The sequence below is a fragment of the Rhodococcus sp. OK302 genome (assembly GCF_002245895.1).
Classification (GTDB): domain Bacteria; phylum Actinomycetota; class Actinomycetes; order Mycobacteriales; family Mycobacteriaceae; genus Rhodococcus_F.
The window spans coordinates 3,364,226-3,594,911 of record NZ_NPJZ01000001.1 but is presented as its reverse complement, the minus strand read 5'-3'; the positions used below and the strand labels follow the sequence as shown (position 1 = coordinate 3,594,911).

Sequence of the window (230,686 nt, the reverse complement as noted above, 5' to 3'; positions counted from 1 at the left end):
GATTCCGTTGCTGAACGCCAACCGGTCACCGCGAGTGTGCAACTGACGAGGCAGGTAGCGATCCTGCGCGAGGATGGAACCCAGAACCGGGAAACCGTTGAAAGCTGTGTTGGCCGCCAAAACGAGGATCAGCGCCGTCACGATTGCAATGAAGAAGAACCCGATCGGGAAGCCGTTGAACACCGCCTCTGCAATCTGCGCGATCAGAGTCTTCTGGTGGTAACCCTCCGGGGCTCCGACCAACTGCTCTTCGGGATTGTGCGCGTAGACGATGCCGATCTTCTGCGCCAGAATAATGATGCCCATCAGCAGCGTGATCGCAAAAGTTCCGAGCAGTAGCAGCGTCGTTGCGGCGTTCCGGGACTTCGGCTTCTCGAAAGCCGGTACACCGTTGCTGATCGCCTCGACACCGGTCAGCGCCGCGCAACCCGACGAGAACGCACGCGCAATCAAGAACGCGAAGGCAATACCGTAGAGGTTAGTGTCTTCGGCGTCGAGTGTGAAGGACGACGACTCGGCCTTGACGTCGTCGCCGAGCACGTAGATCCTGAAGAACCCCCAACCGAGCATCAAGAACATGCCGACGATGAACGCATAGGTCGGAATCGCGAATGCCGTCCCCGATTCCCGAATACCGCGCAGATTCACCGCAGTCAACAGCACGATCGCAACGACCGCGAACAACACCTTGTGCTGGGCCACGAACGGCAAGGCCGAACCGATATTGGATGCAGCTGACGAGATCGACACGGCAACCGTGAGCACGTAGTCGACCATCAGGGCACTACCGACCGTCAGGCCTGCGGTCGGACCGAGGTTGACCGTCGCAACCTCGTAGTCGCCACCACCGGAGGGGTACGCGTGAACATTCTGGCGGTAGCTGGCGACGACCACAGCCATCACGATCGCGACGGACAAGCCGATCCACGGCGTGTAGGCGTAGGCAGAAATGCCCGCAACGGAGAGAACCAAGAAGATCTCTTCGGGGGCGTAGGCGACGGACGACATGGCGTCAGAAGCGAAGACAGGTAGCGCAATCCGCTTGGGTAGCAGCGTGTGCCCGAGTTTGTCGCTTCGGAACGGCCGACCGAGCAGGAGCCGCTTGGTAGCGGTCGAGAGCTTAGACACGAGCAAAGCGTAAGCCGTCCGACGCGAATTCGAGTCATCAGTAGTGGAACTGCCCATAAACGACCCCGAACGCGGCCACCTTGTGCCAGTCGAAACTTGCTCTTCCCGCCAAGCGATGTACCGTTCGTTTCGGCGTGCAATCTCGCCGAGAAGTCCATGAACGGAGTAGGGCGTGTATGTCGTCATCATGGGGTGTGGCCGTGTGGGATCTTCCCTCGCCGCATCTCTGACCAGGATCGGACACGAAGTTGCGGTCATCGACCGCGATCAAAGCTCATTTCTGCGTCTCGACCACGATTTCCCCGGAACCAAGGTTCTCGGTATGGGATTCGACCGCGACGTACTGATTCGGTCAGGTATCGAACGCGCCGACGCCTTCGCTGCCGTCTCGTCCGGTGATAATTCCAACATCATCGCAGCGCGAGTCGCGCGCGAGATATTCGGCGTCGAGCGCGTCGTCGCCCGAATCTACGACGCGAAACGCGCCGCCGTCTACGAGCGTCTGGGCATCCCCACCGTCGCCACTGTTCCGTGGTCGACGGACCGATTCCTGCACACCTTGACCAAGGAGAGCCAGACAGCGAAGTGGCGTGATCCGTCCGGCACCGTGGCGATCACCGAACTTGCCCTCCACGAGGATTGGGCCGGCAAGCCTGTCGCGGTCCTGGAGAAGGCGACCAATTCGCGTGTCTCGTTCATCATTCGATTCGGCACCGGAATCCTCCCCGATCGCAAGACCGTGATCCAGGCCGACGATCAGGTGTACGTGGCTGCCGTGTCCGGTACTGTCGCCGAAGCCATCGCCCTTGCCGGCAATCCGCCGCCGAGCGACGACTGATGCCGACTGCTGTGACTGATCCGAACCCGCAGCCACTGTCGCTGCATAACAACGTGATTGGAAAATCAAGGTGAAGGTTGCCATCGCCGGCGCAGGTGCCGTAGGTCGCTCGATTGCGCGTGAGCTCATTCGTAGCGCACACGACGTCATGTTGATCGAACGCAAACTCGAGCACATCGAGCCTGAATCCGTGCCCGAAGCCACCTGGATCCATGCTGACGCCTGCGAACTGAGCCGACTCGAAGACGCGGCCCTCGAATCGTACGAGGTTGTCATCGCCGCAACCGGTGACGACAAAGCCAATTTGGTTCTGAGCTTGCTCGCAAAAACCGAATTCGGTGTTCGGCGCGTCGTCGCCCGCGTCAACGATCCTCGCAACGAGTGGCTGTTCGACGAGTCCTGGGGTGTCGACGTCGCGGTGTCCACTCCCCGAATGCTCGCCTCGCTCGTCGAAGAAGCCGTGTCGGTCGGTGATCTCGTCAAACTGATGACGCTGCGTCAGGGGCAGGCCAACCTCGTCGAAATCACGTTGCCCGACAACACGCCGCTGGCCGGCAAGCCTGTCAAGCGTCTCGAACTTCCGCGGGACTGCGCGTTGGTCACGATTCTGCGCGGTGGCCGAGTCATCGTGCCCCAGATGGACGATCCGATCGAAGGCGGCGACGAACTCCTGTTCGTGGCAGCCGTGGACGCCGAGGATCTACTACGCAACGCACTTCGTCTCAACAGCTGACAACGAGAGGGCAATCGCATGACCGGAAACACGATAGTCACCGACAATCCGACGCAGAGTCGCTTCGAAATTCATGTCGACGGGACTTTGGCCGGCATCGAGGACTACACCACCTCCGGTGATGTGCTCTCGTTCAATCACACCGAGATCTATCCGGAGCACGAAGGTCTGGGGCTTGCCGCCGTTCTCGTCGGCAGTGCCCTGGACCAGCTTCGAGCGCGCGGCCTCAAGGTTCACCCGGTATGCCCGTACGTCGTGAAGTACCTCGGCAAGCACCCGGAGTATCAAGACCTCGTCAGCTGAGGTCGCGGCGATCCGGGTCGTCGTCCGCCACATCGCTACCGTCAGCCTCGTCGAACTCTTCGGTGGGTGAGGGCTCAACGATCCGATCTGCTTTGCGCACAGCCCAAATGGTGACCAGCAATGCGAGTCCGGTGAGCGGCCACCCCATCGCGATACGGGCGATGGCAAGCCATCCCGTGTGATCGGTGTCGTACAACTGCGACTGCACCAGGTACCGGGCGCCGAACACCAACGCCCATGCCGCTGTGGCGATGTCGTAGAACCGCACGGCACGGGGGTGTTGACGCCACAGATTTCCGTGACCGTTGAGAAATCCCCAGATGATGCCTACCAAAGGCCATCGCACCACGATCGACAACACGAACGCAGCGCCGTAGGCAAGGCTGGTGTAGATGCCGAAAAGGAAGTAGCCCTTGGCATCTCCGGTTCGGTACGCGATGAATGCGGACACACCGACGCCGAGAACACCCGAGACTGCGGGCTGGATCGATTCTTTGCGGAACACTCGCCACGCCGCGATCAACACGGCCACGCCCAATGCCGCCCAAATTGCGGCGGTCAGGTTCCAGATGCTGTTGACCGGGACAAAAATCAGAATCGGCACCGAGGTGTAGATCAGACCACTCAATCCGCCGAGTTGGTCCATGATCGATTGCTGTTTTGGTTCAGTCACCTGTCGAGGGTGCCACATCCGTCTGCGTTCGCGACGAATGCGGTGCGCGTCTACTCTCCGCGCAGTTCGTAATAGGGGTTGAAGATCGCCTTACGACCATCCCGCTCGCCTACACGGCCACGGACCAGCAGGGTCTTTCCGGTTTCGATGCCGGGAATGCGGCGGCGGCCGATCCAGACCAGATTGATTACTTCGGTCCCGTCGAAGAACTCCGCCTCGATGCTTGCATTGCCCGACTTGGGACACGCGTCGACGCTTCGCAGTCGACCCACCATCGTGACTTCTTCACCGCGACGGCAATCGCATGCCTTCTGGCCTCCCGAAGCCTCGATGGACTCGGTCATTTCCTGGGCATCCAACTGATCGATGTCCTCGGTGAGACGACGGGTCAATCGGCGAAAATATCCTGCGGCGGCGGGTGCCATTGCGCGCTCCTGCGAACAAATGTGACGCACGGGTTTCGCGTCACTGAAGGGCTGTGTGATCGCCACTGTAGCCCCAATACGGTCGGGTAACCACACCGGTCGGTCGGCGATATGGAGGCACCGGGCAAGATCAAGTCATGGTGCTCACACAATCCCCCACCGTTGCCGTCGTTCTCCCTGGTACAGGCTCCGACGCACACTTCGCCGAGCGGGCGTTCCGTGGTCCACTCGATGCCCGAAGTGTGCTCACTGTCGCAATCGAACCGGACCCCCGGCGTGTCGTCGACAGCTACCTCGAGGCGATGGATGCCGCTGCAGCAGAATACGGCCCGATCCTGGTCGGCGGTGTGTCCATCGGAGCGGCCGTCGCATTGCAGTGGGCCGCCCGTAATCCGACTTTGACGTCGGGCGTGTTGGCCGCCCTGCCGGCCTGGACCGGAGCACCCGACGAGGCGCCGGCTGCAGCAAGCGCACGGTTCACGGCATCCCAGTTACGCAGCGAGGGCCTGGAATCGGTGATTGCAGCGATGCTCGCATCCAGCCCGGCCTGGCTGGGACGGGAACTGGAGCGCTCGTGGCGTTCGCAGTGGCCGGATCTGCCCTGTGCACTCGACGAAGCCTCGACATACAGCGGGCTGACCGTAGCCGCCATGTCGAAAATCGGTGTCCCGGTGGGCATTGCCTCAGCCGTCGACGATCCGGTTCATCCCTCGGCGATTGCGTACGAATGGGCAGCAGCGCTCCCCCACGCCCACGTCGGAACCCTGACGCTCGAACAGATCGGTCAGGACCCCGCGATACTGGGGTCTACATGCGTCAAGGCACTCGCGGCGATCGAAACCACCGCGAGTGCCTGAGAAAAGCGCTCTCTACTGACCCAATTGCTGCATGGCAGAACCGGATTCGCCGCGTCTCTGCGGCGGAGCCGGTTGCGCCGGGGCTTCCTGCTGTGCGGCGGACTGCTGATCGACCTGCTGCTGTGCTGCGGCCTGCTGCTGATCTACCTGCTGCTGAGCCGCTGCCTGCTGCTGCGCAATCATCTGCTGCTCATGTGCAGACGCGAGCTGCTCGGCCAATACCTGCGGCAGTACGACCGGCAACGGCGTCCGAACCGGATGCGGTTCGGTTCCACGATTGACAACGGTATCCCGCAGAATCTCACGCGCCATGGCCACCAATTGCGTACCGGCAGCGGTCGATCCGCTGGGACCCGCCACGACACATCGCACCATCCAGCGCGGACCGTCGACGCCGATGAAACGCAGGTCCATCGCCGCTGTTTCGGCTACCAATTCGCGACCCCACGGGCCGTTCTCGATACTGACCGGCGAATTGTCGTCACGCAGCGACTGCGCCAACTCGCTGACAACTTCACGCCACTGACCAGGCGACTTGGGTGCCGCATATGCGGCGACGGTAACCCGCCCGTATTCGGTGACCAGATGCACGGCCTGTGGTGAACCGTCGGGTGCCATCTCCACCTGCAGTTGGCCGCCCGGAGGCATCGGCACCAGGACGGACCCGAGATCGAGTCGCTGACCGTCACGGCCTACCGTGGGATCTTCGGAATCGATGTCCGCAAAATCGTACGGACCTTCGGTCTCGTCACTCTCCGCGTCGAAGTCCTCTTCGGTATTCACGGAATCGAGGTCTCCTTCGACCTGATCCGAGTTTTCGTTCTCGTCGCCGAAGAAACCCGTAGGTTCCTCGTCGCCTTCTGCCTTCTTCTTACGTCCGAACATGTTTCAGACTCCCTCTCCGACAGAACTGACACCTGTACCAGTGTCGAGTATCGCGTGTCCGCCGCTGGAACCGTGACCACCGGTACCGCGAGCGGTGTCATCGAGCGACTCCACCTCAACGAACAACGGAAGCTCGACGCGCTGGACTACGAGCTGCGCAATTCGGTCACCCCGGCGAATCTCGATCGCGGTATCCGGATCAAGGTTGATCAAGCAGACCTTGAGTTCGCCGCGGTAGCCGGCGTCGACAGTGCCGGGCGCGTTCACGATGGACAAACCCGACTTCGCGGCAAGCCCGGAACGCGGATGAATGAGTCCGACAGTTCCCATCGGCAAGGCGATCGCAACGCCCGTACCCACCAGGGTACGACGACCCGGTTCGATGGTGACGTCGCTGGTGGAGCACAGATCCACGCCTGCATCCCCGGGATGCGCACGCTGTGGAACCGGCAGTTCTGGGTCCAGTCGCTTCAAGGCGATGGAGAGTTGATCGCTCACGTCGGCCAAGACTACTCGTCGCGACCGACTATCCTTGACAGGTGCCCGAAACATCTCGACCTGACGTCGCTTCCACGACCCCCGCGTCCACCACGCTCTATTCCGAGCGCCTCTGGTTACCGGTCTGGTGGTGGGCTGTCGGAATCGCTGTAGCCGCCCTGCTGGCTGCCGAGGTCCACATGGGCCGCCCAGGACTTGTCTCGTACCTGGCATATGTCGTACTGCTGCCGATTCCGATTTGGCTGTCGTTCTGGCTGAGTCGCACCCGCATCGAGGTCATCGAGACCGGCGGAGTCAAGGAATTGCATGTGGGACGCGCGCATGTGCCCGTAGGCCTGATCTCGCGGGCCGCTGCGATCCCCGCTTCGGCCAAGAGTGCGGCCATGGGCCGTCAGCTCGACCCCGCCGCATTTGTTCAGCATCGGCCGTGGGTCAAGACCATGGCCCTGATCGTCCTCGACGATCCGGAAGACCCCACGCCGTACTGGTTGGTGAGCACACGTCGCGCAGATGACCTGGTCGCTGCACTCAAGTAGTTACCACAAGTAGTTACCACGAAGGCATCACGCCTTCTGCGCGCCGACCTGATCCCTCGGTCGACCCGAGTACGAATCGGGTCGACCGTCGGGAATCAATATCAGGCAGCGCAATCCATGCACACGAGCTGTCCATTGGCATCGCTCGCCAAACGGCTGCGGTGATGCACCAGGAAACAGCTGGAGCACGTGAATTCGTCGGCCTGCTTCGGCACGACGCGCACCGACAGTTCTTCGCCGGAAAGGTCGGCACCCGGCAGTTCGAAGGACTCTGCGGTGTCGGTCTCGTCGATATCGACGACAGCCGACTGCGCCTCGTTGCGCCGCGCCTTCAGCTCCTCGAGTGAATCCTCCGATACCTCGTCGGACTCTGTGCGCCTCGGTGCGTCGTAGTCAGTTGCCATGTCGTCTACCCCTCATCCTCTTCGTGTATCCCGGTCCCATGAACACCTGGAATCCGGTAGATCCCGCTATGCGCATGGAAACCGCCGTGGCATCGAGATCATTCCCTGTCGCTGCATAACGCTGCAGCGGAGGAAAAAGTGCCCGGAAAGTGTTCCCGAGAACGTGATCTGCGCCTCATTTGGTTGTCATTCCGGCATGGAGCCGACGCCCAGTCGAACGACCTGGGCCGCCAGACAGTAGCCGAAGTCAGCGCCAAAGTAGTAACCCAATCGGTCAATTCCAAAAAACGTCTACGAATTGTCACCAACTCCACAGCATTTTGTGATCTTCGCCCTCCGAAAGTAGGCCGACGGGCGACTTCTGCGGCGACGTGGGAGAGATTCGACATCGAGCCCTCTAAGGTAGGCACCGAACGTCACGCCCTCTGCTCCGGCTTGGCGAGAAAAGCTCATGTTCGCCGAGAAAATCGAGGGATACCGTGGTTTCACTGATCACCGAAGGCAGCGCGAACGACGATCGTGGTCGTCCGTTCAAACGCCGACGAGTGTGGCCTGTCGTTGCGGTGTTCGCGGTACTCGCCGTCTTGGGCAGCACACTGTGGATCCGAATCCTGACGGCCGACGCGGCTCTCAGCGAGACCGTGGCGTGCAACCGTCCGCAGGCTTCCTCCGATCCGGCCGACCCGGCGCCGCTGCCACTCGGAACGGTCGTAGATCGCACCACGCTGCTCGACGTCGACCCGGCACCACTGTCCGCAACCAAGGTTCGGGTGTTCAACGCCAACGGCGAACACGGTCAAGCCTCCCAAGTAGCGGCGCAGTTGAAGGACTACGGCTTTGCCAGCGCTCCGGACGTTCAGGTCGGCAACGACCCCGTCTACGTCGACCAGAACATGCAGTGCCAAGGCCAGATTCGCTTCGGGGCAAACGGAACCGCCGCCGCGAGTGCTGTGTGGCTGGTCGCGCCCTGCGCGGAGTTGATCAGGGACGGCCGCACCGACGACACCGTCGACTTTGCGCTGGGCACCTACTTCAGCACCATCTCCCCCAGCACTGACGCCGGCGAGGTCCTACGCACCCTCGCGGAGCAGCCTGCCAACGCGCAGGCCGCTCCGATGGACATCGGACTCCTCAAGGCCGCACGCACCGCTAGGTGCTGATCGGTCCGTCTGCGCCGCACGCGCTGAGCATCCGCTCGAACTCGTCGGCAATTCCCGCAGCGCAGGCGTACACGATCTCTCCCCCGGCCGACGTCGAATTCGGTCCGGGCATCCGAATGACAGCGCCGGATTCCTCCGCGATCAGCGACCCGGCCGCCCAGTCCCACGGACTCAACCCGTGCTCGAAATGGGCGTCGACGCGGCCCGTCGCGACCATGCACAAATCGAGCGCCGCCGAACCGATCCGCCTGATGTCACGTACCTGCGGCAAGATCTCGGCGATCAGTCGCCCCTGAACCTTGCGTCGCTTGGCGTCGTAGCCGAAACCCGTGGCCACCAACGCCATTGACAGGTCCGTCACCGAATTGGAGGCGAGTTCACTGACGTTGCCGTCGACGTCGGTCATCGTTGCTCCGCCGCCGCGATGCGCGGAGTACGTCGCACGCATCGACACGTCCACCACCGCACCCGCGACCGACACGCCGTCGATCTGGACCGCGACCGACACCGAGAAGGCCGGAATACCGTAGAGAAAGTTCACGGTTCCGTCGATCGGATCGACTACCCAACGGACACCCTCACAATCATCGGTGCCGCCACCTTCCTCACCGAGGATCGAATCCGCCGGCCGAAGTTTCGCGAGCAGATCCCGAATCACTCCTTCGGTCTCGGTGTCGACGATCGTCACCGGGTCTGTCGGGGTGCTCTTGACCTCGACCGAATCATCGTGAAGTACACCCGAACCCACTACCCCGAATACTTCGGGACGGCGCACCCGGACGTGTGCCGCTGCGGCCTCCGCGACCGTCACCGCCACTACTCTCAGCACTGCTGGATCTACCGAATCTGCGGACACGTCGGACAGGGAAATCTCTTGTGAGGGCACTCGCCCATCGGAACACATCGCCATGCAGGGCACCACTCGTCGGGCGTGAAGGTTAATGTTTGCGTGCGGCAATCGCGACGTTCTCATTCGAGCCCTCAGGAGTATCAGGCGATGACAACCACAGGTTTCGGTATCGATGTCGGCGGCAGTGGCGTCAAGGGCGGCACCATCGACTTGAACACCGGCGAGATGATCGGTGACCGCATCAAGATTCTGACGCCGCAACCGGCCACTCCGGACGCGATAGCCGCGACGGTCGCGCAAATCGTCGAGCAGGCCGGCTGGGACGGCCCAGTGGGCATCACATTGCCGGCGGTGATCACCGGGGGCATTGCGCGCAGTGCCGCGAACATCGACAAGTCGTGGATCGGAACCGACGCGTCGGCCTTGTTCGGCAAAGCGCTCGGCGGACGTGCGGTCACGGTACTCAACGACGCCGACGCCGCGGGCATCGCCGAAGACGCGTTCGGCGCCGGCAAGGACACGTCGGGTGTAGTCATCTTGCTGACCTTCGGCACCGGCATCGGGTCGGCCGTTCTCCACAACGGTGTCCTGTTGCCCAACACGGAGTTCGGTCACCTCGAAGTGGACGGCAAGGAAGCCGAGCATCGAGCTGCCTCGTCGGTGAAGGAAAAGAAAGACCTGAGTTACAAGGAATGGGCCGCCGAGGTGTCCAAAGTTCTCGTCACTTTCGAAAACTTGCTCTGGCCCGATTTGTTCATCGCGGGCGGTGGCATCAGCCGCAAGCACGAGAAGTGGATTCCACTGCTCACCAACCGAACAAAGGTGGTTCCCGCCACTCTCCTGAACACTGCCGGCATCGCGGGAGCAGCACTGGCGTCGGCCCAGTCTGCGACTTCCGCCTGACCGGCCGGGTGAAATCGGGGATGAAATAGCCGTTACCGGCCGTCGTGACGTAAGAGTTTCCTGAGAGTCGTTACAATGGTGAAGTCCGGCTGCGCGCCGGCCACAACCATTGACCTCTCCGCCGGATCACCACTCTGGCGTGACGCCGCACGACACCGTCACGAAAGGGCGTACGTGGCAGCCACCGATACACGTCAGACTGCTGATTCTCCATCAGAGTCAGAGCCACAATCTCCAGCCGTGGAGGCGGCCACTGTCTCAGCTCCGGCTACCGTCGCAGCTCCGGCTGCAAAGAAGGCCCCGGCTAAGAAGGCCCCTGCCAAGAAGGCAGCAGCAAAGAAGGCTCCCGCCAAGAAAGCTCCGGCAAAGAAAGCCGCTGCCAAGAAGGCCAGCCCCAAGAAGGCCGGAGATCCCCTGGACGGCGCCGAAGACGGCGATGTTCAGTTGGAAGACATCGACATCACGGACGGTGACCTCGAAGAGGCCGAGTCCGATGTAGTCGAGGTCGTCGCCGTCGGCGAAGACGAAGAGACTGCCACCGAGGAGCCGACCGACAAGGACAAGGCTTCCGGAGACTTCGTCTGGGACGAAGAAGAATCCGAGGCCCTGCGCCAGGCTCGTAAGGATGCCGAACTGACGGCCTCCGCCGACTCGGTTCGTGCCTACCTCAAGCAGATCGGCAAGGTCGCACTCCTCAACGCAGAAGAGGAAGTCGAGCTCGCCAAGCGCATCGAAGCCGGCCTGTACGCCGTGCAGATCATGGCCGACCTCGCGGACAAGGGCGAGAAGCTGCCCGCAGCCCAGCGCCGCGACATGAGCTGGATCTGCCGCGACGGTAACCGCGCCAAGAACCACCTCCTCGAGGCCAACCTTCGCCTGGTCGTCTCGCTTGCCAAGCGTTACACCGGCCGCGGCATGGCGTTCCTGGACCTCATCCAGGAAGGCAACCTGGGCCTGATCCGTGCAGTCGAGAAGTTCGACTACACCAAGGGTTACAAGTTCTCGACGTACGCGACGTGGTGGATCCGTCAGGCCATCACCCGCGCGATGGCCGACCAGGCCCGCACCATCCGTATTCCGGTGCACATGGTCGAGGTCATCAACAAGCTCGGCCGCATCCAGCGTGAGCTGCTCCAGGATCTGGGCCGCGAGCCCACCCCGGAAGAGCTCGCCAAGGAAATGGACATCACGCCCGAAAAGGTGCTGGAGATCCAGCAGTACGCGCGTGAGCCCATCTCTCTCGACCAGACCATCGGCGACGAGGGCGACAGCCAGCTCGGTGACTTCATCGAAGACTCCGAGGCAGTTGTCGCAGTCGACGCCGTCTCGTTCACCTTGCTGCAGGATCAGTTGCAGTCGGTCCTCGAGACGCTGTCCGAGCGTGAAGCCGGCGTCGTTCGCCTGCGCTTCGGTCTCACCGACGGCCAGCCGAGGACTTTAGACGAAATCGGACAGGTCTACGGCGTCACGCGCGAGCGTATCCGCCAGATCGAATCGAAGACGATGTCGAAGCTGCGCCACCCGTCGCGTTCGCAGGTTCTGCGCGACTACCTCGACTAGTCACAACATTTACATCCAGAACGGCCCTCGGATCCTTGATCCGAGGGCCGTTCTGTTGTTTGGACAAGGTCTCAGTTGAGAAGTTTTGCATGCAGCGACGCAATATCTGCGTCGGTGAGACCCAATCCCTGCCTGACGTAATTGTCGAAGTTGCCGAACTTCTGATCCACGGTCGCAAACGACGCGTCGAGCCAGGATTGCTCGACCCTGCTGGACTGCGAAACGATCGTTCCAAGACTGCCCGGAAGCGTCGGTCCGGAGGACGTGCCGCCCAGATACTGATTGCTCAACATGTAGTCGGCATTCACCGTCTCGCGATCGACACCGAGGATGGTGAGCAGAACTGCCGTCATCCAACCGGTGCGGTCCTTGCCCGACGTGCAGTGATACATCACCGCGCCGTCGGTAACTTCGACGTTGATCAACGCGTCGTGGAACGCCTTGCCGGCACCGGGATCAGTGACCATGATCCGATACATATCAGGCATGTTTGCCATAGCGGGCAGGTTGGCCGGATTGCCGCCGATCACGTCGAGCCAGTGTCCGGTGGCGCCGGCCGGAATCTTGTCCGGTGCGATCACTCGCTCCACGATGCTGCGGAAATCGATAACCGACGTGACGTTCATGCTGTGCAGCTTGGCCAGATCCGCGGGTGTCAGTTTGTCCAAAGCGTTGGAGCGCAAAACCATTCCGCTTCGCACAGACCGTCCACCGTCGCCCAGATATCCACCGATGTCACGGGCATTCGAGGCGCCCTCGAGATGCAGCGATCGGTCGATCACCACGGATTCCGGTCCGCTTGTCACGGTCGGACTGCCGTCGGCAAACGCCGGCACTGGTGACAAGGCAATTGCACCGGCAAGGGCGAACACCACGGCCGATTTCTTCATTCGGTTAGACATTGGCACAGGCTAGCGACGAAATCAGGCCTTGGTACGAACTTTGATGTACATCGAGGCGACCGGTTCGACAACTCTTGCCGCAACCGGACCGATCACTGCCATCAGGAGAACGTATGCCGTTGCGAGCGCAGCCAATTCAGCCTCGACGGCACCGGCTGAGACTGCGAGCCCGGCGATGATGATCGAGAACTCACCGCGTGCAATCAGTGCTGCGCCGGCGCGGGCCTGACCCATCCGCGCCACGCCTTGGCGCTTGGCCGCCCAAGCTCCGGTGATGAGCTTGGTTACTGCCGTCACCACGGCAAGCAACGCGGCCCACCCGATGACCGGCGGAATCGTGCTCGGATCGGTGTTGAGCCCGAACACGACGAAGAACATGGCCGCGAACAGATCGCGCAGTGGTTCGAGGACTCGACTGGCATTGCGTGCAGTCGAACCCGAGATCGCGATTCCGAGAAGGAAAGCGCCGACAGCGGCTGACACCTGCATCGCGGAACTGATACCGGCTACCAGCAAGGCCGCACCCAGCAGTTTGAGCAGCAACGTCTCACTGTCGGGGCTGTCCAGCAGCGCGGAGACATAACGCCCGTATCGCAGTGCCACCACCAGAACCACGGTGATCACCAACAGCGAGATTCCCACGGCTTCGAGCCCACCCATGAAGCTCACGCCGGCAAGCATCGCCGTCAAGATCGGCAAGTAGAGAGCCATCGCGAGATCCTCGAACACGAGAATCGACAAGACGACGGGCGTTTCGCGGTTACCCAAACGCCCGAGGTCGCTGAGGACTTTCGCGATAATTCCCGACGAGGATATGTAGGTGACACCGGCCATGACCGTCGCACCGACAACGCCCCAGCCCAGCATGAGGCCGACTACCGCGCCCGGCGTCGCGTTGAGAACAAGGTCGACCAAGCCTGCGACCCGCGAGCGTTTGAGCCCGGTCATCAACTCCGCTGCGGTGTACTCGAGACCAAGCAGAAGCAAGAGGAGAACAATGCCGATTTCACTCGCGAGGTGCGAGAACTCACCGATATCACCGAGCTGAATGAATCCACCCTGCCCGAAACACAGACCGCCGATCAGGTAAAACGGAATCGGCGACATGCCGAACCGAGCTGCAAGCCTTCCCAATAATCCGAGCACAAAAAAGACCGCGCCGAGTTCGATCAGCGCGAGGGTAGTTGTGTTCACGGGCCAGTCAGCCGTTGGTCAATATTTTTGCCGCAGCGGCCAGACCGTCCGGCGTCCCGACCGCAACCAGGAGATCTCCCCCGGTAAACGTGAAATCAGGGTTCGGCGACGGGTTCACCTGCCCTGCGCGCATGACTGCAACAATCGAGACGCCGGTGCGGGTTCGCATCCCCGTATCTCCGAGAGTCTGTCCGTCGTAGCGGGAACCGTCCTTGATGTACAGCTGCTTGGTTCGAATCCCGGGAACATCGCTGTGCTCCTCTTCGAGTTGCGCGACCAACTGAGGCGCACCCAGAAGATTGCTCAACGCAGCGGCTTCTTCCGTGGTGAGCGGCAACGAGGCAGCACAGGCATCGGGATCGTCTGCCTTGGAGACGATGAGGTCGGTATGACCGTCACGGTGAGTGACGACACCCACGCGGCGACCGGAAGCCAGGACAAAATCTTTACGAGTCCCGATGCCCGGTAGTGGGGTGACTTCTACATTCATAGATCAACGGTAGCGCCGATCGCCGACATCCATCGCAATAGGGTTGCAATTTGCTGTGCGCTACTCGCGGCCTTCACCGCAGTGCCGGAAATACCCCGTTCTCGTCGGGCCGGTACTCGGTGACCGACATGACGGCGCCGACGGGTATCGGACCGAAGAGATGCGGAAATCGCATCGAATCCGGATCCGACGGAACTCCTGGCTCCCACTTCACGTCTGCACCCAGCAGCGCGGGATCGAGGGCTAGCAATACGACGTCGTCCCGGCCCGCAAAAATCCGATTGGCCGGCAGATGAACTTGGTACGGAGTCGACATATGAACAAATCCTTCGGCCGCAAACCTGTCCGGAATGCGGTGACCGATCTCCTGCGCGCGCTCCCACTCGGCGCGCGTGCACATGTGTAGCAACTCGACGGGTTCGCTCGCGTTCTGTCCGGATTCCGGTTTCATCGGCCCAGACTATCGAGCTGTAGGCGAGAAATTCGAATCAGCTCTCAGCGAACAATTTCAGCACCAGAACCCCAGCCCAGCGCATTTCCAGTGAGACACGACACTAAGAAACGTATCCGGGAACAACCCATGAACCCCAAACGTCTGTAAGAGTGGATCTACCGCGCCATTCCGACGCGGCGGACCAGGCCCCAGGCACACGGCACGAAAGCCGCTAGCCAGTACGGAGGAGTCATGCCCGGAACACTGACCAGCCCACAGTTGACCGCTGCCGACCGGTGCGACCGGTGCGGTGCCGGAGCCCGCGTACGCGCGGTGCTTCCCACCGGCGGCGAGCTTCTCTTCTGTGGACACCACGCAACCGAACACGCGGATCGACTTCGCGAGATGAATGCCGTCGTCTCCGAGAGTGAACCCGCAATCTGACCTGTCAGCCGGGGGTGGCCTCTTCGTGAGGCGCACCATGAACGCCGAAACGGGCGATCACATTTATGTGATCGCCCGTTTTGCCGTCTTCAGTTAGCTACCAACTACGCAGAATCGCGATACGTTCGGTCAGCTGATCGACGGTCGCGATGGCCGTTGGCGGGCCACCGCACACCCGACGCAATTCCGCGTGAATAATTCCGTGGGGCTTTCCCGTGCGGTGCACACTCATCGCAACCAGTCCGTTGAGTTCCTTGCGCAATGTACCGAGCTGATCGGCCGTGGCCGCTCGATCCGACACCACAGCCGCAGTCGGCGCCGGCGCGGCGGCCTTCGCAGTGTTGTTGTCGACCTGCGCCGCCTGACGCTGACGCAGCAACGCGCGCATCTGATCGGCATCCAGCAACCCGGGCAACCCGAGGTAATCGGCTTCCTCGTCACTACCGGAGAACGTGGCGGTTCCGAACGAGGAACCGTCGTAGATCACCTGGTCGAGTTCGGCGTCGGCACCGAGCGAGGTGAATGCCTTCTCCTCCTCGCCGAGTTCGTCCTTCTGCTTGTTGGCGTCGGCGAGCAGATCGTCGTCGAGCCCGTCCTTCTCGCGGTGGGGCTTACCGAGGACGTGATCACGTTGCGCTTCCAGCTGCGATGCCAGATCCAACAGCACCGGCACTGACGGCAGGAAGACGCTGGCTGTCTCCCCCTTGCGCCGCGAACGCACGAAACGGCCGATCGCCTGCGCGAAATACAAGGGTGTCGAGGCACTGGTCGCATACACACCGACTGCCAGACGCGGAACGTCGACGCCTTCCGACACCATGCGTACAGCGACCATCCACTTGTCGTCGCTGGCGCCGAATTCGGCAATCCGCTTCGAGGCGGTGGGGTCGTCGGAGAGCACCACGGTCGGCGGCTCACCGGTGATCGCCGTCAATGCCTTTGCGTACTCACGAGCAACCGTCTGATCCGTCGCGATGACCAATCCGCCGGCGTCGGGCATACCCCCGCTGCGCAGCTGCGCCAAACGAGTGTTTGCCGCGTGCAGGACGGCCGGAATCCAGTCGCCGGTAGGGTCCAACGCCGTGCGCCAGGCCCGAGCCGTCTGCTCGGCGCTGAGAGGCTCTCCGAGTCTGGCTGTGAATTCTTCGCCCGCATTGTTGCGCCAGCGCGCTTCACCCGAATACGCGAGGAACACGACCGGGCGGACGACGCCGTCCTTGAGCGCGTCCGCGTAGCCGTAGGAATGATCTGCCTTCGACCGCAGCAGACCTTCCTTGTCGGGTTCGTACTGCACGAACGGGATTGCGCTGTCGTCACTTCGGAACGGGGTTCCCGTCAACGCCAGCCTGCGGGTCGCGTCACCGAACGCTTCCTGGATTGCCTCGCCCCAGCTCTTGGCGTCGCCGCCGTGATGAATCTCGTCGAGGATGACAAGCGTCTTGCGCGCTTCGGTGCGCACCCGGTGTTTGGTGGGATGCGCTGCGACCTGGGCGTAGGTCAAGACAACGCCTTGATAGTCACTGGACGTCTGGCCGGTGGAGTTGGAGAACCGCGAGTCGAGCGCCAGGCCCGAGCGCTGCGCCGACTCCGCCCACTGATGTTTGAGGTGCTCGGTGGGTGCGACAACCGTGATCTGATCGATGGTTCGATCACGAAGCAACTCCGACGCAACCCGCAATGCAAACGTCGTCTTGCCGGCGCCAGGAGTTGCCACTGCGAGGAAATCCCGCGGACTGCTGGACAGGTACTTCGTGAGCGCACGGCGCTGCCAAGCGCGAAGCGACTGCATCGGAACGCCCGGTTGCCCTCCGGTGCTCTCGGTCGAGTTGATTGCGTCTGCCGCCCCACTCGCTCTAACCGCAACTGCCTCAGACGTCATCGGCCGCGCCTCCGCTGGATTCGCACTGGTGTCTCGAGCTCCTAGATTTTTCAATGAATGTCCGGCGACGAGCGTAACCGGAGCCACCGACGAAAGCCGCACCCGAAGCACCTCGGCATGGCCGGATTCACTGGAACGGTGTTCTCCACCAGGGATTTAGAGAGACATCGACCACACGGTGCGTCAGAAAAAAGTGCGACACGTCGCGGCCGCAGTTGGGCAACCTGGCGTGTCATCAGGAATGCTGGAGTGATCATGAGTGACGAGCCGGATCCACAGCCTCACGAGAGTGATCTACGTCACCGTAGATGGCATCCCTTGCGCCGTACCGGACAATTGATCGGCCGCACTCTCAGCAAAGCGTGGGACGACTCGATCTTCGGGAAAGCCGCAACCGCCGCGTTCTGGCAGACTCTGTCACTCGCGCCATTGCTCCTGGGCCTGCTCGGCATGATCGGTTACATCGGCGGTTGGTTCGGCCCCAACACGGTCGAGATCATCGAATCGAAGATCGTCACGTTCAGCGGCACCATCTTCAGCGAAAGCGTCGTCGATCAGATCATCCGGCCGACGGTCACGGACATCCTCCAGCGTGGCCGGCCCGACATCATTTCCGTGGGTTTCCTGCTGTCTCTGTGGGCCGGGTCCTCGGCAATATCGACGTTCGTCGATTCGATAGTCGATGCTCACGGCCAGCAAGACGCACGCAACCCGATCTGGCAGAGAATCTTCGCGTTGCTGCTGTACTTGATGTTCTTGACGATGGCGGTGTTCACCCTGCCGTTGGTTGCACTCGGCCCCACCATGATCGGCCGGGCACTCCCACCCTCCTGGTACGAAGTGGGCTCACATCTGGTCGACACTTTCTACTATCCCGCGGTCGGCCTGCTGGTGATCATCGGCCTCACGACGCTCTACAAAGTTGCCCTGCCCAAGTCACTGCCGTGGCACCGACTTCTCGCCGGCGCACTGGTGGCGGGTGTGTTCTTCATGGCAGCGAGTACGGGACTTCGCTGGTACCTGGGATTTGTCTCGAGCGCCGGATACACGTACGGCGCCTTGGCGACACCGATCGCTTTCCTGCTCTTCACGTTCTTTCTCGGTTTCGCGGTGGTACTCGGAGCCGAGTTCAATGCCACTGTCCAAGAATTCTGGCCGGCGCGCGCCACCCGAATGGAACAGGTCCGCGAGTGGCTTGTCGCGCAGCAGAGCGAGGACGACAACGTCGGCCCGGTGGCAACCCTGACCTGGCGCCTGACTACCAGCCCGATCCGCATCTCTGGCGACAAGGCCGATCCTGCGGCAGTTCCCTCGTACGGGCGGCCGCGGAGTCTGCGCACGACTGCCGACACGACAAACCCGGCGGTCGATGTCGAAACTGTCGATCCGCCGAGTTCGGATTGTGCGTCAGATCATTCGGCGCTGAATCACGCGGAGCGAGATCATTCGCCGCTGAATCACGCGGAGCGAGATCATTCGCCCTTGCGTAGGCCTTCGTAGACCTTTTTGCAGTCGGGGCAGACCGGAGATCCTGGCTTCGCCGATTTGGTGACGGGAAAGACTTCACCGCACAGCGCGACGACATGGGTGCCCATGACAGCGCTTTCGGCGATTTTGTTCTTCTTCACATAGTGGAAGAACTTGGGGGTGTCGTCGTCGGTTGTTTCGTCTGTGGAAACGTCGGGACGTTCCTTGGTTTGAGTGCTCACCCCTCCAATAATGCCGCCTACTTCGCCGCGATGCGACCGACGGGTCGTGTGTGCAATTGTCGGCCGAGAGTGGAACAGTGGACCCATGGCACGAAATGGCGCGTTCGGCGAGTCCGACGAAGCCGGAACACCCGACAATCCCGTACTGATTACCGCAGCACAGCTCTCCGTAGAGGAGCAGCACAAAGCGCGAGTCCGGAAGTACATGACGATCATGGCCTTCCGCTTCCCAGCCTTGATCTTTGCCGCCATCGCCTACGGCATCTGGGAAAACGGCTGGATCTCGATGCTCATCATCGGTGCGTCCATCCCGCTCCCCTGGATCGCGGTCCTGATCGCCAATGATCGTCCCCCGCGCACCAAGGACGAGCCCAGCCGCTACGACGGGCGACGGCACAACTCCGGCGCTCTCGAAGCGGGAACACACCACACGATCGAAGGTTGACTCGCGTCCATTGACGGTGCACCTGCGAGAATGCTCGAGTGAGAAGCGAAACACTCCTGTCCATCACTCCGGCACTACGTACCGCCTTGCTTCGCAATCGGTTCGATACCGGAACCCTTCTGGAAACCTTGGGTCCGGAAGCTCACGCTGCGCTGGGCCGCAGTGAGCCGGTTCCCGTTCGACGCGCCAGCCGCGAGCACGGCGATCTGGGTGTACTCGTTCGGCTGTTCCTTCTCGCCGACGACTGCCCTCGCTCAGACGTAGAAGCTGCACTGACGCCGCTGACCGTCGACGACGCAATCGACGCAGGCTTGCTCGAAGGCGACAACTCCGTCGTGCGGGCCGCGATCGACCTCCGCCCCCTCGACGTCGGTGCCGGGGATCGTTGGGTGATCTCAGACCTGGACGGTGGAATTCGCCGCAAGCAGACCACAACGAGCGATCACGTTCTCGGCGTGGGACACGCATCGCTGTCACTCCTGCAGGCAACACCGACCGCACGCATCGGCAGTGTTCTCGATTTGGGCACAGGCTGCGGAATCCAAGCTCTGCACGCAAAGACATACGCAGATTCGGTCACCGCGACGGACATCAACCAGCGCGCGATCGATCTCACCGCCGCCACCATGGCGCTCAACGGGCTCGACGTCGAATTGCATCAGGGTTCCTGGTTCGAGCCGGTGGAAGGACGCACCTTCGATCAGGTTGTCGCGAATCCCCCGTTTGTCGTCGGCGAGGCGCGCGTTCACCACACCTACCGTGACTCGGGACTCGATCTCGACGGCGCGAGCGAATTGATGATCTCCCGGTCCGTCGACTACTTGAACCCCGGCGGCACAGCAGCGCTGTTGGCGTCGTGGGTACATATCGAGGGTGAGGACTGGCGATCACGCATCGCGTCGTGGCTGCCGGCGCACGGCGTCGACGCGTGGGTGGTTCAGCGCGACGTCGCGGATCCCGCTCTGTACGTCGGAACGTGGCTCAAGGACGGTGGCCAGGACCCTCGCGATCCGGCGACGGAGGCTCGCGCCAACGCGTGGCTCGATCATCTCGAAGAGTCACACGTCGAAGGTGTCGGCTTCGGGTTCGTCTTCCTGCGCCGTACCGACTCTCCGACGGACTTGATGGCTGAGGACCTTCTGCAGGGCTTCTCCGACCCGCTCGGCCCCGAAGCCCTGGCCTACTTCGATCGCGTCGCGTGGCTGCGCGAGCACGATGTACTGCAGGAACGGTTTGTCGTCGATCCGAATACTGCACTCGAACGCGTTTACCTGCCGGGTGAGGAAGGGTGGCAGCAGGTGGTCACCCGAGTCCACCGCGGCAACGGCCCACATTGGCAGCACGAGATCGACGATCTGGGAGCCGCCCTACTCGCGGGCCTGCGCGCCGACGGTTTGGTCGTAGCGGAGTTGGTGGAACTCCTGGCTGCGGCCAACGGTGAAGACCCCGAGGTCCTGAGCGGCGGGGTCGTCAGCCTGTTGGTATCACTGGTTCGTCACGGATTGGTGTTGCCCGTCACAAATTGAGTTCCGATCAGGTTGCAGATTTTCGAGTTCTCAGCAACTTCTCAGGACGAGAACGGGAACACTGCAGGTCAGGGCGCTTTCGGAGAATTCGCTGCGGGAACTTATCTGGAACTCTCACACGTTGAACCTTGTGAGAGACCGCCGATAGGGAGGCAAGTCATGACAAGCCCCAGCACCACTACTCGCATTCGCCCGAGCGCTGCGGATCTGGACGCCCAGAGCCCGTCCGCAGACCTGGTTCGTGTCTATCTGAACGGAATCGGACGCACCGCGCTACTGACAGCAGCAGACGAGGTCGAACTGGCGAAGCGAATCGAAGCGGGGCTGTTCGCCAGCCACGTTCTCGCCACGGGAAAGCGCCTGACAGTCGCCAAGAAGAGGGATCTCGCAACGATCGTTCGTGAAGGTCAGTCCGCGCGGAGCCACTTGCTCGAAGCAAACCTGCGACTGGTCGTCTCCTTGGCCAAACGCTACACAGGACGCGGTATGCCGTTGCTGGACCTCATTCAGGAAGGCAACCTCGGACTCATCCGAGCGATGGAAAAGTTCGACTACGCCAAAGGCTTCAAGTTCTCGACGTACGCAACGTGGTGGATCCGTCAGGCGATCACCCGCGGAATGGCTGATCAGAGTCGCACCATCCGGCTCCCAGTCCATCTCGTGGAGCAGGTCAACAAGCTTGCCCGCATCAAGCGTGAACTGCATCAGCAACTTGGACGTGAAGCAACAGACGACGAGTTGGCCGAAGAGTCAGGCATTCCTGCCCACAAGATTGCCGATCTCCTCGACCACAGCCGCGACCCGGTAAGCCTCGACATGCCGGTCGGCAGCGACGAAGAAGCTCCCTTGGGTGACTTCATCGAAGATGCCGAAGCAACGTCGGCCGAGAACGCCGTCATTGCCGGTTTGCTTCACAGCGACGTCCGCAGCGTGCTCGGTACTCTCGACGAGCGTGAACAGCAGGTCATCCGTCTTCGCTACGGTCTCGACGACGGCCAGCCTCGCACCCTCGATCAGATCGGCAAGCTCTTCGGACTCTCCCGTGAGCGTGTCCGCCAGATCGAACGTGAGGTCATGGGCAAGCTTCGGGTCGGCGATCGCGCCGAGAAGCTGCGCTCGTACGCCGACGCCAGCTGATCCGATAAATACATAACGCCAAAGACACCGGCCCGGTTCGTTTCCGAATGGAAACGAACCGGGCCGGTGTTGTGTGTTGTTTCAGCGTTGGTGTGATTCAACGCAAGCGACGCGGTCCCAGGTCCACGGCACTCGGCTCCGGCCCGATCCGCACCCGCGCATCGGTGATCTCCGCTCCGATCGCCGATGCCAGCACCGGTTCGCAGGCCATTTCCCGGACCTCCGGAATGTCGTCGGCCAGCGTCGAAATCCGCTGAACCAAATCGACCAGTGCCGCCTTGTTGACCGGGACCGCGTTTCGGTATCCCGAGAGCAGCGGGGCCGCCTTGGGCGCATCGATCAGTTCGGTCGCAGCGTCCTCGGTGAGCGGTAGGACACGATAGGCACGATCGCCGAGCAGATCCGAGATGACTCCGGCCAAACCGAACGAGATCAGCGAACCGAATGACGGGTCGTCCTGCACCGCCACCACACACCCGATTCCCTTCGGCGCCATCTTCTGCACATGCAGGAGAGGCTCGCCCGACGCCGCAGCCAGATCGCTGTACGCCAGTCGAACCGAATCCGGACCCACGAGGTCCAAACGGACCCCGCCGAGATCGGGGCGGTGCCGCCACAGTTCACCGGTGGCCTTCACCACGACGGGATAGCCCAACGCGTCGGCTGCCTCGACGGCTTCGTCCTCGCTCAGTACTGAACGGAATTCGACGACGTCGACCCCGTAGCAGGCAAGGAGCGCTGCCGCTTCCACGTCGGAAAGCCAACGGCCGGGCGAATTTTCGAGCCAATCCGCAACCATGGCGCGAGCACGCTCCGAGTCGATTCCCGCCGGCCGAACCACCTTCGATGCGGGCTTGCTTCGCCATTCTGCGTAGCGCCAGGCCCGTGCCAATGCCAGTGCGGCACGTTCGGGCCCGGGGTAGGACGGTACCGATCCGCGGGTGGGGTTGCCGGCGTCGTCGCGGATCGTCAGCACTTCCGGCACACCCTCCGCAGCGAGGAAGGTGGTGAGAATCGGCTTGTCCGATCCGGCGACGGCGTCCTTGAGGGCCTTGGCAAACGGCTCGACCGGGATGGCGACGGGCGGAACGAAGACGGCAATAACCGCGTCGACGTCGAAGGAGCCGAGAGCGTCACGGACCGCGGATGCGAACAGTTCCGGACTGGCCTGCGCACCGAGATCGATCGGATCGCTGACTTGAAGGCCCTCGCTGCGAGCGGCGTCGGCAGCGAGTACACCGAGGGCTGTGGAGTTGCCGATGACTGCCAAACGCGGACCGGCAGGCAGCGGTTGATACCCGAACAGCAGTGCGCAGTCGAAGAGTTGAGAGATCGATCCGACCTGGATGACGCCGGCCTGCTCGAACAGCGCACGGACCACGGAATCGTCGATCTCCACACCGGTTGCCGCCAGGACCGGCGGGACGGCATGGCGGCCACTCTTGACGGCCACGATCGGCTTCTTTCGCGCCACCCGCCGAGCGATGCGGGAGAACTTTCGTGGGTTACCGAAGCTCTCCAAGTACAGGAGCACTACTTCGGTGGTTTGATCGGAATCCCAGTACTGCAGAAGGTCGTTACCGGATACGTCGGCGCGGTTTCCAGCAGAGACGAAGGCGGACAATCCGATTCGACTGCGAGCAGCCTCGTCGAGGATGGCAATTCCGAGTGCGCCCGACTGGCAGAAGAATCCGACGTTGCCCGCTGCGGGCAGGACCGGTGCGAGCGTCGCGTTCAATGAAATCGACGGATCGTTGTTTGCCACACCCAGCGCATTCGGGCCGATAAGTCGCATACCGTGTGCCCGGGCAGCGTGGACAAGTTTACGTTCGGATGCCCGGCCGTCCGGGCCGCTGTCACTGAATCCAGAGGACACCACGACAAGCGCTTTGACGCCCTTGTCGAGGCAGTCGTCGAGGACCGAGTTGATGGATTCGGCGGGAACTGCGACCACGGCCAGATCAACATCGTCCGGAATCTCACGCACCGTCTTGTACGCGCGCACTCCGTGGACGGAACGATGTTCGGCGTTGACCGGGTAGACCGGCCCCGTGAAACCGCCGCGCAACAAGTTCGTCAGAACCGCATTGCCGACCTTCGCCGGATCGGCGGACGCACCGATCACCGCAACCGATCGAGGGCGCAGAACGTTGCCCATACTTCGGGCTTCTGCCGCGCGTTCACGCGAATTACGTACGGAAACCAGAGCTTCCGTCGGGTCGATCGCAAACTCCAGACGCAGCACTCCCCCGTCGAATGATCGACTGACCTGATACCCGGCCTCCCGGAACACCGTCACCATGTTGCGGTTCTCCGAGAGCACCTCGGCCACGAACATCGTCAGACCGTTCTCCGCTGCAGCAGCAGCCAGGTATTCGAGCAGAATCGGTCCCAGCCCGCGGCCCTGATGGGCGTCGGCAACGACGAACGCGACTTCCGCCGACTTGCCGTCACCGATGTCGAGGAGTCGCTCGTATCGGCCGACAGCGATGATCTCGTCACCGAGCATCATCACAAACGCCACTCGATTGTGATGATCGACCGTCGTGAAGTTCTTGACGTCCTTCTGGGACATCGTGGGATACGGGCCGAAGTAACGCAGGTAACGGGTTCGCTCGGACAGCTTGCCGTGAAATTCCACCAACTTGTCCGCGTCCTCGGGGACGATCGGACGCAGTGCTACTGCGCCACCGTCGGAGGCAAGGACGTCGACAACCCAACTGTGCGGATAGTCGTGCGCGGCATCAGGCGCCGGGGCCACGTTTGGTGGTGTCGGTTCGGATACTGTCGGTTCGGTATCGGACTGTTCAGTCACGGGGATCCTCCGGGTCGAGTCCGAGAAGCGGGAACGAAGCTCGTCGCGTGGCGATAATGGCGGAATCGATGCGGGTGAGCGCTCGGTCCACCGAAGCAATTCCGGTTTCGGGGGTACCACCGGGGCCGTCCCACTTGGCGTAGTTCACATCGCCGCCGTCACCCATCGTCAACGGTAGTTCGACACCGGGTGCCAGCACTCCGGTCGTTTCTTTCCATCCGTCGGGAACCGCTGTGCTCACGTCGATCTCACGGTCGAGGGCCGCCGCAATGAGGTGTGTCCACGCACGCGGTACAACCCGCACGAGTCCGTACCCCCCGCCTCCGACAGCCAGCCAGCGCCCTTCGGAGTAGCGATCCGCGAGGTCACGCATGGCCAGGAACGCCGCTCGCTGACCGTCGACCGTCAAGGCCAGATCGGCGAGCGGATCCTCCCGATGCGAATCCACACCGCATTGACTGATGATGATCTGCGGGCGGAACGCCGCGATCGCGCCCGGAACGACAGCATGAAATGCCCTCAGCCACAACGCGTCGACGGTTCCCGGCAATACCGGAATGTTGACGGCTGTTCCTTCTGCCGCACCGTCTCCGACTTCACTGGACCAGCCTGTGTTGGGCCACAGTGTTGCGGGATGCTGATGCAGCGACACGGTCAGAACTCTGGGGTCACCCAGGAACGCATGTTGCACGCCGTCACCGTGATGGGCATCGACGTCGATGTAGGCGATGCGGTCGTACCCGTTATCGAGGAGCCAGGAGATCGCGACTGCCGCGTCGTTGTACACACAGAAGCCGGATGCCCAGTCGGCCATCGCGTGATGCATGCCGCCGCCGATACTGACCGCCCGTCGAGTGCGACCCGACGCGATTTCTTTTGCCGCAGCGAGAGAACCACCGGCGAGTATTGCGCTCGCCTCATGCATCTGCGGGAACACCGGGTTGTCCTCGGTTCCGAGGCCGTGGGGAACATCTGCGCCGGTGACACCGTTGGATGCAGAATGGCCCGCTTGTTTCACTGCCGCCAGGTAGGCAGGGGTGTGAATCCGAAGGAGGTCGACATCGGTGGCCGGAGTGGGCTCGAGGAACTCGATTCCCTCGAGTAGTCCGAGCCCGCGCGAGAGTTCCATCGTGAGGTCGAGCCGCGTCGGATTCATCGGGTGATCGTTACTCCACCGATAACTCAGGTACTCCGGACTCCACACCACAACTCGATTTGTTCGAGGCGGCGCGGGGTCCCCGTCAGATCTGATCGAGGCGGTCATGCGATCACGCTACTTGCTGTTCGATTCGTGCCATGCACCACACCATTGCACCTTCCCGTCCAGGCAATCGCGTCGAGAAACGTGAATACGGACAATGCCCTGGACTCGCCGCTGCGCCAGCGGCACAAGATCAGTGAACTGAACGGTAGAATGACTTCCGACGAAGGGGTTGAGTGTGAAGGATCTAGTCGACACCACGGAGATGTATCTCCGGACGATCTACGACTTGGAAGAAGAGGGCGTTGTCCCACTCCGGGCGCGGATCGCCGAACGGCTCGAACAGAGCGGACCCACTGTCAGCCAAACCGTTGCTCGCATGGAGCGCGACGGCTTGCTGACAGTTGCCGGCGATCGACACCTGGAGCTCACCGACAAGGGCCGTGACCTGGCGGTCTCGGTCATGCGTAAGCATCGATTGGCAGAGCGCCTGCTGGTGGATGTGATCGGACTGAAGTGGGAAGACGTGCACGCCGAGGCCTGCCGCTGGGAGCACGTCATGAGCGAGGAGGTCGAGCGTCGACTTGTCGTCGTTCTGAACAACCCGACCACCTCGCCGTACGGTAACCCGATCCCCGGGCTCGACCAGTTGGGTCTGGCCGGAGTGACCAGCACACCGGAGACGCTGATGCGCCTCACCGACGTTCCGCCTGGCAAGCCGACGGCAGTCGTCGTCCGCAGGCTGGCCGAGCACGTGCAGTCGGATCCCGAAGTCATTGCGCAGTTGCGTGAAGCCGGCGTCGTTCCTGACGCCAGAGTCACCGTCGAAACACGTCCCGGGTCCGTCACCATCACGGTGCCCGGCCACAGTGGGTTCGAGTTGTCCGAAGAAATGGCGCACGCCGTACAGGTAAAGCAGGTCTGAACGTCCTCATGAAACTCTTGGTCACCGGCGGTGCCGGCTATGTCGGAAGTGTCTGCAGCACAGTGCTGCTCGAACGTGGGCATGACGTTGTCATCATCGACGATCTCTCCACCGGAAATGCCGACGCGGTACCCGCCGGTGCCGAGTTCATCGAAGGTGACGTCGCAAAACTCGCCGCGGAGGTCCTCACAGACTCCTCGAAGTTCGACGGTGTCCTGCACTTCGCTGCGCAGTCCCTCGTCGGTGAATCGGTACTCCATCCCGAAAAGTACTGGCAGGGCAACGTAGTCACCACCCTTGCTCTTCTGGAGGCAATTCGTCTCTCGGGCACTCCGCGTTTGGTGTTCTCTTCTACGGCAGCGACGTACGGTGAGCCGGAGCAGTCGCCCATCGTGGAGACAGCCCCGACCCGCCCCACCAATCCGTACGGGGCATCCAAGCTCGCGATCGATCACGCGATCACCTCGTACTCGATCGCACACGGACTCGCGGCGACCAGTCTGCGGTACTTCAATGTCGCGGGCGCATACAAGTCCGCCGGCGAAAATCGGGTTGTCGAAACACATTTGATTCCCCTCGTCCTTCAGGTTGCACTGGGTCAACGCGACAAGATCTCGGTGTTCGGCACCGATTGGCCGACTCCCGACGGCACCGCAGTTCGCGATTACATTCACGTTCTCGACCTGGCCGAAGCACATCTGCTCGCGCTGGAAGCAGCCACGCCCGCGGAGCACCGCATCTACAACCTCGGTAGCGGTACAGGGTTCAGCGTCCGAGAAGTCATTGCATCCTGCGCCCGTGTGACCGGCCTACCGATCAACGTCGAGGATGCACCCCGGCGCCTGGGTGATCCCGCCGTTCTCATCGCGTCCAGTGACAAGGCAATCGCCGAGTTGGGATGGACGCCGACGCGCACCGACCTCGACGTGATCGTGGCCGACGCCTGGCAGTTCCTTCAGGACTTGGGTTCCGCCTCACACGCAGCCCGCTAGTTCATCCGCCGCATTTCGGGCATTCGGGCGACTCCCAATTCTCGAGCGAGGGTCAGGCCGACGGTCGCTAGTTCACGGATTCCGTCCGGCCTGACTCCGGCTTGCAACGATTTGTCGAGCAAGCCGGCAAGAGTGTGCTCGGGATCCGCTTCCAGCGCGTAGGCCAGCGCAACGCCGGCCAGGGGTCCGTCACCGCGGGCATAAGCAAAGAACCCCAAAATCGATGCTGCCCACGCACATTCCGGAATTGGAAGCTCATGCGTGAGCATGGACCACAACGCTTCCGCCGAACTTGCGTACTCCGTTGCAGCGAGCCCCATAATTGCGTCGCGTACGCGCACGTCCGACAACATGAGCGCCAATTGGGCACACTCGTCGGTGTCGGGGTACATCCCACACTCCACGTTCTCGACGTGGATCAAGACGGCCTCCACCTCCCGTCGCACCTGGGAGAAAGGATCGTTGGAACAATGCGCGTCACACCGAGCAGACGCGAGTGACGCCCTTCCCCCGTCGATCGACCACCCGATCAACGCCTGATTGCGCGATTCACCTCGCACCGCCAGTACCAACTCTTCTCTCGAACCCCTGATGACGCGGCCGCCGTACACCTGCGCCGCGGCCACCGATGACGACGCCGGATCAGGTAATCGCCCGTAGCGGTCCGGCGCGAATACGCTCATCCACTCTCGGCCCGGTTCGATCTCGGCAGTGCACAGTACATCGATGAGGTTGATTCCCTCGCCGACGAGCATGTCGTTGAATTCGCCTGCAATGTCGAATAATTCACCGAGTGGATGATCGCCGACCATCACGAGGATCACGGCTACCGTTCCTTCGACAGCGCAGACTCGGACGAACTGTGCCAGGGCCGCGTGCATCGCCGGCGCAAGTTCGGAACCGATGTTCGGAAAGTAGTCATGCCTCATGATCGGGCCGAGCGTTTTCGGTGTGGTGTCCATCAAGCACATCGCGACTATCGAATCGGCCGGGCGAAATCCCAACAGCGCTGGAATTGCGGCTATCAATTCGCCGGGATCCGAAAGGTGTTCGGACAGCGGCAGCGCCGAAGGGCTCTCGCCATGGTCGGAGGATTCGAATTCACGGGAAAACGGTGATGTTGTCATGCCACAAACCATGACAAGCGCCGCCGAAGACTCCCTCTGATCGACCTGGTAAAACGTCGACAGAAATCACATCTGTGGATTACGCGGCAAGCTGGGGATGAATCGAGTATTCGCGTTGCACGACACCACTTCCTGTCGGTGCACCGTGCATCATTCTCAACTGCCCGCGCGAACCTTCTGAACGGCTGCAGTAAACGCTTGGTCGAGTTGGGCAGTTGCAGCGTTACCCGCTCCGTGTGCCGCCCCGAATGTCATGAGAGTGGCGGCAATCCGCACGTCACCGACCTGGGCCAGCAGGGTCAACATGGACTGGTCGCCGGTGGCGGAGGACGGCGCCGTGACAGTACGTCGCAGTGACAACGTCTGATCGGCAGCGATCGGCGACGGCGGAAGAATGACGGTGGTGACCGTCGTGGTGACTCCATTGGCCGTTACGGTCATCGACGTGCAATCTTCGGTCTGCGCCTGCAACTCGGTGAGGCTGGTATCACTTCGCGTCAGCTCGACGGAGATCGTCGATCTCGTCGAGTTGTCGGTACCGACAGCCATGACCGTGCCCTCGGGTCCGTAGTCCTGTTTCGGCGGAGCGCAGTCGGCCGGATCGACTGTGGCGCCGCGCGGAACGCCGACGAGGTCGGGTGCCGCCATCGGCACAGCCTGCGCGGGAAGCACAACCGCGTCGAAAGGCGGGGGAAACTCGGCCGGAGTCAACAGTAGGTCGGCCAGCTTCGCGGCCGACACCGGTGTACTGGTCGCGGATGTCGAATCCGCACTCGGCGACACCACGGCCGGATCCGCTACGGCTGCTCCGGGCATCGGATTTGCGCAGCCTGCCACCAGACCGACTGCGGCGATCGCGGCGGCGACACCACAGACCTGTGTCCGCAGCATTTTTCGGGACATTGCTCGACCGTTGTGCATGTGCGCCTCCATTCGGCTGCAGCCGAACCGAAATCCGCGGCGGCAGTGCCTCACTGTCACTCTGCCATGTCCGAACTCCCGGATCATGGATCTGCTATCGGTGTCGAAACCGGACAGCCCGCGAGGAATCCTCTCCTAAACCGAAATTCGCTCGTGGCGAACGCACCAATGTGCGATTTCGGGAATGCCCGAGCACAGCGGACGTGTTCCATGAGAGGAACCTCGACCGAAGAGTGACTCCACTGCCAATCAGCCCTTGCTGATAGTGGACACTGGAATCAAGCACTGCGAAAGAAGGGGACTGCGATGGATGACCAGTCGAAAATGTACGAGCTGGAATTCCCGGCACCCCAATTGTCTGCTGCCGACGGCCAGGGACCGATCCTCATTCACGGCCTCGAGGGCTACTCCGACGCAGGTCACGCGGTAAAGCTCGCGACGACACACCTGCGAGAGAGCCTCGAGACGGAACTTGTCGCATCGTTTGCTGTGGACGAGTTGATCGACTACCGCTCACGGCGGCCACTGATGACCTTCAAGGCCGATCACTTCTCGGACTACGCCGAGCCCACGCTCAACTTGTACGCACTGCGCGACACCGTCGGAACTCCGTTCCTGCTGCTCGCCGGTATGGAACCAGACCTGAAGTGGGAACGGTTCACCACTGCGGTTCGATTGCTCGCAGAACAACTGGGCGTTCGTCAGACCATCGGTTTGAACGCAATCCCCATGGCAATTCCGCACACCCGCCCCTTGGGATTGACTGCGCATTCCACGAACAAGGAACTGATCGGCGACCATCAGCGCTGGTCGGGTGAATTACAGGTGCCGGGTAGCGCGTCGTCGCTGCTCGAATTCAGGATGGCTCAGCACGGGCACGAAGCCGTAGGTTTCTCGGTCCACGTTCCGCATTACCTCGCACAGACCGACTACCCCGGCGCAGCCGAGACTCTGCTCGAAAATGTTTCCACGGTATCCGGCCTCGAACTCCCCCTGGCTGCCTTGGGTGAAGCCTCGGCGCGAGTCCGGGAACAGGTTAACGAGCACATTGCTGCGAATGAAGAAGTTCAGACGGTTGTCCAGGCACTGGAACGGCAATACGACACTTTTGTCACAGCCCAGGAACAACAAGCGTCCCTGTTGGCCGGAGAGGCCGATCTCCCCAGTGGAGACGAGATCGGGGCCGAATTCGAGCGCTTCCTGGCCGAACAAGCCGGCAGCGGCGAGTTCGATACTCCCGGAGATGGCGACAACGACCAGAACTGACGAACAGGGTTGCGGAATGCGCACATTGTGCGCATTCCGCAACCCTGCCGTTATCTGAAATGTTGTCCTCGACACTTTCGTCGGATAGCCTCAAATTCAGCGTAGCTTTTGTTGACGGCTCAACGAATCGGAGCGCACCAGTCAACTGAGGTCACGCCATGATCCTGGAGGCGACATGAGCAGACCCCGAACGCGACAGCTACGTCCGGTACCCGACGAGGAACCGCGGATGATGTTTCGGACAATTCACGGTTACCGTCGAGCGTTTCGAATCGCCGGCGAGGGTCCCGCCGTTCTCCTGCTCCACGGAATCGGCGACAACTCCTCCACGTGGACCGAAATAATCCCGCACCTCGCCAAGAACTACACCGTCATTGCGCCTGACCTTCTCGGTCACGGCCGTTCCGACAAGCCGCGTGCGGACTATTCGGTGGCTGCCTACGCCAACGGCATGCGCGATCTGTTGTCGACGCTGGGCATCGAACATGTCTCCGTGATCGGGCATTCGCTCGGCGGCGGTGTCGCGATGCAGTTCGCATATCAATTCCCGAACATGGTCGATCGTCTGGTGCTGGTCTCTGCCGGCGGCATCACCAAGGACGTGCATCCGATTCTGCGGCTCATGTCTGTGCCTGTGGTCAACGAAGTTCTCAAGCTGCTCCGCCTACCCGGGGCCATGCCGTTGGTGCGGCTCGCCGGAACCTTTGCCGGTGCGGTCCACGGATCAAACCTTCGTCCGGGAACCATGCTCCACGACACTCCCGATCTGATCCGGGTTCTCGCCGACTTGCCCGATCCCACCGCCTACGAGGCGTACCTCCGCACTTTGCGTGCCGTAGTCGATTGGCGCGGCCAAGTGGTGACCATGCTCGATCGGTGTTACCTGACGGAGAATCTCCCGGTCCAGCTGATCTGGGGAGACGACGATTCCGTGATCCCCGTGTCTCACGCTCATCTTGCGCATGCGGCAATGCCCAATTCCCGCCTCGAAATCTTCCGCGGATCGGGTCACTTCCCGTTCCGTGACGACCCCATGCGTTTCCTGCATGTCGTCGAAGACTTCCTCGCGACTACTGTTCCGTTGACGTTCGACGAAGCACGGTGGCGACACATGCTGATTGCCGGAGTCGGCGAAAATATGATCACCGGTTCGTCGTCGACGCGTATGGCGGTGCTCGACGCGATGGGTTCCGACGAGCGCAGCGCAACCTGATCACCGCCAACGGCTAGCCTGTACGAGTGCTGCTGACGGAACTGCTCCCCGACAACGCGGATCCCGATTCCGTTTTCGACGCCTTCGCCTCCTGGACCGTGGAGCGAGGATTGACGCTCTATCCTGCCCAGGAAGAGGCCGTCATGGAACTGGTCTCGGGCGCCAACGTCATTCTGGCGACTCCGACTGGTTCCGGTAAGTCCATGGTGGCGATCGGTGCGCATTTCTACGCGATGTCTCGCGGCAAACGTACGTACTACACGGCTCCCATCAAGGCTTTGGTGAGCGAGAAGTTCTTTGCCCTCTGCGAGGTGTTCGGAGCCGAGAACGTCGGCATGATGACGGGCGACGCCGCGGTCAACTCGTCGGCCCCCATCATCTGCGCCACCGCGGAGATCGTCGCGAACCTGGCTCTGCGCGAAGGCGCGAACTCGGACATCGGCCAGGTCGTGATGGACGAGTTCCACTTCTACTCCGAACCCGATCGCGGCTGGGCGTGGCAGGTTCCGTTGATCGAACTTCCGCACGCCCAGTTCTTGTTGATGTCCGCCACACTCGGCGAGGTCGATTTCTTCGCCGAGGACCTCACGCGTCGTACCGGCAACCCCACCACCGTGGTGTCCGGCACCGAACGCCCTGTCCCCCTAATGTTTTCGTATGCAACGACGCCGGTCGGTGAGACCATCGAAGATCTGGTCACCACCAACCAGGCGCCCGTCTACATCGTGCATTTCACGCAGGCCGCAGCGTTGGAACGCGCCCAGGCACTCACGAGCGTCAACTTCTGTTCGAAGACCGAGAAGGAAGCAATCGCCGAGGCTCTCGGCGGATTCCGTTTCACAACCGGATTCGGCAAGACGCTCTCGCGCCTCGTTCGCCACGGCATCGGGGTTCACCATGCCGGCATGCTCCCCAAGTACCGCCGCCTTATCGAAGTCCTGGCTCAGGACGGCCTTCTCAAGGTCATCTGCGGCACCGACACTCTCGGTGTGGGCATCAACGTCCCGATCCGCACAGTGTTGCTCACAGGCCTGGCCAAGTACGACGGCGTCCGCACCCGTCACTTGAAGGCACGCGAGTTCCATCAGATCGCAGGACGTGCAGGCCGCGCCGGCTACGACACGATGGGCACCGTCGTCGTCCAGGCACCGGAACATGAGGTGGACAACCTGCGGGCCGTCGCCAAGGCCGGTGACGATCCGAAGAAGATCAAGAAGATTCAACGCAAGAAGGCACCCGAAGGCTTTGTGTCCTGGAGCGAAGCCACCTTCGACCGCTTGGTGACAGCGTCACCCGAACCGCTGGTGTCGCGGTTCTCGGTCAGCAACTCCATGCTGCTCAATGTCATCGCACGGCCGGGTAATTGCTTCGAGGCCATGCGACACCTGTTGGAAGACAACCACGAATCGCGGCCGGCTCAGCGTAAGCACATCCTCAAGACGATCTCCCTGTACCGCGGATTGCTCAGCGCCGGCATCGTCGAGCGACTCGACGAACCCGACGAATACGGCCGCATGGCTCGCTTGACCATGGATTTGCAGCGCGACTTTGCATTGAACCAGCCGCTCTCACCGTTCGCATTGGCCGCGTTCGAACTCCTCGACGTCGAATCCGATACTTATGCACTCGATGTCGTGTCCATCATCGAGTCGACGCTCGACGATCCCCGTCAGGTGTTGATGGGCCAGCAGCACTTCGCTCGCGGCGAAGCTGTGGCTCAAATGAAGGCCGACGGCATCGAATACGAGGAGCGCATGGAACTCCTCGAAGAAGTGACCTGGCCGAAACCGTTGTCGGAGTTGCTGTTCCCTGCATTCGAGATGTACCGCGGCGGCCATCCGTGGATCACCGAGTTTGCACTTTCCCCCAAGTCCGTGGTGCGCGACATGATCGAGCGTGCCATGACGTTTGCCGAATTGATCAGCCACTACGGGCTCACTCGTTCCGAGGGACTCGTCCTGCGCTACCTCGCGGACGCCTATCGCGCACTGCGCCAGACAGTTCCCACCGAAGCGCGTACCGAAGAAATCGAAGACATCATCGAATGGCTGGGCGAATTGATCCGTCAGGTCGACTCGAGCCTGCTCGACGAGTGGGAATCGCTCACCGATCCCGGAGCTGAGATCGACGCCGAACAGGTCGCCTTCGGCGCCGACATTCCCCGGCCGATCTCCGCGAACCCACGCGCATTCCGGGTAATGGTGCGCAACGCGATGTTCCGCCGTATCGACCTCGCGTCACGTCGACGCTGGCACGAACTCGAAAACCTCGAGGACGGTATCGACGCCGCGGAGTGGGAAGAGCAACTGCTCCCCTACTTCGAGGAGTATCACTCCATCGGAACCGGGCCGTCGGCACGTGGGCCGGCCCTGTTCCAGGTAGTCGAGGAAGACGAGTTCTGGCGCGTGCGTCAGGTGCTCGAAGATCCCGAGGGCGATCACGGTTGGGCATTGCTCGGCGTCGTGGACATCCCGGAATCCGACGCATTGGGCGAAATCGTATTCGACGAACTCAGCGTCGTAGAAGGCTGAGAGACAAGAATGGTGCGCACCGAATCGGTGCGCACCATTCTTTTCTTTACATTGACGATCTATCCGCGACGAGCCTTGCGCGGCTGATTGCGGCGCGATGCACGCTTTTCCTTGATGCGGACGTTCTCCGCGCGCACGTCGGCTTGGAGCTTGCGTTCCTTCTGTAGCCACTCGGGCTTTTCTTCCAGCAGGGCAGCGACCTGATCCGTGGTGAGCGCCTCTTCGACGCCTCCGCGCGCCAAACCGGCAATGGAGATGCCCAGCTTGGCTGCGATGACCTGCTTGGGATGCGGGCCGGTGCTGCGCAGCTCGAGCAGCCACTCCGGAGCTTCGGTCTGCAGCGCGGTCAGTTCTTCACGGGTCACGTCGCCTTCCTGGAACTCTTTCGGTGTTGCTTCCAGGTACACACCCAGCTTCTTGGCAGCCGTCGTCGGCTTCATCGTCTGGGGCGTTTTGTTCGACGTCATGCAACAAGAGTAGCCAGCCGTCGCGAAGTGTTTTACCAAGGCGGTAACCTTGCCAGGTGACAGACGCGGATAGTCCGGCAATTTTTCGTCTCGCGTATGCCCCCGGGGTGACGCCGACCAAGTGGATTCGGGTGTGGAACGAACGTCTCCCCGACATTCGCCTGGAGCTCGTTCAGTTTCCCGTTCTCGAGGTTGTAGCGGCACTTCGCGCTGGTGAGGCTGAAGCGGGTTTGGTTCGTTTGCCAATCGACCGCACGGAGCTCAGCGCCATCTCCCTGTATGCCGAGACGCCGGTGGTAGTGATCCCCAAGGATCACGTGTTCACCACTGTCGATCAGATTTCCGTCGCCGATCTCGACGACGAGATTGTGCTCAATCCCCTCGACGACACCCTCGAATGGACGACGCGTCCGGGCAAGGCCGCGGCCGAACGTCCGGAGACCATCGCCGACGCCATCGAGTTGGTCGCTGCCGGCGTTGGCGTTGTTGTGGTCCCCCATTCGCTGGCGCGCCTGCACCACCGCAAGGATCTGACTTTCCGTCCGGTGGACGGTGCTCCCGAGTCTCCGATCGCGCTCGCGTGGATGGAGTCCAAGACCACAGAATTGGTCGAGGAACTTATCGGCATCGTGCGTGGACGTACTGCGCAGAGCTCCCGTGGACGCAACGGTCAGCCGGCCGAGAAGATCAAGGGCTCGGTCAAGGCGAAGCTAGCGGCGAAGGAACGACGCGCCGAGGCTGCCAAAGCTGAGCACAAGGCCAAGAGTTCCGGAACGGCCAAGAGTGTGTCGGGCCGCAACACAGCTGGCGGCAAAGCCAAGGCCGGCGGCAAAGCGGGCAGCGGCAAGTCAGGCGGCACCAAGAGTTCCGGTGGCCGGTTCTCGAGTAAGCCGAAGGGCCGCTGAACCTCCCCTGAAATCTCGCTTCGGCGAGCATGATGGAAACCATGACTTCGGAGCATTCAAGCGCCCTGGACCAACTGATCGCACTGCTGCCTGATGGTTCGGTGCTCACTGATCCCGATCTGACAGCAGGTTATCGGCAAGACTGGGCGGCGGATCCGACTGCCGGCCATCCAGCCGCAGTGGTTCGAGCCACCTGCACTGAAGACATTCAAGTCGTCATGCGCTGGGCCACCGAGCATCGGGTGCCGGTGGTTCCGCGTGGCGCCGGTTCGGGACTCTCCGGTGGATCGAGCGCCGTGGACGGCTGCATCGTGGTCAGTACCGAGCGGATGCGGGAGATCACGATCGATCCGGTTGCCCGGGTTGCCGTGACTCAACCAGGCTTGATGAACGCCGAAGTCAAGAAGGCAGCCGCCGAGCACGGGCTGTGGTACCCGCCGGATCCGTCGTCATTCGAAATCTGTTCCATCGGAGGAAACGCCGCGACCAACGCGGGCGGCCTGTGTTGCGTGAAGTACGGCGTCACCACCGACTATGTACTCGGGCTGAAAGTGGTACTCGCCGACGGTACTGCGGTATCGCTAGGCGGACCGCTCTTGAAAGATGTTGCGGGCCTATCGCTCACCAAACTCTTTGTCGGGAGCGAAGGAACGCTCGGCATCATCACCGAACTGACGTTGCGACTCATTCCGGCTCAACCACCGACGTCGACGGTCGTAGCTTCGTTCGACTCCGTAGCGGACGCTGCGGACGCCGTTTTGGCAATTACCAGAAACATTCGGCCCGCGATGCTCGAATTCATGGACCATACCAGCATCAATGCCGTCGAGGATTCGGTACGGATGGGACTCAATCGACAGGCCCGGGCACTGTTACTCGCTCAGTCCGACGCTCCGGGCGCGGCTGGCACTCTCGAGATCGAGACAATCGTCGCGGCATGTGAAAACAATGGTGCCACCGAAGTTTTTGCGACGGACGATCAAGCAGAGGGTGACGCATTCACGGCAGCCCGGCGTGCGGTGTTCCCCGCCGTGCAGGCGCTGGGGAGCCTCATGCTCGAGGATGTCGGTGTTCCGATGCGCCAACTGCCCGAGTTGATCACCGGGGTGGAATCTATCGCCGAAGATCTTGACGTTCTGATTTGCACGGTTGCCCATGCCGGCGACGGCAACACTCATCCACTCATCGTCTTCGATCCGTCCGATCCCGATATGACCGAACGCGCCCGTATCGCCTTCGGTCGCGTCATGGATCTCGCAATTGCACTGGGCGGCACCATTACCGGCGAGCACGGTGTGGGCCGGATCAAACGTGACTGGCTACCAACTCAACTGGGCGAGGACGTGATGTTGCTCAATCGGAAGGTCAAAGACGCACTCGATCCGTTGGGAATCCTCAATCCCGGAGCAGTGATCGCCGCAAAATAGTATCCCCACAGAACCACCCGGAGTAGGCGCCATCGGTCCATTCCGGGTTAGACTCCCAGCAACATTCATGACGCCTGGGGGGACCGACAGAATGCACAACTTCGCCATCCAAGAAAATCGTACGAACGCGGCAAAACGACTGTGCCCGACGCCAATTGGCGGTCACTGATGCACGGCAATCCCGAACAGATGCATGCCACAGCGACACGGATCTCCGACCTCGCAGACGACTTCTGGGACGACGTCGAATCGCTTCGCCGCGACTCCGAAAACCTCATGACAGCCGACTGGACCGGCGACGCCGCCCGAACCCACGCAGCCCTGTGGGCAGAATGGGTCGACTCCGCCCGGCAAGTCGCCAGCGCACTCACCGAAGACGCCGCACTCCTACACCAGGCCGCCGCCGAATACAGCAAGACCGACAACGCAAACGCGAACACCGTGGCCACCGCAACACTGAACATGAACCTCTGATGGGCGGCCGCTACCGCGCCGACACCGAACAGATCCTCGCCGTGGTGAACCGGGCGAAGGAGATCGGCCAGCGACTCGAGGAACGCATCACCGACATCGAACGCGAAGTCACCGCCCTCAACGTCGAATGGGACGGCGACGCTGCCACCGCGCACCGCACCAAACACGACACCCGCCGCCGCGAGATGAACGACATGCGCACCGCACTCGCGCAACTCGAAACCAACGCCCGCGGCGCGCACGACCGCTATATTGCCAACGCCCAACACAACAGCGGAATGTGGCCCTGATGGCGCCCATCACCATGGACCCCGACATCCTCACCGGCGCCGCAACGCAGTACGAAACCGTCAGAAACAGTGCCGACAACGTCATCCGATCACTCGCCAGCACCCTCCACACCAACTGGGGCTGCGCCGGAACCGACAGCGCCGGCGCCGAGTGGGCCGCCAGCTACGATCCCGCCGCCTTCGAGGCCGTCGCCGCCGGAACGAACATCGTCAACGCCTTCGGCAAACTCCACGACCTCCTCGCCGCCACCGGTGTCAACCACGCCAACACCGAACGATCCAACACGATCCCACCCGAACCACCCGACGGTCCTCCCCCACAACTCCCACCGGTTTCCGCGCCGACGTTCTACGGCGCCTACGGCGGCGACACCGACGCACCCCTCGGCTGGGAACTGATCACCGCCTGGCTGCAAGGCCACACCTGGCCCAACGGAGACCCCGACAAACTCCAAACCCTCGGCAAAGCGTGGCGTACCGCCGCCACCGGCCTACGCGATGCGAACGACGCAACCGGCACCACCTGGGTCACCCTCGAAGAACTCGCCTCCGACGAAATGCCGCAAGTCCTGGCACAACTCGACAATGTCTTCGTCAGCACCAACTATGTCGCCGATCAGTACGACACCCTGGCCGCTGCCTGCGACGAGTGGGCCCAGACCATCGAAGAAGCTCACCGGAAGATCTTCGACCTCGTCGGCAAAGCCATCATCATCGGCGCTGTGGCCGGCGCGGTCACCGCACTGTTCACTCTCGGCACCGGTACCGTCGCCGCTGCCGGTGCAACGGGAAGCGTGATCGCTGCCAGCGTCGTCGGGGTTCTCGGTGCGGTGGATTCGGTCGCTGTCGCTGCGGTCGGTGCCGTTGCCGCGGCGGGGGCTGCGGCTGTGGGTGCGGTCAACGAGCTGCAACCGCTCCTCGAAGCCAGCCCGACTACCTTCAACGCCAACACCGGCGGCGGAAACTCGCACCACTACTATCCGGCGCCGAAAAACCTCCCAGGATTCCCGAATGCCAAGCCCGCCAAAAGCATGAATGGGCGAAAACGCTGGATTGACGACAAAGGCAGCATCTACGAGTGGGACTCCCGGCATGGCGCCGTCGAAAAATACAGCAGAAACGGCAGACACCTAGGAGAATACGACGCCGACACGAGCACACAGACCAAACCCGCCGATCCCACCCGCAGAGCAGGAAGATGACACATGTGGTATCTACAAGCCTTCGATAACGATACCGAACTACAAACCGAGATCTACCTCCTACACGATATGACAGCCGAAATTGTGAAAGACATCCTCGGCATCGACGACAGTGACTTCGACTTACCTGTTGGGGTACGTCAGAATGACGTACCCCTTGAGAAAGTGCCCGAATTTGCGAAGTACATTCACGATCCATTGAAGATAGATCAAAATTGTGAATATGAAGTCTCAAATCTAGCTGACTGAACAGCATCTCTGCGCCGATTCACACGCCGCATCCGACGATTCGGCGTGATCTACTTCATGTATTCCAAACCCGCCAACCCGGACTCCGAGCAGGAAAATGACACATGTGGTATCTGCAAGCTTATGACAACGATACTGAGCAACTAGTCGAAGATCACCTCCTACACGATATGACCGACGAAATTGTAAAATACGTCCTCGGGATCGACGACAGCGACTTCGACTTGCCCGTCGTGGCGCGAATTAGTGACGTGCCACTCGACAAAGTGCTCGCGTTCGAAAATACATCCACGAACCGACCGAAGTAATTGAAAATTGCGAATACTTCGTTGGACTCTTCGCTGACTGAACAGCACCGGCGCCGATCCACACGCCGAATCCGACGATTCGGCAAATCAATTTCTTGGACTCCGATCCCGCCAACCCAACCCGCAGAGCAGGAAATTGAAACATGTGGTATCTCGAAGCTTACGATAACGACACCGAATTGATAGTCGAAGATCATCTGCTACACGATATGACTGTCGAAATCGTGAAAGAAATACTCGGCATCGACGACAACGACCGCGAACTACCCATCTCGGCAAGCAAGAGTGGCGTACCCTTCGACAAAGTTCTCGATTTCGAAAAATATATCCGCGAACCGATCAAAGTAATCCCAAACTGTGAATACGAAATCGGCTTCTTCGCCGACTGAACAAGACCCGCCGCTCGAATGCCATAGCAAGCCTGACGATTTGGCACTTCGACTTCATAGACCTCAAACCCGCCGATCGCACCCGCAAAGCTGAAAATCTGGAAAGTGAAACATGTGGTATCTCGAAGCTTTTGACAACAATACTAATCGATTATCCAAAGATTATCCTCTGCACGATATGACTGTCGAAATCGTGAAAGACATCCTGGGCATCGATGACAACGACTCCGATTTACCAGTCATAGCGCGTCAGAGTGGAGTTCCCCTCGACAAAGTCCTTGAGTTCGCGAAATATATTCACGAACCAATCGAGATTATCGAGAACTGCGAATATGAAATAGGCCTATTCGCTGACTGAAAAAACTCGTCCTTCAGTTTCACGCACACTTCAGCGGCCGGGACTGCTGTTGAGCGCCACCCAGCCTCGAGCCCAACCGAACCTCGACCACATCAAACACAACACCGAGAGGCTGCACTAATGCCGCCCACCACGATGGACCCTCAGATCCTCCTCGACGCGGCCACGGATTACAGCGCGATCAGAAGCTACACCGACGACGTGATTCGTTGGCTTGCTACCGCACTCGACGCGCACTCGGCCTGCGCCGGAACTGACAACGCCGGCACACAATGGGCCGCGGACTACGACCGCATTGCAATCGAGGCCGTTGCAGCGGGAACGAACATCGCCAACGCGTCCGGGAAACTGCACGACCTACTCGCTGCGACATGGGTCGACTTCGTCAACATCGAGAGATCGAACCAGAACCCAGCCGAACCGACTGAAAGCACTCCCCCGCAGCCTCTTTCAACAGCCGTACCGACGTTCAAGGGCTCGTACGGCGGCGAGGCCGATACCCCCGACGGTTGGGAGTTGATCAGCCTGCAACTCGAGGGGCGCCACTGGCCTGACGGGAACCCTGACAAACTGCGAGCGCTCGCCTCCGTCTGGCAAACGGCTTCCGACTGTCTCCGCGATGCAAACAACGCAACGGGCAACGCCTGGGGCACCCTCGAAGAATTTGCCTCGGATGAGGTGCCACATGCCCTGGCATACCTGAATGGCGTCTACGTTTCCACTAGGGACGTCCACGAAAAGTATGAAAACCTGGCGACTGTGTGCAAAGACTGGGCCACGACGATCGTGGACGCCCGCCGGCGCATTGTCGAAACCATCGGGACAGCCACCGTCACCGATGCGCGCGCAGAAGCAGCGATTGCGGCCGGCGTTGGTGTTGCACTCGACGAAGTCGATATCGCCGTACACACTGCAATCGGCGCCTTGACCGCTGTCGAATCCAAGCTCGCAGATGTCGACCGCGGCCTCCAGCCAATTCTCGATGCCAACCCGACCACGTTCAACGCTCGGATCATCGAGTCCGGTGGGTTTTGGAATTTCCACAAGCCACCAGAATTTCTTCCGGGGTTTCCAGATGCGAAACCCGTCAAATATTGATCTGACGGTTTCACGCAGAATTGGCCACGGTGACAACGGCCGTGGCATCGATGCATTGCCTTCCCGGCGCAACGGATTTCACGACATCCGCCAACTGGCGGAACCCCACTCCGCGGCCGCTCGACGAGCGGAACACCAGCCCGATGGTGCGGCCTGGAGCGGGAGCAGTAAACGTCGCGGTAGCGAGTTCAGCGCGTCGACTCTCCACCAGCACAGCCGATTCCGGGACCAAGGTAACGCCCAGGCCACCGGCAACGCATTGAACGATTGTCGCCAGGGACGTTGCGCGGGTATCCCCGGACAGCGGATGTGCGTCGACGGAGCGGCACAGATCCAATGTCTGATCGCGCAGGCAATGACCGTCGTCGAGGAGCAGCAGAGGCAGCTCGTCCAGGACTGCGGCCGTCAGATCCGTACGCCCCGCCAATTCATTCTCCGTGGGAACGACAAGGACAAAATCCTCGTCGTAGAGCGGTATTTCGATCAGTCCGGGTGCGCCCGCCGGCAGTGCAAGCAGTGCCACGTCGAGAGCTCCGGAACGCAGTGCGTCGAGCAATCTGGCTGTTTGATCCTCGATGACCTGAGGCGCGACTGCGGGCATGGATTCACGTAACGCCGGCAAGAGCGTCGGCAAGACGTAGGGCGCGACGGTGGGTATCAATCCGATGCGCAGCGGACCGGCTAGGTGTTCCCCGGTTCCGGCGGCGCTCGCAACAAATCCTTCGGCGGCTTCCAGGATCACCTTGGCCTGGCCCAGGAGTCGCTGGCCGTCGCTGGTGACGAGCACGCGCCGAGTACTTCGCTCGATCAATTGCACCCCGAGTCCGGCTTCGAGCGCCGCCAGCGCCTGCGACAGTGTGGGTTGGCTCACACCCAAACGTGCTGCAGCGGTGCCGAAGTGTCGATGTTCGGCCACTGAGACGAAGGCACGCAGCTGTGACAAGGAAGGTTGATAAGTCTGATCAGCCATGCCTATCAGTGTAGTGCCACTGATCACCTTTACCTTTTGAACACTTTGATGCAGAATGGACTCATACCAAAAAGCGCCGGTCACGCACCGTTACGGTGAGACCCGCTCGAAGGTAATAAGCCTAATCGATCACGCCAGTTGTGATCGTGCGTGTGAAAAATCCCTGTTCACAAGACAAGTAGGAGAACGAGACATATGGCTCTGCTGACAATCGGCGACCAGTTCCCGGCATACAACCTGAAGGCCGTTATCGGCGGCGACCTTTCCAAGGTCGATGCGCAGCAGCCTGATGACTACTTCACACAGATCACCAGTGATGACTACGCCGGCAAGTGGCGCGTCGTTTTCTTCTGGCCCAAGGACTTCACGTTCGTGTGCCCCACCGAGATCGCAGCATTCGGCAAGCTGAACGACGAGTTCGCTGACCGCGACGCACAGGTTCTCGGCGCTTCCGTCGACAACGAGTTCGTGCACTTCCAGTGGCGTGCACAGCACGACGAGCTCAAGACGCTCCCCTTCCCGATGCTCTCGGACCTCAAGCGCGAGCTTGCCGAGGCCACCGGCGTCCTCAACGCTGACGGCGTTGCAGACCGCGCGACGTTCATCGTCGACCCCAACAACGAGATCCAGTTCGTCTCCGTCACAGCCGGTTCCGTCGGCCGTAACGTCGACGAGGTTCTCCGCGTTCTCGACGCTCTGCAGTCCGACGAGCTGTGCGCCTGCAACTGGAAGAAGGGCGACCCGACCATCAACGTCGGCGAGCTCCTCACCGCGAGCGTCTGATCATGAGTGTCGACACTCTGAAGAACTCGCTCCCCGAGTACGCCAAGGACCTCAAGCTCAACCTGAGTTCCATTGCGCGCACCACAGTTCTGAACGAGCAGCAGCTGTGGGGCACACTCCTCGCAACAGCCGCTGCCACCAAGTCGGCAACCACGCTCAAGGAAATCGCGGCGGAGGCTGCAGACAACCTCTCAGCTGAGGCTTACAACGCAGCGCTCGGCGCAGCGGCGATCATGGGCATGAACAACGTCTTCTACCGCACCAAGGGCTACCTTGACGGTAAGTACGACGACCTTCGTGCGGGCCTGCGGATGAACATCATCGGCAACCCGGGCGTCGACAAGGCTGACTTCGAATTGTGGTCGCTCGCGGTTTCCGCGATCAACGGCTGCAACCATTGCCTCGAAGCTCACGAGAACACCCTCCGTCAGGAAGGCGTTTCCCGCGAGGTCATCTTCGAAGCGATCCGTGCCGGTTCCATCGTCATGGGTGTTGCTCAGGCTGTCGAAGCCAACGAAATCCTTTCTGCCGCACAGGTCTGATCACAGACTTCACGCAGTAGAGAAAAACCTCCCCACCTTCATTGGTGGGGAGGTTTTTTGCTGTGCCTGTAGTCAGGAACTCTGGGTGTATCCCGCCGGATTACGGCCCGCTTCAAGGTCTTCGGCGCTGAGCGTCACGGCAATCTCGTCACCGAGATTCACTCCGGGTACGAGCGGCAAATGATCGCCACTCCAGAACTTGCCCGGATCGAACCAGTTGATCCGACGGTTCGCGAGCATCAGACCCATTGCCTCGTATGTCTGCGCGACAACCTCGGCGCAATAGGCACTTTCGATTCCCGATGCCGGTGCCTCGGGCTTCTTACGGAACTTCGGGATACGCCCACCGAACCAGCGCGACGCCAGCTTGGCGGTCGACGGAAACGGAGTGCCGTCCAAGCGGGCGATGGTGCGTAACAATGCGTCCTCTTGCTCACGGGTCACGGGAGTCTCGAGTTGACGCAACCAACCCTGCTGTCCGTACTTGGCACCCCACACCTGAACTGCGGCTCTCAAATCATGCAACTGCACGCCACGTTGAAACTTTCCCGTCCACATGTCTTGAAGCGAATGTCCCAATTCGGCGTGCCACATGAGAGGCGGCAAATCCTCGAGCACCACCGACATCCCGACGTGATTGACCGGGCTGTTGGTGAGCGTCTGGATCGCTTTGTCTGCCTTGGATTCTCCGCGGAAAATCCAGATGTCGCCGGTGCGTGTGGCAGCCGCAGCCTCGTCGAGAGTCACCTGGGAATGCAGTCGTCGGTCCATAGCCTCTAGCCTAGAGGCATGACACTTCGTGCCTCGCACATCTGGAAGCTCGTCGGCCTGGCCGGCGTCATGGGAGTCGCGGCCACCGGGGTTCTGGCGGCGCGCAACGAACGAACGCGCCGGGCCTACTCCCCGACGAAATTCGCTCGGTTCTGCACGAGCGCTACACGCAGGCGTACGCGAAGCAATCGGTGCAGGAGGAAATCGAACTCGAACCGGTGCCGAGTGCACTTCGGCGCCGAATGAAGAAGCTCATTCGGCGCCGAAGCTGAGGGGTTATCCGAGCGCGGCGAGTATTCCGGCAGCCATGTCGGCAACCTGCTCGTCCGTCATCACGAAGCTCGGGGAAATCTGCATAGCTCCCTGACCCGCGGCGCGGCCCGAAATTCCGTGCTCACGCAGGGTCTTCACGAACGGCAGTGCCTCAGCTGGATCGACGAGCTGAACGGCTGCAACGGCACCGAGCCCACTGCGGACCTCAGCGACCCGCGGGTGCTCGGCCAGCGGCTGCAGGTGCGTGTGCAACGACGCTTCGAGACGCTTGGACTCCGCGAGAAGATTCTCACGCTCGAGGATGTCGAGGTTAGCCATCGCTGCAGCGGCCGCGCCGGCGTGCCCGCCGTAGGTGTAACCGTGACGCCACCACGCGCCGTTGTAGAACGGCTCGGCGACGCGAGGAGCGATGAACACTGCGCCCATCGGAACGTAGCCGGAGGTCAAACCCTTTGCCGTGGTCATCATGTCGGGCTGCAGATCGAAGCGGGTGGACGCGAACCACTCACCGCCGATGCGGCCGAAGCCTGTGACAACCTCGTCGACGACAAAGAGGATGTCGTGCTCACGGCAGATATCGCGAACCTCGGCCAGGTATCCGTCCGGCGGAAGGTAGATGCCACCGGCACCGATGATGGGCTCGGCGAAGAATGCCGCAATCTTGTCGGCACCGACCTTCTCGATAAGCGCGAGCAGGCTCTTGGCGTCGTCCCAGCTCACGGTGGCGGCGTCGGCCATCAGCTCGCCGTAACCTTCACGGTTGACGGGAATACCGGCGAGAGCCGTTCCCGCAACGTGCATTCCGTGGTAAGCCTTCTCGCGACCGACGATGATGTTCTTGTCGGGCTGACCTACCTCATGCCAGTACCGGCGAGCCAACTTCGCCGCAGTATCGATGGAATCGGAACCGCCTGAGGTGAAGAAAATCTTGCTACCGGGAACCGGCGCGATCTCGGCAAGACGTTCCGCCAATGCCTGAGTTGTCTCGGGAACAAAGTCGCCGAAGTTGGAGTAGTGCGCAATCTTCGACAACTGAGCGGCAACGGCGTCGGCGATTTCGGTGCGGCCGTGGCCCACGTTGGTGAACCATAGGCCGGCAGTCGCGTCCAGGTACCGATTGTCCTGCGAGTCCCAGATGTATGCGCCCTCGCCGCGCGAGACGACAAATGCGCCGTTCTTTTCTACCGCGCCCATATCCGCGAAACCGTGCCACAGTGCCGAAGCCATCATTTTCCCCTTCGAATACAAACGATGCTGGTGCGCAAACGATGTGCTGCGACTATATCGACTCCCGAGATCGAGGCCCGAGTGCTGTTCCCCGACGATGGGATTTACGCCGAAAGCACGTAACCTTGATGCCATGACTTTTGCCGACAATCTCGCTGCCCTGCCCGCCATCGATCACCTCGCCGCCATCAACGTGCTCGATGCCGACGGTGCAATTATCGACACCGTCGAGAACAAGCCCGGCAAGTCCGGTTCGGTGAAGGTCTACAACCATCTGGCGCAGGTCTACGGCGCGATCACCCCGGAGGCGGCAGAGGCCGCACTGGCCATCTTCGCCGAACATACCGAGGACGCGCGTGCGAACCCGGGCAAGCACCCCAACATCGATCGCCTCGATCAGGTTCTCGCCACCGGTAACACCCTCGGACTGCAGGAAGTTCCAGCTCAGCAGTAGCCGTGGATCGTCGCGGCGACATTGTTGATCGAGTGTGGAGGACAGCAGAATGATTGCATCCAGCACTTCGGAGGATTGGCCCGCACTACGAGTGGACGAATGGGCCGATACCCGCAGCACACTGCACATGTGGGTGCAGATCATCGGCAAGATTCGGCTTGCATGCTCACCGTTGGTCAATCACTGGTGGCAGGTAACGATGTACGTCACGCCTCGAGGACTGACGACCTCATCCATCCCGTACGGCGGCCGCGTTTTCGACATCGAGTTCGACTTCTGCGATCACCGGTTACGAATCCGCGACAGTTCCGGGGCGTCACACGGATTCTCACTCGAACCTCAATCCGTTGCGACGTTCTATGCACAAACGATGGAAGCGCTTCGAGCCCTGGGCATTTCGGTCGACATTCAACGAACGCCGAATGAAGTCGATCCGGCTGTTCCGTTCCCTGACGATCACGCGCACTGCGCCTACGACGCCCGAGCAGTCCACCTGTTCTGGCGGCAACTCGTTCAAGCGGACCGCGTCATCGCAGGCTTCCGTGCGGGATTCATCGGAAAAGTATCGCCGGTGCACTTCTTCTGGGGCGCGATGGACCTCGCGTGTACGCGATTCTCCGGACGCACCGCGCCACCGCATCCGGGAGGCGCCCCCAACTGCGGCGACTGGGTGATGGTGGAGGGGTATTCCCACGAGCTGAGCAGCTGCGGCTTCTGGCCGGGTGGTGGCGACGAGGGAGCGTTCTATTCGTACTGCTATCCCACGCCCGATGGGTTCAAAGATTCCAGCGTTGAGCCGTCGGCGGCGTTCTACAGCGACAACTTCGGCCAATTTCTGCTGCCGTACGAAGCCGTCCGTACCTCAGCAGACCCGGACGCGACACTCACGGCGTTCTTGAAAACCACGTACCGCGCCGCCGCTGAGTTGGGGCACTGGGACAGTGCTGCGTTGGAGTGCGACCCGAATCGTTGGGCATCTCGGCGATAGGTCCGATCGTCTGGTTCAGGGCTGCATATCGCGGGTAATGCCACATCATGGATATACGACGCGCAACTGTCATCGCCGGCGTCTCCCTGACCGCACTCGTCGCCGCCGGATGCGGTAGCAACAATTCGTCGACGACTGAGACCGTCACCATCGAAACGCCTCCCCTGTCTCGCGAAACGACCAACACCGCTATGCCGATGCCTGGAATGAATGGAGATGTCTTTCAAACACCCGGAACAAGCAGCGGAGAAGTCGACGCCTTTACCTACGACGCCGCCGCAGTGCCCGTGGGTTCGTCCGTGGACATCGAATCCGACGAGAACGACGGCCGCACGACCGTCATGTTCACCGCGAAGGGCCTCGCCCCCAACCGAGACTTCGGCGTACACGTCCATACGCGGCCATGCGGACCGAAACCGTCGGATGCAGGACCCCACTATCAAAACAATGTCGATCCGGCGGCCACGCCGGAAACTCCGTCGTCGGATCCGGCCTACGCCAATCCCCAGAATGAAGTCTGGCTCGACGTCACCACGGACGCTGCCGGAAATGCCCAATCATCGAGCACTGTCGACTGGGAATTCCGCGAAGATCAAGCTCAATCGGTCGTGATTCACGCGCAACACACCATGACCGACCCCGGCAAGGCTGGCATGGCCGGCGATCGTCTGGCCTGCATAGACGAGGACTTTTGAGTAGCCGAGGACACAGCCTGGGCACCTGGATCGAATGGGAGTGATGTCGATGAGTACGGGCAAAAGGGCTTTCCTGACAACCCGACTGGACGAATTGGTTTTGGACTTGGAAGCAGACGCTCCGTCACACCCGCCGCAGGATCCACCGGGCGCGCCGACGGGTCCCCTGGTCACGGCGCAACGGCACCGAGCGGAGGTCGACACTGCCGACGACCACAGGGTCGACGAGATCCTGCGCGCACACCCGGACATCGCTCACGCTTGGGCGAACCGGTGAGCGGTAGCCCTACCCCCGGACGGTAGAAGATCATAGAATCTTTGTGTCGGTATCGAGGCTAGAGCAGCGGCGTAAGGTCTGAAAACTATCTGGCAGAAAGGATCTCGGAAGTAGGTTTGCCGGGGTCTAGTGAGGGCATTCCATCTTCACCTATGTGACGGGTGTGGTGATTGCAATGCGGATCATTGTGTTGATCGTCCTGGTATGGCTGATAGTCGGCGCAGTCGCTGCGGGTCAACGTGGTTACTTCAGCAACAGTTCCGAGACCAGCTGCGCAAGTGCCGGAACGATCGCGGTCACCGTGATCGCGGGACCGCTGAACTATTTCGGGGTCAATCCGAAGATATCGAGTTGCACACTGCCCCAACCTAGTCAGTGACCGCAAACTCATTCCGAGGTGTTGGACACAATTACTCCCACCTGACGAGTCGGAGCCCGATCTGCGGCGGCGGCAAGGGATCAGGTATCGGATCTGGGTCGGGCGGAAATGGCGGCGGGACAGGAGGTTCCGGCACTGGACCCGGCTCCGGCGGATACGGTGGCGGAACGGGCGGAGTCGGAGGTACCGGCGGTTGGGGTACGGGCGGTTGGGGCACCGGGTCATGGCATGTCGCAAAGTCCGATATCAAGATTTTCATGTGCACTTCCTCCTCGCGGAACCGAGGTCGAAATTCCGACCGCAGCATCAACGGTCCCTGACTTTCCGCATACCCACTGAACCGACAAACACTCGGCCCGACAGGCCGCATCGAACTACCGAACAAACCGACACCGGCATCCGGTTTGACACGCATCGCTACCGGTCACGGAGGGCGTGCGCCTAGTGCCTGTTCGCCACTCGGTCCGCACCGTGTTGGATCACACTGCACCGAAGCTTGCCGACTCGACCAGGTCACCGCTTATCTCGACATGATGCTCGATCACGGCAATGGGGACATCGTGCAACGCCGCACACTGGCCCCTCGATCACACGTCGCCGACGTGATCGACGAATGCGCTCGGCGCACATTCGAGGGGTGCGATCCACAAACCGATACAGCGCCAGCCGTGTAACGCGCCTGCAAGCTTTCTCGATAACCGGTACATTGCTACTGTGGAGTAACCGAGAGGGTTGGAGGGTATGTCGCTATTATCGAGCACTGCCGAACACTGTAAGTAGATCCAACTGAGTGACACGTTTCCAATCAGCGGGAACGTCAACCAGCACAGATGGCGATACTGCCCAGAGCTGCAGAAACAGCACGATCATTCCGATTGATGCTCACCGTTCACCGATCGCCCAGATTCAGCTATTCCAGAAAACTATCGACCAGTCCTGACGAGTGGAGTCGGGGCCCATGATGATCATCCGAAAGATGCGAACATGACACCAGCCGACCATCGACGCCAAGCCGCGTCCATCGCCACCTACCTCGCTCAGTTCGAACGCACAGATCAACCCGGAACCACAGCATCGGACGATCGCCCCGGATATGCCGATCTCCCCGACGCCGACCGCGATCGCCGGCACCAGGATTACCTCCTGGCCATGGAGTTGGCACAGGCCACGGCACTTACCGACGAAGATGTTCACGCCCTCGATCAACTGCGCCGCCGCTACGGGTTCCCGTGAGGGTCACCTGACAATCGTCACGACGGACTGCGCAACGCCTTCTATCAGTGTGCCGCGAGAACCGTCTCATCATCGCGATACCGCCACTTGGCACCGAGACGCCCAACTGCGTTGACCGCCAACGCCATCAGGGCCATAGCCACGGCGAGCACCACCATTCCGATGACCAGCGACAGGTAACCCTGCTGCCTCGGGTCGAGGAAAGGATACGGATACCAGTCGACGATGGGTCCGCGAATCAAAGAGTAAATCCCGTAGGCGGCAGGAAATGCGAGCCATTTCAATGCCTCCACTTCGGACAACTTGTGACGCGATGCCAAAAAGACCCAGTCGAGAAACAGCACCAACGGCAGTATTCGATGCAGCGCGGCATTGATCCACGCGTCCTTGAGCATCACGTCGACGTTTGCCAACAGCACTGCGTAGACGATGCCGGTAATGACCATGTAGAGGGTGACTGCACCTCTGATCGACTGCCAGGTCCGCGACTGTGGATCGCGAACGGCTCCGACGAGCAGGAGGATCACCGCCAGAATATTGCTTTCGATGGTGAAGTAGCTCAGATAGTTCGTCAGCGAGAACCCGTCGGCGTTGCGGATCGGAATCCACAGCAGCGCCGTGATGCCGTAGATCGCGAAGGCCAGTCGAAGTGCACGCACAACAATCGGCGTCGACGCTGCCCTGTCGGATGCCCCATCAACGGTGTTTGTCGTCACTGGTCGATGTTTTCACAACCGCGGACTCTGCGGGCAGGAGTTGCATACCTATTCGATAGGCTGTCGTCAGCATGTCTACTACACCACCGGTCCCGCTCTCGCCCCGACGCAGTGACCTCAAGAGCGCACTGACACAGGTCTCCCTGCGTGACGAGAATCGACTCCGACGCACACTCGACCGTGCCCGCACCCCGGACGCACTAGCAGCGGTGGCCACCGAGATAGAAAAAGCACACCTGCGACTGAGCACCCGCGCGGCCGGTGTGCCCGCAATCTCGTACCCCGAATCGCTGCCAGTCAGCCAGCGCAAGGACGACATCGCTCGCGCGATCGCCGAAAACCAGGTCGTGATCGTGGCCGGCGAAACAGGTTCCGGCAAGACAACCCAGATCCCCAAGATCTGCCTCGAACTGGGCCGCGGAGTTCGCGGGCTCATCGGCCATACCCAGCCGCGACGCCTCGCCGCACGTACCGTTGCCGAACGTATCGCCGAGGAACTCGACACCGAACTCGGCGACGCCGTCGGCTACACGGTGCGATTCACCGATCAGGTGTCCGACCGCACCTACGTGAAACTGATGACGGACGGCATTCTGCTCGCGGAGATTCAGCGCGACCGGATGCTGCGTCGCTACGACACACTGATTATCGACGAGGCTCACGAACGCAGTCTCAACATCGACTTCATTCTCGGATACCTGGCGCAACTACTCCCCCGTCGACCTGATCTCAAGGTCATCATCACCTCGGCCACCATCGATCCCCAGCGATTCGCTGAGCACTTTGCCGTCGACGGGAAGCCCGCGCCGATCGTCGAGGTGTCCGGCCGCACGTTCCCCGTGGAAATGCGCTACCGGCCACTGACCGTCGAGTCCGGTGATATCAGCTACGACCGGGATCCCGTGGACGCAGTCTGCGAGGCCGTCGATGAACTCAGCGCCGAAGGCGAAGGCGACATCCTCGTCTTCCTATCGGGCGAACGCGAGATTCGCGACACTGCGGATGCATTGCGCGACAAACGGTTACGCAACACCGAAATTGTTCCGCTCTATGCACGACTGTCGGCCGCCGAGCAGCACAAGGTGTTCTCAGCCCATACCGGTCGACGAGTTGTCCTGGCCACCAACGTCGCCGAAACATCGCTCACTGTTCCCGGAATTCGCTACGTTGTCGATCCTGGTACGGCGCGCATTTCGCGATACTCGGTACGCACCAAAGTACAGAGACTGCCCATCGAGCCGATTTCCCAGGCGTCGGCGCGTCAGCGATCCGGCCGCTGTGGTCGTGTGGCCGAGGGCATCTGCATTCGCCTGTATTCCGAAGAAGACTTCGAATCACGGCCGGCATTCACCGAACCCGAAATTCTTCGCACCAATCTGGCGTCCGTCATCCTGCAGATGACGGCGCTGGGCCTTGGAGACATCGCCGCCTTCCCGTTTGTCGAACCGCCGGATTCGCGGGCGATCAAGGACGGAATCGGGCTACTCGAAGAACTCGGCGCCATCGCGCGGGGCTCCGATGCAACCCATCCGGAACTCACTCCCATCGGACGTGAACTCGCGCAGATCCCCGTCGACCCACGCATGGCGCGAATGTTGGTGGAAGCCAAGACAAACGGCTGCTTGCACGAAACATTGGTTATCGTCGCGGCGTTGTCCATCCAGGACGTGCGTGAGCGGCCGGCTGAATTCCAACAGGCCGCCGACGAAAAACATGCCCGCTTCGCTGTCGAGAATTCCGACTTCCTCGCATACCTGAAGCTGTGGGACTATGTCCGCGATCAGCGAAACGATCTGTCTTCCAGCCAGTTCCGCAAGATGTGCCGAAACGAATTCCTGCACTGGCTACGCATCCGCGAATGGCAGGACCTGCACGGTCAACTGCGTCAGATCACGCGTGGTCTCGGATGGACCGTCAACGACGCGCCGGCCGGCGAGAACGCAATTCACCAGTCGTTGCTGGCCGGATTGCTCTCCCACATCGGACTTCGCGAAGGCGAGAAGCGTGACTACCTGGGCGCTCGGGGAAGCCGCTTCGCGATCTTCCCCGGCTCCGGCCTGTTCAAGAAGCCACCGCGCTGGGTGATGGCCGCCGAACTGGTGGAAACGTCGCGGCTGTGGGCTCGCATGTCCGCCCGCATCGAACCGGAGTGGGCCGAAAAGCTGGCGCCACACCTGGTCAAACGCACCTACTCCGAACCACATTGGTCATCGAAGCGTGGTTCCGCGATGGCGTACGAGCGGGTCACTCTGTACGGCGTCCCCCTCGTCACGGGCCGCGCTGTCACCTACTCCTCGATCGATCCGGAAATCTCGCGGGAACTCTTCATCCGCCATGCCTTGGTACAGGGCGAATGGACTACCCAGCACGCGTTCTTCCACGAAAACCGAGCACTGCTCGACAACGTCGAAGAACTCGAGAACCGAGCGCGCCGACGCGACATTCTGGTTGACGACGAGACCCTCTACGAGTTCTACGACTCCCGTATCGGTGAGGAAGCCGTTTCTGCACGCCATTTCGACAAGTGGTGGAAGACTGCACGCCGAAAAGATCCGAACCTCTTGACGTTCACGCCGGAAACCGTCGTGAACTCCGATGCTGCAACAGTTTTGGGGGGCGAGTTCCCCGACGCCTGGCGCCAGGGCGATATGAAGCTGCCGCTCACCTATCAGTTCGAACCTGGCAAGGATGACGACGGAGTAACCGCGCACATCCCGGTCGGACTACTCGCGCAACTCCAGCCCGTCGGGTTCGATTGGCTGGTGCCGGGTATGCGCATCGACCTCGTCACGGCGTTGATCAAGACACTGCCCAAGAACGTCCGACGCCAGGTTGTGCCGGCACCGGACTATGCAAGCGCCGCACTCGCGTCGATCAAGCCCCGCTCCGAACCACTACTCACAGCAATGGCCCGAGAACTCTCCCGCCTCGGCGGAGTACACATCGAATCCAAGGACTTCGATCCGAGTGCACTGCCGGATCATCTGCGGATGACTTTTGTGGTCGAAGACGAATCAGGCAAGGTTCTGGCCAAGGGCAAAGATCTGGCGCAGCTCCGACGCACACTCGCTCCGCGCGTCCAGAAGGAAGTTGCCAAGGCCGCCACCGGAACCGAACGAGCAGCCGCAGCGGTGTGGACGTCCGAGACCTTGGGCGCCCTGGAACCCACCATCACCCGAAAAATCGGTGGCCAACAGGTCACCGGATATCCGGCACTGGTTCCCGAAAACGGTGGCGTGGCAGTTCGCGTCCTCAGTACCCCTGCAGCGCAAGCTCAGTCGATGCGCGACGGCTCCCGCGCTCTGCTCCTCGCAGCGGTGCCGACGCAACTCAAAGCTGTTACGTCCGGACTCTCCAATACGCATCGACTCCTACTGGGCCAGAACCCGGACGGAAGCCTCGAAGCGTTGGTCGAAGATTGTCGAGTCGCCGCCGCCAACGAGATCATCGCCGCGAAGGGTGGGCCTGTTCGCACACCCGAAGCATTCGACGCGCTTGTCACAGTCGCGCGATCAGAACTGGCAGGACGCGTGTCCGCGATACTGCGAATGATCGTGCCCATCCTCGAACAGTCGCACCGCTTGAACGTGGTTCTCCATCGTTCAAGCGGTGAACCCGCCGAAGACGTTCGCGAGCAACTGAAGTCGCTTCTCTTCCCCGGCTTTGTCGCCGAACTGGGTTCGGCGCGACTGCGCGAACTACCCCGCTACCTGGCAGCAGCGACATTCCGACTCGAAGCCCTACCTGCCAGCGCAACTCGCGACCAGCAAGCCATGGACGTGCTCGACCGTGTTTACGCTGCCTACGACCGACTACTCAACTCGCTACCTGAAGAGCGTCGTACCGCCAGAGATGTGGATGCCATCTCATGGATGATCGAAGAACTTCGTGTGAGCCTGTTTGCACAATCGTTGGGAACGCCTACACCGATCTCCGAGAAACGGGTCCTGAAGGCGATCGAGTCGATCAAACGCTGATCGTCGGTTCAGATGACGTTCACGTTTGTCACTGAGCCACCAATTGTCGTGACAGTGTTGGCAAAGCCCGTGGTGACCAGACTGTTGAGAACTGCGATGATTCCGTTCAAGGGCATAACGCCTCCGTAACGATAACTATCGGTTGACGATCCAAGTGGCACGAAACCAACTCGAACCGCTGAACGTACCCGCCGAGCGTAGGCCTCTGCCGGCTTCAGATTCGGGCAAAACGCAGTTTTGTTCCCGGAGCGTTATCTAAGTCGCAGGCCTCAATCGACAGTGGAAACGGCTTCTTCGCCGGCTGTCTTCACGGTTTCCCGATTCTGCGCATGCTCCCGCATGTCGGTGATCTCGCGTTCGAAATCTTCGGCCGAGCTGAAGGATTTGTAGACCGACGCAAACCGGAGGTACGCAACCTCGTCGAGATTGCGTAGTGGGTCGAGAATGGCAAGCCCTACTTCATTACTCGGGATCTCTGCGGAACCCGAAGAGCGCACGGCGTCTTCGACCTGCTGTGCCAACAGATTCAATGAATCGTTGTCGACCTGACGACCCTGGCACGCTCGACGCACACCCTTGACGACCTTCTCACGACTGAAGGGTTCGGTGACGCCACTGCGCTTGACTACCGACAGCACTGCTGTTTCCACCGTCGTAAAACGCCGACCGCATTCGGGACAGGACCGCCGACGGCGAATCGCCTGCCCTTCATCCGCCTCACGCGAGTCGACCACTCGGGAGTCAGGGTGTCGGCAGAACGGGCAATGCATCGTTGTTCCTTTTGTGTTGCCGACATGGCCGCCATTCCGATTCCCTACCACTGCAAATCTTCCGACGATTCGCAGAGCAGACACGCGGGCACAACGCGACCACACGGAGTGGTGTGACTGTCAAGCCCACAGCTTACTCGTACTCGACGAAATCAATTCACGCATGCCGACCACCGATCGAACGCCACAACCGGCCGTCGTCAACGACCCTGCGCAGCAGGAACAATCAGAGTCTGACCCACGCTCAGCCTCGAATTCGACATTGCGTTGAGGTCCATGATCCGATCGATCACCGTGCCTGCGGGTTGCCCTGGCGCTACCTGAGCGGCGATGTCGCTGAGCGTCTCCCCTGCAGCAACCCGAATCACGCCCGTCTCGTCAACCGGACCTGAAACCCCACCCGCGGACACGGAAGCAAGGCCCACCAAACCCAGTACCGCTACCGCCGTCAGCAGCACACCCAAAACCATGCTCCGCCAACCTACGTCAACGGAATCGACAACGTGGGGTGCGCGCGACACGCCTACCCGATTACGGTGCTCGAAGTTGCCGCCATTGGGCCGCACACGGTCCACATCCCGCTCGAACCGACGATCAGCAACATCGTCACGACCACTTTCGTGAGTGCCGCCTCGGCGCTCGCGAATGTCGGATACCTCGCCGCGCACCCGATACGGCATCACGCCGACGGCCACGTCATAGGGCGCAGCGTCGTAGAACGACGCGTGATACTTCGGCGCAGCGGCAGAGTTCCGACCAGCGTTCCCCGATGCTGTGCCGTAGCCGGGCCGAACAGCACAATCGAATGCTGCGAACTTCAGTTCTGCGTCATCGAACACTTCGTACTTCAGTGCTGCGTTGCCCATCATGACCTCCGCGGATCTACACCGACCGATTCGAACCTGCCAACGATTCGAACCTGCGTTCGATGGAACGCATGTTCGAATTTCTACCACGTTCGTCCGACAAAGTCTCGCGTTTCCAGCGACACGTCTCGAACAGATGTTTGAAACCCTGAGCAAATAGAGATAGATTCGTGTCAGAGCACACAGCACGATCCCTGAGCGACTTCTACCTGCTGAAGCTGATTTGATCAGGACCTACCGACAAGCAACGCCGCACCACCTGAAACCCCGCACCACCTGAAACGCCGCACCACCTGAAACGCAGCACCACCTGAAACGCAGCACCACCTGAAACGCAGCACGACCAAACACCGCAGACACGGAGGCACAACGCCATGAAGGACGATCGCTCCACAAGTGCCGCAACGGCAGGAGTTACCGCGACGTCAGCCGAGTCGCTCACTCCACGGCAGCGCCGTGTTCTCGAAGTCATTCGTGAATCGGTGACCGAACGCGGTTACCCGCCGAGCATTCGTGAGATCGGCGACGCCGTCGGGCTTACCTCGACGTCGTCGGTGGCCCATCAGCTCCGCACCCTCGAGCGCAAGGGGTTCATTCGCCGTGACCCCAATCGCCCTCGCGCTGTAGACGTTCGAGGGCTTGACGAGGTTGCCGCCGATACCGCCATTGCATCGGTGACCAAGCACTCGTCGGAGATCCGCAACAGCACGGGCGATCCACTTCCCGAGCCGGCATTTGTGCCCGTCCTCGGCCGGATCGCGGCTGGTGGGCCGATCCTTGCAGAAGAAGCCGTCGAAGACGTGTTTCCGCTCCCCCGCGAATTGGTGGGCCAGGGCTCCCTGTTCATGCTGAAGGTGGTCGGCGAATCCATGATCGACGCCGCTATCTGCGATGGCGACTGGGTGGTAGTCCGTCAGCAGAACGTGGCCGAGAACGGTGACATTGTCGCCGCCATGATCGATGGCGAGGCAACGGTCAAGACATTCAAGCGAGTGAAGAAAGATGTGTGGCTGATGCCGCACAATCCGTTGTTCGAGCCGATTTCCGGAAACAACGCAGTCATCATGGGCAAGGTTGTCACCGTTATGCGAAAGATCTGACGCTTCGCGAGATCGAATAGTCAAATGCAACGACGCGGGCCCCGGCTGATGCCGGGGCCCGTTCCGTCTCGCCCGTCGGGTTCGAATGCGTTCTGTTCAGTGTGCCGCGACCACGATGCGACCTCCCGGGCCGAGGGGCTTACCCGGCAGAACCTCAACCTCGGTCCAGTCGTGCGTTGTGTACGCATCCACCCGTGTCAGCAATCCGGTCCGGCAGGCTGGTTCCACGCCGGCGCACCCTGCTGCGTAAACGATGCCAAGTATCTCTACAGTGCCATCGGCCCGGGGCACCCAGACAGGATTCCCCGAATCGTTGACCGCTACTGCAGGCACTCCCCGATCAACATCGACAAATCGACAGGTCACGCTCGACGGGTTGCACGGTTCGATCAGCTTGCCGCACCTCACATTTCCCGCTGCTGCCGTGTATTCCGAGGCGAACCAGTCCGCTCCGCTCTGACATACCACGGTGCCGGCTTCGAGATTGCCTGCAACCGAAGAGATTTCCGCCAAACGTGGAAGTGAGAGTTGACCGGAACCGTCGGTGGCGGGAACCTGCACACGATCGGGTGCAGCGCCGCCCGCTCGTGTGGTCGTCAGTTGGAGGACGGGTGTGATCGGGGCGGTCCCGGTGTCGATCATGGACATGTCCGGGCCGGATCCACCGACAGTCCGGGAGAATTCCGGGTCCCAAGTCCGGGTGCTATGGCTGACCACCGCTTCGCTGGGCGCTGCGGATCCGAGTTGGAGACCGGCTCCGACCTTTCCGGCGACGTGCCCGGCGGACAGCAAGTAGTACGAGCCGTTTCGCTCGAGAGCAATCGAGTATTTCCCCCACTGCGCCTGAGCCGCACCGGGATACGTGTTGTAAGTGACAAACGGTCCGGCTGACTCAATCAGTTCGTCGTTGAGTTGCGCCGGAGGCTCGGCAGCAGCGGAGACAGTCATCGTCGACGGCGGCGACGCAGTCGGAGATTCAGGTTCGTGTCCGGTTGTTGCCCGGCCGATAAGTAGCGATGTCACGCAGGCCACAACTACACCGGCCGCGAGTATCGACCGCCGCCGCATCGTCATCGCTGTCGGTTACGCCCTGTCGGGAAGTTCGTCGGCCCGCACTCGAGATGCCCGAAGTAGCAGTAGGCCGGCTACAACGACTGTCAGCATCAGCATCGTCGCACCGGCGACGGGGAATCCGGTGAAGGCGAGACTGCCGGCACCGCCGACCATCGCAGCGCCGCCACCCGCGGTAGGTCCACCGCTAAGCCCTGTATACATCCGAAGTCCTCGATTTCCTCTGACATTGACCCCCACATACTCCACTGCGCGAACAGCTCCTGGCGACGAGGCGGAGGCACCGTGCGGAACCTGTGCGCGCGTCCGCACCGCACTGGCCACCCACACTCCGCGAGCGATTTTCATCTCCGGGGTGTCCGATTCGGTCCCGGTGACGATCTCACGTAGACGTGCCCGGGGCGATGCCCTTGATCGTCGCCCCGGGAATGGACTCGTTCAAGTCGACAGTCTGCCGCCGGAGTGCAGGATGGCGCACTGTCCGTGCGCGAGGCCGCATAACGATCTCGCCGAACTGCCTCCGTGCTGATTCGTGGGTGAACCTGACCATGAGGGGAGTCTCCCCTGTTGCGGCCCGTGACACTGCAGGCTGCACGAGAATGGAGAAACAATGAGAATGCCATCGTTCGCCAGGACCGTCTCAGGTCTGGCGGTTGCGACCCTGACCGCGACCACATGGGGGATCGCCGCGGCACCGGCCGGAGCGGATCCGCTTGCCGCGCAACCGGGTGAGCTGATCGTCAACGGCGACGCCGAGAACGGCATCACCGGATGGACGGGCACCGCCTTCGTGTCGAGGGCCTACGGCACCGGTCTGCCGACGACGATCGTCGACCAGAACGGCGCGACCGGGAAGACGTTCGACGGCGGCAGCAGCTTCTTCGGGGTCACGGGTAATGCCAACAGGAAGGCGACGCAGGTTGTCGATCTGACGCCATCCGCGGCCAGCATCGACACTGGCCGGGTGACCGCCCTCAGCGGGGCCTACCTGGGCGGGATCGCGGGCCAGAACGACCGCGTCGGCGTCTACTACACCTTCACGGACGCGTCCGGTCAGGTCCTGGACACTGTCTCGCTGCCCGCCGTGACCCTCACCGACCGCGGTGGCGTACGGGGATTCGGCCGCCGCGACGCCTCGGCGCCCGTTCCGATCGGCACCCGCTCCGTGACGGTCGACCTCTCCTTCACCGCCGCCTACGGCACGCTCGACGCGTTCGCCGACAATGTCTCGCTACGACTCGACGCGGTACCGAGCGAGTTGCAGCTCACGCACACCGCCGACGCATCGGGCCCGCTGGACGACAACCAGGTGGTCAACTACACCGTCACCTTCACCAACACCGGCGCCCAACCGCTCGCGGTCGACAAGGCACTGGCACTCGCGGGCCTGCTCGACGACGCGAACTTCGTCTCCGGACCGACCAGTTCGGACGTTGCACTGTCCGTCCAGGGCTCTGGCGACACCTTCGGCATCACCGGAACCCTGCAGCCCGGCCAGACGGTGACCGTCGTCTACAGCGTAGTCACCAAAACGTATGCGCAGCAGGGTGATCACAACGTCGTGTCCCTCGTGGCCGACCCGTCCGCCCTGCCGGGAGGCGTGCCGGCCTCGTGCGCCGGTACCGCAGACTGCCTCGAAGCGGCGACCGCCGACACCGCCGCCGTGCCCCTCGTGAACCCGGCCGTCGCCGGAATCGCGGCGGCAGTGGGCCTTGCCGGAGGCGGCATCTTCCTGCTCCGACGACGACGCACCGAAACAGCCTGAGCGCCTCTCACCCAGACCCCACGCGTGACCGCGTCCAGTTCGAGTTCGATCGGCGACTTCTAACGGTCGTTGCAACACCCAGTGTTTTGGGAGTTGCAACGACCATGTCGTTTTCACGCGAAGGGCGCCAGACTCTGAGGCGCAGGTTCCTCGAAGCTTTCGATCGGTGCGCGACGTCGCGAGAACGAGCAACTCACACTTGTGCGGGCTCGCGTTCGGCATTGCGTTTGGTCTTCACCCAATCGCTCTGCTTACTCGCCAACCGTCCGAATGCCCGCCAGGCCACGACGTAGGACAGCAGCATGTACCCGACGTAGGCGAGACCGAGTCCGAATCCCTGTCGCCAGGACAGTTCCGGTGCACTGCGTTTGCGGTAGAGCGGGCCCCAGATCGCGAATTCGCCCACTCCCAGAATGAGATACGAAATGAGCAGCGCCCAACCGCCGCTCACAAAATAGGCCTTGAAGAACTCGGGATAGTTCACCATGTTCCACACCATGACCAGCAGGGGAAGTGGGTAGACGATGGTTCCCATGACCTGCAGCCAGGGAGTGAGCATGAAGTACGTAATTTCCCACGCGCCCAGGTTCGTCACGCGCCGCGACCGCCAGATCGCGGGCAGGTACCGGACGCATTGCATTCCACCCTGGGCCCACCGAACGCGTTGTCGAATAAGCGGTTTCAGCTCGGGTAGCGCCTCTTGATCCACCCAACTGGCGGTTGTATAGACGTTCCGCCAGCCGAGCAGGATCAGGTGCAGGCCCAGCTCGAAGTCCTCGAGCAACGCCCCGTGCCACGGCTCACCGAACCGCGCCGCCACCGCGTCGAGAGCCGAGAGCCTGCTCAGTTGGCCGTTACCGCCGATGCTTACCGTGCGCGAATATCGCCGAGCCATCTGCATCGCAGAGATCGGCCCGCGGAACTCCATATCCTGCAGTCGAATCAACGTCCGAGCGAAGCGGTTCTTCCAACGGTTTCCCGGTCCGAGTGGCAGTGGGTCGGCGCGGTTGCTCATTCGCACCTCTACCTGCACCGAGCCGACGTAGTCATTACCGAAAGCATCGGGGCCGGCCGAGATCTCCAGCATGTTCGGCGCGGGTCGGCCGTCTGCGTCAACGATGCAGATAAGCACCTGCGACCGGTCGGCGCGCCCGGGCAGCCAATCGTTGATCCGGGCGTACCCGGCGTTGAGTGCATCGCCCTTTCCGGTGCGGGCATTCGGGAGTTGCCGCGCAATGAGGTGAATCATGGGATCGGCGACCATCATGTCGCGGACCACCTGCTTGGTCCCATCCTGCGAATCGTCGTCGATCACCCAGGCGCAACTTGCCGGGAAGTGTTCGCGTAGGTACGCCAGCGTGTGGCCGATGACCACTTCTTCGTTGAGGCAAGGAATCAGAAAATGCAACTCGAAGTCGTCAGGATTTCCCGGTAGTTCCGTGGTGTTTCGTAGGTACGGAATCAGGATCGCCACAACGTACATCAGAAAAACAAGTCCGAAGATCAGTGACAGAACGATGGACAGTCCCAGGATGGTATCGAAAGTCACTCCTGTGCCCCTTCTTTCATACGTGCGCGAATCGGTGGGGCATCTGCCGCGACGGTACTCGCCCGACTGATCCAGCGACTGAACAGCAGCAGGGTGGCTGCGCCGCCGGCCAGAACTATCAACGATCCGATGATGGTGTGGGCCAGCTCGAATCCCGAGCGGCCGCTGTGAACGGTGTAGACGCCGACCACGACGAGGCGGATCATATTGACTGTCAGCATCGCCGCGCAGCTCAACAACAGGCCGATCATCATGTGCACCAGACGAACCCGACCGAAGTGCACGTACACTCCCGCGAGCAACAGCATCGGAATGATCAGTAGTGCCGTGCTGCAACCCGTGACGAGTTGGAGTGCAAAAACCTTGTTGGTGCCGATCCCGACGTAAAACACGTCCGATCCGCGTGTCCACTTGGTCGGTGCACCGACGATGCCGTTGAGAAGCGCGGCGAGTCCGGCTTCCCACCCGCGGAACGCAGACTGCCTGGTGAGCAGCAAGAACATCGCCCCCGATATCGCAGCCACCCCCACCCAGCGCACTGCGGGCGGATCAGGTCTGCGCACCGTACGTTCCGCATTCACCGGGAGGTTCCCTTCTCTCGTATTACGCTCGAACGCAATACGATCACCGAGTAGGCGCCGAGAATCAGTACGAGTCCGGTGGTGAAATCGGTCAGCATCAAGTGTTTGATCAGGTCCGACGCACCCTCGGATAGATTGACCGCCCAGAACTGCGCGAGGGCTGCGGCTGCCAGGAACAACCCGACCGCGCCGATGCTCCGGTCCTCCTGCGTCGTACAGACTTTCAGCACGATGACAAAGGCCAGGCACGAAGCAAGAGTCAGCACGATGATCAGCAACGGCAACGAAGAGAACATCATTCGCCACACCTGGTAGAACAGCGACACTCTCCACTCGAGAGTGTCCGGGCGGCCCGAGTACCACGGGTAGGAGTAGATGTAGTCGACGCGTAATCGTGCCATGCCGACCAGTCCCCGGCCCATCATCGAGAGAAGTCGGAACGGTTCGTGAAGGTAGACCTGAGAGAAGAGATCCCACGTCGAGGTCTTATCCAGAAAACCCTGATAGCCAGGCAGTTCGGTCACAGAGTTCGGTGAGTTGATCCGCGATCCACTACCGGAGATCAGCGTCGGGTCAAGACCGAGTCGCACCAGGTCCTGCTCGGGATTCTTACTGTGCGGAAGCATCTCGACGAACACCGCGTTGTACTGGTTAAGTTCACCGAACCGTGCGGGCTGGGTACGAATGTACTGCCCGACCGCGGCAACCAATCCACCGGACGCGGCGAGCGCAAACCATCGACCCTGCAAGAAGTATCGTTTGCCATGTTTCTGTGCGCCGACTCGGCGGCTGAGCATGAGCGGTACCGCGACCACAGCGTAGGTTACCGCTTGCGTCTTGGTGGTCGCGGTGAACAACGCGATCGCCGCGACCACGGCGACATGCCACCAGTGCACCTGCTCGGCCCGCCACAGAGCGAGCGCTGCAACCATCAGCGCCAGCACGCCGAGAATCGCGCCGGTATCGCTGTAGGCAGAGACAAAGTAGCCGGCGAACGTCGCGTCGGCAACGATCAGCCATACCCCGGTGACAACAAATCCCTTGCCCACCAATGAACCGGGAATCCACACGAACATCAGGGCAGCCAACACACCAAGCACAAGCGCGCACACCACTCCCAGTGCCCGCAGATCCATGTCGCCGGGCAAACGCAGCAGTGGTGTCAGCCACTTCGCCAGTTGAAGCAGATAGAGCTGAGAGGAGTTGTAGGGCTGGCCGTAGGTGTTCCACGGGCAGTCCTCGCCGTACCACCGGTGGTCGAAGTATGTGGTGTACACCAGGTCGTCAACCGGGGTGTTGTAGGCATTTCCGGCGCGCAACCCGAGCCCACAGGTCAATCGTTGACCGTCACCCTGATCGCTGAGACCGATTGCGCCACTGAGGAACAGCCGCAACAGCAACGCTCCGGAAAAGGCAACTCCGACTCCGACAGATACCCAGCCGAGGCCGGTACCGTCCATACGGTATCCGGCGATCCGCGAGACACTTGCCATAGCGGCCTGCAGACGCGGGCGCGGCTTGCGCCGCTTCGTACCCGGGACCAGCGCCAACGGATCATCCTCGAAGGTGCCACCGTCCGGCGCCTCGAGTTCGAACCTGGTACTCATGTCAGGCCACCACGGATCGTGCCGGTGGTGGTGCCGGAAGTCGGCCCGTACCAGCAGTCCGCCGATTCATCGTTGACCAGCGGCTTGATGACGAAGTCCTCGGGCGGCGCATCCGCCGTGTACTGCGCGATCACCGGCGTGCACGCCTCGAACGCCACGTCGAGCCGGGCCTGAGCTCCACCCTGAGGTATCGGTACCGACCCGGTCATCTCGGCGTCGTGCGCCTGATCGCAGGTAGTGGTTGTCTCGCCGGATCGGCAGAGTCGAACAGCGGCAGATTGCGTGCGTTCCATGATGTTTCGCAGGGACCCGGAGAACTCAGGACGACTCTCGGGGTATTGCGGATCCTGAACTCCGAGCGAACACACCACGGTGCGTAGCCCGCCCGCCCACTCTTTCTGGGTCGGGTACTTCGACCACACGGAAATCCCGAACTGGTAGTCGAATTCGCGTGCACCGAGGTACTCGCGAATCTCGGCCCAGGGGCAGACGTCGGCGGCCTGAAGGCGTTCGAGTGCGTTGGACGGACGATCCGGTGCGGTGATCACTTCTTCCGGCAGAGTGCCGAAACCGTAGACCTCGAGTTGATGGGGGTAGTCGCAGTTCACCCACGGGGAGACATTGCTCAGCGAGAGCATCTCCTCGGCAGTCTCGCGAACGTAGCACGTACCTTCGGTCGCCTGGTACGTCGGCAATGCCTCGTCGGGCCTTGCGCCGCACGCGCTTCCGAGTGCGATCATCGCAGCCAACATCACGATCAACCGGATCGACCTGATCACCGACACCACTTCCTTGTATGCCGGCTTCATTGCGGAGCTTCGGTCATGTCACGAACATTCGAACTGTAGTGAGCCGCAGAGTCTCTGCATTCACATGCAGAACGCCGGTGCGGGATCGCGCACAGGGTCTGCGCGATCCCGCACCGGCGACGGGTGATTCAGTCGTTCCAGTCGATCAGCTGGTTGCTGCTTGGCGACGGCGGATCATGACGTATCCACCCGCGCCGATGGCTAGAACTGCGGCAACGACGCCTGCGACTGCCGGACTGATCAGTGGGACAGCCGCGGTCTCGGCCGCTGCGTTCTCGAGGCAGAGCGGAGCACCCGCACAGGAAGCGGGGACACCAACGGGCACATTTGCCGGTTCCGATACAACCGTGACCAGGTTGTGGTCACCCTGACTTGCAAAAGCCTTGACCGCGACCGAGTAGGTCACTGTCACCGACTGACCCGGCGCCAAAGTTCCCGTGACACCGTGCACACCGGCCCCGGAATCAGTCACGGACAGAGCCGCATTCGCACTCGTCGGACCGGACACCAGGTCCGCGTCGTCGAGCAGCCCGGAAAGCGCCAGGGCACGATCCACCGCAACCGGTTGCTCACCGGTGTTGGTGAACGTCGAGGTGTAGTTCACGACCTGACCGTCCGTGACCGGGCCGGAAGCGTCCGAGGTGTGTGTCACCTCGAGAGCGCCGGCAGCGGGGGTCTGGAGCCTCAGGGAGATGTTGTCGAGGTAGGTATCGAACGTCGTCCCCGTCCTCACACCGTTGAGAAAAATACTGACGCTGCGAGTGCCGGGAGGTACCGGGACCGTCATCGAACGGGGAACAAATCCGGCGGTGTTGCCACGCTCCGCCGCGGTACCGAAAGTTCCCAGGAGACGGAGGCCGCCCTGTCCGAACCTGACACGCAATCCGAAGGTGTCATCCGAGGTCGCGGTACCACCGAAGTAGGCCGACACGTTCGCCGACACTATTCCGGCATCGATCTGGGCTAGGGCCGCGGCGGGCAGATTGAATGTCTGTGTCGCGCCCGCTGGGGTTCCCACGTAGGTGAGGGCTTTGCTGCCTCCGTCGAAGGTTCCGACCTGGGCTCCGGTGCTGTCCATCACCGAGGTCGGCACGCCGATGTCGGCATAGGCCACGCTGGCAAGGCTTGGGCCCGTCCACCCCGCGGTGCTCTCGCCGGTGCCGTTGGGCACCACTTCGCCGGGGAACGTGTCCAGGGGAACTGCGCTCGATGGAGCTGCTGTCAACAATCCGGCCGCACCTACAGTTGCGGCAACGAGCGTCGCACCGACCGTACGCCGGACCAACGAATTCACCCTCACGAAGTTCACTCCATTCTCGAGCGGCGTCGCGGGCGTATGGAACGCGCTGCACTGCCGCTGAATTCGACCTTCGCAGAATAGGGACGCAATGACAGCAGGTGGACCGTTCAAGGCAAAGAGTGCGCGATCCCGCACCCACCGTTCGCCTTACCGCATGGCGGTGTGCCGTCCGCTAAAGTCCGAGTTCGTTGATCACTGCGACCGCAATTCGCTGCGCCTTCACTGATTGTGGTTGGGTTGTCGTCACCAGGACCGCGACCGCCCCTTTGGAGACGGCGTAACCCGCGCCTTCGTCTCCACCGAACCGTCCCCCGACCCAACCCGACGGATCTGCGGCCGGAGCGGTATTCGAAAGCGGCGCAGCACGGTTCACCAATTCGACAGCTATCGAAGATGATTCGGCGTGGTGGACCCAGACCGACACCGCTACGTTGCCGGCCGTGTCGGTGAAGAAACAAGCCGGCGGTTGCGAGTTTGCGTCGAGCAGGACTGAATCGACCCGTTCACCGTTGAAAGTCTCGACGCTATCCGCAGTCAGGTACGGACAGAGTCCCGCACTATCGGGATTCGGGGTCGCCGGGACAGACCCCGACGCTGATGTCACCGGATGTTCCACAGCTATCGAATTCTTGTCCGGTGGAGCCGAACATGACACAGCCAGCCCCATCACCATTACCGCGGCTAGTACCGTGCCGATCCCCCGCGTAACAACCACCCCGCTCACAAAACCGCTACCCGATTGAACGGCACATACGATTCGATGGCCGGGAACACCACCAGCATCAGTAGTGTCACCACGACGCCGAACAACACGAGTGCTGCGACAAATTTTGCGGGCAAAGGCCCAGGGAGACGACGCCAGATCCAGCCGTACACGGCACTATCCTTCCGAGAGAACTGCGGGGGCAGAGTGTGTCTGCGAGTCCTTCGCTGTGGTGTTCACCAACATTGCCTGCACCACAAGACGATCGGTCGCACTGAACCGCGGTGTGCAGGTGGTCAAGGTCAACAGCGCGACACCGCCATCGGGCGCTTCCGCGTACCGCGGGTCCATCGGGACCGGACTGATGACACCCACCTCATTCGGATCGACCACTTGTTGGCCCAGCACCCGTTGGTAGGGAGCCGGCAGCGGCGCGACCGGGATTGGATCAGCAGTGCACCGGTCAGACCTCGGCTCAGCTCCCCAGGCCGGCACTTCGTCGGCGCTGGGCAGCACTCGGTAGGTGTACCAGTGGGTTGAGGTTTCGACAACTACGGCGTCGCAGGTCTGCAATGCATCAATGTCATTGAAAGGCGAACCCTTCCCGACCCGGTGACCGGCCACTGCGAAATTGCCCACCTGCCCGGGATCCGCACTGCCCTCGTACTGTCCGGGCCCTACTTCCAGATCGGCGTCGGAGGTTCCCTTCACTACCGTGATCTGAAAGTCGCTGCCGAAGCGCGGAATTCGGATCTTTGCGAAGCCGACTGGACCGTCGGCCTCATACGTGGTGGTACGAAGCTGGACGGAATCTTGTTCTGCCCAGACCTGATCCAATTCTTCTGTGACAGTGCGCTGTTTGCGGTCCGACGAAATATCGGTCCAGTAGACCTCGTAGACGATGAACAGCGCCCCGATCAGGCCGAGCGTCAGTAGCGAGTCCCCTAGCACTCGATACCACTTCTGCACTTTCGTCGACTCCCTTTCGAGCACGATCGGGGTGGCCGCATAGCGCGAAGGTCGCCGTCTTCGATCCATCTGAACGTGAAATCCTTAGACAATTGGTTCGGGCAGCGCAGGGCTGTGTAGTGGCATGGGGCTGACCAATGGCGCGGCGACATGTGGCGAGCGTGAATCACTCTTGATCGCTGCGTACAAGCCGGCCCGGGAGCTGATGCCGAGCTTGCGGAACATGCTGGTCAGATGTTTCTCAACCAGGCGCTGCGAAATATACAGTTGCGCAGCAATATCCCGATTCCGTAACCCGGTGACCACCAGATTTGCGATCTTGCATTCGATGCCGGTGAGAGTGAGAACTCGCGGGTCGGTGTGCGTTTCGATCACGGTTGGTGCGCCCGAGGACCAACGTCCGCCATCGATCCAGCCCTGCGCGCCAACTCTCTCGAACAGCGCGTGCGCAGTTCGTTGTCTTTGCCGACTCTGAGCGATCCGGCCATGCGTGCGGAGTCGGTCTGCATAGATTGCCAGGGCGCGCGCCCGCTCGAGCGCGGGGACTTCGAGTTCGCGCGGACCGAGAGCGAGTTCCAGTAGTTCGAGACAAGAGTCGATATCGGCGACCAACAACCGACCTCGGGCAAGCAAGGCTGATGTTAACGGTGTTGCGCAGGAACGTAAACGACGCGTCGTGAGGTCGAGAACCCTCTCGGCGGACTGTCGATCATCCGCCATCATGAGCGCCTCGATCAGGTCGATATACCGTCGCGTCTGCCAGATTCCGGAGTGGCGATCGACATGATCAATGCTCTGTTCGAGCAGCATGACCGCTCGATCCGCATGCCCTCGCATCAGTGCATTCTGCCCCAGCGCAGCGAGCAAACGGGCGCTGATTCGGCTGGCGCTGCTGACTCCTCCAACCGGGAGTGCCTGGGCGGCAACCCGATCAGCCTCCTCAAACCTCCCTCTCAGTCCCAGGATCTGCACCTGCTGAGCGGTTCGGGCGGATGGTAGGTAGCTACAGGCAGGGAGTATCGACTCTGCGCGATCCCAAAGGTTGTGAGCCACCACGATGTTGCCGCTCAATAGTTCGAGATTCACCCGTGAAATCAGCAGATTGGCACGTGCGAGCGGAGGTTGCGCTGAGTCAGGCAGGTCGCTTGCGCACTCGATACGATCACGTGCCTCCCCCAATCGCCCGAGTCGGCTGAGTAGTGATGCTGAAATAATCGCCTCGCTCAGGCCACGCTGCGAAAAACTCCACTGCGAATCCGACTCGTCGTACAGGGCTTGCGCCAGCGCCGGATTCTCCGCGTCGACCGCGAGTGTTACCTCCGCCAACTTGCACCATGCCGACACAGCAGTTACCTGAGGTTCGGCATTGGCCCGCGCCAACTTGAGCAAGAACTCGATCCCATCAGTTCGATGGTGTTCCGACTGAGCGAGGATTGCCAACGCTGCCAATGACCGTGCCCCGTCGGGATCATGATCGACGAGTGACACCGCGGCGGCCGTGACCCGTTCGAGATTCATCGGTCGATCGGCAAGATGACGCACCTCGAGCTTGATCTGTTCCATAAGTGCCCGATAGCGTGATACCGGATAGTCTCGCACAACCGTATCGGCGAATTCGTCTGCATCAGTGAGAAATCCGTGCGAAATAGCCAGTTGGGATGCCAGCGCCAAGAGCATTGCTCGTTCATCGTCGGTGAACGTCGCGGCTGCTTCTCGCAGCATACTCAACGCTTGTGCACAGGACTGGTCTCGGGCAATGTTTGTCGCTCTGGTTGCCACCATCTCCACTGTGTTCACTGCGTCGCCAACGCCCGGCAAGTAGGTATCGGCGGCGCTACCTCCGGCATGCCCGTAACTCGCGATCACCGTGCGAGCTCGTGCGTCGAAAGCCGGTGATGTGAGCGTTCTGATCGCCCACCGATCCATGTCACTGCCGATGTGCAATCGGTCACCGAGTTGTTCGATGTATCGGAGCTCGATCAGTGAAGACACCTCGGCCTCGACGGAAATGGGGACTGCATCCGCACCTTCGCTCGATTGCGCAACGTGGACCGCAATTTCTACCGAAATCGACTGCACGAGAGCCAATATCGTCAACAAGATGCGCTGATTCTCGGTCAGTCGCGAACAGACTCGTTCCCAACGATCGGTGCGCTGCGCCGAGACGATCATCGGATATCGTATCGATGCCAAGCCTGCAATTTGGTCGTCGGTGAGTGCCCCGCACAATTCCACGGTATCGCCGAGATTGCCCGCTGCCGCGCGATGCAATTCTCTCACCAGGGTCGGCGCGACCGTTCGACCGAGCACAGCAGTCGTCAACGCCGCGGTGTCCTCGACACTGAGTTGAGGTACCGCTATCTGCGGAAAGGGCAGAAACTGCACCGGCCGTTCGAGGCCTGAGACAAGAATCAACAACACCCGATGATTGGCCAATCGGCGCCCCACATATCCCAGCACATCCCGAGAAGTATCGGGTAGTTCGTCGGCGTCGTCGACGACGATCAGTAGCGGGTCGGACTCACGCGTGCATTTCTCGATCACGTCGAGTAGGCACTCGCCTCTGGCGCTCACATCTGCATCGGCGCGGAGAAGCGGGCGCGTCTCCGGCACGCCGTCCGATTTACCGTACGCAGGACTCTCGAGCCGCGCCAACAGGGCGGCGACACTGACATCGATGGATTCGTTCGCATTCCCCGAGCCGGTGAGCATGACCGTACGAAATGGCTTTGGTCCACTTAATCTTGCGAGTAGCCTGGTCCGTCCCGAGCGGGGTGGACCGACCAATACCAGCGCAGTACCCCGCCCCGACTGCGCGGCTTCGAGATGCGCCGTGATCCGGCGAATGGTCACGTCCAGCCAGGTTGCATGCGTGAGGGCTTCAAGGCTGAACATAGCAGTGCTGATTCCTCAAATCTGTTCTTTAATGTCGACGCCGAATGGTCAATATTGTCCGATCAATTCTATTTGTCCCAATTTACGGTACTTATGCAAAGTAGCTTTCGTGGCGGTCGAACTTTGCGACGAAAGGTGAAATCAGGGAGTGAATTCTGTAGCGTTCAGCCAATTTCGATGCAATTGTGCGGGTGCCCGCATCTCCCGTGCGCCTTCCCGCACAATGTCCGCCACGTCTCACTCCCCACGTGCTACTGGGGACCAGACTTGTCGACGCCACCTGTGCTGACCGTGCAGTGTTCGAGGAGTTGGTAGTGAAGCTAAATTCGGAACCGACCGCGTCGCGTCCGCGGATTGCCGTTGTATACGGAACACGGCCCGAGGCAATCAAATGCGCGCCCCTGATCAAGGCCATCGAGGCGCATCCCGGGCTCGATGTCACCGTCGTAGTGACCGGGCAGCACACCGAGATGGTTGACGAAGTGCACCAGATCTTCGGCATCCACGCTGACCGCGACTTGGCACTGATGGAACCCGGCCAGGCACTCGGCCGACTTTCGGGACGCGTCACCTCGGCAACGAGCGGGGTCCTACGTGAGATCCGCCCTGACGTCGTGGTTGTGCATGGTGACACGTCGAGTTCGACGGCCGCAGCACTGGCGGCCTTCAGCGAAGGCATCCCGGTCGTACATCTCGAGGCCGGACTTCGCTCGCACAATCTTCGTAATCCGTTCCCCGAAGAGGGAAACCGGCGCATGACCACAGCAATCACGTCGCTGCACCTGTGTCCGACCCCACTCGCTCGGCAGAATCTGCTCGCCGAGCAGATTTCTCCGAACAGCATTGTGGTAACCGGCAATACAGTCGTCGACGCGCTGCTGACAGCCAAGACGGACGCCGACGAACCGGAAAATGCTGCACTGCGGGCAGCGCTCGACAGCGGCCGGAGACTGGTACTGCTGACCATGCACCGGCGCGAGTCGTGGGGCAAACCGATGGAGGCTGTTGCGGACGCCGTCCGGCAAGTCGCCGACGCGGTGACGGACATCGTCGTACTGTGTCCGATGCATCCGAACCCCGCGGTCCGAACAACGTTGACCGAACGCCTCGGCGGACACGAGCGGGTCCTCCTCACAGAACCCCTGTCCTATCGCGACCTGGTGGCCGCCCTTCGTCACGCCCATCTTGTGATGACAGATTCCGGCGGAATCCAGGAGGAGGCACCGACATTCGGCGTTCCGGTGCTGGTGCTGCGGGACGCGACCGAGCGGCCTGAAGCGATCGAGGCGGGATGCGCACGACTCACCGGCACTGCACCACTCGCAGTCTTCACCGACGCCGCCCGGTTGTTGCTCGACGAAGATGCGCACGGCGCGATGGCGCAGGCAGGCAACCCCTACGGTGACGGCAACGCTGCCGTCCGTGCGGTAGCCGCTATTGCCGAATTGGTGGGCATCGGAACACGATTGCCTGATTTCGAGGCAACCGCAATTTCGGATCGAGCCATACCACTCAACGTCTGAGCAGCAGCCTCGCAGGCTGTATGCCTTGCCGAACGACGCGGGCCCTGGCTGATGCCGGGGCCCGCGTCGTTGTGGTTCTGCGATCTGAAAGTTCTGCGCAATCAGAGGTTCAGAGACCGTCCGATGATTTCCTTCATGATTTCCGTCGTGCCTCCGTAGATGGTCTGGACACGGGAGTCCAGGTACGCCTTGGCAACCGGGTATTCCTTCATGTAACCGTAGCCACCGTGGAGCTGGAGGCAACGATCGATCAGCTTGACCTGGGCCTCGGTGGTCCACCATTTGGCCATGGCAGCTTCCTGCACCGTCAACTTCTCGGCATTGAGCTGTTCGATGAACTTGTCCACCAGGATGCGGACCGCCGTGGTTTCGGTTGCCAGTTCCGCCAGTACGAATCGGGTGTTCTGGAAACTGCCGATCGACTTGCCGAAAGCCTTGCGATCACGGCAGTACTGGATTGTGCTCTCGAGCACCGATTCCATTGCAGCGGCGGCAACAACAGCAATCGAGAGTCGTTCCTGCGGAAGGTTCTTCATGAGGTAGAGGAAACCCATGCCCTCGTCGCCGAGCAGGTTTGCCGCAGGTACCCGCACGTCGGTGAAACTCAGTTCTGCCGTGTCCTGGGCCTTCATACCGATCTTGTCCAGATTGCGGCCACGTTCGAAGCCCGGCATACCGCGCTCGACGACAAACAGACTGAACCCCTGCGCACCCTTGTCGGGGTCGGTGCACGCGACCACGATGACGATGTCGGCGTTGATGCCGTTGGTGATAAATGTCTTGGAGCCGTTGAGGATCCAGTGATCGCCGTCGCGCACAGCCCTGGTCTTGATGCCCTGCAGGTCGCTACCGGTCCCCGGTTCGGTCATCGCGATCGCCGAAATCAGTTCGCCCGACGCAAAACCCGGAAGCCAACGTTGCTTCTGCTCGTCGTTGCACAGATCGAGAAGGTACGGCGCTGCGACATCGTTGTGGAGCGTGAAACCAAGCCCGCTGTAGCCCCCCTTGGTGGCTTCCTCGGTGATGATCGCGTTGTAGCGGAAATCCTTGACTCCGCCGCCCCCGAATTCTTCGGGAACAGCCATTCCCAGGTAGCCCTGCTTGCCCGCTTCTACCCAGACGTCGCGGTCGACGATGTTCTGTGCTTCCCACTTTTCGTGATTCGGCGCTACGTGCTGCGCCAGGAACTTCTGGAAAGACTCCCGGAAGAGATCATGTTCCGGTTCGAACAGGGTACGTTCCACGCCGACTCCTAGTACTTCGATGCATCCTGGGCAGGCGAACTTCGACAACCCACTTCACTATTCGTTCCGACGGTAGAACGACTCGTCGAATCCGTCGATGACCCGAACGATCACGATTCGTGACTGAACCGGTTATCTGTTACCTGAAGTACGGAATTTGGCGAGAGAACGCATGACCGGGTACGCAACGAGGATGCCGATCGAGCCCCAGGCGATGCCGCCGAGCTCCACCGACCCGATTGTCAGCGTCAGATTGCCGATACCCGCAACGAGTGCTGCAGCAGCCACCGTGAGGTTCACGGGATCTGTGAAATCGACCTTGGCTTCCATCCAGATCCGTACACCCAGGATTCCGATGAGACCATAGAGAACCATCGTCGCACCGCCGATGACACCGTTCGGAACAGTGAAGACGAGTGCACCGAACTTCGGCGAGAAAGCCAGGACCATGGCCGTCGCTGCCGCCACCCAGTACGCCGCGGTCGAATAGACGCGCGTCGCCGCCATCACGCCGATGTTCTCGGCATACGTCGTAGTACCCGAACCGCCACCGGCGCCGGCAAGCGTCGTTGCGAGGCCGTCGGCGAAGAGTGCATTGCCGGCCAGGTCGTCGAGATTTTTCCCGGTCATCGCCGAGACTGCCTTGACATGTCCGACGTTCTCGGCCACGAGAACGATCACGACCGGCAGAGCCAACACGATGACGGACCAGTCGAACGAGGGCCCGTGCAGGGTCGGCAGGCCGAACCAGTCGGCGTCATGAAGGGCTGTGACACGCTCGCTGTCGAGACCGCCGTACACCGCAGCGAATACCCAGCCGATGACAACACCGACGAGGATTCCGAGTCGCCCGAGCAAACCCGGCCCGACCACGGTGACCAGCAGGATCGACACCAGCGTCACCGTGGCGATCAGAGGCTGAGACTGGAAGGAACCCGCGGCCGTCGGCGCAAGGTTCAGGCCGATCAACGCCACGACGGCACCGGTCACCACGGGAGGCATGACAGCGTCGATGATGCGTCCGCCGATCAACCGAACAGCGAGACCGATGAGCATCAGCACGATGCCGACCGCCATCACGGCACCGAGCTGAGCCGCCGGACCCGAACCCGCCGACGCAGTCAGGGGCGCGATGAACGCAAACGACGAACCGAGGTAACTCGGAATCCGGCCCTTCGTGATGATCAGGAACAGCGCCGTGCCGATACCTGAGAACAGAAGCGTCGTCGTGACCGGGAAGCCTGTGATCGTCGGCACCAGCAACGTGGCGCCGAACATCGCGATGACGTGCTGCATCCCGATCCCGACCGTGCGGGGCCAGCTGAGTCGCTCGTCCGGTCCGACCACGGCCCCGTCGGCAATTCGTTTTCCGTCGCCGTGGACGCTCCAGCCGATTCCGCCGGACCCGGTCATAGTTTCTCGTTCAGTCACAGGTCGAAATACTAGAGGCCGACGCCGACTCCCCGGCGTCACACTGCTCGAATCCCCCTTACATCAATACGCGAGCCGCAGCCTTACGCGCCTCGGCCGGATCGCCGGTCGCGAGAACCGCCGTCGCAGCTGCCTCGCACTGCGCCATCGTGACGGACCCGATCTTGGCCCCGACACCGGCCACCGACGCGGATGCGGCCGACAGCGACGAGACACCCAAACCGGCAAGAACACAGGCCAGCAGAGGGTCTGCAGCAGCTTCGCCGCACACACCGACACGCTTATCGACGGCTTTTCCGGCCTGCGCCGTCCGAGCAACCAGGGCAATCACCGCGGGCTGCCACGGATCAGTCAGTTCTGCCAATTCGGAAGACATCCGGTCGGCTGCCATCGTGTACTGAGCGAGGTCGTTGGTACCGATCGACAGAAACTCGACGTGCTCGAGAATCTGATCCGCCAGCAAAGCCGCAGCCGGAATCTCTACCATCACACCGGGCACAAGATTGCGGGCGCGGACTGCGTCGGCAAAGCGCTTGGCTTCGGCAGGCGTGGCGATCATCGGTGCCATCACCCACGGCTGTGAGCCTGTTCGATCCGCCGCAACCGCGATGGCGTCAAGCTGACGGTCGAGAATTCCCATGTCCTGCCACGCAATTCGAACACCACGAACGCCGAGGGCCGGATTTGCTTCTTCCTGATGGTTGGCAACTTGAGAGGCTTGTCGGAACCGGCATCCAAGGTGCGGATCACGATCTTCTTGCCGGCAAATGCTTCCAGAACCTCGGTGTAAATTGCGGCCTGCTCGTCGACCGTCGGCTCGGTCTCGCGGCCGAGGAAGCACAGTTCGGTGCGGAACAGTCCGATGCCTTCGGCTTGCGTCAGGGCAGCCGCGCGAGCACCGGCACCGTCCTGCACATTTGCCATGATGTTGACGGCCACTCCGTCTGCGGTCTGACCGGGTCCGACCCACGTGCTGACACGCTCACGGTCCAACCTGGATTCCTCGACCGAAGCGCGAGCCTGATCTGCGTCCGGCGTGCTGATCACCTCGCCCGTCGTTCCGTCGATCAGTACGGGCGTCCCGGCTGCAACCGCGGCCAGGTCCTTGACCGCGACAATGCACGGGATCCCGAGCTGACGCGCGATGATCGCCGTGTGACTGGTGGGACCACCGAGAACGGTCACGAGACCGATGATCTTGGTTGGGTCCAGGCCGGCGGTATCAGCCGGAGCCAAGTCGTCGGCACACAGAATCGACGGAGTTTCCGGAGCCGGAATGCCAGGCTCGGGCAAGCCCGCCAACTCTGCGATGACGCGATCGCGGATGTCCTTCAGATCCGTGACCCGCTCGGCCATCAACCCGCCGAGTTTGGTGAAGACCGTGACAAACTGCTCCGTCGCCGCGATCGCCGCCTGCACCGGCGGGACTCCCTGGGCAATCGATTTCTGGGCGGCGCCGATCCAACCACGATCTGCGGCCATCGCCGCATTTGCCACAAGTACCTCGGCCGCAGCGCCGGTGGCGTCAGCAGCTCGCGCAAGCAGTCGGCCCTCCACAGTCTTGGCTGCGGCGATGAAGTCGTCCTGCGCGCTTGCTCGTACGGACTCGTCGAGCGGCGGTGCCTCGAAGACCAGTTCCGGGCGCCGGGCCGGCCAGATGGCCGGGCCGTAAGCGACACCAGGCACGACGGGAGTTCCGTGCACGCTCGCGTGATCGATCTGTTCGGTCATCGTGTCCTCCTGCTTACTCAGCCTCGTTGTGACGAAGGTTACTCGCCTCTATTGACATGTCAACACACTCGGGCGTAAAACAACATAAAGCAACATCAACTGTGATCGGCAACCGACCGCCAGATCCCCTCGTCGAATCGGAGAACACGTGTACGCGGAAGAACGTCAGCAAGCGATCGCCGGAATGGTGTCGCAGCGTGGCCGCATGTCCGTGTCAGCACTTTCCGAAACCTTCGGCGTAACCACCGAAACCGTTCGACGCGACCTCGCCTTCCTCGAACGAATCGGCCAGATCCGACGCGTTCACGGCGGCGCCGTTCCCACCGGTTCGCTGCACGTCACCGAACCCGGAATGGCCGAACGTGATCAGACCCGCGCCGAGCAGAAGGACCGCATCGCACGGTGCGCCACCACCTACCTGCCGGCCAGTGGCGGCAGCGTAATTTTCGACGCCGGCACCACAACCGGACGCATGATGCCGGAAATTCCCCCCGAACTCGATTTCACGGCCGTCACCAATTCCGTCCCGATCGGGGCACGCCTGGCATCGATGAGTTCCGTGTCACTGATCATGCTCGGCGGTCGGGTTCGCGGAGTCACCCAGGCCGCGGTCGGCGAGGACGCCCTACGTCTGCTGAGCACACTTCGCGTCGACGTGGCCTTCATCGGCACCAACGCCATCAGCCCCGGACATGGACTTTCAACCCCCGACAGCGAGGAGGCCGCGGTCAAGCGCGCCATGGTCAAGGCCGCCAATCATGTTGTCGTGCTTGCCGACTCCACCAAGGTGGGCCGCGAGCATCTCATCAGCTTCGCTCCGCTCGACAGCATCGATGTCCTCATCACGGACGGGGACATCAGTGCCACCGATACATCCGAGTTCCATGACCACGGAATCGAGGTGGTGATCGCATGATCGTCACACTTACCGCCAATCCGAGCATCGATCGAACGGTGCAGTTGGACCAACCCCTCCTGCGGGGTTCCGTCCTGCGCGCACAGTCCACCCGTAGCGATCCCGGCGGCAAGGGGGTGAACGTGGCCCGTGTCCTGAGCGCCGCACAACTCGAAGTACTCGCGATTCTCCCCGGCAATCCCGGCGATCCGCTTCTGAGCGCGCTCGCTACCGGCGCAATCCCCCACCTGGGTGTTGCCACGACGGGCCTCGCCCGGACCAACATCACCGTGGCAGAACCTGACGGCACGACCACCAAGATCAACGAACCCGGTGCCGCACTGTCCGCGTCGACACTGGAGGCGTTGGCCCACGAACTGATCTCACGGGCTGACATCGCCGACTGGATAGTCCTGTCCGGATCGGTACCTCCCGGGGTTCACCCGAGCTGGTACGCGGAACTTGTTGCGGCCCTTCGAGATCACCCGTGCCGAGTTGCCGTTGACACCTCCGACGCACCCCTGTCGGCACTCGCCGACAATTTCCCTCACTCGGCGCCGGATCTACTCAAGCCCAACGGCGAAGAGTTGGCTCAACTCACCGGCGTCGACGGCCATGTTCTGGAAAGTGCTGCGCAGGCCGGTGATCCGGGTCCCGCAATCGCCGCGGCAACCCGTCTGGTCGAACGTGGCGTCGGCGCCGTACTCGCAACACTCGGTGCGGCGGGCGCGGTGTTGGTCACCGCCGACGGCGCCTGGATCGCTACTGCTCCCCCCATCGTCGCGGTCAGCACCGTCGGTGCCGGTGATTCGTCACTCGCCGGCTACATCCTCGCCGCGACGGCCGGAGCGGATCAAGCGCAGTGCCTCCGCCATGCCGTCGCCTACGGAAGCGCAGCTGCATCTCTTCCCGGAACCACCCTTCCAACACCCCGACAAGTCGATCTCGCAGGCGTCACGATCACCGCTGCCGAGTCCGCCCTGCCCACCGAACTCGCCTGAGCTTTAAGGAAACTGACATGTCCGATCCCACCGCACGCGGTTCCGGCTCCCCGATCATCAGCCCCGAACTGATCTCACTCGACACCAACCTCGGCTCTTCCAAAGACGACGTCATTCGCGCCCTGGCCGCGCGATTGACCGCGGCAGGTCGCGCCGACAACGCCGACGGACTGGTCGAGGCTGCCCTCGCTCGCGAGGCCCAATCGGCCACCGGTCTTCCCGGCGGAATTGCAATCCCCCATTGCCGTTCCGCGGCCGTGACGTCCGCGTCGCTCGGATTTGCCCGCCTCGACCCGAAGGTCGACTTCGGAGCTCCCGACGGTCCGGCGGACCTCGTGTTCCTGATCGCCGCACCGGAAGGCGCCGGCGCCGAGCACATGAAGCTCCTTTCCTCCCTGGCCCGCGCCTTGGTTCGCCCGGCATTCGTGGCATCCCTTCGCGAAGCGTCGACCCCGGACGAGATCGTGCGGTTGGTCGACGAGGTGCTCAATCCGGCACCGGCAACGCCGGCACCCGCAACTCCCGCACCCGCGTCTGTTTCCGTCGGGAAACAGGTTGCGGAACCAGCCGCCCCGGAGCCGGCAGAGCCGCGCCACATCGTTGCGGTCACCGCTTGCCCCACCGGGATCGCGCACACCTACATGGCCGCTGATTCACTGGTTGCCGCCGGTGAACGTGCGGGTGTCACGGTCCACGTCGAAACCCAAGGGTCCAGCGGAAGCACCGCCCTCGCGCCGTCCGTGATTGCCAGTGCCGCCGCTGTCATCTTCGCCACCGATGTCGGGGTGAAGGGCCGCGAAAGATTCGCCGGCAAACCCGTCGTCGCTTCCGGCGTGAAACGAGCCATCAACGAGCCGGACAAGATGCTCGCCGAGGCACTGCGCGCTGCGGACAACCCGGCCGCCGCGGTCGTCGACGGAGCAGCTGCCGCAGTGGACGACGACGACACCGGCACAGTCGGTTTCGGCACACACCTGCGCCAGGTGCTTCTGACCGGCGTCAGCTACATGATCCCGTTTGTCGCGGCCGGTGGCCTCCTCATTGCCCTCGGCTTCTTGCTCGGTGGGTACGAAATCTCCGGGCCGGCACAGGACATCGTGCTTAACAATTCGCTGACGAATCTGCCGGACGGAGGACTCGCCACCTACCTCGGCGCCGTTCTGTTCCAGATCGGCTCGCTGGCATTCAGCTTCCTGGTCCCGGCGCTGGCGGGTTACATCGCCTTCGCCATCGCCGACCGCCCCGGTATTGCTCCCGGTTTCACCGCCGGCGCCGTGGCTGTTTTTGTCGGCGCGGGATTCATCGGCGGCTTGGTCGGCGGTTTGATCGCCGGTGTAGTCGCGCTGTACATCGGCCGAATTGCCGTCCCACAGTGGCTACGAGGATTGATGCCCGTCGTGATCATTCCGCTGTTCGCCACACTGGTGGTCGGCGCATTGATGTTCCTCGTCCTCGGACGCCCCCTGGCCGCGATTACCTCCGGCCTGACCGATTGGCTCAACGGCCTCTCCGGCAGTTCCGCCATCCTCCTCGGCATCATTCTCGGTCTCATGATGTGCTTCGACCTCGGCGGTCCCGTCAACAAGGCTGCCTACGCTTTCGCTGTTGCCGGCCTGAACGTCGACGACCCGGCCTCACTGCGCATCATGGCAGCCGTCATGGCAGCCGGAATGGTTCCGCCCCTCGCGATGGCACTCGCATCCACAGTCCTGCGTCCCAAGCTTTTCAGCGAAGCTGAACGTGAAATGGAAAAGCAGCGTGGTTGCTCGGATCCGCATTCATCTCCGAAGGCGCCATCCCGTTCGCAGCCGCCGATCCGTTCCGAGTAATTCCCTCGATGATGGCCGGCGGCGCCGTCACCGGTGGCCTGATCATGGCCTTCGACGTCACTCTCAGTGCACCGCACGGCGGGATCTTCGTCGCCTTCGCGATCGGCGGAATCGGATGGTTCTTCGTCTCCCTCGCCGCGGGCACCGTCGTTGCGGCACTGGCAGTCGTCGCAGCAAAACAGTTCATCCGCTCCGGACCGACCGACGCGGAGTTGGACCCCGAAACCGTGCCCGCTGCGGCATGATCAACACCAACCACTACGACCACACCTCTAGGAGTTCCCATGCCCAGTAAGACCGTTGCCGTAGGTTCCGCAGTCGGCCTCCACGCTCGCCCCGCTGCTCTGATCGCCGAAGCTGTCGGCGCATCCGGAGCCACCGTCACCCTCGCTGTCGCCGGCGGAGAACCCGTCGATGCCGGTTCCGCGCTCATGATCATGACGCTCGGCGCTGCCAAGGACACCGAAGTCACCGTCGAGTCCGACGACGTGGCCGCCCTCGAGAAGGTTGCCGAGCTGGTTGCCGCAGATCTCGACGCCTGAGCAACAGACGTGAAAGGCCGGGCCTCGCACTGACATTCAGTGCGAGGCCCGGCCTTTTTCGCTCTCAGCGCCGACGAACTCGGAAGCCGACAAGAATTACCAGTGCAACGGCAACCATGCCGACGCCGCCCCACAGCACAACCCCGTTCGACGCCGTCGACGTGGCCTCTTCTGCCGCTGCCGGATCATCGGGCGTCATCCCGTCAACTACCCCGCGCATGACGTACAAGGGTGGCAATGTGCCACCCTGCGCTTCGGAGCCGATCACCAGATCACCGCCATCGGTGAACATCACTGATTCACCTTGCGGTTGGTGGGGTGTCGGGACTCGCAAGGGTTCGGATTCTGTCAGCGCCGCACCGATACCGTCGTCACCGATCCGGTACAGGTACACATCCGTGTAGCTGCGCAGTGCCAGTACGGAACCGTCTGCGGAGACTGCGCCACCCGTGAACATCACGGAATTGAACCCGCTCGTCGACGTATCACCAGTGCGCACCGTGCCGACCCGGGTCAGCGGAGTTGGTCCCGGTTCCGCCAGGTCGGAGATTGTCTGCCCACCTTCGGATGTGTACACGCTGCTCGGTCCGAGCAATTCCTTCGTGACGACGAACAAACGGCCGTTCGGATCCACGAGCACCGCCTCGGCGTCGTGCGGGCCGTCCGGAAAGGTAACTCGGTGCAGTGTGCCGTCACCCGATTCAGGGTCCAGGGTGATGAAGGCAACGGTTTCACGAGCCCGCCGATTGTCGCCGGTGTCCGCCAGAATCAAGAGACCGGCGTGCGAGCCCAGATCCTCGACGTCGTACGGGTCGATCGGTACCGGAATGCGGCCACGCACAACACAATCGAAATCCATCTCGAGGACTACCTCGTCGTTGCCGCTGTCGCCGATCGCAAAGATTCGATCGCCGAGGGCCGCCATTCCCGAAAGCTCTTCGAGACCCGGATCGGTTGGTGTGCAAAGCGGTTCGAATACGCCCGTTCCAGGAACGGGCGTATTCGCTTGTGCAGTAGCGCTTCCTGCGACCAGCACCGACAGTGCACCCACTGCCGCGGCTGCACGCGCCAAACTACGCACGCGGTGCGTACTCGACCGCCTACGCACTCGGTGCGTACTCGACCGCCTACGCACTCGGTGCGTACTCGACCAATGCCGATGCCAACATTTGTGGCACGCGGGCGTGAACCCTGGTACCGGACTCCTCGTGAGCGGATTCCAAAATGGTTCCGTCGGAGTGGATTCTGGCCATCAGATCACCGCGGTGATATGGAACCAGCACGTCAACTTCGACGTCGGGACGCACCAGCACCTCGGCGAGGTGGGCGCGCAGTTCCGCAACGCCCTCGCCGGTCTGAGCCGAGATGAAGACAGCGCCGGGCAGCAGCGCACGCAACTGCGTGAGTGTGACCGGATCTGCGGCATCGATCTTGTTGACCACGATCAATTCCGGCGGGGCCGCTGAATTGGTCTCGCGCAGAACATCGGTGATGACACCGCGGACGGCGTTGATCTGGTCGGTCGGCAGCGGATCGGATCCGTCCACCACGTGCATCAGCAGATCGGCGTCGGTGACCTCTTCGAGAGTCGAGCGGAAGGCTTCGATCAACTGAGTCGGCAGGTGTCGCACAAATCCGACGGTGTCGGTCAGGACGTATTCGCGACCGTCGTCGAGCGATGCCCGTCGTGTAGTCGGATCCAAGGTGGCAAACAGTGCGTTTTCCACCAGAACGCCCGAACCCGTCAGGGCGTTGAGAAGACTCGACTTACCGGCGTTGGTGTAGCCGACAATCGCAACCGACGGAATGTCACTCTGTAGACGGCGCGTCCGCTTCGTGTCGCGAGCAGCCTTCATTGCCTTGATCTCGCGGCGCAGTTTTGCCATCCGCTCACGAATGCGTCGACGGTCGGTCTCGATCTTGGTCTCACCGGGGCCACGCAGACCCACACCGCCGTTACTGCCCGCACGACCACCGGCCTGACGGGACATGGACTCACCCCAACCGCGCAGGCGGGGAATCATGTACTCCATCTGCGCGTAGGCGACCTGGGCCTTACCTTCACGGGAGGTCGCGTGCTGGGCGAAGATGTCGAGAATCAAGGCAGTACGGTCGATGACCTTGACCTTGACGACCTTTTCCAGCGCCGTGAGCTGCGCCGGCGTCAATTCGCCGTCGCACACGACGGTGTCGGCGCCGGTGGAGAGCACGATTTCGCGCAACTCCTGTGCCTTGCCGGAGCCGATGTATGTGGCCGTATCCGGCTTGTCGCGGCGCTGTACGAGGCTGTCGAGAACCTCGGACCCAGCCGTATCGGCCAACGCAGCCAGCTCGGTCATGCTGTTCTCGGCTTGCTCAGCCGTCCCCTGGGTCCAGACACCGACCAGGACCACGCGCTCGAGACGCAACTGCCGGTACTCGACCTCGGTGACATCATCGAGTTCGGTAGACAGACCGGAGACGCGGCGCCGAGCTTCGCGCGCTTCGAGCTGCATCTCGCCGACCGACGGATCTCCGGACGAGGCCGGCGCCGTGTATTCAGGCTGCTCGTGTCCTGTGGACTCGTCTGCAGCAAACGACTCTGCAGACTCGTCTGCAGCGGATTCTTGACTGTCATGTGATTTCGTCATACAAGACCCATGATCCCACGAAACGTCATGGTGGTGCATCCGCTTTTCATCCGAGCGAATTCCACCAGTTGTCGCTGATCGTTCCGGACGCGACCAGCACCGACGGACCCCGCAGCGAACCACAGCCGTTTTCGACGGAAACCTGCACCTGACCACCGAGTACTCGTACTGTCACCGTGCCGTCGACGCGCCCGTCGTGCTTCAACGCAGCCGCAGCGGCGGCGACGGTCCCGGTGCCACACGAACGCGTCTCGCCTACGCCTCGCTCATGGACGCGCATGTTGACGCTGCCGTCCTGCAGAGCCGTGACAATTTCGATGTTCACTCCGTGCGGGAAGAATGCCGGGTCGAACACCGGTGCACCACCGAGATCGAGTGCCGCCAGCATTTCCGGGGTGAGCGCGGCGTCGACGCAGGCAAGGTGTGGGTTCCCGACATCAATGCCGAGTCCCGTGAACGTGCGCCCGTCGATCGTCGCTGTACTCGAACCCAGTTCCTTGATCATGCCCATTGCGACGGTGACCTCACCAACCGTGCCGTCAGCGGAATGGACGATAACCGGACGAGCGCCGGCCCGACTGCCGACGACAAATTCACCACGGTTCTCGAGGCCGGAAGCCTTCAGATAATGCGCAAATACACGGACACCGTTGCCGCACATTTCGGCGATGGAACCGTCTCCGTTGCGGTAGTCCATGAACCAGTCGTCAGCGGCAACTCCAGCCGGAATCTCGGCCAGGACTCCCGCTTCTGCGAGTGCACCGGCCCGAGCGACGCGCAAGATGCCGTCAGCTCCCAATCCACGCTGACGATCGCAGAGCGCCGCGACTTTGCCGGGCTCGAGATCGATGCGAACGTCGAGGTCAGGGAGAACAACGAAGTCGTTCTGCGTGCCGTGTCCCTTGCTGAAATCCATGAGCGTGATCATATCGGGCGGCCTTCCGGCGCTGCCGTCGACTATGGTTAGGATACCCAACCCTACTTAGATCGAGGTAGCCGTGAACCCTATGTTGAGTCGTCGCGCAATGTTGTCCGTCACTTTTGCCACAGCGGCAGGATTTGTACTGGCTGCCTGCGGCGACAGTTCGAATGACAACACAGCGGCGACGACGGAGAGCGGGCACGCCGAGCCGAATGCATTCCCGGTCACCATCGATCACAAGTTCGGATCCACCACGATCGACCAGGCCCCCAGCCGAATCGCTGCAGTCGGCATCGGCGACGCCGACGTCCTGCTCTCTCTCGGGCTGACCCCGGTATTGGTTCCGGTCTGGAAGGGATCGACCGACGACGGAATCGGTGTCTGGGCCGACTCCAGCGTTCAAGGCGCAGAGCCGACGCCGTTGGCCAATGCCACCACCGAGTTCAACATCGAAACCATCGTGGCCGCGGCTCCCGACTTGATCATCGCGGTCAACAACGCGATCGACGAGGACCTGTACAAGCAGCTCAGCGCTATTGCCCCGACAGTCCTGCACGCCGCCGACCAAACCGATTGGGTACTCCCCTGGCAGGAAGTGACCACCCGCATCGGCACGGCAGTGGGAGTGCCCGCCCAGGCAAAGCACGAGGTCCGAGAGGTCGAAGAATTGATCATTCGGACGCGCGCCGAAAACCCGCAGTTCGAGGGTAAGACGGCCGCACTCGTCATTCGGTGGAGCGACGGAAAACTGCGTGCCTTCAGCCCTGAGGCCGCGCGGGCTCAGCTGCTCACCCAGTTGGGATTCACCGCGCCCGCCGCCCTGAAGGAACGGTTCGCGGGCAAGCTCAACTACGAGGTCTCAGCCGAGAACTACGACCTTCTCGAATGCGATTACCTGCTGTTCGACAACTACGAGAAGGCTCGCCCCGAAATGGAGTCACAGGCGGCGTTCACCAATCTGAACGTCGTCAAGTCCGGCGGCCTGATCAGCCTGGACCCCATCGTCAGCGACGCCGTCTCCATGCCCAACCCGTTGACCATCCCGTTTGTCCTCGAAGATTTTGTCGCGAAGATCAATCAGACGATCGCGGCTCGATAACCTTCGTTCGACCCGACCACAGCCAGAGCGTCGCAGCCGAGACGGCCACGCAGAGTGCAACGATCACCCATGGTGTCGCTGCTCCGGCGTGGCCGTTGTCGATGAGGTCGTACGCGAACCCGACACCCACCGTTCCGAGCAAGGCAAGAAGTCCGCCGATGGTATTGAGCATGCCGAAATGCGCCCCGAGGTTGCTTTCCCGGCCGAGGATCGCGATGGTGTCCCGCATCGGCGGCACCATCAGCATCTGTCCGAGATGTAGCAAACCGATCCAGGCGGCCAGTCCCGCGATCTGCGTCGACGCCGAGGCAGTGGTCGATACACCGGTGGCCAGCGGAACCAAGAACGACACGGAAATCAGCAACAGTCCGAAGGTGATCGCTCGGCGATGCCCGATACGGTGCGCCACCGCAACCGTCGGCCCCTGACCGACGATCACGAGCACTGCTGCACCGACGTAGAACCAGCCGAGTGCAGATTGCGAACCGATTCCACGTTCGAGTTGCTCGGGCAGCATCAGATACAGCTGACTGTATGCCACCAACTGAAAGCTGCAGAGTGTCGCGAAGAGGAGAAAGTTGTTGTTGGTCAGCACACTTCGCCAGACGTCCCGCAAGGTGTATGTAGATACCTGCCCGGCGGAATCTTGACCATCGTTCGGACGCGGAAACCAGACGAAAAATCCCACCCACATGATCGCGAACATGATTGCCGCTGCCGACGCCGTCCATGAGAACGGGAACACCAGCAACGCGGCACCGAGAGCTGGTCCGATCACCGTCCCCAGCCGACTGCACATCTGTTCTACCGCAAACAGATCGGTCCGACGCATTACCCCGGACTCTTCGAGTTCACGTCCGTACTCCGCGTTCGCAGATTCCACCGCCGGAGCAAACAAAGCAGCGGCGAACCCGACGAGCAGAATTCCCACGATGACGGCGGCCATGCTTTCGGCAAGTCCGAGCATCAGGAAGCCGACGACACGAACGGCGATGCCCAACAAGATGATCGGACGCTTACCGAATCTGTCGGCGAGGCTTCCTCCGATGAAGAACATCCCCTGCTGGCTGAACATACGCAGACCCAGCACCAGTCCCACTACCCAGGCTGCGAATCCCAGATCCTCCGAAAGATGCACTGCGAGAAACGGAACTACCAAGTAGAAGCCGATGTTGAACAGCACCATCGAGAGCAAAAGCAGTTTTACGACGGGCGGCAGGACACGCACTTTGGCGAAGGTCTTACTACCGGGGACGGAACGCGCACTGAGCACCACAATTGGCAACCCTATGGCTCGCGCGGTCAACGATGAAATTCGGAGTCGGTGCGGCCCGCCGAACCCATCCGTAGCGCGTACTCGTTCGACTTATTCCGGTGAAGCGGTGACCACGAGATTGTGTTCGTAGGTGAAACCGGAGGGCATCGAGGGGTCCGGAACCGTCGGCCCACCGCACGTCACCAGCACCAGGCGCGGTTCGCCGGTATCGGAGAAGAACTCGGCCGGCAACGCAACCTTCTCGAAGAGTTTCAGGCTCGATGCATGGTAGGTGAACATGACCCCGGCGTCGTCGGTCACGTAAATCGGCGTGCCCGGTTTGATCTGGTGCAACGGCCAGAGCGCTCCATGGGTGCGGTCACCGTCGTCGACGTGCCCCGCTACGAGGTTGGTTCCCACCGGAGCGCCGAAATGCACGTCGTTGAGGAAATGGGAGACCTTGTCGGGGTGCGGCAGGATCATGCCGCGGTTGGCACCGAGACCACTGGTCACGATGTCTGCTCGTACATCCAGGTCCGGAATCGCGAGTGTGTTGGGCGGGAGATCAGTCGGTGCCGGAGCCCACACGATTCCCGGATCCGGTGCCGTTCCGACTTCGAACGGTGCATCCGGCAACGGTGCGCTGATCGGCTTGCCTGCCGCACTGACAGCGACGTAGATCAACCCGCCGCCGACTGCGAGAAACACGACCAAGAGCAGGATCAGCGGCAGGCTTTTCTTGCGCCGACGCTTCGGCTTTGCATGCGCCCCGGTCTGCACCATGATCTTCTCGTCCTCCGTTGGTCTGTCGTGACTGATCGGTCGTGACGCCACCTGAAGGCCACCTCACAAAGTTAACCACTAAATAGCTATCTGTAAAATAGCGGAACAGGGAAATTTGTTACACATCGGCCCGAAACGGTCACCGATCACCGCCGGACAACGCGCGGCGTGCAGTATCCAGAACACCGTCGGCGCCACCGTCGATCCACTGCACTCGCGAGTCACGACGGAACCATGAGCGTTGACGACGCACATAGCGGCGCGTGCCGATGAACGTCCGCTCGCGCGCCTCGCCGAGGTCGTACTCACCGTCGAAGTGCGCCAGCACCTGCGAATAGCCGATAGCTCGTGGCGCCGTGACACCGTCGCGCAGGCCGCGTTCGATCAAGCCCTCCACCTCGCCGACCAAACCGCTCTCGAACATCTGATCCGTGCGCAACCGAATGCGTGCATCCAGCCCTTCCGTCTCCCGATCAACACCGAGAATTCTTGTCCCCCAACGTGGTTCACCAATCTGTGGCGCCGAAGCCGCAAACGGTTGCCCGGTCAGCTCCACCACTTCCAACGCCCGCACCATCCGACGTCCGTCTGTCGGGAGAATCGATGCTGCCGCGACGGGATCCGCCGCCACCAGGGCAGCATGCACCGCTCCGATACCGTCGTCGGCAAGTACAGCTTCCCAACGCGCTCGCACCACAGGATCGGTGGCCGGGAACGCCCACTCGTCGAGCAGCGACTGCACGTACATCATCGAACCGCCGACGATGACGGGTACTCGACCGGATTCCATCAGCCGTTCCGCGATCGTGATGGCGTCCTGCTGATAGTGGGCAACGGTGGCCGTCTCGGTCACGTCGAGAACATCCAACAGATGATGCGGTATCCCCCGACGTTCGCTCACGCTGAGCTTTGCCGTACCGATGTCCATGCCGCGATAGAGCTGCATGGCGTCGATGTTGATGATCTCTCCGCCGAATTCCTCGGCAAGATCCAAAGCCAGATCAGACTTTCCCGAGGCCGTCGGGCCCACCACGGCGATCGGACGAAGGTGCACGGGAATACTCACGGGCGCCACATCCCCACGTGGTATCCGACACCGAACGGCGCACTGTTGTATTCGACCGAGGCCACGGGCTGCTCGGTAAACACTGCCGACAGGACTTGCCACGCGGCCCGCCCCGACGCACCGATCTCGGAGCACAGGTTCGGATCCAATCTCAGCAACGCCTCACGATCACCCTTCCCGAGCGCTGCATCGATCACGGCCTGCACCGCCGGTGCACGATCGTCGAAACTGCCCGGAGCCTTCGGTGTCAATGTCGAGGCGCCGTCCGCGAGAACCAACAAGCCGACGGGTTCGTCACCGTCGTCGAGCTGCGCGCGTAGCTTGACTCCGACGGCGCGACATTCGTCCGCAGTGGCATCCGCCGAGACCAGGTGCAGGTCGATGTGAACTTCTCGCTCGACCTGGCTTCGAAGCCAACCTGCCACGAGAGCAGCCAACGGCAACTCGCGATTGACCGGGCCCGACGCATCCGCGTCGAGTTTCGTCCGCACATCTGCCCCGAACCCGGCGAAGGTTCCGAATTCACCACGCCCGACACACGACCGGCTGACATCTCCCGCAACCGAGGCTGCGTCGACGCCGACCGCAATCCAGTGTGTGGACAGGGCAGCGAGTTCTCGGGCCACACCCACTACAGCGGCGCGGACCTCGGCTGACGGGGCCGAGTCACCCGACAATTGCGGAACTAGGAGTGGCGGCGACGGGACCAGGGCGGCGGCGGTGAACACAGGTGCAACGCTAGTCGAACCCGACATCGACGCCCCACACTGTCACCAAGGTGACAACCTCACGCCGCGTTACCTGATTCAATAGTCGTAGAACGTCAGTACCGGGTTCAATGGAACCAGGAATGCGATCAGGCAGCCGTGACGCGCGGCAGAGACGAGGACCGATGACCGAGAACAGCGAACCCACCACCGGAACAGAGCGCAGTTCGGCTCCCGCCACACCCACCCCGGGTGCGACGCAGCCAACAGCGTCGACGCCCAAACCGGGCGCTCCGAAACCAGGTGGACCGCGACCCAGCGCGCCACGGCCAGGACCGGCCGCTACCCGCCCGGCCGCCGCGACGACACCTGCCAGTGATCCGAGCAAGTTCGGCCGCGTCGAGGAAGACGGCACAGCCTGGGTCAAGACAGCTGACGGAGAACGACAGATCGGTTCGTGGCAAGCCGGTGACGCCGCCGAGGGCCTGGCGCATTTCGGACGCCGCTATGACGACCTCACGACCGAGGTCACGCTTCTCGAAGCCCGCCTGACTTCCGGCGCCGGCGACGCCAAGAAGACCAAGGCGGCCGCCGTCGCACTGTCTGAATCGCTGCCCACAGCCGCCGTCATCGGCGATCTCGATGCCCTGGCTCGCCGCCTCGACCACATCGTCGAAGGCTCCGACGAGGCAGCAGCACATGCCAAGGAGGAGAAGGAGCAGTCGCGGGTTACCAACACCGCACGTAAGGAAGCTCTTGCCGTCGAGGCCGAGCAGATCGGTACGGAGTCCACCCAGTGGAAGACCGCCGGCGACCGCCTCCGCGAAATTCTCGACGAATGGAAGACCATTCGCGGAATCGAACGCAAAACCGATGACGCCCTGTGGAAGCGGTACTCCAAGGCCCGCGAATCCTTCAACCGCCGCCGCGGCGCTCATTTCGCGGAACTCGACCGCGATCGTGCGAGTGCCCGGTCCACCAAGGAAGAGCTCGTCGAGCGCGCCGAGAAGCTCTCCAAATCAGAGGAATGGGGCCCGACTGCCGGACAGTTCCGCGACCTCCTCGCCGAGTGGAAAGCCGCCGGACGCGCACCTCGCGAAGCCGACGACACCCTGTGGGAGCGATTCAAGGCCGCCCAGGACGTCTTCTTCGCGGCACGCAACGCCGCAACCGCTGAGCGTGACGCGGAGTTCGAAGAGAATGCAAAGGCGAAGGAAGAACTCCTCGCTGCACACGCCAACATCGACCCCGCGAACGGCCTCGACAACGCACGCGCTTCGCTGCGTGTACTGCAGGAAAAGTGGGATGCAATCGGCAAGGTCCCGCGTGATCGGATGCAGGACCTCGAAGCGAAGCTGCGGGCACTCGAAAGCAAGGTCCACGACGCCGTCGACGCACAGTGGCGTCGGACCGACCCGGAAGCCCTCGCCCGTGCAGCCCAGTTCAAGGAACGGGTCACACAGTTCGAGGAGCAGGCCGCCAAGGCTCAGGCTGCGGGCAAGACCAAGGATGCCGAGAAGGCTCTCGCTCAGGCCGCACAGTGGCGTGAATGGGCCGAGGCAGCCGAAGGCGCAGTCAACGACTGAGTAAGTGCAGACAGAGTAGGTTCACTCGTCGGCTGGCCCAGAACATCGGGTCAGCCGACGTTCCATTCCTGGTTCTTTTCAGCTTCTGCTGCTGCTACGCGGCGCTCTTCCTCAGCAGCCAACTGAAGCGTCGTACGTGCCCAGACGACCTTCAGCCAGTGGAACGTCAGGAACACGACGGTGAACCAACCGACGATCAGCCCGATCGACGGGCCCGCGACGTGGAATCCTGCGGGAATCGTCTGACGCGACCACACCGCCATCATTCCCAAAGCGCTCGCGACGGCACTACCGGCCAGCGCAACCCAGGCAAGTGCCCAACGCCGAGTGACCAGGGCGAGCATCGAGAAGCCGATGCCGAAGATCACGACGAACCACACGAATATCCGAGAGAACAACGCAATGCGCTCGGACTCGGCATCCGCGTTGAACGCCAACACATCCCAACCGTTTGCCACACCGGCGTGCGGCAGCGCGAGGGTGCCGACCAACACCAACACTGCGACGGCAACAACCATCGCGCGGGCACCCGGATCGATCTCCCCCGCGATCTTGCGCTCGACCGCGTCGAGATCCTGGCGGTATTCCTCGAAGGAAGCATCGTCGGCGGACTGCGACGCCGGATTGTCGTTCTGTGAACTCATGAATTGCATCCCATCTGGACGGGTTGTGGGGCTGGGGCACCAATTTTCGGAAGCCCGAGACCGACGCCGATCGGCGCAGTCTTGGGCGTGATGCCCTTGTCGAAAGAATCACCGGCGCGTGTACGACGGTGAGTGAGAACTCCGTCGTCGGCAACGAGGTGGTGCGGAGCGCCGTGTGTGACGACCACAGTCACGACGTCTCCCGGCCGGATCGATTCGTTCACGTTTCCGACAGGTCGGAAATGGACGAGGCGGCCGTCACGGGCGCGCCCGCTCATCCGTAGCGTTGCCGCGTTCTTGCGGCCTTCACCGCTAGCGACCAGAAGTTCGACCTCGGTACCGACAAGTTTGCGGTTCTCCTCGATGTTCACTTCTTCTTGTACGGCGAGGAGACGTAAGTAGCGTTCCTGGACAACTTCCTTGGGAAGCTGGCCCTCCATCTCCGCTGCGGGTGTACCCGGACGCTTCGAGTACTGGAACGTGTACGCGTTCGAGAATCGTGCCTGCCGCACCACGTCGAGCGTTTCCTGGAAGTCTTCTTCGGTCTCTCCGGGAAATCCGACGATGATGTCGGTGGTGATGGCCGCATGCGGCATCGCTGCCCGTACCTTCTCGATGATGCCGAGGTACTTGGACTTGCGGTAGGAGCGCTTCATCGCTTTGAGGACCCGATCGGACCCTGACTGCAACGGCATGTGCAACTGCGGGCACACATTCGGAGTGTTGGCCATCGCATCGATGACGTCGTCCGTGAACTCGGCGGGGTGCGGCGACGTGAAGCGCACCCGTTCGAGCCCCTCGATGTTTCCGCAGGCAGAGAGAAGCGCGGCAAAAGCGCCACGATCGCGTGGCTGCTCCGGATCGGCAAACGACACGCCGTACGCGTTGACGTTCTGACCGAGCAACGTCACCTCGGAGACACCTTCGTTCACGAGAGCCTGCACCTCAGCCAGGATGTCACCCGGACGGCGGTCCACCTCTTTACCGCGCAGAGCGGGAACGATACAGAACGTGCACGTATTGTTGCATCCAACCGAGATGGAAACCCAACCGGCATAAGCAGATTCACGCTTCGCGGGAAGAGTCGACGGAAATGCCTCGAGCGCATCGAGGATCTCGACCTCGGCACGCTGGTTGTGGCGAGCGCGGTCCAGCAGCGCCGGCAGCGAACCGATATTGTGGGTTCCGAAGACCACATCGACGATGGGCGCCTTCTTGACCACCATCTCGCGGTCCTTCTGCGCCAGGCAACCGCCGACGGCTACCTGCATGTCGGGGTTCACTTCCTTGAGCCGCGCTAACATACCGAGGTTTCCGTACAGCTTGTTGTCAGCGTTTTCACGGACGGCGCAGGTATTGAACACCACCAGATCGGGATTAGAACCCGACTCCGCCTTGCTGTAGCCGGCTTCTTCCAGGAGACCCGACAAGCGCTCGGAATCGTGGACGTTCATCTGGCAGCCGTAGGTCCGCACTTCGTAGGTGCGGGCAGGCTCGGTGGAGGACTTTTCGTCGATCAGTGACACGCTTCAGCCTAGCTCACGTCCACTACGGTCTGTAATAACGCCCAGGTAAACCGACAAAGCGCTACATAAACGTCACCGTCGTAAATTTTTAATTACTTCTGCTCGGAACCCTCGCCAAATCCGGGGCACAGACGGAAACTACGCCTAAGGTTCTCGAGTATGACCCAAGCCGACGATGCGCAGACGCCGACCACCTCCGGCGATTCCACATCCATGATCTCGATGACCTCGGTGAACAAACACTTCGGGGAACTTCACGTCCTGCAAGAGGTCAATCTGGAGGTACCCAAGGGCCAAGTGGTGATTGTCCTGGGCCCCTCCGGCTCCGGTAAATCGACTCTGTGCCGGACTATCAACCGACTCGAACCCATCGACTCGGGCGTTATCAAGGTCGACGGTCGAACTCTCCCCGAGGAAGGCAAAGCACTCGCAGCGCTTCGGGCCGACGTCGGCATGGTCTTCCAGTCCTTCAACCTCTTCGCCCACAAAACGATCCTCGAGAACGTCATGCTCGCGCCGATCAAGGTTCGCAAGGCCAAGAAGGACGACGCAAAGAAGACCGCGCTTCAGCTGCTCGAGCGCGTCGGCATCGCCAATCAGGCCGACAAGTACCCGGCACAGCTCTCCGGTGGACAGCAACAGCGCGTAGCCATCGCCCGCGCTCTGGCCATGCAACCGAAAGTGATGCTGTTCGACGAGCCCACCTCGGCGCTCGATCCCGAAATGGTCAATGAAGTACTCGACGTCATGACCTCACTCGCCAAGGAGGGCATGACCATGCTCGTGGTCACCCACGAGATGGGCTTTGCACGCAAAGCCGGCGATCGTGTGCTCTTCATGGCCGACGGCCAAATCGTCGAAGACACCACCCCGGCGGAGTTCTTCACCCATCCCAAGTCGGATCGGGCCAAGGACTTCCTCGGCAAGATCCTCGCGCACTGATCCGACCGCACTGTTCATACGTAAACAATTGAGAGGGTCTCCATGAAGATCAATCGTTCCGTCCGGTTCGGAATCGGAATCATGGCCATCGCGTTCGCGGCGACCGCCTGCGGTGGCAGCGAATCAAGCAACACCGTCAGCCAGAACGCCGCCGACGGCAAGCTCACCGTCGGCATCAAGTTCGACCAGCCCGGACTCGGCCTGCGCAACGCAGACGGCACGTTCAGCGGCTTCGACGTAGAGGTTGCCCAGTACGTCGCAAACGAGCTCGGCGTCAAGCCCGAGAACATCACGTTCAAGGAATCACCGTCCGCCCAGCGCGAGACCTTGATCCAGAACGGTGAGGTCGATTACATCGTCGCCACCTACTCCATCACCGACGCTCGCAAGGAAAAGGTCAGCTTCGCCGGACCGTACTTCGTTGCCGGGCAGTCTCTGCTGGTCAAGGCCGACAACACCGACATCACGGGCCCCGAATCACTTAACGGCGGCAAGATCTTGTGCTCGGTAGCAGGCTCCACCCCCGCGCAGAAGGTCAAGGACACCTACGCCAAGGACGTCCAGCTCCAGGAATTCGACACGTACTCGGCGTGCGTCGAAGCACTGCGCAACGGAGCAGTCGACGCCGTCACCACCGACGACATCATCCTGGCCGGCTACGCGGCGCAGTCTCCCGGCGAGTTCCGGATCGCCGGCAAGCCGTTCACGACCGAAAACTACGGAATCGGCTTGGCCAAGGATGATTCCGAGGGACGCGGCAAGATCAACGATGCCATCGAGAAGATGATCTCTTCCGGCGCTTGGGCAGCGGCATTCACCGAAACCGTCGGACCGTCGGGTTACCCGATGCCGACGCCGCCCACCGTCAATCGGTACTGAGCTACCTGAGCAGTCCCCACTCCTGGTGCGGTTTCCTCATCCGGAAACCGCACCAGGGTAAGCACTTTCAACAACGACCCATGAACTGGGGAGACGGTAAGTGAAAATTCTCGACGAATACGGAAGCCAGATCCTCGAAGCGTTCTGGACCACGATCCAGCTCACGATCTTCTCGGCGATCGGCGCATTGATACTCGGCGTGATTATTGCCGCGATGCGAGTGTCGCCCGTGCCTGTCGCCCGATTCCTCGGCACCGCCTATGTCACGATCTTCCGCAATACACCGCTCACACTGATCTTGCTGTTCTGTGTGTTCGGGTTGTCCCAAACGCTCGGAGTGAAGCTCGCGAGTAGCAATTCCTCGACCTTCGTGATCGACAACAACTTTCGCCTCGCGGTTCTGGGTCTGAGCATCTACACGGCATCGTTTGTGTGCGAATCGATCCGCGCCGGAATCAACACTGTCAACGCAGGGCAAGCCGAAGCCGGCCGGTCCCTCGGGTTGACCTTCGTACAGAACCTCCGACTCATCGTTCTTCCCCAGGCATTCCGCGCTGTGATTGCACCACTCGGCAGTGTCTTGATCGCTCTGACCAAGAACTCCACTGTCGCCGCCGTAATCGGCGTGTCCGAAGCATCGAAGTTGATGAAGGAGATCCTTGAAAACGAAGCCGCACTCTTCGTAACCGCAGGAATCTTTGCCGTCGGCTTTGTCATCCTGACCCTGCCGACAGGATTGCTGTTCGGCAAGCTGGCCAAGAAATTCGAGGTGTCACGATGAGCGACCGCGCAACAGTTCTCTACGACGCGCCCGGACCGAAGGCCCGCGTCATCTACCGCCTGATATCGGTCGCGGTGGCAATCGTTGCCCTCGCAGTCGCCTACGTCGTTTACCGGGCCCTCGAGGACAAAGATCAGTTGACCTCGGCCAAGTGGGATCCCTTCCTACAGGCAGACGTCTGGACCACATATCTGCTTCCCGGCATCAAAGGCACATTGGTAGCTGCTGCACTGTCGATCGTCTTTGCGCTGATCCTCGGGGCGATTCTCGGCATCGGACGCTTGTCGGATCATCGCATTGTGCGAATTATCAGCGGTGTCTTCGTCGAACTGTTCCGTGCGATTCCCGTTCTCCTGCTGATGATCTTCATGTACGCCGTTTTTGCCGAATACAAGGTGTTCAAACTCGACCTCCTTGCACTCGCTGCCGTGGTCGTGAGTTTGACGCTCTACAACGGATCGGTGATCGCAGAGATCGTTCGATCGGGAATCAATTCGCTTCCCCGTGGGCAGAGCGAAGCAGCCAAGGCTCTGGGTATGCGTAAGTCGCAGATCATGGCAACAATTCTGCTCCCGCAAGCCGTCACCTCGATGCTTCCGGCACTGATCTCGCAAATGGTTGTGGCGCTCAAGGACTCGGCTCTCGGTTACATCATCGGCTACACCGAACTTGTCCGGCAGTCCACCCAGATCGGTGCTGCGTTCCGGAACTATCTGCCTGCCCTCATCGTGGCGGCAGTCATCATGATCATCCTGAACTCGTCGCTGACATACCTTGCCACCAAGGTCGAAAAGCGCCTGCGCTCCGGAAAGCGAAAAGGCAAGGGCCCGATCGCTGCCCCGATCGCAGCTGTGGGCGTCTCGGTTCCGGGTATGGATCTCACCGAACCCTGACCCCGGGCACTCCCAGAATCACGAGAAGCGGGGTGTGTCACCGAATTCGGTGACACACCCCGCTTCTGTCAATCGGTAGCACTACGAATCTGCAGCTGCTGCCATCTCCGTCTTGACTACCTCGTACGACATACCAGCCGAATACCCTTTGCGTGCAAGCATCGCGACCAGCCGTCGCATCACCTTGTCGCGATCTTCGACCGGCTTGTTGCGCAGCTTCCGTCGCACCAACTCTGCAGCGCGCTCACGCTCATCCGCTGAGTCGATCTGAGAGAGCGCCTCGGACGCAATGTCCTGATCGACGCCTTTGAGCCTGAGTTCGACGGCGAGCGCCTTCTTGCCTTTGCCCGAATAGGTGTGACGTGAGTGCACCCATTGATTCGCGAAGTCGGCGTCGTCGATCAGACCGATTTCTTGCAGTCGGTCGAGTGCGCGAGTGATGATCTCGGTCTCGAACCCTCGACTGATCAACTTCTTTTCCAGCTCGGAACGGCTACGTGCCCGGTCGGTCAGGAGACGTAGGCACGCGTCTTTTGCCTGCGCCTCCGTACCACCTTCGGCGCGCGGTTCACGCTCCCGGCGCTGGCCACTTTCACTACGCTGGCCATCTTCACCGGGCCGGCCACGCTCGCCGCGCCGCCCAGTCTGCGCGGATCGGGAGCGAGAACGTCGATAGCCGGCGTCCTCGCCACCATCACCGTCGATGAAAACCATGGCTGGACTCAGAAGTCAGCAGAAGCTTCATCGGTAGCGGTGACGTCTGCACCGATACCCAGCTTTTCCTTGATCTTCTTCTCGACCTCGTCACAGATATCGGTGTTCTCCAGCAGGAACTTTCGAGCATTTTCCTTGCCCTGACCCAGCTGGTCACCTTCGTAGGTGTACCAGGATCCGGACTTGCGGATAAAGCCGTGCTCGACACCCATGTCGATGAGCGAGCCTTCCTTGCTGATGCCCTGACCGTAAAGAATATCGAACTCGGCCTGCTTGAACGGCGGAGCAACCTTGTTCTTGACTACCTTGACGCGGGTGCGGTTACCGACTGCGTCGGTGCCGTCCTTGAGCGTCTCGATGCGACGAATGTCCAGACGGACCGAAGCGTAGAACTTCAAAGCCTTACCACCGGTGGTGGTTTCAGGCGAACCGAACATCACGCCGATCTTCTCGCGAAGCTGGTTGATGAAGATCACGGTGGTACCCGAGTTGCTCATGGCGCCGGTGATCTTTCGCAGGGCCTGGCTCATCAAACGGGCCTGGAGACCAACGTGGCTGTCGCCCATTTCGCCTTCGATCTCGGCGCGGGGAACAAGTGCGGCCACGGAGTCGATGACGATGATGTCGAGGGCGCCGGAGCGGATCAACATGTCGGTGATCTCGAGTGCCTGCTCACCGGTATCGGGCTGAGAGACCAGGAGCGCGTCGGTATCGACACCCAACTTGGCCGCGTAGTCCGGATCGAGTGCGTGCTCAGCGTCGATGAATGCAGCGATGCCGCCGTTTGCCTGAGCATTGGCAACCGCATGCAGAGCAACAGTGGTTTTACCCGAGGACTCCGGACCGTAGATCTCTACGACGCGTCCGCGAGGCAACCCGCCAATGCCCAGCGCGACATCAAGCGCGATGGAACCGGTGGGGATAACAGCGATGGGCTGACGGACACCTTCACCCAAGCGCATCACCGAACCCTTGCCGAAGTTCTTGTCGATCTGCGCCAACGCGAGGTCGAGCGCCTTGTCCCGATCAGGTGCCTGTGGTGCCATCGTGATCCCCATCCTTAAAAGTCAGTCTCAGTGGTGTTGCGATCAGAGTAGAACCGGCCACCGACAAACTTTGCGCTCGTCGTTCCGGCCTACCGAAATCCTGCAATCGCGGAAGCGGCAGTTACCACTGAACACAGTCAGCATAGACGAACATTTGTTCGAACAACAGGGAAGGCTCGAACAACGCCGAAGAATCTAGCGACGGGAGAGCGGAACATCGAAGTCGGCGCACAACGCTCGCCATACCTCACGAGGGTCCCAGCCGGCCTCGAGCGCCGCCTCCGCAGTCTGCCCACCCACACTCGTCATTACATGGTCGACCAGCATCGAGTCGCCTCGTACCTGCCCGAACTCTTCGCGTACCAGTTCATGAAATTCGGTCAATCGCACAGTCGCAACGGTAGTGCACGCAGAGCGCTTCGCGCACCAGAGCGATCAGGCCGGGACTCCCCCGGCAACAACCTCTCGGCACACAGCCACCGGGTCACGCACGTCGGATGCAGTCTTTGCCGCAGCACGGGCCGCGTCGGCGAAGCTACTGTCCGCCAGGACCCGCAGGACCGCGTCCCTGATCGACCCGGCATCAGCGGGCCGCACGATGACCGCACTGCCGCCCCGAGCGGCGCGATTCGCCAACTCCCACTGATCGCCGCCGCCGGGAACGATCACCGTCGGCACCCCGGCCAGCATGGCTTTTGCCAGCATTCCGTGGCCTCCCCCACACACCAGGACCGACGCATCGCGGAGCATCACGTCCTGACGGCCGAGTCCGGCCCGAACCCACTCCGGATGCTGCCCGTCCGAGCCTTCCAGTACCGATGCGATCAACCGCACACCGGCACCTTCCAGACCGTCGACGGCGGCCTCGAGCATTCCCACCGCGCCGGTGTGCGCCGTTGACGGTGCCACCATGACCAGCGGGTCCGAGCCCATCGACGGCTCCAGAACCTCCTCGGTCGGTTCCCACAACAACGGGCCGACCAGATGGGCGTGTTCCGGCCAGTCCGGACGCGGAACTTCCAGCGCGGGGATTGTAGCGATCAACCGTGCGGCAGGGCCCGGATCAACTGCCGGAAGCCCCACGCTGACGCGCGCTTCGGAACGCTGCGCGAGTCCTTGCTTGATCGAGCGACCCGTCGCAGCCCTCATCAAGGTATCGCGCAGTCGACCACGAAGTCCGATGCCCGGCGCGAGCCCACTACCGATGGGAGGCAAACCCCGAGACGGCGAATACAACGGATGCGGGGACAGCTCGACCCACGGAATCCCCAACTGCTCAGCAGCCAATCCGCCTCCGGCAGTGAGGATGTCGGAGACGACAAGGTCAGCCGAGACGTCTCTCAGGTCTGGTAGCAGTTCCGTCGAGATATACGCGGCCCGCCCGTGGATCCGAGCGCCCGCATCGAGGTCGTCGTCACCGGGCCGAGGCGCCAAACCCTTGAGTGGCTCGGTTTCCACTCCCGCCGCTCTCGCGGCATCCACCCATCGAGAACCGGTGAACAGAATCGGCTCGTCGCCGGCTGCGATCAACGCCAGCGACAACGCGATTGCGGGAAAAGCATGACCCGGGTCCGGCCCGGCAACTACGGCTACACGCACTCGGACAGCGTGTCACACGCCGCAGAGACCGGTCATACCGCCCGGATTGCTTTCTCCGCCGCCGGCAAGGCACGCTCACGATCGGAAGCCACCAAACCGATACGCGTCCGGCGGTCCAGAATGTCGTCCACGTCGAGTGCACCTTCATGGGACACCGCAAAAGCGAGTTCCGCGGCGCAGACGTCCAAGCCTGCCACAGCATCAAGCCCCTGATCGCCTGTCGCCAACACTGTCTCGGCCTCGGTGCCGTATCGCGCGACAAGTGAAGCCGGAGCTGCAATCTTGTTCAATTCCGCCCGAGTCGCGGCACCCACGAGAGGCAGGTTCCGGGTTCGACAGGCGATTGCATTCAGCCCGCCCGCCTCGACGGCACAGTCGACGGCGTCCTGCGCCATCCGGCGGTAGGTGGTGAGCTTGCCGCCGACCACCGTGATCAGCCCACTCCCCGACCGGACCACCGCATGATTACGCGAGAGATCTGCGGTTGATCCGTCGCCGGTATCGAGCAACGGTCGCAACCCGGCAAACGTGCCCAGAATATCGGCACGCGTCAGCGGCACTTCCAGAGCCGTATTCACCGTCTCGAGGAGGAAATCGATTTCGGACTCGGATGCGATCGGGACATCAGGGACGGGACCGGGCGCAGCCTCATCGGTCAAACCGAGATAGACACGACCGAGTTGCGCGGGCAAGGCAAAGACAAAGCGATTGGTTTCACCGGGAATCGGAACAGTCAGTGCCGCAGTGGGATTGCCCAGAGACTTCGCGTCGAGCACCAAGTGTGTGCCGCGACTGGGGCGCAACGTGATGCTGGAATCCACCTGATCCGCCCACACACCCGTTGCATTGATCACGGTACGCGCGCGCAAGAGGAACTCGGTGCCGGTCAACTCGTCCCGCAGAGTCGCGGACGTACCGGATACGTCGTACGCCCCGACGCGAGTCAATATTCGTGCCCCGTGCAGAGCGGCGGTGCGGGCGATGTTCACCACAAGGCGGGCGTCGTCGATCAGCTGGCCGTCGTATGCCGTGAGAGCGCCGCGCAGATTCTCACGTCGTACACCCGGCACCAATTCCTGGGCCCGGGACGCACTGACGGTGCGCGAACGAGGCAACACCGACGACGGCGTCCGCGCACTGGCCCGCAGGACGTCGCCGGCGAGAAATCCGGTGCGCACCAATGACTTTCCGAAGAATGATGTCTGCGGCAGAAGCGGAACAAGTTGCGGCATGGCACGCACGAGATGCGGCGCCGTCTTCGTCATCAGAATTCCGCGTTCCACCGCACTCTCACGGGCGATACCGACATTTCCTGACGCCAGGTACCGAAGACCACCGTGCGCGAGTTTGGAACTCCAGCGACTGGTACCGAATGCCAGATCATGCTTGTCCACCAGAGCGACACTGAGTCCGCGCGTCACGGCGTCCAATGCCACTCCGACACCGGTGATCCCACCGCCGATCACCAACACGTCCACGGAATCACCGTGCGCAAGTTCATTCAACTCTCGCGTCCGTCGGGCAGCGTTGAGAGCCGAGGATCCCGACTCGGGCGTGGTTCGCTCGTAATTCACCATGCTCCTAGTGCCCCGATCCGGCGACGGGTGTCAGATATGCCGATATCGCACTGCGCATGTGCTCGACCGCTGCAGTACGTGAAAGTTGGCCCTCCATGGTCGGCGCCGAAATTACGACGGACTGCGCGATCAGCAACGTCATCGCCGCGATCTCGCCGACATTTCCGTCGCGAATCGATCCGTCCCGCTGACCGGCGGCAACGACGGCAGTGAGCAATTCGAGAATCGACCGCTGGCTGGCACCGAGGCGGTCGACGATATAGGTAGTCAACAACTCCTGGTCGGCAACACGAATCTTGACGAACAGCGGATGGTCCCGAATCTGGGACACGACATCGACCACAGCCGCGACCAACTGAGACCGGGCGCTGCCGGTGTCGATCATCTCGGGGAGGGCTGCGCGGATCTCACGGGTGAGCAAATCTGCGACGACAGCGCGCGTATCGGGCCACCTCCGGTAGACCGTAGGCCTACTGACACCGGCGCGGCGGGAGATCTCGGCCAACGTCGTCCGCTGCATACCGAAATCGAGCACGCACGAGCGCGCGGCATCAAGAATCAGATCATCGATCTCGCGACTGGAAGTGCGCTGACCGTCGCCCTGTCGCTCAAGGATACGGTCATCTGCGTTACGGATTGCCATCGTCTGTAACACGGTACCGGACTCCCCGGATAAAGCGCACCGGACGCGTGTCAGAAATAGTACAACTCGAACCCGACCGCTCGGGTCGCGTCGAAACCCGGTTTGGGCCCCGACACCATGTCGATCTGGGCCTGGGCTTGTTCCCGAACCGGCGTGTCGCTGAGTGCGGCCAGATACCGAGCGTGTTCCGCCAGCGAATCCACCGCCCGGTCCACTGTGTCCGTGACGTCGACGCAATGAGTCGGCGTCATCGAATTGACCGCCACCCACCGCACTCCGGTCCACGGCGCCAGTCCGGCGGCCGACAGTTCCGGGAAGATCCACTCATTGGCCGCGTCGGAGGTGGCATCGAGGACACTGATCCCCAGGGCGCGATGATCAGCGCTGTTGAGATATCCCGGGCCCCAGGTAAACGAGAAATTCATGGTGACGACCAACTCCGGGCGATGCCGGCGAATCGCCGCCGCCAATGTCGAACGCAATTCCAGGCCCTCGGTCAATCGACCGTCCGGAAGTCCGAGGAACTCGACCTCCGCAACTCCGACCACTGCAGCCGACCGACGCTCTTCTTCTTCGCGGATCGGTCCGGACTCTGCCGGCGCGAGTCCTGCAATGCCTGCTTCTCCACTGGTCGCCAGGACGTACCGGATGTCCTTGCCCTGGTCCGTCCACCGCGCCACAGCAGCGGCGGCTCCGTACTCGATGTCGTCGGGATGCGCCACGATGACCACGGCGCGGTGCCAGTCCTCCGGGAAAAGCTCCATACCGACCTATCTTGCCTGTCACATACGCGAAGCGGGTGAATTCTCGTCATTGCCTGACATCGCCTTGACGAGAAAATAGATCCCGAAGCCCACAGCGCCGATGACCAGCACCCAGAACAAGCCCTTGATCAACGTTCCGACCACTGCGAGCGCAACCCACACCAGCACAACTGCCAACACGATCTTCCAAAACATGATCTACCTCCGCTTGCCGTATCTCGGACCCATGTGCTGAAGTCCGTGAGACCAGCCTGACACGTTCGAGCCGACAAAGCAGCAGCTCACCGGCAAGATCAGGAAAAGATCAGGGTTCACCCCGAGTCACCACCAGCAGACTGGGCATGCGTCTAACCCGGCGTCTGGACCCGCTGACGTAAACTCGCGAAGTTCCATCCAGTAGGCCTAAGGAGCACGTCCGCAGTGTCAACCACTCGTTTCCCTGCCCGCGATCTCGCACACGTCGCTGTCTTCGCAGCGCTCATCATCGCGTTGGGCCTGCCTGGCGCCATCAATATCGGAATCTCCGGAGTGCCGATCACCCTTCAATCACTGGGCGTGATGATGGCCGGCGCACTCCTCGGCCCACGCAAGGCAGTGCTCGCAGTCCTCACCGTGATCGCCTTGGGTCTGGTCGGATTGCCGGTCCTCGCCGGCGGGCGTACCGCGCTGGTGTCGCTGTCGAGTCCCACCGCCGGGTTCTTGATCGGCTGGATACCCGCCGCATTCCTCATCGGCTGGCTGACAACCAAGATGCTTCCGAAGTATCGAATTGTCCCCGGAATCGGAATCAACCTCCTCGGTGGTGTCGTAGTTCTCTACATATTCGGTATCGGCGGAATGATGATTCGCGGACACATGAGTTTCCTCGCCGCGTGGACCGCCAATGCTGCCTTCATCCCTCTGGACGCGGCCAAGGCCGTCGTCACCGCCGTTGTCGCGTCACAGGTTCACCGCGCCTACCCGGCATTGCTGCGTGACACCGTCACGTCACGCTCGAAAACTGCTCTGGCGAACTGAATCTCCATGAGCGAGATCATCTTCGAAGGTGTCGGTCACAGTTTCGGTGAACGCACCGTGCTCGACCGTGTCGATCTGACCCTGACCGAGCAACGCATCGGAATCGTCGGCGCCAACGGAAGCGGAAAATCAACCCTGGCCCGCATGATCAACGGGTTGGTAGTTCCGGCAACGGGTTCGGTGCGTATCGACGGTTTGGATACCGCAAAGAAGGGCCGCGACGTGCGTAAGCGCGTCGGGTTCGTCTTCACCGACCCCAACCATCAGATCGTGATGCCGACGGTCGCCGAAGACATCGAATTCTCGTTGCGCCGCCACGGCCTGAGCAAACCCGAGCGGGCTGCCAAGGTCACGTCAGTTCTGAGCCGTTTCGGCTTGGACGGTCACGCCGACCATCCCACTCACCAACTGTCCGGCGGACAGAAGCAACTTCTTGCACTCGCGGCCATCATGGTCACCGAGCCGAAAGTACTGGTCGCAGACGAGCCCACCACCTTGCTCGATCTCCGCAACTCGCGACTCATCAGCGACGTATTCGCTTCACTCGAGCAGCAATTGATCGTCGTGACCCACCAGCTCGATCTCATCAGTTCGTTCGACCGAGTCCTGGTCATCGATCAAGGACTCGTCGTAGCCGACGGTCCGCCCGCGCATTCCATCGATTTCTACCGTTCCCTCGTCGCATGACCACCCTCGGTCATTACCGCCCGGGAACGTCGATTCTCCATCGGACACGACCCGGACTCAAACTTCTTGCACTCATCCTGGCGATCATTGCCGTCTCGGTATTCGTCCGCGCCCCTTGGCAATTGATTCCGCCCACGCTGATCGTCGTTGCGCTTTACATTGCCGCGCGAATTCCCGTGCGAACTGCGATCACTCAACTGCGCCCCGCACTGTGGATGGTCGTGTTCATCGGCGGATTCCAGATACTGTTCGCCGGCTGGGAACGAGCCGTCCTCATCTGCGGTGTTCTCGTACTCTCGATCGCCCTCGCAGCGCTCATGGGACTGACCACCCGAATCTCGGAAATGCTCGACGCAATTACCGGGTTCCTCATGCCCCTGAGACGATTCGGGGTCAACCCGGAAAGAATCGCACTGCTCCTGGCCATGACGATTCGGTGTATACCGCTGATGTTCGACGTCATCACCCAGGTGTCGGAAGCCCGGAAAGCACGCGGACTCGGCTTCTCGCTCCGCTCATTCGCGGTACCCGTCATCATCGGGACGCTCATGACCGCCGACGCCATGGGTGAAGCTCTCGCTGCTCGCGGCGCCGACGACTGAACGTTCCCGGTTCTCCGCGAACTTCAGCCGTATTTGCGGGTGATCTCGTCAACCTCGCCGATAGCGTCGGCCAGACTGGAGAGTCGCTCCGCAGCCTGGTGGAGCGCCGAAAGTTCACGGTTGAATCCCACCAGCGCCGAAGGCGTGTGCGGAGCTGTGAGGGTGGCTGCCGAGTTGACCAGATCCTCGTATTGATCCAGCCCTGCCTGCAATTCGTGCATCGCACCGTTGACCGTCGGATCGAGCGTTTCGGCAACCTTAGGGGTCGCCTTCGCTGCCCGCTCCATCGCAACGATGTCCGACGACACCGCAAACATCGCTCGTATCGCAGAATCCGCCGTGAGCGTGATCTCGTCCAACTCCGCAGGATCGATGGTGTCGGCGCGTCGGAGTACACCGAGAATCTCGAACAACGACGTCTCGGCACCGACGAGCCTCGACATCGGGATGAAAGCACGCGACGACGACGGTGGCAGGCGTCGACGTATCGGAGCCGACGGCGGCGGTCCCGCGTTCATCGACCGATACCGCCCGAGCGCAACCACGGCCGGGACGGCAAAGAGTGCAGCTCCCCCACCAGCAACAACCATGGACCACTCCGGAGCGGATGCCACGGCAAGACCGGCCGTTCCGATAACTGTGCCGCCGGAAATAAAGCCCCAACGCTGGGCTCGACGCCTCGCACGGCCGCGCTTGCGTTCGAACTTGGCCCGAGGGTCCTGCCAACGCCGCGCGGCCTCCGCAGCGGACAATCCGACTTCCCGGAGCGAATCGGCGGTTCGTCCGAGCGCCCCGAAGGCGCCGTTCACTGAAACAGGGACGGCCGACCGGAACTCTCGCTCAGGTCGGCCACCACGTGAAGAAAACATCAGAACATCAATCGTGTGTTGTTGTCGGTCTACTGCCCGGTCGTGCCGGCTGCGGGAGGCTGCTTTTCGATAGATGTCGGAGCGGGAGTTGCAGCACCACCGGAGGGCAATGCCTCACCCTTCATGGACGCACGGATCTGCTCGAGACGGCTGTGGCCTGCCATCTGCACGCTGGCCTGCTGAACCTCCATCATGCGACCCGACACCGAGTTCTGTGCCAGTTCCGCTGAACCGAGCGCATTTGCGTAGCGACGCTCGATCTTGTCGCGCACGGCGTCGAGGCTGGGGGTGTTACCGGGAGCCGAGAGCGTGCTGTCCATGGAGCGCAGCGACTCGCTGACCCGTTCCTGCATCTTTGCCTGCTCGAGCTGGCTGAGCAGCTTCGTGCGCTCGGCAACCTTGGCCTGCAGTGTCATCGCATTCTGCTCGACGGCCTTCTTGGCCTGCGCAGCAGCCTGCAGCGACTGGTCGTGAAGTGCCTTGAGGTCCTCGACACCTTGCTCGGCGGTCACGAGCTGGGCGGCGAAAGCCTCAGCAGCATTGGTGTACTGGATCGCTTTGTCGTTATCGCCGGCAGCGGCAGCCTGATCCGCGAGGTTGACAGCCTGGCGTGCATTCGCATTGAGCTTCTCGACCTCGTCGAGCTGGCGACTGAGCTTCATCTCGAGTTGACGCTGGTTACCGATCACCGACGCGGCCTGCTGGGACAGCGCCTGGTGCTGACGCTGCGCGTCCTCGATAGCCTGCTGGATCTGAACCTTCGGATCCGCGTTCTCGTCGATCTTCGAGTTGAAGAGCGCCATCAGGTACTTCCAGCCCTTGACGAAAGGATTAGCCATGGGTTTGATCCTGCCTCCATCTGATGCGCCGCGCTCTGCGCGACCCGGTGAGCGACCGTCGCACACCGTAACAAGGGCTGCGCCCCAACTGCCGTGACCTGTAGTGCCGTGACCTGTAGTGCCGTAACCCTGTGATGCCGTAACTCTGAACTTCGTGTCCCCGCCTCGAAAAAACTGGCGGTTACGTACAAAACCTATCGGTTGGGACCGGTAGTGGCTATGCAGCGGCCAACCTGCGCGCGTTGGGTGCCGGAATAACAACACGAGTATCGCGGGCGATGGTCGGCGAACCGGATGCCGACGCACTCGCACCGGGAGACGTCACACGGGAATTGGGGACTGGCCGACCGATAGCCGGAGCGGACTTCTTGGTGGCCAACGTTTCGCTGACATCGACCAGAACGTCCGATAACGGCACGGCGAGTGCATCGCAGATCGCGGCCAGCAGTTCACTGGACGCTTCCTTACGTCCACGTTCCACCTCGGACAGGTAGCCCAAGCTCACGCGCGCACTGTTCGACACCTCACGTAGCGTGCGACTCTGCGAAACGCGCGTACGCCGGAGACTGTCACCGATTGCCTCACGCAATAGCAGCGCCATCTCGCTCCTCCTTCATCCATCACCTATCGTGCCAGGCCAAAACCGTCACAGGCCTACATCGTGACCGTTCGTCACGTCGCTGTTGTACATCTTCTCAACAATCAACGTCCGAACTCGACCGATTGGTTCCCGAGCCTATCTTGCCCGATCCACGCCGATACGATCACATAACCGCGACACGGCAGTCGCGACTGCGGAAGTCCGAATTTCCCACCGCTCACCTTTCAACGACAGACGTTCGCAGGTAGTTCCGTCGGGCCCGGCGATACCGAGAAATACTGTGCCCACCGGATGCCCGTCCTGTTCACTCGGACCTGCCACCCCGGTCAGTCCGATCCCCCAGTCCGATCCGCACCGGCGCTGTGCCCCGGCCGCCAGCGCGATCGCGGTCGGCGCGGACACCGGTCCGTCGGCCGCCAGTGCAGCCGGGTCGACACCCCCCAGCGTCGCTTTCAGGTCCGTCGCATAGACCACCAGTCCGCCGCGCAGAACAGCACTGGAACCGGGCACCGAGGCAACTGCTGCGGTGAAGAGCCCCGCAGTCAGCGATTCTGCAGCAGCGACAGTCTCACCGACGTCGAGTAGCGACGCGACCAATTCGACGACACCGAGTTCGAGCAGTGGATCCTGCACGGAATCTAGTGCCCGTCGCGATCGGCAGATCGGACCCCGGCGCGCAATCGGATTGCCTGCACGACGTATTCGATGCCGGTCGCCAGAGTCAGGACGACCGCTGCGGCCATCAGAAGCCAGCTGACGGTGTCCCAACTGCTCGGGAGGGGGCAGATGTAGAAACCGATGGCTACGGCCTGCACGAGCGTCTTGAGCTTGCCGCCCTTACCCGCCGGAATCACGGCGTGCCGCAGTACCGCGAACCGCAGCACTGTGATTCCGAGTTCGCGGGCAATGATCACGCCCGTTACCCACCAGGACAGATCGCCGAGCATCGACAATCCGATCAGGGCGGCGCCGATCAGCGCCTTGTCCGCGATCGGATCCATCAGCTTCCCGAAGTCCGTCACCAACCCGTACTTCCGGGCCAACTGCCCGTCGATCCGGTCGGTGATGGCAGCGACGATGAAGATGGCCATGGCGCCGAGACGCCACGCGGTTTGATGTCCGTCGTCGACAAATAGCACGACGAGGAACACCGGAACCAGAACGATCCGGAGCATCGTCAAGATGTTGGCGATGTTGAAGAGGGGCACGGGGTTGTCCGCGGCCGGTGTTCCATCTGACGGTCCTACAGCGGCCCGATGGGCATCTGCCTGATCGCGCGGCGAGGTCATCGGATCACCGCAGAGACTGCGGGCCGAACCCGGGAGGTCACCGAGCGGCGGAGGAATTTCATGGGGCGGACGGGCACGCGACTCAGAATATCGGTAGACCCATTGACTAATGTGCACCACATGACTTCCACCGCGCGCAGCGACACCGAGAGCCACTTGATCGTGCGGCGGGCACGAACATCTGATGTGTCGGAAATCAAACGTCTCATCGATATCTACTCGGGCAAGATCCTGTTGGAAAAGAACCTTGTGACGCTCTACGAGGCTGTCCAGGAATTCTGGGTGGCCGAGAAGGACGGCCGAATTCTCGGCTGCGGAGCCATGCATGTGCTCTGGGCCGATCTCGGCGAGATCCGTACTGTTGCCGTCGATCCCACGGTCAAGGGCCAGGGCGCCGGTTTCCAGGTAGTCGACAAACTGATCCAGGTTGCCCGCGAGCTGGAATTGGAACGACTCTTCGTCTTGACCTTCGAGACCGACTTCTTCCACCGACACGGCTTCGTGGAAATCGAAGGAACTCCGGTCACCGCCGAGGTCTACACCGAGATGTGCCGGTCGTACGACGCCGGTGTCGCCGAGTTCCTGGACCTCAGTTACGTCAAACCCAACACTCTCGGCAATACCCGTATGCTTCTGACGCTCTGAAAAGGTTCACACACTTCCCCGAAAGCGGTCCCGATGTCGTTGTTCCTCGTCGAATACACCTACGCCCCCGAAAAGAACGCTGCGCGCGATGCGATTCGCGCCGACCACCGCGCGTGGCTCACTGATCTTCTCGAACGTGACATCGTGTTGTCGTCGGGTCCGTTCGCCGACGGTCTGGGAGCCCTCATCATCGTCGATACCGCCGACGCCGAAACTGTGGCTCTGTTGTTCACGCACGATCCTTTTGCCATCGCAGATTTGATTGCGAACGTTCGGATCACCGAGTGGGTGCCCGTGCTGGGTCAGTTCAGCGTCTGAAACTCGTCACGCACGATCGCGAGTCTCGAGCAGGCTCGCGATCGTAGTCACGACCAGCACTCCGATGATGACGGCCAACGACAGCATCGTCGAAATCTCGGGCACACTGACATGCTCTCCACCGTTGATGAACGGCAGCGTGTTCTCGTGGAGTGCGTGCAACACCAACTTGACCCCGATGAAGGCCAGGATCACCGAAAGTCCGTACGCCAGATAGACCAATCGCTCGAGCAGTCCGCCGATCAAGAAGTACAACTGCCGTAGGCCCATCAGAGCAAACGCGTTGGCCGTGAAGACGATGTAGGGCTCCTGCGTGAGCCCGTAGATTGCCGGGATCGAATCCAGCGCGAACAGCACATCTGCGAATCCGATTGCAATGAGTGCCAACAACAACGGTGTGACGACGCGCTTGCCGTTGATTTTCGTGACGAGCTTGTCGCCGTCGTACTCCTCGGTGGTCGGTAGGACCCGCTTCACGAGAGCGATAATGCGACTGTCTCGCTTCTCCTCGACTTCCTTCTCGTGTCCGTGATCGCGAATCAGGGTGAAAGCCGTGTAGATCAGGAATGCCCCGAAAAGGTAGAACACCCAACTGTAGGCATTGATCGCGGCCGCACCGATACCGATGAAAATGCCGCGCATGACCAGCGCGAGAACGATACCGATGAGCAGCACCTTCTGCTGGTACTCACGCGGCACCGCAAACGTCGACATGATGATGACGAACACGAACAAGTTGTCGACGGACAGTGCCTTTTCGGTGACGTATCCGGCAAAGTACTCGCCGCCGTACGTGGTTCCCCAGATCCACATCACGACCAGGCCGAAGATTATCGCGATCGAGATGTAGACCGTCGACCAGAAGGCCGACTCACGGAACGTCGGAGCGTGCGGCGTTCGGACATGCGCGAAGAAGTCGAAGACGAACAACCCGAGGATCACCACGATCGTGATGCCCCAAGCCAGCGGTGACACGTGCACGACAACCTCCGGTTCTCGACCCGACGGATTACCCGCCGGGCCGAACTGTCAGTCCTCGGAAGACGGTTCCTCCGGATCTCCGCCGCGAATCGACCACAGCAGCCCGTCGAGTTCTTCGGGCTTCATGAGTACCTCACGAGCCTTGGAACCTTCACTGGGTCCGACGATTCCACGATTTTCCATGAGGTCGATGAGACGACCCGCCTTCGCGAAGCCGACACGAAGCTTGCGCTGCAGCATCGAGGTGGAACCGAACTGACTGGTAATCACCAACTCGACGGCCTGAAGCAGCACATCCATGTCGTCGCCGATATCCGGATCGACGTCCTTCTTCTCGCCGGCCTTCTGCGCCGTGACTCCCTCGGTGTACTCGGGCTCTGCCTGGTTCTTGGCAAAATCCACAACAGCCGAGATTTCTTCGTCCGTGATGAAAGCGCCCTGCATACGCGTCGGCTTGCCCGCACCCATCGGCAGGAACAAACCGTCGCCCATACCGATGAGCTTCTCGGCACCCGGCTGATCGAGGATGACTCGTGAGTCGGTCAGTGACGAGGTCGCGAACGCCAGACGCGACGGCACGTTGGTCTTGATCAGGCCGGTGACGACGTCGACGGACGGACGCTGCGTGGCCAGGACCAAGTGGATACCGGCGGCACGTGCCTTCTGAGTGATGCGCACGATCGCCTCTTCGACGTCGCGAGGCGCCGTCATCATGAGGTCCGCCAACTCGTCGACGATCGCGAGGATGTACGGGTACGGCCGATAGACGCGTTCGCTGCCGAGCGGCGCGGAGATCTCGCCGGACTTCACCTTGGCATTGAAGTCGTCGATGTGGCGCACCTTGTTGACCTGCATGTCCTGGTAGCGCTGCTCCATCTCCTCGACCAGCCAGGCCAGCGCTGCGGCGGCCTTCTTCGGCTGCGTGATGATGGGCGTGATCAAGTGTGGAATGCCTTCGTAGGGCGTCAACTCGACCATCTTGGGGTCGATCAGGATCATCCGCACTTCTTCAGGCGTCGCGCGGGTGAGCAGTGACACGAGCATCGAGTTCACGAAGCTCGATTTACCCGACCCGGTCGAACCAGCGACCAAGAGGTGCGGCATCTTCGCGAGATTCGCGTGCACGAAGTCGCCTTCGATGTCCTTGCCCAGTCCGATGACAAGCGGGTGGCGCTCCCGGCGCATACTCGGCGCAGTCAACACATCGGCGAGGCGGACCAGTTCGCGGTCCGAGTTCGGTACCTCGATACCGACAGCAGACTTGCCGGGAATCGGCGCGAGAAGACGAACATTGTCGGTGGCCACGGCGTACGCAATGTTTCGCGCGAGTGCCGTGATCTTCTCGACCTTCACGCCCGGGCCCAATTCGACCTCGTACCGGGTCACCGTCGGGCCGCGAGTGAATCCTGTGACAGCAGCATCGATCTTGAACTGTTCGAGAACTTCGCTGATCGCTTCGATCATCGCGTCGTTGGCCGGACTGCGCAGCTTCGGCGGCTCGCCTTCGATCAACAGAGACGTCGGCGGAAGGTTGTAGTCGCTGTCGCTCACCGCAGCGGTGACAAAGCTCTCGGTCTCCTCCGGTTCCGGCTCAGGCTTGGGTGCCGGCTTTGCAACCGGAACCGAACGAGCGGGAATCTTGGGACGGCTGACGGGCTTTTCGACGACAGGGGCCGGTGCAATGTCCTCGGGCACCTCAGGAGCAGGTTCGGGATCGGGTTCCGGACTCCACAATCCGAGGATCTCGGTCTTCTTGTCACCGGACTCGAATTCGTCCGTCGGATAGTTGTCGATCGGTGCCCGGCGACTCGAGCGTTTGGACGGCCGTAGGGGCGGCTCCGCGTAGGTGTCCACCGGATACCCGTCGGCGTCGAAGTCCGACGAATCATAGGATGAACCGCCGTAGTCGCGGCCGTAGCTGTCGTCGTCGAATTCGCTGCCGTAGTCATCGAATTCGTCGTCATCGGAAGGCGAGCCGAAGAAGGATTGAAACTTCCCCGGCACCTGACGGAGGGTGGTGCCGGTCAGAAGGAGGATTCCGAAGCCCACAGCGATCATGAGCAGTGGCGCCGAAAGCCACACTGTCAGACCATCTGTCAGGGGTCCACCGACCGCCCGGCCGACAAAGCCTGCTCCCATTTCATGCGTCTCGGCACTTGACTTCGCACCGGATCCGATATGCCACAGACCGAGCGCGGGCAGACCGACCAGCAGCGACCCCATGACCAGTCGTGTCCGGATTTCCGGTCGAGGTTCAGTTCGCATCAGCAGGATCGCGATGCCCACGCAGAGAATCGGCAGGACCGCCGACACCGCTCCGACCACCGCACGCACGGCCGTCGCGATTCCACCGCCGATCGGACCGCCGGCTGCAAACCACACACTTCCCGCGATGACAACGCTGAAAGCGATGAGTCCGAGCGCGATTCCGTCGCGCCGGTGGCCGGCTTCGATATCACCGACTTTGCCGACGGTACGAGTGGTTGCCCCCACTCCCCTGGCGGCCAACGACCAACCCTTGGAAATGCCCTTGCCTACCGCGTCGAACGGGCTGGCACTCTGCTTCGCCTTGGACACGGGCCGGCGGGCGGACGAGGACGTGCCCGTCGCCTTTCGCGGTGCAGCTTTTCGCGGTGCGGCTTTTCCCGGCGCAGCCTTCTTGGCTGCAGTCTTACGCGGAGCAGGTTTGGCACCACCGGCATGCGACGACGTCGTGACGTTACGTGGGGTGGAAACGGTGCGTGTTCGTGACTTTGATGCACCCCTCGCTGGTGGAGTAGATGCTAACGACCTGGTCGATGCCTGGGACGTGGATGTGCGTGACGCGGACGTGCTTGTACTAGGTCCCCGGGCGCTCGACTTACCTGCCATGTCGTTCAGGCTAGTCGGTGCCACCCCATCCGGACCATCCGCAACACCAGCAACACCGTTTATACGTTCGAATCGTGATATTCGCGACGGCGAGCTGCCCAGGCAGACAATTCAGACGCTTCGGTCCAGGCTCATCACCGATTGAACGTCGGCAAGCTCGCCTTTGGCCTCGATCAGGACTTCGTTGCGACCGAAGGCATGCAGCAACAGCTCTGCAGGCTCCCCCTGCAGAACGACGGTACGTGAATCCGATTTGTGCACAACTGCGCTCTCGCCGGAAGGCAGTTCGAAGATCACTTCGACAGGCGCCTTGCGGTACCCCATCTTCGCGATCTGACGCGCATATTTCCACAGTTGCGCTTGCCGCCCCACCGTCAGGGGACGGGCGGTCCAATGTTGGTGAGCGCGTCGAACGTCCTCATGATGGACGAACATCTCGGTGGTATTGATCTGGGCGTCGAGCCAGTACATGGGCGACCATGTGGGCGGCCCGCTCCGCACATCGTGCAGGAGTTCGTCCCACGGCCGCGCTGCGGTGGCCTTTCGGACGCTCTCGGTATGACCGGCCAAGGCACTGATCATGATTCCGGGAGCGGCGTCGAGACGCCGCTCCCGGATGATCAGATGTGCTGCCAGATCACGGTTTGTCCACTCACCACACAGCGTCGGAGCATCGGGACCGAAGTCGGCCATGCTGTCCACCAGGGCGAGTCGTTCGTCATGCGCGAAGGTCACCTTCGCCAACGTACTCGAATACTTTAAGGAACCGCGATAACCGTCGGAATGATCATCGGGCGACGACGGTACTTGTCTGCAACCCAACGGCCGACAACGCGGCGCACGGACTGTGCGATGCGATGCGCATCGATGATGCCTTCACCGGCGAGACGTGTGAGGTCCGATTCCACCAACTGGGCAGCGTCCTTGAGTGCGGTCGGGTCGTCGGAGAATCCTCGACCCGATACCTCCGGGGTACTGACCGCGCGGCCGGTCGATTCGTTGATGACGATGGTGATGGCGATGAAGCCACCTTCACCGAGCACGAGACGATCGGACAGTGTCGGTTCTCCGACATCGCCCACGGAAAGACCGTCGACGTAGACGTGCCCGACGGGAACGCGTCCGACGATCTCGGCGAGACCGTCGACCATATCGACGACAACGCCGTCCTCGGCGAGGATGATGCGTTCTTCGGGAACACCGGTTGCCTTGGCGAGTGCCGCGTTGGCGCGCAGGTGACGCCATTCTCCGTGCACGGGCATGGCGTTGGTGGGCCGAACTGCGTTGTACAGGTACAGCAGTTCACCAGCGGAAGCGTGACCCGAAACGTGAACCTTGGCGCTCTGCTGGGTGACGACAGTGGCGCCGCGCTTGGCCAGACCGTTGACCACCGCGAAGACCGAGTTTTCGTTGCCGGGGATCAACGACGACGCGAGAACGACGAGGTCGTTTGCGCGGATGTTGATCTGGCGGTGCTCGCCGCGTGCCATCCGCGAAAGTGCTGCCAGCGGCTCGCCCTGGGATCCGGTGGAGATGAGCACCAGGCGGTCGTCGGGAAGGCTAGCGGCGGTATCGATGTCGACGACCAGGCCGTCGGGCACCGTGAGGTACCCGAGATCCTGGGCGATCTGCATGTTGCGGACCATCGAGCGACCGACGAAGACGATGCGACGGTTGTAGCGCGCTGCTACGTCGACGACCTGCTGGATACGGTGCACGTGGCTCGCGAACGACGCGACGATGACACGCTGCTTCGCCTTGCCGATGACGGTGTCGAGAACGCCACCGATCTCGCGTTCCGGCGTAACGAATCCCGGAACCTCGGCGTTGGTGGAGTCGACGAGGAACAGGTCGACGCCCTCGTCACCGAGACGGGAGAAGCCGGCGAGGTCGGTCAGTCGACCGTCCAGCGGAAGCTGATCGAGCTTGATGTCGCCGGTGTGCAGAACAACGCCGGCGTCGGTACGAATCGCGATGGCCAGAGCATCCGGGATGGAGTGGTTGACTGCGAAGTACTCGCACTCGAACGGTCCATGGTTTGTGGATGTGCCTTCGATAACCTCGATGAGGTTGGGGCGCAGTCGGTGCTCGCGGCACTTGGCCGCTACCAGTGCCAGTGTGAACTTGGCGCCGATGACGGGGATGTCCGAGCGCAGGCGCAGGAGGAACGGCAGAGCGCCGATGTGGTCCTCGTGCCCGTGCGTCAGGATGACGGCTTCGACGTCGTCCATGCGGTCTTCGATGTAGCGGAAGTCCGGCAGGATCAGGTCGACGCCAGGCTGCTGGTCCTCAGGGAACAGGACTCCGCAGTCGACGATCAGCAATTTGCCCTGGTGCTCGAACACGGTCATGTTTCGACCGATTTCGCCGATTCCACCGAGCGCGACAACACGAAGTCCGCCGGCCGGAGCCTTGGGCGGCATACCCAATCGCGCGGTCGGATCTACCGACGGGCGGTTCTCGGGGCGCCGGTTGCCGGAGCGTGAGCCACCGGACTTTGCCGCGGGGCGATTGCCCGACGGGGACTTGCGCGCAGCCTTCTGGGGCGCGTCTTTCTGGGCTGCGGCCTTTTGGGCTGGGGCCTTTTGAGAAGCAGCCTTCGGGGGCGCACTCTTCTGGGCCACAGCATTTTTCGGAGCCGCTGCAGCTACCGGAGCTTCCACCGGGGTGGCCGGTGCCGGGGCTGCAGTTTTGGGGGCTGCCGTTTCAGGAGCCGGTGCCGAAGGCGGTCCGGCTTGGCGACTGGCGCTACGACGTCGGGGGGGACGGGTCATTTACAGAACTCCTGCCGCATGCAGATCGGCGGCCAAGCCGTCGATCTGCTCTTTAGTGGGTGCAACCTGCGGAAGGCGCGGTTCTCCGACATCGATACCGATGAGTCGCAGACCCGCCTTCGAAGCGCTGACGCCACCCAAACGGGCGACGGAACGGATCACAGGGATCAAACTGAGGTTTATTTCGCGTGCACGGGCGATGTCGCCGGTGACAAACGCGGTGTGAAGCTCACGCAGGCGACCCGGAACCAGGTGTCCGATGACGCTGACAAAGCCGGTAGCGCCGACCGCGAGCCACGGGAGGTTCAGCGGGTCGTCGCCGGAGAAGAACTGAAGTTCGGTGGTGCCGATCAATTCTGCGCCCGCGTTCAGATCACCCTTGGCGTCTTTGACGGCCTTGATGCGGGGATGCTCGGCAAGGCGACGGATGGTGTCCGTCTCGATGGCGACAACGGAGCGGGGCGGAATGTCGTAGAGCATCACGGGCAGGTCGGTGGCGTCGGCAACGGCGGTGAAGTGCGCGAAGAGTCCGGCCTGCGGGGGGCGCGAGTAGTAGGGAGTGACAACAAGCAGTCCGTGGGCGCCGACGCGGGCTGCGTCTCGCGCCAGTTCGACGCTGTGGGCGGTGTCGTTACTGCCGGCCCCGGCAATGATCTTGGCGCGGTCGCCGACGGCTTCGATCACCGCGCGGAGCAGGTCGAGCTTCTCCGATTCGGTGGTGGTCGGAGACTCACCGGTCGTGCCGGCCAGTACGAGGCTGTCGCAGCCGTTATCGACGAGATGCGCTGCGAGGCGCACTCCGGAGTCGACGTCCAACTTCCCGTCGGCAGTGAACGGGGTCACCATCGCAACGGAAATGGTGCCGAACGGACGCTCGACGAGAGAAGCGGAATCACCGTAGGTCATGGTCAGAAGGTTACCCGGTGTGGAGGTTACTTCTGCACACGAGTCTTCACTCGGCTGCAAATGCACTGACAGCGATCTCGGATCCGTCCGATTTTCCGAGAATCTCATAGTCTCCGAACACATTTGGCGCAATGGTCTGAAGTTGCCGTAAGCACTCGATTGCGACGCGACGAATCTCGACGTCGGCGTGCTCGGTCGCGCGCATATCCACGAAGTGGCGCCAGGCCCGGTAGTTTCCGCTGACGACCAGACGTGTTTCGGTGGCGTTGGGCAGAACCGAGCGCGCAGCTTGCCGCGCCTGCTTGCCGCGCTCCGGCGCACCCGGAACAGATTGCAGTTTGTCTTCCAACGCCGCAAGAAGTTCGCCGTAGGCACGGCGACTCTCGTCAGTCGCCGCGAGGAAGAGCGCTTCGAGTTTCGGGTCACCTTCGATTGCCGGCGGTACGACGACGTTGGCATCGTTCTCGCGGACGAACCGCTGGGAAAGTTGCGAGTACGAGAAGTGGCGGTGACGAATCAGCTCATGGGTGCAGGATCGCGAGATGCCGGTGATGTAGAAACTGACGGTTGCGTGTTCGAGGACGGACGAGTGGCCGACTTCGAGTAGGTGCCTGATGTATCCGGCGTTGGTGGCGGTACGCGGATTGGGTTTGGACCAACTTTGGTAGCACGCTCGGCCGGCGAATTCTGCGAGCGCCTCACCGCCTTCGGCGTCTGTTTCCCAGTCGATGTCATCGGGCGGGAAGAATTCGGACTTCGCCACCATCTGCACTTTCAGTGACACAGTGTGCGGCACTACTGACTCCTCGAGAAGCACTTGTCAGGCTCTACCGGCCCTATTGCGCGGCAACTCTATAGGCAGTTCCCGACACGCAAATCGGGTGACATCAGCCGACGCCTTGACTGACGTCACATCTGACGTCACAGTTGATGTCATGGATATTTCGGAGTACACCGCGAAGCTGCATGACGACCTCGTCACGGCAGCAGAACTGGGCGATGATCAGACTCGCCGAATCGCGGCGTCTCTCGCCGCCGCCATCGAACCGTCGATTCGTTTGGTCCTGCTGGCAGCGGCCACCGAACTTGCCAAGGAAATCAGCGCCGAGGTCGAGAACCGGGACGTCAGAGTCCGTCTCGACGGCAACGAGATACTCGTCGACGTCCAGAAGGCCGAACAAGACAACTCGGCCGCCGACGACGGCAAAGACAGCACGTATTCCTTCGACGACGTCAGCGGTGACATCAGTCGGGTGACACTGCGCATGATGGAACAGATCAAGGCCCGAGCTGAGGAAGCCGCAAATCAGAACGGCGTTTCCCTGAACTCCTGGGTGTCGCAAGCCGTCCAGGGAGCACTGCGCGATCAGATGCGTAAGAACGGTATGGACTACTGAAACGCCACGGCAAATCCTATCTCCCGCACAACTGTTCCCCAATGGTCTAATTGCACCGCACACGTTGCACGAATTTGTCGCTGTCAGGCATGGAGGAGTTAGTCGTATGGCCGTTTCGGGCGTCAAGGAATTCGAGATCAAGGCCGACCCGGCCACCGTCATGGCAGCCGTTGCTGCCGTAGACCGGTTGCCTGAATGGTCGTCGGCGCACAAGAAGATCACCATTGAGAGCACCCACGACGACGGCCGGCCCCACCGCGTCCGGATGTCCGTATCGGTTCTCGGCATCAACGACGAGCAGGTTGTCGACTACACCTTCGACGGCGACGAGAAGGTGACGTGGACTCTGGTCGAGAGCGGTCAACAGAACCAGCAGGACGGCTCGTACGTCCTCACCCCCACCGACGGCGGAACGAAGATCAGCTTCGAGCTGACCATCGACCCCAAGATCCCGTTGCCCGGTTTCCTGGTCAAGAAGGCACAGAAGGTGGCTCTCGAGACTGCCAGCAAGGGCTTGACCAAGTTCGTCGAAAGCTTCTGACACCCAATCTTATTCGCCACAGTCCCCGGTTCCCGGAAATTTCCGGAGCCGGGGACTGTCGCATTTTCGCGCAAAGTCCTTGATCAAGTTAAAGATTCACCGCCGCGATCGACACACTCGGGGTAACGTCGGCCGCGTGTCCGCAGCGACAGCACAGCCCCGCATCACGCCCACTGTGCGTGTACTCGTCTTCAGCGACGACGCCCACACCCGCGAACAGGTGCGCCTCGCACTCGGCGAGCGTCCTCATCCCGACCTCCCACCGATCGATTACATCGAGGTGGCGACAGCTCCGGTGGTGATCGACAAACTCGACCGCGGTGGCATCGACCTTGCGATCCTCGACGGCGAGGCAAGTCCGGCCGGGGGTATGGGCGTCGCGAAACAGCTCAAGGACGAAATCACGGACTGCCCGCCGATCGTGATTCTGACCGGTCGACCCGACGACGCGTGGCTGGCATCGTGGTCGCGCGCCGAGGCTGCGGTTCCGCAGCCCATCGATCCCCTGCAGTTGGCGTCGACGGTTATCGGCTTACTTCGGACTCGACTCGGCCTGTAGCTCGAAATCTTGGGGTGTCCCGTTGCGGCAGCGGCTACTTCGTAACCGGGGACGCAAAACTCCACACACCGAAAATCAGCCCCAATGTCGGAGGCACCCCCTAGTGTGGTGTCACAGGTCACATGATCGGCGAGTTGCTGGCAGTATCGGTTTGGCAGTACCAGTTTCAGCAGGATCAGCACAGTCTTTTCGGCGACGGAGAGGGGTTCGGGCGACATGAACGCGTATGTACCAATTCTCGTGCTCGGTGCCATTGCGATGGCCTTTGCCGTGGTGTCCGTAATCCTGTCGTCCGTCGTCGGCCCTCGCAGGTACAACCGCGCCAAACTCGAAGCGTACGAGTGCGGAATCGAGCCGACGCCCCGCGCAGCCGGTGGCGGCCGTTTTCCGGTCAAGTTCTATCTCACCGCCATGTTGTTCATCATCTTCGATATCGAAATCGTTTTTCTCTACCCCTGGGCAGTTCATTTCGACTCGCTCGGCCTGTTCGGTCTGGCCGCCATGGGGTTGTTCATCGTCAACGTCTCGGTTGCCTACGCCTATGAATGGCGACGAGGCGGATTGAGCTGGGACTAGTTCCCTCATCGAACCGAAAATGCCGGTCACAGCAACGCTTACGACTGAAAAGAGTCGAGTATGGGTCTCGAAGAAAAGCTTCCCAGCGGATTTCTACTGACCACTGTCGAAGGTTTGGCCGGCTATGTTCGCAAGGGCTCCCTGTGGCCGGCCACGTTCGGCCTCGCGTGCTGCGCGATCGAGATGATGTCCACGACGTCCGGCAGATTCGATCTGGCGCGCTTCGGCATGGAGGCCTTCCGGGCGTCCCCTCGCCAAGCGGACCTGATGATCGTCGCCGGTCGTGTCAGCCAGAAGATGGGGCCCGTCCTGCGCCAGGTGTACGACCAAATGGCAGAGCCTAAATGGGTGCTGGCCATGGGAGTGTGCGCGTCGTCGGGCGGCATGTTCAACAATTACGCGGTAGTCCAGGGTGTCGACCACATTGTTCCGGTTGACATCTATCTGCCCGGATGCCCGCCTCGTCCCGAGATGCTCCTCAACGCAATCATCGAATTGCACAAGAAGATTCAGGAAATGCCGCTGGGCGTCAACCGAGAGGAGGCACGCGCAGCTGCTGAACGCGCGGCACTGGCGTCCACTCCCCTCTTCGAGGTGAAGGGCCTTCTGCGATGACTCCTGATCGCGATGGTGGACGCGGAATGTTCGGTGTGCGAGGCAGCGGAGACACCTCGGGATACAGCCGCCTCACCCGGCCAGTCTCAGCACCGGACAACGCTTCTCGGCCGTACGGAAGCTATTTCGATGCCATCGCTGACGGATTGACCGGCGCCCTCGCCGCCAAGGGCATCGAATTCTCGGAGGCAATCGAGAAGGTTGTGATTTTCCGCGGCGAGATGACCCTGCATATCGAGCGTTCCTACTTGCCGCAGGTTGCCCGGCGCCTCCGCGACGAACCGGACTTGCGGTTCGAATTGTGTCTGGGTGTCAACGGAGTTCACTACCCCTCGGACACCGGACGTGAACTGCACGCCGTGTACCCCTTCTCGTCCATCACACACAATCGCCGCGTCAGACTGGAAGTGTCCGTACCCGATTCGGATCCGCACATTCCGTCGCTGGTGGGCACCTATCCGGCCAACGATTGGCACGAACGCGAAACGTACGATTTTTTCGGCATCATCTTCGATGGCCATCCGGCGCTGACGCGGATCGAAATGCCGGACGACTGGCAAGGTCACCCCCAGCGCAAGGACTATCCCCTCGGCGGAATCCCCGTCGAATACAAGGGAGCCCAGATACCGCCCCCCGACGAGCGCAGGTCGTACCTCTGATGAATAACACTGCCGACAAAAAAGAATCCACCCGGCCCGAGACGGTCTACACCGCTGCCGGTCAGGACTGGGACCAGATTGTTGCCGCTGCGGCGCAGAATCGATCCGATGCCGGTGCCGAGCGGATCGTCGTCAACATGGGCCCTCAGCATCCGTCGACGCATGGCGTTCTTCGTCTGATCCTCGAAATCGAGGGCGAGACGGTGGTCGAGGCCCGATGCGGAATCGGCTACCTGCACACCGGAATCGAGAAGAACCTCGAGTACCGAAACTGGACACAGGGCGTCACTTTCGTCACTCGCATGGACTATCTGTCGCCGTTCTTCAACGAGACGGCGTACTGCTTGGGCGTCGAAAAGTTGCTCGACATCACCGAGGACATCCCCGAGCGAGCAACCGTCGTTCGCGTGATGTTGATGGAACTCAACCGCATTTCTTCGCATCTTGTCGCATTGGCGACGGGCGGCATGGAGTTGGGCGCGGTCACCGCGATGCTGTTCGGCTTCCGCGAACGCGAGCTGATCCTCGATGTCTTCGAGACCATCACCGGGCTTCGAATGAACCATGCATTCATTCGCCCCGGAGGTTTGGCGCAGGATCTCCCCGACGGATCGGTCGCGAAGGTACGCGAATTGTTGAAGGTTCTGCCGAATCGGCTGCGCGACATGGAATTGATGCTCACCGACAATTCGATCTGGAAGGCCCGCACCAGCGGCATCGGGTATTTGGATCTCACCGGTTGCATGGCTCTCGGAGTGACGGGGCCGGTGTTGCGAGCCACGGGATATCCGCACGATCAGCGGCGGGCGGGGCCGTATTGCGGCTACGAGAACTACGAGTTCGACGTGATCACTCACACCGGATCCGATTGCTACGGGCGGTACATCATCCGAGTGGAGGAGATGAAGGAGTCCCTGAAGATCGTCGAGCAATGCCTGGACAAATTACGACCCGGACCAGTAATGGTGGACGACCGGAAGATTGCGTGGCCGGCAGACCTCGAGGTCGGTGCGGACGGCCTCGGCAATTCGCAGAAGCACGTCGGCAAGATCATGGAATCGTCGATGGAAGGGCTGATCCATCACTTCAAACTGGTCACCGAAGGAATCCGCGTTCCGGCCGGTCAGGTTTACGTGGCCGTCGAATCACCTCGCGGGGAACTCGGCGTTCACATGGTCAGCGACGGCGGTACCCGGCCGTACCGCGTGCATTTCCGGGATCCGTCGTTCACCAATCTGCAGGCCGTAGCAGCAATGTGTGAGGGAGGCATGGTGTCCGATGTCATCGCGTCGGTAGCCAGCATCGATCCCGTCATGGGCGGAGTGGATCGATGACCGAAAGCGCACACGGCACCCGAGTCTTCATCGAACTCGGACCGCGCCCCGAGGAGCCCACTCAGTTGGTGCGCCCGGGGGCCCGAAGCAGTTACCCGGCTGATGTTCTCGCTCGACTCGACAGCGATGCCGAAACAATTATCGCGAGGTACCGCGACGACTCCGCCGGACAGGCGTCGATCACCAGCAGATCTGCGCTCCTTCCATTGCTGCATCTCGTCCAGTCGGAGGACGGGTACATCACACCGGCCGGAATCGACTTCTGCTCAGGCAAACTCGGCCTTACCGGCGCCGAAGTTGCGGCAGTGTCCACGTTCTACTCCATGTACCGACGCGGTCCCACCGGCGAGTATCTGGTGGGTGTCTGCACCAACACGCTGTGCGCGATCATGGGCGGCGACGCCATTCTCGAAGCCCTCGAAGAGCATCTCGGCTCAGCGGGAACTCGCGACGACGCCGCACACTCGCTCAGCACCTCCGACGGCAAGATCACGCTCGAACACGTCGAATGCAATGCCGCGTGTGACTACGCACCGGTGGTCATGGTCAATTGGGAGTTCTTCGACAACCAGACGCCGGAATCGGCGCGCTCCCTGGTCGATGCCCTGCGCAGCGGCGAACGCGTCACGCCCAGTCGGGGCGCCACATTGTGTTCGTTCCGTGAAACGGCCCGCACCCTCGCGGGGTTCGAAGATTCTCGCGTCGAGGCTTCGGAGGCGGAGACCTGCGGCGACGCTACCGTCGCCGGCCTGCGAATTGCGCGCCGGCAGGAACCCTCGGCAACTGATACGTCCACGCCCGGCGAAGGGAAGTGACATGCCACTCGCGCCTGTACTGAGTCGGTATTGGGACGAACCCTCGTCGTGGACTCTCGACGCGTACCTACGCCATGACGGCTATCAAGGGTTGCGCAAAGCACTGTCCGGCACACCCGATTCCGTGATCGACACGATCAAGGATGCGGGCCTGCGTGGGCGCGGTGGCGCAGGATTTCCCACCGGGTTGAAGTGGAGTTTCATCCCGCAGGGAGATGACAAGCCGCACTATCTCGTCGTCAATGCGGATGAGTCCGAGCCGGGCACATGCAAGGACATGCCGTTGATGATGGCGACGCCCCACACGCTGGTCGAGGGAGTGATCATCGCGGCGTACGCAATTCGCGCCGCCAAGGCCTTCATCTACGTCCGCGGCGAGGTTGTCCCGGTACTCCGTCGCCTGCAGACCGCTGTCGCGGAGGCCTACGCTGCCGGTTTCCTCGGCCGGAACATCCTCGGTACCGGTTTCGACCTCGATCTGGTGGTGCACGCCGGCGCGGGCGCGTACATCTGCGGTGAGGAAACCGCGTTGCTCGACTCCCTGGAGGGTCGCCGCGGCCAACCGCGATTGCGTCCGCCCTTTCCCGCAGTTGCCGGACTGTACGCGTGCCCGACCGTGGTCAACAACGTCGAATCCATTGCCAGCGTGCCGTCAATCATCCACAACGGACCCGAATGGTTCCGATCCATGGGTACTGAAAAGTCGCCAGGATTCACGTTGTATTCGCTGTCGGGCCACGTCACGACGCCCGGACAGTACGAGGCTCCCCTCGGCATCACGTTGCGTGAACTACTCGAGTACGCCGGCGGTGTGCGTGCCGGTCACACTCTCAAGTTCTGGACGCCCGGTGGGTCGTCCACACCGATCTTCACGGACGAACATCTTGATGTCGCCCTCGACTACGAGGGCGTCGGTGCCGCTGGATCCATGTTGGGCACCAAAGCATTACAGATTTTCGACGAGACCACGTGCGTCGTTCGGGCGGTGCTTCGCTGGACCGAGTTCTACGCCCACGAGTCGTGCGGCAAGTGCACTCCTTGCCGTGAAGGTACGTACTGGCTGGTGCAAATCCTGCAGCGCCTCGAGAGTGGTTCCGGTACCGAAGCCGACTTGACCAAATTGCTCGACATCTCCGACACCATCCTCGGAAAGTCATTCTGTGCCCTGGGCGACGGCGCCACCAGCCCGATCATGTCTTCGCTCAAGTACTTTCGCGACGAGTATCTGGCCCATTTCGATCAAGACGGTTGCCCGTTCGATCCGCACCGGTCCGTTCTCGCGACAGGAGCGTACGCGTCATGACCCAAGCAGCTGATCCCGAGACCGACACTGCGGTACCGTCGGACCTCGTCACACTCACCATCGACGGCACAACGGTTCAGGTCCCCAAGGGCACGTTGATCATCCGGGCCGCCGAGATGATCGGCACTGTCATTCCCCGGTTCTGCGATCACCCCCTCCTCGATCCCGTCGGCGCATGTCGACAGTGCATCGTCGAGGTGGAAGGTCAACGCAAACCTTTGGCGTCGTGCACCGCTACGGTCACCGAAGGCATGGTAGTGAACACCCAGGTCACCTCACCTGTCGCGGAGAAAGCGCAACGCGGCGTCATGGAATTGCTGCTCATCAATCACCCGCTCGACTGCCCGGTCTGCGACAAGGGCGGCGAGTGCCCCTTGCAGAATCAAGCGATGTCGACGGGCCGAACCGAATCCCGGTTCGGTGAAGTGAAGCGGACATATCCCAAGCCGATTCCCCTCTCGTCGGAGGTCCTGCTCGATCGGGAGCGGTGTGTTCTCTGCGCACGGTGCACTCGGTTCTCGCAGCAGATCGCCGGTGACCCGTTCATCGAACTCCTCGAGCGAGGCGCCCTGCAGCAGGTCGGGATCTACGCCAACGAACCTTTCGAGTCCTATTTCTCCGGCAACACTATTCAGGTTTGCCCGGTGGGCGCACTGACCAACACGTCGTACCGGTTCCGTGCCCGCCCCTTCGATCTGGTGTCCAGTCCGAGCGTCTGCGAACACTGCGCCGACGGTTGCGCTCAACGCACCGATCATCGCCGCGGAAAGGTTCTCCGACGCCTTGCCGGGGACGATCCGGAGGTCAACGAGGAGTGGAACTGCGACAAGGGCCGGTTCGCGTTTTCCTATGCAACACAGGGCGATCGAATCACGACTCCCCTCATTCGCGATGACAACGGCACTCTGATTCCCGCGTCGTGGCCATTTGCCCTCGACTTGGTGGCACGAAAGTTCATCGAGGCACGCGGCAACGCCGGTGTGCTGGTCGGTGGACGCTCAACAATGGAAGACGCTTACGCGTACAGCAAGTTTGCACGAATCACGCTGGGTACCAACAATATCGACTTCCGGATCCGTGCCCAATCTGTCGAGGAGGCTCAGTTCCTGGCATCACACGTGGCCGGAAAGCCACTCGAGGATTCGATCAGATACGAAGACCTGGATTCCGCGCCGGTCACACTGCTGGTGGCATTCGAGCCGGAAGAGGAGTCGCCGATCATCTTCCTCCGTCTGCGCAAAGCCGCGCGCACGCGCAAAGCAGCAGTAATCTCACTTGCGCCGTATACAACTCGCGGTCTCCAGAAATTGTCGGGTCGACTACTGCAGGCCCGCCCCGGCGACGAACCTGCGGTTCTCGACTCATTGCGCGAAGAATCCAGCGAGATTGGCACGCTCCTCCGTCAGCCTGGCGCTGTCATCCTGATCGGAGAAAGGCTGGGCTCAATTCCCGGCGGACTCACGGCAGCAATGCAATTGGCCGACACCACCGGCGCACGACTCGCCTGGATTCCGCGCCGCGCCGGTGACCGCGCGGCAATCGAGACCGGAGCACTGCCGCAGCTACTGCCGGGTGGTCGACCGATCACCGATCCTGTTGCTCGGCAGGAAGTTTCCTCGCTGTGGGATGGCGAGATTCCCGCCGCCGACGGACAAGATGCGGCGCAGATGCTGGGATCAGCGTCGGCGCTGGGCGCATTGCTGATCGGCGGCGTCGACCTTGCCGACATGCCAGATCCCGATGCTGCCAAGGCTGCCATTGAAGCGGCAGGCTTTGTGGTCAGCCTCGAGATTCGGCACAGCACTGTCACCGAACTGGCGGACGTAGTCTTCCCGGTAGCTCCGGTAGCGGAGAAACCGGGAACATTTGTCGATTGGGAAGGCCGCGAACGCCCCTTCGATACGGCCTTGCGAACCACTGGTGTAATGCCGGATCAGCGAGTCCTGCACGCGATTGCCGCCGAGATGGGATTAGACCTACGGCTACCCGATGCCGCCGCCGCGCGTGCAGAAATCGGCAGGCTCGGAAAGTGGTCCGGCGGGCGAGTTTCGGCACCGCCGTCATCACCGACTGCCCCCGCCGAGCCGAAACTGGGTGAAGCCGTTCTGGCCAGCTGGCATTTACTTCTCGACCTCGGCCGACTCCAGGACGGTGAACCCAACCTGGCGGGCACTGCGCACGCTCCCGTCGTCCGATTCTCTGCGGCGACGGCCACCGAGATCGGAGCCGAGGAAGGTCAGCCGGTTTCCGTCAGTTCGGAACGCGGGACGATCACCTTGCCGTTGATCATCACCGATATGCCACCGCGGGTTGTCTGGCTCCCGCTCAACTCACCCGGCAGCGAGGTCAACCGAACGCTCGCCGTTCCCCCGGTGGCGTCGTCAGGATCTCGAAGCAGGTGCCGTCATGAGCGGATATCTGTCTGCCCCGGCTGACCTTTCGGCCTACGGCCACGATCCTCTGTGGTTGATCATCGCCAAAGCGCTGGTCATCTTTGTGTTCCTCCTGCTCACCACGCTGGTCGCTATCTACGCCGAACGTAAAGTCATGGCGCGCATGCAGATGCGTGTCGGACCGAACCGCGTGGGTCCGCGGGGAATGCTCCAGAGCCTGGCCGACGGGGTCAAACTTGCGCTCAAGGAAGGCATTACGCCGGCCGGCGTCGACAAACCGATCTACATGCTGGCCCCGATCATCGCCGTGGTACCCGCGTTCATGGCGTTTGCCGTTGTTCCTTTCGGACCGGAGGTGTCAATCTTCGGAACCTGGTCGCCGCTGCAACTGACGGATCTCCCCGTCGGAGTGCTGTACATCCTGGCTGTCACGTCGATCGGTGTGTACGGCATCGTGCTCGCAGGCTGGTCCTCCGGTTCGACGTATCCCCTCCTCGGCGCACTGCGATCCACGGCGCAGGTCATTTCCTACGAAGTCGCGATGGGGCTGTCGTTTGCCGCCGTATTTCTTTACGCCGGAACGATGTCCACGTCGGGAATCGTCAGCGCGCAGGAGGGCACGTGGTACGTCTTCCTGCTTCTCCCGTCGTTCCTGATCTACGTGACGGCCATGGTCGGCGAAACCAACCGCGCACCGTTCGACCTCCCCGAGGCCGAGGGCGAGCTGGTGGGCGGGTTCCATACCGAATACTCGTCGCTCAAATTCGCGATGTTCATGCTCGCCGAATACGTGAACATGGTGACCGTCTCGGCGCTGGCCACGACGCTTTTCCTCGGCGGCTGGCATGCACCGTTCCCCCTCAACCTGTGGGACGGGGCAAATTCCGGGTGGTGGCCAGTTCTGTGGTTCATCGGCAAGGTCTGGTTTTTCCTCTTCGTGTTCATCTGGCTCCGCAGCACGCTCCCCCGATTGCGCTACGACCAGTTCATGAACCTGGGTTGGAAAATCCTCATCCCCGGAGCATTGGTGTGGGTCATGACAATCGCGACGGTGCGCGCATTCCGCAATGCCGGCTACAACACGTGGTTGGTGCTGCTGTGCGTGGGCGTTGTTCTCGGCATTGCGTTGCTCATTCTGGTGGCCAACATCTTCCGCAGTCGTCGCCGGGAAGTCGGCTCCGGACCTGAGAAACCTCTCGAATCCCGACCTTTCGATCCCCGGCCTTTCGATCCAATGGCCGGCGGGTTCCCTGTCCCGCCGATGCCAGGTCACACTGCTCCCTCGGAGGACTCCCATGCCTGAATTCCTCGGACCACTCGCCGGTTTCGGCGTAACACTCTCCACCATGTTCAAGAAGCCCGAAACCGAGTTCTATCCGGAGGAGAAGCGCCCTACCGCGCCGGGCTATCACGGGCGTCACCAACTCAATCGCTACGCCGACGGACTCGAAAAATGTATCGGCTGCGAACTTTGCGCTTGGGCGTGTCCCGCCGACGCAATCTACGTCGAAGGTGCCGACAACACCGAGGAGGAGCGGTTCTCCCCGGGTGAGCGGTACGGCCGGGTGTATCAGATCAACTACCTGCGGTGCATCGGTTGTGGACTGTGTGTGGAGGCCTGCCCGACCCGGGCACTGACCATGACCAACGAGTACGAGATGGCCGACGACAACCGCGCTGATCTGATTTACGAGAAGGACCAACTGCTCGCGCCGCTCGAGCCCGACATGGATGCTCCGCCGCACGCACTTCGCCCCGGAACCACCCAGGACGACTACTACCGCGGCGACATCGGTGCCACTGGCCAGGAGCCGGAACAATGATCGCGGCGACAGTCACCACAGTGCTCGCCGACGGCGGCCTGGTGTCGACGTCGACGGGCGAGGCCGTACAGTTCTGGATTCTCGGCACACTGGCTGTCATCAGTGCACTCGGCGTCGTCGCTGCACCTAAAGCTGTGTATTCAGCACTGTTCCTGGCGATGACGATGATCATTCTCGCCGTGTTCTACATGGTCCAGGGCGCACTGTTTCTCGGTGTCGTCCAGATCGTCGTGTACACGGGCGCGGTGATGATGCTGTTCCTGTTCGTCCTGATGTTGGTCGGTGTGGATTCCTCGGATTCGCTGGTCGAGAGTCTGCGCGGGCAGCGAGTCAGCGCCATCGTGATCGGCCTGGGTTTCGGACTGCTCCTGATCGGTGGGCTCGGTAACGCCTCGATTTCAGGGTTCACCGGGTTCACAGGGCTCGAGCAGGGCAACGTCGAAGAACTGGCCGATCTGATCTTCATTCGCTACGTCTGGGCCTTCGAATTGACTGGCGCACTGCTGATAACGGCAACACTCGGGGCGATGATGCTGGCGCACCGCGAGAAGATCGAAGCGGCAATGAATCAACGAGAACTCTCGGAGCACCGTTTCAAGTACCTGAGCAGCGACGAGGACAATCCTGAAAAAGGCTCGGCCACACCATTGCCCAGCCCCGGGGTCTATGCGCGCCACAATGCGGTCGACATGCCGGCGAGGCTTCCCGACGGTTCACACTCGGATATCTCCGTCAGTAGTGCATTGACGCCGCGCAGACAACCGCAGCACCCCGGAGAGGTGAACGATCGATGAATCCCGAGAACTATCTCTATCTGTCGGTTCTACTGTTCACGATCGGCGCTGCCGGAGTTCTCCTGCGACGCAACGCTATCGTCGTCTTCATGTGCGTCGAGCTAATGCTCAACGCCGCCAATCTTGCGTTTGTCACCTTCGCGCGGATGCACGGCAATCTCGACGGCCAGATCTTCGCGTTCTTCACCATGGTCGTCGCCGCCGCCGAAGTGGTTGTGGGCCTGGCAATCATCATGATTATCTTCCGATCTCGGCGTTCTGTATCCGTCGACGACGTAGACCTGCTGAAGTACTGATATGTCAGGAGGAATCACGTCCGCCGTCTGGTTACTGCCTGCACTGCCGCTGTGCGGCGCTGCCGTCCTACTACTTGCCGGTCGCCGCACCAATGTGTGGGGGCACCTGTTCGCCTGTGTGATGGCGCTGGCATCGTTTGCCGTTGCCGTGGCGTTCTTCATCAGCATGCTCGGCCGCGATACCGCTGAGCGAAGCATCGACGAGCACCTGTTCAGCTGGGTGCCGGTTGAGAGCTTGCAGGTCGAGTTCGGACTCCAATTGGACCAGCTGTCCATGTGTTTCGTCCTGCTCATCACGGGTGTGGGATCGCTGATCCACATCTACTCGGTTGGGTACATGGCCCACGACCCGGAGCGTCGTAAGTTCTTCGCCTATCTCAATCTGTTCCTCGCGGCAATGCTGTTGCTCGTCCTCGCCGATAACTTCCTCGGTCTCTACGTCGGCTGGGAGGGCGTCGGATTGGCGTCGTACCTGCTCATCGGATTCTGGCAGCACAAGCCCACCGCGGCCACCGCAGCCAAGAAGGCGTTTGTGGTCAACCGGGTGGGCGACATCGGCCTGATGATCGCAATGATGTTGATGTTCAGTACGTTCGGATCGCTCTCGTTCAGCGATGTTTTCGGCAACGCGTCGGCTGCTAGCGAGGGTGTGCTGACGGCGATCGGCCTGATGCTGCTCCTCGCAGCCTGCGCAAAGTCGGCCCAGGTGCCCCTGCAGTCGTGGCTCGGCGACGCGATGGAAGGCCCCACCCCGGTGTCGGCGCTGATCCACGCGGCAACGATGGTCACCGCGGGCGTGTATTTGATCGTGCGTTCCAACCCGATCTTCGATCTGGCGCCCGACGCCCAAACTGTTGTTGTGATCGTCGGTGCCGTCACCCTCTTGTTCGGGGCCGTCATCGGTTGCGCGAAGGACGACATCAAGAAGGCCCTGGCCGCTTCCACCATGAGTCAGATCGGATACATGGTTCTAGCCGCCGGTTTGGGCCCTGCCGGATATGCGTTCGCGATCATGCACCTACTGACGCACGGATTCTTCAAAGCCGGACTCTTCCTCGGTGCCGGTTCCGTGATGCACGGGATGAACGATGAAACCGATATGCGGCGTTACGGCGGACTCCGCGCGTTCATGCCTCTGACGTTTATCACCTTCGGGCTCGGTTACCTTGCCATCATCGGTGTTCCGCCGTTTGCCGGGTTCTTCTCCAAGGACAAGATCATCGAAGTTGCCATCGGTGAAGGCGGCCTCAAGGGCATCGTTCTCGGCATCGTCACCCTGCTGGGTGCCGGACTCACCGCGTTCTACATGACGCGCGTGATGCTGATGACCTTCTTCGGAAAGCCCCGCTGGGAGAACCAGGAACCCCACGAATCCCCCGCTGTGATGACGTCGCCGATGATCCTGCTCGCCGTGGGCTCCGTTGTCGGGGGAATTCTGCTGACCGTCGGATCCAGCTTGCAGAACTGGCTCGAGCCCGTGGTCGGATCCCATCACGTCGAACCACCGATACCGGCGTGGACCATCACCGTACTGGCGCTCGTCGTGGTTGCGGCCGGCGTCGGAGTTGCCTACCGCGAGTACGCCACCCGGGAAATCCCACTCGAGGCCCCCACTTCCGTTTCACCACTGACCGTCGCGGCACGCCGCGACCTGTACGGTGACGCCTTCAACGAAGCGGTGTTCATGAAGCCCGGCCAACAACTCACTCAGGCATTGGAAGTGGTCGACGCCAAGGGAATCGATGGCGTGGTGAACAGCTTCGCCGTTGTCATCACCGGGCTGTCGACTCTTGTCCGCAAGCTTCAGACCGGTTTTGTTCGCTCGTATGCCCTTGTGATGTTTGTCGGTGCAACACTGGTAGTCGCGACGATGATGGCGGTGACACTGTGGTGACCCAACTAGCTGCGACCGAAACCATTGCGAACAGCGGCTTTCCGGCCCTGACTGCCTTGTGGTTGCTCCCCCTCGTGGGCGCCGCAGTGGTCGTCGCGCTGCCCGCCCGGTCGCATCAACTCGCCAAATACGTCGCGCTCGCAATGTCTTTGGCCGTACTGGTGATCGCGGTTGTTCTCGGAAGCAAATTCGACCGCGGCGGAGAACAGTTCCAGTTTGTCGAGAGGCACAGTTGGATTCCCGCCTTCGGAACCAGCTACACACTCGGATTGGACGGCATTGCACTGGTTTTGGTGCTCCTGACCGCAGTCCTGGTACCACTGCTCCTGGTTGCCGGTTGGCACGATGTTCCCGCGGTTCCGCTCGATACTCCGGATGCCGAGCCACGGCGCCTTCCGCATACCTACTTCGCGCTGATCCTTGTTGTCGAGTCGATGGTTCTGGTCTCGTTCAGCGCACTCGACGTGCTGCTCTTCTACATCTTCTTCGAGGCAATGCTGATCCCGATGTACTTCCTCATCGGCGGTTTCGGCGGAGCCAACCGATCGCGTGCCGCGGTGAAGTTCCTGCTGTACAACCTGCTCGGCGGCTTGGTCATGCTCGCGGCTGTCATCGGGCTCTACGTTGTCACGGCCCGTGCAGAAAGCCCGTTCAGCGCAGGCACTTTCGATTTCCGGGCGATCGCGACTGCTGCAGCAAACGGCGATCTGGGTGTCGGACCGGGGGTTCTCAACGCGTTGTTCCTCGGATTCATGTTCGCGTTTGCCGTCAAGGCGCCGCTCTGGCCACTGCACAGTTGGTTGCCTGATTCGGCGGTGGAATCCACGCCGTCCACTGCCGTTCTCATGATGGCAGTCGTGGACAAGGTCGGTACCTTCGCGATGATTCGCTACTGCCTGCAACTGTTCCCGGAGTCATCCGCAACTTTCGCTCCGTGGATCATCGCCCTCGCTGTCGTGGGAATTGTCTACGGCGCAATCCTGGCGATCGGGCAGACCGACATCATGCGACTCATCGCCTACACATCGATATCGCACTTCGGATTCATCATTCTCGGAATCTTCGCGATGACCAGTCAAAGCCAAGCCGGGTCGACGCTCTACATGGTCAATCACGGAATTTCGACGGCGGCACTGTTCTTGATTGCGGGTTTCCTTGTCTCGCAGCGAGGTACACGGGCAATCGCGGCGTACGGGGGCGTCCAGAAAGTCGCGCCGGTTCTGGCCGGCACCTTCCTGGTGGCCGGACTTGCAACGCTGTCCCTACCGGGCCTTGCACCGTTCATCAGTGAATTCCTGGTATTGATCGGCACGTACTCGCGCTATCACGTAGCCGCAATCATTGCGACGCTTGCACTAGTCTTGTCCGCGATTTACATCCTGTGGCTCTACCAGCGCGTGATGGGTGGACCCGAGAAGGAAGGGTCCGACAAGATTCGAGATCTGGTGCGCCGCGAAATCATCGTCGTGGCACCGTTGCTCGCGCTACTCCTCTTGCTTGGTATCTACCCCAAACCGGCTCTCGACATCATCACCCCTGCAGTCAGTCACACGTCCGTCGATCACGTTCCGACGCCTGTAACAGTCGATCAGGTTCCGACGCCGCTTGTCACTGATGCCAACGCCGACGGAGGTGCCCACAAATGAGTTCCTTCGACAACCTGACGCTTCTCAGCGAAGCCGCCAACCATTCACCCAGTATCGAATACGGCCTGCTTTCGCCCATGTTGATCGTGTTCGGGGTAGCGGTAGCGGGAGTGCTGGTCGAAGCATTTGCACCACGAGGCCTGCGCTATCCGGTCCAACTGGTTCTCGGCGTCGGCGGATTGGCAGCAGCATTTGTTGCCGTCGTCCTGCTGGCGGGAACAAAGTCCGTGGCCATGATGGGTTCTGTTGCCATTGACGGCCCAACCCTGTTCTTGCAGGGCACAATTCTGCTGGTCTCGATTCCCGCAGTACTGCTTGTTGCTGAACGCGGATCGGGAAACACCGTCCCCGAATCGCCGAACCACGACGCTCTCGGAAGCTTCACACCGCAAGCATCGAGCGTCCCGGGAAGTGTTGCTGAGCAGGAAGCCACCAAGGCCGGGATAGCTCAGACCGAGGTTTTCCCACTCACTTTGTTCGCCGTAGGCGGGATGCTTCTGTTTCCTGCTTCCAACGACCTCCTGACGATGTTTGTTGCGCTCGAAGTGTTTTCGCTGCCGTTGTATCTGCTGTGCGGACTGGCGCGTCGACGCCGACTCCTGTCGCAGGAAGCTGCAATGAAATACTTTCTCTTGGGGGCGTTTTCGTCGGCGTTCTTCGTCTTCGGAATTGCGATGCTCTACGGATACGCGGGCACCGTCGATCTCGCCGGCATTGCCGACGCCGCACGCATCGGAACCGAAAATGACTCGTTCCTGTGGCTCGGTACGGCTCTCGTCGCAGTTGGCCTGCTGTTCAAAGTCGGTGCCGTGCCATTCCATTCGTGGATACCCGATGTGTATCAGGGTGCACCCACTCCGATCACCAGTTTCATGGCCACGGCCACCAAGATCGCGGCGTTCGGGGCCATACTGCGAATCTTCTACGTGGCACTGCCCAATGAGTATGTGAATTGGCGCCCCCTGATGTGGGGCGTCGCGATCCTCACGATGATTGTCGGATCGATTGTCGCCGTCACCCAGACCGACATGAAGCGGATGCTCGCCTACTCGGCTATCGCCCATACCGGATTCATCCTGACCGGCGTTGTCGCAGATTCCGATGCCGGACTGTCTGCGACGATGTTCTATCTCCTCGCCTACGGTTTCAGTACCGTGGGCGCGTTCGCCGTCGTAAGCCTTGTCCGGGACGCCGACGGAGAAGTTGCCGAACTCTCTCGCTGGGCCGGATTGGGTAGGCGCTCACCACTTATCGCGGCGGTGTTTGCACTGTTCCTTCTGGCCTTCGCCGGAATCCCCTTGACCAGTGGGTTTATCGGGAAGTTCGCAGTGTTCCGTGCGGCTGCGGAGGGCGGCGCCGTTCCTCTCGTGATCGTCGGCGTCCTGTGCAGCGCGATTGCCGCGTACTTCTACGTGCGTGTCATCGTGCTGATGTTCTTCACCGAACCAACGGAAGACGCACCCACCGTTGTTGTTCCGAGCGCTCTCACCAGTAGTGTCATCGGCCTCGGCGCCGGCGTCACTCTCATTCTCGGCATCCTCCCCCAGCCTGCTCTCGACCTGGCCGAGCGCGCTGCGGAGTTCATTCGCTGAGTGCCGATACCCAAGCCCGATACTCTCAGTCGATGACGAAGGATACGAGTCTCGACAACCGCATCACCCGACTATCCGACACGATGCGGAGCCCGTGGCTCATTGCCTTTGCCATTGTCGCCGTCGCGCACCTGATCCTCAATGCTGCGGACGCGTCACCGTGGGACGGCATCACCAAAGTTATGCTCGCTCCCCTACTGGCCGCCTGGGTTGTCGCCGATCACGGCCCGCGCATTGTCGCTGCAGCACTCATCGCCTGCGCCTTCGGCGATTTGTTCCTCATCTGGGATGACACATTCATCGTTGGCATGGCCGCCTTCGCCGTCGGCCACATCTGCTTCATCCGATTCTTCATCTCCCGCGGTGCACTGGCGGAAGTGCGCCGCAACCCGTGGGTTCTCATCGCCTATACGGCCGCGGCAATCGCGCTCGTTTGTTACACGTGGTCAGGATTGGGCGATCTCATGATCCCCGTCCCGATCTACGCTGCGATCCTCGTCGGCACGGCAGCAACGTCATTGGCTTACAACCGGATTGCAGGATTGGGCGGTGCACTGTTTCTCGCCTCGGACGCGATGATCCTACTGGGACAGGCGGACAAGTGGCGGCCTGAGCCCGCCGATATCTGGATCATGACCAGCTACATCCTCGCCCTGCTGCTCCTGACAATCTGCATCCTTGGCCGCGAACGTCAGACATCGGCGTCACGATCTCGAACCACCGATGCACGCGCGGGATCGGCTGAGCAATAGGACGTAGCCGGGACATTGACCAAGCGCCTTTTCGGCCTCGAAGATGGTCATTCACATCCTTTGCCGTCTAGCATCGCCTATGCCCGATTTCGGATCCGACGCATCATCCGACGCACGACTGGCTCGCTTGGAGCGAGAGATCGCAGAGCTGCGGGCTGCCAAAGGTCTGGACGAGAATAACAATGCATCCGTTCCCGAAATTTTCGTATCTGGATCGGATCGCACAGATACGCAGGATTTGAGAAAGTTACTCGGAAGCGAGAAATTCGAACAGATCCGAGCAGCGTTGGAGCAGTATGGGCTGGTGGATTCCACCGGCACCGCTTTCGATGAATCCACCCGCCAATCACTTCGACAGACTCCGACAATGTTGCTGTCGGAACCGCCGCGGCGAGTTCCACTCGCGTTCAGGCTCGCGGGCCTGTCCTGGAAATGGTGGGAAGCATTTACGATTCTGATGGTCTTCACCGCTCCGATCGCCCTGTGGTTGTTCGTGCCCAAATCCTTACCGGCGGCATTTATCGGTCTCGTCGTCGTGCTCGGGTTCAGGCGCGTCCGAGCTGTCGGCATCAAGACGGAGGTACTGCGCTGGGGAAAGGTCGCCACGGTAACTCAGGTCGATCGCGTCTCAACCGGAACGTACTTCAGCGGAACAACTTACAGCAACGTACGACTGGCCCAGGCGCGAGGTTGGGTCGTGGAACGCCGATGGTACAGCGGGCCGGGCTCAACTACTCGTGTGCACTATTCGCTGGATGGGTTGGACGGTGAACTGACGGTTCGCGGACTGCCCTACACATTGGGGGTGATCTTGGCGAGCGTAAAGGATTCCTCGAAAGCTCTGTGCGTCAGCGATTTTCCCTACGATCTCGAGGTTGACGAGAATGGCGATTGGCGATCAACCATCGGCACTCGTCTCTGGATCGGAATAATCGCGACCGCGACGGTGTATGCAGCCCTTGTCATCGGCGCTGCCTGGACCACCTCGGTACTGTGGCTCACCTGAGAAAAGACACCGCGCAGCCAGATCACACGCGAGCGGCCTTGACCTCGTCGAAGAATGCGATGACTGCCGATTCCTCTTCCCGTGAGACGGTTAGCGAAGCCCGTGGTCCCGCCACGGCAATCGAGTCGTCGGGAAGCCGGTTTCCGATAGTGAGCTTCAGACCCGATTTCGACGGTTTTGCTTGCACCGCAATGTGTTCGACATGCCAGCGACACACTTCGCTAGTGCTGGCCGCAGTCCGGTCGAAGACCTCCACCGTTCGGTGGTCGAGGACCATCACAATATTTGTTCCGACAGCGACTTCCAGATAACGTCTTTCCGCCACGGCGCACGCCTTTCGATGAGGTAGCACCGACGGTACACACCGTCGCGCCTGCCCGACGGGGGTTCGGGCAGGCGCGCTGCCTCATTGGTCACCCCCCGGTGATCAGTTCCGGAGGATTCGCCGGTTCTTCGTCCCAGTGCCGACGCAGTTCGTCGAATCCACTGCCGGCTGGATCCGCACCACCGCCCCCTTGCGGATACCTCCCGGGCGGGAGCGTGATCGGCACCAGTCGATCGCTCGGTACCATCCGGGGATGACTACACCGACGCCCAGTGAGCGCACCCCAAGCCAGTGGGAAGAAATTGTGGCCGTCGACTCGACACATTCCACGCGATATGTGGAGCGATTCAGGTCGATGGTGGCGGAAGGCAAGGACATCGTCGGTGAAGCTCGACTGATCGATGCGATGCTAGGCCGCGGCGGACGGGTTCTCGATGCAGGCTGCGGACCGGGCAGATTGGGCGGCTACCTGCACGAGGCCGGTCACGACGTTGTCGGTGTCGACGTCGATCCGGTGCTGATTGCCGCCGCCGAGGAAGATCATTCCGGGCCGACATGGCTCGTCGGCGATCTTGCCGAGTTGGATCTGCCCGCCCGCGCAGTTGCAGCCGATTTCGACGTCATCGTGTGCGCCGGCAACGTGGTGACCTTCCTGGCACCGTCAACCCGGCAGACCGTCCTGACCAGGTTCACCCGTCATCTCTCCTCGACCGGCCGGGTAGTCATCGGGTTCGGAGCCGGGCGAGATTACGAATTCTCGGACTTCCTTGCCGATGCCGAGGCAAGCGGACTGACCGTGGATCTACTGCTGGAGACCTGGGACCTGCGCCCCTTCACTGAAAATTCCGGCTTTCTGGTGGCTGTATTTTCGCGCGCGAACTGACCACCGTGTCCCGAAAGACGTCCCCGCGGGGACGTCTTTCGGATACGTCGACTGCTAACCCCTATCGCTGATAGCGAGCCAATACCGCTCGACGCCGACGATCGAGCACCTACTTCCTTTCGTCCGTCGAGACCGTTCGACGCCGGCCAGTTCCTCCGTCAGACCAACGAACTTCACTATTCACACTGTCGGTGTCGGTAGATTGAGAACCCGACAATGCGGTAACGACGTAGTCATCGAAAGTTTCTGTAGCAGTGCCAATTCTGAGCGCATCACGTTACATGTGCATAGCGATCGCCGAGAACGCCGTGTTGAACATCATCGAGGTTCGCTCGGCGGACTGACCCTCCGACAAATGTGTCAATGAATCCACCAACCGTTGATGGATTTCGCGGTTCACATTGCCGGGCGAATCAAGATCCGCACCGAAATAGTCAACTGTAGGAAGGAGCTTCACCATAAATTCGGCGCAGTTGGCGCCATCGACGGAACCACTTAACGAGGGGGCGAAAGGAACGATCGAGCCTCTGCCATTGCCATCACGCGGCGACGAAACACTTCGATCAGCAGTTGATCGCGTCCGCCGAAGTGATACTGCACCGCGGACGTATTACGTTGGCCCGCAATGATTGCCACATCTCGCAACGACATCGCGTCGACTCCGTGGGTTCCCAGGAGTCGCTCCGCGACATCGACCATTGCGCTTTTGGGATCTACAGATGCCATGCAACGACGGCATAACGCACTGCATTAAACTGTCAATGCAGTGCGTTAATTGAGTGCGTGGTGCAATTCAGTACCGGGTGTAGTGCTGCTGGCTCGCGTGCTCGTCAGGGCAGATGCACTTTCGGTCAAGGTTCCGGTCCGAGGTCACGGCGCAGAATCGAATGCCGAGCGGATCGTGGGAATCCAGACTGTGCCCACAGGCCGGGCAGGACGGCGTCGAGTCAGTCGATCCCTCGTCCTGTTGGGGGGCAGTTGACTGAGAAACTTCGGCGGAATTCGACACATCAGTGGGGTTCGAAGCCATGGTGGTTCTCCAATTCTCGGCTGGTGGACTTCAGACCGATTTGGGCGCCGAGGACGACATGGCTAGACGGCGCATATTCGAATTGCCCTCGGCATCCTCCACGCTACCCGCTTCCGCCGAAACAATCGGATCCGCGGGTCGACAGCACAGAAGGCACAATTGACGCCATGACCGAGAATACGAGCCTGCCGATCGGTTGGCAGCACAAAGCGTTCGGAACCGACCTCCACGGTCTGCGCAGTTCCGATCTCGAAGCGTTGGGGATTCCGGCTCTCGACGGCGGCCTCCTCCTCCCGGTAATGACGCTCAATCGTGAAGCGATCTCACATAATCTGGATGTCATGGCACGGTTCTGTGCCGACCACGACGTAGACCTTGCACCGCACGCCAAGACCACGATGAGTCCGGAGTTGGTTCGCCGACAACTCGAGGCCGGCGCGTGGGGAATGACCGCGGCAACTGTCGCCCAGGCTCGCATTCTCCGCGAGTTCGGCGTCGACACCATCATCATTGCGAGCCAGGTTCTCGACCTCGCGGGCATTCGATGGATCTGCGATGTGCAGTCGACGGACCCCGAATTCTTTGTTGCTACCCTGGTCGACTCGATCGAGAGCGTCCAGTTGATGGAGCGGTTGATCGCGCAAGTCTCACCGAGCAGCAGAATTCGCGTACTCGTCGAACTCGGCTATGACAGCGGCCGCGCCGGGGCGCGCACTCTCGAGCAAGCCCTCGACGTTGCCCGCGCAGCGTCACAGGCACCGTCTCTCGTCCTCAGCGGAGTCGAGGGTTTCGAGGGCATGATGCCGGGCGCTTCGGTGGCTGCCCGTCGCATCTCTGTAGATTCGTATCTGTCATCGGCCCGGGCATTCACGGAAATCTGCCTGGCAGAGAACCTGTTCGAGAACAACTCGACAAAAGCCTCGCTCCCCCTGGTTACCTTCGGCGGCAGTGCATTTCACGATCAGGTTGTCCGCAAGTTTGCCGGCGATTGGGCAGCCGACAACGGTGTGCGCGTCGTGCTGCGCAGTGGTTGTTACATCACCCACGACCACGGCCTTTACGCCGATACCTCACCCTGGGCAAATGGTCCGATTACTTTGCAGGCAGCCGTTGAGGTCTGGGGCGTTGTGCTCTCACTACCGGAGCCAGGCCGGGCGATCCTGGGCTTCGGTCGTCGCGACGTGGGTTCCGACGCGGGCTTTCCCAAAGTTTTGTGGCGACGGCGAGATGGCTCCAATCGACCAGCTCGGACACTGTCGATCACTGCCCTCAACGATCAGCATGCCTACGTCGATGTGCCCGAAGGATTCGACGTGCGGGTCGGTGATCTGCTGGGCTGCGGGATTTCGCACCCGTGCACCACTTTCGACAAGTGGTCATTGATTCCCGAGGTCGATGCGGACTATCGCGTCGTAGGATTGGTTCACACGTTCTTCTGACCAGACCGAGGCGGATGATCACTTCAACACAAAAGCCGACGCTGGAAGCGCCTTTCACCGTGATGACGAATACGACTCGAGATGTGTTTCGAGGAGCGATTTTGGGTGCGTGCTCACAGACGCGACAACCCGGACTCCGGCCTGGCGCCGGGCAACCTCACGGAGTGGACAGCGACTCCGGTGGATGACGGTCCTTCTCCTGTGGTCAGTGGTGGGTGTTCCCGCAACCGCGGATGCCGACGTCCCGGCGCCGCACGACGCGATTGCCGCGGACACCGCTGCCGAGTCGGGCACCTTCCGGGCACTGACCTACAACATCGCCGGCCTGCCGGCAGTACTGTCGAGCGCCAGGACGGACCGGCCGTCGAGCACCACCAGCATCGGGGCGAGGTTGGCGCCCTACGACGTGGTGAACGTGCAGGAGGATTTCAACTACCACGCCTAGCTGTACGCCGCGGCCAATCATCAGTACCGAATACCGACCAGCGGAGGGGCCGGGTTCGGCAGCGGCCTGAACACCTTGTCCATGTTCCCGCTCGAAGGTCCGACACGTGTGAGCTGGGAGACTTGCTGAATCGGCAGCGGTGACTGCCTGACGCCCAAAGGCTTCACGTTCACCCGGATTCACCCGGCAGACGACGTAATCATCGACGTCTACAACCTGCACACCGATGCCGGATCTGAAACCCGTGACATGACGGCCCGGTCCGCCAACCTGGACCAACTCACCCGCTTCATCGCCGCGCGGTCCGCCGGCAACGCCGTTGTCGTCATGGGAGACACCAATAGTCGGTACACCCGAGCCGGCGACTCCATCGCCGAGTTCGCCGCGGCAAACGGCCTGCGAGACGGGGTGGATCTGCGAAACCGTGGACAAAGTCTTCTACCGTAGTGGCGATCACGTGGCCCTCGGGGCGACCGGATATCGCAACGCCCACACCGAATTTGCCACCGAGGCCAGCATGCCGCTGTCCGATCACTTCCCGATAGCAGTCGACTTCGCCTGGTCCTGCATCGGAATATGCGAGTCCGGCAACGATACTGGGCCGATCGAGGCGGAAGGTATGGGCTCGTCGTCGTCCTCGTCGAAGTCAGCAACTCCACGCTTCCAGTAGCCGGTGATCAGGTGGTCACCGGCGTTCAAGCCGAGCTCGTCGCGTACGAACCGTCGGATCGGCTTGAGGCTGGTGGCCTCACCCGACACCCAGGCGTAGACCCGCTCGCCTTCCGGCACGGACACCGTTCGAACTGCGCGCTCGAGCAGGTCGGAATGCCCAGCCGGAACGTCGCCGCGGTGCAACCATCGAACCTCGACGCCCTCGGGAGCGGCCAGTTCGATCTGCTGCGACGCATCAGTGACCTCGATAAACACCCATCCTGCGGCGGCTTCCGGAAGCATCTCCAACCAACGAGCAATCGCCGGCAATGCGGTGATGTCCCCGGCCAGCAGATACCTGTCGTATGTCCACGGAACTACGACGCCACCAGGCGGACCCGCCACGTGAACCCGGATTCCGGGAGTCGCCGCAATCGCCCAATCGGAGGCGAACCCGCCGGAGTGGAGCGCGAAGTCGAGGTCCAACTCCCCCAGTTCGGCGTCGTATCTCCGCACGGTGTATTCACGTGAAATGGGAAGTGGGCGAGGCCACTTCAGGCCGCTGCCATCACGCTCCGGCAACCGTACGGTGCCGTCGGCATCCGGATACACCAGCCGTACGTGCTCGTCGGGGGCATGCGATTCGAAGCCCGCCAACTCCGGACCGGCCAGCGTCAGGCGCAGCAACCCGGAACCGACCATAGTGCTGCGGACAACTTCGAGTTCGCGAATACCGATGGGGTACGGCACCTTTGCGCTGCTGGCGCCGGCCCGAACTTCGGCGATGGTCGTTAGGTGGTCTCCTCGGTTCATGAACTGCCTTCCTTGTCTTGCTGTGTCGTGCCTACCGGCACCGGGCTTTCACGAAGATCCATCTCGACAACTTCCGACGTTGCTCGACGTACCGAACCGAGCGTCCCGAGCAGCACCAGTCCGAGAGCCGAACCGGCAATACCCAAGGCCAACAGTGCAGTTCCCGGTTCCAGCCACTGTCCGAGGAATCCGGCTGCCATAGATCCGATGGCAGTGCCCGTGACGGCCTGCACCATCCACAGACTCGACACCCGGCCACGAAGTTCGTCGGGTGTGTTCTGTTGGAGTACCGCAAATCTCAAAATGTCGTTGAGCGCTCGTCCGAGTCCGAAGCCTGCCAGGCCGAGGAATGCGAGAACCACAGCACCCGACGCCCCGAGGACTACCAGCCCGAGCGGCATGAAGGCTACCGATATCAGCATGGCTGCACCGTTGCGCTGAACACGTCCGGTCCATCCGCTCGTCAACGACCCGATAACGGCGCCCACTGCCGGCGCTGCGTAGAGCAGACCCAGCATCGTGGGCCCGCCGCCGAGCACCTGATCGACAAAAGCTGGAAGTAGCACCATCGGCCCACTGACAAACATGACCAGGAGCCCGCTGATCAGGATCCCACGAATGACGGAATGGCTACCCGCAAACTTCACCCCGGTCACGAGAGCCCGAATGGGGCTCTCGTGATCAGTTCCCGGAGCCGGAGCCGGGCCGACTGCCTGGAACAATGTGACAGTTCCGGCAGTGGCCGCTGCGGCTACAAAGTACGTAATGGGAATTCCGCCAGCCGCGATGATCACGCCGGCAACAGCCGGCGCGACCATCGTCCCGATATCGGTGGTCAGCGCCACGAGCGCGCCGGCTGCCGCCATCTTGTTGCGTAGCAACAACGTCGGCATCAAGGCCATCAAGGCCGAACTACTGACACCGCCGGCCAATCCATCGATCGCCGCTGCGACATAGATGACCCACATCGACGGATGTGGCAGTAGTGCGTTGCATCCGAGAATGATGAATCCGAGACCCGCAGCACTGCGGGCCAATTGGATGGTGCGTCGGCGATCGTATCGATCGGCGAGCACACCGCCGAACAGGCTGCCGAAGAACATCGCGATAGCCATCGCGGTGGAAACTCCGGCAACCTGCAAGGTTGACCTGGTGAGCTGGTACGTCTGCGCAGGAACGGCTACGACGAGCAGCCCGATCCCGAGCAGCGAGATCAATCGCGCGGAAAAGGCGTACCGGAAGGGACGGCTGGTCCGCAATGGTGAAACATCGATCACCAGCCCACCGAGTCGGGTCATCCGAAGGTCTGACCGATCAGATCGAGAGTTGCCATTGCGCCGTCGTAGTCAGGACGGTAGCTGGTGGCGGGGAGCTCGAACGTCGTACCGGCCTTGAAGGACGGCAACTGTGAGTACAGCGGATCGGTGGCAAGTTCTGCCATCGGACGTCCGGACACCGGAATGACAAACGCCACCGGTGCGTCGGCAACCTGCGACAGCAGTTCCGGGCTGACCTCGAACGAGTCACCCGAACCGAAGAGCTGCGGGTTACCGGCCTTGGTCATGACGTCGTCGGCGACAAACCCGAGCTCGCTGAGCATTGCGGGCAGGGCTGCCGTCGGCGGCACGAGGTACGGCTTGTTGTTGGCAAGCGAGAGGATGTAGACGACGTTGCCGGCCGGAACCTTGATCTTGCCCTTGACGTCTTTCACCTTCGCGTCGTAGGCGGCCATGAGGGCGGGAACCTGATCGGAACGGCCCGCTGCGTCGGCGACGATTTCGAGCTGCTTGTCCCAGGCGGCTACGGTCCGCGGGACCAGAACCGTTGGTGCGATAGCGGTGAGCTTGTCGTAAAGTTCCTCGGCCTGAACAGAAGTAACACCCTGTCCACCACCGATAATCAGGTCAGGGTTGGCGGCGGCAACGGCCTCGACGCTGAGCTGCTCACCAGCGGGAAGTTCCGTGGTGCCCTGCTTCTTGGCTGCATCCGACCAGGCCGGCGGGAATCCACCCTCGAGGTTGGTCACCCCGAGGACGCGGGTATCGGTGGCAACCACCGGAGCGTCGAGAGCGTAGAGGTAGCCGGCGAGTCCGCCGCTGAGGACCACGATGCGCTCGGCCGAAGCCGGCACTGTGACGGCACCCTTGTCGGTCTGGACTACGCGCGTCGTGGGCTCGTCTGCCTTGGCAGGTTCGTCCGATGACGCACTGCTGCACCCGACCATCGCCATGAGTGCGACGATCATCAGTCCCGCGATAGCGGCGGGACGTCGCCTACTCCGTGTCGCGAGCGGTGGTGTGGACTTCATTTGTTATCTCCCATTGTGTTTCCAACTGTGTGGTCTGTGTGCTTCGACAAGGCAAGGTGTGTCGCAAGTTCGGCAACTGTCGGATGAGCCATCAGGGTCCCGACGCCGACGGTGATCGAGAGGTCGTGTTCCACCTCGCCCACCAAGTGCATGGCCCGTAGCGAATCGCCGCCGAGATCGAAGAAACTCTCCTCCGGATTCACGGTTTCGACGTCGAGAACGCGCGCAAAGACCTGGCACAGTTGCCTTTCGGCGTCTGTGCGCGGCGCCCGTGCGGCCGCGCGCGGCGGGGGCGCCGGCAATGCTGCCCGGTCCAGTTTTCCGTTCGGGGTCAACGGGATCGTGTCCACCGTGACGATGTCGGACGGAACTAGATGCGCCGGTATACGTTCACGCAGGTACGGCCGGAGATCACCAGGCGCACAACCATCTTCGGGAATCACATATCCGATCAGACGTGGAGGCGCACCGTTCTCGCTGCGGACCGTTGCCGCTGTGCGAAGCACGCCGGGGCACGCAGCGAGCGCGGCCTCCACTTCACCCAACTCGATTCGAATCCCGCGGATCTTCACCTGATGGTCTGCGCGGCCCCGGTATTCGAGTTCACCGTCCCGGCGTCGCAGAACCATGTCGCCCGTTCGATACATGCGCCCGCCGGGTGCGTGCGGATCGGCAACAAACACCGAAGATGTCAGCGCCGTTCGATGGAGGTATCCCATCGCCGTGCCGTCGCCGGACATATAGAGCTCGCCCACTGCGCCGACGGGAACTTCACGAAGACCCGAATCAAGCACTCGTGCACAAGCATTGCGGACAGGTCGTCCGAGGCACGGCGTGACACTCCCCTGCACCGGCGACCCCATCGCATTGATCGTGAACTCGGTCGGTCCGTACAGGTCGTAGCCGTCGACGCCGTCCTGATCACGCAATCGTGACCACAATTCCGCGGGCACGGCTTCTCCTCCGAGCATGACCAGGGCGGGTGTCCGCTCACCGTCGAGAAGACCTGCTGCCATCAATTCCCGTGCATACGACGGCGTCACGTTCACCACGTCGATGCCGACCTTTCGGTAGTGCTTGACCAGCGACCCCGGATCAAGGCGGGCCTGCTCGTCGATCACGTGAACTTCATGGCCGGCGAGCAGCCAGAACAGCTCTTCCCAGGACATGTCGAACGAGAACGACACCGTATGCGCAATGCACAGACGTCCTGCCTTCTTCTCAGTGGGAGTGAAGATTTCGGCCTTGTGATTGTGGTACATCGTGGTCAAGCCTCGATGGCCCACTACAACGCCCTTGGGCTTGCCGGTACTGCCGGAGGTGTAGATGACGTAGGCGGGTTGATCCGCCGTCGTCGGTCCACCAACTGCTGCCGCGGAAACAACAGGCGCTTCGGCCCGCCCGTCGAGCACATCAGCAACATCCGGCGCGTCGATGACCACGCACGGACGTCCGTCCGGGGCGACTACGTCACGCTGCTCACCGGTAGTGATCACCAACGCGGCGGTGCTGTCCTCCATCAACTCCCGCAACCGCGCCGGCGGATGCGCCAGGTCCAGCGGAAGGTACGCGGCTCCGGTTCGCATGACGGCAAAGATCGCGACAACATGGTCTGCAGTACGCGGAAGAGCTAGCGCCACAACGCTGGACGGCCCGGCACCTCTCGACGCCAGGATCCGGGCCAGCCGATCGACACGAGTGTTCATCGCTGCGGCACTCAGTGTGACGTCACCGAAGACCAGCGCGGTCTCGTCCGGTGTCGCCCGGGCTCGCTCGCGCAGTAGTGCGTCGACGCTGCCGCTGGGCTCACCGGGAAGTGGCATCCGGGCACGAAGTGGCGCAAATTCGACCGGAGTGTTCGCACGCGGAACAGTCGTGTCCGCCACCGTGACAGCGTCCGACCCTGCGATCAGTTGGAGGATCGCGACGGTGCGGGCAAGCAGGTCCTCCGCGATGGAAGCGGGAACCAGATCGGGCCGGTTTTCCAGAACGAGCGACATCGAGGCATCAGCGACTCCCGGGTCCACATCCAAGGTCAGCGCGTAGTGCGTACCGTCCACCGCGTCGAAACCCACAATCCCGCTGCGCTCGAACGTGTTCCGACGCCCTTGTTCATCACGCGGGGTATTGCGGAAGACGTAGAGCGTGTCGAAAAGCGTCGCAAAGCCTGCGGCGCGCTGAACGTCGCCGAGACCGAGATGGTGATGTTCGAGCATGGAACCTTGTTCCCGGAACAGGCGACCGAGCAGATTCGGAATCGTTTCCCCCGGCCGTACCTGAACGCGCACCGGAATGGTGTTGAGCGCCAACCCCACCATCCGATCGGCGCCGTCCACGTCCGGTGAGCGTCCGGACACCGTCGAACCGAAGACGACGTCGTCGCGGCCGGTCACCGCGCGCAACGCCAAGCCCCACGCAGCGGAGACAACGGTGGACAGTGTCACGCCGCTACGACGGGCAAGATCACAAACAGCCTGGGTAGTGCTCGGTTCCAACAGAACTCGGCTGAATACCGGCAGCGGCGCGCTTCCGCCGACACCGGTACCGGTACCGCCCAGGAGCGTCGGCTGCTCGAGATCGGCCAGATAGTTCTTCCACGCCGACAACTCCTCCGTGCGATCTGTTTCTGCGAGCCATCGCAAGTGGTCACGGAAATCGGCGGGTTCTTCCAACGCTACATCCAGGCGAACCGGATCGGTGCCCTGCGAACGAGCAAACTCGTACAGTGCAAACAGTTCCGCATACATCAACGTCTGTGACCAGCCATCGGTCAGCAGGTGATGCTGTGTGAAGACGAGATGTGCTCCCCCACCCGGTAGCCACACCAGGACCATCCGAATAAGCGGCGGAGCACTCAAATCGAAGAGTGTGCCGAACTCTGCCTCGTCCAAAGTCTGGACCACAGATTCCAATTCATCAGCGGCAACACCGGTGAGGTCCACTTCTCGGAACGGCATCGCGGCAGCTCGCGGAACAAACTGGACCGGCGCATCGAAACCGGCGTGCGTGAATCCTGCACGCAGATTGGGGTAGCGCCGCAACAGTGCATCGCCTGCTGCGCGCAGTGCTGACGCATCTACCGCGGCGTCCGGAGAGAACTCGAACCGTGGCTGCATGTGATAAGCGTCGGTACCATGTGCTCCGTCGAGTACCGATTGGAAGTACATGCCCTCCTGCAAGGGTCCCAGAGGCAAGACGTCCTGCCAGTCCGGACTGAGGGAATCGAGTCTTGCCCGACGATCGACGTCCACTGTCACCAACGGGCGGCGGATCTGATCCGGCGCAGTTTCCGGCAGTGCTTTGCGGTCGACCTTTCCGTTCAGCGTCAACGGAAGTGAGTTCAGAACCGTGATCGTCTGCGGCACCATGTGTTCAGGAAGGAGCAGCGCAATTTCCTTGCGAACCAGCACCGAATCGAGGACCGAGCCTCCGCCGGGCACCACGTATCCGTGCAGACTGCCCGTTCCTGCAGCGTCCACCCGGACGGTGGCCGCGGCGCGGGACACGCCCTTCACCGCATTCAGCGCACCTTCGACCTCGCCGAGTTCGATGCGGAAACCGCGAACCTTCACCTGATCATCTGCGCGGCGCAGGAAGTGGAGCACTCCCTGGCGTCGTCGTACAAGGTCACCCGTGCGATAGAGGCGTGCGCCCGGCACACTCGGATCAGCCACGAACCGCGCGACCGTGAGATCGGGTCGATTCAGGTATCCGCGCACAACCTGGGTACCACCCAGATACAGTTCGCCGGCCACACCTTCCGGAACCTCGCGTAGATCGTCGTCCAAAATTCGAGCATGCACATCGGTCCACGGTCGCCCGATTGTGACCCGATCACCGAGTGCCAGCACTGCCGACGTCGCCCACACGGTAGCTTCGGTGGGCCCGTACACGTTTCGCACTGCAGAGCTGAACTGCACGAGGTTGTCAGCCAGATCCTGCGGGAGCGCTTCTCCGCCCACCAACGCACGGACCTGACCGAGTTGCTGGGCATTTTCATGCTCCGTGACCACTCGCCACAGCGACGGTGTTGCCTGCATGACTGTCGCCCCGCTGGCGGTAATCAACTCCAGCAACGCATCCGGATCTCGGACCGTGCGGCGATGGGCAAGAACGATAGTTGCGCCGGCAGCGAGGGGACACAGCAACTCCAACGCTGCAATGTCGAACGACACCGTCGTCACAGCAACAATGCGATCACCCGGCCTGATCCAGCGATCTTCTATGACGGTGTCCGTGAATGCCGCGAGGTTTGCCGTCGAGACCATCACGCCCTTGGGTCGACCGGTCGACCCTGAGGTGTGAATGACGTAGGCGAGGTGTTCACCAGCGGGTCGTGGTGCGGGAAGTACAACGCCGGTCGCGGCGAGTTCACCGTCTACCAGAACCATCGCCGGCGCAGCGTGTGGAAGTTGTCCGGCGACATCGGTACTCGTGAGAACACACACCGGTGCCGCGTCCTCGATCATGAACTCGAGGCGCTCGGCCGGGTAGTCGACATCGAGGGGCAGATAGACCGCTCCGATGCGCAGAACTGCCAGCAATCCAGCCACCAGATCCGCAGTCCGGTCCAACGCGACCGCCACGACCTTTTCGGGTCCGGCACTGGCAGCGACGAGTTCTCGTGCCACATCGTCCACTCGGGCGGACAGCTCCCGATAGGTGAGCGTAGAACTGCCGGAAACAACTGCAGGTGCGTCGGGGGTTCGCTGAACCTGCCGTGCAAACAACAGCGAAATTCCCGCCGGCGCAACCTCACGGCGTGGTGGATCCCGATGCGGTTCACCCTCCGAGAAGCGCACGCCCGAGACGACAACATCGGCGCCCGCTCCAAGCACCGACTTCACGCCGTCGAGCACTGCATCCGCGGTGACGGCGTCGAACAACTCGGCATTGACCGTCAGCCGAAGTTCGGTTCCGGTACAGACAAATTCGAGGTCGACGGGGTCTTCGGCCAGATGACCGACGCGGGCGGCGAACAAACTTGCGCGAGGCCGGTCCAGAAGATCCGCAATACGATCGAGGGTCACGTCGCCATGCGCCAACGCTCCCGAAACTGCATCCTCGACCCGGGTCACGACCTCACCGAAGGTTGGCCGATCGTTCAGATTTACCCGGATGACGTTCTCGGTGTTGTTCTCGACGAGACCGACTGCGATATCGCGGCCGCCACCGAATGCGCTGAGAGTGGTTGCAACGGCAGCTATCAGCACCGTCTCGTAGTCGATCCCACTGCTCAATTGCCGGAAGTACGTGTGTGCGCGGTACGCCGTACCTCGTGGTCGGTCAGACGGAAGGTCCAACTCGAGCGGCAAACCTGCGAGAGCCTTTACCCAGTACCGCTCGTGAGCGGGATCGCCCGGAGCGGCAGCAAGACGTACCGGCTCCAGCTCATCCACGACCGAGACAGACGTTGTTACGACTCCCTTGACCGCGAACTTCGAGTAATCGATCTGTGCTGCAGCAGCGAGTCCGGTCGGTGTCGGAGTATCGAAGACATCGGAGACGACGACGCGGATTCCCAGCTTACGGAGACTGCCCACCAATCGCATCGCAGTCAGTGAATGCCCGCCGAGAGCAAAGAAATTATCGTCCGGATTCACGCTGGTAAGTTCCAACACTGTTGCCGCACAATGACACACTGCCTCGACGACCACAGGGTCCACGTCAGCTGATGCGATTGCCGGGGTAGCGATCGATGCCGGCGTAACTGCAATGGGTTGATCCGTCCGAACGACCGTCAGAACCTCGGACGCCGGCGTCATCGGCTCGGTCAGTAGCCCAGCGAGGATCTGACCGATCCTGGTGACGATGCGCTGGGCCATCACGCCGGGAACGGCCGCAGGATCGTGGTACAGCACGAGGTCCAGTCCCGTACTCGGCGGCGCCATCAGGGTCATCGGATAGTGCGTAACACCATGATTCGCAAATCCGTCGACGCGCAGCGTGTGCGAATCAGGCTGACCCGCACCGGAGTTCGGGAAGTTTTCGAAGATCAGCAAGGTGTCGAACAACTGCCCGATGTCGGCGATACGTTCGATCTCGGCCAGACTCGTGTGCTCCACGTCTTGAATGTCGAACTGTGCGCTCTGGAGCCCGGCGAATTGATCCAGAAGTGGCTCGTCCGCCGTTATGTGCAGGCGGGCCGGAATCGTGTTGCTGAAGAGCCCGACCATCCCTTCCACACCGGACAGATCGGCAGGGCGACCGGACACGGTAGCGCCGAAAACGACGTCCCACTGCCCCGTCACCTCAGCCAGTACTGCGGCCCAGACCCCTTGGACCAGCGTGTTGATGGTCAACCCGCGTTTGCGTCCGAGGTCGATCAACGCTTGCTCATCAGACGTCGACAGCGGCACCGGAACACTCACCGGCACTCCACGGGCCGGCTTGTCGCCGGCTACGAGTGTCGGGGAAGTCAGGCCACGCAATCGCTCACTCCACGCCGACTGCTGAACCTCTTGATCACGGTCGGCAATCCACGCCAGGTAATCGCGGTACGGGGTCGGCGTCGGCAGATGTGCGTCGCCGTCGTGATACACGTTCATCAACTCACGCAAGACAATCGGAGTTGACCAACCGTCGGTGAGCAGGTGGTGTGCATTGAGAATCAGCCGATGCACGTCGCCGGGCAGGCGAATCAGAAGGGCACGCAACAGCGGCGGCCGGCTGACGTCGAAGACGTGCTCGGCGGCCTCGCTCTCGAGTCGATCCGCCGAACGAAGTGCTGCAGCCGCCGGCACGGACGTCAAGTCCACGGAGCCCCAAGCGACCTTCGCGGCACGCGGAATCGCCTGTACCGGGCGGGCAAACTGCTCGTAATGGAAGGCGGCGCGGAGGTTCGGGTGCCGGTCGATCACGGTCTCGAATGCGTCAGCCAACCGTGCTTCGTCCAGCGGCCCGCTCAGATCGAAACGCGCAGTCAGGGTGTAGACATCTGCAGCGCCATCTCGAACTGCGTGGAACAGCAGCCCTTCCTGGAGTGGGGACAGCGGAAGTAGATCCGCGAGCGGACCATGGATCAACTCGAGTTCGTTGATGCCGTCCTGATCGACCCACTCTGCCGAGCAGTCCGACGGCGTCAATCCGCCGGAGAAGAGAGCAGCGTGGGCGGTCAGCGCGGCCAGCGCCTGATCCCAATGTGCCTGCAATTGCGCAATGGTCACGGCGTCGAGCACACTGCTGGCCGCGGTCCATTCGACAGCCAACTGGGGGGCACCGTCTTCGCGGACAAATGCGTTGAGCGCCAGCACTTCCGACATCACCTTCGTCGGCGGCTCGACCACCGAGAACGCGTCGCGCTCGGGCAGTCGCCATCCGGTTCCGGGCAAAGAAGGGAAGCGTCCGAGGTAGTTGAGCAATAGCTCGGGAGTACCCGATTCGGAAAGCTCGGGTGCAGCAACGGGATCCAGATAACGCAGCACTCCGTAGCCGACCCCGCCGCCGGGAACTGCTCGCTTGGATTCCTTGACTCCACGAAGTAGATGCCCAGCGGCCGAACCGCCACTGAGTGCGTCGACGAGTTGGGCCGCGCTTGAGATTGCACCGGTAGGAACTCGAATCGGGAATTCGCTGGTGAACCATCCGATTGTTCCGGCGAAGTCGCTCTCGCTGGTAAGCGGGTCGCGGCCGTGGCCTTCGACGGTCACGCTCTGCGAGTCACCCAATACCTGTCCGCGGCTGTGCTGCCAGGAACGCAGCGCCAGCATCAGCCCGGCGAGAAGTATCTCGTCGGCCCGTGCCCGGTAGGCCGCGGGGAGCGTCGTCAACAATGCTTCTGTGACCGCGACGGACGCGACAGTCGTCGTCCGCGACGCGGTATCGACCACGTCGACGGCAGGGTCGAGACGACGTTCGCCGATCGGCGCGTCATCGATGGATGCGGACGCCGAAGTCCAGTAGTCGAGTTCGGATCGCAGACTGCCCGTAGTGCCGAACTCCGCCAGTAGCCCCGCGTATCGACGCCATGAACTTCCCACGATTCCCAGCTTCGCCGGCCTGCGTTCGCGTGCAGCGTCAGTCGCTTCGTGAAGATCGGGAAGCAGGATCCGCCAGGAAACCCCGTCGACGATGAGGTGGTGCGCAACCACGATCAACTGATCGGGTTGATCTGATTCGGTCCGCACCACAACGACCCGGAGTAGATTGCCCGCTCGCGGATCAAGTTCATTCGCAGCCGCTTCGGCAGTTCGACGGATCTGTTCGGCATCCGTACTTCCGGAGATTTCTGTGACGAGCCCGTCCGCTCGCACGGCGCCCGACTCGCGAACGATCAACTCGGTTGCGCTGTTACCGGTTCCGCGGCGCAGCAATAGCCGTAGGGCGTCGTGTCGATCGAGGATCGTCTGTACTCCGGACTGCACGTCGTCTCGGGTCAGCACCTCGTCGATGCGCACCGCAGTCCACTGGGCATATCCCGCGATGGATTCGTCAGTGAGATTCTTGTCGGTCAGGGCTCGGACGATCGGCGGCGCAACCACGGATCCAGTAGCCACGTCGACTACTGCGACGATGGATGTCTTGTCATCCGCGACATCACGCGCGCCCGCCGCAATGGTTCCCAGATCACGTTGAGCAAGAAGTTCTTTCGGCGCGATGATCAATCCGCGCACACGCAAGCGACTGCTGATGCTGATGGCCGTGATGCTGTCGCCACCGAGTCCGAAGAAATCCTCGTCGGTACCGACGCGATCCCGTCCCAGGACCTCGGCAACAACATCACACAGGATCAGCTCGCGTGGTGTGGTGGCAGCCCGACCTTCGGATTCGGCGACCGGCGCCGGCATCGCCGCACGGTCGAGCTTGCCGTTGACCGTCACCGGAAGTTCGTCCAGAACTACGAGTGCAGAAGGAACCAGATGATCCGGAACCCGACTGGCGAGAGTCCGGCGCAGTTCTTCTTGCGGCGGCAGGGCCACCCCGGCAGCGGGGACGACATAGCCGACCAAGGTCGGGCGTCCGCCCTCGGTCCGAATCAGTGCAGCCGCAGCTCCGACGCCCGGCACTGAGCCGAGAACTGCTTCGACTTCACTCAATTCGACGCGATGGCCACGGATTTTCACCTGCTCGTCACTACGACCGATGAACTCGTATCCGCGACCCGGAACCCAACGTGCCACGTCACCCGCGCGGTACATGCGGTCGCCCGGGGCTCCGAAGGGGTCGGCAACAAATCGTTCGGTCGTCGCAGCAGCCCGGCCGAGGTATCCCCGGGCCAGCTGCGGTCCGGCCAGGTAGAGCTCGCCTCGCTCGCCGTCGGCAACCGGCTTCAGAGCACTGTCCAGGAGGTAGGCGCGAGTTCCCGCCAGTGGGTAACCGATTCGGGGGCGCTCACCCTCGACGGCCGTCGCAATGGCGTCGACCGTAGCTTCCGTAGGCCCGTACAGGTTTTGCGCCGGCACGCCCGCTTCGATGATCGCGCCCCACAGCGCCGGCGGCGCAGCTTCGCCGCCGACTACCAACAGCGCCAAACGCTGTGGCCCGGTCAGCAATCCGTTGTCGACCAACGCTGCGGCCATCGACGGGGTTGTGTCAACTACATCAATCCGGTCACGTGCAAACGCAGAAACCAGCGCGGCTGCATCCTTCTGGAGTTCCTCGTCATACACGTGAACTCGGTGACCACACAGCAGCCACAGCAGCTGGTCGAGAGAGGCATCGAAGGCAAAGGACGCTGTGTGCGCCGTGTGCAGTTGGCGGTTGCCGACGCGGGCAGCCGTGTCGCGAAAGATCGTCGCGCTGTGATGGTGCAACAGATGCGCGAGTCCGCCGCTCGGCACCAGAACACCCTTGGGCTTTCCCGTAGATCCGGACGTGTAGATGACGTAGGCAAGATGATCAGGATTGCGCGCTGCCGCGAGTTCCGCTGGGGCCAACGGCACATCGGAGTAGCCCGCAAGTTCGCTGCGCACTTCCTCGGAATCCACGGCAACCGGAATCGGCCGGGAATCTCCAACGAGGTGCCCCGCCAAAGCGCCTGTCGTGAGCACAACCTTCGGCTGCGCGTCATCGATCAGATCGCGCAGTCGCTCGGCTGGGTGCTGGGGGTCGAGCGCCACGTACGCAGCACCGGCATCGAAGGTCGCGAGTAGGGCGACGATCATGTCAGATGTGCGCGGAAGTGCTATTCCGACAATGTCATCCGGACCGACACGTCGTGCACGCAATGCGCGCGCCAGTCGATGTACGCGTGCGCCGAGTTCTGCAGCGGTCAGTCGCTCCTCGCCGCAAACAAAGACGGCGTCGTCGGAATGGTCGGCGACAACTCGATCGAAAACATCAGGAACCAGGGCTGCGGAACCCTCGATTCGGGCGGACTCGCGATCAGCAAGAAGCCCCGCGCCTTCGAGCGCGGGCACCATATCCACGTGACCGACGGCGGGATCGCCCTCCCCCACCATTGCATTGATGATGCTGACAAAGCCTGCGAGGCGCCGCGTCACTGAATCACGGGTATTGGTACGGGCATCAACCTCAAATCCGAGAAGAACTTCACCGTCGGCAATCGGTGTCACGGTCAAACCGAGATCCTCGGGCGGTCCACCGGCTACGTTGCGCAGAACCCCCACGGCGCCCGCGAAGTCCAAGGCGAAGTCGAAAGCCTTGAGATTGATGCCGATTCCGTGCAGTAGCGCGCCGGTGCCGGCAACACCGAGATCGCGAGCCAGGTTCTCGCCGCGGTAACGCTGATGCGCGCGCAGGCTTTTCATCGACTCCGCTACCTGCTTGCTCAGGTCACCGAGTCGGTCATGACTGCGGACCGTCAGACGCAAGGGCAGGACATTGACCGCCATTGCGGGAGTCCGCAGGGCCGTGCGTCCGACGCGGGCCATGAGCGGCATCGCGATGACGACATCCGTCTCACCGAGCAGTCGATGCAGGAATGCGCCATAACAAGCGATGAGAGCCTCGGCCCAGGTTGTCCCCGTCGCGTCGGCTGCCGCTTTGAGACCAGTGAGCGTCTTCGCGCTGATGACCTCGCGAACTTGGATAGTTCGTTCTGCAGGCCCCGTGACCTGCTGGCCCCGTCCGTCCAGCGCCGGCAATGGTGTCAGGACATCGCGCCAGTAGTCACGGTCTCGGGTGAACTGCTCGCCCGCGCGGTAGTGCTCGTCCTCTTCAACCAACTGGGCAATCGATCCGAATCGTGTTGGCGCAATTTCGGTTCCGCGCTTCAACGCTGTGTAGTGAGCCGCAACGCGGCGCGAGATCATTGCTGCGCTGTATCCGTCGACAATCAGATGGTGGTAGAGCTGGATGCACCAGACCTCACGATCGGAGAGCCTGATCAGCGAGTACGTGTACAGCGGGCGGTCCACCATGAATCGGCAGTATTCGGATGCTCGACTGCGCTCCGCGTCCACCAGTGCATTGGCAACCGAGATCGGATCGCGCTCGTCGCGCAGATCTGTGATCGGAATGTCGCCGAGCGGGGCGTCGGAAATGATCTGACGCGGACCGTCTTCGGTCTCGATCATCCGCAGGCGCATGGTTTCGGCTTCGCCGATGGTGGCCTTGATGGCGTCCGTCAGTAGTGCGGTGTCGATCTCGTCGTCGCCGGAAATCTCGAGCACTTCACCGACGAGATAGCTCCGAGATTCGGGATCGAGTCTCTGTGCGTTCCAGATCCCGAGTTGAGCCCCTGTGAGAGCAAACGAATCGTTGCTCGGCACGCTGGAGTTCGAACCTGGAAGAACACTCACACTGATCCCCTCATCTTTGAACACACGCCATCCAAGGATGGCCTTACCTTATTTTGGTTAGCCTAAACTAAAGCTGATTGAAATTGGGGATCACAACATCTGCCGTCCCACTCCGCGGAACTGGATCGCTTGTAACGCAAAGACGTTCCCTCAGATATCAAACCTATGACCGCGAAAAAGCCGCCCGGAGTTTTCTGCCTCGAGGGTGAATGGGACGACACGATCGAAAGCACGTTGAGCATCGAGCCCGCACTGCGGCTCCTGGAGGCCCGCGACGACATACGTTTAGTCCATCGAGATGTCGCTACGAAAGCCGAACTTCGGTACTACCTGAACAGATGGCTGGGCACGCGACTCCGCGGATACGACTTCGGCTATCTCGGATTCCACGGAAGCGCCGAATATCTTTACATCGGCGACGAAACACTGTCTCTCGACGAACTCGCCGACATGTTTGATGGTCGATGCGAAGGAAAGGTGCTGTACTTCGGCTCCTGCAGCGTCCTCGCAGCTCCCGATTCTGTCCTGACTAAGTTCTGCCGCGACACCGGCGCGCGCGCAGTCGCCGGATACACGAAGGACGTCGACTGGATCGAAACCGCAGCGTTCGAACTCCTCCTCGTTTCCAAGCTCGTCTACTCGACGAACATGAAACCGGCATACACATCACTCTGCAAGACCTACCCCGACCTAACTCGCCGACTCGGTTTCAGGATGGCCCACTCGACGTGGGCTTCGGACCGAACCATAGCGGTTCTCGCCTCGGATTCGAGCTAGGAACTACATCAGATTTGCAGCAACCGTTCCGCCCAACTCATAGCACTGTTCCCGGATCGACTTATCGACCGGCGCAATCACTTCGAGCGCGTCGGCCACCGCCACCAAACCCATCCCAGTGGCAAGTTTGCGCACCGACGACACGGCACCCGCCGTGTCGTTGTTGCCATGTACCCACAACCCGTAGGGCCGATCCGCAACCGCGCCGAGACATTGGTAGTAGGTGGTGTCGAAAAAATACTTCAAGGCTCCGGACATGTACCCGAAATTCGCAGTAGTTCCGAAGATGTAGCCGTCAGCAGCCAGGACGTCCGGCACCGTCGCGGCCAATGCCGGAATCACCTTCACCTCGACGCCCTCGATCTCGGGGTCGTGAGCGCCTGCCAGCACGGCATCAAGCAGTTCGTGCGTGGCCGGCGAGGGCGAATGGTGAACCACCAACAATGTCTTCACGCTCACGAGAATACGGCGAAGCGCAGTGCCCGTCGCCGTTCTCGCTCAAGCCGGGACGGTCTCAGCGCTCATTGCCTTGACCAGATCGTCGGTACTGGTGACCGAAGCGCAGCGCCCCGCGGCGTATTCGAGAGCCCCAACGTGCTCTTCCAACGAAAAGTCCGCCACCGCATCTCCGACGAAGAAGATTTGAACATCCTGCATAAATCCGTCCAAAGCGGTAGTCAGACAACCGATGTGCGCGTAGATGCCAGTGATGATCAGTTGGTCACGGCCACTCTCGCTCAGCCGCTCCCGAAGGTCCGTCTTGATGAACGCGCTGTATCGCCACTTCGTGAGCATCACGTCTTCGGGGTGCGGTGCCAGTTCGGAGATCACATCGGTGTGCGCGGGGTCTGCCTTCAATCCTGGTCCCCAGAAATCCGACAACAGCGCGCGTTCCTCAGGATCCTGATCGCCTGGCTGCGCGGTGTAGACAATGGGGATTCCGGCCGCGCGAGCCTCGGAGCGCAAACGATCGATGTTCGGCACCACCGTCCGCAGTGGGTCAGCCGTCCGGTCGTAGGCGCCCACGAAGTACTCCTGCATATCGTGCAGAAGCAGCACAGCGCGCGTCGGATCAAGAATCCAGTCGACGCGATTTTCGGGAAACTCGGTGGGCATCGAGTATCGGACTGCAGTGGGTAAAGCCATGAGATTCTCCTCGAGATGTCAGGTGGAATCGAACAACTCAGGACAGCTGAGCGGCTATCGATTCACTGATTGCGCGGCGCAGCGCCGCCTTGCTGGTTTTACCGACTCCGGTAACCGGGAACTCCGTCACGAATTCCACGCGGTCCGGAACCTTGTATGCCGCAACGCCTCGCGCACGAATATATCGCTTGATGTCACCGACGCTGGGCGCTTCACCGGCGATAACCAGCACCGCGCAAGTCCGCTCCCCCAGAAATTCGTCGGGAACGGCGACGACGGCTGCATCGTGAACCGCCGGATGTGAGAGCAGGTGGTTTTCGATTTCCTCGGCTGCTACTTTTTCGCCGCCGCGATTGATCTGGTCTTTTGCGCGACCCTCGACAATCAGATGCCCGGTCTCAGTAACACTGACGAGATCACCGGTGCGGTAAAAACCTTCCGCATCAAATGCCTCGGAGTTGTGTGCATCCGCGCGGTAGTACCCGCGAATTGTGTACGGCCCCCGAGTCAGAAGGTGTCCCGTGGTTCCGGGTCCGACAGAGTCACCGGCGTCGTCGACAACCCGCACCTCGTCATCGGGCGAGATTGGTCGGCCCTGAGTACCGACGATCAGCTCATCACTGTCATCCAGCCGCGTGTAGTTGACCAAACCTTCAGCCATTCCGAACACCTGCTGCAGCGTGCACCCCAGTTCCGTGCGGACCCGAGCTGCGGCTTCCGCACTGAACTTCGCGCCTCCGACGCCCAGAACCCGCAGACTCGACAGGTCATGATCCAACCTGCCGGGAGCTGCCATCCAGGCCAACGCAATGGGCGGTACCAGAGACGCATGAGTAACGTGTTCTTGTTCAATCAGCCGGAAAGCGTTGGACGGCATGGCGTCCGGGGCAAAGACAATTGTGCCGCCGGCGTGAAGTACGCCCAGAATTCCGGGCGAACTCATCGGAAAATTGTGTGCTGCCGGAAGAACCACCAACATGCGTGTCGACTCGTCGACACCACAGATGGGGTTGGACGCTCGTACCGAATACAGGTAGTCAGCATGAGTTCGCGGAATCAGCTTCGAGACACCCGTCGTGCCGCCGGAAAGCTGAAGAAACGCAACCGAGAGTGGATCCACGGACGCCGGTACCAGCGCATCGTTTTCCCTCAACGAGCCGAAGCTGACAAACTCTTCGGCCTCACCGGCAACGATCACGATGGGAGGCACTTCGAGCGTCTCGATCACATCACGAGCCAGCTTTCGGTAGTCGAACCCACCGTGCCGATCAGCGACGATATACGCAGCGACATCAGCGAACTCGCAGAAGTATCCGATCTCCGTACGCCGATGCGCGGGCAGCCCGAAGACCGGTAGTGCACCCAACTTCAGCACGGCAAACAGCGCCTCGGTGTACTCAACGATGTTCGGCAATTGCAGCAGGACCCGGTCACCGGGCCCAATTCCCAGTGCTGACAAACCGCTCGCGACCGCAGAGCTTCGCTGGTCGAGGTCGGAATAGGTCAGGCGTACATCGACGCCGTCCCCGTCACGGCCGACAACGGCTTCGTTGTCGCGAAAGCGTGCAGATGAGGCGGTCAAAAACCCGGCGAGCGTATCGTCCGTCCAATAGCCCTGCTCACGATAGTGTTTCACCAACTCGGGCGGATACTGCGCTACCGGAGCCAAGGGCTCGCGGGCGATCCTCGTAGTCATGCGGAGACTCCTCTTCGAAGATTCGACGGATGTTTCTCAAGCTTTGAGCGTGGCGCCGCCGTCTACGTACAGCGCCTGCATGGTGATGTGCGCTGCCCGATCGGACAACAAGAAGTGCACGGAGTCGGCAATATCAGCTGCAGTTGCAAGCTTGCCCAAGGGAATTCCCAGGCGATACGCAGCGAGGTTACCTTCGATCACGGCCTCGGCACCCGCAGCGTCCGAAGGATCGACCCAGAGTGAACGCTGCATGGCGGTGTCTGTGGACCCCGGGGCTACGACGTTGACCCTGATTCCGTCGCCGGCCAGTTCGAGTCCGGCAGTACGGACCAGCATTGTTGCGGCCGCTTTGGAAGATCCATAGGCACCCATACCGATTCGGGGAACCCCCGCAGCGTTGGACGAGACGACGACTATCGAACCCGACCGACGCGTGCGCATCTCTCGTCCGACGCTCTGCAGGACGTTGAGCAATCCGAAGACATTGACGTCGAAGATGTTGCGCCACAATGTCGGATCCGAGTCGAGTACCGAGCCCGTATCGAGTACCCCGGCCACGTGCGCCAGAGCATCGATTGTTCCGAATCGTTCGACGACCGATTCGATCGCCGTGTCGACACCGTCACGATCAGTCACATCGACGACGTAAGTGACGATCTCACCGTCGAACGTTGCATCCAATTCAGCGGCAACACTGCCGAGTTCAACACCGTCACGATCGAGCAGTGCCAGAGAATACCCGTCCGAGGCCAGTATCCGAGCTACCGCGGCGCCGATACCTGCGGCGGCGCCCGTGACAACGGCAACCCTAGCGCGCGAACTCACTGGGGGCACAGAACCGTTGCCCAGGCATTGATCGTCTGCTCTTCCGCCAACTCCGCAAAATCTGCATCCGCCCCGTCGGCCCGCCAGCGTTCGACGAGCGTCATGAGTCGGACCGAGTCCAGTCCTTCATCCCCGAGATCCGCGTCGCCGCCGAGTTGTTCTGCCCTCATCGACAGGACCTCGGCGACGTCGCGCACGATCCGGTCGCGGTCTACGGTGCTGCTCATTGATCTCCTCGAAGTAGTGATCGACACGCTCGGCGCGGGTCGTATCAACCTCATTTCGACCTCACACAACCGCAGCGACTTTGGACAGCCTAACCACATTGGTACGCAAGTACACAACATCAAAACCTGCAACACAATTTTCGGCCAACTAAGGCTAGCCTCAACACAGTAAGTGTCTCGATCAACCTGGAAAGGTGTCCATGTTCGCAGTCGCCGAAGTCGACGAATACCCGTTGCACACCAACCGATCTGACACCGGTACGGATTCGGTTTTCTTGCTCTCACGTAGGCAAACGTCGGTACGAACGTCAGGCGTCGTCGAGGAATTCGACTCGGCTTTCGATGCCACCGAAGCCCTCAAAACCGGGCGCATCGACTCGGTTGTGGGCGCTATTCCGTTCGCCCCGACGACCCCCTGCGCACTCATCGCACCGCTGAGCTTCACCCGAGTTCGGGGTGACCTACATCACGATCAACCGCTCAATCTTCCTCCCGCCCGGGTAACAGATCTCGAACCGAAACCCGGCGCGCACACCGACCGCATTCGCAGCGCGATCACACGCCTGCGGGCCGGCGAACTACACAAAGTGGTTCTCGCACGTTCGCTGAGAATCGAGACGGAATCACCGATCTCACCCACCGCACTGGCAAGCCGATTGATCGCACTCGATCAATCGCATAACGGATTTTGCGTTGACCTCTCCCCGGCCGGCGGAAAATATCGCGGACGATCTTTGGTCGGTTCGACGCCCGAAGTCCTGATCGAACGACGCGGAAATGTCGTAACGTGTCACCCGCTCGCCGGTTCGATTGCGCGCCACCCTGATCCGCAGCAGGATGAGACGAACGCCCGCGAACTGGTGGCATCCGCGAAAGACTTGACGGAGCATGCTTTTGTGGTCGATTCGATCAGTGCGATTCTCGGACCGCTGTGCCGGTCGTACTCCGCACCGAACACTCCGGAACTGCTTCGCACACCACAACTCTGGCACCTCGGGACCAAAATCGAGGGAGTCCTGGCCGATCCGAATCTGACAGCGCTGGAACTCGCGCTGGCATTGCATCCCACTCCGGCAATCTGCGGGACACCGACCGAGGTCGCCCGCGACCACATCACAGCGACCGAAGCCGATCGTGGGTTCTATGCGGGCGCGATCGGCTGGTGCGACCGAACCGGCGACGGCGAGTGGATGGTGGCCATCCGATGTGCCGAGATCGCCGCTGACGGCATGTCTGCTCGTGCGTACGCGGGCGGAGGAATTGTGGCGTCGTCCGACCCCGAAGCCGAATTACGCGAGACCCGCACGAAGTTCCGAACCGTTCTCACCGCATTCGGAGTTACCGAAAGCGATCTCGACACGTAGCCAACACAGAGTGGCCGAATTTTGATACTTTGAGTTCGATCGCCGTCTGACGCTCATCACGCGCGAAATCTCATTTTCTTTGGTGGACAATACGGTTCACTGACTTTTCCACGAAACATCAGGAGGAAATCATGCATTTCCGTGACACTGTGAATCACCAGAACTCGACACCGCACGATGACGACGTCATCGATGTGATCGGCGTCGGATTCGGTCCGTCGAATCTGGGCCTCGCTATCGCTATTCGCGAGTACAACGAGGCGCGGGATTCCGAGGACCATATTTCAGCTCGGTTCGTCGAATCGAAGCCGACATTCGGCTGGCATCCCGGAATGTTGATTCCTGACACAACCATGCAGGTTTCCTTCCTGAAGGACCTTGCCACACAACGCAACACCACCAGTCGGTTCACGTTTCTCAACTTCTTGGCAGAGCACGAGCGACTGAGTCACTTCGTGAACTACCAGACGTTCTTTCCCACGCGGATCGAATTTCACAAGTACCTGGAGTGGGCAGCCGCCACCGTCGACGCAGCAGTCGACTACGGCACTCGGGTAGTCGAGATCATCAGCGCTGGTGACTATTTCGAGGTCACGACCAACGGCCAGGCCGAAGGAACGCTCAGAGCCCGCAACATCGTCATGGCGGGCGGGCTGACGGCCACGTTGCCCGACGGCGTCTCCCCCACCAACCGCCAGTTCCACAACCACAATCTCTTGTTCGATCTGGCAGAACTACCGCCGATTCGGAACAACTCCTTTGTTGTCGTCGGCGCGGGACAGAGCGCTGCCGAAGTGGCGCGGTATCTCCATTCGACGTATCCGCAGGCCGAGGTGCACGCCGTGTTCGGGAAGTACGGGTACAGCCCGTCCGACGACAGTCCCTATGCCAACCGCATATTCGACCCCGTCGCTGTCGACGATTTCTACTCGTCGTCACCGGACATTCGGGATCAACTACTCAAATATCATCGCGGAACCAACTATTCGGCGGTCGACCTGCCACTGATCGAAGAGCTGTACGCACTGGAGTATGCCGAGCGCGTACAAGGCCCGCGACGCCTGTTTGTCCACGGGGCTTCGTCCATCTCCGCGATTCACGAAGACGCCGGCGGAGTAGACGTCACTGTCGAGCACCGCCCGACCGGACTCACCGAGACTTTCCGCAATGACGCCGTCATCTATGCGACAGGTTTCAAGCCCATGGACCTACCATCCATCCTCGGACCACTCTGCAACAGAGACGATTTCGACAAGAACGGGCCTTCGGTTACCCGCGACTATCGATTGATCACCAACGAGGAGTGCGGCGGTTCGATATTTCTCCAAGGTGGCACTGAGCACTCACATGGGCTCACGTCGTCGCTGCTGTCCAACATCGCAATCCGATCGGGTGAGATCCTTGCAACTGTCGCATCGCACCGAGCGACAGTAACCGTCTGAGAAAACCGCTGTCCCCTTACCTTTGTCCGGCATTCTCCGCCTAAGTCCCGTTTGCACAATTAGTCTGACACTGCATCTCGTCCGACACCGTTGCCTCTCACAGCGGCAACAATCGACTTCCCCAACGGAGGAACACGCAGTGACATCGAAACGACGAACAGTCCGCACCGTGACGACTGTTGCCGTTGCATCCGCAATGACGATCGCCCTGGGAGGTCTCACCGCGACGGCGCAAGCGGCCACCACGAGTTTCGACGTCCTCTGCACGCCCACCGATCCGGGACTGACCGAACTCTCCGGCTTGGCTGTGTCGGATGCTCGAATGTACGCAATCGGCGATAGCGGTGCGGACGACCAGATCGCCGAACTCGACACGAACTGCCAGGTCACTCGATGGATGCCCGTGGGTGCCCCGACTGTCGACGTCGAGGATCTGGATTCAACCGCCGACGGTGCCCTGTGGCTTGCCGACATCGGGGACAACAACAAGGTGCGCTCGTCAATTTCACTGATCGGATTCGATCCCGACACTGGAACATCCACCACTCACCCGTTGGCTTATCCCGACGGAGCCCACGACGCCGAGGCCCTGCTGATCCAGAACGACGGATTGCCGGTCATCGTGACCAAGGACTACTTCGGCGCGAGTTACGTGTACACGCCCGCCGACCGGACCAGCGTTCACAACCTCGGTACATCGGCACCCACACCGCTGAGCAAAGTGGGGCACCTTCAGTTCACCCCGACCCTCACACCGGGTGGGCCAGTCACCGGCGCTGGAACGATGGCCGTCACCGGCGGCGCGGTCAGCAAGGACGGAACAGTAGTCGCACTGCGCACCTATACGGATGTGTATCTATATCTGGCCCCGGACGGCGACGTCGTGAAAGCGTTGACCACCAGAGCAATCCGAGTTCCCCTTCCCAACGAACCGCAGGGTGAGGCAATCACGTTCAACGACGACGGCGATCTGATCAGTGGTTCCGAAACCCGCGGAGGACCGATGCCGCCACTGCGAATCCTGCAAGGAGCAACCGAGATCGCCCAATCGGGTGCAGGCTCAGGATCACTCGGTTCGCTGGGATCGACCGGTTCGACCGGCTCCTGACTGCCGCTATCATCGCGGAGTGAACACACGAATTCGGGCAATCGTCGCTGTAGCTGCAGTAGTCGGCATGACTGGTTGCGCGCAGCCGATCCAGGGAACGCCGGTTCCGGATCCGCTTGTGCCGAGCCGCGAGAACTCCGATCCTTCGGAAACCATCGACGGAGTCACGTTTGTCGAATACCCGGCGGCGCTTCATGTCGGTCCCAATGAGCGTGTGGCCTACACATATTCACCACCGTTCGGTGGTCAGCACGATTCGGTATGGGCAAAGTGCACGGGAATTGTCTACCCCAAAGCGATCCGAACCGAGAATGCTGTTCACTCACTCGAACACGGTGCCGTGTGGATTACCTACAACCCGGACTTGGTGTCGGATCAGGACGTCGAGCGACTCGGGCAGCGCGTCAGCGGAGTCGGCTACACACTGATGTCCCCGTATCCGACGCTCGACTCCCCGATCTCATTGCAGTCGTGGGGCCATCAGTTGAAGCTCGATAAATCAGACGATCCTCGGATCGACCACTTCATCTCGGCGTTGCGACTCAACCCCTCTACATACCCCGAGGTGGGGGCGACCTGTTCGGTGCCGCCGTCGAGCTTCGACCCGGACAACCCGCCACCGTTCGACCCCACTACTCCGGATCCCGCTTCGCCTTACACGATTCCGGAGTAGTTCAGCTACTTACCGCGCTCGCGGCGTTCCAATTCCACTGCGCGACGCATGGTTTCGCGGGCGCGGCTGCGGTCACCGGCAAAGTCGTAGGCGCGAGCAAGGCGGAAGTTCTGCTTCCAGTTGTCGGGATCAGCTTCCCAATCGACCTTGACCTTGGCGAACAACTCGTCGGCAGCGGCGCGCTCGATACGACCCGAAGGCAACTTCGGGAGCGTCGACGCGTCGACGGCCAAGCCTTCGTCGACAATCTGCTGAGCCAGACGCTGATGGGTGAAACCGGCGCGCAACGTTGAAATCACCAGCCACAGTCCCAGGAACGGCAGGATCATGACGCCGATACCCAGGCCGATGGGTACAACACCACCCTGCTGAATCAGGGTGATTCCTCGTTGACCGAGCAGCACAAAATACACGGCCAGAGCAATGCAGATCGCTGTGATCAGGATGAGCGTGCGAGTGGTCTTGTTGTTCACTGATTTGCTGCTCATCGATGTAGTACTCACAGGTCCAGGAATGAATCGATACCGACCGTCAGACCCGGGTGGGACGCGATCTGACGAACACCGAGCAGGACGCCCGGGGCAAACGAGTTTCGGTCGATGGAATCGTGGCGGATGGTGAGCGTCTCGCCCTGCGTACCCAGGATCACTTCCTGATGCGCGACCATGCCGGCCATACGTACCGAATGCACGCGAACGCCGTCGACGTCGGCGCCGCGGGCACCTTCGAGTTCGACGGTCGTGGCATCGGGGCTGGCGCCGACTCCGGCTTCGGCGCGGGCCGCGGCGATCATCGCGGCGGTCCGGAACGCAGTACCGGAAGGAGCGTCAGCTTTGTTGGGGTGATGCAGTTCGATGACCTCGACTGAGTCGAAGAACCGCGCAGCAGCAGCTGAGAAGCGCATCATCAGCACAGCGCCGATCGCGAAGTTGGGAGCGATCAGCACACCGGTAGCGGGCTGCGCGTCGAGCCAGGACTGAACTGTGGCCAGACGGGTGTCGTCAAATCCGGTGGTGCCGACGACAGCATGAATCCTGTTGGCTACAAGAAACTCGAGATTTCCCATTACGACGTCAGGATGCGTGAAATCGACCACGACCTGAGTGCGGGTGTCGACAAACGTTTCGATGCGATCGCCGGTATCGACCTGCGCGACCAGTTCGAGATCTGCAGCGGCTTCCACTGCTGCGCAGATCGCCTGGCCGACCTTGCCCTTGGCTCCCAGAACCCCGACCCTGATGGGTGCTGCACTCACGTCTTCCACGCTCCGTCCGATGCATTGTTGTAGAACGAAGCCTACGCAACCGGGCAGACCGTCTCACCATCAGTGGGACGGGAGTTTCATCACCTCTGTAGTTTCGACAACTCAGCAATTTCGACACAACTGGCACACTGGAGTCGGTGAGCAGCCGCCCCGAAGTCCGTACCACCGGCAACCTACGTCCACTCGAGTTGGCGACCGGTGCCGTGATGGCCGGATTCACGGTCGCCCTCTCGGTCATCGCAACGGTGATCCCACTCGCTAGTGCACTTCACTTTGTTGCCGCAGTGCCGATGGGAATCGTTGCCCAGAGATTCCGGCTTCGCGCGGTAGTCGCCTCCGGCATATCGGCGACGGTCGTGGCGTTTGTCGCAGCCGGTTCAGGATCTGCGTCGGCAGTCGCGCTGTGCGTCCTGATCGGCGGCATCATCGGCAACGTCAAACGACGCGGGCGCGGGTTCCCCTCCGCCTTACTGGCGTCGTTTGTCGTCGGCCCACTTGTTGCCTTGTATTCGATCGTTCTGCTGTTGATTCTCTCGCCATTGCGAAATCTGATTCTGGACTCGTTGGACTACACGGCACGTGGCGTCGCGGCAATCCTGAAACGGTGGCCGCCCCTCATCGGCTCGGGCGAGTGGATCGAAAACAGCGTCGGGACCATCGTCGACTACTGGTGGGTGTGGATTGCCGCGACTGCCACCCTGGGCATCGTCTTCACCACGGTTGTGTCGTACTTCGTACTCGGCGCGGTTCTTGATCGGTTGGCGGCCATTCCTACCGAGGATCAACTGGAATCAGCTCTCGATACTCGGCCGATCGGCCCCTTGCCGCTCGCTCTCGAACACGTCGGTTTCACGTACCCCGGGGCCCACTCCGCATCCCTGACCGACATCAACTTCACGATCGACCGCGGCGAATTCATTGCCATCGTCGGCCACAACGGTTCCGGTAAATCCACCCTGACCCGCCTCCTTGCCGGACGAGCACCGTCGACCGGCATCGTGGTGCGACCGGGAGCGGCGGGACTCGGGCGCACCGGTGGAACTGCCGTTGTACTGCAACGGCCCGAGAGTCAGATCCTCGGCACCCGAGTGGCCGACGACGTGGTGTGGGGCTTGCAGCCCGACCATCTTCCCGACGTCGAAGCACTACTGGCCGAAGTCGGGTTGGGCGGTATGGCGATGCGTGAAACGTCGTCCCTGTCGGGAGGCGAGATGCAGCGTCTGGCTGTTGCCGCTGCCCTCGCTCGCAAACCTGCGTTGCTCATTGCCGACGAAGCTACCGCGATGGTCGACCGCGCCGGCCGCGAAGAACTGGTGGAACTGCTGGCCACTCTCCCGCGGCGCCACGACATGGCGGTCGTTCTGGTCACGCATCATCAGGCCGATACGCGCCGAGCCGACCGCGTAATTCAGCTCCACGGCGGACGTCAGATCGAGCATCAGCCGCACTGGATGCTCGGCGCCGGACCAACGACGCCCTCTGCCCCCTGGCCACGTAGCACCCGCCCGCTTCTCGAAATCAGCAATGTCTCGCACACCTACAACAATCGGACGCCGTGGTCTCGGACTGCATTGACCGATGTGAACCTCACTATCGGCGCCGGTGACGGTCTACTCGTCTTGGGCGGCAACGGTTCCGGCAAGTCGACACTGGCGTGGATCATGGCCGGGTTGACGGTTCCCACGGCCGGCACCGCACTGTTCGAGGACAAGCCCATTGCCAAAGAGGTCGGCTCGGTGGGACTGACCTTCCAACATTCGAGACTCCAACTCCAACGCCGCACCGTCGCCGAAGACATCGAAGCTGCGGGCGGACCCGAAATCGGAACCACCCAGGTCTCCTGGGCTCTGGACGCGGTCGGCCTCGATCGGAACCTCGCGGGCCGCAGCATCGATCAACTCAGCGGCGGACAGATGCGGCGGCTCGTACTGGCCGGACTCCTCGTCCGCCAACCCCGATTGCTCATTCTCGACGAACCCCTCGCCGGACTCGACCCGCCGGGCAGAGCGGCCATCATGAACGTCCTGTCCTGGATCCGGCGCAACGGCACGGCCATTGTCGTGATCTCACATGACGTCGACGGTATGGACGCCGTGTGCAGCAGAACAATTCACCTTGCCGACGGCATTCTTGCCGAAAACCCCGTCAGCATGGAAGAGGCACAGCGATGACCACACTCCTGCGGGAAGTACCCACCACGTCGCCGATTCACCGGCTGTGGGCAGGCACAAAGATCATCGCCGTTGTTCTCATCAGCCTCGTCCTGGTGATCGCACCGTCATGGCCGTCCATTGCAGTAATCGTCGGATTGCTTCTCGTCACCGCCATCATCGGCCGTGTTCCACTGTCCGCATTCCCGCGGCCACCGTGGTGGATCTGGTTGCTGTTGCTGGGCGGCGCGCTGGTCAACCTTCCGATCGGCCTCGACGCCGTCTACCTGTATCTCCGAGCCATCACTTTCGGAATCGTATTACTCTGTGCCTCACTGATGTTGGCGTTGACCACGTCAATGAGCGATGTCGCGCCCGCACTCGCAACGCTCGGCCGACCGCTGCGATTCCTGCGGATCCCCGTGGACGAGTGGGCAATCGCGGCAGCCCTCTGCATCCGATCACTCCCCCTCCTGATCGAGGAGATGCTCACACTCGCTGCGGCGCGGCGCCTTCGGCCGAAGGGTGTGGTGCACAGTGCTTCCGACAACACGATCATCGACCTGATCACCACCACGATGTCGGTGGCAATCCGCCGATCCGCTGAGATGGGTGAAGCGATCTCTGCCCGCGGCGGTACCGGCCTGATAGCCGCATATCCCAAACGACCGCAGCGTGCTGACCTGATTGCGATATTTATCGTCACCGTATCGTGCGTCGGTGCAATCGTGTTGACGGTAATTCTGCGCGGATAGCTCAACCACGTTTTCGCTCCCGATGAACGGAATTCACACCTGACTCGCTGACCCCTGGTCTCTACAGTCTCGAGAATGGCAGCCCAATCGAATAGTCCCGAGTTCGCCGGGATCATCACCGAATCAATCGCAAGCTCCCAACCGTCGTGGCCTCAGAATCCGACGCCCCCGGCCGGCGCACCGAACGTCATCGTGATGCTCGTCGACGACATGGGCTACTCGGACATCGGAGCCTTCGGATCGGAAATTCCGACCCCCCACCTGGATGCAGTTGCCGGTGAAGGTGTCCGTATGACCGACTTTCACGTGACTCCGACGTGCTCCCCGACACGGGCCTCCCTACTGACCGGATGCAACTCGCACGCCGTCGGTATGGGCGCCGTCGCCAATGTCGACGACGGTTTCCCCGGTTACGCTGCCGAACTGCCGGCCAACCAGCCCACGGTCGCGGAGATGCTTCGCGATAACGGCTACTCCACCATGGCAATCGGAAAATGGCACCTGTGCCGGGAATCCGACATGCATTCCGCGGGCAACCGCCATTCGTGGCCGCTTCAGCGGGGCTTCGACCAGTACTACGGATTCCTGGAAGCACAGTCCAATCTTCACTTCCCACATCAGCTGTACGAGGGCAACAACCCGGTTCACGTCGACCAGTACCCGGAGGGCTACTACCTCACCGACGATCTGACGGACCGCGCCGTTCAGATGATTGCCGATACGCAGGCTGCGGACCCGTCGAAGCCGTTCATGATGTACTTCGCCCACGCTGCGGTCCACACGCCGATGCACGTGAAACCTGCAGACATGGAGCGCTTCCGGGGGAAGTACGCCCAGGGTTGGGACGCGATCCGTGAAGCCCGCCTGGAACGTCAGAAATCCCTGGGGGTTGTTCCTCCCGAAACCGATCTCTCTCCCCGAAGCGAAGAGGCCGGTTACGACGTCCCCGCCTGGGACGAACTCTCCGACGACGGAAAGGCGCTCGCTGCGCGCCATATGGAAGGCTTCGCAGCGATGGTCGGCACCATCGACGAGAGCGTCGGAAAGCTCCGTGACGTTCTGGATCGACTCGGCAAACTCGAGAACACGATCTTCATCTTCCTGAGTGATAACGGCGCCTCCGGCGGCGGCGGGCACGACGTCGGAGCCTTCAATCACCTCGCCAATCTCGATCGATCACGCGTGGTGACGAACGCTGATCGCATTGCCGAGCAGCTGCCTCGTATCGACGAGATCGGTGGTCCCACAAGCTGGCCGCAATATGCGTCGGGTTGGGCTACGGTGTCCAACACCCCGTTCCGCCGCCACAAGTTCAGTACCTACCGCGGCGGGCACCAGGTGTCGTTCCTGATGTCCTGGCCGGCTGGTTTGCCGGAGTCTGCCGGTGCCATCCGACACCAGTACGCGCATGTGACGGACCTCGTGCCGACCTTGATGGACCTCATCGGCCTACCGGTATCCACGGAGCGTCACGGTCTCGCCGCTCGACCCCTCGACGGCACGAGCATGGCGGAGTTGCTGCGCCGAGACGACGCCGTCAGCAATCACACCGAGCAGTACTACGAGTGCCTGGGCGAACGCGCCTACTACGCCGGCGATTGGGAAGCTGTCGCGCAACGCACGCCGATGACCCCGTTCGATCAGGATCGCTGGGAACTGTTCGAGACAGCCGAGGACTTCAATCAGCTCAACAATCTCGCCGCCGAGAATCCGGAGCGGGTCGAGGAACTGATCGCTGCGTGGCGGGACGCAGCTGAACGCAATCAGGTGTTTCCCATGGCGAATGGCAGTCCGTTGCATTGGTTCCAGCGCGATCCGCTCGATGAGCGGTTCGCAACGGATGTGGTCTTGCTCCCCGAAACCCCGACGCTCGAGCGATTCCGCGCGAGCCAGCTGATCGACGGCCGGTCATTTGAATTCGAGGCGGAGCTCACCGATTTCACCACGGCCGACGAAGGCGTACTGCTGGCACATGGCGGCCAGGAGAGCGGATACATGCTCTACATCGAGGCCGGGCAACTGCATCTCGTTCAGAATGCGTGGGGACGGATGATCGCAGCCGAACCGGTGCCGCTGCGCGACGGAACTCAGCGAATCCGCGTGACAATCGATGCCCCGGGCAAAGCACGTTGGCTGGCAAGCATTTTCGTGGACGGCGAGTCCGTGCGAACCGACATTCAGTTCGTTCAATTGTCGTGGCTGGTTCCCTTCAGCGGACTCTATGTGGGAGCAATGCGCCGCTCACCGATTTCGTGGGATCTGCATCTGCGCCGCGGCGTGTTCGCGTACTCGGGCCGATTCAGCCGAATCACCTTCCGGCCGGGCAACTTTGCACCCGATGCCATGGCAACAATGCTCGATCACTTCAGAGAAATGGGCGCTGCCACGCAATAGCGATGACACGCAATTCTGCGCGGAAAACCAGGAACGGCGGGGTCTTCACGACCCCGCCGTTGCGGCTATCTGCGGCAGTTCACTACCGGACTAGGATGCGGAATCCGGAGCCATCCAAGCATTTCCGAAGAGCATGATTCCGTCAGCACTGGGCGTGATCCCGTGGACGTTCTTGCTCCAGGGGATGAAGTACTTGCCGGTGTTGACGGTCACCATCGGAGCCGTCTCGTTGACCAAGGTCTGAATCTCCTCGACCACCTTCTTACGGTCGTCGTCTGATGCAGCACTCTGCAGCTTGGCCAACAGCAAATCCATCGTCGCATTCTTGTAGCCCAGTACATTCGAGGACGATTCGCTGTAAAGATTTCCGTACATCCGAACGAAGGGTGACTCGTCGAGGACGTTGAATCCCGCATATCCGATGTCGTAGTCATGCTTGGCGTACATGGCCTTCACGAGGTCGTTGATGCTGGTGGCATAGACGATCTCGACTGTGAAACCGACTGCCTGCAGCATCGCTTGGAACGCCAACGCACTCCTCTGCGCGGCCGGATCGTTCAGGCCCACGTAGGTGAGTTTGCCGTCGTATCCGTCGGCCTTTGCCTCACCCAGATACTGCTTGGCTGCCTCCGGGTCGTAGCCGTTGCCGGCCACTGATCCATGCCACTGCGACCACGACGCGAACATGTCGCTGCCGGGCATTCCGTAGCCGTCTTCTACTCGCTCGTTGAAAGTCTCTGGATTGAACGCTGCCACAATCGCTTTGCGAACCCGTACGTCGGCGCCTGCCCGCCCCTCACGCTGATTGATGTTGCCGACGCCACCCATGTTGACCGTGTAGACGTACCCGACGTCGCCGGCGCTGAGCGCGTTGTGGACTGCGTCGGCACCACGGAGGTACGCGGCCTGAATTCCGCCGGCATGGAGAGCATCCACCTTGGCCTGCTCACTGACGATCGCGGGAAAGCGCAGCTTGTCCAGATTCGGCTTGCCGTTCCAGTAGGTGGGGCTGGCGGCCAGCACCAATTCATCTTGCGAAGCGAACTTCTCGACCGTGAACGGGCCGGCGCCGATCGGTGTGAAGACGCCCGTGGCCATCGACGACGGTGCGACGATCATTCCGGGACCGGTGGTGAACATGATCGGGAACTCGTTCCACGCCTGCTTCAGCGTGAACACCACCGTCGACGGATCAGGCGATTGAACGTCGGCGACGCTCGCCTTCCAGACCTGGGTGTGAGTGCCCTTCTTCTCCAGATAATGGTTGATACTCCACACCACCGATGCGCCGTCGACTGCCGAACCGTCGCTGAATCTCGCATTGTCACGGAGCTTCAAGGTCCAGACTGTGTTGTCGCCGTTGGCTTCCAGTGACTTTGCGAGCTGCGGATCGAACGCTTTGGACTCCGGGTTGTACCGCATGAGTAGGTCGTAGATTGCAGCCATCTCGTTGCCGCCGGTCGCACCGCCGTCCTGCCGGTCAGCCGGATCGAGACTGCTGACGCCGTTGTACGTCGCGAACGACAGCGTTCCTCCCGATTGCGGGTCGCCACCGCTTTCCTGATTGCCGACGAGTCCGGTCGTCACGTCCGACGCGTCTGTCTCCGATGTCGATCCACTTCCGGCGCAGCCTGCCACCAGTGCTGTCACCGTCGTCAATGCAATGAGCGCAGTAGCGACTCGGGTGAGAGAACAACGCTTCATATAGTTCTACTTTCGCTGAGAATGTGAAAGGTGGGAATGAATGTCACGACACGGCTGGTTCGGGAGCTGTCTTGGCTCCCCGCACAAGCCGTCCTGGCAAGGCGCCGGTGTGCTCGCCCTCCTCGAAGACGACCTCACCCGCCACCACCGTCGCAACATAGCCGGTTGCGGTCTGCATCAGACGACGTCCACCAGTTGGCAAGTCGTACAACACCTCCGGATGGTCCGCCTGGAGCCGATCGAAGTCGATCACGTTGAGATCCGCTCGGTACCCCGGCCGCACCTGGCCCCGATCGAGCAGCCCCACCACTGCGGCAGTGTCGACGGTGTGCCGCTTGATCAACCACTCGACCGGAAACAGCGATTCGCTGTTCCGATGGTCACGCCCCCAATGGGTGAGCAACGTCGTCGGGAAGCTCGCGTCGCAGATTGCCCCGCAATGGGCGCCGCCGTCACCGAGTGCCGGTACCGTATCGGGCCGGGCAAGCATCTCCCGGACAGCGTCGAGGTTTCCGCCGGCGTAGTTGAGCATCGGGAAATACAGCAGGGCGCGGCCGTCCTGCGCCATCATCGCGTCGTAGGCGACCTCGACGGCCGAGACACCGGAACGTTCGGCCAGTGCGGCGACGGAATCGCCTGGCCCCGGTTCGTAATTGGGCGGATCACCGAGCAGGTAGACGTGCTCGAATTGCGTCGACAGCCTCGCGACGAAGTCACTGTCCGTCACCGGGCTATCCGCAAGAATTGCTGCCTTGACCTCCGGCCGACGCAACTGTTTCACACGTTCTTCTCGCGGAAGGTCTGCCAACGCGCTGTAGCTGGGATACGCCATGAACGGATGCCAGCTCAACTCCCAGCCGAGCATGATCCCGACAGCTCGCGGAGCGACTTGACCGGTGATCGGAATATTATGTTGCGCAGACACTTCCGCCAATCCGTCCAGCAGCGAACGCCATTTGTCCGGTGCACGGTCACTCTGCACGATCGAGACCGACATAGGCCGCTGCGCCGCCTCGACGATCTCGCTCACCAATGTCATCTCCGCGGGTTCTTCCATGAAGTCGGAGATGAAGTCGACGACACCGGCACCGGCCTTGGCAAGCCCGCGGGCGAGGCCGATCAGTTCATCCCGCGACGCCGTCAGGCTCGGCGTCGGTTCGCCGTTGGACGTCTTGTGCACCGCGGTACGTGACGTAGACCAACCGAGCGCGCCTGCCTCGACAGCTTCTGCCACGAGGTCACCCATCCGATCGATCTCGTCGTCCGTCGGTCGGACGAGGTGGTCACCGCCCCGCTCCCCCATCACATACGTACGAAGGGCGCCGTGCGGAAGTTGGGCAGCGAAGTCGATGGCGTGCGGGGTGTCGATCGCGTCGAGGTAGTCGGGGAACGACTCCCAATTCCACGTCATCCCCTCGGCCAGCACGCTTCCGGGGATGTCCTCCACACCCTCCATCAGGCTGATGAGCCAGTCACGTTGTTCCGGTTTGACGGGTGCAAATCCCACACCGCAGTTCCCCATCACCACTGTCGTGACCCCATGCAGCGACGACGGCGTCAGCAGCGCGTCCCACGTGACCTGACCGTCGTAGTGGGTGTGAATATCGACAAAGCCTGGGGTCACGAGCATGCCCGCTGCGTCGATCTCACGGCGTCCGGGCTCGGATACCTCTCCCACCGCAGTGATGTGGCCGTCATCGACGGCCACATCCGCTTGTCTCGGCGCCGCGCCGGTCCCGTCGACAACGAGCCCGCCTCGAATCACGAGATCATGCACGAGCAACTCCTTCGATCGAATCAGTCTGCAAGCCAGCATTTTCGAACAGTCGCCCGGTGGCGACAGCTACCGCAGTAGTAGCCTCCCGGGCATCGGCGGAGACGGCCGTGAACTGAAGGAAGCCGTGCGGGAGGGTCGGGTAGTGCAGCAACTCCACCGGAACACCGGCTGCGGTCAACCGCTCCGCGTACTCCAGCCCCTCGTCGAGTAGTGGATCGTGACCACCGACAACCACAATCGCAGGCGGCAGACCGGCAAGGTCTGCTGCGCGAATCGGCGCCAGGTTTGGAGAATTCCGATCCGCAGCATCGGGACAGTAATGATCAAAGAACCACTGCATTTCCTTCGAGCCGAGGAACACGCCAGAGTTGGCGACATACGAGTCTCGCGTCAGATCGGCGTCGACAACTGGATAGATGAGTACCTGACCTACCAAGGAGACTTCGCTGTCGGTACGCATCGTCTGTGCGCAGACCGCCGCAAGGTTTCCACCCGCACTGTCCCCGGTGACGACAATCCGCGGGTCGAGCCCTTCGGATCCGGCGGCAACCCAACGCAGTACTGCCGACGCGTCGTCGACAGCAGCCGGGAACTGATGTTCCGGCGCCAGTCGATAATCCACGCTCACCACCGGAACACCGGCGGTGTCGGCCAACAGTCGACAGGTGGCATCGGCGTAGTCGAAATCCCCGGTCACCCAGCCTCCGCCATGGAAGTGCACAACCGTGCCGGACGCCTTCGCCGACAACGGTCGGTAGATCCGGACCGATACATTGTCTCCGATGGCCCGCGAGTCGACAGCGGACATCTCGGGTCCGGGTGCACACATGGGCAGTGCCGCGCGGATCCGTTCGCGCGCCTCAACTGGCGTGAGGTCGATCATCGGCGGGAGCCCCGCACCCTCGACCGCGTCAGCCACGGCCCGCAGTGCGGGATCCAACTCGCTTTGTACTCGCTGCACGCTACTTGTCATGAACTAGAATCTAACTCTAGTCTGTCGGTATGACAACGGTCACATCAAAACCAGAAGGCACGGTCAATCCGTACCGGACTTTTGTGACCTCAGCTTGCGAAGATCAAGTCCACCGTGCGATCGAGCAGTCGGTGCACCTCGGCGGCGCTCTGACGCCCCAGGCCGAACAAATTCAACTCGTGAGCCAGCACGGCAGTCACGATCGCGACGACGTCCGAGGCCTCCTCGGCGGGCAGATCAACAAGTTGCTCGCGATACGAGGACAGCACCTGTTCCGAAAACTCCGCAAGAATCTTGCACACGATCGGATCGGTGGACTGCCGCAAACTTCCTTGCAGGCGAAGGAAAGTTGGATACTTCTCAAACCTGTCGACAGAGTGATGCAGGCGGGCTCGCATCCGATCGGAGTCCGACACGGACAGATCCACAGGCCTTCCGAGAGTCGCGGGATCCGTCGCCGACCAGTCCTGCAACACCGCTACGTACAGGTGCTCCTTGGATGTGAAGTAGCGGTACACGGTTCCGAGCGCAACGCCGGAGCCCTCGGCAACGTCACGGATCTGGATCCGCTCGAACTCGTCGGTGACCAACAGTTCACCCGCGACGTCGATGATGTGCTGACGCCTCGCAAGCTGCCCCTTCGGCAACGATGCGAGATCGAGCGGCTGTGCACGATTCGGCTTGTCCATCGGCCCTGCGTCCACGCTTGCATTCCTCCCGTTGCACCCGCTCGTATCGCGGAACACCTGTACTGCCTGCACTGATGCTACTGGCACTACAACGGCCCACAAGAACGCTCACCACGAAATGAGGATCTCCACCTTGTCGAACAAAACGTCACATAACGCCACGTACGACGTAGTTGTAGTTGGCGCCGGATTTGCCGGACTGTACGCACTGCACAGCCTCCGACAGCGCGGACTGTCCGTGCACGGGTTCGAGGCCGGCACCGGCGTCGGCGGGACATGGTTCTGGAACACCTATCCGGGCGCCCGCTGCGACGTCGACAGTGCCGACTACTCGTACTCGTTCGACGACGACCTGCAGCAGGAATGGGTCTGGACCGAACGCTTTCCAACGCAGCCGGAGATCCTTCGCTACCTCGAGCACGTCGCTGACCGCTTCAGCCTCCGTGACGACATCGCCTTCGACACCCGAGTGACCTCCGCCCAGTTCGACGAGACCGCCGGACTCTGGATTATCGCCACCGATGACGGCAACACCGCCACCGCGCGGTGGATGATCATGGCAACCGGTGCACTCTCGGCCGCCCGGATCCCCCAGATGGATGGCCAGGAAGCTTTCGGTGGCGAGGTCCATCACACCGCGCACTGGCCCGCAGGCGGTGTCGATTTCACGGACAAGCGAGTCGGCGTCATCGGCACCGGATCGTCCGGGGTGCAAGCGATCCCGATCATTGCCGAGCAAGCCGACCATCTCACGGTATTTCAGCGGACTCCCGGCTTTGTCATCCCCGCCCGCAACCGGCCTCTCAGCCCTGGCGAACTCGACGATATCAAGGCACAATACCCGTCGCGCCGAGCACTTCAGCGTGAATCCCACGGTGGATGGATACTGCCGCCGCCCGCGGGAATGGCACTCGAGGCCTCGCCGGAGGTCCGCGACAAAGAGTACGAGAGTCGCTGGGCAGCCGGTGGAATCGCGTTCCAGACTACGTTCGGCGACCTCATGTTCGACGCCGCTGCAAACGAGACTGCCGCCGAGTTCGTCCGGTCCAAGATCCGCGAGACCGTATCGGATCCGATCACCGCAGAAGCTCTGTGCCCCAAGGGGTATCCGTTAGGAACAAAGCGGTTGTGCATCGGTAGCGACTACTACGAGACGTTCAACCGTGACAACGTCACGCTGGTAGACGTACGCGCAACGCCGATCGAACGCCTCGATCGAGGCGGCATCGAGACGGCGGCTGAACTCCACGAACTCGACATGATCGTCTACGCCACAGGATTCGACGCCTTGACCGGGTCCTTGGACGGCATCGACATCAGAGGGCGAAACAACCTGGCGTTGCGTGACGCCTGGGCGGCCGGACCACGGACGTACCTCGGAGTGGCAGTCGCAGGCTTTCCCAACATGTTCATCGTCACCGGACCGGGTAGTCCGTCGGTGCTCTCCAACGTCGTCGTCTCGATCGAACAGCACGTCGAGTGGGTCGTCGATTACATCGATCACATGCGCCGGACCGGAGCACATGTCGCGGAGGCGACCAGCACAGCCCAGGATGAGTGGGCGAGCCATGTGACCGGCATTGCCGCCGAAAGCCTTTATATGCAAGCTGATTCGTGGTACTTGGGCGCAAACATCCCCGGCAAGCCGAGAATCTTCTTGCCTTACCTCGGCGGCGTCGGAAACTACCGAATACTCTGCACTCAGATCGCCGACGACGATTACCGAGGATTCACGACATCCATCTAATTCTCCCCGTCGGTATATCTCTAGCTAGAGCCGGATGGTGGGGTTGTACATGTCCATCCACATCGCAAGGTCGAGGGTTCTCTCGAGACCACGACGAGAAACCTGAGTGACCTGTGGGGTATCGACGGACACCGCCCGCGTCAGCCATCCCGGGCTTATCAACCCGAACACCGGGTGTCCAGACTGACCGAGTAACTCCTTGCCCTGCTGCTGCAATGCCACGGCGTACTTGGGATCCTGGGTGGACGGGTAGGGCGACTTCACCCGTTCGATCACCGACTGCGGCAATACATCCCTGGTCGCGGCACGAAGCAACGATTTCTCACGCCCGTCGAATGTCTTCATCGACCACGGCGTGTTGTACACGTACTCCACCAACCGGTGATCGCAGAACGGCACACGAACCTCCAACCCGACTGCCATGCTCATTCGGTCCTTGCGGTCGAGCAGGACACGCACGAACCTCGTCAAATGCAGGTAGCAGATCTTGCGCATCCTCCACTCGAAGTCGGATTCTCCACCTAGCCTGTCGATTCCGGAAACCGCACTGTCGTACGAATCCTGCACGTACACATCCAGGTTCAATGCCGCAGTCACCTCCGGAGTGAAGATGTCACTGTCATCACCGAAACGTTCTACGTGGTGTACGAGCCAGGGAAACGTATCGGCCTTTTGCGCGTCAGGATCAAAAAACTGTTTGTATCCGCCGAATACCTCGTCAGCCGACTCTCCGGACAGTGCCACCGTGGAAAGCCCGCGGATCGCTGTGAACAGCAAATACAGTGACGCGTCCATGTCCCCGAGCCCCGCCGGAAGGTCGCGTGCGCGGATGACCTTTGCCCGCACCGCGGGGTCGGCCAGTGCGTCGTTGTCGAGCACGATGTCCTCGTGAGCAGTCCGGGACCGTCGGGCCACGTCGTGGACGTACGGGGTGTCCGGAGTTCCACGCAGTTCGTCCGCGACAAAATGTTCGGCCTGACCGACGAAGTCGACAGAGAACGTGCGGACCGTCTCGTCGACCTCGGCCAGTTGTTGCGCCGCGATAGCGGTCATCGCGGAAGAATCGAGTCCACCGGAAAGTAGCGTGCACCGTGGCACATCCGCGACGAGTTGCCGACGCACGATGTCGTCGAGAAGTTCACGAACATGCGCCACCGTGGTGTCCTGGTCATCGGTGTGCGGCCGGGTGTGCAGCGTCCAGTAGCGATGGGTGCGTAATCCGGCGCGTGAAACGGTGACCACCGTTCCCGGTTCCACCTCGCGCATTCCATCCCAGACCGCGTGACCCGGCGTCTTCACGAATGCCAATAGCTCGCGGATCCCGTCCATCGTGACCGTCGACTCGGAGATCGGATTGGCAAGTATCGCTTTGGGTTCCGAACCGAACAGCACACCATCGGGCGTCTGGTAGTAGTAGAACGGCTTGATTCCCATGCGGTCACGGATCATCACAAGGGTGTCGACGCGTGAATCCCAGACGGCGAACGCGTACATGCCATTGAGGCGCTGTGCGACGGCTTCCCCCCATTCCAGGTATCCGTGCAGCACAACCTCGGTGTCGGAGTCCGTGACGAACACGTGTCCGCGTCCGCGCAGTTCTCGGCGCAATTCACCGAAGTTGTACGCCTCGCCCGAATAGACCATCGCGATCGGCCCACCAGCGGTGTCGACGCTCATCGGCTGATTCCCGCCGGGCAGATCGATGATCGCAAGCCGTCGATGCCCCAGCGCGGCGTGCTCGACCACCCAGGTACCGCGCGCGTCTGGTCCACGACACTTCATCGTCTCGGTCATGGAGTCAACTGTCGACTGCTCGGACCGTAGGTCGCGATCGAACGAGATCCATCCGGTTATTCCACACATGGTTTCCTCGGGCTGTCAGTGACGCTGTTCTTTTACTTTCCAACCACCTTCCTTCCACGCTAATCCTTTTGGTAAAACCAGTGGCCTTCACCTGTCGGGCTGGAACGCAACCATGCCCCGAGAGATCCGGCGTCTCGCGAGAAAGAACTGCTGATGCAGGCAGCGGTGACAACGATGGTGGAGTAGACGAAGAGCCACCCGACGAAGGTGAACATCAGCCCCAGGACTCCGAATTGATCCTCGGAACTCTGCGCCATCCGCGGTAGGAATATCCCGCTGAGCACGTCCAGCACGGTCAACCCTGTGGCCGTCAGGAATCCTGCGAAGACAAGCATCCGGCCAGTCAACCCCTGGCCGGTCAATAGACGAGGTACCACCGTCCACGCGAGCGCCCAGACGACGAACACGGCCAGCGGTTCGAGAACGACTCCGACCAGGTGGACGTCGCTCAACGAACTGCACCACATTACCAACGCCACCGCGAGCGCGACCACGACAACGACTGCCAACCAGCTCCAGGCTTGACGGAAGGTCGTCGTCGGGACCAACCACGTCCGTGCGTACATTCTGCCCAAAGCTCGTGCAAAAGAAGTTGCGCTGACGATAAGCATCAACACCCCGATGACCCCGAATGCCGCGGAAGGAGACGCCCCAGTCTCGAGTCCCGATAAATCCACTCCGTAAGTATCGAAGAAGGCAGCGGCTATCGGTTGGAGGTTATCGAGTGCACCAACGGCAATAATCACCGGAAGAAGTGAGGTAAAGGACTGCGCGGCCAAGGTCATCGCGCTGTCGACGATGCCGGCCCGCATGACGTCACGCCCAATACGCAGACACAACTGCCGGCTACCGGTCGCCGATACCCACGTTCGGACTCGCTCTTTGGACTCGGCTACTGCGAACGACGTGGACTCATACCGCATCAGCGTGGATCCATTTCAATATCGACGACATCACCAAACAGCTTCCGGACGTCCGACGTCAGAGTAATCCGACCTTCCTGGCCGACTGCAACGCTTCCCGACGATTTGCGACTTCGAGTTTCCGATAGATACCCCGCAGATGCGTCTTCACGGTATTCACCGACAGCCCAAAGGTTTCCGCTATCGCTTCCGTGGTGTCACCGGAAGACAACTCATGCAACGTTTTCAGCTCAGAAGGAGTGAGAATGGGCCTCGGTGTGGTGGTATCCATTTCCAATCGCTGTCGCAGGTTCTCAGCGAAATCATTGTTATCCCCGAAATGACCACTGAAAGAACTCAGCAGTGGACGAATCTCCGCCTTCAGATCAAAGAATGGACGAAGCGCAGTGCTCGATCGAGCTCTCAGCAGCGCCGATTCGAGCGCCGTGCGTGCCAGCTTCGTGTGACCTTGCCGCGCATGGATACATGCATCGAGAACTGCTGCGTAGACGCCGCCGGCCATGACAAATTGAGGTGAAGAAGAAGCGATGGTGTCGATTTCGACACGGGCCTCCGAGACTTTGCCCGTCGCAAGTCGGATCCCGGCGCGGCCCAATCTCACATCAGTGGTGTCGCCGAATTTGTGGGCTGCATCGTGAACTATGCGCAATGCCCAGTCGGGTTCGCCGACGTTCAAACACGCATGTACCACGACGGGGAGGAATGCCAGTGTGTCAGTGTGGTGGTCACCGCCGGAAATGAGTCGGAGCATCGCATCGCGCATCACGGATGCTGGTCGTCGGCGGTTCTCCTGAGCAAGTTCAAGTCCTTGCAAGGCGAAGATGACCGTTGCGTGCCAGCCGTAGGCGGGGGTGTCTGTACCGATCGCCGACCTGCGAGCGAGGGAAGAGGCGTCGATGATTGCGTCCGAACGAGGAGGGGTTACCCGCAGGTATCCGGCGAGCGCCGAAACTGACGCAGCTTGTTCGGTTATCGGGTGGTGGGAAAGGTCGTGGTCGTTGGCGTAGGTGAGGGCGAAATCCGATTTTTCTGCCATTGCTCCGATATCGGTGGACACTCCGTAGGTGATCGCCAATGCCGTCATGGATTCGAGGACGAGGGCACATCGATTGCGAACTTGTGCCAGAACGACGGCTTTCTCCAAACTCTGGACAGACTCCCGGAATTCATGATGCAAGTTTTGTGTGATGCCGATTTGAAGTTGAACGTAGGCGTCGACGTCGGAATCTCCGGAGGCTCGATGTCGGGTGAGAGCATCCAATAACAGTGCCTGCCGCGAATCTGCCGTGTATCGGACTGTTTCGAGTTGCAGCCCCAGAAACAGCGAGCACTGCCAAGCATTGGCCAACGCTTTGTCTTGTAGAAACTCCAAATAAGCCGCGGCTGCGTCGAAGTCTCGAGTTGTGACGGCCGCAGCAGCATGAAGCAACTGGGTTCCGGCGTCCTCCGCAACACCGACGGGTAGCTCGCGCAGCGCGGAAATCAACTCATGGCCTAGCCCGTCGTGGATCATTCCCAACCCTCGGCGCCCCAGCAATTCGATCATGCGTGTGTCGTCGTCGAGCGTGATCTCATGTTCCAGGGCAGCCAAGTAGTCGTGGTGACCTTCGAACCAACGTGAAGCCTGCATGTGCGAATCATGCAAAGCGGGTGCATCACTTCGGCGATACTCGGCATACAAATATTCACGCAGCATGGGGTGGTACGTGTACCAGGTGCGGTGATCTGCCGTATCGGTTCGGATGAGGGGCATGTTCAGTCGCTCCAACTCGTCCAGATGTGCAGCGGCATCGTCGCCGGCCAAGACCATCGCCAGGTCTACCGTGAATCGGGCAGGAACCGCAGTGCGGAGCAGAAATGCAATCGACCCAGCCGGAAGAGACGAGATCAATTCCCCGACAAGGAAATCCGCTACCGGTCGAGGAGTACTCGCGAACTCGGAAACGGCTTGAGCAATATCGTGACGCCCGGATAGATACATCGCGGCGAAACGGACGAGCGCTCCCCACCCTTGCGTCCGTCGAGCGATGGTGGTCAACGCGCTGTCATCGAGCAGAATTCCGGATTGCACGAGGATCTCCTGAATTTCCCCGGTTTCGAACGATAGTTCGGCCGACCCCAGGCGTGTCAGACGGTCACTGAGCGCAAGAGAGTTCCACGACTGTGGCGGCTCATGACGGGCGGCAATGATGAAAGACAAATTTGCCGGAGCGCAGTGGAGGAGCCTGTCCACAACGCTGATGACGACAGGATCGTATATCTCGTGCGCATCGTCGATGATCACGGTCGTCGTCTTTCCGAGATCCTTGATAGACGTGGTGAGTTCCGTAATGAACCTATCGAGAGCGTCAAACGTCGGTGGCAGATTCGTACTCGACACGGGCACAATTGAATTCAATGCTCGGAGCAGCGATGCACAGAAGATGGAAACATTGTTTTCATGTTCGGTCATGTTCAACCGTGCACAATCTGTACCGAACTCAGCCGATGCCCGGGCGGACCACTCGTTTAACAGGACTGTTTTGCCAGTCCCTGCCGGTGCGCAGAGCAGAAGTACCCGCCCTTGAGGGCTGGAGCTTTGTACGGCCGAATCGAGAACTCGGTACAGCCTTGACCGCGTTACTGTTCTCGCCCTCGTGGTTGGCTCAGCGTAATCCTGCACAGCCGAGGTCGAAGGCAAGCGGGGTGTCCCGGTATTGACAAATTTCGTGTTTCCCAATTTATATACCCCGCCGTCCCATATTGAAACATGGCCACAATGGACAATCGGAGTATAAGTTCCATCCAGTCAAAACACGGACCATAAAGGGAATTTTGGGTGAATTACGACTAAAGTCCCCGCTGACGCTTCACATTTCAACAATTAGCCACCGAGTCGCTGGATTATCGATCTTCACTATGAGATAGCGATAGGAATCAAATGTCGAAATCTCTTCCGACCAGCCAAGAAACTCCATCGAAACTTGAAAATAACCGCCCGATAGCCAAATCAACAAGTATGTCGAGGATTTGACGCTCGGCGGTCGAAAATAGTTTTCACGTCGTTCGACGCCTTGCTGGATCCCCGCACTCTGCGAGGATTTTCACCCGAAGAGGATGAGGTAATCGGCCGCCGATTGCCGAATACTCGGCGACGCGGGCCGTGAATGCCCGCGCCGCGCGATGCATGTCGGCAAGATGTACGAGAGGAAAATTGCATGAACGACGACCTCACAGGACTTGTCGCACAAGCCTATATTTACGGCTTTCCCATCGTCTTCAATCTGGATCAGGTGGGCAGGTATGTGAGCGAAGGAGTCGGCGCGAACCCAGCAGCCCCGTTCAACACCTTCAGCCATGCTCGTACACTCGCCGGACCTGACGATACCTTTGTGACGATCAACAACGACACGGTCTATTCCATGGCTCAGATCGATCTCTCTGTCGGCCCGGTCGCCCTCCACGTACCCGATACCGCCGGCCGATACTACGTCCTGCAGTTCGTCGACGCCTGGACAAATAACTTTGCGTATGTCGGCCACCGCTCGACAGGCACTGGAGCAGGGGATTTCCTTCTCGTTCCACAAAACTGGGACGGCGACGCCCCCACGGGCACCACAGTGATCAGGTTCCCGACCCGGATCGCCTCCATCGTGGGACGGTGGGCCTGCGCCGGCGAAGCCGACTTGGATTCAGTTCATGCACTTCAAGACGCCACTACCCTGACTGCGCTGGACCCCCGCGCAGTCCCCACCGAACTCCCGAAGACTGATTCCGCGGTTGCGGACGAGTTCTCTTTCCTGGAGAAACTGCGTGTGCGCTCGCAAGCATTTCCCCCGGCCGACCGAGACGTCCCGCTGCAGAAATCCTTTGCACCGGTAGGTCTTTCAGACGAGGACTCTCCGTACACATCACCGTCGGATCAATTCGCGAAATCGTTGCGCGCCGGTCTGTCTGTGGGTGAACAAAACCTGCATCAAGCATTGACTTCGGGATCCAGCCCACAGGTCAACGGATGGACACTGACGTTTCATGCCTTCGATTACAACCTCGACTTCTTCGAGGTCGGCACGATCGACGACGCGGCGTTCAAGATCGAGAATCCGTCCTTGCGCATCATCGAGCGTGCAGCCGCAGCCAAAGGCGGGCTCTGGGGAAATCATGCCTACGAAGCTGCCTACATCATTACCTATGTCGATGACCGTGGCGAGCAACTCAACGGAGCACGCACCTACACTCTGCATCTGGATCCGTTGCCGCCAGTGAACGCCTTCTGGTCCCTGACCATGTATTCCGTCCCCGATTTCTTTCTCGTCGCCAACCCGATCGAGCGTTACTCGATCGGCGACCGGACTCCGGGATTGGTGTTCGACGAGCACGGCGGCCTGACAATCACCATCAGTCATGACAAGCCATCCGATGCGGATGCCGCCGCCAACTGGCTACCGGCCCCCGCCGGCGATTTCAGACCAGTGCTGCGCATGTACGAACCACTGCCCGCTGTCCTCGACAGAAGCTACGTCACCCCCGCCATTGTCCGAACCTGAAATCCCACCGGTAGGTCGACTTCAGTCGACCTACCGGTGGGATCTTGCGGGCCCTCGTCGCTATCTGACGAAACAGCAACGCCGTGTGGAAGTTATCCGCTACACGCGCGCAGCATTCTTACCCTTCCACCAATGCCATCCTGCCGTGACAATGATTGCTCCGACCACCGAACCGATGATCCCACTCGGGCGAAACGCGAGGCCGTCACCTGAAAGCAGGCTGACCAACAAGCCACCGACAAACGAACCGATGATTCCGGCAGCGAATGCCGCGCTCCAGTCCACTCCCTTCTTGGACTTTCCCAGAAGCAGCTGGGCTGCGGCACCGATGATTGTCCCGAACAATATGATCGCTATGAGAAGCATGCTGGAATCCTAACTACGTCGACTTGGCGTGTGAACCGGAATCTTGAATCCTCTTGCGAGTCAGCTTTACTGGCCGATAAAGCGAGCTGGACGCGGCGCCGCGGTGGGAGAATCATGCAACCGGGACCTTGTCGGGTTCCGGGTCAGGCACAGTTTCCGTCGGCGGAGTCCCTTTCGGCGCTGCTGCCGGACCCCCACCCAACAGGACATCAGCCCAGCGCGTGGACGGATCGATGTCGACCAGAAGCGCTTTGGCCATGAGCGTCAACGGGATTGCGAGTATTGCACCGAGTGGGCCGAGTACCCAGGACCAAAAAACCAACGACAAGAATGTCAGCGTAACCGATAGACCCACTGCATCGCCGACAAACTTCGGTTGGATCACAGATTGGATGACGACGTTGACGACGCTGTAGAGCACAATGACGGTGATCATCGATCCGACACCACCTTGCAGCAATGCCAGCAACGCCGGAGGCACCAGTCCGAGAACGAACCCGATGTTGGGAATGTAGTTGGTGATAAACGAGAGCAACCCCCACAATACGGGGAGTGGAATCCCCAGTGCCCACAGCAGTCCCGTGTCGAGGACGGCGACGATGGCACCAAACACCGTGGAGACGATCAGGTATTTGCGGGTGCCGGAGGAGAAGGCATTCAACGCTCCGGCGATGTCGGGACGCGAGCGCACCAGCTCCCCCATGCGTTCGGCGTAAGAGCTGCCATCTACTGCCATGAACAGCAGTAGCACGAGCACGAAGAGCAGGTTCGAGAAGATCCCGAGTGCGCCCTCCAGTATTCCTTCGACGAACCCGAACAGTGCACTCGCATCAATTCCGGAAAGCAGGTTGTGAATCTGGTCGGATCCGATCCCGTTGTTGTTCAATGATGTTCGCGTGCTGTCTAACAGCTGGTCGATGTCGCTCTGGTAGTCCGGCAGTATGCTGCCGAGCCTGGCCACCGAGATAATCAGCAGAAGAACGAGCAGGTTCAGAATGCTGTAGACCGCGACCAACGCGATGAGGGTCGCCGCCCATCGGGGTAATCCTTTTCGCTGCAACCATATTGGTAGTGGGTGCACGGCCACCGTGAGCATGAGGGCAAGGAAAACTGGTCCGATAACGGAAGCGAACGACCTCATTCCGGCTACCGAAACGACCAGACTGGCCAACCCCAACAGAACGATGACCCCACGTGGAAGTGACCAGGCAGGGGAAATGCCGGGGGGCTCGACCGATTCCGCCATGAAGTGTTTCCTCCCGAACTGGTGTATCCCGGAATGTTCGAGTTCAGAGTCTCAGGCAGAGCCGGTCGACGGCATCACCCGTTACAGATGAGTGATCATCCGTTGAGGATGATGTTCGATTGCAGCGTTCATCAGAGACTGGCCGAAGACACTTCCGCCGAAAGGACATCAGATGACCACAACGTCGCAAACTCAATCCACTAGCCCGGTCAAGCAAGGCATCGCCGCCGGCACAACGTTCGCGGCCGCGATTTTGCTGCTCGCGGCGGGGCTCGTCAGTGTTCTACAAGGAATCGCCGCACTTGCCGACAACAATCTCTTCGTCGTCGGAATCAACTACACCTACCAGTTCGACATCACCACATGGGGATGGATCCACGTCATCCTGGGTGCCGTCGGAATCGTTGTTGCACTGGGACTCTTCGCCGGAGCGAGCTGGGCTCGCGGCCTCGCTTTCGTTATTGCCGCTTTGTCGATCGTCGCGAACTTCCTGTGGATGCCCTACTACCCGCTGTGGTCGATTCTCGTCATCGCACTCGACATCGTAGTTATCTGGGCTGTCGCAACGTGGAGGCCCAGCGAGTAAGCACCTTGTTCACGGCCGAGTCGGGCACCCGTTCGTGGCCGAACACCGATGGCCCGAATCGTTCCGACGATGCGGGCCATCGGCAAAGAGTGCCAGCAAGATTCGACCGCGACGGACGGCTACGAGATAGGACACCGAAACGTGAACGACGACGAAAATGATGCAGGAAGGATCGAGGAGACCGAACTCGCTCTCATACTTGATTCGAGGGTGTTCTACACGGTCCTGGCAGCCTTTATCGCCTTGTCACTGCTGGTAGGCCTCTCCCCTTGGAGGATCGGCTGAACGGGACGGCCGCGCCAGTCGGGCAGTTGGCACATTCTCACGATCACGAAGCCTGGAAAAACGAGGCGCCGAAATCAGCCGAGAGAACCTGAAATCATGGGCCAGGAGTTGTGCAGATCGTCTTGCCAGTAGCCCCATGAGTGAGTACCGGTCGGACGGAAGTCGACCGTGGCCGGAATTCCCAGAGAACTGAGCCGCTCGGCCAATCGCTGGGTGCACTGGTTGGTTCCCGCTTCGATGACTCCGCCCACGATCACCTGGTTGGCCAGGGTGCCGATATCTCCGTTGACCTGCGGTCCGTCGAGGGTGTCATGAGGGCCAGGCATTCCGCTGCCGTTGCTGATGTACAAGTTGATGCCGCGCAGCTTCTCGGCATTGACGACGGGGTCGTGGGCTACCCACGCCGGATCGCCGGGTGGGCCCCACATGTTGTTTGCGTTTCCGCCGCGTGCACTGACGACAAAGGTGACGTAACTCTGGCCGGGTTGGGTGCTCGTCTCGGCGCACCCACTGAATGCACCAACTGCTCGATACAGCGACGGCGCCGACTCAGCCAGGTTAAGGACGGAAGTTCCCGCCATCGACAGTCCGGCGATGGCATTGACACCGGTCGTTCCCAGCGTGGCGTCAACAATCGGAGGCAGCTCCTCGGTCAGGAAGGTGGTCCATTTGTTGAGGCCGAGAACAGGATCGGGCTGCTGCCAGTCGGTGTAGTAGCTGTACGCGCCGCCGATGGGAGTGACGACATTGACATTCTTGTCGGCGAAGAAATCGACCACGTCCGTCTTGGTCTGCCAGGTCGCCGCATCGACGCCACCGTCTGCGCCGCCGCCGGCACCGTTGAGCAAGTACAGCGTTGGGCGGCGCACGCTCGTATCTTCGGGACGGATTACCTCGAGGCGGATTACCTTGTCCATTGCGGCCGAGTACACGTACATATTCATCTGGCGGTCATTGATGCGCTCGACGTGATCCAGAGCGGGACCGTCGGCCGACGCTACGGCTACCTGCCCGAATATGCCTGACGCGGCAAGGACAGCGACGACCGCAAGTGTCCGACAGCGTCTGATCGTGCGGTGCCTGATCGCGCGCATAATCGCTCCTCGAGCTTGATTGCGGTGTCGTACACCGGACCGCCATTAGTGGTGAACATCCGATACTGGAGGACATTCCCCGTCACGATGACCGGAAAACATCCGCAGTCGCCGACGCAGCCACCTGAACCGTCAGATCTCGGCGGTGATAGCACGAGCAAGCGCAGGTCCGATGATCGCCAAGGCATGCGGTTCGATCATCTCGTTGTGCCCGCAGTCCACCGGCTGCACATCGATTCGTCCCGTCACGAGCGGACTCCACTCCAGCGGCGATCGCGCATTGGCTGCTCCGTCCCCGTCACGCATCGCGGCAAAAACGTGCAGGTCCCCGTGATAGATCTGAGGAATGAACTGGTGACCAAGACGCCGGGAGTTCTTGTATCCGGTAGCGATCCGGGCGACGTCACGCGCGCGTACCCCGGTCTCGGTTCCGAACGTCTCGCCCAACAACTCGGCCGCACGCTCGTAAGTCATCTCATCACCCTTGTTTGTCTCCGTCCCCACGTCCTCGGCGCCTACGTCAAGTCCGAGTCCGAGCAGGAGTTCCCGGATATCGAGTTCCGCGGACTCCGGCGCTTCGCCGTTCTCGGGGTAACTGTCCATGACGGCCAGGGTCCCGACTTCTTCACCCGCCCTCTGCAATTCAACAGCCATCGCGTGGGCGATGATCCCGCCGAGCGACCAACCGAGCAGATCGTACGGACCTGTCGGTGCGATGGCCTGAAGTTCCTCGACGTAACGGTGTGCAAGCTGTTCGATCGACCGATATTCGCCGTCACCACTGATCGTGGGCAGTTGAAGCCCGTAGACAGGCCTGTCCGGGGGTAGGTGTTGCACCAGACCCGCGTATCCCCAGGACAACCCGATTCCCGGATGCACGCAGAACAGCGGCCTTCCACTTCCCTGCACACGCAACGGAATCACCACGGCGAGTGCCTCTTCCACGTCCGCACTGTGGGTGGGAATGTCGAGTCGTCGGGCAATTCCGGCCGGAGTGGGATCGAGGAACATCCACTGCAGCGGCACCTTCCGATCCAACCTGGCATGCAAGCCACTGACGATCTTCGTGGCGACGAGAGAGCTTCCGCCGAGGTCGAAGAAGCTGTCAGCCGTGCCCACCCGTTCCACCCCGAGAACCTCCGCGAACACTTCCACGATGACACGCTCGGTGTCCGTCGTCGGCGCACGGAATGCAGCAGCGAGTGATCCGAATTCCGGAGCGGGCAACGCCTTTCGGTCGAGTTTGCCCACGGGAGTCATCGGAATCCGATCGAGCACGACCACTGCGGCCGGCACCATGTGAGCCGGCAGTCGCTCGGCCGCATAGGTGCGTAGTTCTGCGGGAACCACATCCTGTCCGTCCTGAGCCCGAAGGTAGGAGACAAGTACCGTCTCACCCGCTGGCCCCGGGCGCCCGATGGTCGCTACGAAGGATACGGCCGGATGGCGAGCGAGCACGGCATCGATCTCTCCGAGTTCGATTCGGAAACCACGGACTTTGACCTGGAAGTCGCTGCGCCCGATGTATTCGAGGGTATAGCCGGTGCCGTTCTCGGACTGCCGCCAACGCACGACGTCGCCGGTCCGGTACATCCGGCTACTCGAGTCACCGAAGGGACAGGCTACAAATCGCTCCGAGGTCAACGCCATCCGATTGTGGTACCCGCGTGCCATACCTGGACCGGTAATATACAACTCGCCGTGCACCCCACCCGGGACTGGTTGCAGCCGCTCATCGAGGACCAAGAACCCGAATCCCAATGCTGGCGCACCGACATTCACACCCTCACCGGGATGCATAGGCTCACTGACACTTGCCTGAACGGTGGTCTCCGTCGGCCCGTACCCGCTGTGCAGGCTCCGCCCCGGCGCCCATTGTGCGACCACTTCCGGTGGACACGCCTCCCCCACCAAATCGAGGACACGAAGTGAGTCGAGACCTTCTTCGCCGAGGGACGACAATGCCGTCGGTGTGATGGTCGCATGGGTCACGTGCTCGCGCTTGAGCAGATCCGCCAAATCGCTGCCACCGTAGATTGTGGGCGGAACAATCACCACGCGAGCCGACGCACTGAACGCCATCATCAGTTCGAACACCGAAGCATCAAAACTCGGAGACGTCAGTTGCGACACCCGAGCGTCGTGCGTGACTTCGAATCGTTCTCGCGTTTCCGCGGTGAAATTGGCCAACCCTTGATGAGTGACGTTTACTCCCTTTGGCTTTCCGGTCGAACCCGACGTGTAGATGAGATAGGCCGGGTGTGCAAGATACAGCGGCCTGGTTCGATCTTCGTCGGTAAACGGCGATGACGACACAGCTGCCAACTGCTCGACAAAGTCCGCATCGTCGAGCACCAACCACGACACCGTGTGCGGAAGCTGACTCCGGTTGCCTCGCAACGTCAGACCGACCGATGCCCCGGAGTCGGAGAGCATGTAGTCGATACGCTCGGTGGGATATGCCGGATCCACCGGCACAAACGCCGCCCCGGCCTTGGTGATCGACCAGATCGAGACCACCGCCTCGATCGAACGCGGCATTCCCAACGCCACAAAAGTTTCCGGACCAACCCCGTGTCCTCGCAGAACCCGCGCCACACTGTTGGACCATTCGTCGAGTTCACGGTACGTGATCTGCCGATCCTCGTAGGACAGCGCGACGGCGTCGGGATCGAGTGCGGCGGCGGCTGTCAACATGTCGGGCAACAGTTCCGGTGGCACGTCGGGCGTGCCTCGCGCCGGCGCCAACTCTCGGCTCTCCTCCTTGTCGAGAAGCGGGATTTCGCCGATCGCCTCGTCGGGATCTTCGGTGACGGCAACCAGAATTCGAACGAATCGCTCGGCGAAACTTCGGACGGTGTCGCCGTCGAACAGATCCGTGGCAAAGTCAACAGCTCCGGTCATCCCGGCCGGTTCACCGTTCGAATCGAACTCCTCCACCAAGAGGAATTCGAGATCGACCTTGACGACGTCGAGTTCGGGATCGAGCCCCTGAACTTCCAATCCGGGCAGAGTCAGGACCGGTCGCTCGTTATTCTGAAATTCCAGGGAGACTTGGGAAATCGGTGAATACGCCGTCGACCTGGTCGGTCCGATTTCCTCCACGACACGTTCGAACGGAACGTCTGCATGGGCGAAGGCACCGAGGTCGACGTCGCGACAGCGCGCTGCCAGAGCCGTGAAAGGCTGCGCCGCGTCCACCGGTGTGCGGAGTGCAAGCGTCCCGACGAACATACCGACAAGATCGTCGAGCGCCCGTTCCCCACGACCGGCGATCGGCGTTCCGATCACCACGTCGTCGGTGCTGCCGAGTCGTGCCAGCAGGACCGCAAGTGCGGCGTGGATTGTCATGAACTCGGTGCAATGCAAGCTCCGCGACAGTTCCTTCACGCGCCGATGAAGGTCTCGGTCGACGGAAAAGTTGATGCGCCCGCCGCGGAAGGACTGCTGGGACGGCCGCTCACGATCGGTGGGTAGTTCCAGGAGATCCGGTGTGCCTGCCAGCGTGGTCGTCCAATAGTCGAGTTGCGCCGATAACAGCGACTCGGCGTCGTCATCGGAACCCAGTAGTTCGCGTTGCCACAGGGAGTAATCGGCGTATTGCACCGGGAGCATCGGCCACTCCGGCGCACTGCCGCCCACACGGGCGCCGTACGCCGTCATGACGTCGCGCACGAGCGGAACCATCGAGAAACCGTCTGCCGAAATATGATGCACCACAACGGCCAGTACGTGCTCTGTCGAGCTCAGCGAGAACAATCCCACGCGCAGTGGAGCACGGACGGTGACATCGAAACCGGCCGACACCAGCCGGGCAAGCTCGTCCCGCAGATGCTCCTCGTCGACAACAGGAACGGAAATCATTGAGGGAAGGGCACTCTCGGCAGGCAGTATCTGCTGAACCGGCCCGGACTCACGTTCCGGGAACACCGTTCGCAACGACTCGTGGCGACGTACGACGTCGATGATTGCGTCGCTCAATGCCCCCGCGTCGAGTGCACCTCGCAGCCGCACCACAATCGGGATGTTGTACGCCGGTGACGCGATGTCCAGTTGGTTGACGAACCACATCCGCTGCTGAGCAAACGAGAGCGGAATATCTTCCGGCCGTGGGCGAGCTGCGAGGATCGGACGCTCCGACCGTTCCTGCTCCGACTGGTCGATACGCCTGGCCAGCGCCGCGACTGTCGGCGCCTCGAAGAGGTCCCGTACGCCATTCTCGGCACCGAGAGACGCTCGGATCCGGGCCATTACCCGGGTAGCGCTCAGAGAGTTGCCACCGAGTTCGAAGAACCCGTCGTCGGCCCCGACATCGTCGATACCGAGCACCTCCGCGAAGATGCCCGCCACAGCCACCTCGATCGTGCCGGACGGAGCCCGGTAGTGCACTGCCCGGGAATCGAAGACGGGTTCCGGCAGTGCCGCGCGGTCCAGCTTGCCGACTGCTGTCAGTGGAACGCGTTCCAGCACCGTGATCGACGACGGCACCATGTGCGCCGGCAGACGGTCGGAAATTGCCCGGGTGAGCTCGGCACCGTCGAGAGTGCGTCCCGATGTCGGAACAACGTAGGACGCCAACAGCGTGTCGCCGGCAGGGCCACTGCGTGCGAGGGTGGCAGCAAATCCGACGTTCGGCTCCGACATGAGTACGGTGTCGATCTCACCAGGTTCGATCCGGAACCCCCGCACCTTGACCTGGAAGTCGCTGCGGCCCACGTACTCGAGGCTGTGCTCCGCTGTCCATCGCACGATGTCGCCGGTGCGATACATCCGCGTTCCGGGCTGCGACGGGTCCGCAACAAACCGTTCGGCGGTAAGGGCCGGCCTGCGGTGATACCCCCGGGCCAGTCCCACCCCGGCGAGATACAACTCGCCCGGAACTCCCACCGGGACTGGTTGCAGTCGGTGATCGAGTACCAGTTCCGCCACTCCTCGAATGGGCCCACCGATGGTGATCGGCATCTCGGGGACCATCGGTTCGCTGATGTTGGACATGACGGTGGTCTCGGTCGGTCCGTAAGCGTTATACAACCGCCGACCTCCCGCTCGGGAATTCCGAAGATCCGGGTCGGCCCACCGGGCAACGAGTTCAGGCGGACACGCCTCGCCACCGAACACAACGTCTGCAAGAGATTCGAGCCCCGTCGGATCGAGCGACGCCAACGCAGCGGTCGTGATGAACGCATGGGTGACCCGTTCACGTTTGACGAGGTCCGCCAGTTCGTTGCCACCGTAAATGTCGGTCGGCACGATCACCATGGTCGCACCGGCACCGAAGGCCTGCAGATACTCGAACACCGATCCGTCGAAACTCGGTGTCGAAAAATGCAACGTGCGGGATTGTGGTGTCGCTCCGAATCGTTCGATCTGATCGCGAGCAAAATTATCCAGTCCACGATGGGTAACCACCACACCCTTCGGCAGGCCCGTCGACCCCGACGTGTACACCACGTAAGCGGCACTGTCGAGCGCAACTGCGGGGATTCGGTGCACGCGACTCCCGGATTGCTGTGCGCATTCTCGAGCGAAGTCAGGATCGTCGAGAACCATCCAGTCAGTGGTGCCAGGCAACCGGTCTCGGTGCTCCATCGTGGTCACACCGAGCGCGACTCCGGAATCGCTGAGCATATGAACAATGCGCCCGTCCGGGTAACTGGGGTCGATGGGCACAAATGCCGCGCCGGTCTTCGCTACCGCCCATACCGACAAGACCGACTCAATGGAGCGCGGTATCCCGATTGCCACAAAGGTTTCCGGGCCGACGCCTCGCGAGATGAGCACACGCGCCAGACGGTTCGATCGTTTGTCGAGATCGCCGTAGCTGAGGTCAACATCCCTATAGGACAACGCAATCGCGCGAGGATCCAGCCCAGCCGCGTCTTCGAGAATCTGCGCCAGAGTGCGAGTGGACCCGCCCGATCCGCCACTGACCGGCACTAGATCCCGATGCTCCTGCTCAGTCAGCAGCGACAGCGCCGCCAACGACTGGTCCGGATCGGTGCAGGCGGCGAGTGCCTGCACCAGCCGCCCCGCGACGGCGTCAATTGTATTCGCGTCGAGGGCATCTGGAAGGTACTCGAACTTGAGGCGCAGCCGAGCGTCGACGGACGCCACCAGGCTCAACGGGTAGTGGGCTGCGTCTTTTGCGTCCACCCCGACCACCCGCATTCCAGCGATATCGGTATCGGTGGTCAAACCGCCACGATCCACCGGATAGGACTCGAACACTGCCAGAGTGTCGAATCCGACCTCGGGTCCCGCTGCCCGCCGAATGTCAGCCAGGCCGATGTAGTGGTGATCCAACAACGCAGCCTGCTCGGCCTGAACCCGCTCGAGCACATCGCCCAGAGATTCGGAGGGCAGCAACCTGATTCGGATGGGAAGCGTGTTGATGAACAGTCCGACCATCGTCTCGATGCCGGCCAGTTCGGGCGGCCGTCCCGAGACCGTGGCACCGAACACCACGTCGTCGCGGCCGGTCAACGCGGCGAGCACAATCCCCCACGACACCTGAACAATCGTGTTGACGGTCAGCCCACGCGAGCGCGCGACGTCGAGGATCCGTGCGGTCTGGTCCTCGGCCAGGTCAAAAACCCGCTCCTGAGAAATCGTCGACAGCTGCTGCTGCCCCCTTTCAGAGGGAAGTAGCAACGTCGGCCCGTCTACCCCGGCCAGGGCCTGCGCCCACATCTCTCGCGAAGCACCCTGATCTCGGTTCTTCATCCACTCCAGATAATCGCGATACCCGCGCACCCGGGGCAGCGAGGTTTGGTCTCCATCCGTGGCATAGAGCGTCAGCAACTCCGTAATCAGCAGCGGCATCGACCACCCGTCGAGAAGAATGTGATGGTTGGTCAACACCAGTAGGTAGTTATCCGGTGCAGTCTTGATCACCAAGAACCGAATCAACGGAGCCCGTGTCATCTCGAACGGGCGGAGCCTGTCATCACCGAGGATCCGCTCTACATCCATCGCACTCGATTCGGGTGTGGTCAGATCCACTTCAGTCCACGGTATTTCCACCCGTGCCCGTACAACTTGAATCGTGTTGCCCTCGGCGTCGTGCAGAAATGCGGTGCGCAAGTTGGAGTGCCGGTTCAGTAGGGTGTCGGCCGCACGGCGCAACCGAGGCGCATCCACGGAGCCGACCAGTTCAAGGCTCACCTGCACCAGATAGGCGTCGACGGACTCGTCGGCAAGTTCCGCGTGAAAGTGCATGCCGGCCTGCAGCGGCGACAGTGACAACACGTCACTCAGGTCTGGAACGCGGCTCTCGAGTTCATCGATACCATCCTGCCGAAGTTCAACGAGATCAAAATCCGACGGCGTGAATCCAGTCCCACCAGCTTGTGCATGTGCGCCCAGAGCGTGCAGCGCCTGTGCCCACCCCTGCGCAAGTTCATCAACCTCCTCGCGGGTGATGACGCCCGGCGGGAACGTCCACGTCGAGGTCAACACGGGGCCGTCATCGGTGTCGACGGTCATTGCATTGACATCGACAACGGCAGCAAGGGGCATGTCCGCAGTCAACCGTTCACGCAGTCCGGGTTCCTCGATCGGCACCCAGCCGTCGGCGCTCCGGGTAGAGCTCGCGCCCATTCTCCCGAGGTAGTTGAAACTGATCTGAGGCATCGCCTGAGATGAAAGTGCGTGGGCGGTATCAGTATTCAGATATCGAAGGAGACCGAAACCGATACCGTGATCGGGAACCGCGAGAAGTTGTTCCTTCACCTTCTTGATCGCGGCACCGGCGGACGGACCCCCGGCGAAGGCGTCGTCAAGATCCACACCGCGCAGATCGAGTCGCAGGGGGAAGATGGTGGTGAACCATCCGATTGTGCGAGAGAGGTCCGCTCCGGGCGCCAACTGCTCTTCTCGTCCGTGGCCCTCGAGGCTCAGAAGTACTTCTGCCAACTCGATCTCACGGCGTCGACGCCAACGGATCAACGCCAAAGCAAGCGCCGTCAGCAATCCGTCGCCCACGCTGCCGTGGAAGGCTGCCGGCACTGTCGTCAATAGCGCCTCGGTCAGTGAAGGCGGAAGTCGTACCTCAATGTCAACGGCGGTATCGGAAGGGGCCAGTGGCCGCGAACCCAGCATCGGATCGGATGCATCCAGCATTCCTCGCCACAACTCGAGTTCGGCAATACGGCGAGGATCGTGGGCGGAGTCGACGAGTGCGTGCGCCCACCGGCGCATCGATGTCCCGGCAGGCTCGAGCGTCGGCTCCGAACCGGACTGCAGTTGCGCACACGCACTGACGAGGTCGGGTATCAGGATCCGCCAGGACACGCCGTCCATCGCTAGATGATGGACCGCGATCAGCAACCTCGCGGCGGTGCTGTCGTCCCGATCGTCGCTGTCTTCACTGTCTTCGCTGTCTTCGCTGTCCAGCCAGACCACCTGCAGCATCACGCCCGACGCAGGATCGAGGCGATCGAGAGCCGCGCCGAGTTCCCGCGCCGCACACTCGGCGTCTACTCCGGATCCCTGCACCCGACGGACCACCGCGGCCGCACGCACCGCCCCTTCGGCCTGTACCACCATCCGCCAACCGGTTTCAGTGCTGTCGGTGCGGAACACCTTCGCCCGCAGTAGATCGTGTCGGTCCACCACGACCTGCAGTGCCCGCGTCAAGGTGTCTACGTCCAGTGTTGCGGGAATCGTGAACAGCGCTGACTGTGAATAACGACGGAAATCCCCGCCTCGTCCGAGCATCCACGACGCGATCGGTGTCAACGGAATTTCGCCGATGCCGCCACCTCCCAGTTCCGGGAGGACACTCACCTCGTCGGCTGTCCCCGCTATCTCGGCTAGTGCCGCAACAGTTTTGCGATCGAACACATCACGCGGCGAGATCACTACTCCGGCAGCTTTAGCTCGGGTGACCAGCTGGATCGACATGATCGAATCCCCACCGATCGTGAAAAACGAGTCGTGGACGCCGACGGAATCGAGACCCAGAACCTGCGCGAACAGTTCTGCCAGGACACGTTCGGTGTCGGTGACCGGCAGCCGGCTCGGTGTCACATTCTTTCCGAAGTCTGCTTCGGGTAGGGCTTTTCGATCCAGTTTGCCATTCAGCGTCAGCGGCAACTCGCCCAAGACCAGCACTGCCGCCGGCACCATGTACGACGCCAGTCTCTGCGCCACTGCATCGACGATCGCGGCCGGATCGATCACCGCACCGTTCTCCGGCACCACATACCCGACCAATCGATCCCCGAGCGCTGTCACCGCCGATTGCGCAACCCCGCCGCACGCGAGCAGTGCAGACTCCACCTCACCGAGTTCGATGCGATAGCCCTTCACCTGAACCTGGAAATCGTTGCGCCCAAGGTACTCCAACATTTCGTTCGCGTTCCACCGGCCGAGATCACCCGACCGGTACATCCGCGATCCGGGAGTGAAGGGGTCGGGAACAAACCGGGAAGCGGTGAGGGCGGACCGGCCGAGATATCCGCGCGAGACCTGCGCACCGGAGACGTACATTTCCCCGATAACACCGGGCGGCACCGGATGGAGTCGTCCGTCGAGCACGTAGACCCGCAGTCCGGGCAGGCCGTGGCCGATCACCGACGCGGACTCGTGTGCCGCCCGGTCACGGTCGATCTCCAGATGGCTGACATGCACCGTTGTTTCGGTGATGCCGTACATGTTGACCAGAACCGGTGCTGTTTCATCTCGTCGCTCGTACCAGCGTTTCAGATGCCCGAATTCGAGGGCTTCCCCACCGAAGATCACGTACCGCAATGCCAGATCGGGAGTACCGGCGAGACGATCCGCTTCCGCCAACTGATAGAAGGCAGTGGGCGTCTGATTGAGGACGGTGACGCGTTGCTCGCGCAGTAGGTCCAGGAACTTCGCGGGTGAGCGTGCCGTGAAGTAGTCGACCAGCACCAGTCGACCACCGTGGCAGAGCGCTCCCCACATTTCCCACACCGAGAAGTCGAATGCGGAGGAATGGAACATCGTCCACACATCAGTCGGCCCGAATCCGAAGAGCGACTGGGTGTTGGCCAGCAAGGTGGCCACGTTGCGATGCGAAACCTGTACGCCCTTCGGCTGCCCGGTAGAACCCGACGTGTAGATGATGTAAGCCACCGAGTCGGGATGCAGCGAGCCCTGCCGGTCTGCGTTTTCCACCGGCAGTGACGAAAACCGCTGCAGCGCAGACACTGTCTCCGGATCGTCGAGCATGATCATCGGGAGATCGAAGTTGTCAACTGCATCCGAGTCCGCAGTAGTGGTGAGTACACACCGCGGCCGTGCATCACCGAGAATGAAGGCCAACCGCTCTGTCGGAGAGGTCACGTCCACGGGTACGTAACCGGCGCCGGACTTCACCACTGCCAGAATGGCGACAACAAGATCGACCGAAGTTGTCATCGCCACGGCCACTCGCGATTCTGCAGCTACGCCCCGAGCCACGAGGAGCCTTGCGAGCCGGTTCGCTCGCGCGTCGAGTTCCCCGTATGTCACGGCGGCGGAGTCGCCTGGTGATACCGCCACGGTATCGCCCGACAACACCACCGCCTGATCAAATAGTTCCGCCAAGGTCGCCGACGTTCCCAGGCGATTCGCTGACGTGAGCACATGTTCCGCCGCGCGCAGGATGTCGATATCCCCCACGGGCTTGGCCGGATCGGTGGTGACGCTCTCCACTACTCTCAGGTATCGCTCTGAGATCCGCTGCACTGACTCACGATCGAATACGTCGGACGCGTACCGGAAGCCGGCGCTGATCCCCGCCGGCGCACCATGCTCGTCGACACGCTCCATCAGGCTCAGCTGCAAATCAAATTTCGCAACGTCCAGATCCACATCGATCGACCGGACGGCAAGTCCAGGCAGTTCCAGGCGCAGTGCAGTGCTGTTCTGGAATTCGAGTAACACCTGAAAGAGCGGTGCGTGCGCAGTCGATCGCTCGGGGGCAAGCTCGTCCACCAGACGTTCGAACGGAATGTCCGCGTGCTCGAGTGCACCGAGGTCCGCCGCTCGCACACTGCTGAGAACATCGGCGAATGTGGACCCTGAGTCGACGTGAGTACGCAGGACAAGTGTGTTGACAAACATCCCCACGACGCCGTCGAGTTCCCGGCGGCCGCGGCCTGCTACCGGAGTTCCCACGACCACATCATCCGATCCTGACAACCTTTCCAGTAGCACCACCAATGCGGCGTGCATCACCATGAACAGTGACGAATTACTGTGGTGCGCAAGATTTATCAGTGTCCGATGCAGTGCGGGTTCGATGTCGAATGCAACGACTCCGCCGGCTACGGACCGTTGTGCGGGCCGCGGTCGATCCAGCGGCAACTGCAGTAGTTCCGGGATTCCCGACAATGTCCGCGTCCAGTAGTCGAGCTGGCCCGACACCTCCGAACCCGCCTGCGCATCCGTGCCCAGCACCTCGCGCTGCCACAGGGTGTAATCGGCATACTGCACTGGCAGTGGTTCCCACTCCGGCAACTGTTGCCGTGTACGGGCGGAATAGGCGAGCATCAAATCCCGCGCCAAGGGCGCCATTGAGACGCCGTCGGCAGCAATGTGATGGACGACGATGGCAAAGACATGCCGCTCCGGGGCAAGCCTCAGCAACTTCACCCGGAGCGGAAGTTCTTCGGAGACGTCGAATCCGACGCCGAAGAAGTGATCGAGCGCGGATCGCAATTCTCCGTCGGACACGTGCACCGGACTCAGGTCCAGAACAACGGTGGCGGGATCGGCAATCGTCTGTCGAGGCCCATCCGAAGAGCCGGGAAATACGGTACGCAGAGACTCGTGTCGTTCGATGACGTCACCGAGCGCCGCTCGCAACGCATCTGGATCGAGCACACCTTCCAACCGCAGCGCGACGGGGATGTTATAGGCCGGCGAGGACGTGTCGAATTGATTGACAAACCACATCCGCTGTTGCGCAAGGGAAAGGGGAATCCGATCGGGTCGCGTCCTCCCGCTGAGCATCGCGACACCCGCAGTAGTCTGCGCTGTCGATTCGACCCACACAGCCAACGCGGACACTACTGGTGCGTCGAACAATGCCGCGATACTCAACGTTGAACCCAGGGCACTGTTGATGCGCGCCACCGCCCGGGCGGCGCTGAGTGAGTCTCCCCCAAGATCGAAGAAACTGTCATCCGCGCTGATGCGCTCTACGCCGAGCACATCAGCGAAGGCCGTGGCCACCGCCTGCTCCGTTGGCGAGCTGGGCGAACGAAAGGTGGTTCCACTGAAACCGGTATCCGGTAATGCTTTTCGATCCAACTTCCCATTCACCGTCACCGGCAACCCCGACAACACCACCAACACCGACGGCACCATAAACCCCACCAACTCCGCCGCCACACCCCCCAACACCACCCCCACATCCAACGACACCCCACTCACCGGCACCACAAACCCCGCCAAATACTCCCCACCAACACCACCCCGCAACACCACCACCGCCTGCGCCACCCCCACCTGACGCAACAACACCGCCTCCACCTCACCCAGTTCGACGCGCTGCCCCCGCAACTTCACCTGAAAATCACTACGCCCCACATACTCCAACTCACCAGAGCTAGCAACATCCCCCCTCACTCCGCTCGAGCTAGCAACATCCCCCCTCGCTCCGCTCAACCGCACCCACCGCACCACATCCCCCGACCGATACAAACGAGAACCCGACCCCCCGAACGGATCCGCCACAAACCGATCCGCCGTCAAATCAGCCCGACCCACATACCCCCGCGCCAACTGCACACCACCGAGATACAACTCCCCCACCACACCCACCGGCACCGGACGCAACCGCGAATCCAACACAAACACCCGCGTATTCCACACCGGCACACCGATCGGAACCGACCCAACCCCAACAACACCCGACCCGAACTCATGAAACGTCACATCCACCGACGCCTCCGTCGGACCATACAAATTATGCAACTCAACACCCGGCAACACATCACGCAACCGCACCGCCGACACCACCGACAACGACTCACCCGACGCAAACACCCGCCGCAACCCCACACACGCCGCCGCACCCGACTCCGCCACAAAAACATCCAACATCGACGGCACAAAATGCACCACCGTCACCGCCTGCCCCACAATCACCCGAGACAAATACACCGGATCACGATGCCCACCCGCAACCGCAACCACCACCCGAGCACCAACAATCAACGGCCAGAACAACTCCCACACCGACACATCAAACGTCACCGGCGTCTTCTGCAACACCACATCATCCGAAGACAACGGGTACCGATCCTGCATCCACAACAACCGATTCACCACCCCCACCTGCGGCACCACCACCCCCTTCGGACGACCCGTCGAACCCGACGTAAACATCACATACGCCGGATGCTCCGGCAACAACCGCGCCACCCGATCCGCATCCGTCACCCGAACCGACGAAAACCCCGACACATCAACAACATCAAGCTCGACAACCCGAACCCCCACCGGCAACCCACCACCGCCACCGGAAACCGTCAAAATCAACACCGCACCCGCCGACGACACCGCAAACCCCACACGCTCCACCGGCTGATCCACATCTACCGGCACATACGCCCCACCCGCCTTCACCACCGCATAAATCGCCACCAACAACTCCACACTGCGCCCCACCGCAACCCCCACCGACACCTCCGGCCCCACCCCCACCGAAATCAAAAACCTCGCCAACCGATTCACCCGAGCATCAAACTCCCGATACGACAACGCCGTACCCTCGAACACCACCGCAACAGCACCCGGAGTCCGCGCCACCTGCGCATCAAACAGATCCGCCAACGTCACCCCCGGCAACGCATGCCCCGTCGCATTCCACGAATCGAGTACCAACTCCCGCTCACCCGAAACAAAGATGTCGACCTCACCGACCGGAGTACTCACGTCGTCGGCGATGGTCTCGAGAATCCGAACCAAGCGTTCGCCAAGCATTGTCATCGTCGCGCGGTCGAAGATTCCCGGCTGATAGCGCAGACTCAACCGTAGGCTGGGTTCGAGGATCGACAGCAGTGTGATCGGGTAGTGAGTGGCGTCGCGCGCATCAAGGTCGGTGACGCGCATACCGACGATGTCGCTGTTCTCGTCCAACCCGGATTTGTCGACGGGGTACGACTCGAACACGGACAACGTGTCGAAGAGGTTGCCCAGACCCGCGCGCGACTGCACCTCGCCAAGGCTGACCTCGTGATAGTCGAGGAGCCTCGACTGTTCGCCCTGCAATCGGGTGAGCAGTTGCGCGAGCGACTCCTCCGGGCTAATCCGCACGCGGACCGGCAACGTGTTGATGAAGAGCCCCATCATGTTCTCGACGCCGGGCAGTTGCGGCGGGCGACCCGCGACGGTGGTACCGAATATGACATCGTCGCGAGAGAGCAAGCGGGACAGGAGAACTCCCCACGCTGCCTGAACCACTGTGTTCATCGTGATCCCACCGCTGCGAACAACCTCGGCGAGCGCGTCACGCACGGTATCCGGCAGCACGATATCAACGTCTTCAGGCACACCGTAGGCTGCGGCAGAGCCCGGTGGTGCCAGTAACGTCGGCTCCTCGAGGCCGTCGAGCGCAGCTTCCCAAGCGCTCGACGTCGCTTCGCGGTCACGGTTCGCCAACCATTCCAAATAGGAGCGGTACGAGGGTGGATTCGGCAGACCTGCTGGAGTTCCATCGGCGGCGTAGCGCGTCAACAACTCGCGCACCAGCAACGGCATCGACCAGCCGTCCAAGATGATGTGGTGATTCGTTATCGCCAGAACGAATTGCTCTGGCGCGGTTCGGAAGAGTGTCAGTCGCAGGTGCGGCGGCGCTGCAAGATCGAACCGGGCGCGGCGGTCTGCGTCGAGCGCCCGTGCAAGTTCCGATTCGATGTCAGTCCCGCTGGCGCTGAGATCCACCGCCCGCCACGGCACCTCCACGTCATCGACAACCACTTGCGCGGGCACCCCCTCGTCGTCGTAGACAAACGCGGTTCGCAGATTCGGATGCCTGGCCAGCAACCCGGCCGCCGCAGTCCGCAGACGCCCGGCGTCAACCCGGCCCTCGAGATTGATGCGCAACTGCGCTGTGTACACATCCATCGAGGACGCGGCCAGCGCCGCGTGGAACAGCAGTCCGGACTGCAACGGAGACAGCGACCAAACATCCTCCAATGCCGGAAACTGTGCCTCCCATCGCTCGATCTGCTGCTGGCTCACCGTCACCAGCGGAACATCGGACGGCGTCAGTCCGCCCGCATCCGGCCGTGACGTGTACGCAGCGAGCCCTCCCAGGGCGCGGTGCCACAGTTCCGTGAACTCCGTAATCTCGGCTTCGCTGAGCACTCCCCGCGGGAAAGCAAACGACGCCCGAAGACCAGGCCCGTCCGGGCTGTCGTCAACGAAAGCGTTGATATCGATTGCCGATGCGACCGGCATTTCGGGATTTTGGGTTCCGCCGAGCTGACGGCTGCCCGTCACCGGCAGCCAGTCCTGAGTCCCGTCCGAGCTAGCTACTCGCCCGAGATAGTTGAAACTGACTTGCGGAGAGCGGAATCGAGATAATGACTCTGACGACTCACTGTCGAGATAGCGCAATAGTCCGAAGCCGATTCCGTGATCCGGGATCGCGAGCAACTGCTCCTTGACTGCTTTGATCGCCTGCCCCGCCGCGCTACCGCCTGCCATGGCGTCGTCGATATCGATTCCGGTCAGATCCAACCGCGCCGGATACAGCGTGGTGAACCACCCGACAGTGCGAGACAAGTCTGCGCCGTCGACGACTTGCTCCTCGCGACCGTGCCCTTCGAGGTTGATCAACGCATCCTCGACCGTGCCGCCCTGGCGTCGTCGCCAGGTAATCAGTGCCATCGCCAGGGCCGTGAGCAGGCCGTCACCCACGCTTCCGTGAACAGCTTCCGGAAGTGCGGTCAGCAGAGCGCTGGTCACGCTCGACGATACTTCGACGCTCACGGTATCCACGGTTGAATCGACATCGGTGACGGGATCCAGTGGGCGCGAACCGATCAGCGGATCGCGGCCGTCCAAGATGTTCTTCCACAGTTCCAGTTCGGGAGTACGTTGCTGCGCGGCATCGAGCAGACCGTGGGTCCACCGCCGCATCGACGTACCCACTGCTGGCAGCGCCGGAGAGGCACCACTCTGAATGTGGCTGCAGGCCAAGGCGAGATCGGAGATGAGAATGCGCCAGGAGACACCGTCGACCACCAGGTGGTTCACGACAACAAGGAGTCGTCCGCTTTCGTTCGGGGCATCGAACCAGACCACGCGCACCATCTCGGCAGTGGCTGGATTCAAATGGTCGGCCGCCGCGGCGAGTTCGGTTTCCGCGAGTGCGATGAAATCATCTCCCTGCACCGTATCGACCGGCACCCGCCGCACCAGTGCCTCCGCTGTCGCCGTACCCGTCGGCAGCACTTCCATACCGGCGCGCATTTCCGGGAGAAGGCGCGCACGGAGCATGTCGTGCCGGTCCAGTACCGCTCCGACCGCTCGAACAAGTACGTCGTAGGTGAGTCCGACTGGGGCTGCCAGCAACAGTGACTGGGAGAACTTGTCGACTTGTCCCCCACTACGTTCGAGCATCCATCGCGATACGGGTGTCAGTGGCAGGGGCCCGACCCCGGCGCCCGTCAACTCGTCGAGGCCGACCGTGCGGTCATGATCGAAACTCGCTGCCTCGGCAAGCCTCGCGACAGTTCGTCTGTCGAATACATCTCGGGGAGAGAGGATAACGCCGGCGTCTCTGGCACGGGCCACCAACTGTATCGACATGATGCTGTCGCCGCCGAGAGCGAAGAAGGAGTCGTCCACGCCCACCGAGTCCAGGCGAAGGACGTCCGTGAACAGTCCGGCAAGGAGTTTCTCGGTCTCGGTTCTCGGGGGTCGGTTCGTAGACACCGCTGCAGCGAAGTCCGGTGCGGGAAGTGCTGAGCGGTTGAGCTTTCCGTGCACCGTCAAGGGAAGCGTGTCGAGCACTACCAGCGCTGCCGGCACCATGTACGACGCCAATTGTCCACTGACAAAGTCCAGAACGGCTCTCGAATCGATTCTGGTGCCGGATTCCGGTACCAGGTAACCGATCAGCCGACCACCGCCGCTGTCACCGATGTCTCCGTTCCACACCTGCGTCACGGCTTGGGCTACATCGTCGTGTGCCAGCAGTGCCGACTCGACTTCGCCGCGTTCGATCCGGAATCCGCGGATCTTCACCTGGGAATCGGTACGTCCGAGATATTCCAACTGTTGATCGGCCGTCCACCGCACCCGATCGCCGGTTCGATACATCCGACTTCCTGCCGGGCCGAACGGATTGGCGACAAAGTGTTCGGCGGTCAGCGGGAACCGCTGATGATAACCACGAGCGAGAGCCGGACCGGCGAGATACAACTCACCGGTGACACCCGCCGGCACGGGTTGCAACCGAGAATCCAGTACTGCCTCTGTGAACCCCCGAGTCGGCGCACCAATGGTCACCGGCGCCTCCGCCACCAGTTGGCCACTGATACTGGAGACGACCGTCGCTTCGGTTGGCCCGTACGCGTTGAACATTCGCCGACCTCGTGCCCATTGGGCGACCAACTCGGGAGGACAGGCCTCGCCGCCGGTCACAACACATTCGAGGGCAGTGAGACCAGCGGGATCAACCGACGCGAGCGCCGCCGGAGTAACAAAGCAGTGGGTGACCTGCTGTGATTCCAACAGATCCGCCAACTCGGCACCGCCGAGGACCGTTGGCGGAGCGATCACCATCGTGGCGCCCGCACCGATCGCCAGCAGCAACTCGAGAACTGACGCATCGAAGCTCGGCGACGCAAAATGCAGTGTTCTGGAGCGGACCGAAGTCGCAAACGTCTCCCACTCTTGGGCCGCAAAATTGGACAGACCGCGGTGCGTGGTGACCACGCCTTTGGGCGTTCCCGTCGATCCGGACGTGTAGATCAGGTAGGCAGGGTTGTCGATCAGGATCGGTGACGTCCGCTCGTCATCGCTGAGCGCCGCCGACGAATACCTCGCAAGCTGGTCTTCACAGTCCATTCCGCCCAGCACGATCCATGCCGCAGTGTCGGGAAGTGCCGCCCGTTGCGCCGACGTCGTCACGCCCCAGACTGCTCCGGAGTCCGTGAGCATGTATTCGATCCGCCCAGCCGGATGATTCGGATCTACCGGAAGAAACGCCGCCCCGGATTTGGCCACTGCCCAGACTGCAAGGATGGCGTCGACAGAACGCGGTATACACACCGCTACCACCGTCTCGGGGCCGGCGCCACGCTCGATCAACATACGGGCCAACTGATTCGAACGCTCGTCGAGTTCGCCGTAGCAAACCTCCCGTCCCTCGAAGGCTAGCGCCACGGCATCCGGATCGTGTGCGGTTGCCTCTGCCAACAGTTCCGGCAACGTCCTCGGTGTTAGTGCCTCACCGCCCGGTGCCGGAGCGAGTTCAGCGCGCTCGGAGATCCCCAGGATATCGATGTCGCCGACTCTGACGTCAGCGCTCTCGGTTACCGTCTCGAGGATGCACTGGAATCGCCTCGCGAACCCGGCAACTGTTTCCTCATCGAAAAGATCAGTTGCATAACCGAATTCCGCCGTAATTCCAGCTGGAATCCCGTCGGCGTCGACGTTCTCGGACACTGTCAACTGGAGATCGAAGTTGGTGGTGTCGATCGGAGCATCAAGACTCCGAATCTGCAGGCCCGGGAGTTCCAGTGTGGGGCGCTCGATGTCCTGGAACTCCAGCATCACTTGGAAGAGCGGCGAGTATGCGGTGGACCGGGACGGATTCAAAACCTCTACGACCCGTTCGAACGGGACTTCCGCATGGGTGAATGCACCCAGATCGCCTTCCCTGACCATCCCGAGTACATCGGAGAATGTGGCATCTCCGTTGATGCGTGTGCGCAAGACAAGTGTGTTGACGAACATGCCCACAATGTCGTCTAGTTCCCTCTCACCACGTCCGGCGATCGGCGTCCCGACCGTGATGTCGTCGCCACCGCTCAGTCGTGCCAGCAGAATCGCCAGTACTGCATGCATAGTCATGAAGACCGTTGCGTTGTGATTGCGTGCCAGCGCCACCACACCGGCGTGAACCTCTTCACCGATGCCAAATTCGAAATGGTCCGCTTGGAGAGATCGGACAGCCGGGCGGGGGCGGTCAGTGGGTATCTCCAATACTTCTGGCAGGTCTGACAGTGCGGCAGTCCAGTAGGCCAACTGTCGCGAAATCAACGACTCCTCATCGGATTCCGAACCCAGCCACTCGCGCTGCCACAGCGTGTAGTCGGCGTACTGCACATCGAGCGGCGTCCAATCCGGTTCTGAACCGTTCAGGCGAGACGAATACGCGGTCATGACATCTCGCGCCAAAGGTGCCATCGAGAAACCGTCGGACGCGATGTGATGCACGACCACTGCCAGCGTGTGCGCATCCTCCGCGAGCCGGAACAGGCTCGCACGCAACGGGATCTGCGCCGTCACGTCAAATCCTGTCGACAACACCCGATGACACAGTTCGCGAAGTTCGGCGTCACCCGACACGACGATCGGATCAAGGCCGAGTAATGCGCTTGTCGTCGGCAAGATCACCTGCTGCGGCCCGTCATCAGCAAGCGGGAAAATGGTGCGCAGCGTCTCATGTCGCGCGATGACGTCCGCGAATGCCTGGCGAAGCGCGCTCACGTCAAGCCGCCCTTCGAGGCTCAACACAAACGCGACGTTGTAGGCCGACGACGACGTGTCGAACTGATTGACAAACCACAGACGCTGCTGAGCCAGCGACACGGGGACTTTTGTTGAACCTTCCCGCGGCTTCAAGGGCGGGCGGGATTCCAATCCGTCCTCCGATTGCGCCAGCACCGCCAGACCTGCGACGGTGGGGGCATCGAAGACATCACGAACGCTGATCCGGTCGCCGACTACAGCATTGATCCGCGCCACCAGCCGAGTGGCAATCAGGGAGTTCCCACCAAGAGCGAAGAAGTTGTCGTCTACTCCCGCTCTGACGATTCCGAGTAGGTCGGCCACAACGGAGGCCACTATCTGTTCGATCGGGTTGCGAGGAGCTGCAAATTCGACTGCATCAGCACTGAAACCGGTATCCGGTAGCCCTTTTCGATCCAACTTCCCATTCACCGTCACCGGCAACCCCGACAACACCACCAACACCGACGGCACCATAAACCCCACCAACTCCGCCGCCACACCCCCAACACCACCCCACATCCAACGACACCCCACTCACCGGCACCACAAACCCCGCCAAATACTCCCCACCAACACCACCCCGCAACACCACCACCGCCTGCGCCACCCCCACCTGACGCAACAACACCGCCTCCACCTCACCCAGTTCGACGCGCTGCCCCCGCAACTTCACCTGAAAATCACTACGCCCCACATACTCCAACTCACCAGAGCTAGCAACATCCCCCCTCACTCCGCTCGAGCTAGCAACATCCCCCCTCGCTCCGCTCAACCGCACCCACCGCACCACATCCCCCGACCGATACAAACGAGAACCCGACCCCCCGAACGGATCCGCCACAAACCGATCCGCCGTCAAATCAGCCCGACCCACATACCCCCGCGCCAACTGCACACCACCGAGATACAACTCCCCCACCACACCCACCGGCACCGGACGCAACCGCGAATCCAACACAAACACCCGCGTATTCCACACCGGCACACCGATCGGAACCGACCCAACCCCAACAACACCCGACCCGAACTCATGAAACGTCACATCCACCGACGCCTCCGTCGGACCATACAAATTATGCAACTCAACACCCGGCAACACATCACGCAACCGCACCGCCGACACCACCGACAACGACTCACCCGACGCAAACACCCGCCGCAACCCCACACACGCCGCCGCACCCGACTCCGCCACAAAAACATCCAACATCGACGGCACAAAATGCACCACCGTCACCGCCTGCCCCACAATCACCCGAGACAAATACACCGGATCACGATGCCCACCCGCAACCGCAACCACCACCCGAGCACCAACAATCAACGGCCAGAACAACTCCCACACCGACACATCAAACGTCACCGGCGTCTTCTGCAACACCACATCATCCGAAGACAACGGGTACCGATCCTGCATCCACAACAACCGATTCACCACCCCCACCTGCGGCACCACCACCCCCTTCGGACGACCCGTCGAACCCGACGTAAACATCACATACGCCGGATGCTCCGGCAACAACCGCGCCACCCGATCCGCATCCGTCACCCGAACCGACGAAAACCCCGACACATCAACAACATCAAGCTCGACAACCCGAACCCCCACCGGCAACCCACCACCGCCACCGGAAACCGTCAAAATCAACACCGCACCCGCCGACGACACCGCAAACCCCACACGCTCCACCGGCTGATCCACATCTACCGGCACATACGCCCCACCCGCCTTCACCACCGCATAAATCGCCACCAACAACTCCACACTGCGCCCCACCGCAACCCCCACCGACACCTCCGGCCCCACCCCCACCGAAATCAAAAACCTCGCCAACCGATTCACCCGAGCATCAAACTCCCGATACGACAACGCCGTACCCTCGAACACCACCGCAACAGCACCCGGCGTCCGCGCCACCTGCGCATCAAAAAGATCCGCCAACGTCACCCCCGGCAACGCATGCCCCGTCGCATTCCACGAATCGAGTACCAACTCCCGCTCACCCGGCCCGAGAACCTCGATATCGCCGACAGCCCTATCCGGTTCCGCAACAACACTTTCCATAATCCGAATGAATCGCTCCCCGAATCCCGACACTGTCAGCCGATCGAACACATCGGACGCAAAAGTGAATGCTCCGGAGATACCGTCCGCAGAACCCGACTCGTCGTAGCGCTCCGCAAGCGTCAACTGCAGATCAAACTTGGACACTCCGGCATCAACGTCAACCACCTCCACCGACAGTCCCGGCAATTCCAGATTGGGGGCGACGGTGTTCTGGAACTCCAGCAAGATCTGAAACAGCGGAGAGTGTGACGTCGAACGATCCGGTGCGAGCGCTTCCACCACTCTCTCGAACGGCACCTCGGTGTGTCCGAATGCCTCCAGGTCAACCTTCCGCACCTCGGACAGCGTCTGCGCAAAGGTCGTGCCCGGGTCGACGGCCGTCCGCAGCACCACAGTGTTGACAAACATCCCGACCAGATCGTCGAGCGCCTCCTCCCCGCGTCCTCCGGTCGGCGTCCCGATGGTGATATCCGTGGACCCACTCAGACGCGCTGCCAATACCACCAGTGCTGCATGCATAACCATGAACATTGTGGAGTTGTGTTGCCGTGCAAGCGCGAGAAGGTCCCGATGCAACGCCGGAGATACCGAGAACTTGACGATCCCGCCTTGTAACGAACGGTCCCGGGGCCGCGGCCGATCCAAGGGAAGGTCGATCGGGCCGGGGAGGTCCGACAATGCTGACTTCCAGTAGTCCAACTGCGCCGACATGATGCTGTCGGGATCCTGGTCGCTACCAAGAATTTCCGTCTGCCACAGACTGAAATCGGCATAGTGCACCGGGAGTGGATTCCAGTCTGGCGACTGCCCCTGAACACGCGCGTCGTAGGCAATTGCCAGATCGCGAGCGAGTGGTGCCAGCGACGCTCCGTCGGCCGAAATGTGGTGAACCACCAGCAGGAGGACGTGCTCGTCGGGTCCGGTCCGGAACAGAACGCCCCGGACCGGCACCGTCTTGCTCACATCAAAACCCCGCGAAGCGAACTCGGTGATCGACGTTTCAACATCGCTGCACACCTGCGGTCTCAGATCCGGAACTACCGGAGCCGACGGAACGATCATCTGATGAGGGCCGTCTGCAGATGCCGGATAGACAGTCCGAAGCGACTCGTGCCGTTCGATCACGTCACCCAGTGCAGCGCGGAGCGCCGCCACATCGAGATCGCCGGACAGGCGCACCACCATCGGGATGTTGTAGGCCGACGAGGAGGTGTCGAACTGGTTGATGAACCAGATACGCTGCTGCGCCGGCGAAACCGGGATGATGTCGGGACGCGATCGTGCCGTCAGAACTGGCCGATCGAGGTGCCACAGTGCAGCTTGCCCGATCTGCTGTGCCAGAGTCTCCACCGTCGGTGCCTCGAACAGCGTCCGGACACCGAGGTCAACGCCGAGAGCCCGATTGAGTCGCGCAATTACCCTGGTTGCGGCCAGCGAGTTTCCTCCGAGGTCGAAGAAGCTGTCGCCCCGGCCAATTCGAGCCACACCCAGTACATCGGCCAATACCTGCGCGACTGTCTGTTCGACGCGGCCTGTCGGGGCGCGGAACTCCGCCTCCGACGAGACAAATTGCGGCGCCGGCAACGCTGCGCGATCGAGCTTCCCCACCGCCGTCATCGGCATCTCGACCAGTACGACGATCGCCGCCGGAATCATATACGTCGGCAATTGCTCTGTGACATAGTCCATCACCTGGGCAGCTACCAGCACTTGCCCGGCCACCGGCACGACGTACGACACAAGCATCGTATCGCCCGACGGCCCTGGTCGCGACGTCGTCAACGCTGTCCTCACGTGTGGATGAGTGTGGAGGACGGTATCGATCTCGCCCAATTCGATACGGAAGCCGCGTACCTTCACCTGAAAGTCACTGCGGCCGACGTACTCGAGTGTGCGATCGGTTCGCCAGCGCACTACATCCCCGGTTCGGTACATCCGCTCACCCGGGCTACCAAAGGGATTGGCTACGAAGCGTTCCGCCGTCAACGCAGATTTGCCGTGATACCCGCGGGCCAGTGCTTCGCCCGCGACGTACAGTTCCCCCGCGACTCCAAGTGGTACCGCCTTCAACCGTGCGTCGAGAACTACCTCGCAGATTCCTCGCAGCGGTCCGCCCAGGGTGATCGCGTCCGCCGGTGACATCGGTTCACTGATGTTCGCCATGACAGTTGCCTCAGTCGGCCCGTAGGCATTACACAACCTCCGACCCGACGCCCACCGCTTCACCAACTCCGGCGGGCACGCCTCGCCACCGAACACCACATCCTGAAATTCTGAAAGTCCCTCCGGTTCAACAGTTCCGAGCGCAGCAGTTGTTATGAATCCGTGCGTGACCCGCTCATTTCTCAAAAACCGGGACAACTCCTCCCCACCGTAAATCGTGGGCGGAACGATCACCATCGTCGCTCCGGCACCGAAGGCGTGCAGATACTCGGAGACCGACGCATCGAAACTCGGCGTGGAAAAATGCAGGATCCGCGAGTCTTGCGTCGCCCCGAATCGTGAAAGATGCTCGGCGGCAAGGTTGTCCAGGCCTCGATGGGTGACCGGGACGCCTTTCGGTCTGCCCGTAGAACCGGACGTGTAAATCACGTAGGCGGGATTATCCCGGTGGAGCGGCCGGATACGTTGAGCGTCGGTAACTCCGAACGCTGCTTGCGTCGAACACTCCGTCCGAAACTCTGGGTCGTCGAGCACCAGCCACGGAATCGAATTCGGCAGTCGCGAGCGATCAGCAGACACAGTCACTCCGGCGGCCGCACCGGAATCATCCAACATGTGCTGGATCCGGTCTGCGGGAAAACTCGGATCCACCGGTACAAATGCCGCGCCAGTCTTGGCTATCGCCAGCACGGACAGGACGGACTCGATCGAGCGTGCAATCCCCAGCGCTACATAGTCTTCCGTGCCAATTCCCTGTGCGACCAAGACTCGCGCGAGCTGGTTCGAGCGCTCGTCCACTTCGCGATAGGTCAACGTGACACCGCAATACGAGAGGGCTACGCCGTCAGGATTCGCTTGTGCTGCAGCATCGAACAGTTCCGGTAGCGTGCGTTCCGAGCGGGCCACTGCGCCCTGAACCGGAACGAGAGTTCGACGTTCGGCATCGACGAGGATATCGATGTCGCCTACTCCGATATCGGGGGTGATCGTGATCGCCTCCAGAATGCGGCGAAATCTCGTCCCGAGACCACGAACAGTCTCCGCGTCGAACAGATCTGTCGCGAACCCGAGATTCACCGTGATGCCGGCAGGATTGCCTCCTGCATCGAAAACCTCCGACGCGGTCACCCGAAGATCGAACCGGCCGATTCCATTGTCCCCCACACCTTCTTCCCCATCACGATCCTCAAACATCACCTGGGCGATCGGGGAATATGCCGGAGAATCACCCATCTCGAGCGACCGAACCAACTCTTCGAAAGGAACCTCGCTGTGATCGAAGGCCTCCGCATCGGTGTCCCGAACCAGACACAGGAGATGCACGAAGGACATTTCCATCTCAACGCGGGTCCGCAGCACAATGACGTCTGCGGGCCCGGAGACCGCCGTTCCGACCACCACGTCGGATGTGCCCGAAAGCCTGCTCAGCAGCACGGCGAAAGCCGCATGCAAAACCGCAAAACTAGTGGCGCTGTGGTCGGCGGCCACTTCGATCACTCTGCGGTGGGTATCAGCGCCGATCTGGACTCGGGCGCCATCGACTCGCAGGGATTGCGAGGCCGGCCGAGCCCGATCGGACGGCAATTTCAGAAGCTCCGGAATCCCCGAAAGCTGATTCTTCCAGTATTCGAGTTGGTCAACTATTCGATGTCGTCGCTCGCCTTCGAGAGCTGTCGCCCGGTGAATTGTGTCGAGCTTGGCGCCCGGGTCTGACGCGATGAACTCTTCCAACAATTCAACGAACTGCGTGTGGTGTGTCCGGAGCGCGGAGTCTGTGTATCGATTCGGATTTGCTCGGAAGTCGACAAAGATCTCTGCTCGCGTGCCGCTCGGGTACACGTTGATCAGCAGATCTTCGACCGGACCGGACGTGACGATGTGGTACTCGCCCACCATCGAGCCCAGGGCGATGTTCTGCCGGAACAGCATGACGTTGACCATGGGTCCGGACAATCCGTCCCCGCTGCGACCGAGATCGCGGCGGATATCGTCCAAACTGCACCGCTGATGCCGCAACGCACCCATCAGTTCTTGCTGAACCGAAGTCACGAGTTCGGATACTGTATCCCCTTCGTCAACCGAAATCGCGAGTGGCGCAACGTTGACCATCATGCCGCCGGACTTGCGAAGGGCGGACGTTGTTCGTCCGGACAACGGAACATTCACCAGTACAGAGGTTTTGGAAGTCATCCGCGCCAGATAGCAGGCGATGGCGGCAACAACCGTTGCTGCCTGCCGCTCGGATTCCTCGAGCCCGACACACGCCGCGCCGGAGAGCAAGGCACTTTCGACTCTGCTCCTCGCCAGTGAGGGTGCCGACACATCGGACAGGGTCGAGCCTTCGAGCGCTGAAGTTCGCGTCGCCCAGTACTCCCGATCTGCTACATACCGATCCGACGACCGATAGCGAGAGTCGATCTCGTACAGCTCACGCTGGGCGGCAGCGTGATTCAAGTCCGGTTCACAGCCGGCGACCGCGGCAGAATAGCGGTGCGCGATGCGGTTCATCATCGTCATGGCACCGTATCCGTCGAGCGCGACGTGATGAATGCGGCTGTACCACAGGTAATGCGAAGGCCCCACACACAGGATCGAGGTTTCTACCAGTCGATCGACTCCGAGATCGAGTTGCCTCTGGTAGTCCCGATTCATCAGATCGTGCGCAGCGGCAACCGGGTCGGCCTCGCCACGAAAATCGATGAAGTCGACAGGAATATCGATCGTGTTGTCCACGTACTGCATCGGACGGCCATCGATCTCGATCACCTTGAGTAACGGTGACTGAAACTCGTGTGCAACCGCAACGGTTTCCTGTCGCAACAGGTCAACATCGAGTTCTCCGCGCAACTCGACGTAATGCGCAATCGAAATCGGTACGTCGGGTTGAATTTGTTGCGCGAACCAGGTCGCTCGTTGCGCCGCGGACAACGGAAAATACTCGGCGCTCGATATGTGCTCTACGGAACTATTTTCTACGGACTTCCTGACGTCGATAGGTTCCACCACGGTCCCGCCCTGTAGGTCGCGCGACCGGGGAAAACGTGGCCGCCTGACAGATCTGTACTCACATCGATGAGAGGCGGAACCCGCCCCTCATAGAACGCGTACCCAGAATCAGGACATACACGCATATGAAGACTCGAAAGCTGACCAACGTGACAGCTAATTGCCTCTTGACAGTCACTGTCATATTAAGCGAAGCTGTCATTAGTCGGCCGGATTCCACAGGTTCAATCCACTACAAAGGGGTGCTACCCGATGTCATTGCGCGCAAGGCAACGCTTGCAAGTACGAGCTGAGATTCAACGAGCAGCATTGACCCTGTTCGCCCGAGACGGATTCGAAAACGTCACCACAGACCAGATTGCATCCGCAGCCGGAGTGTCCGCGAGTACGTACTTCCGGCACGTTCGCAACAAGGAAGACCTCCTCCTGGATCCGGTGAGACACGGCGGCGCGGGAATTGTGGCACTCCTCGAGGCTCGCCCCGAATCGGAACCCGCAGACCTCGCGGTGTCGAAGGCAATCCTGGAACGGTCCAGCACTCTCGATTCCGCCGAGGTCGAGCACTGGCGAGCAGCCTTCCGGACGGCCCCACACCTGATGGATCGTGTCGCGTTGATCGCACCGGAGCATCGCGACCGACTTGTCGAGCTCGTGGCGCAACGAATGCAGTGCGATCCTGAAACTGACAGTCGCCCAGGACTTCTCGTACACCTGATGTTGGCCGCAGCTGAGTTCGGCTATCGCCAGTGGATTCGGAGTCCACAGAAACGAGAAGCTTCCCTGCCTGTCTGCGTCGAGGGTGCACTCGACGCCGTTCTCGACACCCGTTGGCGCACACCGAACGCCCCAGACCGCGAAGGACACGACGCTTGATGACCTCAATTCCACATGGCCCGATCCCCACCGAAGTTGATCTGATCGTTGTCGGATCCGGCGCGGCCGGCATGTCCGCAGCCATCACCGCTGCCTGTAACGGCCTCTCGACAGTCATCGTGGAGAAGTCCCCGTACTGGGGCGGCTCGTCCGCGCGGTCCGGCGGCGGAGTCTGGATCCCGGGAAATTCGGTGCTCCGCCAACAGGCGCCGATCGATGAACTCGATTCTGCGCGAGAGTATCTCAACAGTATCGTCGGCGACGACGCTGATCCCGAACGCATCGACACCTACATCGATCGAGGCCACGAAGCACTCGACTTTCTCATTCGCAATTCTGCCTTGAAGCTCGAGTGGGTAGAGGGATACTCCGATTACTTTCCCGAAGCTCCCGGGGGTCGCGCTTCCGGACGCTCCTGCGAGCCTTTACCTTTCGATGCGCGCGCTCTGGGCGACGATCTCGCCACACTGCATCCGTCGTACATGAAAACCCCACTCAACGTCGTCGTCAAGCAGTCGGATTATCGGTGGCTGAGCACCGGCCTTCGCCACTGGCGAGGCCCTGCGCGCATGCTCCAGGTGGGTGCTCGAACAGCGGTCGGAAAGCTGCGGCGAAAGAAGCTGATCGGACTGGGCTCCGCGTTAATGGCGGAACTGATGATCGGAGTCCGGACGGCAGGTGTACCGGTACTTCTCGACACCGCAATGCTGGATCTGATCACCGACAATGATCGAGTGGTCGGAGTGAACCTCGAAAGCGGAGGCGTTCAGACAACCATGCGCGCTCGATACGGCGTCGTCCTGGCGTGCGGTGGGTTCGAGAACAACAACGAGATGCGAATCAAGTACCAGCGGCAACCGAGCAGCGCCGAATGGACCCTTGGTGCACCGACGAACACCGGCGACGGCATTACTGCGGCAGTCCAGCGAGGTGCCGCGATCTCGTACATGGACGACGCCTGGTGGGCACCGTCCATACCTCTCCCGAAGGGACCGTGGTTCGCACTGGCGGAACGCTCGCTGCCGCGCAGCATCATGGTGAACGCCAGAGGTGAGCGGTTCATGAACGAATCACTCCCCTACGTCGAAGCCACTCACGCGATGTTCGGAGGAAAATTCGGCCGTGGCGACGGACCGGCCGAGAATATCCCGGCCTGGCTGATCTTCGACCAGACCTACCGTGACAGATACCTGTTTGCGGGAATTCCCGCGCGCAGTCCGATGCCACGCTCATGGCTGGCATCGGGCGCCATCGTTACCGCTGAAACGATTTCCGAACTCGCCCTCGAAATCGGCGTGCCCGAGACTGCACTTACCGAAACGATTATCCGATTCAACAGCCACGCCCGCAGTGGTAGCGATCCCGACTTCGGCCGTGGCGCAAGCGCCTACGACCACTACTACGGAGACATCACCAACAAACCCAACCCCAGCCTCGGCGAACTGAGCAAAGGACCGTTCTATGCGGCCAAGATGGTGCCCGGCGACCTCGGCACCAAAGGCGGGATCAATACCGACAGCCAGGCTCGCGCTTTGCGTGACGACGGAACGGTCATCGAGGGGCTCTACGCGGCCGGCAACACCAGTTCGCCGGTGATGGGCCATACCTATGCCGGACCAGGCGCAACCATCGGACCCGCAATCGTGTTCGGTTACCTTGCCGCACTCGATGCCGCAGCGAAAGTGGTTCACGCCTAAAGCCCTGCAGGCGGACCCTTTTGAGCGATAATCGCGGTTCCTATCCAGCGGCGCAGATATCGCGCAATTCGACGTCGAAACGCCGAGGAATCATCAGTGGCCGGCAGGGGTTAACCGATGCAAGTGGACGCGCCTCACGGCACGCGGTGCGTCCACTTCTCGGTGCTGAACTTCGTCTCCACCAGCTCACGTGCCTGTGCCAATTCGGCGGCAGTGTAATCACTGTCGTGAGTGTCGTACTGGGCCCGGAAGTGGTCCAAGAATGCGGTCAGGATCGCGGCACGGGTCATGCCGGTCTGCGAGCGGAGTGGGTCAACCCTTTTCGCGGCACTCTTGGTGCCCTTGTCCGACATCTTCTCCCGGCCGATCCGCAGAACCTGCGTCATCTTCTCCGCGTCGATGTCATAGGCCATGGTCACGTGATGCAGCACAGTGCCCGAAGCGAACCGCTTCTGCGCTGCGCCGGCAATCTTGCCCTTGTCCGAGGCGATGTCGTTGAGAGGCACATACCGGGCGTTGATCCCGACGTCAGCGAGCGCACCCATCACCCACTGGTCAAGGAACGCGTAGGACCTCTCGAAACTCAGCCCCTCCACCAGCGACGCCGGCACCGCCAACGAATAAGTGATGCAGTTGCCCGGCTCCATGAACATGGCGCCACCACCGGAAATTCTCCGAACGACGCCGATGCCATGCCGCGCAGCAGCTTCGGCGTCGACCTCGTTCCGCACGGACTGGAACGATCCGATGACTACCAGCGGCGAGTCCCAGTCCCAGAACCGCAAGGTGGGCGGCCGCTCGCCGGACGCCACCTCACGCGCAATGACCTCGTCAAGCGCAACGTGCATCGCAGGATCGAGCACCACCGGCGGGATGACGTCGAACGTGTGGTCCGCCCAACTCGTGGCGTGGCCGAGTGCACGCCGGACCGCGATGCCGACCGATTCCGGAGTGAACCCGATCATTGAAACGGAGGCATCAAGCGAGGCGGTGATGGCGTCAGCGAGTTGGTCTACATTGGCATCAGCCGGCATTCCGGTCAACGCCGCGTTGATATCGTCCAGAGCGCTGTCGGGCTCGAGGAAGAAATCGCCGGACACTGCGACTCGGCACAGCTGTCCGTCCTCGATCTCGACATCGACCGCTACCAGCTTGCCACCTGGGACCTTGTACTCTCCGCGCATTTGTTCAGTCTATCGGTGCGTGGATCGACAGCCTGCACGGCTTGAGCAAGTCCCGAATTCCCGCCGTTACGATCCTGAAGATTCTTTGCTGCAACGGTTTTCAGAAAGTCTGCTGAATCTCCACCGAAACTTTCCCTTGACTCGAATGGATGTTCGAGTATAATTGGGGGCAAGGACGGGACACCGGATGCACGCTCCGCTGCCAAACGGACGGCGGATGCGTTGACGGAGTTGATTCGTCGGTATCTCGACAATGCTGCGACGGGGGTGGACGGTGGTCAGCGTCCGCATGTGAATGTGCAGGTGACGGCGAAAGATCTTGCGGAGCATCGGGACTGCGCGTCTACCCGTGCGGCTACTTCCGATGAAGACTGCGACGTCGGGGATGCGCCGGTGTGGGCCTTCGACGATTTCGACGATTTCGACGACCTCGAGGACTTCGACGATCTTGATGTCGGGCACATGCCGTGGATGGGTCCGCTGAGTATCACCCGCACCCGGATGTTGGCGTGCGATTGCATGCTCTCGACGGTGCTGCTGGATGGGAACGGTGCCCCGCTCGATGTGAGTCCGCTGAAGCGGTTGGTGTCGGCGGCGCAGCGGACGGCGTTGATCGCCCGTGACAAGGGGTGTGCGTTCCCGTCGTGTGATGCGGTGCCGGCATGGTGCGATGCGCACCATATTCGGCCGTGGTCTCAGGGTGGGCCGACGGTGATGGACAACCTGACTTTGCTGTGCCGGTCCCATCACACTTTGATTCACCGCAAGGTCGGGTTCGCGGGGCAGTGGGAGATCAAGATGGGATCGGATCGTAAACCGTGGTTTGTTCCGCCGGCGGGGATTGATCCGGAGCGGCGGCCGCGGCGATCAACGCTGCCGCCCGGTCCGGTGCTGCGCACGTGAAAATTGTTGCACCACAACTACAGACGTGTCTGGCTTCGCATCAGAATCTCGCCGATGCGAAGCCCACACGCATGGGGCCATAAGCCCACAGCACTAACAAACACACAGCAGGCACAAACACACAGCAGGCACAAACACACAGCGGCGCCTACCCAGCCTCCGACAGCCCTCTACAAAGTCGCGATCCAACCAGAGAATCAGGAAATTTCTGACATCCGTGGCTGGTCGGCCTACCCGATAACGCCACCTTGACCTCGAGTGCGCTTGAGGTTCTAACGTTGCTTCATGACCTTCACCCAGCAGGAACTCGACTATCTGGCGTCACAACGCCTCGGACGACTGGCGACCGTTCAACCGAACGGAACGCTGCAGGTGAGTCCCGTGGGCTTCCACTACAACCCCGATACATCCACTATCGACATCCAGGGCTACAACATGGCGTCGAGCCGAAAATTCCGCAACGTCGCAGACAACGGGCGAGCTGCATTCGTCGTGGACGACGTACCGTCGGTTGACCCCTGGCGAGTCCGGTGCGTCGAAATCCGAGGGCGCGCCGAAGCTATCGACACCGCCACTGCTGCTTCTCGTGGTCTGGATGGTCCGACTATCCGCATCCACCCCGAACGCATCATCAGCTTCGGCCTCGACGACATGGAGCTCGATGTCCATAAACTAGTCACGAACGCGCGCGACATCTAACGATCGCTCACCTACTCCGCTCTTCAGCCGCGGATCAGCAACCTTGCGACAACAAATGCGGCCGCTATCGCTGTCCCGGTGATAATTCCTTCCCACACGCTTCCGCTCGTCGCTCCGGCAGCGATTCCGGAGAAAGTTCCGGCGGACACCGCCAGCGCACCGTCGACACGTGCCGGCCGATCACGGAACATGACTCCAATTCTTCCACCGGTGCGCGCAGATTACTCGCTGTCACCCAGCTGATCAGCGTAATATCTGCAATAGCCCTGGGAGTTTCACAGTTCCATCGCCAGCCATGATCAGACTTGTCAGACACTCGAGAATCGCCGATGAACACACGTCCGAACCAACCCGTGACAGCGGGAAGTATCGACGAGTGGACCGATCTGATCCGGTCCAAGTTCGTGGCGCTCGATATTGCCCCACAAACAGCGTCAGACCCACAGGAACCACTCAACGGCACTGTCTGGAATCGACAGTTGGGACACCTTTCCGCCGCCGAGGTCTCGTCGTCGCCGCAAGTTTTCACCAGATCGAAACGGCTCGTTGCCGCCGAGCCGGCAGAACTCTTTCAGATCGGACTCGTCACCCAAGGCTCTGGTCACCTCATACAGGACGGTCGATCCTGCAACGTGAAAGTTGGCGACTTTGCCGTCTACGAAACCGCGCGTCCATTCCGCTGGCAACTCGATGGCGATTGGAAGCTGTTGGTATTTACCTGGCAGCGAGAAGCGATAGCCCTCGACCGACTCGAATCCGAGCAGATTACTGCTCTCCGCTTGCCTGGACACTCAGGAATCAGCGGGATTCTCGCTCACGCCCTCACCGATGTCGTGAACTTGGGTAGCGATGTCTCCGCTGCCAGCGGAATCCGTTTTGCCGATGAACTCGCTGCTCTGGCCGTCACCGCAGGTCTCGAACAACGCGAAATCACCGCTTCGACGCAAAGCTTGACCAAACAGGTACTCCACTTCATCGAGCTGAACCTTGCTGACCCTCTACTCGACCCGCAGCACGTCGCTGATCACTTCTTCATCTCCACACGCACTCTGCACCGACTGTTTGCCCGCGAAGGAGAAACCGTGGCCAACTGGATTCGGGGCCGACGGATGGAGAAGAGCCGTCATGCACTGTTGGTCGAACCGAAGTCGAGCATTTCGACGATCATTGCCCGCTACGGATACTTCGACCTCGCGCAATTCAGTCGGAACTTCACAACGCGGTACGGGGTCAACCCCACGCAGTTTCGAGCCCGTTGTCACTGACCTCGTCCCAGAAGGAGGCCGGTAGAAGACCTGTCGCCGAGCGTCAAGCATGTGTCGCTGATCATCAAACCCACGGAGGGTTCGATTGAGAAGATCAGTAGAAGAAAAAGACGCAGCGGACCGGAACAACCCTCACCAGAACTCGTCCGCGTAATGAGAAGCGGAACCCCATGATCGGCAAGCCAATCGACCTCGGCGACACCACGCTTTTGACGGAGCCACACGCATGACCGTCGACGGCCTGACCCGAGCGAGTGTGCATTCACAGTGCAAACTCATGATCCTGCGTTGCTCGCACTGCGCAACCTTGCTCGCACCGACAATGGCCGAGTGCTCGTGGTGTCACGGCAGCACGTTCGTACCAGTCGAGTCGTGCGGCGTCGGTTCCATCGTGTCGTTCAAGGTAGTCGAGCGTGAGGTGGACAATCTCTTCAGCAAGCTCGAACCCTGCACGATCGCGATTGTCGAACTCGACGACGGCCCTTGGGTGTATTCGTGGGTCACCGGAACGGTTCCGACAACGTCCGACGGTCGGGTCCGAGTCGAATATACGTCGACGGGGAGCGCGGGGCAGTTGCCCGTCTTCGTGGTTTCGTCCGGCCCAGTCTTGCAGTCGGCCCCAGTCCAACAGCCGAGCCAAGTCCTACAGCCTGCGCTCGCTCAACCGTAGGTTCACGATCTCGAGTGCTGAATCTTCAGCGCCGTCCAATGCCCGGGACTGCGCTGCTGTGATGCTGTCGCACAACCAATCCCAGTGCATTGTCACCAAACCACCGTGCACCGGGGCTGCTGCCAGTGACATTCCGTCGACGTTCCAACGCACTCGTTCGATCATCGGCGCGCCGCGCGTCAGTCGCTCACCGTCGAATGTGATTGGCACGGAACGCACAACAGCGTGTTGCGCACCGACTTCTTGCACTTCACCCCACCTGATTCGGCAGCTCTGGAGAACGGACAGGGGCACCGCACCGTGTTTACGAAGTAGCTTCACCCACGGATACACGACGAATACGTGAAAACTGTGATGCGCGAGGGCGTGGTCCTGCCCTCCGAGATCGGCAAGTAGACCCACGTCGCTGCGTAGACCGAATTCTTTCCGTAAGTGCTGCACTAGCTTTCCCGGGTCCACCGAGCCGAGCAGATCGCTACCAACCCAATAGGCCTCGATCACCCGCGGATCAAGCGGATCCTCGATACCGGCACCCCGTGCCAGCGCCTCGAGGTATGGCCAGGCGCCGTCGAACTGTTGCGCCCGGTCCCGATCCTGATGTGTCGCAACTCCACCGGCCTGACGTAGCAATGCCGATGGATCATCCGGCCCGCAGTACCCCAGCTCGTTGGGTGGATACGCGTACCGCGCGAACAGGACCGGCCCCGCAGTTTCAACCGCAGTCATCAGCAAATCCGCGGAAGTTGCTCACCGGCCGGAAGATCCACTACGCGGTTTCCGCCAAGGGCTGTCCGCGCGACAACCATTCCTCGATGCTCGGCTACGCACTCCCCGATCACAGCCGCACCCTTACTCAGGGGGTTGCCACGCATCGCTTCCAGGATTCGGTCGGCATCCTCACGCGGAACGAACGCTACAAGTTTCCCCTCGTTGGCCACGTACAGCGGATCCAATCCCAGAAGCCCGCAGGCATCACGGACCTCCGCCGGAATCGGAAGGCTGCGCTCCACCAGTGCCACACCGATGTTCGACGCCTGCGCGATCTCGTTGAGCGTGGCCGCGACACCGCCGCGAGTCGGATCACGAAGCACATGAATATCGACCCCGGTCGCAATCATGTCCGCGACGACGCCATTGAGTGCAGCGCAGTCACTTTCCACTTCGGTTCCGAATTCGAGACCGGCCCGGCAACTCATCACCGCAACGCCGTGCACCCCGATGTCTCCGCTGACGATCACCACGTCGCCCTCGGCGGCTCGCGTCGGACGGATATCCACGCCCTCCGGCACCACACCGATCCCAGCCGTATTGATGAATACTCCGTCACCGTGACCAGCATCGACCACCTTGGTATCGCCCGTTACCAACCGAACTCCGGCCACGCGCGCCGCGGTACCCAACGCCGAAGCAATCCCGGCAATGTCGGTGAGGGCGGTACCTTCCTCGAGAATGAAGGCCGTCGACATCACCAGTGGTTGTGCGCCGGCCATCGCCAGATCGTTCACCGTACCGTTGACGGCAAGATCGCCGATTGTGCCGCCGGGAAAAACCATCGGCTTGACGACGTAGGAGTCCGTCGAAAAGGCAAGGCGCACACCGCCGATATCGATCAGCGCCGAATCTCCCAGTTCGGCATCGGCCGCCTCACCGAAAGCCGGCAGGAAGAGATGCTCGATCAACTCCGCGGACATCGCTCCACCGCCGCCGTGACCCATGACGATGTTCGGCGAATCGCGCAGCGGCAGTGGGCAAACCCACGACGACGCGTCTACGAGTGCACCCTTTTCAGCCGGCATGACCAACCTCCTGCAAGTCCAAGCGTCGATACAGGTAGTAGGCGGCGCACGCACCTTCGGACGAAACCATCGTCGCCCCCAAGGGATTACGCGGCGTGCACTGCTTGCCGAACGCACTGCATTCATGCGGCTTGATCAGACCCTGGAGCACTTCACCCGATCGGCACACCGTGGATTCCTCGGTATGAATGTGAGTGACCGAGAATCGTTGTTCTGCATCGAACTCCGCATATTTCGGTGCCAGTTGCCAACCACTGTCGGGGATGGAGCCGATTCCACGCCACGTTCGATCGGACACCGCGAACACGTCCTCGAGCATCGCTTTGGCCGCGGTATTCCCCTCGGCCGTGACGGCCCGTGCATAGGCGTTTTCCACCTCGTATCTGCCGGTCTCCAATTGCAGCACGGTCTTGCGGATGCCTTCGAGCAGATCGAGCGGCTCGAATCCCGTGACGACGATCGGTACCTTGTACTTCTCGGCCAGAGAAGGATATTCGGACGTGCCCATGACGCTGCACACGTGACCCGCCGCCAGAAATGCTTGCACGCGGCAATCCGGTGAATCCATGATCGCCGCCATTGCGGGTGGGACGAGGACGTGGGAAACCAACAGCGAAAAGTTCTTGATGCCCAAGCGGTGCGCCTGGTACACAGTCATGGCATTGGCCGGCGCGGTGGTTTCGAATCCGATACCGAAGAACACGACTTGGCGATCCGGATTCTCCTTCGCGATGGTGAGGGCGTCGAGGGGTGAATACACAACCCGCACATCACCGCCGGCGCTCTTGATACGAAACAGATCCGAGGAGCTTCCGGGCACCCTCAGCATGTCTCCGAACGAACAGAAGATCACGTCCGGACGGGCAGCAATCTCGAGGGCTTTGTCGATGATCTCCAGCGGCGTGACACAGACTGGGCATCCCGGGCCGTGAATCATCTCGATCTGCTCGGGCAGCAATTGGTCGATTCCGTGTCTGATGATCGAATGCGTCTGGCCTCCGCACACTTCCATGATTGCCCACCGGCGGGTGGCAAGGGCACGGATCTGGTCCAGCAGTTTTCCCGCCAACTCCGGGTCGGAGAACTCATCCAGATACTTCACGATTCCTTCTCCTTCGATTCGATACCACCATCAGGTTGGACGCCTGCGGCGCGAGCGGCACGAGCGAACCCGTCGCCGAATTCCTCTTCCAGGACACCGAGGTGCTCGAACTCCGCCAGGGTGCGCTTTGCCGATTCCTCGTCCAGCCGCTGAATGGCGAAACCGACATGCACAACTACGTATTCACCGACCTCCGCGCCGGGAATGTACTCCAGGCACACTTCCTTGCGTACCCCACCGAAGTTCACGACAGACATCAGTGTTCCGTCACGATTCTCCAGGGATTCGATTCGTCCCGGCACAGCTAGGCACATGGCACAACTCCTGATCTCATGATGAACTCGCCACCAGCACTTGGCCGTACGCGAGACCTCCGTCGTTGGGTGGCAGTTCACGGCTGGTCAGCGGCGTGAATCCGGCCTCTCGCAGGAGGATTCGCGAGCGGGAGAGCAGCAGTGGGTTCTGGAATACCCCGCCGGTCAACACAACGTCATCCACACCGGCAAGCTCACGCCCCCGCAGTGCCCACTCGAGCACCAGTTGAGCGACAGCCTCGTGAAAGCGGGCACCGATAACACCGGCCGACACTCCGGCACGCAGGTCCCGGACAACACCTCGAATCATCGACGAGGAGTCGCCGACCCAGGAATCACTGTCCGCAACGTCAATCCGATCGAAGGCGTAGTACTCCGAACCACAGACGATTCCACGGGAAATCCCCTCCAATTCGATCGCCGCCTGGGCCTCGTAGTCGGCAACGTGACGCACGCCGATCAGGGAAGAAACAGCGTCGAACAACCGGCCCATACTCGACGTGTCGGAGCATCCGAATCCGGTTTCGAGTTGATGACGCAGGACTGCCAATTCCCGCGGCGGGCAGGCTGCAACCGGCGGCAGACCCGGATCCCAGTCGATCCCAGCACTCCACAAGTGTGACAACGCCATTCGGTACGGACGTTCGACGCCGATATCGCCGCCCGGCAAGGGCACATATTTCAGGTGTGCGAGACGCTGACAACCCTTGTATGTCGCCAGCAGCATTTCCCCGCCCCACACCGCACCGTCGGCGCCGTATCCGGTACCGTCGAAAGCCAGAGCGAGAACGGGTTCGTCACCGTCACAACCATTCTCACCCATGACAGCAGCCACGTGCGCATGATGGTGTTGAACTGCGCGTACCGGCAGTGGCCCGGCATGTCGCCGAGCCCACCGCGACGATCGGTACCCCGGATGCTCGTCGCAGGCAACTTGGATCGGCGTAACGCCGGTGAGCGATTCGAAGTGCGACTCCGAGGTGGCAAAGCTTTCCAGTACAGCCAGATCGCCCATGTCGCCGATGTGCTGACTCAGCCAGGCGGAGGCCCCCTGCGCCAGACAGAACGTGTTTTTCAGGTCCGCGCCGACTGCCAGCGTCGCGGGCACATCGAACGGCAGAGTGGCGGGTAGATCAATCGGCAACGGTGTATGTCCACGTGATCGCCGCACCGTTGTCATCTCCTCGTCCACCACTCGCTGGACGCTGTCGTCGCAGGGCATCCGAATCGGGCGGTCATGGGTGAGAATGCCGTCGGCCAGGGAGAACAATCGGTCCTGATCGCGCTCGTCGTAAATGATCGGCTCACCACCGAAATTTGCCGACGTCATCACCAACACCTGCGGACCGCTCAGATCCCCCGCCAGCCCGAGCAGCATGTATTGAATCGGGTTGTAGGCCAGCATAATTCCGATATCGGGAAGACGGGGCGCCACGGATGACGCAAGGGTATATCCCGACGCTTTCGGGACGAGAAGAATGGGCCGTGACCGATCGACAAGTGCCGTGGCCTCGGCCGGACTTACCTGTGCCGACTCACTCGCGGCCGGCAGGTCACGCACCATCACGGCCAGAGGCTTGCTGCGCCGGTGCTTTCTGGCGCGCAACTCCTGAACCGCAGATTCACTCCGAGCATCACAAGCCAGGTGGTATCCACCGATCCCTTTGACCGCGATGATCTTTCCGTCCCGTAGGTACTCCCGCGCTTTCCGTACCGCGTACTCCCCCGACGAGCTACCGACCGACGGTTCGACAAATGACAGGGTCGGCCCACAATCAGGGCACGCAATGGGCTGCGCGTGAAACCTGCGGTCAGCCGGATCCGCATACTCTGCCGCACAATTCGTGCACATCGGGAAGCGATCCATCGTTGTCGAGGACCTGTCATACGGAAGCGCTGTGATGATCGTGAAGCGTGGACCACAATGTGTGCACGTGATGAACGGATGGCGGAACCGCCGGTTCGTCGGGTCGGTCATCTCGCGCAGGCAGTCGTCACAGGTCGCAACATCGGGTGGCGCCAGCGTTTGCCCCACGGAACTGGTGTCCGTC

At 61.4% G+C, this 230,686-nt stretch carries 192 protein-coding genes and 4 pseudogenes (2 of these 196 cut by a window edge); 97 read left to right on the top strand and 99 right to left on the bottom strand.

Annotated features, from left to right (window positions below; translation table 11 throughout):
• On the bottom strand, positions 1-1,128 hold the 5' portion of the coding sequence (locus BDB13_RS16450; RefSeq protein ID WP_094274968.1) for an APC family permease. It extends 867 nt beyond the left edge of the window; the window shows 1,128 of its 1,995 coding nt (coding positions 1-1,128); it begins with the start codon at positions 1,126-1,128; its stop codon lies beyond the left edge, outside the window.
• 172 nt (positions 1,129-1,300) lie between these two features.
• Here BDB13_RS16450 and BDB13_RS16445 point away from each other — a divergent pair, with 172 nt between their 5' ends.
• The 3 genes from BDB13_RS16445 (at position 1,301) to BDB13_RS16435 (ending at position 3,002) form a co-directional block, all read left to right on the top strand.
• Positions 1,301-1,966 carry a potassium channel family protein gene (locus BDB13_RS16445; protein WP_094272577.1) on the top strand — a complete coding sequence of 222 codons (666 nt, stop codon included), beginning with the start codon at positions 1,301-1,303 and terminating at the stop codon, positions 1,964-1,966.
• Between the two features lie 70 nt (positions 1,967-2,036).
• Complete coding sequence (locus BDB13_RS16440) at positions 2,037-2,699, top strand: potassium channel family protein (RefSeq protein WP_094272576.1); 663 nt, start codon at positions 2,037-2,039, stop codon at positions 2,697-2,699.
• 18 nt (positions 2,700-2,717) lie between these two features.
• On the top strand, positions 2,718-3,002 hold the full coding sequence (locus tag BDB13_RS16435; RefSeq protein WP_094272575.1) for a GNAT family N-acetyltransferase: 285 nt from the start codon (positions 2,718-2,720) through the stop codon (positions 3,000-3,002).
• Here the strand turns inward: BDB13_RS16435 and BDB13_RS16430 are convergent.
• Positions 2,995-3,675, bottom strand: coding sequence for a DUF3159 domain-containing protein (locus tag BDB13_RS16430; RefSeq protein ID WP_094272574.1), 681 nt, complete (start codon positions 3,673-3,675; stop codon positions 2,995-2,997). The genes BDB13_RS16435 and BDB13_RS16430 overlap by 8 nt on opposite strands.
• 50 nt (positions 3,676-3,725) lie before the next feature.
• Positions 3,726-4,100: an OB-fold nucleic acid binding domain-containing protein gene (locus BDB13_RS16425; protein ID WP_094272573.1), complete on the bottom strand. Its 375-nt coding sequence runs from the start codon at positions 4,098-4,100 to the stop codon at positions 3,726-3,728.
• Positions 4,101-4,237: 137 nt separating this feature from the next.
• Here BDB13_RS16425 and BDB13_RS16420 point away from each other — a divergent pair, with 137 nt between their 5' ends.
• Positions 4,238-4,957, top strand: a complete 720-nt coding sequence (locus BDB13_RS16420) for an alpha/beta fold hydrolase (protein ID WP_094272572.1) — start codon at positions 4,238-4,240, stop codon at positions 4,955-4,957.
• Positions 4,958-4,969: 12 nt separating this feature from the next.
• On the opposite strand, the gene BDB13_RS16415 is transcribed toward BDB13_RS16420, so the two are convergent.
• Together BDB13_RS16415 and dut are read right to left on the bottom strand one after the other, a co-directional pair.
• Positions 4,970-5,842 carry a DUF3710 domain-containing protein gene (locus BDB13_RS16415; RefSeq protein WP_094272571.1) on the bottom strand — a complete coding sequence of 291 codons (873 nt, stop codon included), beginning with the start codon at positions 5,840-5,842 and terminating at the stop codon, positions 4,970-4,972.
• Positions 5,843-5,845: 3 nt separating this feature from the next.
• Complete coding sequence (gene dut / locus BDB13_RS16410; protein ID WP_217902131.1) at positions 5,846-6,340, bottom strand: dUTP diphosphatase; 495 nt, start codon at positions 6,338-6,340, stop codon at positions 5,846-5,848.
• Positions 6,341-6,381: 41 nt separating this feature from the next.
• On the opposite strand from dut, the gene BDB13_RS16405 reads away from it, so the two are divergent.
• Complete coding sequence (locus BDB13_RS16405) at positions 6,382-6,876, top strand: DUF3093 domain-containing protein (protein ID WP_094272569.1); 495 nt, start codon at positions 6,382-6,384, stop codon at positions 6,874-6,876.
• Positions 6,877-6,977: 101 nt separating this feature from the next.
• Here BDB13_RS16405 and BDB13_RS16400 read toward each other — a convergent pair whose 3' ends face one another.
• Positions 6,978-7,280 carry a DUF4193 domain-containing protein gene (locus BDB13_RS16400; protein ID WP_003942593.1) on the bottom strand — a complete coding sequence of 101 codons (303 nt, stop codon included), beginning with the start codon at positions 7,278-7,280 and terminating at the stop codon, positions 6,978-6,980.
• 479 nt (positions 7,281-7,759) lie between these two features.
• Between BDB13_RS16400 and cei the strand changes: the two genes are divergently transcribed.
• A complete protein-coding gene (cei, locus tag BDB13_RS16395) occupies positions 7,760-8,440 on the top strand; it encodes an envelope integrity protein Cei (protein WP_094272568.1) in 681 nt (226 codons plus the stop codon).
• Here cei and BDB13_RS16390 read toward each other — a convergent pair.
• Entirely contained in the window at positions 8,430-9,344 is a 915-nt protein-coding gene (locus BDB13_RS16390) for an inositol monophosphatase family protein (RefSeq protein ID WP_094274967.1), read from the bottom strand. The two genes, cei and BDB13_RS16390, sit on opposite strands and share 11 nt — an antisense overlap.
• Positions 9,345-9,437: 93 nt before the next feature.
• Between BDB13_RS16390 and ppgK the strand changes: the two genes are divergently transcribed.
• The gene (ppgK, locus tag BDB13_RS16385) at positions 9,438-10,193 is read left to right on the top strand and encodes a polyphosphate--glucose phosphotransferase (RefSeq protein WP_094272567.1); all 756 of its coding nucleotides are present in this window, start codon (positions 9,438-9,440) and stop codon (positions 10,191-10,193) included.
• A 174-nt stretch (positions 10,194-10,367) separates the two neighbouring features.
• Positions 10,368-11,753 carry an RNA polymerase sigma factor gene (locus tag BDB13_RS16380; RefSeq protein ID WP_094274966.1) on the top strand — a complete coding sequence of 462 codons (1,386 nt, stop codon included), beginning with the start codon at positions 10,368-10,370 and terminating at the stop codon, positions 11,751-11,753.
• A 71-nt stretch (positions 11,754-11,824) separates the two neighbouring features.
• Here the strand turns inward: BDB13_RS16380 and BDB13_RS16375 are convergent, their stop codons facing one another.
• The 4 genes from BDB13_RS16375 to BDB13_RS16360 all read right to left on the bottom strand — a co-directional run bounded on the left by BDB13_RS16375 (position 11,825) and on the right by BDB13_RS16360 (position 14,790).
• Positions 11,825-12,655, bottom strand: coding sequence for a tyrosine-protein phosphatase (locus BDB13_RS16375; protein WP_094272566.1), 831 nt, complete (start codon positions 12,653-12,655; stop codon positions 11,825-11,827).
• 21 nt (positions 12,656-12,676) lie between these two features.
• Positions 12,677-13,849 (bottom strand): cation:proton antiporter, encoded by a 1,173-nt coding sequence (locus tag BDB13_RS16370; RefSeq protein ID WP_094272565.1) that lies wholly within the window; start codon positions 13,847-13,849, stop codon positions 12,677-12,679.
• 7 nt (positions 13,850-13,856) lie between these two features.
• The gene (locus BDB13_RS16365) at positions 13,857-14,339 is read right to left on the bottom strand and encodes a cation:proton antiporter regulatory subunit (protein WP_094272564.1); all 483 of its coding nucleotides are present in this window, start codon (positions 14,337-14,339) and stop codon (positions 13,857-13,859) included.
• Between the two features lie 73 nt (positions 14,340-14,412).
• The gene (locus tag BDB13_RS16360) at positions 14,413-14,790 is read right to left on the bottom strand and encodes a DUF952 domain-containing protein (protein WP_094272563.1); all 378 of its coding nucleotides are present in this window, start codon (positions 14,788-14,790) and stop codon (positions 14,413-14,415) included.
• A gap of 234 nt (positions 14,791-15,024) precedes the next feature.
• On the opposite strand from BDB13_RS16360, the gene BDB13_RS16355 reads away from it, so the two are divergent.
• On the top strand, positions 15,025-15,216 hold the full coding sequence (locus BDB13_RS16355; RefSeq protein ID WP_003942643.1) for a DUF7455 domain-containing protein: 192 nt from the start codon (positions 15,025-15,027) through the stop codon (positions 15,214-15,216).
• Positions 15,217-15,313: 97 nt separating this feature from the next.
• Here BDB13_RS16355 and BDB13_RS16350 read toward each other — a convergent pair whose 3' ends face one another.
• Positions 15,314-17,095: a DEAD/DEAH box helicase gene (locus tag BDB13_RS16350; protein WP_094272562.1), complete on the bottom strand. Its 1,782-nt coding sequence runs from the start codon at positions 17,093-17,095 to the stop codon at positions 15,314-15,316.
• 255 nt (positions 17,096-17,350) lie between these two features.
• Here BDB13_RS16350 and BDB13_RS16345 point away from each other — a divergent pair, with 255 nt between their 5' ends.
• Positions 17,351-18,595: a YihY/virulence factor BrkB family protein gene (locus BDB13_RS16345; RefSeq protein ID WP_254922833.1), complete on the top strand. Its 1,245-nt coding sequence runs from the start codon at positions 17,351-17,353 to the stop codon at positions 18,593-18,595.
• Here the strand turns inward: BDB13_RS16345 and BDB13_RS16340 are convergent.
• Positions 18,568-18,804 carry a DUF3039 domain-containing protein gene (locus tag BDB13_RS16340; RefSeq protein WP_094274965.1) on the bottom strand — a complete coding sequence of 79 codons (237 nt, stop codon included), beginning with the start codon at positions 18,802-18,804 and terminating at the stop codon, positions 18,568-18,570. The two genes, BDB13_RS16345 and BDB13_RS16340, sit on opposite strands and share 28 nt — an antisense overlap.
• Positions 18,805-18,889: 85 nt before the next feature.
• Between BDB13_RS16340 and BDB13_RS16335 the strand changes: the two genes are divergently transcribed.
• From BDB13_RS16335 to BDB13_RS16325, 3 genes are all read left to right on the top strand, one after another.
• Positions 18,890-19,249: a DUF3099 domain-containing protein gene (locus tag BDB13_RS16335; protein WP_094272561.1), complete on the top strand. Its 360-nt coding sequence runs from the start codon at positions 18,890-18,892 to the stop codon at positions 19,247-19,249.
• 38 nt (positions 19,250-19,287) lie between these two features.
• Entirely contained in the window at positions 19,288-20,775 is a 1,488-nt protein-coding gene (locus BDB13_RS16330; RefSeq protein WP_094272560.1) for a DUF7782 domain-containing protein, read from the top strand.
• A gap of 159 nt (positions 20,776-20,934) precedes the next feature.
• Positions 20,935-21,912, top strand: coding sequence for a sigma-70 family RNA polymerase sigma factor (locus tag BDB13_RS16325; RefSeq protein ID WP_094272559.1), 978 nt, complete (start codon positions 20,935-20,937; stop codon positions 21,910-21,912).
• A gap of 97 nt (positions 21,913-22,009) precedes the next feature.
• Here the strand turns inward: BDB13_RS16325 and BDB13_RS16320 are convergent, their stop codons facing one another.
• Together BDB13_RS16320 and BDB13_RS16315 are read right to left on the bottom strand one after the other, a co-directional pair.
• A complete protein-coding gene (locus tag BDB13_RS16320) occupies positions 22,010-24,673 on the bottom strand; it encodes a bifunctional acetate--CoA ligase family protein/GNAT family N-acetyltransferase (protein WP_094274964.1) in 2,664 nt (887 codons plus the stop codon).
• Between the two features lie 46 nt (positions 24,674-24,719).
• Positions 24,720-25,991, bottom strand: coding sequence for an acetoin utilization protein AcuC (locus BDB13_RS16315; RefSeq protein WP_094272558.1), 1,272 nt, complete (start codon positions 25,989-25,991; stop codon positions 24,720-24,722).
• Between the two features lie 175 nt (positions 25,992-26,166).
• Between BDB13_RS16315 and BDB13_RS16310 the strand changes: the two genes are divergently transcribed.
• Complete coding sequence (locus BDB13_RS16310) at positions 26,167-26,853, top strand: metal-dependent transcriptional regulator (protein ID WP_094272557.1); 687 nt, start codon at positions 26,167-26,169, stop codon at positions 26,851-26,853.
• Between the two features lie 8 nt (positions 26,854-26,861).
• Positions 26,862-27,845 (top strand): UDP-glucose 4-epimerase GalE, encoded by a 984-nt coding sequence (gene galE / locus BDB13_RS16305; RefSeq protein ID WP_094272556.1) that lies wholly within the window; start codon positions 26,862-26,864, stop codon positions 27,843-27,845.
• On the opposite strand, the gene BDB13_RS16300 is transcribed toward galE, so the two are convergent.
• Together BDB13_RS16300 and BDB13_RS16295 are read right to left on the bottom strand one after the other, a co-directional pair.
• A complete protein-coding gene (locus tag BDB13_RS16300; protein ID WP_094272555.1) occupies positions 27,842-28,972 on the bottom strand; it encodes a DUF4192 domain-containing protein in 1,131 nt (376 codons plus the stop codon). The two genes, galE and BDB13_RS16300, sit on opposite strands and share 4 nt — an antisense overlap.
• A 156-nt stretch (positions 28,973-29,128) precedes the next feature.
• Positions 29,129-29,863 carry a DUF5642 family protein gene (locus tag BDB13_RS16295; protein ID WP_094274963.1) on the bottom strand — a complete coding sequence of 245 codons (735 nt, stop codon included), beginning with the start codon at positions 29,861-29,863 and terminating at the stop codon, positions 29,129-29,131.
• Positions 29,864-30,199: 336 nt separating this feature from the next.
• Between BDB13_RS16295 and BDB13_RS16290 the strand changes: the two genes are divergently transcribed.
• The 3 genes from BDB13_RS16290 to BDB13_RS16280 all read left to right on the top strand — a co-directional run bounded on the left by BDB13_RS16290 (position 30,200) and on the right by BDB13_RS16280 (position 34,903).
• The gene (locus tag BDB13_RS16290) at positions 30,200-31,159 is read left to right on the top strand and encodes a proteasome assembly chaperone family protein (RefSeq protein ID WP_094272554.1); all 960 of its coding nucleotides are present in this window, start codon (positions 30,200-30,202) and stop codon (positions 31,157-31,159) included.
• A 175-nt stretch (positions 31,160-31,334) separates the two neighbouring features.
• The gene (locus BDB13_RS16285) at positions 31,335-32,372 is read left to right on the top strand and encodes an alpha/beta fold hydrolase (RefSeq protein WP_094272553.1); all 1,038 of its coding nucleotides are present in this window, start codon (positions 31,335-31,337) and stop codon (positions 32,370-32,372) included.
• Positions 32,373-32,398: 26 nt separating this feature from the next.
• Positions 32,399-34,903, top strand: a complete 2,505-nt coding sequence (locus tag BDB13_RS16280; RefSeq protein WP_094272552.1) for a DEAD/DEAH box helicase — start codon at positions 32,399-32,401, stop codon at positions 34,901-34,903.
• A gap of 59 nt (positions 34,904-34,962) precedes the next feature.
• On the opposite strand, the gene BDB13_RS16275 is transcribed toward BDB13_RS16280, so the two are convergent.
• The gene (locus BDB13_RS16275; protein WP_094272551.1) at positions 34,963-35,370 is read right to left on the bottom strand and encodes a DUF5997 family protein; all 408 of its coding nucleotides are present in this window, start codon (positions 35,368-35,370) and stop codon (positions 34,963-34,965) included.
• Positions 35,371-35,426: 56 nt separating this feature from the next.
• Between BDB13_RS16275 and BDB13_RS16270 the strand changes: the two genes are divergently transcribed.
• From BDB13_RS16270 to BDB13_RS16225, 10 genes are all read left to right on the top strand, one after another.
• A complete protein-coding gene (locus BDB13_RS16270) occupies positions 35,427-36,275 on the top strand; it encodes a LysR substrate-binding domain-containing protein (RefSeq protein WP_094272550.1) in 849 nt (282 codons plus the stop codon).
• A 41-nt stretch (positions 36,276-36,316) separates the two neighbouring features.
• Complete coding sequence (locus tag BDB13_RS16265) at positions 36,317-37,702, top strand: FAD-binding oxidoreductase (RefSeq protein WP_094274962.1); 1,386 nt, start codon at positions 36,317-36,319, stop codon at positions 37,700-37,702.
• Between the two features lie 141 nt (positions 37,703-37,843).
• Positions 37,844-38,176 (top strand): WXG100 family type VII secretion target, encoded by a 333-nt coding sequence (locus BDB13_RS16260; protein ID WP_094272549.1) that lies wholly within the window; start codon positions 37,844-37,846, stop codon positions 38,174-38,176.
• Entirely contained in the window at positions 38,176-38,466 is a 291-nt protein-coding gene (locus tag BDB13_RS16255; RefSeq protein ID WP_141210645.1) for a WXG100 family type VII secretion target, read from the top strand. The genes BDB13_RS16260 and BDB13_RS16255 overlap by 1 nt, the downstream gene beginning before the upstream one ends.
• Positions 38,466-39,668 carry a colicin E3/pyocin S6 family cytotoxin gene (locus tag BDB13_RS32110; protein ID WP_217902130.1) on the top strand — a complete coding sequence of 401 codons (1,203 nt, stop codon included), beginning with the start codon at positions 38,466-38,468 and terminating at the stop codon, positions 39,666-39,668. The genes BDB13_RS16255 and BDB13_RS32110 overlap by 1 nt, the downstream gene beginning before the upstream one ends.
• Positions 39,669-39,671: 3 nt before the next feature.
• Positions 39,672-39,917 carry a DUF7683 domain-containing protein gene (locus BDB13_RS33825; RefSeq protein WP_094272547.1) on the top strand — a complete coding sequence of 82 codons (246 nt, stop codon included), beginning with the start codon at positions 39,672-39,674 and terminating at the stop codon, positions 39,915-39,917.
• A 104-nt stretch (positions 39,918-40,021) separates the two neighbouring features.
• Positions 40,022-40,225, top strand: a complete 204-nt coding sequence (locus BDB13_RS33820) for a DUF7683 domain-containing protein (protein WP_094272546.1) — start codon at positions 40,022-40,024, stop codon at positions 40,223-40,225.
• A 143-nt stretch (positions 40,226-40,368) separates the two neighbouring features.
• On the top strand, positions 40,369-40,614 hold the full coding sequence (locus BDB13_RS16235; protein ID WP_094272545.1) for a DUF7683 domain-containing protein: 246 nt from the start codon (positions 40,369-40,371) through the stop codon (positions 40,612-40,614).
• 112 nt (positions 40,615-40,726) lie between these two features.
• Positions 40,727-40,972, top strand: coding sequence for a DUF7683 domain-containing protein (locus BDB13_RS16230; RefSeq protein ID WP_441347200.1), 246 nt, complete (start codon positions 40,727-40,729; stop codon positions 40,970-40,972).
• 120 nt (positions 40,973-41,092) lie between these two features.
• Complete coding sequence (locus BDB13_RS16225) at positions 41,093-42,070, top strand: WXG100-like domain-containing protein (protein WP_094272543.1); 978 nt, start codon at positions 41,093-41,095, stop codon at positions 42,068-42,070.
• A 10-nt stretch (positions 42,071-42,080) separates the two neighbouring features.
• Here the strand turns inward: BDB13_RS16225 and BDB13_RS16220 are convergent, their stop codons facing one another.
• Positions 42,081-43,040 carry a LysR substrate-binding domain-containing protein gene (locus tag BDB13_RS16220; RefSeq protein WP_094274960.1) on the bottom strand — a complete coding sequence of 320 codons (960 nt, stop codon included), beginning with the start codon at positions 43,038-43,040 and terminating at the stop codon, positions 42,081-42,083.
• A 195-nt stretch (positions 43,041-43,235) separates the two neighbouring features.
• Between BDB13_RS16220 and BDB13_RS16215 the strand changes: the two genes are divergently transcribed.
• Both BDB13_RS16215 and BDB13_RS16210 read left to right on the top strand, forming a co-directional pair.
• Entirely contained in the window at positions 43,236-43,823 is a 588-nt protein-coding gene (locus BDB13_RS16215; protein ID WP_094272542.1) for a peroxiredoxin, read from the top strand.
• Positions 43,824-43,825: 2 nt separating this feature from the next.
• Complete coding sequence (locus tag BDB13_RS16210; RefSeq protein ID WP_094272541.1) at positions 43,826-44,365, top strand: carboxymuconolactone decarboxylase family protein; 540 nt, start codon at positions 43,826-43,828, stop codon at positions 44,363-44,365.
• A gap of 72 nt (positions 44,366-44,437) precedes the next feature.
• On the opposite strand, the gene BDB13_RS16205 is transcribed toward BDB13_RS16210, so the two are convergent.
• The gene (locus tag BDB13_RS16205) at positions 44,438-45,136 is read right to left on the bottom strand and encodes a hypothetical protein (protein ID WP_094272540.1); all 699 of its coding nucleotides are present in this window, start codon (positions 45,134-45,136) and stop codon (positions 44,438-44,440) included.
• Between the two features lie 18 nt (positions 45,137-45,154).
• On the opposite strand from BDB13_RS16205, the pseudogene BDB13_RS32950 reads away from it, so the two are divergent.
• A pseudogene (locus BDB13_RS32950) lies at positions 45,155-45,408 on the top strand (hypothetical protein).
• 4 nt (positions 45,409-45,412) lie between these two features.
• Here BDB13_RS32950 and BDB13_RS16195 read toward each other — a convergent pair.
• A complete protein-coding gene (locus tag BDB13_RS16195) occupies positions 45,413-46,639 on the bottom strand; it encodes an aminotransferase family protein (RefSeq protein ID WP_094272539.1) in 1,227 nt (408 codons plus the stop codon).
• Between the two features lie 130 nt (positions 46,640-46,769).
• Here BDB13_RS16195 and BDB13_RS16190 point away from each other — a divergent pair, with 130 nt between their 5' ends.
• The 6 genes from BDB13_RS16190 to BDB13_RS16155 all read left to right on the top strand — a co-directional run bounded on the left by BDB13_RS16190 (position 46,770) and on the right by BDB13_RS16155 (position 50,662).
• Positions 46,770-47,090, top strand: coding sequence for a DUF2322 family protein (locus tag BDB13_RS16190; RefSeq protein ID WP_094274959.1), 321 nt, complete (start codon positions 46,770-46,772; stop codon positions 47,088-47,090).
• Between the two features lie 49 nt (positions 47,091-47,139).
• Entirely contained in the window at positions 47,140-48,078 is a 939-nt protein-coding gene (locus tag BDB13_RS16185; protein ID WP_094272538.1) for a DUF5996 family protein, read from the top strand.
• A 47-nt stretch (positions 48,079-48,125) separates the two neighbouring features.
• Positions 48,126-48,773, top strand: a complete 648-nt coding sequence (locus tag BDB13_RS16180; protein WP_094272537.1) for a superoxide dismutase family protein — start codon at positions 48,126-48,128, stop codon at positions 48,771-48,773.
• 49 nt (positions 48,774-48,822) lie between these two features.
• Complete coding sequence (locus BDB13_RS16175) at positions 48,823-49,050, top strand: hypothetical protein (RefSeq protein WP_094274958.1); 228 nt, start codon at positions 48,823-48,825, stop codon at positions 49,048-49,050.
• A 163-nt stretch (positions 49,051-49,213) separates the two neighbouring features.
• On the top strand, positions 49,214-49,429 hold the full coding sequence (locus BDB13_RS16170) for a hypothetical protein (RefSeq protein ID WP_441347237.1): 216 nt from the start codon (positions 49,214-49,216) through the stop codon (positions 49,427-49,429).
• Between the two features lie 984 nt (positions 49,430-50,413).
• Complete coding sequence (locus tag BDB13_RS16155) at positions 50,414-50,662, top strand: hypothetical protein (protein WP_094272535.1); 249 nt, start codon at positions 50,414-50,416, stop codon at positions 50,660-50,662.
• 44 nt (positions 50,663-50,706) lie between these two features.
• Here BDB13_RS16155 and BDB13_RS16150 read toward each other — a convergent pair whose 3' ends face one another.
• Complete coding sequence (locus tag BDB13_RS16150) at positions 50,707-51,378, bottom strand: Pr6Pr family membrane protein (RefSeq protein WP_094272534.1); 672 nt, start codon at positions 51,376-51,378, stop codon at positions 50,707-50,709.
• Positions 51,379-51,449: 71 nt separating this feature from the next.
• Here BDB13_RS16150 and hrpA point away from each other — a divergent pair, with 71 nt between their 5' ends.
• Positions 51,450-55,355, top strand: coding sequence for an ATP-dependent RNA helicase HrpA (gene hrpA / locus BDB13_RS16145; protein WP_094272533.1), 3,906 nt, complete (start codon positions 51,450-51,452; stop codon positions 55,353-55,355).
• Between the two features lie 269 nt (positions 55,356-55,624).
• Here hrpA and nrdR read toward each other — a convergent pair whose 3' ends face one another.
• A complete protein-coding gene (nrdR, locus tag BDB13_RS16140) occupies positions 55,625-56,125 on the bottom strand; it encodes a transcriptional regulator NrdR (protein WP_094272532.1) in 501 nt (166 codons plus the stop codon).
• 200 nt (positions 56,126-56,325) lie between these two features.
• The gene (locus tag BDB13_RS16135; protein ID WP_254922832.1) at positions 56,326-56,994 is read right to left on the bottom strand and encodes a LysM peptidoglycan-binding domain-containing protein; all 669 of its coding nucleotides are present in this window, start codon (positions 56,992-56,994) and stop codon (positions 56,326-56,328) included.
• Between the two features lie 371 nt (positions 56,995-57,365).
• On the opposite strand from BDB13_RS16135, the gene lexA reads away from it, so the two are divergent.
• Complete coding sequence (gene lexA / locus BDB13_RS16130) at positions 57,366-58,091, top strand: transcriptional repressor LexA (RefSeq protein WP_094272531.1); 726 nt, start codon at positions 57,366-57,368, stop codon at positions 58,089-58,091.
• Positions 58,092-58,187: 96 nt separating this feature from the next.
• On the opposite strand, the gene BDB13_RS16125 is transcribed toward lexA, so the two are convergent.
• Both BDB13_RS16125 and BDB13_RS31670 read right to left on the bottom strand, forming a co-directional pair.
• On the bottom strand, positions 58,188-59,165 hold the full coding sequence (locus tag BDB13_RS16125; protein ID WP_094272530.1) for a hypothetical protein: 978 nt from the start codon (positions 59,163-59,165) through the stop codon (positions 58,188-58,190).
• Positions 59,166-59,174: 9 nt separating this feature from the next.
• Positions 59,175-59,366: a hypothetical protein gene (locus tag BDB13_RS31670; RefSeq protein WP_141210644.1), complete on the bottom strand. Its 192-nt coding sequence runs from the start codon at positions 59,364-59,366 to the stop codon at positions 59,175-59,177.
• Between the two features lie 406 nt (positions 59,367-59,772).
• Between BDB13_RS31670 and BDB13_RS16115 the strand changes: the two genes are divergently transcribed.
• Positions 59,773-60,927, top strand: coding sequence for a DUF7927 domain-containing protein (locus BDB13_RS16115; RefSeq protein WP_141210643.1), 1,155 nt, complete (start codon positions 59,773-59,775; stop codon positions 60,925-60,927).
• Positions 60,928-61,120: 193 nt separating this feature from the next.
• Here BDB13_RS16115 and BDB13_RS16110 read toward each other — a convergent pair whose 3' ends face one another.
• The 9 genes from BDB13_RS16110 to BDB13_RS16070 all read right to left on the bottom strand — a co-directional run bounded on the left by BDB13_RS16110 (position 61,121) and on the right by BDB13_RS16070 (position 71,340).
• The gene (locus tag BDB13_RS16110; protein WP_217902129.1) at positions 61,121-62,476 is read right to left on the bottom strand and encodes a glycosyltransferase; all 1,356 of its coding nucleotides are present in this window, start codon (positions 62,474-62,476) and stop codon (positions 61,121-61,123) included.
• The gene (locus BDB13_RS16105) at positions 62,473-63,057 is read right to left on the bottom strand and encodes an exosortase/archaeosortase family protein (RefSeq protein ID WP_094272527.1); all 585 of its coding nucleotides are present in this window, start codon (positions 63,055-63,057) and stop codon (positions 62,473-62,475) included. Before BDB13_RS16105 ends, BDB13_RS16110 begins: the two co-directional genes overlap by 4 nt.
• On the bottom strand, positions 63,054-64,664 hold the full coding sequence (gene wsfD / locus BDB13_RS16100) for a glycan biosynthesis hexose transferase WsfD (RefSeq protein ID WP_094272526.1): 1,611 nt from the start codon (positions 64,662-64,664) through the stop codon (positions 63,054-63,056). The genes BDB13_RS16105 and wsfD overlap by 4 nt, the downstream gene beginning before the upstream one ends.
• Entirely contained in the window at positions 64,661-65,443 is a 783-nt protein-coding gene (locus tag BDB13_RS16095) for a septum formation family protein (protein WP_176459592.1), read from the bottom strand. The genes wsfD and BDB13_RS16095 overlap by 4 nt, the downstream gene beginning before the upstream one ends.
• Before the next feature lie 175 nt (positions 65,444-65,618).
• Positions 65,619-66,773 (bottom strand): DUF7927 domain-containing protein, encoded by a 1,155-nt coding sequence (locus tag BDB13_RS16090; protein ID WP_141210642.1) that lies wholly within the window; start codon positions 66,771-66,773, stop codon positions 65,619-65,621.
• A gap of 172 nt (positions 66,774-66,945) precedes the next feature.
• Positions 66,946-67,377, bottom strand: coding sequence for a DUF2020 domain-containing protein (locus BDB13_RS16085; RefSeq protein ID WP_176459591.1), 432 nt, complete (start codon positions 67,375-67,377; stop codon positions 66,946-66,948).
• Positions 67,378-67,493: 116 nt separating this feature from the next.
• Positions 67,494-67,649, bottom strand: a complete 156-nt coding sequence (locus BDB13_RS32105) for a hypothetical protein (RefSeq protein WP_094272522.1) — start codon at positions 67,647-67,649, stop codon at positions 67,494-67,496.
• Positions 67,650-67,653: 4 nt separating this feature from the next.
• A complete protein-coding gene (locus BDB13_RS16075) occupies positions 67,654-68,514 on the bottom strand; it encodes a class E sortase (RefSeq protein ID WP_094272521.1) in 861 nt (286 codons plus the stop codon).
• 15 nt (positions 68,515-68,529) lie between these two features.
• Positions 68,530-71,340: a helix-turn-helix transcriptional regulator gene (locus tag BDB13_RS16070; protein ID WP_094272520.1), complete on the bottom strand. Its 2,811-nt coding sequence runs from the start codon at positions 71,338-71,340 to the stop codon at positions 68,530-68,532.
• 314 nt (positions 71,341-71,654) lie between these two features.
• Between BDB13_RS16070 and wecB the strand changes: the two genes are divergently transcribed.
• Positions 71,655-72,863: a non-hydrolyzing UDP-N-acetylglucosamine 2-epimerase gene (gene wecB / locus BDB13_RS16065; protein WP_094274954.1), complete on the top strand. Its 1,209-nt coding sequence runs from the start codon at positions 71,655-71,657 to the stop codon at positions 72,861-72,863.
• A 101-nt stretch (positions 72,864-72,964) separates the two neighbouring features.
• On the opposite strand, the gene BDB13_RS16060 is transcribed toward wecB, so the two are convergent.
• The 3 genes and pseudogenes from BDB13_RS16060 to BDB13_RS16050 all read right to left on the bottom strand — a co-directional run bounded on the left by BDB13_RS16060 (position 72,965) and on the right by BDB13_RS16050 (position 77,269).
• Positions 72,965-74,107 (bottom strand): acyl-CoA dehydrogenase family protein, encoded by a 1,143-nt coding sequence (locus BDB13_RS16060; protein WP_094272519.1) that lies wholly within the window; start codon positions 74,105-74,107, stop codon positions 72,965-72,967.
• A gap of 132 nt (positions 74,108-74,239) precedes the next feature.
• Positions 74,240-75,520, bottom strand: coding sequence for a uracil-xanthine permease family protein (locus BDB13_RS16055; protein WP_094272518.1), 1,281 nt, complete (start codon positions 75,518-75,520; stop codon positions 74,240-74,242).
• A 76-nt stretch (positions 75,521-75,596) separates the two neighbouring features.
• Positions 75,597-77,269 (bottom strand): annotated as a pseudogene (locus BDB13_RS16050) (phosphoenolpyruvate--protein phosphotransferase).
• A 148-nt stretch (positions 77,270-77,417) separates the two neighbouring features.
• Between BDB13_RS16050 and BDB13_RS16045 the strand changes: the two are divergent.
• The 4 genes and pseudogenes from BDB13_RS16045 to BDB13_RS16030 all read left to right on the top strand — a co-directional run bounded on the left by BDB13_RS16045 (position 77,418) and on the right by BDB13_RS16030 (position 81,536).
• Positions 77,418-78,185 (top strand): DeoR/GlpR family DNA-binding transcription regulator, encoded by a 768-nt coding sequence (locus BDB13_RS16045; RefSeq protein ID WP_094272517.1) that lies wholly within the window; start codon positions 77,418-77,420, stop codon positions 78,183-78,185.
• Positions 78,182-79,165: a 1-phosphofructokinase gene (gene pfkB, locus BDB13_RS16040; protein ID WP_094272516.1), complete on the top strand. Its 984-nt coding sequence runs from the start codon at positions 78,182-78,184 to the stop codon at positions 79,163-79,165. The genes BDB13_RS16045 and pfkB overlap by 4 nt, the downstream gene beginning before the upstream one ends.
• Before the next feature lie 17 nt (positions 79,166-79,182).
• Positions 79,183-81,239: pseudogene (locus BDB13_RS16035) on the top strand (PTS fructose transporter subunit IIABC).
• A gap of 39 nt (positions 81,240-81,278) precedes the next feature.
• Positions 81,279-81,536 carry an HPr family phosphocarrier protein gene (locus BDB13_RS16030; protein ID WP_094272515.1) on the top strand — a complete coding sequence of 86 codons (258 nt, stop codon included), beginning with the start codon at positions 81,279-81,281 and terminating at the stop codon, positions 81,534-81,536.
• Between the two features lie 64 nt (positions 81,537-81,600).
• On the opposite strand, the gene BDB13_RS16025 is transcribed toward BDB13_RS16030, so the two are convergent.
• From BDB13_RS16025 to dapF, 3 genes are read right to left on the bottom strand one after another with little or no spacing between them, the layout of a single operon-like run.
• Entirely contained in the window at positions 81,601-82,617 is a 1,017-nt protein-coding gene (locus BDB13_RS16025; protein WP_094272514.1) for a hypothetical protein, read from the bottom strand.
• Positions 82,618-82,663: 46 nt separating this feature from the next.
• The gene (hflX, locus tag BDB13_RS16020; protein WP_094272513.1) at positions 82,664-84,166 is read right to left on the bottom strand and encodes a GTPase HflX; all 1,503 of its coding nucleotides are present in this window, start codon (positions 84,164-84,166) and stop codon (positions 82,664-82,666) included.
• Between the two features lie 46 nt (positions 84,167-84,212).
• Positions 84,213-85,082: a diaminopimelate epimerase gene (dapF, locus tag BDB13_RS16015; RefSeq protein ID WP_094274953.1), complete on the bottom strand. Its 870-nt coding sequence runs from the start codon at positions 85,080-85,082 to the stop codon at positions 84,213-84,215.
• 91 nt (positions 85,083-85,173) lie between these two features.
• On the opposite strand from dapF, the gene BDB13_RS16010 reads away from it, so the two are divergent.
• A complete protein-coding gene (locus BDB13_RS16010) occupies positions 85,174-86,187 on the top strand; it encodes an ABC transporter substrate-binding protein (RefSeq protein WP_094272512.1) in 1,014 nt (337 codons plus the stop codon).
• On the opposite strand, the gene BDB13_RS16005 is transcribed toward BDB13_RS16010, so the two are convergent.
• From BDB13_RS16005 to BDB13_RS15990, 4 genes are all read right to left on the bottom strand, one after another.
• On the bottom strand, positions 86,162-87,463 hold the full coding sequence (locus BDB13_RS16005) for an MFS transporter (RefSeq protein ID WP_094272511.1): 1,302 nt from the start codon (positions 87,461-87,463) through the stop codon (positions 86,162-86,164). The genes BDB13_RS16010 and BDB13_RS16005 overlap by 26 nt on opposite strands.
• A 90-nt stretch (positions 87,464-87,553) precedes the next feature.
• Positions 87,554-88,276: a class F sortase gene (locus BDB13_RS16000; protein ID WP_254922831.1), complete on the bottom strand. Its 723-nt coding sequence runs from the start codon at positions 88,274-88,276 to the stop codon at positions 87,554-87,556.
• Positions 88,277-88,364: 88 nt separating this feature from the next.
• A complete protein-coding gene (gene miaA, locus BDB13_RS15995) occupies positions 88,365-89,300 on the bottom strand; it encodes a tRNA (adenosine(37)-N6)-dimethylallyltransferase MiaA (RefSeq protein ID WP_094272509.1) in 936 nt (311 codons plus the stop codon).
• Positions 89,288-90,019: a class III extradiol dioxygenase subunit B-like domain-containing protein gene (locus BDB13_RS15990; RefSeq protein ID WP_094272508.1), complete on the bottom strand. Its 732-nt coding sequence runs from the start codon at positions 90,017-90,019 to the stop codon at positions 89,288-89,290. The genes miaA and BDB13_RS15990 overlap by 13 nt, the downstream gene beginning before the upstream one ends.
• 164 nt (positions 90,020-90,183) lie before the next feature.
• Here BDB13_RS15990 and BDB13_RS15985 point away from each other — a divergent pair, with 164 nt between their 5' ends.
• On the top strand, positions 90,184-91,584 hold the full coding sequence (locus BDB13_RS15985; RefSeq protein ID WP_094272507.1) for a DUF349 domain-containing protein: 1,401 nt from the start codon (positions 90,184-90,186) through the stop codon (positions 91,582-91,584).
• 50 nt (positions 91,585-91,634) lie between these two features.
• On the opposite strand, the gene BDB13_RS15980 is transcribed toward BDB13_RS15985, so the two are convergent.
• Together BDB13_RS15980 and miaB are read right to left on the bottom strand one after the other, a co-directional pair.
• Complete coding sequence (locus tag BDB13_RS15980; RefSeq protein WP_094274952.1) at positions 91,635-92,228, bottom strand: Rv2732c family membrane protein; 594 nt, start codon at positions 92,226-92,228, stop codon at positions 91,635-91,637.
• Positions 92,225-93,754 carry a tRNA (N6-isopentenyl adenosine(37)-C2)-methylthiotransferase MiaB gene (gene miaB, locus BDB13_RS15975; RefSeq protein ID WP_094272506.1) on the bottom strand — a complete coding sequence of 510 codons (1,530 nt, stop codon included), beginning with the start codon at positions 93,752-93,754 and terminating at the stop codon, positions 92,225-92,227. Before miaB ends, BDB13_RS15980 begins: the two co-directional genes overlap by 4 nt.
• 213 nt (positions 93,755-93,967) lie before the next feature.
• Between miaB and gluA the strand changes: the two genes are divergently transcribed.
• The 4 genes from gluA to BDB13_RS15955 all read left to right on the top strand — a co-directional run bounded on the left by gluA (position 93,968) and on the right by BDB13_RS15955 (position 97,249).
• Complete coding sequence (gene gluA, locus BDB13_RS15970; protein ID WP_094274951.1) at positions 93,968-94,696, top strand: glutamate ABC transporter ATP-binding protein GluA; 729 nt, start codon at positions 93,968-93,970, stop codon at positions 94,694-94,696.
• Positions 94,697-94,738: 42 nt separating this feature from the next.
• A complete protein-coding gene (locus BDB13_RS15965; protein ID WP_094272505.1) occupies positions 94,739-95,575 on the top strand; it encodes a glutamate ABC transporter substrate-binding protein in 837 nt (278 codons plus the stop codon).
• A 100-nt stretch (positions 95,576-95,675) separates the two neighbouring features.
• Entirely contained in the window at positions 95,676-96,356 is a 681-nt protein-coding gene (locus BDB13_RS15960; protein ID WP_094272504.1) for an amino acid ABC transporter permease, read from the top strand.
• Positions 96,353-97,249: an amino acid ABC transporter permease gene (locus BDB13_RS15955; RefSeq protein WP_094272503.1), complete on the top strand. Its 897-nt coding sequence runs from the start codon at positions 96,353-96,355 to the stop codon at positions 97,247-97,249. The genes BDB13_RS15960 and BDB13_RS15955 overlap by 4 nt, the downstream gene beginning before the upstream one ends.
• Positions 97,250-97,330: 81 nt before the next feature.
• On the opposite strand, the gene recX is transcribed toward BDB13_RS15955, so the two are convergent.
• From recX to BDB13_RS32100, 8 genes are all read right to left on the bottom strand, one after another.
• A complete protein-coding gene (recX, locus tag BDB13_RS15950; RefSeq protein WP_094272502.1) occupies positions 97,331-97,963 on the bottom strand; it encodes a recombination regulator RecX in 633 nt (210 codons plus the stop codon).
• A gap of 8 nt (positions 97,964-97,971) precedes the next feature.
• Complete coding sequence (gene recA / locus BDB13_RS15945; RefSeq protein ID WP_094274950.1) at positions 97,972-99,009, bottom strand: recombinase RecA; 1,038 nt, start codon at positions 99,007-99,009, stop codon at positions 97,972-97,974.
• Positions 99,010-99,204: 195 nt separating this feature from the next.
• Positions 99,205-99,399, bottom strand: a complete 195-nt coding sequence (locus BDB13_RS15940; RefSeq protein ID WP_094272501.1) for a DUF3046 domain-containing protein — start codon at positions 99,397-99,399, stop codon at positions 99,205-99,207.
• Between the two features lie 45 nt (positions 99,400-99,444).
• Positions 99,445-100,608, bottom strand: coding sequence for a glycosyltransferase (locus BDB13_RS15935; RefSeq protein WP_094272500.1), 1,164 nt, complete (start codon positions 100,606-100,608; stop codon positions 99,445-99,447).
• A 32-nt stretch (positions 100,609-100,640) separates the two neighbouring features.
• Positions 100,641-102,185 carry a glycerol-3-phosphate dehydrogenase/oxidase gene (locus BDB13_RS15930; RefSeq protein ID WP_094272499.1) on the bottom strand — a complete coding sequence of 515 codons (1,545 nt, stop codon included), beginning with the start codon at positions 102,183-102,185 and terminating at the stop codon, positions 100,641-100,643.
• Positions 102,186-102,189: 4 nt separating this feature from the next.
• Positions 102,190-102,828, bottom strand: a complete 639-nt coding sequence (locus BDB13_RS15925) for a TetR/AcrR family transcriptional regulator (protein ID WP_094272498.1) — start codon at positions 102,826-102,828, stop codon at positions 102,190-102,192.
• A gap of 50 nt (positions 102,829-102,878) precedes the next feature.
• Positions 102,879-103,592, bottom strand: a complete 714-nt coding sequence (locus BDB13_RS15920) for a PIG-L deacetylase family protein (protein ID WP_094272497.1) — start codon at positions 103,590-103,592, stop codon at positions 102,879-102,881.
• Positions 103,593-103,610: 18 nt separating this feature from the next.
• Complete coding sequence (locus BDB13_RS32100; RefSeq protein ID WP_169633759.1) at positions 103,611-103,787, bottom strand: hypothetical protein; 177 nt, start codon at positions 103,785-103,787, stop codon at positions 103,611-103,613.
• A gap of 225 nt (positions 103,788-104,012) precedes the next feature.
• On the opposite strand from BDB13_RS32100, the gene BDB13_RS15915 reads away from it, so the two are divergent.
• Genes BDB13_RS15915 through BDB13_RS15905 form a run of 3 tightly spaced genes read left to right on the top strand, consistent with a single transcriptional unit; the run spans position 104,013 to position 105,898 of the window.
• Complete coding sequence (locus BDB13_RS15915; protein WP_094272496.1) at positions 104,013-104,609, top strand: biotin transporter BioY; 597 nt, start codon at positions 104,013-104,015, stop codon at positions 104,607-104,609.
• Between the two features lie 6 nt (positions 104,610-104,615).
• Positions 104,616-105,296 carry an energy-coupling factor ABC transporter ATP-binding protein gene (locus tag BDB13_RS15910; protein ID WP_094272495.1) on the top strand — a complete coding sequence of 227 codons (681 nt, stop codon included), beginning with the start codon at positions 104,616-104,618 and terminating at the stop codon, positions 105,294-105,296.
• Positions 105,293-105,898, top strand: a complete 606-nt coding sequence (locus BDB13_RS15905; protein ID WP_094272494.1) for an energy-coupling factor transporter transmembrane component T family protein — start codon at positions 105,293-105,295, stop codon at positions 105,896-105,898. The genes BDB13_RS15910 and BDB13_RS15905 overlap by 4 nt, the downstream gene beginning before the upstream one ends.
• A gap of 23 nt (positions 105,899-105,921) precedes the next feature.
• Here the strand turns inward: BDB13_RS15905 and pspM are convergent, their stop codons facing one another.
• The 5 genes from pspM to pgsA all read right to left on the bottom strand — a co-directional run bounded on the left by pspM (position 105,922) and on the right by pgsA (position 109,496).
• Positions 105,922-106,767, bottom strand: coding sequence for a phage shock envelope stress response protein PspM (gene pspM / locus BDB13_RS15900; protein WP_254922830.1), 846 nt, complete (start codon positions 106,765-106,767; stop codon positions 105,922-105,924).
• A gap of 29 nt (positions 106,768-106,796) precedes the next feature.
• Positions 106,797-107,606 carry a PspA/IM30 family protein gene (locus BDB13_RS15895; RefSeq protein ID WP_094272492.1) on the bottom strand — a complete coding sequence of 270 codons (810 nt, stop codon included), beginning with the start codon at positions 107,604-107,606 and terminating at the stop codon, positions 106,797-106,799.
• 217 nt (positions 107,607-107,823) lie between these two features.
• A complete protein-coding gene (locus tag BDB13_RS15890; protein ID WP_094272491.1) occupies positions 107,824-108,207 on the bottom strand; it encodes a helix-turn-helix domain-containing protein in 384 nt (127 codons plus the stop codon).
• 135 nt (positions 108,208-108,342) lie between these two features.
• Positions 108,343-108,840 carry a CinA family protein gene (locus tag BDB13_RS15885; protein WP_094272490.1) on the bottom strand — a complete coding sequence of 166 codons (498 nt, stop codon included), beginning with the start codon at positions 108,838-108,840 and terminating at the stop codon, positions 108,343-108,345.
• A gap of 5 nt (positions 108,841-108,845) precedes the next feature.
• Complete coding sequence (pgsA, locus tag BDB13_RS15880; RefSeq protein WP_094274949.1) at positions 108,846-109,496, bottom strand: CDP-diacylglycerol--glycerol-3-phosphate 3-phosphatidyltransferase; 651 nt, start codon at positions 109,494-109,496, stop codon at positions 108,846-108,848.
• Positions 109,497-109,616: 120 nt separating this feature from the next.
• Here pgsA and BDB13_RS15875 point away from each other — a divergent pair, with 120 nt between their 5' ends.
• Entirely contained in the window at positions 109,617-110,141 is a 525-nt protein-coding gene (locus tag BDB13_RS15875) for an amino-acid N-acetyltransferase (protein WP_094272489.1), read from the top strand.
• A gap of 33 nt (positions 110,142-110,174) precedes the next feature.
• Positions 110,175-110,459 (top strand): YciI family protein, encoded by a 285-nt coding sequence (locus tag BDB13_RS15870; RefSeq protein WP_094272488.1) that lies wholly within the window; start codon positions 110,175-110,177, stop codon positions 110,457-110,459.
• Positions 110,460-110,465: 6 nt separating this feature from the next.
• Here the strand turns inward: BDB13_RS15870 and BDB13_RS15865 are convergent, their stop codons facing one another.
• The 6 genes from BDB13_RS15865 to thyX form a co-directional block, all read right to left on the bottom strand.
• Positions 110,466-111,440, bottom strand: coding sequence for a TerC family protein (locus BDB13_RS15865; RefSeq protein WP_094272487.1), 975 nt, complete (start codon positions 111,438-111,440; stop codon positions 110,466-110,468).
• A 48-nt stretch (positions 111,441-111,488) separates the two neighbouring features.
• Positions 111,489-114,311 (bottom strand): DNA translocase FtsK, encoded by a 2,823-nt coding sequence (locus tag BDB13_RS15860; RefSeq protein WP_176459589.1) that lies wholly within the window; start codon positions 114,309-114,311, stop codon positions 111,489-111,491.
• Between the two features lie 111 nt (positions 114,312-114,422).
• Positions 114,423-115,046, bottom strand: a complete 624-nt coding sequence (locus BDB13_RS15850; RefSeq protein ID WP_094272485.1) for a TIGR03085 family metal-binding protein — start codon at positions 115,044-115,046, stop codon at positions 114,423-114,425.
• Positions 115,047-115,069: 23 nt separating this feature from the next.
• On the bottom strand, positions 115,070-117,085 hold the full coding sequence (locus BDB13_RS15845) for a ribonuclease J (RefSeq protein ID WP_094272484.1): 2,016 nt from the start codon (positions 117,083-117,085) through the stop codon (positions 115,070-115,072).
• Positions 117,086-117,991 (bottom strand): 4-hydroxy-tetrahydrodipicolinate synthase, encoded by a 906-nt coding sequence (gene dapA / locus BDB13_RS15840; protein ID WP_094274948.1) that lies wholly within the window; start codon positions 117,989-117,991, stop codon positions 117,086-117,088.
• A gap of 46 nt (positions 117,992-118,037) precedes the next feature.
• Positions 118,038-118,787, bottom strand: coding sequence for an FAD-dependent thymidylate synthase (thyX, locus tag BDB13_RS15835; RefSeq protein WP_094272483.1), 750 nt, complete (start codon positions 118,785-118,787; stop codon positions 118,038-118,040).
• Positions 118,788-118,926: 139 nt separating this feature from the next.
• Between thyX and BDB13_RS15830 the strand changes: the two genes are divergently transcribed.
• The 19 genes from BDB13_RS15830 to BDB13_RS15740 all read left to right on the top strand — a co-directional run bounded on the left by BDB13_RS15830 (position 118,927) and on the right by BDB13_RS15740 (position 137,986).
• Positions 118,927-119,388, top strand: a complete 462-nt coding sequence (locus BDB13_RS15830; RefSeq protein ID WP_094274947.1) for a toxin-antitoxin system HicB family antitoxin — start codon at positions 118,927-118,929, stop codon at positions 119,386-119,388.
• Positions 119,389-119,494: 106 nt separating this feature from the next.
• A complete protein-coding gene (locus BDB13_RS15825) occupies positions 119,495-119,929 on the top strand; it encodes an SRPBCC family protein (RefSeq protein WP_094272482.1) in 435 nt (144 codons plus the stop codon).
• A 136-nt stretch (positions 119,930-120,065) separates the two neighbouring features.
• Positions 120,066-120,488 (top strand): Rv3143 family two-component system response regulator, encoded by a 423-nt coding sequence (locus tag BDB13_RS15820; RefSeq protein ID WP_094272481.1) that lies wholly within the window; start codon positions 120,066-120,068, stop codon positions 120,486-120,488.
• A gap of 216 nt (positions 120,489-120,704) precedes the next feature.
• Positions 120,705-121,064, top strand: a complete 360-nt coding sequence (locus tag BDB13_RS15815) for an NADH-quinone oxidoreductase subunit A (RefSeq protein WP_094272480.1) — start codon at positions 120,705-120,707, stop codon at positions 121,062-121,064.
• A 60-nt stretch (positions 121,065-121,124) separates the two neighbouring features.
• Positions 121,125-121,679: a NuoB/complex I 20 kDa subunit family protein gene (locus BDB13_RS15810; protein WP_094272479.1), complete on the top strand. Its 555-nt coding sequence runs from the start codon at positions 121,125-121,127 to the stop codon at positions 121,677-121,679.
• Positions 121,676-122,338 (top strand): NADH-quinone oxidoreductase subunit C, encoded by a 663-nt coding sequence (locus BDB13_RS15805; protein ID WP_094272478.1) that lies wholly within the window; start codon positions 121,676-121,678, stop codon positions 122,336-122,338. The genes BDB13_RS15810 and BDB13_RS15805 overlap by 4 nt, the downstream gene beginning before the upstream one ends.
• Positions 122,338-123,672, top strand: a complete 1,335-nt coding sequence (gene nuoD / locus BDB13_RS15800) for an NADH dehydrogenase (quinone) subunit D (protein ID WP_094272477.1) — start codon at positions 122,338-122,340, stop codon at positions 123,670-123,672. The genes BDB13_RS15805 and nuoD overlap by 1 nt, the downstream gene beginning before the upstream one ends.
• Positions 123,669-124,487, top strand: a complete 819-nt coding sequence (nuoE, locus tag BDB13_RS15795; RefSeq protein WP_094272476.1) for an NADH-quinone oxidoreductase subunit NuoE — start codon at positions 123,669-123,671, stop codon at positions 124,485-124,487. Before nuoD ends, nuoE begins: the two co-directional genes overlap by 4 nt.
• A 1-nt stretch (position 124,488) precedes the next feature.
• Positions 124,489-125,790, top strand: a complete 1,302-nt coding sequence (gene nuoF, locus BDB13_RS15790) for an NADH-quinone oxidoreductase subunit NuoF (RefSeq protein ID WP_094272475.1) — start codon at positions 124,489-124,491, stop codon at positions 125,788-125,790.
• Complete coding sequence (locus tag BDB13_RS15785) at positions 125,787-128,225, top strand: NADH-quinone oxidoreductase subunit G (RefSeq protein ID WP_094272474.1); 2,439 nt, start codon at positions 125,787-125,789, stop codon at positions 128,223-128,225. The genes nuoF and BDB13_RS15785 overlap by 4 nt, the downstream gene beginning before the upstream one ends.
• Positions 128,197-129,486 carry an NADH-quinone oxidoreductase subunit NuoH gene (gene nuoH, locus BDB13_RS15780; RefSeq protein WP_094272473.1) on the top strand — a complete coding sequence of 430 codons (1,290 nt, stop codon included), beginning with the start codon at positions 128,197-128,199 and terminating at the stop codon, positions 129,484-129,486. Before BDB13_RS15785 ends, nuoH begins: the two co-directional genes overlap by 29 nt.
• Positions 129,479-130,006: an NADH-quinone oxidoreductase subunit NuoI gene (nuoI, locus tag BDB13_RS15775; protein WP_094272472.1), complete on the top strand. Its 528-nt coding sequence runs from the start codon at positions 129,479-129,481 to the stop codon at positions 130,004-130,006. Before nuoH ends, nuoI begins: the two co-directional genes overlap by 8 nt.
• Positions 130,003-130,800, top strand: a complete 798-nt coding sequence (locus BDB13_RS15770) for an NADH-quinone oxidoreductase subunit J (RefSeq protein WP_094272471.1) — start codon at positions 130,003-130,005, stop codon at positions 130,798-130,800. Before nuoI ends, BDB13_RS15770 begins: the two co-directional genes overlap by 4 nt.
• Complete coding sequence (gene nuoK, locus BDB13_RS15765; RefSeq protein WP_094272470.1) at positions 130,797-131,096, top strand: NADH-quinone oxidoreductase subunit NuoK; 300 nt, start codon at positions 130,797-130,799, stop codon at positions 131,094-131,096. The genes BDB13_RS15770 and nuoK overlap by 4 nt, the downstream gene beginning before the upstream one ends.
• A 1-nt stretch (position 131,097) precedes the next feature.
• Positions 131,098-132,990, top strand: coding sequence for an NADH-quinone oxidoreductase subunit L (nuoL, locus tag BDB13_RS15760; RefSeq protein WP_094272469.1), 1,893 nt, complete (start codon positions 131,098-131,100; stop codon positions 132,988-132,990).
• On the top strand, positions 132,984-134,636 hold the full coding sequence (locus BDB13_RS15755) for an NADH-quinone oxidoreductase subunit M (RefSeq protein ID WP_094272468.1): 1,653 nt from the start codon (positions 132,984-132,986) through the stop codon (positions 134,634-134,636). Before nuoL ends, BDB13_RS15755 begins: the two co-directional genes overlap by 7 nt.
• Entirely contained in the window at positions 134,633-136,228 is a 1,596-nt protein-coding gene (gene nuoN, locus BDB13_RS15750) for an NADH-quinone oxidoreductase subunit NuoN (protein ID WP_094272467.1), read from the top strand. Before BDB13_RS15755 ends, nuoN begins: the two co-directional genes overlap by 4 nt.
• A 32-nt stretch (positions 136,229-136,260) precedes the next feature.
• Positions 136,261-136,980 carry a lysoplasmalogenase gene (locus tag BDB13_RS15745; protein ID WP_094272466.1) on the top strand — a complete coding sequence of 240 codons (720 nt, stop codon included), beginning with the start codon at positions 136,261-136,263 and terminating at the stop codon, positions 136,978-136,980.
• Positions 136,981-137,059: 79 nt separating this feature from the next.
• Positions 137,060-137,986 carry a hypothetical protein gene (locus BDB13_RS15740; RefSeq protein ID WP_094272465.1) on the top strand — a complete coding sequence of 309 codons (927 nt, stop codon included), beginning with the start codon at positions 137,060-137,062 and terminating at the stop codon, positions 137,984-137,986.
• A 22-nt stretch (positions 137,987-138,008) separates the two neighbouring features.
• On the opposite strand, the gene BDB13_RS15735 is transcribed toward BDB13_RS15740, so the two are convergent.
• Positions 138,009-138,311, bottom strand: coding sequence for a hypothetical protein (locus tag BDB13_RS15735; RefSeq protein ID WP_094272464.1), 303 nt, complete (start codon positions 138,309-138,311; stop codon positions 138,009-138,011).
• 253 nt (positions 138,312-138,564) lie between these two features.
• Between BDB13_RS15735 and BDB13_RS15730 the strand changes: the two genes are divergently transcribed.
• Positions 138,565-139,194, top strand: coding sequence for a class I SAM-dependent methyltransferase (locus BDB13_RS15730; RefSeq protein ID WP_094272463.1), 630 nt, complete (start codon positions 138,565-138,567; stop codon positions 139,192-139,194).
• A 495-nt stretch (positions 139,195-139,689) separates the two neighbouring features.
• On the opposite strand, the gene BDB13_RS15720 is transcribed toward BDB13_RS15730, so the two are convergent.
• A complete protein-coding gene (locus BDB13_RS15720; protein WP_094272461.1) occupies positions 139,690-139,920 on the bottom strand; it encodes a TetR family transcriptional regulator in 231 nt (76 codons plus the stop codon).
• A gap of 67 nt (positions 139,921-139,987) precedes the next feature.
• Complete coding sequence (locus BDB13_RS32580) at positions 139,988-140,224, bottom strand: RGCVC family protein (RefSeq protein ID WP_094272460.1); 237 nt, start codon at positions 140,222-140,224, stop codon at positions 139,988-139,990.
• A gap of 167 nt (positions 140,225-140,391) precedes the next feature.
• On the opposite strand from BDB13_RS32580, the gene BDB13_RS15710 reads away from it, so the two are divergent.
• The 3 genes from BDB13_RS15710 (at position 140,392) to BDB13_RS33815 (ending at position 142,555) form a co-directional block, all read left to right on the top strand.
• The gene (locus tag BDB13_RS15710) at positions 140,392-141,663 is read left to right on the top strand and encodes an alanine racemase (protein ID WP_094272459.1); all 1,272 of its coding nucleotides are present in this window, start codon (positions 140,392-140,394) and stop codon (positions 141,661-141,663) included.
• 184 nt (positions 141,664-141,847) lie between these two features.
• Positions 141,848-142,108 (top strand): hypothetical protein, encoded by a 261-nt coding sequence (locus BDB13_RS32095; RefSeq protein WP_176459588.1) that lies wholly within the window; start codon positions 141,848-141,850, stop codon positions 142,106-142,108.
• Between the two features lie 129 nt (positions 142,109-142,237).
• Positions 142,238-142,555: an endonuclease/exonuclease/phosphatase family protein gene (locus tag BDB13_RS33815; protein WP_441347236.1), complete on the top strand. Its 318-nt coding sequence runs from the start codon at positions 142,238-142,240 to the stop codon at positions 142,553-142,555.
• 84 nt (positions 142,556-142,639) lie between these two features.
• Here the strand turns inward: BDB13_RS33815 and BDB13_RS15700 are convergent, their stop codons facing one another.
• The 4 genes from BDB13_RS15700 to BDB13_RS15685 are packed head-to-tail and all read right to left on the bottom strand — an operon-like array spanning position 142,640 to position 157,606.
• A complete protein-coding gene (locus BDB13_RS15700; protein WP_094272458.1) occupies positions 142,640-143,572 on the bottom strand; it encodes a siderophore-interacting protein in 933 nt (310 codons plus the stop codon).
• Positions 143,569-144,870 (bottom strand): enterobactin transporter EntS, encoded by a 1,302-nt coding sequence (gene entS, locus BDB13_RS15695; protein ID WP_094272457.1) that lies wholly within the window; start codon positions 144,868-144,870, stop codon positions 143,569-143,571. Before entS ends, BDB13_RS15700 begins: the two co-directional genes overlap by 4 nt.
• The gene (locus tag BDB13_RS15690; RefSeq protein WP_094272456.1) at positions 144,867-145,880 is read right to left on the bottom strand and encodes an ABC transporter substrate-binding protein; all 1,014 of its coding nucleotides are present in this window, start codon (positions 145,878-145,880) and stop codon (positions 144,867-144,869) included. Before BDB13_RS15690 ends, entS begins: the two co-directional genes overlap by 4 nt.
• Positions 145,877-157,606 (bottom strand): amino acid adenylation domain-containing protein, encoded by an 11,730-nt coding sequence (locus BDB13_RS15685; protein WP_441347199.1) that lies wholly within the window; start codon positions 157,604-157,606, stop codon positions 145,877-145,879. The genes BDB13_RS15690 and BDB13_RS15685 overlap by 4 nt, the downstream gene beginning before the upstream one ends.
• Positions 157,607-157,747: 141 nt before the next feature.
• Between BDB13_RS15685 and BDB13_RS15680 the strand changes: the two genes are divergently transcribed.
• Entirely contained in the window at positions 157,748-158,359 is a 612-nt protein-coding gene (locus BDB13_RS15680) for a DUF6642 family protein (RefSeq protein WP_094272455.1), read from the top strand.
• Positions 158,360-158,362: 3 nt separating this feature from the next.
• On the opposite strand, the gene BDB13_RS15675 is transcribed toward BDB13_RS15680, so the two are convergent.
• The 5 genes from BDB13_RS15675 to BDB13_RS15655 are packed head-to-tail and all read right to left on the bottom strand — an operon-like array spanning position 158,363 to position 162,253.
• On the bottom strand, positions 158,363-158,812 hold the full coding sequence (locus BDB13_RS15675; protein ID WP_094272454.1) for a flavodoxin family protein: 450 nt from the start codon (positions 158,810-158,812) through the stop codon (positions 158,363-158,365).
• A 45-nt stretch (positions 158,813-158,857) separates the two neighbouring features.
• Complete coding sequence (locus tag BDB13_RS15670) at positions 158,858-159,505, bottom strand: isochorismatase family protein (RefSeq protein WP_094272453.1); 648 nt, start codon at positions 159,503-159,505, stop codon at positions 158,858-158,860.
• A 37-nt stretch (positions 159,506-159,542) separates the two neighbouring features.
• Entirely contained in the window at positions 159,543-161,201 is a 1,659-nt protein-coding gene (locus BDB13_RS15665) for a (2,3-dihydroxybenzoyl)adenylate synthase (RefSeq protein WP_094272452.1), read from the bottom strand.
• A 36-nt stretch (positions 161,202-161,237) separates the two neighbouring features.
• Positions 161,238-162,035: an SDR family NAD(P)-dependent oxidoreductase gene (locus tag BDB13_RS15660; RefSeq protein ID WP_094272451.1), complete on the bottom strand. Its 798-nt coding sequence runs from the start codon at positions 162,033-162,035 to the stop codon at positions 161,238-161,240.
• On the bottom strand, positions 162,023-162,253 hold the full coding sequence (locus BDB13_RS15655) for a phosphopantetheine-binding protein (protein ID WP_094272450.1): 231 nt from the start codon (positions 162,251-162,253) through the stop codon (positions 162,023-162,025). The genes BDB13_RS15660 and BDB13_RS15655 overlap by 13 nt, the downstream gene beginning before the upstream one ends.
• A gap of 200 nt (positions 162,254-162,453) precedes the next feature.
• Between BDB13_RS15655 and BDB13_RS15645 the strand changes: the two genes are divergently transcribed.
• The 4 genes from BDB13_RS15645 to BDB13_RS15630 all read left to right on the top strand — a co-directional run bounded on the left by BDB13_RS15645 (position 162,454) and on the right by BDB13_RS15630 (position 166,840).
• On the top strand, positions 162,454-163,617 hold the full coding sequence (locus BDB13_RS15645; protein ID WP_094272448.1) for an isochorismate synthase: 1,164 nt from the start codon (positions 162,454-162,456) through the stop codon (positions 163,615-163,617).
• A gap of 131 nt (positions 163,618-163,748) precedes the next feature.
• Positions 163,749-165,059: a lysine N(6)-hydroxylase/L-ornithine N(5)-oxygenase family protein gene (locus BDB13_RS15640; RefSeq protein WP_094272447.1), complete on the top strand. Its 1,311-nt coding sequence runs from the start codon at positions 163,749-163,751 to the stop codon at positions 165,057-165,059.
• A 139-nt stretch (positions 165,060-165,198) separates the two neighbouring features.
• Positions 165,199-166,167, top strand: a complete 969-nt coding sequence (locus BDB13_RS15635) for a hypothetical protein (RefSeq protein ID WP_254922828.1) — start codon at positions 165,199-165,201, stop codon at positions 166,165-166,167.
• A 67-nt stretch (positions 166,168-166,234) separates the two neighbouring features.
• Entirely contained in the window at positions 166,235-166,840 is a 606-nt protein-coding gene (locus BDB13_RS15630; RefSeq protein WP_094274946.1) for a DUF3105 domain-containing protein, read from the top strand.
• Between the two features lie 5 nt (positions 166,841-166,845).
• Here BDB13_RS15630 and BDB13_RS15625 read toward each other — a convergent pair whose 3' ends face one another.
• Both BDB13_RS15625 and dapB read right to left on the bottom strand, forming a co-directional pair.
• On the bottom strand, positions 166,846-167,328 hold the full coding sequence (locus tag BDB13_RS15625; RefSeq protein ID WP_094272446.1) for a hypothetical protein: 483 nt from the start codon (positions 167,326-167,328) through the stop codon (positions 166,846-166,848).
• A gap of 11 nt (positions 167,329-167,339) precedes the next feature.
• A complete protein-coding gene (dapB, locus tag BDB13_RS15620; protein ID WP_441347198.1) occupies positions 167,340-168,095 on the bottom strand; it encodes a 4-hydroxy-tetrahydrodipicolinate reductase in 756 nt (251 codons plus the stop codon).
• 146 nt (positions 168,096-168,241) lie between these two features.
• Between dapB and BDB13_RS15615 the strand changes: the two genes are divergently transcribed.
• From BDB13_RS15615 to BDB13_RS15605, 3 genes are all read left to right on the top strand, one after another.
• Complete coding sequence (locus BDB13_RS15615; RefSeq protein WP_094272444.1) at positions 168,242-170,275, top strand: ABC transporter ATP-binding protein; 2,034 nt, start codon at positions 168,242-168,244, stop codon at positions 170,273-170,275.
• The gene (locus BDB13_RS15610; RefSeq protein ID WP_094272443.1) at positions 170,272-171,009 is read left to right on the top strand and encodes an energy-coupling factor transporter transmembrane component T family protein; all 738 of its coding nucleotides are present in this window, start codon (positions 170,272-170,274) and stop codon (positions 171,007-171,009) included. Before BDB13_RS15615 ends, BDB13_RS15610 begins: the two co-directional genes overlap by 4 nt.
• A gap of 75 nt (positions 171,010-171,084) precedes the next feature.
• Positions 171,085-173,403, top strand: a complete 2,319-nt coding sequence (locus tag BDB13_RS15605) for an arylsulfatase (RefSeq protein ID WP_094272442.1) — start codon at positions 171,085-171,087, stop codon at positions 173,401-173,403.
• A gap of 90 nt (positions 173,404-173,493) precedes the next feature.
• On the opposite strand, the gene BDB13_RS15600 is transcribed toward BDB13_RS15605, so the two are convergent.
• From BDB13_RS15600 to BDB13_RS15585, 4 genes are all read right to left on the bottom strand, one after another.
• Entirely contained in the window at positions 173,494-175,107 is a 1,614-nt protein-coding gene (locus BDB13_RS15600; RefSeq protein ID WP_094272441.1) for an ABC transporter substrate-binding protein, read from the bottom strand.
• A 43-nt stretch (positions 175,108-175,150) separates the two neighbouring features.
• Positions 175,151-176,884: an N-acyl-D-amino-acid deacylase family protein gene (locus BDB13_RS15595; RefSeq protein WP_094272440.1), complete on the bottom strand. Its 1,734-nt coding sequence runs from the start codon at positions 176,882-176,884 to the stop codon at positions 175,151-175,153.
• Positions 176,877-177,857 carry an alpha/beta hydrolase gene (locus BDB13_RS15590; protein ID WP_254922826.1) on the bottom strand — a complete coding sequence of 327 codons (981 nt, stop codon included), beginning with the start codon at positions 177,855-177,857 and terminating at the stop codon, positions 176,877-176,879. Before BDB13_RS15590 ends, BDB13_RS15595 begins: the two co-directional genes overlap by 8 nt.
• Before the next feature lie 89 nt (positions 177,858-177,946).
• Positions 177,947-178,561 carry a TetR/AcrR family transcriptional regulator gene (locus tag BDB13_RS15585; protein WP_094272439.1) on the bottom strand — a complete coding sequence of 205 codons (615 nt, stop codon included), beginning with the start codon at positions 178,559-178,561 and terminating at the stop codon, positions 177,947-177,949.
• Positions 178,562-178,664: 103 nt separating this feature from the next.
• Between BDB13_RS15585 and BDB13_RS15580 the strand changes: the two genes are divergently transcribed.
• A complete protein-coding gene (locus BDB13_RS15580) occupies positions 178,665-180,293 on the top strand; it encodes a flavin-containing monooxygenase (RefSeq protein WP_094272438.1) in 1,629 nt (542 codons plus the stop codon).
• A 24-nt stretch (positions 180,294-180,317) separates the two neighbouring features.
• Here the strand turns inward: BDB13_RS15580 and asnB are convergent, their stop codons facing one another.
• From asnB to BDB13_RS15565, 3 genes are read right to left on the bottom strand one after another with little or no spacing between them, the layout of a single operon-like run.
• Entirely contained in the window at positions 180,318-182,156 is a 1,839-nt protein-coding gene (gene asnB, locus BDB13_RS15575; RefSeq protein WP_094272437.1) for an asparagine synthase (glutamine-hydrolyzing), read from the bottom strand.
• Between the two features lie 59 nt (positions 182,157-182,215).
• A complete protein-coding gene (locus tag BDB13_RS15570) occupies positions 182,216-183,079 on the bottom strand; it encodes a hypothetical protein (RefSeq protein ID WP_094272436.1) in 864 nt (287 codons plus the stop codon).
• Between the two features lie 58 nt (positions 183,080-183,137).
• Entirely contained in the window at positions 183,138-185,741 is a 2,604-nt protein-coding gene (locus BDB13_RS15565) for a LuxR C-terminal-related transcriptional regulator (protein ID WP_369597469.1), read from the bottom strand.
• A gap of 535 nt (positions 185,742-186,276) precedes the next feature.
• Here BDB13_RS15565 and BDB13_RS15560 point away from each other — a divergent pair.
• A complete protein-coding gene (locus tag BDB13_RS15560; RefSeq protein WP_094272434.1) occupies positions 186,277-187,605 on the top strand; it encodes a DUF1254 domain-containing protein in 1,329 nt (442 codons plus the stop codon).
• A gap of 99 nt (positions 187,606-187,704) precedes the next feature.
• On the opposite strand, the gene BDB13_RS15555 is transcribed toward BDB13_RS15560, so the two are convergent.
• The gene (locus tag BDB13_RS15555; RefSeq protein WP_094272433.1) at positions 187,705-187,971 is read right to left on the bottom strand and encodes a GlsB/YeaQ/YmgE family stress response membrane protein; all 267 of its coding nucleotides are present in this window, start codon (positions 187,969-187,971) and stop codon (positions 187,705-187,707) included.
• A 112-nt stretch (positions 187,972-188,083) separates the two neighbouring features.
• Positions 188,084-189,217, bottom strand: a complete 1,134-nt coding sequence (locus BDB13_RS15550; RefSeq protein WP_094272432.1) for an AI-2E family transporter — start codon at positions 189,215-189,217, stop codon at positions 188,084-188,086.
• A gap of 172 nt (positions 189,218-189,389) precedes the next feature.
• On the opposite strand from BDB13_RS15550, the gene BDB13_RS15545 reads away from it, so the two are divergent.
• Positions 189,390-189,803, top strand: a complete 414-nt coding sequence (locus BDB13_RS15545; protein WP_094272431.1) for a DUF7144 family membrane protein — start codon at positions 189,390-189,392, stop codon at positions 189,801-189,803.
• Between the two features lie 69 nt (positions 189,804-189,872).
• Positions 189,873-190,088: a hypothetical protein gene (locus BDB13_RS15540; RefSeq protein ID WP_094272430.1), complete on the top strand. Its 216-nt coding sequence runs from the start codon at positions 189,873-189,875 to the stop codon at positions 190,086-190,088.
• Positions 190,089-190,162: 74 nt separating this feature from the next.
• Here BDB13_RS15540 and BDB13_RS15535 read toward each other — a convergent pair whose 3' ends face one another.
• The 3 genes from BDB13_RS15535 to BDB13_RS33810 all read right to left on the bottom strand — a co-directional run bounded on the left by BDB13_RS15535 (position 190,163) and on the right by BDB13_RS33810 (position 218,132).
• Positions 190,163-191,182, bottom strand: coding sequence for an alpha/beta hydrolase (locus tag BDB13_RS15535; protein ID WP_094272429.1), 1,020 nt, complete (start codon positions 191,180-191,182; stop codon positions 190,163-190,165).
• A 132-nt stretch (positions 191,183-191,314) separates the two neighbouring features.
• Positions 191,315-211,369, bottom strand: coding sequence for a non-ribosomal peptide synthase/polyketide synthase (locus tag BDB13_RS15530; RefSeq protein WP_441347235.1), 20,055 nt, complete (start codon positions 211,367-211,369; stop codon positions 191,315-191,317).
• Positions 211,272-218,132, bottom strand: coding sequence for an amino acid adenylation domain-containing protein (locus BDB13_RS33810; RefSeq protein ID WP_441347197.1), 6,861 nt, complete (start codon positions 218,130-218,132; stop codon positions 211,272-211,274). The genes BDB13_RS15530 and BDB13_RS33810 overlap by 98 nt, the downstream gene beginning before the upstream one ends.
• 252 nt (positions 218,133-218,384) lie before the next feature.
• Between BDB13_RS33810 and BDB13_RS15525 the strand changes: the two genes are divergently transcribed.
• Both BDB13_RS15525 and kstD read left to right on the top strand, forming a co-directional pair.
• On the top strand, positions 218,385-219,005 hold the full coding sequence (locus BDB13_RS15525; protein ID WP_094272428.1) for a TetR/AcrR family transcriptional regulator: 621 nt from the start codon (positions 218,385-218,387) through the stop codon (positions 219,003-219,005).
• A complete protein-coding gene (gene kstD, locus BDB13_RS15520) occupies positions 219,005-220,702 on the top strand; it encodes a 3-oxosteroid 1-dehydrogenase (RefSeq protein ID WP_094272427.1) in 1,698 nt (565 codons plus the stop codon). The genes BDB13_RS15525 and kstD overlap by 1 nt, the downstream gene beginning before the upstream one ends.
• A gap of 134 nt (positions 220,703-220,836) precedes the next feature.
• Here the strand turns inward: kstD and BDB13_RS15515 are convergent, their stop codons facing one another.
• Positions 220,837-221,886: a lipoate--protein ligase family protein gene (locus BDB13_RS15515; protein ID WP_094272426.1), complete on the bottom strand. Its 1,050-nt coding sequence runs from the start codon at positions 221,884-221,886 to the stop codon at positions 220,837-220,839.
• A 174-nt stretch (positions 221,887-222,060) separates the two neighbouring features.
• On the opposite strand from BDB13_RS15515, the pseudogene BDB13_RS15510 reads away from it, so the two are divergent.
• Both BDB13_RS15510 and BDB13_RS15505 read left to right on the top strand, forming a co-directional pair.
• Positions 222,061-222,789, top strand: a pseudogene (locus tag BDB13_RS15510) (DUF222 domain-containing protein); the annotation flags it as partial.
• A gap of 285 nt (positions 222,790-223,074) precedes the next feature.
• Entirely contained in the window at positions 223,075-223,488 is a 414-nt protein-coding gene (locus tag BDB13_RS15505; protein WP_094272424.1) for a PPOX class F420-dependent oxidoreductase, read from the top strand.
• A 23-nt stretch (positions 223,489-223,511) separates the two neighbouring features.
• Here BDB13_RS15505 and BDB13_RS32085 read toward each other — a convergent pair whose 3' ends face one another.
• Positions 223,512-223,679: a hypothetical protein gene (locus BDB13_RS32085; protein ID WP_169633408.1), complete on the bottom strand. Its 168-nt coding sequence runs from the start codon at positions 223,677-223,679 to the stop codon at positions 223,512-223,514.
• 138 nt (positions 223,680-223,817) lie between these two features.
• Here BDB13_RS32085 and BDB13_RS15500 point away from each other — a divergent pair, with 138 nt between their 5' ends.
• Positions 223,818-224,753, top strand: coding sequence for a helix-turn-helix domain-containing protein (locus tag BDB13_RS15500; RefSeq protein ID WP_094272423.1), 936 nt, complete (start codon positions 223,818-223,820; stop codon positions 224,751-224,753).
• Positions 224,754-224,979: 226 nt separating this feature from the next.
• Positions 224,980-225,423 carry a Zn-ribbon domain-containing OB-fold protein gene (locus BDB13_RS15490; RefSeq protein WP_094272421.1) on the top strand — a complete coding sequence of 148 codons (444 nt, stop codon included), beginning with the start codon at positions 224,980-224,982 and terminating at the stop codon, positions 225,421-225,423.
• Here BDB13_RS15490 and BDB13_RS15485 read toward each other — a convergent pair.
• The 5 genes in view from BDB13_RS15485 to hypF are tightly spaced (at most 16 nt apart) and all read right to left on the bottom strand, a layout consistent with a single transcriptional unit that may run on beyond the window.
• Positions 225,397-226,149: a DUF6390 family protein gene (locus BDB13_RS15485; RefSeq protein ID WP_094272420.1), complete on the bottom strand. Its 753-nt coding sequence runs from the start codon at positions 226,147-226,149 to the stop codon at positions 225,397-225,399. The genes BDB13_RS15490 and BDB13_RS15485 overlap by 27 nt on opposite strands.
• Positions 226,149-227,219, bottom strand: a complete 1,071-nt coding sequence (gene hypE / locus BDB13_RS15480) for a hydrogenase expression/formation protein HypE (RefSeq protein WP_094272419.1) — start codon at positions 227,217-227,219, stop codon at positions 226,149-226,151. Before hypE ends, BDB13_RS15485 begins: the two co-directional genes overlap by 1 nt.
• A complete protein-coding gene (gene hypD / locus BDB13_RS15475) occupies positions 227,209-228,321 on the bottom strand; it encodes a hydrogenase formation protein HypD (protein ID WP_094272418.1) in 1,113 nt (370 codons plus the stop codon). The genes hypE and hypD overlap by 11 nt, the downstream gene beginning before the upstream one ends.
• Positions 228,318-228,635, bottom strand: coding sequence for a HypC/HybG/HupF family hydrogenase formation chaperone (locus BDB13_RS15470; protein ID WP_094272417.1), 318 nt, complete (start codon positions 228,633-228,635; stop codon positions 228,318-228,320). Before BDB13_RS15470 ends, hypD begins: the two co-directional genes overlap by 4 nt.
• Positions 228,636-228,651: 16 nt before the next feature.
• Positions 228,652-230,686, bottom strand: partial view of a carbamoyltransferase HypF gene (hypF, locus tag BDB13_RS15465; RefSeq protein WP_094272416.1) — the 3' portion only. It continues 269 nt past the right edge of the window; only the last 2,035 of its 2,304 coding nucleotides appear in the window; its start codon lies off the right edge, out of view; its stop codon occupies positions 228,652-228,654.

Excerpts from the sequence above, each read along its gene's own strand:
- BDB13_RS16435 (WP_094272575.1), top strand. The coding sequence starts at position 2,718 with ATGACCGGAAACACGATAGTCACCGACAATCCGACGCAGAGTCGCTTC.
- BDB13_RS16425 (WP_094272573.1), bottom strand. The coding sequence starts at position 4,100 with ATGGCACCCGCCGCCGCAGGATATTTTCGCCGATTGACCCGTCGTCTC.
- BDB13_RS16420 (WP_094272572.1), top strand. The coding sequence starts at position 4,238 with ATGGTGCTCACACAATCCCCCACCGTTGCCGTCGTTCTCCCTGGTACA.
- BDB13_RS16415 (WP_094272571.1), bottom strand. The coding sequence starts at position 5,842 with ATGTTCGGACGTAAGAAGAAGGCAGAAGGCGACGAGGAACCTACGGGT.
- BDB13_RS16400 (WP_003942593.1), bottom strand. The coding sequence starts at position 7,280 with ATGGCAACTGACTACGACGCACCGAGGCGCACAGAGTCCGACGAGGTA.
- BDB13_RS16390 (WP_094274967.1), bottom strand. The coding sequence starts at position 9,344 with ATGTGTTCCGATGGGCGAGTGCCCTCACAAGAGATTTCCCTGTCCGAC.
- ppgK (WP_094272567.1), top strand. The coding sequence starts at position 9,438 with ATGACAACCACAGGTTTCGGTATCGATGTCGGCGGCAGTGGCGTCAAG.
- BDB13_RS16375 (WP_094272566.1), bottom strand. The coding sequence starts at position 12,655 with ATGTCTAACCGAATGAAGAAATCGGCCGTGGTGTTCGCCCTTGCCGGT.
- BDB13_RS16365 (WP_094272564.1), bottom strand. The coding sequence starts at position 14,339 with ATGAATGTAGAAGTCACCCCACTACCGGGCATCGGGACTCGTAAAGAT.
- BDB13_RS16360 (WP_094272563.1), bottom strand. The coding sequence starts at position 14,790 with ATGAAACCGGAATCCGGACAGAACGCGAGCGAACCCGTCGAGTTGCTA.
- BDB13_RS16355 (WP_003942643.1), top strand. The coding sequence starts at position 15,025 with ATGCCCGGAACACTGACCAGCCCACAGTTGACCGCTGCCGACCGGTGC.
- BDB13_RS16350 (WP_094272562.1), bottom strand. The coding sequence starts at position 17,095 with ATGACGTCTGAGGCAGTTGCGGTTAGAGCGAGTGGGGCGGCAGACGCA.
- BDB13_RS16345 (WP_254922833.1), top strand. The coding sequence starts at position 17,351 with ATGAGTGACGAGCCGGATCCACAGCCTCACGAGAGTGATCTACGTCAC.
- BDB13_RS16335 (WP_094272561.1), top strand. The coding sequence starts at position 18,890 with ATGGCACGAAATGGCGCGTTCGGCGAGTCCGACGAAGCCGGAACACCC.
- BDB13_RS16325 (WP_094272559.1), top strand. The coding sequence starts at position 20,935 with ATGACAAGCCCCAGCACCACTACTCGCATTCGCCCGAGCGCTGCGGAT.
- BDB13_RS16315 (WP_094272558.1), bottom strand. The coding sequence starts at position 25,991 with ATGACCGCCTCGATCAGATCTGACGGGGACCCCGCGCCGCCTCGAACA.
- galE (WP_094272556.1), top strand. The coding sequence starts at position 26,862 with ATGAAACTCTTGGTCACCGGCGGTGCCGGCTATGTCGGAAGTGTCTGC.
- BDB13_RS16300 (WP_094272555.1), bottom strand. The coding sequence starts at position 28,972 with ATGACAACATCACCGTTTTCCCGTGAATTCGAATCCTCCGACCATGGC.
- BDB13_RS16295 (WP_094274963.1), bottom strand. The coding sequence starts at position 29,863 with ATGCTGCGGACACAGGTCTGTGGTGTCGCCGCCGCGATCGCCGCAGTC.
- BDB13_RS16290 (WP_094272554.1), top strand. The coding sequence starts at position 30,200 with ATGGATGACCAGTCGAAAATGTACGAGCTGGAATTCCCGGCACCCCAA.
- BDB13_RS16285 (WP_094272553.1), top strand. The coding sequence starts at position 31,335 with ATGAGCAGACCCCGAACGCGACAGCTACGTCCGGTACCCGACGAGGAA.
- BDB13_RS16275 (WP_094272551.1), bottom strand. The coding sequence starts at position 35,370 with ATGACGTCGAACAAAACGCCCCAGACGATGAAGCCGACGACGGCTGCC.
- BDB13_RS16265 (WP_094274962.1), top strand. The coding sequence starts at position 36,317 with ATGACTTCGGAGCATTCAAGCGCCCTGGACCAACTGATCGCACTGCTG.
- BDB13_RS16255 (WP_141210645.1), top strand. The coding sequence starts at position 38,176 with ATGGGCGGCCGCTACCGCGCCGACACCGAACAGATCCTCGCCGTGGTG.
- BDB13_RS32110 (WP_217902130.1), top strand. The coding sequence starts at position 38,466 with ATGGCGCCCATCACCATGGACCCCGACATCCTCACCGGCGCCGCAACG.
- BDB13_RS33825 (WP_094272547.1), top strand. The coding sequence starts at position 39,672 with ATGTGGTATCTACAAGCCTTCGATAACGATACCGAACTACAAACCGAG.
- BDB13_RS33820 (WP_094272546.1), top strand. The coding sequence starts at position 40,022 with ATGTGGTATCTGCAAGCTTATGACAACGATACTGAGCAACTAGTCGAA.
- BDB13_RS16235 (WP_094272545.1), top strand. The coding sequence starts at position 40,369 with ATGTGGTATCTCGAAGCTTACGATAACGACACCGAATTGATAGTCGAA.
- BDB13_RS16230 (WP_441347200.1), top strand. The coding sequence starts at position 40,727 with ATGTGGTATCTCGAAGCTTTTGACAACAATACTAATCGATTATCCAAA.
- BDB13_RS16225 (WP_094272543.1), top strand. The coding sequence starts at position 41,093 with ATGCCGCCCACCACGATGGACCCTCAGATCCTCCTCGACGCGGCCACG.
- BDB13_RS16220 (WP_094274960.1), bottom strand. The coding sequence starts at position 43,040 with ATGGCTGATCAGACTTATCAACCTTCCTTGTCACAGCTGCGTGCCTTC.
- BDB13_RS16215 (WP_094272542.1), top strand. The coding sequence starts at position 43,236 with ATGGCTCTGCTGACAATCGGCGACCAGTTCCCGGCATACAACCTGAAG.
- BDB13_RS16210 (WP_094272541.1), top strand. The coding sequence starts at position 43,826 with ATGAGTGTCGACACTCTGAAGAACTCGCTCCCCGAGTACGCCAAGGAC.
- BDB13_RS16205 (WP_094272540.1), bottom strand. The coding sequence starts at position 45,136 with ATGGACCGACGACTGCATTCCCAGGTGACTCTCGACGAGGCTGCGGCT.
- BDB13_RS16195 (WP_094272539.1), bottom strand. The coding sequence starts at position 46,639 with ATGATGGCTTCGGCACTGTGGCACGGTTTCGCGGATATGGGCGCGGTA.
- BDB13_RS16190 (WP_094274959.1), top strand. The coding sequence starts at position 46,770 with ATGACTTTTGCCGACAATCTCGCTGCCCTGCCCGCCATCGATCACCTC.
- BDB13_RS16185 (WP_094272538.1), top strand. The coding sequence starts at position 47,140 with ATGATTGCATCCAGCACTTCGGAGGATTGGCCCGCACTACGAGTGGAC.
- BDB13_RS16180 (WP_094272537.1), top strand. The coding sequence starts at position 48,126 with ATGGATATACGACGCGCAACTGTCATCGCCGGCGTCTCCCTGACCGCA.
- BDB13_RS16175 (WP_094274958.1), top strand. The coding sequence starts at position 48,823 with ATGAGTACGGGCAAAAGGGCTTTCCTGACAACCCGACTGGACGAATTG.
- BDB13_RS16155 (WP_094272535.1), top strand. The coding sequence starts at position 50,414 with ATGACACCAGCCGACCATCGACGCCAAGCCGCGTCCATCGCCACCTAC.
- hrpA (WP_094272533.1), top strand. The coding sequence starts at position 51,450 with ATGTCTACTACACCACCGGTCCCGCTCTCGCCCCGACGCAGTGACCTC.
- nrdR (WP_094272532.1), bottom strand. The coding sequence starts at position 56,125 with ATGCATTGCCCGTTCTGCCGACACCCTGACTCCCGAGTGGTCGACTCG.
- BDB13_RS16135 (WP_254922832.1), bottom strand. The coding sequence starts at position 56,994 with ATGATGGGCAACGCAGCACTGAAGTACGAAGTGTTCGATGACGCAGAA.
- lexA (WP_094272531.1), top strand. The coding sequence starts at position 57,366 with ATGAAGGACGATCGCTCCACAAGTGCCGCAACGGCAGGAGTTACCGCG.
- BDB13_RS16125 (WP_094272530.1), bottom strand. The coding sequence starts at position 59,165 with ATGACGATGCGGCGGCGGTCGATACTCGCGGCCGGTGTAGTTGTGGCC.
- BDB13_RS31670 (WP_141210644.1), bottom strand. The coding sequence starts at position 59,366 with ATGTATACAGGGCTTAGCGGTGGACCTACCGCGGGTGGCGGCGCTGCG.
- BDB13_RS16115 (WP_141210643.1), top strand. The coding sequence starts at position 59,773 with ATGAGAATGCCATCGTTCGCCAGGACCGTCTCAGGTCTGGCGGTTGCG.
- wsfD (WP_094272526.1), bottom strand. The coding sequence starts at position 64,664 with ATGAGTACCAGGTTCGAACTCGAGGCGCCGGACGGTGGCACCTTCGAG.
- BDB13_RS16075 (WP_094272521.1), bottom strand. The coding sequence starts at position 68,514 with ATGGATCGAAGACGGCGACCTTCGCGCTATGCGGCCACCCCGATCGTG.
- BDB13_RS16070 (WP_094272520.1), bottom strand. The coding sequence starts at position 71,340 with ATGTTCAGCCTTGAAGCCCTCACGCATGCAACCTGGCTGGACGTGACC.
- BDB13_RS16055 (WP_094272518.1), bottom strand. The coding sequence starts at position 75,520 with ATGACCGGGTCCGGCGGAATCGGCTGGAGCGTCCACGGCGACGGAAAA.
- pfkB (WP_094272516.1), top strand. The coding sequence starts at position 78,182 with ATGATCGTCACACTTACCGCCAATCCGAGCATCGATCGAACGGTGCAG.
- BDB13_RS16030 (WP_094272515.1), top strand. The coding sequence starts at position 81,279 with ATGCCCAGTAAGACCGTTGCCGTAGGTTCCGCAGTCGGCCTCCACGCT.
- hflX (WP_094272513.1), bottom strand. The coding sequence starts at position 84,166 with ATGACGAAATCACATGACAGTCAAGAATCCGCTGCAGACGAGTCTGCA.
- dapF (WP_094274953.1), bottom strand. The coding sequence starts at position 85,082 with ATGGATTTCAGCAAGGGACACGGCACGCAGAACGACTTCGTTGTTCTC.
- BDB13_RS16010 (WP_094272512.1), top strand. The coding sequence starts at position 85,174 with ATGTTGAGTCGTCGCGCAATGTTGTCCGTCACTTTTGCCACAGCGGCA.
- BDB13_RS15985 (WP_094272507.1), top strand. The coding sequence starts at position 90,184 with ATGACCGAGAACAGCGAACCCACCACCGGAACAGAGCGCAGTTCGGCT.
- BDB13_RS15980 (WP_094274952.1), bottom strand. The coding sequence starts at position 92,228 with ATGAGTTCACAGAACGACAATCCGGCGTCGCAGTCCGCCGACGATGCT.
- gluA (WP_094274951.1), top strand. The coding sequence starts at position 93,968 with ATGATCTCGATGACCTCGGTGAACAAACACTTCGGGGAACTTCACGTC.
- BDB13_RS15965 (WP_094272505.1), top strand. The coding sequence starts at position 94,739 with ATGAAGATCAATCGTTCCGTCCGGTTCGGAATCGGAATCATGGCCATC.
- BDB13_RS15955 (WP_094272503.1), top strand. The coding sequence starts at position 96,353 with ATGAGCGACCGCGCAACAGTTCTCTACGACGCGCCCGGACCGAAGGCC.
- recX (WP_094272502.1), bottom strand. The coding sequence starts at position 97,963 with ATGGTTTTCATCGACGGTGATGGTGGCGAGGACGCCGGCTATCGACGT.
- recA (WP_094274950.1), bottom strand. The coding sequence starts at position 99,009 with ATGGCACCACAGGCACCTGATCGGGACAAGGCGCTCGACCTCGCGTTG.
- BDB13_RS15930 (WP_094272499.1), bottom strand. The coding sequence starts at position 102,185 with ATGGTGAATTACGAGCGAACCACGCCCGAGTCGGGATCCTCGGCTCTC.
- BDB13_RS15925 (WP_094272498.1), bottom strand. The coding sequence starts at position 102,828 with ATGGCAATCCGTAACGCAGATGACCGTATCCTTGAGCGACAGGGCGAC.
- BDB13_RS15920 (WP_094272497.1), bottom strand. The coding sequence starts at position 103,592 with ATGGAGCTTTTCCCGGAGGACTGGCACCGCGCCGTGGTCATCGTGGCG.
- BDB13_RS32100 (WP_169633759.1), bottom strand. The coding sequence starts at position 103,787 with ATGTTTTGGAAGATCGTGTTGGCAGTTGTGCTGGTGTGGGTTGCGCTC.
- BDB13_RS15910 (WP_094272495.1), top strand. The coding sequence starts at position 104,616 with ATGAGCGAGATCATCTTCGAAGGTGTCGGTCACAGTTTCGGTGAACGC.
- BDB13_RS15905 (WP_094272494.1), top strand. The coding sequence starts at position 105,293 with ATGACCACCCTCGGTCATTACCGCCCGGGAACGTCGATTCTCCATCGG.
- pspM (WP_254922830.1), bottom strand. The coding sequence starts at position 106,767 with ATGTTTTCTTCACGTGGTGGCCGACCTGAGCGAGAGTTCCGGTCGGCC.
- BDB13_RS15895 (WP_094272492.1), bottom strand. The coding sequence starts at position 107,606 with ATGGCTAATCCTTTCGTCAAGGGCTGGAAGTACCTGATGGCGCTCTTC.
- BDB13_RS15890 (WP_094272491.1), bottom strand. The coding sequence starts at position 108,207 with ATGGCGCTGCTATTGCGTGAGGCAATCGGTGACAGTCTCCGGCGTACG.
- pgsA (WP_094274949.1), bottom strand. The coding sequence starts at position 109,496 with ATGACCTCGCCGCGCGATCAGGCAGATGCCCATCGGGCCGCTGTAGGA.
- BDB13_RS15875 (WP_094272489.1), top strand. The coding sequence starts at position 109,617 with ATGACTTCCACCGCGCGCAGCGACACCGAGAGCCACTTGATCGTGCGG.
- BDB13_RS15870 (WP_094272488.1), top strand. The coding sequence starts at position 110,175 with ATGTCGTTGTTCCTCGTCGAATACACCTACGCCCCCGAAAAGAACGCT.
- BDB13_RS15860 (WP_176459589.1), bottom strand. The coding sequence starts at position 114,311 with ATGGCAGGTAAGTCGAGCGCCCGGGGACCTAGTACAAGCACGTCCGCG.
- BDB13_RS15845 (WP_094272484.1), bottom strand. The coding sequence starts at position 117,085 with ATGACCCGTCCCCCCCGACGTCGTAGCGCCAGTCGCCAAGCCGGACCG.
- dapA (WP_094274948.1), bottom strand. The coding sequence starts at position 117,991 with ATGACCTACGGTGATTCCGCTTCTCTCGTCGAGCGTCCGTTCGGCACC.
- BDB13_RS15830 (WP_094274947.1), top strand. The coding sequence starts at position 118,927 with ATGGATATTTCGGAGTACACCGCGAAGCTGCATGACGACCTCGTCACG.
- BDB13_RS15825 (WP_094272482.1), top strand. The coding sequence starts at position 119,495 with ATGGCCGTTTCGGGCGTCAAGGAATTCGAGATCAAGGCCGACCCGGCC.
- BDB13_RS15815 (WP_094272480.1), top strand. The coding sequence starts at position 120,705 with ATGAACGCGTATGTACCAATTCTCGTGCTCGGTGCCATTGCGATGGCC.
- BDB13_RS15810 (WP_094272479.1), top strand. The coding sequence starts at position 121,125 with ATGGGTCTCGAAGAAAAGCTTCCCAGCGGATTTCTACTGACCACTGTC.
- BDB13_RS15805 (WP_094272478.1), top strand. The coding sequence starts at position 121,676 with ATGACTCCTGATCGCGATGGTGGACGCGGAATGTTCGGTGTGCGAGGC.
- nuoD (WP_094272477.1), top strand. The coding sequence starts at position 122,338 with ATGAATAACACTGCCGACAAAAAAGAATCCACCCGGCCCGAGACGGTC.
- nuoE (WP_094272476.1), top strand. The coding sequence starts at position 123,669 with ATGACCGAAAGCGCACACGGCACCCGAGTCTTCATCGAACTCGGACCG.
- nuoF (WP_094272475.1), top strand. The coding sequence starts at position 124,489 with ATGCCACTCGCGCCTGTACTGAGTCGGTATTGGGACGAACCCTCGTCG.
- BDB13_RS15785 (WP_094272474.1), top strand. The coding sequence starts at position 125,787 with ATGACCCAAGCAGCTGATCCCGAGACCGACACTGCGGTACCGTCGGAC.
- nuoH (WP_094272473.1), top strand. The coding sequence starts at position 128,197 with ATGAGCGGATATCTGTCTGCCCCGGCTGACCTTTCGGCCTACGGCCAC.
- nuoI (WP_094272472.1), top strand. The coding sequence starts at position 129,479 with ATGCCTGAATTCCTCGGACCACTCGCCGGTTTCGGCGTAACACTCTCC.
- BDB13_RS15770 (WP_094272471.1), top strand. The coding sequence starts at position 130,003 with ATGATCGCGGCGACAGTCACCACAGTGCTCGCCGACGGCGGCCTGGTG.
- nuoK (WP_094272470.1), top strand. The coding sequence starts at position 130,797 with ATGAATCCCGAGAACTATCTCTATCTGTCGGTTCTACTGTTCACGATC.
- nuoL (WP_094272469.1), top strand. The coding sequence starts at position 131,098 with ATGTCAGGAGGAATCACGTCCGCCGTCTGGTTACTGCCTGCACTGCCG.
- nuoN (WP_094272467.1), top strand. The coding sequence starts at position 134,633 with ATGAGTTCCTTCGACAACCTGACGCTTCTCAGCGAAGCCGCCAACCAT.
- BDB13_RS15745 (WP_094272466.1), top strand. The coding sequence starts at position 136,261 with ATGACGAAGGATACGAGTCTCGACAACCGCATCACCCGACTATCCGAC.
- BDB13_RS15740 (WP_094272465.1), top strand. The coding sequence starts at position 137,060 with ATGCCCGATTTCGGATCCGACGCATCATCCGACGCACGACTGGCTCGC.
- BDB13_RS15730 (WP_094272463.1), top strand. The coding sequence starts at position 138,565 with ATGACTACACCGACGCCCAGTGAGCGCACCCCAAGCCAGTGGGAAGAA.
- BDB13_RS15720 (WP_094272461.1), bottom strand. The coding sequence starts at position 139,920 with ATGGCATCTGTAGATCCCAAAAGCGCAATGGTCGATGTCGCGGAGCGA.
- BDB13_RS32580 (WP_094272460.1), bottom strand. The coding sequence starts at position 140,224 with ATGGCTTCGAACCCCACTGATGTGTCGAATTCCGCCGAAGTTTCTCAG.
- BDB13_RS15710 (WP_094272459.1), top strand. The coding sequence starts at position 140,392 with ATGACCGAGAATACGAGCCTGCCGATCGGTTGGCAGCACAAAGCGTTC.
- BDB13_RS32095 (WP_176459588.1), top strand. The coding sequence starts at position 141,848 with ATGACGGTCCTTCTCCTGTGGTCAGTGGTGGGTGTTCCCGCAACCGCG.
- BDB13_RS15700 (WP_094272458.1), bottom strand. The coding sequence starts at position 143,572 with ATGAACCGAGGAGACCACCTAACGACCATCGCCGAAGTTCGGGCCGGC.
- entS (WP_094272457.1), bottom strand. The coding sequence starts at position 144,870 with ATGACCCGACTCGGTGGGCTGGTGATCGATGTTTCACCATTGCGGACC.
- BDB13_RS15690 (WP_094272456.1), bottom strand. The coding sequence starts at position 145,880 with ATGAAGTCCACACCACCGCTCGCGACACGGAGTAGGCGACGTCCCGCC.
- BDB13_RS15680 (WP_094272455.1), top strand. The coding sequence starts at position 157,748 with ATGACCGCGAAAAAGCCGCCCGGAGTTTTCTGCCTCGAGGGTGAATGG.
- BDB13_RS15670 (WP_094272453.1), bottom strand. The coding sequence starts at position 159,505 with ATGGCTTTACCCACTGCAGTCCGATACTCGATGCCCACCGAGTTTCCC.
- BDB13_RS15665 (WP_094272452.1), bottom strand. The coding sequence starts at position 161,201 with ATGACTACGAGGATCGCCCGCGAGCCCTTGGCTCCGGTAGCGCAGTAT.
- BDB13_RS15655 (WP_094272450.1), bottom strand. The coding sequence starts at position 162,253 with ATGAGCAGCACCGTAGACCGCGACCGGATCGTGCGCGACGTCGCCGAG.
- BDB13_RS15645 (WP_094272448.1), top strand. The coding sequence starts at position 162,454 with ATGTTCGCAGTCGCCGAAGTCGACGAATACCCGTTGCACACCAACCGA.
- BDB13_RS15640 (WP_094272447.1), top strand. The coding sequence starts at position 163,749 with ATGCATTTCCGTGACACTGTGAATCACCAGAACTCGACACCGCACGAT.
- BDB13_RS15630 (WP_094274946.1), top strand. The coding sequence starts at position 166,235 with ATGACTGGTTGCGCGCAGCCGATCCAGGGAACGCCGGTTCCGGATCCG.
- BDB13_RS15625 (WP_094272446.1), bottom strand. The coding sequence starts at position 167,328 with ATGAGCAGCAAATCAGTGAACAACAAGACCACTCGCACGCTCATCCTG.
- BDB13_RS15610 (WP_094272443.1), top strand. The coding sequence starts at position 170,272 with ATGACCACACTCCTGCGGGAAGTACCCACCACGTCGCCGATTCACCGG.
- BDB13_RS15605 (WP_094272442.1), top strand. The coding sequence starts at position 171,085 with ATGGCAGCCCAATCGAATAGTCCCGAGTTCGCCGGGATCATCACCGAA.
- BDB13_RS15600 (WP_094272441.1), bottom strand. The coding sequence starts at position 175,107 with ATGAAGCGTTGTTCTCTCACCCGAGTCGCTACTGCGCTCATTGCATTG.
- BDB13_RS15590 (WP_254922826.1), bottom strand. The coding sequence starts at position 177,857 with ATGACAAGTAGCGTGCAGCGAGTACAAAGCGAGTTGGATCCCGCACTG.
- BDB13_RS15580 (WP_094272438.1), top strand. The coding sequence starts at position 178,665 with ATGAGGATCTCCACCTTGTCGAACAAAACGTCACATAACGCCACGTAC.
- asnB (WP_094272437.1), bottom strand. The coding sequence starts at position 182,156 with ATGTGTGGAATAACCGGATGGATCTCGTTCGATCGCGACCTACGGTCC.
- BDB13_RS15570 (WP_094272436.1), bottom strand. The coding sequence starts at position 183,079 with ATGCGGTATGAGTCCACGTCGTTCGCAGTAGCCGAGTCCAAAGAGCGA.
- BDB13_RS15560 (WP_094272434.1), top strand. The coding sequence starts at position 186,277 with ATGAACGACGACCTCACAGGACTTGTCGCACAAGCCTATATTTACGGC.
- BDB13_RS15555 (WP_094272433.1), bottom strand. The coding sequence starts at position 187,971 with ATGCTTCTCATAGCGATCATATTGTTCGGGACAATCATCGGTGCCGCA.
- BDB13_RS15550 (WP_094272432.1), bottom strand. The coding sequence starts at position 189,217 with ATGGCGGAATCGGTCGAGCCCCCCGGCATTTCCCCTGCCTGGTCACTT.
- BDB13_RS15545 (WP_094272431.1), top strand. The coding sequence starts at position 189,390 with ATGACCACAACGTCGCAAACTCAATCCACTAGCCCGGTCAAGCAAGGC.
- BDB13_RS15540 (WP_094272430.1), top strand. The coding sequence starts at position 189,873 with ATGCGGGCCATCGGCAAAGAGTGCCAGCAAGATTCGACCGCGACGGAC.
- BDB13_RS15535 (WP_094272429.1), bottom strand. The coding sequence starts at position 191,182 with ATGCGCGCGATCAGGCACCGCACGATCAGACGCTGTCGGACACTTGCG.
- BDB13_RS15530 (WP_441347235.1), bottom strand. The coding sequence starts at position 211,369 with ATGGTGCCGTCGGTGTTGGTGGTGTTGTCGGGGTTGCCGGTGACGGTG.
- BDB13_RS15525 (WP_094272428.1), top strand. The coding sequence starts at position 218,385 with ATGTCATTGCGCGCAAGGCAACGCTTGCAAGTACGAGCTGAGATTCAA.
- kstD (WP_094272427.1), top strand. The coding sequence starts at position 219,005 with ATGACCTCAATTCCACATGGCCCGATCCCCACCGAAGTTGATCTGATC.
- BDB13_RS15515 (WP_094272426.1), bottom strand. The coding sequence starts at position 221,886 with ATGCGCGGAGAGTACAAGGTCCCAGGTGGCAAGCTGGTAGCGGTCGAT.
- BDB13_RS15505 (WP_094272424.1), top strand. The coding sequence starts at position 223,075 with ATGACCTTCACCCAGCAGGAACTCGACTATCTGGCGTCACAACGCCTC.
- BDB13_RS32085 (WP_169633408.1), bottom strand. The coding sequence starts at position 223,679 with ATGTTCCGTGATCGGCCGGCACGTGTCGACGGTGCGCTGGCGGTGTCC.
- BDB13_RS15500 (WP_094272423.1), top strand. The coding sequence starts at position 223,818 with ATGAACACACGTCCGAACCAACCCGTGACAGCGGGAAGTATCGACGAG.
- BDB13_RS15490 (WP_094272421.1), top strand. The coding sequence starts at position 224,980 with ATGACCGTCGACGGCCTGACCCGAGCGAGTGTGCATTCACAGTGCAAA.
- BDB13_RS15485 (WP_094272420.1), bottom strand. The coding sequence starts at position 226,149 with ATGACTGCGGTTGAAACTGCGGGGCCGGTCCTGTTCGCGCGGTACGCG.
- hypE (WP_094272419.1), bottom strand. The coding sequence starts at position 227,219 with ATGCCGGCTGAAAAGGGTGCACTCGTAGACGCGTCGTCGTGGGTTTGC.
- BDB13_RS15470 (WP_094272417.1), bottom strand. The coding sequence starts at position 228,635 with ATGTGCCTAGCTGTGCCGGGACGAATCGAATCCCTGGAGAATCGTGAC.